This window comes from Haloarcula pellucida, assembly GCF_014647235.1.
Classification (GTDB): domain Archaea; phylum Halobacteriota; class Halobacteria; order Halobacteriales; family Haloarculaceae; genus Haloarcula; species Haloarcula pellucida.
In genome coordinates, this window is record NZ_BMOU01000003.1 from 57,672 (window position 1) to 288,357 (window position 230,686).

Annotated in this window: 180 protein-coding genes and 6 pseudogenes (2 of these 186 only partly in view); 81 read left to right on the forward strand and 105 right to left on the reverse strand. The window is 63.5% G+C overall.

Annotated elements, in window-relative coordinates:
• Positions 1–797, forward strand: the end of a protein-coding gene (locus IEY28_RS10195) for a cation-translocating P-type ATPase (protein WP_188997001.1). It extends 1,939 nt beyond the left edge of the window; 797 of the gene's 2,736 nt are visible here — the last part of the coding sequence; its start codon lies beyond the left edge, outside the window; it ends in the stop codon at positions 795–797.
• A gap of 1,396 nt (positions 798–2,193) precedes the next feature.
• On the opposite strand, the gene IEY28_RS10200 is transcribed toward IEY28_RS10195, so the two are convergent.
• Positions 2,194–3,084, reverse strand: a complete 891-nt coding sequence (locus tag IEY28_RS10200; RefSeq protein ID WP_188997004.1) for an alpha/beta fold hydrolase — start codon at positions 3,082–3,084, stop codon at positions 2,194–2,196.
• Between the two features lie 84 nt (positions 3,085–3,168).
• Here IEY28_RS10200 and IEY28_RS10205 point away from each other — a divergent pair, with 84 nt between their 5' ends.
• Entirely contained in the window at positions 3,169–3,807 is a 639-nt protein-coding gene (locus IEY28_RS10205; RefSeq protein WP_188997007.1) for a helix-turn-helix domain-containing protein, read from the forward strand.
• Positions 3,808–3,911: 104 nt separating this feature from the next.
• Here the strand turns inward: IEY28_RS10205 and IEY28_RS10210 are convergent, their stop codons facing one another.
• Both IEY28_RS10210 and IEY28_RS10215 read right to left on the reverse strand, forming a co-directional pair.
• Positions 3,912–4,049, reverse strand: a complete 138-nt coding sequence (locus tag IEY28_RS10210) for a hypothetical protein (RefSeq protein WP_188997009.1) — start codon at positions 4,047–4,049, stop codon at positions 3,912–3,914.
• Positions 4,050–4,470: 421 nt separating this feature from the next.
• Complete coding sequence (locus tag IEY28_RS10215) at positions 4,471–5,403, reverse strand: hypothetical protein (protein ID WP_188997011.1); 933 nt, start codon at positions 5,401–5,403, stop codon at positions 4,471–4,473.
• A gap of 347 nt (positions 5,404–5,750) precedes the next feature.
• Between IEY28_RS10215 and IEY28_RS10220 the strand changes: the two genes are divergently transcribed.
• On the forward strand, positions 5,751–6,710 hold the full coding sequence (locus tag IEY28_RS10220) for an AAA family ATPase (protein WP_188997013.1): 960 nt from the start codon (positions 5,751–5,753) through the stop codon (positions 6,708–6,710).
• A gap of 15 nt (positions 6,711–6,725) precedes the next feature.
• Here IEY28_RS10220 and IEY28_RS10225 read toward each other — a convergent pair whose 3' ends face one another.
• Genes IEY28_RS10225 through IEY28_RS10240 form a run of 4 tightly spaced genes read right to left on the reverse strand, consistent with a single transcriptional unit; the run spans position 6,726 to position 10,162 of the window.
• Positions 6,726–7,421 carry a DUF7519 family protein gene (locus IEY28_RS10225; protein WP_188997015.1) on the reverse strand — a complete coding sequence of 232 codons (696 nt, stop codon included), beginning with the start codon at positions 7,419–7,421 and terminating at the stop codon, positions 6,726–6,728.
• On the reverse strand, positions 7,418–8,689 hold the full coding sequence (locus tag IEY28_RS10230; protein ID WP_188997017.1) for a DUF58 domain-containing protein: 1,272 nt from the start codon (positions 8,687–8,689) through the stop codon (positions 7,418–7,420). The genes IEY28_RS10225 and IEY28_RS10230 overlap by 4 nt, the downstream gene beginning before the upstream one ends.
• A complete protein-coding gene (locus IEY28_RS10235) occupies positions 8,686–9,324 on the reverse strand; it encodes a DUF7269 family protein (protein WP_188997019.1) in 639 nt (212 codons plus the stop codon). The genes IEY28_RS10230 and IEY28_RS10235 overlap by 4 nt, the downstream gene beginning before the upstream one ends.
• Positions 9,317–10,162, reverse strand: coding sequence for a DUF4129 domain-containing protein (locus tag IEY28_RS10240; RefSeq protein WP_188997021.1), 846 nt, complete (start codon positions 10,160–10,162; stop codon positions 9,317–9,319). Before IEY28_RS10240 ends, IEY28_RS10235 begins: the two co-directional genes overlap by 8 nt.
• Positions 10,163–10,390: 228 nt before the next feature.
• On the opposite strand from IEY28_RS10240, the gene IEY28_RS10245 reads away from it, so the two are divergent.
• The 3 genes from IEY28_RS10245 to ddfA (IEY28_RS10255) all read left to right on the forward strand — a co-directional run bounded on the left by IEY28_RS10245 (position 10,391) and on the right by ddfA (IEY28_RS10255) (position 14,030).
• Entirely contained in the window at positions 10,391–11,380 is a 990-nt protein-coding gene (locus IEY28_RS10245; RefSeq protein ID WP_188997023.1) for a hypothetical protein, read from the forward strand.
• A 121-nt stretch (positions 11,381–11,501) separates the two neighbouring features.
• Positions 11,502–13,628, forward strand: coding sequence for a bacterio-opsin activator domain-containing protein (locus IEY28_RS10250; RefSeq protein ID WP_188997025.1), 2,127 nt, complete (start codon positions 11,502–11,504; stop codon positions 13,626–13,628).
• Positions 13,629–13,715: 87 nt separating this feature from the next.
• Positions 13,716–14,030, forward strand: coding sequence for a DdfA family disk-determining factor (gene ddfA / locus IEY28_RS10255; RefSeq protein WP_188997027.1), 315 nt, complete (start codon positions 13,716–13,718; stop codon positions 14,028–14,030).
• 126 nt (positions 14,031–14,156) lie between these two features.
• Here ddfA (IEY28_RS10255) and IEY28_RS10260 read toward each other — a convergent pair whose 3' ends face one another.
• The 5 genes from IEY28_RS10260 to glmS all read right to left on the reverse strand — a co-directional run bounded on the left by IEY28_RS10260 (position 14,157) and on the right by glmS (position 21,677).
• Positions 14,157–14,726 (reverse strand): DUF7344 domain-containing protein, encoded by a 570-nt coding sequence (locus IEY28_RS10260; RefSeq protein WP_188997029.1) that lies wholly within the window; start codon positions 14,724–14,726, stop codon positions 14,157–14,159.
• A 73-nt stretch (positions 14,727–14,799) separates the two neighbouring features.
• Positions 14,800–15,516: a DUF7344 domain-containing protein gene (locus IEY28_RS10265; protein ID WP_188997032.1), complete on the reverse strand. Its 717-nt coding sequence runs from the start codon at positions 15,514–15,516 to the stop codon at positions 14,800–14,802.
• A gap of 493 nt (positions 15,517–16,009) precedes the next feature.
• Complete coding sequence (locus IEY28_RS10270; protein ID WP_188997034.1) at positions 16,010–17,557, reverse strand: DUF7343 domain-containing protein; 1,548 nt, start codon at positions 17,555–17,557, stop codon at positions 16,010–16,012.
• A 542-nt stretch (positions 17,558–18,099) separates the two neighbouring features.
• Positions 18,100–19,860: an asparagine synthase-related protein gene (locus IEY28_RS10275; RefSeq protein ID WP_188997036.1), complete on the reverse strand. Its 1,761-nt coding sequence runs from the start codon at positions 19,858–19,860 to the stop codon at positions 18,100–18,102.
• Positions 19,860–21,677 carry a glutamine--fructose-6-phosphate transaminase (isomerizing) gene (glmS, locus tag IEY28_RS10280; protein WP_188997038.1) on the reverse strand — a complete coding sequence of 606 codons (1,818 nt, stop codon included), beginning with the start codon at positions 21,675–21,677 and terminating at the stop codon, positions 19,860–19,862. Before glmS ends, IEY28_RS10275 begins: the two co-directional genes overlap by 1 nt.
• A gap of 325 nt (positions 21,678–22,002) precedes the next feature.
• On the opposite strand from glmS, the gene IEY28_RS10285 reads away from it, so the two are divergent.
• The 6 genes from IEY28_RS10285 to IEY28_RS10310 all read left to right on the forward strand — a co-directional run bounded on the left by IEY28_RS10285 (position 22,003) and on the right by IEY28_RS10310 (position 29,609).
• Positions 22,003–22,845, forward strand: a complete 843-nt coding sequence (locus IEY28_RS10285; RefSeq protein ID WP_188997040.1) for a DsbA family protein — start codon at positions 22,003–22,005, stop codon at positions 22,843–22,845.
• A 422-nt stretch (positions 22,846–23,267) separates the two neighbouring features.
• Positions 23,268–24,584, forward strand: coding sequence for a nucleotide sugar dehydrogenase (locus IEY28_RS10290; RefSeq protein WP_220639434.1), 1,317 nt, complete (start codon positions 23,268–23,270; stop codon positions 24,582–24,584).
• A gap of 1 nt (position 24,585) precedes the next feature.
• Entirely contained in the window at positions 24,586–25,614 is a 1,029-nt protein-coding gene (locus IEY28_RS10295) for a glycosyltransferase family 2 protein (protein ID WP_188997046.1), read from the forward strand.
• Positions 25,611–26,687, forward strand: coding sequence for a DUF354 domain-containing protein (locus IEY28_RS10300; protein WP_188997050.1), 1,077 nt, complete (start codon positions 25,611–25,613; stop codon positions 26,685–26,687). Before IEY28_RS10295 ends, IEY28_RS10300 begins: the two co-directional genes overlap by 4 nt.
• A 4-nt stretch (positions 26,688–26,691) precedes the next feature.
• Positions 26,692–27,624 (forward strand): glycosyltransferase, encoded by a 933-nt coding sequence (locus IEY28_RS10305; RefSeq protein WP_188997053.1) that lies wholly within the window; start codon positions 26,692–26,694, stop codon positions 27,622–27,624.
• Positions 27,621–29,609 (forward strand): DUF2206 domain-containing protein, encoded by a 1,989-nt coding sequence (locus IEY28_RS10310; protein WP_188997055.1) that lies wholly within the window; start codon positions 27,621–27,623, stop codon positions 29,607–29,609. The genes IEY28_RS10305 and IEY28_RS10310 overlap by 4 nt, the downstream gene beginning before the upstream one ends.
• 21 nt (positions 29,610–29,630) lie before the next feature.
• Here IEY28_RS10310 and IEY28_RS10315 read toward each other — a convergent pair whose 3' ends face one another.
• From IEY28_RS10315 to IEY28_RS10340, 6 genes and pseudogenes are all read right to left on the reverse strand, one after another.
• Positions 29,631–30,686, reverse strand: coding sequence for an NAD-dependent epimerase/dehydratase family protein (locus IEY28_RS10315; RefSeq protein ID WP_188997057.1), 1,056 nt, complete (start codon positions 30,684–30,686; stop codon positions 29,631–29,633).
• Positions 30,687–30,732: 46 nt separating this feature from the next.
• Positions 30,733–31,397 (reverse strand): annotated as a pseudogene (locus tag IEY28_RS10320) (IS6 family transposase).
• Between the two features lie 107 nt (positions 31,398–31,504).
• On the reverse strand, positions 31,505–31,930 hold the full coding sequence (locus tag IEY28_RS10325) for a DUF5518 domain-containing protein (RefSeq protein ID WP_188997059.1): 426 nt from the start codon (positions 31,928–31,930) through the stop codon (positions 31,505–31,507).
• Positions 31,931–32,136: 206 nt separating this feature from the next.
• A pseudogene (locus IEY28_RS10330) lies at positions 32,137–32,810 on the reverse strand (IS6 family transposase).
• A 65-nt stretch (positions 32,811–32,875) separates the two neighbouring features.
• Complete coding sequence (locus tag IEY28_RS10335; protein ID WP_188997061.1) at positions 32,876–33,628, reverse strand: alpha/beta hydrolase family protein; 753 nt, start codon at positions 33,626–33,628, stop codon at positions 32,876–32,878.
• Between the two features lie 135 nt (positions 33,629–33,763).
• Positions 33,764–34,003: pseudogene (locus IEY28_RS10340) on the reverse strand (IS1595 family transposase); the annotation flags it as partial.
• Here IEY28_RS10340 and IEY28_RS10345 point away from each other — a divergent pair.
• Both IEY28_RS10345 and IEY28_RS10350 read left to right on the forward strand, forming a co-directional pair.
• Entirely contained in the window at positions 33,935–34,285 is a 351-nt protein-coding gene (locus tag IEY28_RS10345; RefSeq protein WP_188997063.1) for a hypothetical protein, read from the forward strand. The pseudogene IEY28_RS10340 and the gene IEY28_RS10345 overlap by 69 nt on opposite strands.
• Positions 34,286–34,660: 375 nt before the next feature.
• A complete protein-coding gene (locus IEY28_RS10350; protein WP_188997065.1) occupies positions 34,661–35,137 on the forward strand; it encodes an SdpI family protein in 477 nt (158 codons plus the stop codon).
• A 346-nt stretch (positions 35,138–35,483) separates the two neighbouring features.
• Here IEY28_RS10350 and IEY28_RS10355 read toward each other — a convergent pair whose 3' ends face one another.
• The 8 genes from IEY28_RS10355 to IEY28_RS10390 form a co-directional block, all read right to left on the reverse strand.
• Positions 35,484–36,290, reverse strand: coding sequence for a hypothetical protein (locus tag IEY28_RS10355; protein WP_188997067.1), 807 nt, complete (start codon positions 36,288–36,290; stop codon positions 35,484–35,486).
• Entirely contained in the window at positions 36,283–37,191 is a 909-nt protein-coding gene (locus IEY28_RS10360; protein WP_188997069.1) for an ABC transporter ATP-binding protein, read from the reverse strand. Before IEY28_RS10360 ends, IEY28_RS10355 begins: the two co-directional genes overlap by 8 nt.
• Positions 37,192–38,014: 823 nt before the next feature.
• Complete coding sequence (locus tag IEY28_RS10365) at positions 38,015–38,590, reverse strand: metal-dependent hydrolase (RefSeq protein WP_188997071.1); 576 nt, start codon at positions 38,588–38,590, stop codon at positions 38,015–38,017.
• 98 nt (positions 38,591–38,688) lie between these two features.
• Positions 38,689–39,687 (reverse strand): DUF1616 domain-containing protein, encoded by a 999-nt coding sequence (locus IEY28_RS10370; protein WP_188997073.1) that lies wholly within the window; start codon positions 39,685–39,687, stop codon positions 38,689–38,691.
• A 99-nt stretch (positions 39,688–39,786) separates the two neighbouring features.
• Positions 39,787–40,704 (reverse strand): glycosyltransferase family 2 protein, encoded by a 918-nt coding sequence (locus tag IEY28_RS10375; protein ID WP_188997075.1) that lies wholly within the window; start codon positions 40,702–40,704, stop codon positions 39,787–39,789.
• Between the two features lie 60 nt (positions 40,705–40,764).
• The gene (locus IEY28_RS10380; protein ID WP_188997078.1) at positions 40,765–42,027 is read right to left on the reverse strand and encodes a hypothetical protein; all 1,263 of its coding nucleotides are present in this window, start codon (positions 42,025–42,027) and stop codon (positions 40,765–40,767) included.
• A gap of 325 nt (positions 42,028–42,352) precedes the next feature.
• A complete protein-coding gene (locus IEY28_RS10385; protein ID WP_220639435.1) occupies positions 42,353–44,998 on the reverse strand; it encodes a flippase in 2,646 nt (881 codons plus the stop codon).
• 175 nt (positions 44,999–45,173) lie between these two features.
• Positions 45,174–46,103, reverse strand: a complete 930-nt coding sequence (locus tag IEY28_RS10390; protein ID WP_188997080.1) for an alkaline phosphatase family protein — start codon at positions 46,101–46,103, stop codon at positions 45,174–45,176.
• Positions 46,104–46,557: 454 nt separating this feature from the next.
• Here IEY28_RS10390 and IEY28_RS10395 point away from each other — a divergent pair, with 454 nt between their 5' ends.
• From IEY28_RS10395 to IEY28_RS10405, 3 genes are all read left to right on the forward strand, one after another.
• Complete coding sequence (locus tag IEY28_RS10395) at positions 46,558–48,096, forward strand: glycosyl hydrolase family 28-related protein (RefSeq protein ID WP_188997083.1); 1,539 nt, start codon at positions 46,558–46,560, stop codon at positions 48,094–48,096.
• A 349-nt stretch (positions 48,097–48,445) separates the two neighbouring features.
• Positions 48,446–50,083, forward strand: a complete 1,638-nt coding sequence (locus IEY28_RS10400) for a glycosyl hydrolase family 28-related protein (RefSeq protein WP_188997086.1) — start codon at positions 48,446–48,448, stop codon at positions 50,081–50,083.
• A 392-nt stretch (positions 50,084–50,475) separates the two neighbouring features.
• Positions 50,476–51,621: a polysaccharide deacetylase family protein gene (locus IEY28_RS10405; RefSeq protein WP_188997088.1), complete on the forward strand. Its 1,146-nt coding sequence runs from the start codon at positions 50,476–50,478 to the stop codon at positions 51,619–51,621.
• Between the two features lie 89 nt (positions 51,622–51,710).
• Here IEY28_RS10405 and IEY28_RS10410 read toward each other — a convergent pair whose 3' ends face one another.
• From IEY28_RS10410 to IEY28_RS10430, 5 genes are all read right to left on the reverse strand, one after another.
• The gene (locus IEY28_RS10410) at positions 51,711–53,186 is read right to left on the reverse strand and encodes a right-handed parallel beta-helix repeat-containing protein (protein ID WP_188997090.1); all 1,476 of its coding nucleotides are present in this window, start codon (positions 53,184–53,186) and stop codon (positions 51,711–51,713) included.
• A gap of 369 nt (positions 53,187–53,555) precedes the next feature.
• Complete coding sequence (locus tag IEY28_RS10415) at positions 53,556–54,344, reverse strand: helix-turn-helix domain-containing protein (protein ID WP_188997093.1); 789 nt, start codon at positions 54,342–54,344, stop codon at positions 53,556–53,558.
• A 154-nt stretch (positions 54,345–54,498) separates the two neighbouring features.
• On the reverse strand, positions 54,499–55,350 hold the full coding sequence (locus IEY28_RS10420; protein WP_229783106.1) for a phosphatase PAP2 family protein: 852 nt from the start codon (positions 55,348–55,350) through the stop codon (positions 54,499–54,501).
• Positions 55,351–55,352: 2 nt separating this feature from the next.
• On the reverse strand, positions 55,353–57,245 hold the full coding sequence (locus IEY28_RS10425) for an ABC transporter substrate-binding protein (RefSeq protein ID WP_188997095.1): 1,893 nt from the start codon (positions 57,243–57,245) through the stop codon (positions 55,353–55,355).
• Between the two features lie 174 nt (positions 57,246–57,419).
• Positions 57,420–58,739, reverse strand: coding sequence for a hypothetical protein (locus IEY28_RS10430; protein WP_188997097.1), 1,320 nt, complete (start codon positions 58,737–58,739; stop codon positions 57,420–57,422).
• A gap of 234 nt (positions 58,740–58,973) precedes the next feature.
• On the opposite strand from IEY28_RS10430, the gene IEY28_RS10435 reads away from it, so the two are divergent.
• Together IEY28_RS10435 and IEY28_RS10440 are read left to right on the forward strand one after the other, a co-directional pair.
• A complete protein-coding gene (locus tag IEY28_RS10435; RefSeq protein ID WP_229783107.1) occupies positions 58,974–60,368 on the forward strand; it encodes an aryl-sulfate sulfotransferase in 1,395 nt (464 codons plus the stop codon).
• A 3-nt stretch (positions 60,369–60,371) separates the two neighbouring features.
• Positions 60,372–62,009 (forward strand): glycosyltransferase family protein, encoded by a 1,638-nt coding sequence (locus tag IEY28_RS10440; RefSeq protein WP_188997099.1) that lies wholly within the window; start codon positions 60,372–60,374, stop codon positions 62,007–62,009.
• Between the two features lie 411 nt (positions 62,010–62,420).
• Here the strand turns inward: IEY28_RS10440 and IEY28_RS10445 are convergent, their stop codons facing one another.
• Positions 62,421–63,416 (reverse strand): DMT family transporter, encoded by a 996-nt coding sequence (locus IEY28_RS10445; protein ID WP_229783108.1) that lies wholly within the window; start codon positions 63,414–63,416, stop codon positions 62,421–62,423.
• A 255-nt stretch (positions 63,417–63,671) separates the two neighbouring features.
• Between IEY28_RS10445 and IEY28_RS10450 the strand changes: the two genes are divergently transcribed.
• Both IEY28_RS10450 and IEY28_RS10455 read left to right on the forward strand, forming a co-directional pair.
• Positions 63,672–64,688, forward strand: a complete 1,017-nt coding sequence (locus IEY28_RS10450) for a DUF7544 domain-containing protein (protein WP_188997103.1) — start codon at positions 63,672–63,674, stop codon at positions 64,686–64,688.
• Between the two features lie 65 nt (positions 64,689–64,753).
• Positions 64,754–65,956 (forward strand): outer membrane protein assembly factor BamB family protein, encoded by a 1,203-nt coding sequence (locus IEY28_RS10455; protein ID WP_188997105.1) that lies wholly within the window; start codon positions 64,754–64,756, stop codon positions 65,954–65,956.
• A 346-nt stretch (positions 65,957–66,302) separates the two neighbouring features.
• Here IEY28_RS10455 and IEY28_RS10460 read toward each other — a convergent pair whose 3' ends face one another.
• The 4 genes from IEY28_RS10460 to IEY28_RS10475 form a co-directional block, all read right to left on the reverse strand.
• Entirely contained in the window at positions 66,303–69,305 is a 3,003-nt protein-coding gene (locus tag IEY28_RS10460) for a hypothetical protein (RefSeq protein WP_188997107.1), read from the reverse strand.
• 1 nt (position 69,306) lies between these two features.
• Entirely contained in the window at positions 69,307–71,133 is a 1,827-nt protein-coding gene (locus tag IEY28_RS10465; RefSeq protein WP_188997108.1) for a CARDB domain-containing protein, read from the reverse strand.
• 3 nt (positions 71,134–71,136) lie between these two features.
• Complete coding sequence (locus tag IEY28_RS10470; protein ID WP_188997111.1) at positions 71,137–73,233, reverse strand: PKD domain-containing protein; 2,097 nt, start codon at positions 73,231–73,233, stop codon at positions 71,137–71,139.
• Positions 73,234–73,359: 126 nt separating this feature from the next.
• On the reverse strand, positions 73,360–79,701 hold the full coding sequence (locus IEY28_RS10475; protein ID WP_188997113.1) for a malectin domain-containing carbohydrate-binding protein: 6,342 nt from the start codon (positions 79,699–79,701) through the stop codon (positions 73,360–73,362).
• A gap of 393 nt (positions 79,702–80,094) precedes the next feature.
• Here IEY28_RS10475 and IEY28_RS10480 point away from each other — a divergent pair, with 393 nt between their 5' ends.
• Complete coding sequence (locus IEY28_RS10480; RefSeq protein WP_188997115.1) at positions 80,095–80,772, forward strand: TIGR00266 family protein; 678 nt, start codon at positions 80,095–80,097, stop codon at positions 80,770–80,772.
• 527 nt (positions 80,773–81,299) lie between these two features.
• Here the strand turns inward: IEY28_RS10480 and IEY28_RS10485 are convergent.
• Positions 81,300–82,574, reverse strand: a complete 1,275-nt coding sequence (locus tag IEY28_RS10485) for an orc1/cdc6 family replication initiation protein (RefSeq protein WP_229783130.1) — start codon at positions 82,572–82,574, stop codon at positions 81,300–81,302.
• A 1,687-nt stretch (positions 82,575–84,261) separates the two neighbouring features.
• Between IEY28_RS10485 and IEY28_RS10490 the strand changes: the two genes are divergently transcribed.
• Positions 84,262–84,411: a DUF7557 family protein gene (locus tag IEY28_RS10490; RefSeq protein WP_188997119.1), complete on the forward strand. Its 150-nt coding sequence runs from the start codon at positions 84,262–84,264 to the stop codon at positions 84,409–84,411.
• Positions 84,412–84,609: 198 nt separating this feature from the next.
• Here IEY28_RS10490 and IEY28_RS10495 read toward each other — a convergent pair whose 3' ends face one another.
• A complete protein-coding gene (locus IEY28_RS10495; RefSeq protein WP_188997121.1) occupies positions 84,610–84,999 on the reverse strand; it encodes a VanZ family protein in 390 nt (129 codons plus the stop codon).
• 140 nt (positions 85,000–85,139) lie between these two features.
• Here IEY28_RS10495 and IEY28_RS10500 point away from each other — a divergent pair, with 140 nt between their 5' ends.
• A complete protein-coding gene (locus IEY28_RS10500) occupies positions 85,140–85,562 on the forward strand; it encodes a universal stress protein (protein WP_188997123.1) in 423 nt (140 codons plus the stop codon).
• A 60-nt stretch (positions 85,563–85,622) separates the two neighbouring features.
• Here IEY28_RS10500 and IEY28_RS10505 read toward each other — a convergent pair whose 3' ends face one another.
• Entirely contained in the window at positions 85,623–86,450 is an 828-nt protein-coding gene (locus tag IEY28_RS10505) for an alpha/beta hydrolase (protein WP_229783109.1), read from the reverse strand.
• A 100-nt stretch (positions 86,451–86,550) separates the two neighbouring features.
• On the opposite strand from IEY28_RS10505, the gene IEY28_RS10510 reads away from it, so the two are divergent.
• Complete coding sequence (locus IEY28_RS10510; protein WP_188997125.1) at positions 86,551–88,290, forward strand: adenosylcobalamin-dependent ribonucleoside-diphosphate reductase; 1,740 nt, start codon at positions 86,551–86,553, stop codon at positions 88,288–88,290.
• Positions 88,291–88,425: 135 nt separating this feature from the next.
• The gene (locus tag IEY28_RS10515; RefSeq protein ID WP_188997127.1) at positions 88,426–89,295 is read left to right on the forward strand and encodes a universal stress protein; all 870 of its coding nucleotides are present in this window, start codon (positions 88,426–88,428) and stop codon (positions 89,293–89,295) included.
• A 57-nt stretch (positions 89,296–89,352) separates the two neighbouring features.
• Here IEY28_RS10515 and IEY28_RS10520 read toward each other — a convergent pair whose 3' ends face one another.
• Both IEY28_RS10520 and budC read right to left on the reverse strand, forming a co-directional pair.
• Positions 89,353–90,447 carry a sodium:phosphate symporter gene (locus IEY28_RS10520; RefSeq protein ID WP_188997129.1) on the reverse strand — a complete coding sequence of 365 codons (1,095 nt, stop codon included), beginning with the start codon at positions 90,445–90,447 and terminating at the stop codon, positions 89,353–89,355.
• Between the two features lie 320 nt (positions 90,448–90,767).
• Positions 90,768–91,499: a meso-2,3-butanediol dehydrogenase gene (gene budC / locus IEY28_RS10525; protein WP_188997131.1), complete on the reverse strand. Its 732-nt coding sequence runs from the start codon at positions 91,497–91,499 to the stop codon at positions 90,768–90,770.
• A gap of 543 nt (positions 91,500–92,042) precedes the next feature.
• Between budC and IEY28_RS10530 the strand changes: the two genes are divergently transcribed.
• Entirely contained in the window at positions 92,043–92,321 is a 279-nt protein-coding gene (locus tag IEY28_RS10530; protein WP_188997133.1) for a hypothetical protein, read from the forward strand.
• A 412-nt stretch (positions 92,322–92,733) separates the two neighbouring features.
• Here the strand turns inward: IEY28_RS10530 and ppsA are convergent, their stop codons facing one another.
• On the reverse strand, positions 92,734–95,016 hold the full coding sequence (gene ppsA, locus IEY28_RS10535; protein WP_188997135.1) for a phosphoenolpyruvate synthase: 2,283 nt from the start codon (positions 95,014–95,016) through the stop codon (positions 92,734–92,736).
• Between the two features lie 1,037 nt (positions 95,017–96,053).
• Here ppsA and IEY28_RS10540 point away from each other — a divergent pair.
• Both IEY28_RS10540 and IEY28_RS10545 read left to right on the forward strand, forming a co-directional pair.
• Positions 96,054–96,905 carry an aldo/keto reductase gene (locus IEY28_RS10540; protein WP_188997137.1) on the forward strand — a complete coding sequence of 284 codons (852 nt, stop codon included), beginning with the start codon at positions 96,054–96,056 and terminating at the stop codon, positions 96,903–96,905.
• A gap of 55 nt (positions 96,906–96,960) precedes the next feature.
• Positions 96,961–97,776, forward strand: a complete 816-nt coding sequence (locus tag IEY28_RS10545; RefSeq protein ID WP_188997139.1) for a sugar phosphate isomerase/epimerase family protein — start codon at positions 96,961–96,963, stop codon at positions 97,774–97,776.
• A 124-nt stretch (positions 97,777–97,900) separates the two neighbouring features.
• On the opposite strand, the gene IEY28_RS10550 is transcribed toward IEY28_RS10545, so the two are convergent.
• Complete coding sequence (locus IEY28_RS10550) at positions 97,901–98,830, reverse strand: EamA family transporter (protein ID WP_188997141.1); 930 nt, start codon at positions 98,828–98,830, stop codon at positions 97,901–97,903.
• 223 nt (positions 98,831–99,053) lie between these two features.
• Between IEY28_RS10550 and IEY28_RS10555 the strand changes: the two genes are divergently transcribed.
• Positions 99,054–100,136, forward strand: coding sequence for a Gfo/Idh/MocA family protein (locus IEY28_RS10555; protein ID WP_188997143.1), 1,083 nt, complete (start codon positions 99,054–99,056; stop codon positions 100,134–100,136).
• Between the two features lie 19 nt (positions 100,137–100,155).
• Here IEY28_RS10555 and IEY28_RS10560 read toward each other — a convergent pair whose 3' ends face one another.
• Together IEY28_RS10560 and IEY28_RS10565 are read right to left on the reverse strand one after the other, a co-directional pair.
• Positions 100,156–101,262 carry a Gfo/Idh/MocA family protein gene (locus IEY28_RS10560; protein ID WP_188997145.1) on the reverse strand — a complete coding sequence of 369 codons (1,107 nt, stop codon included), beginning with the start codon at positions 101,260–101,262 and terminating at the stop codon, positions 100,156–100,158.
• Between the two features lie 71 nt (positions 101,263–101,333).
• Positions 101,334–101,543 carry a hypothetical protein gene (locus tag IEY28_RS10565; RefSeq protein ID WP_188997147.1) on the reverse strand — a complete coding sequence of 70 codons (210 nt, stop codon included), beginning with the start codon at positions 101,541–101,543 and terminating at the stop codon, positions 101,334–101,336.
• A 109-nt stretch (positions 101,544–101,652) separates the two neighbouring features.
• Here IEY28_RS10565 and IEY28_RS10570 point away from each other — a divergent pair, with 109 nt between their 5' ends.
• Positions 101,653–102,720: a glucose 1-dehydrogenase gene (locus tag IEY28_RS10570; RefSeq protein ID WP_188997149.1), complete on the forward strand. Its 1,068-nt coding sequence runs from the start codon at positions 101,653–101,655 to the stop codon at positions 102,718–102,720.
• A gap of 50 nt (positions 102,721–102,770) precedes the next feature.
• Here IEY28_RS10570 and IEY28_RS10575 read toward each other — a convergent pair whose 3' ends face one another.
• From IEY28_RS10575 to IEY28_RS10590, 4 genes are all read right to left on the reverse strand, one after another.
• Positions 102,771–103,910: an ABC transporter ATP-binding protein gene (locus tag IEY28_RS10575; RefSeq protein ID WP_188997151.1), complete on the reverse strand. Its 1,140-nt coding sequence runs from the start codon at positions 103,908–103,910 to the stop codon at positions 102,771–102,773.
• An 85-nt stretch (positions 103,911–103,995) separates the two neighbouring features.
• Positions 103,996–104,913, reverse strand: coding sequence for a carbohydrate ABC transporter permease (locus IEY28_RS10580; RefSeq protein ID WP_188997153.1), 918 nt, complete (start codon positions 104,911–104,913; stop codon positions 103,996–103,998).
• A complete protein-coding gene (locus tag IEY28_RS10585; RefSeq protein ID WP_188997155.1) occupies positions 104,910–105,854 on the reverse strand; it encodes a carbohydrate ABC transporter permease in 945 nt (314 codons plus the stop codon). The genes IEY28_RS10580 and IEY28_RS10585 overlap by 4 nt, the downstream gene beginning before the upstream one ends.
• 96 nt (positions 105,855–105,950) lie before the next feature.
• Positions 105,951–107,264, reverse strand: coding sequence for an extracellular solute-binding protein (locus IEY28_RS10590; protein WP_220639437.1), 1,314 nt, complete (start codon positions 107,262–107,264; stop codon positions 105,951–105,953).
• A gap of 340 nt (positions 107,265–107,604) precedes the next feature.
• Between IEY28_RS10590 and IEY28_RS10595 the strand changes: the two genes are divergently transcribed.
• The gene (locus IEY28_RS10595; RefSeq protein WP_188997157.1) at positions 107,605–108,612 is read left to right on the forward strand and encodes a C-terminal binding protein; all 1,008 of its coding nucleotides are present in this window, start codon (positions 107,605–107,607) and stop codon (positions 108,610–108,612) included.
• A gap of 68 nt (positions 108,613–108,680) precedes the next feature.
• Here the strand turns inward: IEY28_RS10595 and IEY28_RS10600 are convergent, their stop codons facing one another.
• From IEY28_RS10600 to IEY28_RS10610, 3 genes are all read right to left on the reverse strand, one after another.
• Complete coding sequence (locus IEY28_RS10600) at positions 108,681–109,658, reverse strand: TIGR03557 family F420-dependent LLM class oxidoreductase (RefSeq protein WP_188997159.1); 978 nt, start codon at positions 109,656–109,658, stop codon at positions 108,681–108,683.
• Complete coding sequence (locus IEY28_RS10605) at positions 109,586–109,915, reverse strand: hypothetical protein (protein WP_188997161.1); 330 nt, start codon at positions 109,913–109,915, stop codon at positions 109,586–109,588. Before IEY28_RS10605 ends, IEY28_RS10600 begins: the two co-directional genes overlap by 73 nt.
• A gap of 179 nt (positions 109,916–110,094) precedes the next feature.
• Positions 110,095–111,330 (reverse strand): mandelate racemase/muconate lactonizing enzyme family protein, encoded by a 1,236-nt coding sequence (locus IEY28_RS10610; RefSeq protein ID WP_188997163.1) that lies wholly within the window; start codon positions 111,328–111,330, stop codon positions 110,095–110,097.
• Positions 111,331–111,669: 339 nt separating this feature from the next.
• On the opposite strand from IEY28_RS10610, the gene IEY28_RS10615 reads away from it, so the two are divergent.
• Complete coding sequence (locus tag IEY28_RS10615; protein WP_188997165.1) at positions 111,670–112,461, forward strand: HpcH/HpaI aldolase family protein; 792 nt, start codon at positions 111,670–111,672, stop codon at positions 112,459–112,461.
• Between the two features lie 143 nt (positions 112,462–112,604).
• Here IEY28_RS10615 and IEY28_RS10620 read toward each other — a convergent pair whose 3' ends face one another.
• The gene (locus IEY28_RS10620; RefSeq protein ID WP_188997167.1) at positions 112,605–114,110 is read right to left on the reverse strand and encodes a CoA-acylating methylmalonate-semialdehyde dehydrogenase; all 1,506 of its coding nucleotides are present in this window, start codon (positions 114,108–114,110) and stop codon (positions 112,605–112,607) included.
• Between the two features lie 93 nt (positions 114,111–114,203).
• On the opposite strand from IEY28_RS10620, the gene IEY28_RS10625 reads away from it, so the two are divergent.
• A complete protein-coding gene (locus IEY28_RS10625; protein ID WP_188997169.1) occupies positions 114,204–114,989 on the forward strand; it encodes an SDR family NAD(P)-dependent oxidoreductase in 786 nt (261 codons plus the stop codon).
• Positions 114,990–115,063: 74 nt separating this feature from the next.
• Entirely contained in the window at positions 115,064–116,221 is a 1,158-nt protein-coding gene (gene iolM / locus IEY28_RS10630) for a scyllo-inosose 3-dehydrogenase (protein WP_188997173.1), read from the forward strand.
• Positions 116,222–116,305: 84 nt separating this feature from the next.
• Here the strand turns inward: iolM and IEY28_RS10635 are convergent, their stop codons facing one another.
• Together IEY28_RS10635 and IEY28_RS10640 are read right to left on the reverse strand one after the other, a co-directional pair.
• The gene (locus IEY28_RS10635; protein WP_188997175.1) at positions 116,306–118,045 is read right to left on the reverse strand and encodes a thiamine pyrophosphate-binding protein; all 1,740 of its coding nucleotides are present in this window, start codon (positions 118,043–118,045) and stop codon (positions 116,306–116,308) included.
• A 64-nt stretch (positions 118,046–118,109) separates the two neighbouring features.
• Positions 118,110–119,087, reverse strand: a complete 978-nt coding sequence (locus IEY28_RS10640; RefSeq protein ID WP_188997178.1) for a TIGR03557 family F420-dependent LLM class oxidoreductase — start codon at positions 119,085–119,087, stop codon at positions 118,110–118,112.
• A 293-nt stretch (positions 119,088–119,380) separates the two neighbouring features.
• On the opposite strand from IEY28_RS10640, the gene IEY28_RS10645 reads away from it, so the two are divergent.
• A complete protein-coding gene (locus IEY28_RS10645; protein WP_188997181.1) occupies positions 119,381–120,145 on the forward strand; it encodes an IclR family transcriptional regulator in 765 nt (254 codons plus the stop codon).
• A 663-nt stretch (positions 120,146–120,808) separates the two neighbouring features.
• Here the strand turns inward: IEY28_RS10645 and IEY28_RS10650 are convergent.
• Positions 120,809–121,273: a hypothetical protein gene (locus IEY28_RS10650; protein WP_188997184.1), complete on the reverse strand. Its 465-nt coding sequence runs from the start codon at positions 121,271–121,273 to the stop codon at positions 120,809–120,811.
• Between the two features lie 111 nt (positions 121,274–121,384).
• Between IEY28_RS10650 and mobA the strand changes: the two genes are divergently transcribed.
• The gene (gene mobA / locus IEY28_RS10655) at positions 121,385–121,990 is read left to right on the forward strand and encodes a molybdenum cofactor guanylyltransferase (RefSeq protein ID WP_188997187.1); all 606 of its coding nucleotides are present in this window, start codon (positions 121,385–121,387) and stop codon (positions 121,988–121,990) included.
• Positions 121,991–122,196: 206 nt separating this feature from the next.
• Here the strand turns inward: mobA and IEY28_RS10660 are convergent, their stop codons facing one another.
• The 4 genes from IEY28_RS10660 to epsC all read right to left on the reverse strand — a co-directional run bounded on the left by IEY28_RS10660 (position 122,197) and on the right by epsC (position 125,438).
• On the reverse strand, positions 122,197–122,535 hold the full coding sequence (locus tag IEY28_RS10660) for a CBS domain-containing protein (protein ID WP_188997770.1): 339 nt from the start codon (positions 122,533–122,535) through the stop codon (positions 122,197–122,199).
• A 140-nt stretch (positions 122,536–122,675) separates the two neighbouring features.
• Positions 122,676–122,963 carry a HalOD1 output domain-containing protein gene (locus IEY28_RS10665; RefSeq protein ID WP_188997189.1) on the reverse strand — a complete coding sequence of 96 codons (288 nt, stop codon included), beginning with the start codon at positions 122,961–122,963 and terminating at the stop codon, positions 122,676–122,678.
• A gap of 371 nt (positions 122,964–123,334) precedes the next feature.
• On the reverse strand, positions 123,335–124,327 hold the full coding sequence (locus IEY28_RS10670) for a bifunctional 5,10-methylenetetrahydrofolate dehydrogenase/5,10-methenyltetrahydrofolate cyclohydrolase (RefSeq protein WP_229783111.1): 993 nt from the start codon (positions 124,325–124,327) through the stop codon (positions 123,335–123,337).
• 247 nt (positions 124,328–124,574) lie between these two features.
• Positions 124,575–125,438, reverse strand: a complete 864-nt coding sequence (gene epsC / locus IEY28_RS10675; protein ID WP_188997191.1) for a serine O-acetyltransferase EpsC — start codon at positions 125,436–125,438, stop codon at positions 124,575–124,577.
• 136 nt (positions 125,439–125,574) lie between these two features.
• On the opposite strand from epsC, the gene IEY28_RS10680 reads away from it, so the two are divergent.
• On the forward strand, positions 125,575–125,772 hold the full coding sequence (locus IEY28_RS10680) for a hypothetical protein (RefSeq protein WP_188997195.1): 198 nt from the start codon (positions 125,575–125,577) through the stop codon (positions 125,770–125,772).
• Between the two features lie 84 nt (positions 125,773–125,856).
• Here IEY28_RS10680 and IEY28_RS10685 read toward each other — a convergent pair whose 3' ends face one another.
• Positions 125,857–126,750: a bifunctional methylenetetrahydrofolate dehydrogenase/methenyltetrahydrofolate cyclohydrolase gene (locus tag IEY28_RS10685; protein ID WP_188997197.1), complete on the reverse strand. Its 894-nt coding sequence runs from the start codon at positions 126,748–126,750 to the stop codon at positions 125,857–125,859.
• Between the two features lie 326 nt (positions 126,751–127,076).
• Here IEY28_RS10685 and IEY28_RS10690 point away from each other — a divergent pair, with 326 nt between their 5' ends.
• Together IEY28_RS10690 and IEY28_RS10695 are read left to right on the forward strand one after the other, a co-directional pair.
• The gene (locus IEY28_RS10690) at positions 127,077–128,582 is read left to right on the forward strand and encodes an anthranilate synthase component I family protein (RefSeq protein WP_188997199.1); all 1,506 of its coding nucleotides are present in this window, start codon (positions 127,077–127,079) and stop codon (positions 128,580–128,582) included.
• Positions 128,579–129,151, forward strand: a complete 573-nt coding sequence (locus IEY28_RS10695) for an anthranilate synthase component II (protein ID WP_188997202.1) — start codon at positions 128,579–128,581, stop codon at positions 129,149–129,151. Before IEY28_RS10690 ends, IEY28_RS10695 begins: the two co-directional genes overlap by 4 nt.
• Before the next feature lie 15 nt (positions 129,152–129,166).
• Here the strand turns inward: IEY28_RS10695 and IEY28_RS10700 are convergent, their stop codons facing one another.
• Entirely contained in the window at positions 129,167–131,020 is a 1,854-nt protein-coding gene (locus IEY28_RS10700; protein ID WP_188997205.1) for a BCCT family transporter, read from the reverse strand.
• A gap of 180 nt (positions 131,021–131,200) precedes the next feature.
• Complete coding sequence (locus tag IEY28_RS10705) at positions 131,201–132,457, reverse strand: NAD-binding protein (protein WP_188997207.1); 1,257 nt, start codon at positions 132,455–132,457, stop codon at positions 131,201–131,203.
• 179 nt (positions 132,458–132,636) lie between these two features.
• Between IEY28_RS10705 and IEY28_RS10710 the strand changes: the two genes are divergently transcribed.
• Both IEY28_RS10710 and IEY28_RS10715 read left to right on the forward strand, forming a co-directional pair.
• Positions 132,637–133,047 carry an EamA family transporter gene (locus tag IEY28_RS10710; RefSeq protein ID WP_166973673.1) on the forward strand — a complete coding sequence of 137 codons (411 nt, stop codon included), beginning with the start codon at positions 132,637–132,639 and terminating at the stop codon, positions 133,045–133,047.
• 98 nt (positions 133,048–133,145) lie between these two features.
• Positions 133,146–133,526 carry a Rid family detoxifying hydrolase gene (locus IEY28_RS10715; RefSeq protein ID WP_188997210.1) on the forward strand — a complete coding sequence of 127 codons (381 nt, stop codon included), beginning with the start codon at positions 133,146–133,148 and terminating at the stop codon, positions 133,524–133,526.
• Between the two features lie 27 nt (positions 133,527–133,553).
• On the opposite strand, the gene IEY28_RS10720 is transcribed toward IEY28_RS10715, so the two are convergent.
• Positions 133,554–133,826 carry a DUF8113 family protein gene (locus IEY28_RS10720; protein ID WP_188997213.1) on the reverse strand — a complete coding sequence of 91 codons (273 nt, stop codon included), beginning with the start codon at positions 133,824–133,826 and terminating at the stop codon, positions 133,554–133,556.
• Between the two features lie 175 nt (positions 133,827–134,001).
• Between IEY28_RS10720 and IEY28_RS10725 the strand changes: the two genes are divergently transcribed.
• From IEY28_RS10725 to folE, 3 genes are all read left to right on the forward strand, one after another.
• On the forward strand, positions 134,002–135,525 hold the full coding sequence (locus IEY28_RS10725) for an NADH-ubiquinone oxidoreductase-F iron-sulfur binding region domain-containing protein (RefSeq protein WP_188997218.1): 1,524 nt from the start codon (positions 134,002–134,004) through the stop codon (positions 135,523–135,525).
• Positions 135,522–138,809, forward strand: coding sequence for a formate dehydrogenase subunit alpha (gene fdhF, locus IEY28_RS10730; RefSeq protein WP_188997221.1), 3,288 nt, complete (start codon positions 135,522–135,524; stop codon positions 138,807–138,809). The genes IEY28_RS10725 and fdhF overlap by 4 nt, the downstream gene beginning before the upstream one ends.
• Positions 138,810–138,968: 159 nt before the next feature.
• Complete coding sequence (folE, locus tag IEY28_RS10735; RefSeq protein ID WP_188997224.1) at positions 138,969–139,610, forward strand: GTP cyclohydrolase I FolE; 642 nt, start codon at positions 138,969–138,971, stop codon at positions 139,608–139,610.
• A 101-nt stretch (positions 139,611–139,711) separates the two neighbouring features.
• On the opposite strand, the gene IEY28_RS10740 is transcribed toward folE, so the two are convergent.
• Both IEY28_RS10740 and IEY28_RS10745 read right to left on the reverse strand, forming a co-directional pair.
• A complete protein-coding gene (locus IEY28_RS10740) occupies positions 139,712–141,439 on the reverse strand; it encodes a formate--tetrahydrofolate ligase (RefSeq protein WP_188997228.1) in 1,728 nt (575 codons plus the stop codon).
• A 152-nt stretch (positions 141,440–141,591) separates the two neighbouring features.
• The gene (locus tag IEY28_RS10745) at positions 141,592–142,791 is read right to left on the reverse strand and encodes an alanyl-tRNA editing protein (RefSeq protein ID WP_188997231.1); all 1,200 of its coding nucleotides are present in this window, start codon (positions 142,789–142,791) and stop codon (positions 141,592–141,594) included.
• 97 nt (positions 142,792–142,888) lie between these two features.
• Between IEY28_RS10745 and folP the strand changes: the two genes are divergently transcribed.
• The 3 genes from folP (at position 142,889) to IEY28_RS10760 (ending at position 146,229) form a co-directional block, all read left to right on the forward strand.
• On the forward strand, positions 142,889–145,276 hold the full coding sequence (gene folP, locus IEY28_RS10750; protein ID WP_188997234.1) for a dihydropteroate synthase: 2,388 nt from the start codon (positions 142,889–142,891) through the stop codon (positions 145,274–145,276).
• Positions 145,277–145,364: 88 nt separating this feature from the next.
• Positions 145,365–145,955, forward strand: coding sequence for a hypothetical protein (locus IEY28_RS10755; protein ID WP_188997238.1), 591 nt, complete (start codon positions 145,365–145,367; stop codon positions 145,953–145,955).
• A 46-nt stretch (positions 145,956–146,001) separates the two neighbouring features.
• Positions 146,002–146,229, forward strand: a complete 228-nt coding sequence (locus IEY28_RS10760) for a hypothetical protein (protein ID WP_188997240.1) — start codon at positions 146,002–146,004, stop codon at positions 146,227–146,229.
• Positions 146,230–146,293: 64 nt separating this feature from the next.
• On the opposite strand, the gene IEY28_RS10765 is transcribed toward IEY28_RS10760, so the two are convergent.
• A complete protein-coding gene (locus IEY28_RS10765) occupies positions 146,294–146,518 on the reverse strand; it encodes a hypothetical protein (protein ID WP_188997805.1) in 225 nt (74 codons plus the stop codon).
• A 169-nt stretch (positions 146,519–146,687) separates the two neighbouring features.
• Positions 146,688–148,484: a BCCT family transporter gene (locus IEY28_RS10770; RefSeq protein ID WP_188997242.1), complete on the reverse strand. Its 1,797-nt coding sequence runs from the start codon at positions 148,482–148,484 to the stop codon at positions 146,688–146,690.
• Positions 148,485–148,930: 446 nt separating this feature from the next.
• Between IEY28_RS10770 and IEY28_RS10775 the strand changes: the two genes are divergently transcribed.
• Together IEY28_RS10775 and IEY28_RS10780 are read left to right on the forward strand one after the other, a co-directional pair.
• Positions 148,931–149,347 (forward strand): hypothetical protein, encoded by a 417-nt coding sequence (locus tag IEY28_RS10775; protein ID WP_188997244.1) that lies wholly within the window; start codon positions 148,931–148,933, stop codon positions 149,345–149,347.
• A 54-nt stretch (positions 149,348–149,401) separates the two neighbouring features.
• Positions 149,402–149,563, forward strand: a complete 162-nt coding sequence (locus tag IEY28_RS10780) for a hypothetical protein (protein ID WP_188997246.1) — start codon at positions 149,402–149,404, stop codon at positions 149,561–149,563.
• A gap of 30 nt (positions 149,564–149,593) precedes the next feature.
• Here IEY28_RS10780 and IEY28_RS10785 read toward each other — a convergent pair whose 3' ends face one another.
• From IEY28_RS10785 to IEY28_RS10800, 4 genes are all read right to left on the reverse strand, one after another.
• Positions 149,594–150,040, reverse strand: coding sequence for a universal stress protein (locus IEY28_RS10785; RefSeq protein WP_188997249.1), 447 nt, complete (start codon positions 150,038–150,040; stop codon positions 149,594–149,596).
• A gap of 147 nt (positions 150,041–150,187) precedes the next feature.
• A complete protein-coding gene (ilvA, locus tag IEY28_RS10790) occupies positions 150,188–151,435 on the reverse strand; it encodes a threonine ammonia-lyase (RefSeq protein ID WP_188997251.1) in 1,248 nt (415 codons plus the stop codon).
• A 61-nt stretch (positions 151,436–151,496) separates the two neighbouring features.
• Positions 151,497–154,049: a GcvT family protein gene (locus IEY28_RS10795; protein WP_188997252.1), complete on the reverse strand. Its 2,553-nt coding sequence runs from the start codon at positions 154,047–154,049 to the stop codon at positions 151,497–151,499.
• 215 nt (positions 154,050–154,264) lie between these two features.
• Entirely contained in the window at positions 154,265–156,838 is a 2,574-nt protein-coding gene (locus tag IEY28_RS10800; protein ID WP_188997254.1) for a GcvT family protein, read from the reverse strand.
• Between the two features lie 286 nt (positions 156,839–157,124).
• On the opposite strand from IEY28_RS10800, the gene IEY28_RS10805 reads away from it, so the two are divergent.
• Positions 157,125–157,544 (forward strand): GlcG/HbpS family heme-binding protein, encoded by a 420-nt coding sequence (locus IEY28_RS10805; protein ID WP_188997256.1) that lies wholly within the window; start codon positions 157,125–157,127, stop codon positions 157,542–157,544.
• Positions 157,545–157,546: 2 nt separating this feature from the next.
• Here IEY28_RS10805 and IEY28_RS10810 read toward each other — a convergent pair whose 3' ends face one another.
• Positions 157,547–158,281 (reverse strand): creatininase family protein, encoded by a 735-nt coding sequence (locus tag IEY28_RS10810; RefSeq protein WP_188997258.1) that lies wholly within the window; start codon positions 158,279–158,281, stop codon positions 157,547–157,549.
• A 75-nt stretch (positions 158,282–158,356) separates the two neighbouring features.
• On the opposite strand from IEY28_RS10810, the gene IEY28_RS10815 reads away from it, so the two are divergent.
• The 5 genes from IEY28_RS10815 (at position 158,357) to IEY28_RS10835 (ending at position 163,763) form a co-directional block, all read left to right on the forward strand.
• On the forward strand, positions 158,357–159,313 hold the full coding sequence (locus IEY28_RS10815) for a succinylglutamate desuccinylase/aspartoacylase family protein (RefSeq protein ID WP_188997261.1): 957 nt from the start codon (positions 158,357–158,359) through the stop codon (positions 159,311–159,313).
• 139 nt (positions 159,314–159,452) lie between these two features.
• Entirely contained in the window at positions 159,453–160,517 is a 1,065-nt protein-coding gene (locus IEY28_RS10820; protein WP_188997262.1) for a DUF8073 domain-containing protein, read from the forward strand.
• Between the two features lie 78 nt (positions 160,518–160,595).
• Positions 160,596–161,456 carry a methylenetetrahydrofolate reductase gene (locus IEY28_RS10825; RefSeq protein WP_188997264.1) on the forward strand — a complete coding sequence of 287 codons (861 nt, stop codon included), beginning with the start codon at positions 160,596–160,598 and terminating at the stop codon, positions 161,454–161,456.
• 148 nt (positions 161,457–161,604) lie between these two features.
• On the forward strand, positions 161,605–162,852 hold the full coding sequence (glyA, locus tag IEY28_RS10830) for a serine hydroxymethyltransferase (protein ID WP_188997267.1): 1,248 nt from the start codon (positions 161,605–161,607) through the stop codon (positions 162,850–162,852).
• Between the two features lie 92 nt (positions 162,853–162,944).
• The gene (locus tag IEY28_RS10835; RefSeq protein ID WP_188997269.1) at positions 162,945–163,763 is read left to right on the forward strand and encodes a universal stress protein; all 819 of its coding nucleotides are present in this window, start codon (positions 162,945–162,947) and stop codon (positions 163,761–163,763) included.
• Between the two features lie 89 nt (positions 163,764–163,852).
• Here IEY28_RS10835 and IEY28_RS10840 read toward each other — a convergent pair whose 3' ends face one another.
• On the reverse strand, positions 163,853–165,238 hold the full coding sequence (locus tag IEY28_RS10840; RefSeq protein ID WP_188997272.1) for an aminomethyltransferase family protein: 1,386 nt from the start codon (positions 165,236–165,238) through the stop codon (positions 163,853–163,855).
• A gap of 108 nt (positions 165,239–165,346) precedes the next feature.
• Positions 165,347–165,850: a dihydrofolate reductase gene (locus tag IEY28_RS10845; protein WP_188997274.1), complete on the reverse strand. Its 504-nt coding sequence runs from the start codon at positions 165,848–165,850 to the stop codon at positions 165,347–165,349.
• A 655-nt stretch (positions 165,851–166,505) separates the two neighbouring features.
• On the opposite strand from IEY28_RS10845, the gene IEY28_RS10850 reads away from it, so the two are divergent.
• Entirely contained in the window at positions 166,506–166,769 is a 264-nt protein-coding gene (locus IEY28_RS10850) for a hypothetical protein (RefSeq protein WP_188997277.1), read from the forward strand.
• A 27-nt stretch (positions 166,770–166,796) separates the two neighbouring features.
• Here IEY28_RS10850 and IEY28_RS10855 read toward each other — a convergent pair whose 3' ends face one another.
• From IEY28_RS10855 to ddfA (IEY28_RS10865), 3 genes are all read right to left on the reverse strand, one after another.
• A complete protein-coding gene (locus tag IEY28_RS10855) occupies positions 166,797–167,456 on the reverse strand; it encodes a helix-turn-helix domain-containing protein (protein ID WP_188997280.1) in 660 nt (219 codons plus the stop codon).
• A gap of 435 nt (positions 167,457–167,891) precedes the next feature.
• Positions 167,892–168,053, reverse strand: a complete 162-nt coding sequence (locus tag IEY28_RS10860; protein ID WP_188997282.1) for a hypothetical protein — start codon at positions 168,051–168,053, stop codon at positions 167,892–167,894.
• A gap of 127 nt (positions 168,054–168,180) precedes the next feature.
• The gene (gene ddfA / locus IEY28_RS10865) at positions 168,181–168,471 is read right to left on the reverse strand and encodes a DdfA family disk-determining factor (RefSeq protein WP_188997283.1); all 291 of its coding nucleotides are present in this window, start codon (positions 168,469–168,471) and stop codon (positions 168,181–168,183) included.
• 316 nt (positions 168,472–168,787) lie between these two features.
• Between ddfA (IEY28_RS10865) and IEY28_RS10870 the strand changes: the two genes are divergently transcribed.
• Positions 168,788–170,767: an archaea-specific SMC-related protein gene (locus tag IEY28_RS10870; protein ID WP_220639438.1), complete on the forward strand. Its 1,980-nt coding sequence runs from the start codon at positions 168,788–168,790 to the stop codon at positions 170,765–170,767.
• Here IEY28_RS10870 and rdfA read toward each other — a convergent pair.
• The 5 genes from rdfA to IEY28_RS10895 all read right to left on the reverse strand — a co-directional run bounded on the left by rdfA (position 170,764) and on the right by IEY28_RS10895 (position 174,589).
• Complete coding sequence (rdfA, locus tag IEY28_RS10875; RefSeq protein ID WP_188997286.1) at positions 170,764–171,378, reverse strand: rod-determining factor RdfA; 615 nt, start codon at positions 171,376–171,378, stop codon at positions 170,764–170,766. The two genes, IEY28_RS10870 and rdfA, sit on opposite strands and share 4 nt — an antisense overlap.
• An 81-nt stretch (positions 171,379–171,459) precedes the next feature.
• Positions 171,460–173,400, reverse strand: a complete 1,941-nt coding sequence (locus IEY28_RS10880; protein WP_188997288.1) for an acetate--CoA ligase — start codon at positions 173,398–173,400, stop codon at positions 171,460–171,462.
• Positions 173,401–173,596: 196 nt separating this feature from the next.
• Positions 173,597–173,782, reverse strand: a complete 186-nt coding sequence (locus tag IEY28_RS10885) for a DUF8106 domain-containing protein (RefSeq protein WP_188997291.1) — start codon at positions 173,780–173,782, stop codon at positions 173,597–173,599.
• Entirely contained in the window at positions 173,779–174,048 is a 270-nt protein-coding gene (locus tag IEY28_RS10890) for a DUF8028 family protein (RefSeq protein ID WP_188997293.1), read from the reverse strand. The genes IEY28_RS10885 and IEY28_RS10890 overlap by 4 nt, the downstream gene beginning before the upstream one ends.
• A gap of 355 nt (positions 174,049–174,403) precedes the next feature.
• Positions 174,404–174,589 carry a DUF7987 family protein gene (locus IEY28_RS10895; RefSeq protein WP_188997296.1) on the reverse strand — a complete coding sequence of 62 codons (186 nt, stop codon included), beginning with the start codon at positions 174,587–174,589 and terminating at the stop codon, positions 174,404–174,406.
• A gap of 75 nt (positions 174,590–174,664) precedes the next feature.
• Between IEY28_RS10895 and IEY28_RS10900 the strand changes: the two genes are divergently transcribed.
• Entirely contained in the window at positions 174,665–174,874 is a 210-nt protein-coding gene (locus tag IEY28_RS10900) for a hypothetical protein (RefSeq protein ID WP_188997298.1), read from the forward strand.
• 26 nt (positions 174,875–174,900) lie between these two features.
• Positions 174,901–175,956: a glycerophosphodiester phosphodiesterase gene (locus IEY28_RS10905; RefSeq protein ID WP_188997301.1), complete on the forward strand. Its 1,056-nt coding sequence runs from the start codon at positions 174,901–174,903 to the stop codon at positions 175,954–175,956.
• A gap of 161 nt (positions 175,957–176,117) precedes the next feature.
• Here IEY28_RS10905 and IEY28_RS10910 read toward each other — a convergent pair whose 3' ends face one another.
• Positions 176,118–176,735 (reverse strand): class I SAM-dependent methyltransferase, encoded by a 618-nt coding sequence (locus IEY28_RS10910; RefSeq protein WP_188997303.1) that lies wholly within the window; start codon positions 176,733–176,735, stop codon positions 176,118–176,120.
• Between the two features lie 188 nt (positions 176,736–176,923).
• On the opposite strand from IEY28_RS10910, the gene IEY28_RS10915 reads away from it, so the two are divergent.
• The 5 genes from IEY28_RS10915 to IEY28_RS10935 are packed head-to-tail and all read left to right on the forward strand — an operon-like array spanning position 176,924 to position 183,269.
• A complete protein-coding gene (locus IEY28_RS10915) occupies positions 176,924–178,795 on the forward strand; it encodes an ABC transporter substrate-binding protein (protein WP_188997305.1) in 1,872 nt (623 codons plus the stop codon).
• A complete protein-coding gene (locus tag IEY28_RS10920; RefSeq protein WP_188997308.1) occupies positions 178,792–179,760 on the forward strand; it encodes an ABC transporter permease in 969 nt (322 codons plus the stop codon). Before IEY28_RS10915 ends, IEY28_RS10920 begins: the two co-directional genes overlap by 4 nt.
• On the forward strand, positions 179,760–180,935 hold the full coding sequence (locus tag IEY28_RS10925; RefSeq protein ID WP_188997311.1) for an ABC transporter permease: 1,176 nt from the start codon (positions 179,760–179,762) through the stop codon (positions 180,933–180,935). The genes IEY28_RS10920 and IEY28_RS10925 overlap by 1 nt, the downstream gene beginning before the upstream one ends.
• A complete protein-coding gene (locus IEY28_RS10930) occupies positions 180,932–181,987 on the forward strand; it encodes an ABC transporter ATP-binding protein (protein ID WP_188997314.1) in 1,056 nt (351 codons plus the stop codon). Before IEY28_RS10925 ends, IEY28_RS10930 begins: the two co-directional genes overlap by 4 nt.
• Positions 181,980–183,269, forward strand: a complete 1,290-nt coding sequence (locus tag IEY28_RS10935; RefSeq protein WP_188997318.1) for an ABC transporter ATP-binding protein — start codon at positions 181,980–181,982, stop codon at positions 183,267–183,269. Before IEY28_RS10930 ends, IEY28_RS10935 begins: the two co-directional genes overlap by 8 nt.
• A 54-nt stretch (positions 183,270–183,323) precedes the next feature.
• Here the strand turns inward: IEY28_RS10935 and IEY28_RS10940 are convergent, their stop codons facing one another.
• Positions 183,324–184,631 carry a cytochrome P450 gene (locus IEY28_RS10940; protein ID WP_188997321.1) on the reverse strand — a complete coding sequence of 436 codons (1,308 nt, stop codon included), beginning with the start codon at positions 184,629–184,631 and terminating at the stop codon, positions 183,324–183,326.
• A gap of 120 nt (positions 184,632–184,751) precedes the next feature.
• On the opposite strand from IEY28_RS10940, the gene IEY28_RS10945 reads away from it, so the two are divergent.
• Both IEY28_RS10945 and IEY28_RS10950 read left to right on the forward strand, forming a co-directional pair.
• Positions 184,752–185,351, forward strand: coding sequence for a hypothetical protein (locus IEY28_RS10945; RefSeq protein WP_188997323.1), 600 nt, complete (start codon positions 184,752–184,754; stop codon positions 185,349–185,351).
• Positions 185,352–185,572: 221 nt separating this feature from the next.
• Positions 185,573–185,920, forward strand: a complete 348-nt coding sequence (locus IEY28_RS10950) for a DUF8109 family protein (RefSeq protein WP_166973821.1) — start codon at positions 185,573–185,575, stop codon at positions 185,918–185,920.
• 261 nt (positions 185,921–186,181) lie between these two features.
• Here IEY28_RS10950 and IEY28_RS10955 read toward each other — a convergent pair whose 3' ends face one another.
• The 4 genes from IEY28_RS10955 to IEY28_RS10970 form a co-directional block, all read right to left on the reverse strand.
• A complete protein-coding gene (locus IEY28_RS10955) occupies positions 186,182–187,435 on the reverse strand; it encodes a Glu/Leu/Phe/Val family dehydrogenase (protein ID WP_188997326.1) in 1,254 nt (417 codons plus the stop codon).
• 123 nt (positions 187,436–187,558) lie between these two features.
• Positions 187,559–187,861, reverse strand: a complete 303-nt coding sequence (locus IEY28_RS10960; RefSeq protein WP_188997328.1) for a hypothetical protein — start codon at positions 187,859–187,861, stop codon at positions 187,559–187,561.
• A gap of 193 nt (positions 187,862–188,054) precedes the next feature.
• Positions 188,055–188,198, reverse strand: a complete 144-nt coding sequence (locus IEY28_RS10965; RefSeq protein ID WP_166973830.1) for a rubrerythrin-like domain-containing protein — start codon at positions 188,196–188,198, stop codon at positions 188,055–188,057.
• A gap of 112 nt (positions 188,199–188,310) precedes the next feature.
• Positions 188,311–191,193, reverse strand: coding sequence for a bacterio-opsin activator domain-containing protein (locus IEY28_RS10970; protein WP_188997330.1), 2,883 nt, complete (start codon positions 191,191–191,193; stop codon positions 188,311–188,313).
• A gap of 303 nt (positions 191,194–191,496) precedes the next feature.
• On the opposite strand from IEY28_RS10970, the gene IEY28_RS10975 reads away from it, so the two are divergent.
• On the forward strand, positions 191,497–193,803 hold the full coding sequence (locus IEY28_RS10975) for a heavy metal translocating P-type ATPase (RefSeq protein ID WP_229783113.1): 2,307 nt from the start codon (positions 191,497–191,499) through the stop codon (positions 193,801–193,803).
• 33 nt (positions 193,804–193,836) lie between these two features.
• Here IEY28_RS10975 and IEY28_RS10980 read toward each other — a convergent pair whose 3' ends face one another.
• The 6 genes from IEY28_RS10980 to IEY28_RS11005 all read right to left on the reverse strand — a co-directional run bounded on the left by IEY28_RS10980 (position 193,837) and on the right by IEY28_RS11005 (position 198,615).
• Complete coding sequence (locus IEY28_RS10980; protein WP_188997332.1) at positions 193,837–194,826, reverse strand: ring-cleaving dioxygenase; 990 nt, start codon at positions 194,824–194,826, stop codon at positions 193,837–193,839.
• 445 nt (positions 194,827–195,271) lie between these two features.
• On the reverse strand, positions 195,272–196,297 hold the full coding sequence (locus IEY28_RS10985) for an NAD(P)/FAD-dependent oxidoreductase (RefSeq protein ID WP_188997334.1): 1,026 nt from the start codon (positions 196,295–196,297) through the stop codon (positions 195,272–195,274).
• On the reverse strand, positions 196,298–196,657 hold the full coding sequence (trxA, locus tag IEY28_RS10990; RefSeq protein WP_188997336.1) for a thioredoxin: 360 nt from the start codon (positions 196,655–196,657) through the stop codon (positions 196,298–196,300).
• A gap of 162 nt (positions 196,658–196,819) precedes the next feature.
• Positions 196,820–197,224, reverse strand: a complete 405-nt coding sequence (locus IEY28_RS10995; RefSeq protein WP_188997338.1) for a helix-turn-helix domain-containing protein — start codon at positions 197,222–197,224, stop codon at positions 196,820–196,822.
• Positions 197,225–197,402: 178 nt separating this feature from the next.
• The gene (locus IEY28_RS11000; RefSeq protein ID WP_188997348.1) at positions 197,403–198,461 is read right to left on the reverse strand and encodes a sulfite exporter TauE/SafE family protein; all 1,059 of its coding nucleotides are present in this window, start codon (positions 198,459–198,461) and stop codon (positions 197,403–197,405) included.
• A complete protein-coding gene (locus tag IEY28_RS11005) occupies positions 198,451–198,615 on the reverse strand; it encodes a DUF7512 family protein (protein ID WP_188997351.1) in 165 nt (54 codons plus the stop codon). Before IEY28_RS11005 ends, IEY28_RS11000 begins: the two co-directional genes overlap by 11 nt.
• Positions 198,616–198,892: 277 nt before the next feature.
• Between IEY28_RS11005 and IEY28_RS20965 the strand changes: the two are divergent.
• A pseudogene (locus IEY28_RS20965) lies at positions 198,893–199,139 on the forward strand (universal stress protein); the annotation flags it as partial.
• Positions 199,140–199,150: 11 nt separating this feature from the next.
• On the opposite strand, the gene IEY28_RS11015 reads toward IEY28_RS20965, so the two are convergent.
• Both IEY28_RS11015 and IEY28_RS11020 read right to left on the reverse strand, forming a co-directional pair.
• The gene (locus tag IEY28_RS11015; RefSeq protein ID WP_188997356.1) at positions 199,151–200,908 is read right to left on the reverse strand and encodes a carbamoyltransferase family protein; all 1,758 of its coding nucleotides are present in this window, start codon (positions 200,906–200,908) and stop codon (positions 199,151–199,153) included.
• 7 nt (positions 200,909–200,915) lie between these two features.
• Positions 200,916–201,896 carry a hypothetical protein gene (locus IEY28_RS11020; protein WP_188997358.1) on the reverse strand — a complete coding sequence of 327 codons (981 nt, stop codon included), beginning with the start codon at positions 201,894–201,896 and terminating at the stop codon, positions 200,916–200,918.
• 286 nt (positions 201,897–202,182) lie between these two features.
• Here IEY28_RS11020 and IEY28_RS11025 point away from each other — a divergent pair, with 286 nt between their 5' ends.
• The gene (locus IEY28_RS11025) at positions 202,183–202,542 is read left to right on the forward strand and encodes an ArsR/SmtB family transcription factor (RefSeq protein WP_220639439.1); all 360 of its coding nucleotides are present in this window, start codon (positions 202,183–202,185) and stop codon (positions 202,540–202,542) included.
• Positions 202,542–202,856, forward strand: coding sequence for a DUF7521 family protein (locus IEY28_RS11030; protein ID WP_188997360.1), 315 nt, complete (start codon positions 202,542–202,544; stop codon positions 202,854–202,856). Before IEY28_RS11025 ends, IEY28_RS11030 begins: the two co-directional genes overlap by 1 nt.
• Positions 202,857–203,009: 153 nt before the next feature.
• Here the strand turns inward: IEY28_RS11030 and IEY28_RS11035 are convergent, their stop codons facing one another.
• Complete coding sequence (locus IEY28_RS11035; protein ID WP_188997783.1) at positions 203,010–204,071, reverse strand: TrmB family transcriptional regulator; 1,062 nt, start codon at positions 204,069–204,071, stop codon at positions 203,010–203,012.
• 32 nt (positions 204,072–204,103) lie between these two features.
• Positions 204,104–206,161, reverse strand: coding sequence for a DUF7997 domain-containing protein (locus IEY28_RS11040; protein WP_220639440.1), 2,058 nt, complete (start codon positions 206,159–206,161; stop codon positions 204,104–204,106).
• Positions 206,162–206,258: 97 nt separating this feature from the next.
• On the opposite strand from IEY28_RS11040, the gene IEY28_RS11045 reads away from it, so the two are divergent.
• Positions 206,259–207,746 (forward strand): extracellular solute-binding protein, encoded by a 1,488-nt coding sequence (locus IEY28_RS11045; protein ID WP_188997369.1) that lies wholly within the window; start codon positions 206,259–206,261, stop codon positions 207,744–207,746.
• A 426-nt stretch (positions 207,747–208,172) separates the two neighbouring features.
• Here IEY28_RS11045 and IEY28_RS11050 read toward each other — a convergent pair whose 3' ends face one another.
• Both IEY28_RS11050 and IEY28_RS20970 read right to left on the reverse strand, forming a co-directional pair.
• Positions 208,173–209,159 carry a hypothetical protein gene (locus tag IEY28_RS11050; protein ID WP_188997371.1) on the reverse strand — a complete coding sequence of 329 codons (987 nt, stop codon included), beginning with the start codon at positions 209,157–209,159 and terminating at the stop codon, positions 208,173–208,175.
• A 572-nt stretch (positions 209,160–209,731) separates the two neighbouring features.
• A pseudogene (locus IEY28_RS20970) lies at positions 209,732–209,854 on the reverse strand (IS6 family transposase); the annotation flags it as partial.
• Positions 209,855–210,088: 234 nt separating this feature from the next.
• Here IEY28_RS20970 and IEY28_RS20625 point away from each other — a divergent pair.
• The 3 genes from IEY28_RS20625 to IEY28_RS11060 all read left to right on the forward strand — a co-directional run bounded on the left by IEY28_RS20625 (position 210,089) and on the right by IEY28_RS11060 (position 211,120).
• Complete coding sequence (locus IEY28_RS20625; RefSeq protein WP_229783115.1) at positions 210,089–210,274, forward strand: hypothetical protein; 186 nt, start codon at positions 210,089–210,091, stop codon at positions 210,272–210,274.
• 112 nt (positions 210,275–210,386) lie between these two features.
• Entirely contained in the window at positions 210,387–210,572 is a 186-nt protein-coding gene (locus IEY28_RS20630) for a hypothetical protein (protein ID WP_229783116.1), read from the forward strand.
• A gap of 125 nt (positions 210,573–210,697) precedes the next feature.
• On the forward strand, positions 210,698–211,120 hold the full coding sequence (locus IEY28_RS11060; RefSeq protein ID WP_188997373.1) for a hypothetical protein: 423 nt from the start codon (positions 210,698–210,700) through the stop codon (positions 211,118–211,120).
• A gap of 253 nt (positions 211,121–211,373) precedes the next feature.
• On the opposite strand, the gene IEY28_RS11065 is transcribed toward IEY28_RS11060, so the two are convergent.
• Both IEY28_RS11065 and IEY28_RS11070 read right to left on the reverse strand, forming a co-directional pair.
• The gene (locus IEY28_RS11065; protein WP_188997375.1) at positions 211,374–212,594 is read right to left on the reverse strand and encodes a digeranylgeranylglycerophospholipid reductase; all 1,221 of its coding nucleotides are present in this window, start codon (positions 212,592–212,594) and stop codon (positions 211,374–211,376) included.
• Positions 212,595–212,690: 96 nt separating this feature from the next.
• Positions 212,691–213,023: a DMT family transporter gene (locus IEY28_RS11070; RefSeq protein WP_188997377.1), complete on the reverse strand. Its 333-nt coding sequence runs from the start codon at positions 213,021–213,023 to the stop codon at positions 212,691–212,693.
• Between the two features lie 83 nt (positions 213,024–213,106).
• Between IEY28_RS11070 and IEY28_RS11075 the strand changes: the two genes are divergently transcribed.
• Both IEY28_RS11075 and IEY28_RS11080 read left to right on the forward strand, forming a co-directional pair.
• The gene (locus tag IEY28_RS11075) at positions 213,107–213,895 is read left to right on the forward strand and encodes a TrmB family transcriptional regulator (RefSeq protein ID WP_188997379.1); all 789 of its coding nucleotides are present in this window, start codon (positions 213,107–213,109) and stop codon (positions 213,893–213,895) included.
• Between the two features lie 164 nt (positions 213,896–214,059).
• A pseudogene (locus IEY28_RS11080) lies at positions 214,060–214,736 on the forward strand (IS6 family transposase).
• Positions 214,737–214,855: 119 nt separating this feature from the next.
• Here the strand turns inward: IEY28_RS11080 and IEY28_RS11085 are convergent.
• Positions 214,856–218,494 carry a UvrD-helicase domain-containing protein gene (locus IEY28_RS11085; protein ID WP_188997381.1) on the reverse strand — a complete coding sequence of 1,213 codons (3,639 nt, stop codon included), beginning with the start codon at positions 218,492–218,494 and terminating at the stop codon, positions 214,856–214,858.
• Positions 218,487–221,675, reverse strand: coding sequence for a PD-(D/E)XK nuclease family protein (locus IEY28_RS11090; protein WP_188997383.1), 3,189 nt, complete (start codon positions 221,673–221,675; stop codon positions 218,487–218,489). Before IEY28_RS11090 ends, IEY28_RS11085 begins: the two co-directional genes overlap by 8 nt.
• A 230-nt stretch (positions 221,676–221,905) precedes the next feature.
• Here IEY28_RS11090 and IEY28_RS11095 point away from each other — a divergent pair, with 230 nt between their 5' ends.
• The 4 genes in view from IEY28_RS11095 to IEY28_RS11110 are tightly spaced (each overlapping or abutting the next) and all read left to right on the forward strand, a layout consistent with a single transcriptional unit that may run on beyond the window.
• Positions 221,906–222,745 (forward strand): BrxA family protein, encoded by an 840-nt coding sequence (locus tag IEY28_RS11095; RefSeq protein ID WP_188997385.1) that lies wholly within the window; start codon positions 221,906–221,908, stop codon positions 222,743–222,745.
• Positions 222,745–226,500: a hypothetical protein gene (locus tag IEY28_RS11100; RefSeq protein WP_188997387.1), complete on the forward strand. Its 3,756-nt coding sequence runs from the start codon at positions 222,745–222,747 to the stop codon at positions 226,498–226,500. The genes IEY28_RS11095 and IEY28_RS11100 overlap by 1 nt, the downstream gene beginning before the upstream one ends.
• Positions 226,497–227,087, forward strand: a complete 591-nt coding sequence (locus IEY28_RS11105; RefSeq protein WP_188997389.1) for a BREX protein BrxB domain-containing protein — start codon at positions 226,497–226,499, stop codon at positions 227,085–227,087. The genes IEY28_RS11100 and IEY28_RS11105 overlap by 4 nt, the downstream gene beginning before the upstream one ends.
• Positions 227,084–230,686, forward strand: the 5' portion of a protein-coding gene (locus tag IEY28_RS11110) for a hypothetical protein (protein ID WP_188997391.1). It continues 264 nt past the right edge of the window; 3,603 of the gene's 3,867 nt are visible here — the first part of the coding sequence; its start codon is at positions 227,084–227,086; its stop codon lies off the right edge, out of view. Before IEY28_RS11105 ends, IEY28_RS11110 begins: the two co-directional genes overlap by 4 nt.

Sequence of the window (230,686 nt, forward strand, 5' to 3'; positions counted from 1 at the left end):
CGAATATCGGGATCGCCATGGGGAAGATGGGAACTGACGTGGCGCGCGACGCAGCAGACTTAGTGATCAGTGACGACAACTTTGCAACGATCGTCGCAGGCATCGAACAGGGCCGGATCGCGTTCGACAACATCCGCAAGGTGATCTACTTACTCGTCTCTACCGGCGCTGGCGAAGTGGTACTCGTCCTGATGAGTCTCGGAGCCGGGCTCCCGCTCCCGTTGGTACCCGTCCAGATCCTCTGGCTGAACCTCGTCACGAACGGGGTTCAAGACGTTGCTCTGGCCTTCGAACCCAAGGAAGGCGACGTGTTGAATCGCCCTCCACGGTCGCCGGACGAGCGGATTTTCAATCGCATCATGGTAGAGCGGGTGCTCGTCGCCGCACTCGTAATTGGCGTGATTGGGTTCGGAGCGTTCGTCTGGTTACTGGATCAGGGTCTCTCAGAGGCTGCCGCTCGCAACCACCTGCTACTGCTTATCGTCCTGTTCGAGATCGTCAATATCGGCAACGCTCGATCCGAGACGACGTCCCTGTTCCGGCTGTCACCGCTCCAGAGCCCGATCTTACTTACCGGGACGATAGGAGCGTTCGTGATTCACTTGGGGGCGATGTACTTCCCACCCGCGCAGGCAGTCCTCGGAACGGCACCCGTCGGTCCGGAACAGTGGCTCGTTCTCGGTGCGACCGCCCTGACAATCGCAGTCGCCATCGAACTCCACAAACTGAGCTGGACGGCCCGGTATCCTCGTTCCGAGAGAGAGTCACCCTCGCAAACTCACGAGAAGGAGACGTAAGGATCGGAGGCTGGCGGACAGGCAGTCGCGGCCCTCACCCGAACGTGGTGTTCGGGAACGGGCGACCGTCGAACCACTCGTTCGGCGACGCTCCCGGGAACGACGGTCGTTTGAAACGGAGATGTGAGCCCCGTTTTCGGGTAAGACCGTCCTAACAGAACCCTCCGACACCGCCGCACGGTCTCGGTCGTGCGATGGCCGCCGATCCCACCGATTGCGCTGTTACCCAGCCCTCATAGACGCCGTCAGCCAGTGTACTGCGCGCGTTGCGACCAGTATAGGCAACCTATTCAGGTGTCCGTGGGAGAACTGTATTCTGTGAATTCGACGAAACGAGTAGCGGTTTCGGCTGTATCACCGCGAATCCACAGCAGAACGAAATACCGCACCGGGAGCCGTTTCCGCAACGACCGCTCTCACCGCCCACAGCGAACGACGACAGAAACACGGCCGAGACTGCCGTCTCTCGTCGGCGGCGGGACGGCGATAAACGGACGTAAAATCGAGAACGTGCAGGATTAAATAACATAAGTACGGCTGTGAGTTCGCGGGCTCTCCGTCGCAATTCGGGACACGGATCGGTCGGGTTGTCGGGATTCGTCCGTATCGCAGGCCACACCTTCGAGTGGTGATGGGGAGCGAGACGGAGAAAGCAGAGCGTTTAGATGAAAATTGATTGTCAGTATCGGTTGCAGGTCCACGTGACCGGAAAGCACAACTGAATCGGAGATCGGAGACGTGCGATAGCAGTCGGACGCGGTCCGACGATACCGTTTCACGACTAGGTTGTGGCTGACCGTGCGAGTTTGGTAGTAGTCCGTGTCGTCACAGGCGTCGGTCGCCGGTCAGTAGTCGCGGCTGTTCGCGAGGAATCGTCCAGCACTTCGGTACTGGATACGTACGTGGTCGCGGTTCGAGTCGTCGAGCCACGTATCGGCGTGGCCCCCGTTCTGCCCACATCCCGTCCGGAATCGGTCCCACGAACCCCCGCAGGTCCGGCGCCGGTCACGAGAGCCGGTGTTTCGACACGTCGGCCGTCGCTTGCCGACGTGTCGAGCGCCAGCGTTCGAAGGCCCATCGTCGCCGAGACGACTGCCGTCGGGGCTGCCACAAGGAGGCAGGCCCGTCGTGAATTCGGCGGTCCCGAACCAGTCGTGGGGACGAACGGACTCGTATCACGTCCCTCCGATGTGGAATCGGCAGACATACGCACCGACTAAGCATCTCCGAAACGTCGCTCCCGGGAACCGACAGCGTTCCTACCGCCGGGGCGACACACGACCGTACACGCTCTATACCGTGCAGAGAGCGTAAGCGGTCGATAGTTTCGATTGTTTTGGTCAGTTTAGACAGTTCGACACGGGCAGAAGGTGCGCCCAGCGGCCGTCTTCGATGGTCAGCTGTAGTGGTCCAGCACCGGGAAACGACTTCGGAGCAGGGTCTGGAGGTGGTCGGCCTCCTCGAAGGTCGTCAGCCGTGCGTCCGGCAGTCGGTCACAGAGTCGACGAGTGCCCGCTACTGGGACGTTCGTATCCCGTACACCGTGCCAGAATCTGACGGGGCCGTCGAGTGTCTCGACCAACTCGACCCACGGTCGATCGACGAGGTGAAACTCGTGGGCGGCCCCGCGTCGATGCTCGCTGAACGCTTCGACGAAGTCGCGTTGGACGACCGTTGCGACGTCGTCGGGGACGGCGTCGGTGGCATCCTCGGCCGTGTACTGGTCGACCACGAACGACGGGTCGAGCCGCGCTGCCAGACGGGCCTGTACCCCGAAAAGCATCGAGAGCGCAGTCGGGAAGTGGGCTGCGAGTGCGGACAGGGTACGCTGGACCAAAGGCACCTCCGTCCGGAGCGCCGGCGGTGCCGGACCAGCGATGACGTCTGTTTCGAGAATCCGGTCTTCGAGCGTCGACGCTGCGGCGAGCGCGTGTGGACCGCCGCCGGAGAAGCCGACGACGCCCGCCGTAGAGACGCCGGCGTCGTCGAGGACTGCACCCACGAACGACCCAGTGTCGGACAGCGTACGCGTCGGCCACGTCGAGGACCGGCCGAACCCGGGCCGGTCGGGAGCGAGAAGCCGTACCCCCGCCCGCTGTGCCTCGTCGTGAAAGAGCGAGCCGAGGAGTCGGGACCCCGGCGTACCGTGCAAGAAGACGACTGGGACCCCGTCGCTCGCCCCGTACTCCGCGTACGCGAGCGTTCGGTCGCCGGTGATAGTCGTAGTCCGCGTGCGTGTGTCGTCCGTGTCCGGACGCCGAACCGGTGCCAAAGCGCGCTCTGTCATCGTCGCCCGATACGGGTTCGGACAGTGAGTATTCATTGCCGGATCAGTCCGGTTTTATTTATGATGCCGTGCGAGTCGGGTCGTATGAAGCGGACGAGGTTCAGAGTTCGCTACCCCCCGGACCTGACACACCCGATGCACGACCGACTGATGACTGACACCGACATCTCTCGCGCGGAGCTGTTGATGTGGGGTCCGACGGCGGAAGTCACGACGCTTTGCTGGTACGACGGGACCGAAGCGGAAGTACAAACGGTGTTAGACGCCATCGACGCTGTCACGACGACGCTCGTCGGCGACGGAGACGGGACCTACGCGTTCGTCGAGCAGCGAGAGTTCGAGTTCCCCGACCCGGTGATGACCGTCGTCGCCGACGCCGGCGTCGTCTTTTTGCCGCCTGTCGTGTTCGAAGCGTCCGGTGCCGTCGAGTTCGAGGCCGTCGGAGATCCGGGTGCGTTGAGTGCCTTCTACGATGACCTCCGTGCGCTGGGAGACGTGACGATAGAGCGGGTGCGTGAGTTCCACCGGATGCGCTCGAACGCGCGACTCACGACGCGGCAGCGAACGGCACTGGAGACCGCTCTCAGCGTCGGCTACTACGAGGTCCCGCGGACGGGGACCGTTCAGGACGTCGCGGAGGAACTCGGCTGTGCACACAGCACCGCCGGTGAACTCCTCCGGAGAGCGGAGGCGGCCGTCGTGGCGCCGTACGCACGACGGTGAGGGCCCACGGTATATCGCCGTACGCAGGGGCAGAGCCACGTCGAGGCGCTACGAACGACCGGGTCGTACGACGGGCGAGCCGAGCGGAACCGGGGAGTGAGGCGTCAGCGGGCGTCGTCGACGCGATGGGACGGCTCGTGCCACGCGTCGAAGTCTGACTGTCGCTCGAACTGGTCGAGAGACAGGTCGCCCTCGTCTTTCGTCGCACGGATCGCTCGCTGCATGGCGAAGTAATCGACCATACCGTACGTACCGACAGGGAGGCACCTCACTATGCAGTAGTTAACCGTGGGGGTACCGCCCCAGACCGGATTAACGAGATGTAAACTAGACCGACGAAACGCGGCGGAGACGACCAGCGCGAGTCGACGACGTAGCGGAGAACAGCCGTCGAATCCGTGGTGTTTCGGACTCGGAGCACTGCGAACTGACGTCCGGGAGGTCGCAGGGCGGTGCCGACGAGCAGAGTCGGGTGCCTATAGTAGCCATTGAAAATCAATGCACACCCGACCGCATGACGGCGGTGCGGTCGGTGTGTGAATCGTTTCAATTGTTACTATAGTAGCGGCGCTCGTACGGGCGCTCGTAGACGACGGGCGAGAACGAGCCGTGACAGTACGTCGAGTGGGTGACAGCCCAGCGTCCGAATCGGGAGTCCCGGCGTTAGCTCGCTGCCTGGTTGACCGGCGATGCGTCCGTTTCGTTCAGCGTGACCTGAACGGAGTCACCGTCTTTCAGGACGTACGTGTTCGGGTCGACCTCCTCGCCGTCGACAGTGACGGTAAAGGACGTCTCGCTCCCGTTCCGCTGATAGACCGTCCCGTTGTAGGTCATCGAGTCACCGGAGACCTCCATGCCGGGGAACGTCGAGATGGCGTAGGCGGCCGTGAGGTTCAGCGAGTGACCGTGCCAGCGGGCGGCGTCCTCGTCGCCGTGGAAGTGGAAGGCCTCGGACGACATGACGTACCGCTCCTGCGTGAAGTCGACCGGTTCGCCGTCGACCGTCATGTTCAGTCGGCCGTGCGGGTGCGGGTGCGACTGTTCGACGAGTCGTCCGGGGACCTCCTGGTCGTGGTCGTCGACGCGGACGACGATTTCGTGAGCGGGGTTCATGTCCTCAAGTTCGTACTCGCTGGGGTCCTCGATCTCCGTGCCGGCGACCTGATACGTGATGGTCGTGTTCGTATCGCTCTCGTTGTACGTCTCGCCGTCGATCGTCAGCGAGTCCGGCTCGGCCGTGACGTTTGCCGCTTCGAGCGCTTCGGCGAGCGTCAGCGGTTCCTCGGCTTCCCAGGTGTGTTCGTCGGTCTCGTTGAACGAGAACTTCGCACCCGGTTCGGTGTCGAGGTGCTTTTCCTGTCCTTCGACGACGACGAGCATCCGTCCCGAGAGTTCGGACGCGGCGTCCTCGCTCGTCGTGTTCGTCTCCGTCTGCGCTTCGGTCGTCGCTTCGCTCGCCGTCGCTTCTTCGGTCGTTGCATCCGTCTCCGTCGGCGCCTCACCGTCGGAGCCACCGAGTGCGGAACACCCGGCCAGCAGCACCAGCAGCGCGGCGAGCACCGCCGTAATCTGTGAACGCGAAAGTTTGAGCGTCATGCGACCCCAGTTCGGTCCGTCGACGCCCTTATTACTCGGGCGGTAAATCCCACATAAACGTCAATGAGAATACTGTAGCAGTACGGTAACATCGAGAGCCACCGACTCCGGTAACCGCGCGTCCTCGGGGTGACATCACCCGAAAACGACGTGCCGGGGCGAGTAATAGAGCCTTACCGACGGCGATAGCCCGCGGTGACACGGAGGGCAGGTCACACGGTGAGACCACGCCAGCGAGGCCGTCTGTGGGGCGTAGAGGAAGCGAGCGGACACGCAGCGCTGTCGTGTCAGTCGGCGCTAAGCATTAGCACTCAGTTAGTAATTGTCCGTGTGGCCAACCGGCGTGTATGGACGTCACCGAGGCCGGAGACCGAGCAACGGCCGTATTGAGCGAGGTATCGAGCGCCGTCGTCGTCGACGAGGAAGTGCTGCGAATGATTCTGACCGGCGTCGTCTCGCGGGGCCACGTCCTATTGGAGGACGTTCCGGGGACCGGCAAGACGCTGACCGCACGGAGTTTCGCGACGACGCTGGGACTCAGTTTCAACCGCATCCAGTTCACCCCCGACCTGCTCCCGACGGACATCACCGGGACGTACGTGTTCAACGAGAAGACCCGGGAGTTCGAGTTCAGCAGCGGCCCGATCTTCGCGAACGTCATCCTCGCCGACGAGATCAACCGCGCCTCACCGAAGACACAGGCCGCCCTGCTGGAGGCGATGGAGGAGGGACAGGTCACCATGGAGGGCGAAACCCACGACCTGCCCGAACCGTTCTTCGTCATCGCCACCCAGAACCCGGTCGAGAGCGGCGAGGGGACTTTCCCCTTGCCAGAGGCACAGAAGGACCGCTTCCTCGTGAAGACGAGTCTGGGCTACCCGCCGAAACCCGGCGAGCGGGAGCTACTAGACCGGCGTGATGCCCGTGACGACCAGACGCCGAGCGCCGAACGAGTGCTGACGACGGCGGCCGTCAGAGAGTGGCAACAGGTTCCCGAGCGAATCACCGTCCACGACGACCTGAAAGACTACATCGTCGAGGTGGTGCGCGAGACGCGGATGGACCCTCGCGTGGAGGTCGGCATCTCTCCCCGGGGCTGTCAGCGGTTGTTCGAAGTCGCTCGGGGGTACGCCTCCCTGCAAGGTCGGACGTACGTCACGCCGGACGACGTCAAAGCCGTCGCCGACCCGGTACTGGCACACCGCATCGTGCTGACCCCCGACGCCACCATCGACCAGACGACCAGTAGCGACGTGGTCGACGACGTCCTCGACGAGGTACCCGTCCCGAGCGTCGGTTACGAGTAGCGACGGAACGCCGGGTTACCAGCGGAGCGCGACGGTCAGCAACACCACGGCGACGAACACCATCGCGAAGGAGGCAAGCGACAGTCCGTCGTTCGCGAACCCGCGGGCGAAGTGGACGACGGCGACGCTGGCGACGCCGACGAGCGCGGTTCCGACGGCGTGGGTCGCTTCGAGACGCCACGTCGTGGCCCGCCGGCCCAGCTGTTCGCCGACGCCGATGGCGTGTTCCCCGGCGTCCCACGCAACGATAGTCCCGACGGCAGTACCGAGCAACAGCGTCACGTCCGCCGTCCGGAACAACCCCGCGAGGACGACACAGGCAAAGAGGCCGCCGGTCCCCAGTTTGACGAGGGAGCGGGACCCATCGCCACGGACTGGGACGAGTGCGGCGGCGAGGACGGCCAGACCGAGAAACCCGGGGAGCAAGCGGAGTAACTCGCTCAACGGACCGCTCTGACTGCCGAAGCCACCGATAGCGACGGCACAGACGACGCCACCGACGAGCGCGACGGGGAGACCGACGATGCGATAGCCCGTGCGGTAGGCGACGGCGCCGAGGGTGACGGCACCCAAGCCGGCCAGTTCGACCGCCAGCCACGTGCCGACACCCGTCCCCTCGCCGGCCAGTGCGAGGAGGACGGCGACGGCGGCGGTCACAGCGAGGACGCTACTGACGGGCGCGGGTCGCGGGTTCGAGTGCGTCGCGTTCATCCGTGCACGACCCCCGTTCGGCGGCGGAGCGTCGCAGAGAGTGGCTCGCTCGTCTCCCAGTCGACCGCGGTGACGTCGGACTGACGGAGGCGTCGTAGTCGGCTGTCTCGCTCGATGGTCGCCAACGCGCGGCCGCCGGCGTCGGTGTCGCTGACCGTCACGTCCGGCGAAATCACCGTCACGCGATGTCGTTCGGCCTCCAACCGCTGGACCGCCTCGACGACGTCGTCGCCGAGCAACGGCGAGACGACGAGCAGTTGGGTGTTATCGGAGAGACGCGCCAGCAGCGTCTCCACCTGCGCCTCGACGTCGACCGTCGTCTCCGACGCGGGCGGTCGTGCCTCGAACGCCGAGTGCGTCGCCAGCAGTTCCTGTACCCGAAGCCGGTGGCGGCGGCCGCTGCTGGGCGGGAGCCAGAGGTCGTCACGCCCGAACACCGACAGGCCGAGGTGGTTCTGCCCGTCGAGAACCGTCTCGGCGAGTTGCTGTGCCGCGCCGACGGCCGCGACGACGGCGTGTGGTTCGCCCTCGCGGCCCCGGTACGCCCCCGGCGTCGCGTCGACGACGACGACGACGCTCGCGGTCTGTTCCTCACGGAACTCTATCGTCGTCAGTTCGCCGGTCCGGGCGTAGCGGTTCCAGTCGACGCGGCCGACCGGGTCGCCCCGTCGGTACGACCGGGTCTGGTGAAACTCGGTGCCGCTCCCGCCGGAGTCGGCGGGGTTCTGCCCGGTCACGTCGAGGGTCTGTGACCGCAAGGGGGCTTCACCCACGTCAGTCGTACAGTCGACTTCGGTCTCCGTCTCTACCTCGACCTCGACTTCGTGGCCGCCGCTCGGGTCGCGGGCGATGGCCGTCGCCGCCTCGAACCGGTGTCGACCTCGCTTTGCCTCCATCGTGTAGGAGAACGAAGCGCGCTCGCCCGGTCGAAGCGCTGTGCCAAAGCGGGGCGTCCCCTCGGTCACGGCCAGCGCGGGCGGCACACCGTCGACCACACGCAGGTCGAATATCGGACGGTCGCCGACGTTCCGGACGGTCGTCGTCACGTCGACGGCCGTCCCGGCCTGCGGGTTCTCCTCGCTCACGCGACGCTCGACGTCGAGGCGCGGCTCCGACACCGACGAGAGGCGCGGGTACACCGCGTAGACGACCCCGAGCGTCGACAGCAAGAGCAACAGCGGGCGCTTCGCGAGCAACCCGACGCCGGCGGCCCCAAGCGTGAGGACGAGGATGCCGCGCCAGCGGTGGGTTCGGCGGGCGTCACTCATCTGGGGCGCCCCCGTGTTCCGTCGTGGCGCTCGACGATGGCGGCCATCGTCCGCCGGGCGCGATACCGTATCGGCGTCTCGCCGCGGGCGAGCGCCGTCAGGGCGGTCCCGACGACGTCGCTACCCTCGTCGTGAGCCAGAAACCGGGCCGCGACCGGGTCCTCGGTCCACGACCCCTCGGCGACGGCCGTCGCGGCCTTCGCTTCGGGCCATCCGCGTTCGGCGGCGACCGTCCGGACGGCCGCCTGTCGGAGGCGCTCTCTCACCGCGTCACGGGACTGCCGACCGACGACAGGGAGGAGGGGGCGCCACCCGTCGAGTTGCTCGTCGAAGCGCTCACCCGGTTCCGGCGCCGGCGTCGGCTGTTCGACCGCCGGCATCTGCCGCACGCGGACGCTGTCAGTACTCGTGAGGAACACCAACGCCCCCAGCGCGACGGCCACACCGCCGAAGACCATCACGAGGAGGTAGTCGTTGTCGACGCCGTCGCGAAGCGAAGAGACGACGCCGCCGGCGAGGTCCCCCGCCGTGACGAACGCGCCGACCATGACGAGGAACCCGACGCCACCGAGGACGATGCGCGCCCACGGGAAGTCCTCGAGGCCGTCGAGACCGAGGTCCGTCGGCTCAGTCATCGTACTGCCCCGTCGAGCGGCGGAGGTACGTCGACGCCTCGCGAACGTCGCTGGTCGTGACGGCCCGCTCGCCGTATCGGACGTCCTCGAACAGGTCGGTGAGTTTCCGGACCGGTTCGCTGTGCAACCCGGCCTGTGCGACTGCCTCCGCGCGTTCGCGGGGCGTGAGCGACGGGTCGTCGGCGACCCCTGCACGGGAGACCATCTCCAGCCACGTGCGCTCTATCTCGTTCTCCGGAGAGCGCGTGGGCACCGTCGTCGTGGCCGCCCGAGCGTCGGTGTCTGTGCCCTCGCGGCCGAGATACGCACGGAGTTGGTCGAGAAGCAACTGACGCTTGTAAACGCCGAGTGCGATAGCGCCCAATACCGCCAACAGGGCCACCACAGCGAGCAGTCGTTCGAACAGTCGTCGGAGCAAGTCGAGCAGACTGTCGACCGGGCCGCCCGGCCCGAGGCCGGCCTGTCTCGTCAGCCCGCTCTGAGAGCCATCCGAATCGGCGGACTGTCCGGAACTCTCGCCCGCGCCGTCACCCGAATCCGACGTAGACTGACCAGACCGGTCGTCGGTAGGACGTGCGTCCCGACCTCGTTGGTTGCCGTCCGCCGAGGGGTTGCTCGTCGTACCCGAGTCACCTTGCGTGTCGCTCTGTCCCCCGGACTGGAGTGCGTTTTTGACCTGGTCGGCCTGCTCCGACGGAAGCGGGAGCGATTCGGTGTCGACGTCGACGACGTCGTCGGGGTTCCCCGGCACCGCGGTGTCGAGAGACGCCGCCATACTCACCATCGCGAACAGACAACAGCCAGCGAACAGGAGGGTGATTACGTTCTGGGAGTTCATTGCTCCTCGATGAGCCAGTCGCCGTTCAGGCCCAGTCGGTCGTTCGTCGGATAGAGTTTTGATAGTGATAATACGCCGGTGGAATTAAGTTGGTTCCCGAATATGGGTGACGTAGAACGCATTGTCTGTGATTCGTAACTGCTCTAAACGGCGTTATTATACACCAGATAAGTGGTTCTATCAGGCCGGTAATAAACCGTTCTCCAGTCCTGCCAATACTCGATACTGATGTTTGGCATATCGAAACGGCGGTTACTCGCACTACTCGTCGCAGGGCTGTTCGTACTCGGGGCCGGGTGTGCCGGCCTCGGTGCGAGCGAAGGTGGGTCCAACGCGACGGCGACCGACGAAACGACTGCGGCGGCGACCGAAGCGGCGACGACGGAACACGCGTCGTCCACGGAACAGTCGGCAGAGAGTGGTAGTCACGACGACGGTCACGATCACAGTCACGGCGCCGAGGAGACCTCGACGTCGACACCGACGTCGGCCGCAGACGCCGACGGAACCGACGCGACGGCCACGGGGAAGATGACCGTCGTCGTCGCCGCGGACGAACTCGACTTGCCGTCCCGTGACGAGTCGGGCGATGGCTTCGATATGGCAAACGACCCCCACACGTGGGTCGCCGAGTCGAACGTGACGCTGGCCGAGTCGCTGTCGCGGGTCGGCGTCGACGCACAGGCGAACTCGCTCACGATCGACGGAGAGACGTACGATGAGTCGACGAACGGAACGGATATCTACTACCGCGTCAACGGCGAGGAAGTCGACCCGACGACCGTCACGCTCGAAGACGGCGATCAGGTGTGGGTCACCGTGGAGACGGCCGACATGAACGCCGCCGTTCCGGGGAACTACATCGACAACGAACAACAGCACGTCCACGGCGGCATGACCGTCACCGTCGATGGCGAGGACGTCGACTTCAGCCGGTCGAAGTACCAGTCGAACGACCGGCACTTCCACTTCGAGGGCGGTGAGGGCGAGTACTGGCACGCTCACTCCTCGAACATCACGCTCGACTACGCCCTCGACTCGCTCAACGGCGTCAACGTCACCGAAGACTCGATTACGTTCAACGGGACGACCTACGACAGCAGCGAGTCTGACACGACCATCGCCATCGAGGTCGACGACGAGCGAGTCCAGCCGAGCGAGTACTTCCTGAAAGACGGCGACGACGTCCAGATCACCATCGAGCGAACGGAGGACTGACGATGGCGGCTCGCCCGCCTACGCACGACGGATCGGACCGGCAGACACCAACGGTGCCGAGTCGTCAGTCGGTGGGCGCGGTAATCGGTCACCAGACGGCGACGCCCCGCCCGACAGTCTAATGGCATCAGACTTCAGTCACGTGACGCTCGATTGGCCGGCGACGATCGTCGTCGGAGGCGAGAGCGAACGACTGGAAGACGCACTGTCAGCACTCAGCGACGGCCACGACGGAGCGTCAGTCGTCTCGTTCGACTCGGCGCAGGCAGCGTTACAGTACCTCGAAGCGGGTACCGATGCGGATGTCTTCGTAAGCACCCAGACCGTCGACGGGGGCAGCGGCGTCGACTTGCTCCGACACGTCAGAGACGCGTCCCCCGACCTCCCGTTCGTCCTGGCCGGCATGGACGTGACCGTGGCCGACGAGCGGAAGGCAATCGAAGCGGGTGCGACGGACGTCGTCCGTCTCGACCCGGACGAGTCGTCCGGTGACGCCGTTCTGCAGGCCCGCGTCAAGCGAGTACTGGAACAGTCGAGATCACGAGAACGGTCCAGTGTGACGAGCGAGGCCGACGCCGGCCGACTGCTTGGCGGTACCGGCGACACGATTCGGCGACTGTTCGACGCGTCGTCACGACAGGATGTCGCCGATGCCGTCGTCGAAGCGGCGACGTCGACACTGGGCTACACCGACGCGGCGATGTACCTTCTAGATAGCGACGGCCAACGCCTCCGACGCGTCGCGTCGGCACCGGCAGACGGCGACACGACAGGCCCGGTGCGCGCGGGACACGGGACCCGGCTCTGGGAGACGTTCGTCACCGGAGACGGCGACGTGGTGTCACAGACGGATAGCGGTGCCGGCAAAGCCACGGTGTCGCTCCCTATCGGCGAGTTCGGAGTGTTACACGTCGCCGTCGAGGCCCCCGAACAGGGACCCGTCGGCACCACCGAACGGCTGACGGATCTCGCGACGGCGGCGACGGCGGCGCTCGAACGGGTAGATCGCTCGCAGTCGCTGCAGAGCCACGCGGCGGAGCTCGACGAGCGTGCTGCGCGTCTCGAACGGCGTGGCGCCCTCGCCGACGTCCTGTCGGCCGTACAGCGAGCGACTGTCCACGCCGAGTCCAGAGAGGAACTCGAACAGCGAGTGGTCACTGGCCTGGCGGAGACAGACCGGTTCGCGTTCGTCCGCATCGAGACGGTCGGAAGCCAGCGCGACCGTCTCGAACCACAGACGTGGGCGGGCACAGAACGGGGGTATCTCGACGCGGTGGACCTCCGGTTGGACGAGAGCGTCGACGAACCCGCGGTCCGGGCCGCCCGCACCCAGTCGATGGTCGTGGTCGACGACATTACCACCGGTCTTCGAGAGGACACGTGGCGCGAGGAGGCACTGACACGCGGGTTCCAGTCGGTGTTGAGCGTGCCGCTCTACCGGAGCGACCGCCTCTGGGGAACGTTAACTGTCCACGCGACAGACCCCGACGCGTTCGACGGCAGGGTCGCCGACACGTTCGACGACGTCGCCCGAGTGGTCACGGACGGTCTCAGCGTCATAGAACGCAAGCGGTCGCTGCTGTCGGATTCGGTGATCGACCTCGAGTTGACGCTGACGGACGGCACGGACGTCTTCAGCCGCGTGGCCCGTGAAACCGGCGCGACGCTCTCCTTCGAGGGCGTCCTCGCCCGGGACGGCAACGCGGTGCTGTTCCTCGTCGTCACCGACGCGGCCTCGAAAACGGTCGAGCAGTCCTTCGAATCGGCCCCGTTGGTCGACACCGTCGACCACGTCCCGCACGGCGATGGCGAGTTGTACGAGATAGAACTGGAGTCCGTCTCGCTCGTGAGCGAGATACTCAGTGCTGGCGGAACCTTACGGGACCTCACCGCCGACGGCGACACCACGCGGCTGCTGGTGACGCTGCCGGCCGAGACCGACGTCAGGCGGTTCGTAGAGTCCCTCGAACGGGTCGCACCGGACGTTCGCTTACACTCGCGGACACAGCGAACGCGCGCTTCGAGGCGAGACCAGCCGTTCCGTGTCGCGTTCGAGCAGCGCGTGACTGACCGACAGCTAGAGGCACTTCGGACGGCGCTCTTGAGCGGCTACTTCGAGTGGCCCCGCGAGCATACCGCCGAAGAGGTGGCTAGCTTGCTGGACATCTCCCAGCCCACGTTCAACCGCCACCTTCGAGTCTCGCTGAAGAAGCTACTGGAGTTACTGTTCGACGCTGAAGGTCAGTAACGGTCCCGAACCCGGGACACCAGATCAATATAGCACCCCTTAGCCACAAGATAAGTTCGTACCTCCAAATACGATACCGAATCGACGATGATCCACAGCGACCTGGGAGCCGACGTCGAATACGACGCTCGGAGTAACACGTACCGGTTCCAGCGAGGCGAGCACTGTGAGACGAACACGAGTACGGCGGTCGTCACCGCAGTCGCGGAAGCAGTCGACAGGGAACCGACGGAACTCGAACCGCTCGAAGAACAGATAGACTCGGACGCTCTGGATATGTTCTTCGACCCGGACGCCAGTGAAAACGGGCGTGATAGAGCGTGTCGTGTGACGTTTCCGTTCGCCGGTTGTGAGGTGACAGTCAATCAGGGTCGGTCGATCGTGGTCTCCGCGCCGGAATAAGCAGTCGAGAACGACCGGGGGCGACGAGAGCGATCCAGAAGTGACAGGCTAGATACGTCTATCGCCGACACGCGCCCACTACACCCCGCCACGGCGGCTCCCACAGCTGGCACGTGCACGGAAGACTTAGGAGAACTGTCGAATACCCGCTTCGACAGCCAAAACGAGAAGGTGGAGCGCGAGGAGGGCAGGGAGTGTAAACGACGTCAGCGCCGGGGCCACCAGTAGCGTCGTCCCGGCGGCGACCACGGTGATGACGCTGGCCGCGAGCGTCAGGCGGAACGCGGGTGGTGAGGTGTCGGGTTGCTGGTCATCGGCCAGCCAGTGACGGCCGATGTCGTCGAAGGCTGGCCCGATGTGTATCGTCTTCGCCTCCGAGTCATATTCAACGAGGTCGACCTCGTCGAGTTTCGGTAGATGGTTCTGACACAGCGAGATGTACACGCTGTTGTAAATGTCGTCCGGTGACGTCGACGGGTCTGAGACGATCTCCGCGACCCGTTCGCTCAAGTCGCTAACATCCCACACCTCGTCAGACTGAGACAGCAGTTTGAGGCACACGCGCCGTCGCTCGTTACCGAGGAGGTCGTACACCGCATCCTCGTCGAGCGCCGGATCCTGTCGGTCCGAGTCAGCGGACTCGTCTTCGTCCGAAGATAACCAGGATGGGCGCGTAGATGATTTTGACAGTATCATAGTGTATTTTACCTCTGTCGTGCTGTTAAATATGGGTGGTGATCGACATCGAGTGGTGGAACATCGACACCACTCACTCGTTCCAGTTGTCCACGTCAGGTTTCGTCCACCCGAGGTCCGACCACGAGGACTCGGTCGCCCAATGACTCACAGCGAGCAACGTAAACAGCGCACTCACCAGAATCCCCATACCGACCTGAGACGGTAGTTGCGCGGACACGAGTCCGCTGGAGAGCGCGGACGCGAGGAACAGACTCCCCCCTGCAGCGTAGAGATAGCGCTTGTGCCAGCTTACGTCTACGTCCGCACTCGTCCGGTCGGTGTCGTCCGTCCGCTGGACTGAGGTGTCGGTGGGTGTGTGTGCCTCCGCTTCCTCGTCGTGGAGCAGGGATGGCTCGTTGTCGAGGTAGGGATCGAATCGCGAGGCGAGGCTCGTCGTCTCGACGTAGCCGCGACTCTGGTTGTATTCGAGGACCCCCGCCTTGTCCATCTTCGGGAGGTGGGACTGGTAGAGTGCGATATACACCCGCTGTCGCTGCTGGGAGCGGAGTGCGTCGATGGTCGTGTCGTGTTCCAGAGCCGCGATGTGTTCTGCGATGTCGCCCATGCGCGCTGGCTCGTCGCCGTCGTACTCCTGGAGATACTTGAGGACGAGGCGGCGACGGCGACACTGGAGGACGTGGAAGATATCGTCGCGCGTCAACTCCGAGTCCGAGTCGGAGTCTGGCTCCGAGTCCGACTCGGTAGAGGTGCTGTCTGACGTCTCGTTGCGGAGTGTAGCTTCGGGCATATTCGATTCTGCCTTGAACCCATTTCCCCATATAAAGGGACGGTTGTTCCGGTCGTTTCCGCCGTCAATAACTGTTTCACTCGTTTCGCAACGAGTCTAAAGACGTGTTAAAACCGTTCTCGCCCGTCGGAAGCCATCGTTCCATAGTACCGAAAACGCCGGCGAGCCGGCCCAGATCAGCATTTATTACGTGAAAGGTATTTCGAACGAAACGGCAGGTTCTCGATGCTGGTGGGGAACCGGTGACAGGAGAGAACGCGATATCAGCCATTTCGGCCCTTCAAACCCCGATTATCCTGTCGATAAGCCCACCTTACCGGGCGAGACGCGGTGAGAGACGACGGGGGCGGCGCGCTGGAACGGTCGAGAGTGACTGCCGACACCATGTGAGAACGGCCGCGAGACACCACTGAGACGGCACCGTCGACAGGACAGGGGAGTCCTGCGGCTATCGACGCCCTGCCCGTTTCGCCAGCAGTGGGCGCGCAGGCGGTCAGCAGACGTTTCCGGACCCAACCGGCCCGGAACGTTCGTCCCTGTCTCGCTCCAGTTGCATCTGGGCCGGCTTTGCCTCCTCGAGACAGATGAGGTTCTCGCGTCCGATGCGGAGTTTCACGATGTCGCCGCCCTCGTCCATACTGGACAGCAACCGACTCACCTTCGCCTTCGACCAGTCGGTGACGGCGACGATGTCACTCTGTTTCATCCGCCCGGCCTCGGCGCGCAACATCGCGAGTACCAATTCGTCGTCGGCGATGAGGTCACCGTCCGCGCGGTCCGCGATGACGGCCTCGGCAGAGTCAGATATCGGTTCGGTGTCTCCCTCGTCGTCGGGTACCGTAACCGAGTCACTGGTGTCTTCGACCGCATCGAGCGTCGTCTCGTCGGTCCGGAGGAGGCGCACCTGGAAGGCCCGGACGCTGTCGACCACGTCGATGACGAGACCGCTCCGGATAGCGGTGATCGACAGACCGATACCGACGACGAAGCCGAGGAACGTACTCGTCAGCCACGCGGGCGTGAGCTGACTCGTCGGGTCCGTCCCCAGAGTGGTCTCGAATTGATCGCCCAGGAGGTCGCCGTCCGTGTCCGTGCTAGTCGGGTCAGTGCCCGCCTGATGGACCTCTCTACCGTCGGGAATCCCGTCGCCGTCCGTGTCTGCGACCGTCGGGTTCGCCCCCGCGTCTAGTTCCGGTCCGTCGGCGAGGCCGTCGCCGTCCGTATCCGCGACGGTCGGGTTCGTCCCTTCGTCCAGTTCCCGCTTGTCCGTGAGACCGTCACCGTCCGTGTCTGCGACCGTCGGGTCGGTCCCGATGGAGACCTCTTTGCTGTCTCCGAGGCCGTCGCCGTCGCTGTCCGCCGTGAGTGGGTCAGTGCCCAGACGTTGCTCTTTGCCGTCAGAGAGCCCGTCTCCGTCGGTGTCGGCGACAGTCGGGTCCGTCCCGTGGGCGAGTTCGCGGCTGTCCGTGACACCGTCGGAATCAGTGTCGGCAAGCGTGGGATCAGTACCCTCGGACAGTTCGACGCTGTCAGCGACGCCGTCGCCGTCCGTGTCCGATGCGGCCGGGTCGGTCCCGAGCTCTAGTTCGCGCTTGTCCGTGAGGCCGTCACCGTCTGTATCCGCAGCCATCGGGTCGGCGCCGACGCTGAGTTCGACTCTGTCGGAGAGGCCGTCCCCATCGGTGTCGGCTGCCGTCGGCGACGTTCCGTGTTCTTTGACTTCTACGCCGTCGGTCAGACCGTCGCCGTCGGTGTCGGTGTTGGTGACGTTCGTTCCCTGGTTGACCTCGTTTTCGTTGTTCAGCCCGTCGTCGTCGAGATCGCCGGTTCGGGGGATCTGCTCTTGGGTGATAGAGCGGGCATCGAGTACGTCGCCAGTCTCGGCGTCTCGGAGCGTCAGGTTCAGCGTCGTCTCGGTGCTGTTCGAGTTAGATGGATAAGAGAGCGTAGGCGAAGAGGTATTAGCGAGCGGCGAACAGGTCGTGGCACCGTTCGTTTCGAGACAGAGTTCCGTGTTGGGTCCAGCAGACGACGTCTCCACACTGATGAGATAGGCGTTGACAGCCTGCCCCTGAGCGGTGTGCCCCCAGACATACGTCGTGTTTCCGACAGAACCTGCCGAGTGTGTCTGGCTCACGCCCACGATGGTGGCCGACGCAGTTTCCGCGCTGTCACTTGCGGCGCCCGCGCCGGCTGCGACGCCGGCAGAGAACGCCAGGACTGTTGTTAAAGCCAGGATAACCCTGATTACGCTCGATAACTGACGCTTGTCCATGTTGCGCGAGCAATGAACTCAATAACTGATAGCCTTTTTGGCTTGTCAGACGTTAGTCGGACGTTTTAAATCGAACGGCGGTGCTAGCGGGATTTTTTCAAATAATCCGGTTCGCCCAGTTAATTTCATCTTAATAGGGGAGTTCCAGACAAGAAGGGCAATTCCACTGGTCGGCAAATAGAGGTTCGTGTAGCTTACCCCACATGTCTGAGATAGCAAGTTGATAACCGTCGTAGCTGCCAAGCGGTGTATCGTTCCAGAAAGATTAATCAGGATTTACAGCGAGAATGCGATTCATAACGTGCCGTTCAGCTACGACCGTACGGTCCGGCCGTCGTCTGAGAGTCTTTGGGTTGGACGAGGTCGGACGGGTCTATCGAACTGTCCCCAGTCGTAGAATCGAGCCAAGTGGTGATGTCGTTGACGCGGAGTTTGAGACGCCACGGAAGCTCCTGGACGTCCGGCGACTCCGAGAATATCTTCTCGTCGAGCCCACACTGGTCGTACAGTTTCGCACGGTCGGGCCAGGGTCCCTGATAGCCGGAGACGAACGGCATCGCTCGCCTGAGGAAGTTGTCTATCTGGTTGAACGTGTACGAATCGTACGGCCTGTCCGGCGGTCGGTGGTGGAGGATGTTGTCGTCGAGTTTCCGGAGCGCACGCAGGTAGGTCTGCGTGTTCCGGTGTTCGGGTGGTGTGGCGAGATGCCACTCGATGAGTTCCGCGTCGAGTGAGACGCAGGACTCGACGAACTGGTCGCTCAACTGGAATCGGAACGGCCGCGACGGCTGGTTGAGTATCCCGAACAGGGCCATCCCGTCGTAGAGCCTCTCGAACCGATGGTCCCAGCGGTCGAGTACCTCGTCGACCCGACGCCGGAGGAACTCCTTGCCGGACTCTTCGAATACCGTGGTGTCCCGGGAGAGCATCTCCGAGGCGGGGAGATACCCGAACTTCTCGGCGAAGTGGTTGGCGATGTCCGGGTCGGGGTCGATACGGTACGGCGGACACTTCCGGTCGAACACCTCCACGCCGGTTATCGGCTGGAAGTGCCCGCGCAGCATCGTATCGGCGAGGCCGCCGTGGTAGATGGTGTCCACGTCGAATTGGTCCATGTACCCCGCGTGGTGGATGTGGAGCGACTCCATGATACCGTGGCCGTACTTGACGGTACTCAGGTCCGTGTTCAGATAGCGCTCGTCGACGGAGAGCGCCTGATGAGGAATCCCATACTGGGTCGCGAGTTTCTCCGCCACGGTGAGTTCGGAGCTATCGGACTCGCCGACGGTGTACGCAGCGTCGAGGTCGGAGATGCCGGCGAGAATCGTGCGTGAATCGTACCCACCGCTCAGCAGGACGCCCTTCCGTCCGGGGAGGTCATTCCGGCGTTCGAGCGCTCGGCGCATCCGCTCGGCCAGTTCGGCAGCGTAGTCGAACTCGCGAGACTCGTAGACGAACCGCCCGAACTCGTGAGTGTCTGTCGCGGTCAACCAACTGTCGAAGGGAATCCGACTGATCTGCTGTAACACCGTTCGGTCGTCGAACACGACACCGAAGTGAAGGAACTCTAAAAGCGGTTCGTAGTCGACTCGCGGGGTGGGAACGGCCGCGGCCACAGTCGCGGGATCGGTGCCGAACACGCGTGTCCCGCCGGTATCCGCGTAGTAGCACTCCCGGCTCCGGACGCTGTCGGTCGCGACGATACCGGACTGGTCCTCGTGGTCGGCGACTACGAGGAACGATCCGTTGAACCCGGTGAGTGCCTCGGTCCCGTGAGCCGCGTACTCCGAAAGTGCCCACTCCGCTGGGTCTGAGCCGTCGATAGAACGAGGATACGCCTCTCCCCAGATGGCACAGGCACCGGCCTCGTTCTCGTAGACGGTAGTTCGACCGGGGATGTCGAGTTCCGAACTCCGAACGCCGAACGTGAGGTCGGGTCCCGAGACGACTCGATCGAACTCGTCCGGTGACCGGTACTGTTCGAACGTGTTCGTATCGCCGAACACGCCGAACAGTTCCTTGTTCATCGGACGTATGTCCCGGTCGACTTGCTTCATCTGGAGCGACATTACTGGACAGTTACACTCTTGGCGAGATTGCGTGGTTTGTCGATGGATCTATCGAGTTGCTTTGCCGTGTGGTACGAGACGAGTTGGAGTTGGACGTTTGCGAGCAGGTTCTGACAGACGGGGTGCGTATCCGGGACTCGGAGATAGGCGTCGGACTCCGCCGCACCCGGGCCGTTCTCCGGTCCGATGCCGATAATCTCGGCCCCTCGCGTCTGGGCCTCCTTCGCGTTCGTAATCGTCTTCTCCGCTTCATCACCCGTGAACAGCCCGAAGACGGGCGTCTGAGAAGTGACGAGCGCGAGCGGGCCGTGCTTGAGTTGGCCCGAAGCGAAGCCCTCCGCGTGTTCGTAGGTGATCTCCTTGAACTTCAGCGCGCCTTCGAGAGCCACTGGGCGACTCATCCCGCGGCCGATGAAGAAGTACGCGTCGTACTCTAAGAGCCGCGAGGCGAGGTCCGCCGCGCGACTGGTCTCGACGACCTGATCGATGTGCGTGGGGACCTGTTCGAGTGCGGCGAGCAGTTCCGGGAGGTCCTCCCGAGTCGTCGCGTTCGGGAGTTCGGCCGCGATCTTCTGCGAGAGGAGGATGAGGGTGACGACCTGTGACGTGAACGTCTTCGTCGCCGCGACGCCGATCTCGGGGCCGGCACGAATGAACACGCTCTCGTCTGCCTCGCGTGCGGCAGTCGACCCGACGACGTTCGTCACCGTCACCGTCGTGGCGCCGCGTTCAGTAGCCGTCCGTAGTGCCGAAAGGGTGTCCGCCGTCTCCCCGCTCTGGGTCACCGGGATGACGAGCGTCCCTTCGGTCGTGGGCCCGGCCATCTTCGCGTACTCGCTAGCACGGAACACGCGGGCGCGGACGCCGGCGTCAGTGAGCATTCGCGCCCCGAACAGCGCGGCGTGATACGACGTCCCACAGGCGACGAGGTGGACGTTTTCGACGCCGTCAAGAATTTCGGCGTCGAGTTCTTCGAGGGCGACCCGCCCGTTGTCGGGGTCAACCCGTCCGCGAATCGTCTTCGAGAGCGAACTGGACTGGTTGTGAATCTCCTTGAGCATGTAGTGGTCGAACGCGCCCTTCCCGACGTCCTCGGGGTTCCAGTCGACGCACTCGCCGCTCCGTTCGACGGAGAGACCGTTCTCGTCGAAAATCTGTGCCTCGTTCGGTTCGAGAACGACCACGTCGCCGTCTTCGAGATAGACGACGTCGCGCGTGTGTTCGATGAACGCGGGGATGTCGCTCGCGAGGTAGTACTGGTCGTCGTCGAGGCCGAGGACTAGCGGCGACCCGGCACGGGCCGCATACACTCGGCCCTCGTCTCTGACGAGGGCGGCGATGGCGTAACTGCCTTCCAGTTCCTCGACGGCGCGTCGGAAGGCCACAATGGTCTCGCTCTCTTCCTTTCGGAAGTGTTCGACGAGGTGCGGGATGACCTCAGTGTCGGTGTCGCTCGTGAACTCGTAGCCCTCGTCGGCGAGGAACTCGCGGAGTTCGGCGTGGTTCTCGATGATGCCGTTGTGTACGACGGCCACGTTGTCCGTATCGGTGGTGTGAGGATGGGCGTTCTCGTCGGTGGGCGGCCCGTGGGTACTCCAGCGCGTGTGTCCGATACCGACGTCACCGGACGACGCCGCGGTCTGAATCTCCTCGCGGACTTCCGAGACGTCGCCCGCGCGCTTGTGCACTGCGATACCGGAGCCGTTCTGGACGGCGATGCCGGCAGAGTCATAGCCACGGTACTCGAGACGTTCCAACCCGTCGATAAGCGTCCCCACCGCGTCGTCTGCCCCAGCATGTGCGATGATACCGCACATCAGGCCCTCACCTCGCGTCGGCCGTCGGAGGTGGAAGCGGAGGTGGAGGTTGCTGCAGTCGACGCGGGCGGTCCATTCATGGGGTCAATCGAAGTTGGCGACAGTGTTCGTACGTACATGTGTTCTCACCCTGGTCCCGATTCGACGGGAAGGACTCGTTGGTATCCACGGCTTTACGGGCCATTCCTATACAGGGTCTAAGCGGGACACCAGACGGGGACAAGCCGAGTGCAGCGTCCCGAGAGGTGACGCGTCGCACGTCGCCAGCGTTCCCAGACAGTTTACCCGCTAAATAATGAACCGACGACCGAACGTGTGTCCAGCAATGCCTGAGAGACCGTCTCGAAGAGAGTTCCTTGCAGCGCTCACCGCTGGGTCGGCTATCACCGTCTCTGGTTGTGCGAGTGTCGTCGACACCGTCGGCGGTTCCGAGAGCGAGAAACCGACCGAGAGCGAACGGACGAGCGTCCCAAATACGTCGGAATCAGCGGCTCGATCGACCGAGACGCAGACGGCGACCGACACGCCACAAGCCACAGAGACCGAAGCCGGGTGGTCGATAGACGACGTCACGATATCGGAACCCTCGGTGTCGCTGTCCCCTGTTACGCTCCCCGAGGAGCAGACAGCGTACCCGACGATGGGCGACGACGAGGAGACGCTGACCCTCTACGGTAGCTGGAAGTGCCCCTACACGCGAGAGTTCGTGCTCTCGCAACTGCCCGACCTCGTCGACGAGTTCGTCCGACCGGGTGACGTCTCGGTACGGTTCCGGGCGGTCGCCTACCGTGGCAGGGAACCGTTCCTCGGTGCCGACGCGCCGCGGTCGACGCGCGCCGGACTCGCAGTCTGGGAGACGGACCCCGAGTCGTTCTGGACGTACTTCACGTACGTCTTCGCCAACCAACCACAGGAGCGGTATCAATGGGGGCAACCCGAATTGCTCACGCGCTTTGCAAGCGCTGCAGGCGTCTCCAGTCCGTCGAAGATTCGACAGGCGGCGACATCGGAGAGCGCCTACAGCGAACGAGTCGAGCGGACGCTTACGAGCGCAAACGAAAACGAGATCTGGACGGTCCCCCGCGTCGTCTACGACGGCGACGTGACGGCGCCGACCCTCGACGCCGAGAGCACGCGCGAACAGTTCGAGACGGCCGCCGACGAGTGAGAGTGTCACAAGTTGTCGTGCCAAGTGTGGGGTGTACGGACTGCAGACCGCGTTTAATCGAGATTTAAGCGGTGTTCCGGGCCCGGTGGCGAGCCATTGTTCTGATTCTCTCGCGTGCAAACGCGCGCTTCGGGCGGGCACGGGCGCGTCCCGATCTGCAGTGTATGTGACGAACCCAGTCGGGACCAACGGCCCGACCTTAGGCACTTGCGAAGGGAGTCGGCCGGCAGCGTCGACAGTCAGTCTGTCCGGTCGCAGTCGGGTTATTTTCGCCGGATTTCGTCGCTATCGTACTTAGCGGCCGCATAGGAATGACCCCGCAACGTCGTTGTGTGAACGAGAACAGCCCGTATCGGTCGCTGAGGGCTGGTGAACCGGTGATATCTATGAATTCGCTCCCAAGCAACGACGCAATCGACGGTATGAGCCCGATACAGGTGCCCCAGGAGATCACACCCCGAGAGACGACGGTCTGTGTCGTCGGTCTCGGCTACGTGGGGCTCCCGCTCGCAGTCGGCTTCGATAAGTCAGGGTACGACGTTATCGGCTACGACATCTCCGAAGAGACGGTCGCTCGGCTCTCGGACGGCAACGACACCACGGGCGACCTCGGTGACGAAGCGATAGCGGAGGGAGAGGTGTCGTTCACGACCGAACCCGGAAGCATCGCCGAGGCCTCCTACGTCCTCGTCACCGTCCCGACCCCTATCGACGAGAATCAGGACCCGAAGATGGACTTCGTCGAGGGCGCGGCCGAGACCGTCGGTCGAGAGATGACGCCCGGCACCACGGTGGTTCTGGAGTCGACCGTCTACCCAGGTGCGACGCGAGAGGTCATGGTTCCCGCACTGGAGGCGTCCTCCGGACTCGACTGTGGCGAGGACTTCTACGTGGGCTACTCCCCCGAGCGGGCCGTCCCCGGCGACGAGGAACACGGCCTGCAAAACGTCATGAAGATCGTCAGCGGACAGAACGAGGCCGTCGGCCACACCGTCAAGGCGCTGTACGACCACGTCATCGACGCCGGCGTCCACCTCGCGCCCTCGATGGAAGTCGCCGAGGCCGCCAAAGTCGTCGAAAACGTCCAGCGCGACGTGAACATCGGGCTGGTCAACGACCTCGCGATGACCTTCGAGCAGATGGACATCGACACCGAGGCCGTCCTCGAGGCCGCCGGGACGAAGTGGAACTTCCACGACTACAGCCCCGGTCTGGTCAGCGGTCACTGCATCCCCGTCGACCCCTACTTCCTCATCCACCGCGCGAGTCGGGACGGTCGAGCACCGGAACTCGTCGAGGCGAGTCGATCGGTCAACGAGTCCATGCCGAAACACGTCGCCGACCTGATGGTGAAGGCACTGACCGAGGCGGGCCGACCGCTCGCGGACTGCCGTATTCTGGCCGCCGGACTGACGTACAAGGCCGACGTCGCCGACATCCGGAACGCGAAGATAGCCGCGGTCCTCGAAGAACTGCAGGAGTTCGGCATCGAAATCGTCGGGTACGACCCGCTACTGGACGACGAGACCATCTCGAACTACCTCGACATCGAGACACAGGAGAAACTGAACTTCGACGGATTCGACGGCCTGTTGCTGGGAGCGGCCCACGACGAACTGGAGAATCTGAACCCCAACATCGTCGCTGCAGAGCTGTCGGCCCCCCCAGCTATCGTCGACGTGAACCGGGCCTTCGACGAGGCGGACCTTCCCGACGAGGTCGCATACAGGAGGGTCTGAGATGTACCGTGGCCAGACGGTCGGCGTCGTGTTGCCGGCGTACAACGAGGCCGAACACATCGGGTCTGTCATCGAGTCACTGCCCGCGTTCGTCGACCGAGTGTACGCCATCGACGACTGCTCGACCGACGAGACGTGGGACGTGATTCGCGAGTACGCGACCGTGAGCGAGCAGTCGAACCAGCGGATCGCGGCGGCCAGCGAGGCGGCGACCGAGGAAGTGATGGTGCCCGACGGCCACGGCAGCGAGTTCCCCGAAGTCGTCCCTGTCCAGCACACGGTCAATCAGGGCGCGGGTGGGACTCTCAAGACCGGCTATCTCCTCGCGGCACGCGACGAGATGGACGCGACAGTCACCATCGACGCCGACGGTCAGATGGACCCAGACCAGATGGACCGCCTTCTGGACCCCCTCGTCGAGGGCCGAGCGGGGTTCTCGAAGGGGAACCGTCTGGCCGACAGCGACGCCGCGGGCGGGATGCCGCCGTTCCGATTGCTCGGCAACTGGCTGTTGACGCTGATGATGAAGCCGGCGAGTGGCTACTGGCGGCTTCGCGACCCGCAAAACGGCTACACCGCGATATCGAAGGCGGCGCTCGAATCGGTCGATATAGAGGCCATCCCGGACGACCACGACTACCCCAACGACCTCCTCGCTCGCCTGAACGCCGCCGGCGTCCGCGTCGCTGACGTACCGATGGAAGCGATATACGGCGACGAGGAGAGCACCATCGAGTTCTCGGGGTTCGTCAAGCGCACCTCGACGACGATACTGCAGGCGTTCCTCTGGCGGCTCCGGAAAGAGAGCTCACAGCGTCGGCCCCACCTCGCAGCGCTCTACTCGGTCGGCACGTTGGGTGTGATCGCCGGCTTGCTCGCGGTGGTCAGTGGCGTCCTGTCCGAGTTGCTCCCCGACGCGCTCGCTGTCAGTTGGCCGAAGTCGCTGGTGACGCTCCTCGGCGGCGTTCTCGCGCTCACGCTGGCGTTCGGCACGGAACGACAGAGCGACGCCGAGGTGGTTCGGGAATGAACGTCGTCGTGACCGTCCAGCACGCCGGCCACGTCCACTTCTTCAAGCACGCTATCGACGAACTGACGCGTCGGGGCCACGACGTCCGGGTGTTCGCCCGTGACAACGAGGCCTCCATCGACCTGCTGGAGTGCTGTAACATCGAGTACGAGGTTCTCGCGGGGTCCTCGGATTCGCTCCTGTCGCTGGCGACGGCACAGGCGACCTACGAGGCGCGTCTGCTGCGCCGCGCGCTGGAGTTCGAGCCCGACGTGATGACGGCCATCGGCGGCGTCGCCATCTCACACGTCGCGTCGCTCGTCGGTGCCCGAAGCGTCGTCTTCTACGACACCGAACACGCTACCCTCATCCGACGGCTGGCGTTCCCCTTTGCCGATACGGTGTGTACGCCGGACTGCTTTCGCGACGATATCGGCTCGAAACAGGTCCGCTACCCAGCCTACCACGAACTCGCCTATCTCCACCCCGACCACTTCGACCCGGACGAGGCGGTCCTCGAAGACGTCGGGCTGGAGACGGACGGCGACGTCGTCCTCGTCCGTCTGGGCGACTGGAGTTCCTCGCACGACGTCGGCGCGAGCGGTATCGAGGACCCCATCGCCCTCGTCGAGCAGTTGGAAGCGGACGGCGCCGAGGTGTTGCTCAGTACCGAGGGCGACCTGCCCGACAGACTCGCCTCCCGGGGCTTCGACCTCGAATCGGACCGCTTCCACGACCTGCTGGCCGCCATCGACCTCTACGTCGGCGAGGGCGGGACGACCGCCGCCGAGTGTGCGGCACTCGGGACGCCGGCCGTCTACGTCAGCGACCTCACGCTGGGCTACCTCGACGAACTCGAATCACGGTACGGCCTCGTCGTCAACTGTGCCGGCGACGGCGGGACCGAGAAGGCACTCGAGGCCGCACGGTCCATGCTCGCGGAACCAGCAACGGAGTTCCAGCACCGACGAATGCACCTCTTGACCGAGAAAGTAAATCCGACCGATGTCATACTCGAACAACTCACAGGCGACCCGAGTGCCCCGCCGAGGGGCACAGACACTGCCGAAGCACCGCCACGGAACGTTGGGTGATGAGATGCGAATACTGCACCTGACGACCGGGCGGCGGTCGTTCTTCGAACAGCAGGTCGAGGCGTTGCGCTCTCGCGGCATCGACTGTACGGTGCTGAACGTTCCGGGCCACTACTCGGCGGACGACCCCCGGAGTGTGACCGACTACCTGAAGTACTACCCGCAGGTGCTCGAACACGGACTGGACGAGTACGACCTCGTCCACGCGAACAACGGTCTCACGGCACCGTTCGCGCTCGCGCAACCGACCCGCCCCGTGGTCGTCACCTTCTGGGGAAGCGACCTCATGGGCGACCACGGATGGGTCTCGAAAGTCGGACAGTACAGCGCGAAGCGGGCCAACCGCGTGATACTCCCCAGCCACAAGATGGCAGAGTACGTCGACTGTGAGTACACGCACATGCCGTTCCCCGTCGACACGGACCGGTTCCAGCCGATGGACAAGGCCGAAGCGCGTGACCACGTCGGCTGGGACCACGACGAGACGGTCGTGTTGTTCCCGTACGACCCGAGTCGGCCCGAGAAGGACTACGACCGGGCGAAGAAGGTCGTCGAGGCGGCCGACGTCGACGCCGACCTGCGGACGCTGACCGGCAAGCCGTACGACGAGATGCCCTACTACCTGAACGCGAGCGATACGGTGCTGGTCACCTCGAAGCGCGAGAGCGGGCCGATGATCGTTCGAGAGGCGGCCGCGTGTAACGTCCCGGTCGTCTCGACGGACGTCGGATTCGTCCGCGAAACGCTGACGGATGTCGGCCAATCGGCCGTCTGTGGCTCCGACATCGAACTTGCCGGCTCGCTCGAAGTCATCCTCGCGAGCGAGCAGCGGCCAGACGCGCGCGAGCGACTGGACCAACTCGACCCGGATGGGTTCGGGCAGCGACTCGAACGGACGTACGCGTCGGTTATCGACCGGGCGAGGGGTGAGGCATGAACGTCCAGCAGACCGTCCGGCGGTGGCTGCCCTCGCGTCTCGACACCGGGGCCGCCGTCGCGGGGCTGCTCATGGCCATCGCCCTGTTCCCGCTCCGGTTTTTCGCGTCACAGATATACATCAAGACGATTCCGCTCGTCCTGGGGACGGCCTGTATCCTGTATCTCATCACGAGCGTCCGCGACGAGAGTACGGTCAATGGCCTCCCGACGCTGTCCCGGAACGCCCTCAGACTGCTGCCGATACTCGTCGTCGTCTGTACGAGCGCGATGGTCGTCATCGCCGTCGAACACGGCGAGCGGTCGGTGCTGTTTTTCGACGTGGCCGGCGTCGCCGGGACCATGCTGCTGGCACAGATAGCGTTCTCGGGCAAGCAGTCGTTCAACCGGACACAGATACTGCTCCAGATAGTCCTGCTCGCGGCCGTCGTCCGTCTGAGTGCGTTGTACGTGACTCCGGGACTCATCGGCATCGACATCTGGACCCACATCACCCAACTGGCCGGGGGCATCAAGGCCGCCGGTACGCTCGAGGCGATCTCGAACAACAAGCACTACACCTCGCCGCTGTACCACCTGCTGGTTGTCACCACGTCGCTGCTGGCCGACGTCCCCCTGCGGTTGGCCCTGTATCTCTCGCTTGGCCTCGCGATGCCAGTCGCGATACTGGTCGTGTTCACCATCGCGAACCTGCTCGTCGAACCACGGTGGGCGGCGCTGGCGACGGCCCTGTTCGCGTTCGGTGACTACGTCATCGAGTGGGGGATCCACATCATCCCGACCAGCATGGGGTTGATACTGTTCCTCGGGGTGTTGTACTGGCTGGTCCGAGTGATGCGAACGGACTACGAACTCCGGGAGTTCGGTCTGCTGGTGCTGTTTACCACCGCCGTCATCCTGACACATCAGGTGTCGTCGTTCATCATGCTGGTACTGCTGGGTGCCGGACTCGTCGCGTACCTGGTGCTCAAGTTACGCATCTTCACCCGGTCGCCGCTCGACCCGGACGTGTTCAGGGTCCGGAACCCGCTGAATATCGCCGGGCTGCTGGCGTTCGACGCCGGGTTCATCACGTTCCTCTGGTCGTTCACGCCGTACAACGGGAACTCCTTCCTCGTGACTGTGCTCAGTTACCTACAGGAGACGCTGGCGTCCAGTGCGGGCGTGCTGAACCTCGCCGGCCCGTCCGGCGGAAGCGCCGGCGCGGCGGCGGCGAGTCAGGGACCGACGCTCATCGAGACCGTCGCGACGTACATCAACACCACCGGGTTCCTCCTGTTGCTGTTCGGGACGTTCGTCGGATGTCTGTACGTCGTCAATCGCCGTCGGGCACAGCAGTCCGTGTTCACGCTGCTCTCGGCGTCGGCGATCATGCTCGTGTTCGTCCTCGGTCTCCCGATGTTCGGCATCCGAAACTTCATCCCACAGCGGTGGTTCGCGTTCCTCTATGCCCCACTGGTGTTGCTTACGGTCATCGGGCTCCGCCACCTCGCCATCGAACTCGACAGGCGAACGGTGGCGGTCGTGGTCCTCATCTTCGTCCTCGTGTTCCCAAGCGCGATGGTCATGTCGAGCAACGGGGCTGTCGACAATCCGGTCTTCGAGAATCAGGAGGCCCAGTTGGCCTACAGCGAGGCCGAAATCGACGCCGCGTACACGTTCGGCGAGATGACCGGGTCCCCCGACGGCGACAACCTCCGTCCGGATCAGGTGGTGTTCACCGACCACCCGTACCAGACGCTGTTCAAGCGGACTGGGTCGTATCCGGCCGATACGGCTCGGATAAACGACAGCGAACCGGTCACCCACGACATCACCGTCTACCGACAGGAACAGACAGAGTCGGCCACCTACTTCATCAACAGCAACGGTATCGGCGAGGTTCGAAACATCCCCCAGCAGCGGATCTGCCGATCCAATCAGGCCGTCATCTACAGCAACTCGGCCGTGAAGATGTGCGTCACGTCCCCGGCAACTGACGCCTGACGGGGCACGTCTCGCGGACGGTTACTCCGCGATACTGTCCAGAAACCGTTCTTCTGCCGCGCGGCCGGGGTCGAACGCCTTCCCGTCGCGGTCGCTCGCGAGTGCGTCTTCGACAGTCCGTTCCATGGCTACCTCGACCGGCGTCGAGTCCCAGCCGAGCGCGGCGAGTTTACACGTCGACAGCACGTGTGGGTAGTTACGACCGAGGTGGTGATAGAGGACGAAATCGTCCGGCGTGAGGCCGACCGCTTCGAGTTCGCGGCGACTCGCGTGGACCACTTCGACGGACGTATCGAGCGTCTCGGCGACGAGGGCGACCACGTCTTCCATCGTCAGAACGAGTCGGTCGGCGACGTTGTACGCCTCGCCGGGCGCGCCTTCCTCGGCGACGATTCGGAGGGCGCTCGCCACGTCTTCGACGTAGACGCGGTGCCAGATGGCGGTCCCGTCGCCCGGCACGACGACTCGGTCGTACTCGTCGACACGGTGTATCCAGTACTCGTGGTGGTTCTGGATGCCCGGTCTGTCGGGTGCCCACGAGACGGACCCGGACGCCGACCCCGCCAAGCCGTCGAGTGATTTCGGGCCGTACACCATCGTCGGTCGGACGCTCGTGGCGGCCACGCCGTCCTCGGCCGCCCGAGTTACGATGCGGTCACACTCCGCCTTCCGAGGGCCGTAGCTAGCCATCGTGTCGTCGTCGGCGTGGTCTGACGAGAACGAGTGCAGCGGCGTGACCGATTCGCGCTTCGGGACGTCGTCTCGGGCGTAGACGCCGCCGCTCGACACGTACACGTAGGCGTCGACGTCGGCGAACGTCTCGACCGCAGACCGAGCGTGGTCAGGGTGGAACAGTGCGCAGTCGAGAACGACATCGGGGTCAGTCCGGTGGACTGCCGCCCGAAACGCCTCGGCGTCCGTCCGATCGACCTCGACGTGCGTGACGGCGTCCCAGCTATCGGACGAGTCCCGGCGACGACGGCTAAACGCCGTCACGTCGTACCCGTGTTCGAGCAGGTCGGCCACAGCGTGGCGGCCGACGAAACCGGTGCCGCCGACGACGAGCGCAGATGCCATGCGAAAAGTTGTATTTACACCAACATAACGATGGCTCCGGCACTGTCTAGTTCTGGACCTCCTCAGCTGGCGTTCGTCCGTCGAGAGCTTGACTCGGCCGTTCGTGGTTGTAGTGGTGTCTGAAGCGTCGTAACCACTGTTTCGCGCTGGATTGACTGCCCCGCCAGAAGGCGTGAAAGCGGTCGATTCGCATGGTCACAGTCTGGAACCATTTTTCGATGTGATTCCGGATTCGATAGTCGAGTCGACCGCTCAAATCGTGGCGAGAGAGGGCAGTCAGATAGCCGCCAGCATCAACGAGAAACACTGTCTCGGTGACATCGTGTTTCTGAGTGAGCCGATGCAGGAACGCCGCCGCGGGGTCGGTCCCGCGGCGGCTGAACACGTCAACTTCGAGCAGCAACTTCGATTCTGTGTCGACAGCAGCGTAGAGCCACTTTTTCTCGCCATCGGCCTCGATTTGTTTCTCGTCGACCGCGACGGCTGCACCGTCGGCGGGTCGCTCTGTGCTTCAGACACCGTATGAACCCAGTTCCAGACCGCGCCATGAGAACGGTCGACACCCAGTAGTTCTAAGATAGCGACCGTCTCCCTGATCGACAGCCCCGCCGTATGGAGACGCACCCCAAATCGCCGGACGGGTGTCGGGGTACGTTCGTGCTCCCAAACGTCTTGACTGTCCGTTTCTCTGAGGAGGTTTGCGAGTTCCATGAGCAGTTCTCGCTACGGCCACCTCACTTCTCAATCCCTCAACTAGACAGTGTCCCCTCTTTACAACCCCTTTTCTTGCTCTCTTTACCTCTAGAGCGTCGGCAATGTTATATTGTGGCTGCCCTGGTTGTCAACCGGGAAATAACGGCGTTTGCTATCCATCCACCGATGTGGCCGAATCCCAGACCGAATAAGGGTGCAACACACACCACTAGCCCACTGGCGAAAACGACAAAAACGAGTCTAGGTAGCGACCCAGTTGGTGTTAGACCTGCTGCCGAAATGAAGGTCAGCAGTCCGAGAACGCCACCAATGAAACCAGCACGGAGCCCAGCAGCATTTGGATCTGAGGAACGGATTGAGGCGGCGACGCCTGCAATGAACGCTCCGAGTATCATTATACCGGCACTGATGGTTGCCTCCGAATTAGGCACCAACTTCAAAACACCGATGAGAGGTAGTGAAGCTAGTGCTCCAATGAACGCAAGTCGCCATGCTGGAGTAAGCCAGTGAGCGCGGAGGGTTGATACCATATCTACTTCTAAGAGTTTGAATTGTGTATATTTTCTCAAGTTTGAGCAGCTGTATTAGATTAGAGACATCGCACGAACAAGCAAAGTTGTGGAGGACCATTATATTTATTCGATTCGTTTTAGCTGAATTAACCCAAATTGTGAAATTTTGCGATTAGCCCCGATATCCCGCCTGACAGCTTTTAATTCCCGTGGCGAGGCACTGTCTAGTTCTGAATCTCCTCAGCTGGCGTTTTACCGTCAAGCGCTTGATTGGGCCGTTCGTGGTTGTAGTGGTGTCTGAAGCGTCGTAGCCACTGTTTCGCGCTGGATTGACTGCCCCGCCAGAAAGAGTGGAAGCGGTCGATTCGCATAGTCACAGTCTGGAACCATTTTTCGGTGTGGGCCCGGATTCGATAGTCGAGTCGACCGCTCAAATCGTAGCGTGAGAGGGCAGTCAGATAGCCGCCAGCATCAACGAGAAACACTGACTCGGCGACGTCGTGTTTCTAAGTGAGCCGATGTAGGAACGCCGCCGCGGGGTCGGTCCCGCGGCGGCTGAACACATCAATTTCGAGCAGCAGCTTTGATTCAGTGTCGACAGCAGCGTACAACCACTTTTTCTCGCCATCGACCTCGATTTGTTTCTCGTCGACCGCGACGGCTGCACCGTCGGCGGGTCGCTCTGTGCTTCAGACACCGTACGAACCCAGTTCCAGACCGCACCGTGAGCACGGTCGACACCCAGCAACTCTAAGATAGCGACCGTCTCCCTGATCGACAGCCCCGCCGTATGGAGACGCACCCCAAACCGCCGGACGGGTGTCGGGGTGTGCTCGTTCTCCCAAACGTCTTGGCTGTCCTCATCTAACGTCTCTCTGAGGAGGTTTGCGAGTTGCATGAGCACTTCTCGCTACGGCCTCCTCGCTTCTCAAACTCGCTCAACTAGACAGTGCCATGGCTCCGTTACCGTCGGCAGGCATCTTCGAGCAGGTCGAGCATCGCCGCCCAGACCGCCTCCGAGTGCTCGCTCTCGAACAGTCGCTGCCCGTGTGCGGCCCCGTCGACGGTCAGCAGTCGTTTGGGGTCGGACGCGTCGCTGTGGAGTTCGGTCGCGACGTCGACGAAGCGCTGCTCGTCGCCCTCGCTGACGACGAACAGTTTCTGGCCGGTCAGCGACTCGGCCCGTCCAGCGCCGCCGGCCCCGGACAGCGTCACGACGCCGTCGACGCGGGTCGGTCTCTCGGCGGCGGCACCGACGACGGCCGCCCCGCCCGTACTCGCACCGACGAGAACGACGGTCGACACGTCGCGTTCCGACCGCAGGAACTCGACGGCGGCCCTGACTGCGGCGACTCGTTGCTCACCCTCGTCGATGGCGAGCGCCAGCCACCCGTTCGCGGCCAGTCGTTCGGCCTGTGGTCGCCAACTTCCGCGGTCGAGGTTGATTTGCGGGACGAGGACGACCCCACAGGACCCCGACCCGTAGAGGGTCCCCTCGACCGTCTCGCCGCCGGACGTATCGAACGAAACGTCACGCGGGCCAGTAGTCGTCGTCTCTTCGGCCCCCGTCGGCGACGTGGTGGTGTCGGTCGAAGTCTGCGTGTCGGTCGGGGCGGCGTCGTTCGATGCGTCTGTCCGCGTACAGCCAGCGGTCACACCCGTCAGCGCGACGCCGGCCGCGGCGAGCAACTGACGGCGAGATGGCGACGTGTCCATGGCGTCGGTTCGGCCAGTGCGTGAATACTTATCCTGCCGATAATGCGTGAGCCACTCCGACCCGCGAACTGTGCCGCGGGGAAGTTGAGACCGATACTCATAACGTATACGCTCAGGTGTAGCACGTTGTTTATTTCACAGCGTCGCTCGAACAGCGTGCTCGAGAGCGTCTCGGCCGGGTTTCCGAAACAGCTCCCGACGTAGTTGGAACGCTCTGAGAGACTGTGTCAACTTGTCTTTGGAGACGCCACGGTGGGGCGAGAGTCACCGTCACATCAGCGACGCGTGGCTCTCGCAGGTGTCGACGTGCTCCTCGTCGTCAGCGTATTCGCCGCCGCCGTGGACGACGTATTCGCGGTCGAATGCGTCGTCATCAAGACGCCGGTTGAGAGCGTCGTCGACGTCGACGGCGGCGAGTTCGAGGCATCACATGGCGTCGAACCCGGCGAGAACCAGATCGTCGCCGCCGCGGACAAGGCGGACCTCGAAGCGGCCGGTACCCACCCACGCGGACGGGGGGAGGACCGGATACGGCCCGCGGAGCGTGAGAGGCGCCCACGGGCTAGTCGAACGTCTATCGGAGGGGTCAGCAAGAGCGTGCCTGTCCGCCCACCAGCGGGCGCGAGTAGGACCAGTCAGAAACTGTCAGACCTATGAGCGTGCTGAGGGAGATAGAGAGCGTCAGCGTTCGCAACGCCTGGACAGTCCCGGTGCGACGGCCTCCGCGAGCTCCCGGATCATGCAGGCGAGGCAGGAAATCCATCTAGCTTATGTAATTGGGAGATCACAACGCCGCGTGTGACCGGATCCGAGACGACCACGGCGAACGGAGAGACACGGACCCGTCGGCCAACCGGTTTGAACGGCAGCACGCTCCTCAAGTCGGGCACCGTAGTCGCGTTAACAGTTGCCCTGGCTATTGGCGCCGTATTTCGTTTCCCCGCCTCGGTCGTGGTTCTCTGGGACGCGGGCGGGGAACCGGTCGTCGTGCTGTCCACCCAGGTAGCTGTCGCTTCGGTTCTGGTGGGTCAGGTGAGCCTCCTCGGCGTATTCGCCATCGCGCCACGGGTTCCCACTATCGGTGAAAGGGTAGCCCCGTTCCGCGACGCCTATCAGTGGACCGCGTTCGCACTGGTGAGTCTCGGTTTGCTCGTCCTCGCGACAATCGTCGCGTGGAATAGCGGGTTGCAGTTCGGCGGTGGACAGCCCCTCTTGACGCGAGTCGGGGCGCTGGTCGCCGCCGTCCTGCTGTACAGCGGTGCGAAAGCGTTGCCGGCACTTGAACAGAACCGATTAGTAGGGATTCGGTCGCCGTGGACGATGGCCGACGAGACGGTCTGGAGCCAGACACACGAGCACGCAGTCCCGTTTTTCAAAACCGCTGCCGCCATCGCGGTCCTCGCAGCCGCCGCTCCATCGGAGATAGTCGCTCTCGCGCTCATCGTCGCCCCACTCCTCTCGGTACTCGGGTATCTGTACTACTATTCGTATCGTCTCTATGACGGCTGACTCGCAGTTCCCGGCGGCGCTCGCGCATCGGTACCCGGACATATATCCTGGGATAGTACAACCCAGAGCCAACGACTCTCTCGAAATATCGCCGAGGGGGACATACGGCGGAGACAACCCACAGCCGCGGCCAGCCGTGATTCGAGACCGTCAGGGTGTACTGGGCTGAGGTATCTACTGCATCATCAGTGTACCACACCGTCCGTGCGGGATACCTGTCCACCGGGTCACGGTGACGTGGCAAGAGACAGCGAGTCGATAGGTTCGGCCGATACCTGACTTGCTCACCAGCCGACGGTCGGGAACCAGAGCGTCGAAGGGGAGCGGGGAGTCCGCGGGGACGTTCTCACGTCGCCGGGAGGATGTCCTCGGCGTGGAACCGGGTCGTCACCCAGTACCCACAAATCGCGATCAGACACAGAATCAAGACGAGCGACGCCACCGAGAACAGGACCAGGTTCAGGTTGGGGAACAGATTGACGAGGACAGTCAACCCGAGACCGGGAACGATGCCGACGACGCTAAACAGCTCCTGAACGCCATCAGACAGGTTTCCACCGATCCCCATCGACCCGAGGATGACGACGAGGTTCGCCCAGATGGCCGTTGGTAGCGGGAGGAGAAACGCGGGAAGTAGTGTCGCGTTCAGCTGGGCGCCGAGCTCTGCGCCGATGGAGACGAGAACGGCGATCGGAATACCGAGTGCGACCAGGGCGAACGCAAACACCTGTAGCAAGGTGACGAGAGTCGTGGACAACAGCAGCGAGTTGAACACCTGTCGCTCGTGGTACGGAGAACTGAGCAAGAGTTCGAACTGGCCGCTAGAGATCAGTTTTCCCGCCATGCGCTGGCCGGTATTCACTCCCAGCACACTCGAGAACGTCGCGAGGAGGTACGGCCCCTGTATCAGGAACAGCGCCAACGCGAAAGCGTACTCGCTGTTTAGCTCTCCGAAGTAGAGTTCCACGAGTCGCTGGACGCTCTGTCTCGTCGTCGGCGTGACCGCTCCCGGAGAACTGATGCTCACCACTGTGATGCCGCCAAACACCACGGCCAGAAACAGTGGCATGGCGAACAGCTTTAGTCGCCGGGAGTTGAGCTGCTGCCACACCAGCGCCTCGGAAAGATCGATTATCTCGGTGGTGTCACTCATAGCTCGACTCGATGTTGTTGTACAGTGATTGAACTGAGTTCTCCATCATCTTCACCTCTCGAACGTTGATCCCGTCTCGTGCGAGTCTCGTGACGAGTTCGCTCATCTCTGTCTCCGGTCGCTTGGTGACGACAACGTACGAATCTTCGATCTCCGTTTCGTATCCCTGATTCTCGAGGGCCTGACGAGCCGCATCGGTGTCGACGGCCTCGAAACCGATGGTCGGGCGTTCGAAGGCGCGGTCCCGCACCTCTTCGATGCTTCCGTCGAACACCAGCTGGCCGTCACGCATGATCAGGAGACGTTCCGCCAAGTCGTCCGCCTCGTTCAGGTCGTGGGTCGAATAGATGACAGTCCGTGTGTTGCCCAGCTGATCGAGGTAGGAGCGGATATCCTGTGCGATCATCGGATCGAGTCCGGTCGTCGCTTCGTCGAGAAACAGCACTGATGGGTCCGGGAGTAGCGCTTGTCCAATCGATGCACGCTGGGACTGCCCTCGACTCAGCTCGCCCGCGTTACGGTCCAGGAGTTCCCGGAAATCGAATCGATCCGCCAACTGTGCGATCCGATCGGAGACGTCCTCGGTCGGTAGATTCTGTACCTTGCCCCAGAACCTGAGATTCTGCCGCACCGTCAACTCCGTGTTGAGGACCGGCCGATGGGGGAGATAGCTCACTTCGCGTTTCACGCTCGGTTCTTCGTACGGATTCTGCCCGTCGACCAGGACTGTGCCCTCGTTCGGCTGCAGAATCCCGCAGCCACAGCGAAACAGCGTCGTCTTCCCGCATCCGTTCGGGCCGAGAAGGACGTTGAAGCCACGATCCAACTCGAGATTCACGTCGTCGAGGACACGCAGCGACTTGTATCCCGCCGTCACCGAAGAGTAGGAGATACCGGTCATCTGTATCTTCCCCTGCTCAGACAACTGTTCGCCAGGGTGATAGGATAACCGGACGCGGGCGGTGAGCGATCGCCGGGCCTGGCTGGTCTGTCCCTTCGTCCGTGTTCCCGTCTTCGGAGGCGATTCTGGGCGCGAGCATGCCACCGAGGCTGTGTCCGACGACCCCGCAGGGACTGACGCCTTCGGCCCGGAGTCGGTCGAGCGCTGAGACCGCATCGTCGACGACTACCCGTTCTATCGTCGTCTCTCTGGGTTGCAGTTGTTCGACGAACGTCCGCTTGTCGTATCTGAGGGTCGCAATCCCGTGACTGGCGAGTCCGAGTCCGATGTCCCGGAGTGGGTACCGCGACCCGACGCGCCTGGCCCTGACCCGTGTACCAGCACCACGCCCGGTGGCGACTCTGTCCCGCGCGGAACCGCCAAGGTTCCCGGGAGGTCTTTCCTCTCGCCGGGGACTGATGACACCGCTCGCCTGGGCCGACTGGCGCTTCGCTGGCCAGCCGTCTGTTCCCCCACGGGGTATCGTTTGGACAGCCATCGTCGTCTTCGGCGTCGCGTACGGCAGTCGGTGCGACCACCGCGCTGACGGCCGGGCTCGTCGCTCAGATCGTCCTCCTCAACTCGGTCGGGGGCATCGTGTGCAGTTGGGTGTACTGGCGGTACAGTCTCGAAGCCGCGATGATCACTCACGCGGTCGCCCACGTCGCGCTCGTCGCACCGGCTGTCATGGCGGCGCTCTGAGCGACGCGCTACGCAGGGGTCGGCGGGAGCGCTGAAGTGGATCCCGTGCCGCGCTATACCGAGGCCGACAAAAGAGAGACGGTCAGTCGACCGAGGGTCGCTTCGGAAGCGGCAGAATCCCGAGGCCGGGACAGTCGTCGGCCCACCAGACGAGCAGTGTCGTCCCGAGCAGTGCGACTTCCAGCGAGAGGAAGAGCAGTCCCCGGGGCGTCCCGAGGAAGAAGAGGAAGCGGACGAAGTAGTAGAGCGCGTTGTCGAGGAACCCGCCCTGCCCGGAACTCTGGATGGTCACGAGCGGCCACAGGTACGCCTCCAGTCGCAAGGGGTTCCCGACGACCACCTGATACACGGCGTCGGCGGGGATGTGAGCGAGGTAGGCGACACTGAACCCGGTCCCGACGGCCCTGTGGCCGAGTTTGCCGAGAAGTACCACGAGCGCGAGCGAGAGTGCCGTCGCGGTAAAGACGGAGTGTGCGACGGAGACGCCGCTCGGGAATATCTCGAACGTCCACGCGAGCGGTTTGTCGACGAGGTCGGGAAACAGCGCGCCGAACCCGACCGCGAGCGCCGGCAGCGTCCCCGGCGACTCGCCGTATCGGAGGTGGACGTATCCCGAGTACAGCAGGTAGCCGACGGCGACGTGTTCCCATGGCCACATCGTGGTCAGGTCCGGGTCGGTGTTCGCAGTGTAGTCGTCGGCGTCGAAGCGTCACGCGTCGCATCGTCGTATCGAGTGGGTAGTGGCGTCATTGAACGTCAGGCGACCGTAATCGGCAATCGGAGCGACTGGTAGGCCGAATCCATCGTCGGGTCGGCGGGCGCCTCTCCGCGGTACAGGTAGACGACCATCCGCAGGTCGGATCCCCGCATAGAGGGCGACACCTCGAAGTTCACGGTGCGCGTCGCCGAGTGGTCGACAGTCACGGACTGTGCGGCCACGCGGTTGCTCTCTAGGACTTGCGCGTCCGCACCGGTCCCGTTCGTTCGCTGGATGTGGACTACCGCCTCGTACTGCATCTGTTCGTGTTCCTTATTGGTGACGTTGACCGAGAGGGTGCGCGTCTCGCCGGCGGCGAACTGGGCGGGATACATCGACTGCGTGTCGCCCGTCACGTTGTCGGTGTTCACGTAGAACTCCGTGAACCCGTCTTGCTGTGGCGGGTTGACCGCGGCGTATCCGACGCTCGACACGAGAAGGAGCAGACTCACACCGAGCGCGACGTTGAACAGCCGACGTTTGCTGTCGGCTGTCCCGAAGGCATCGCCCGCGTCGGAGTACGTGACGTTCGAGAGGAATTCGGATATCTGTGGGGTGTAGCGCCGCTCTGCCGGCAGCCGGTAGCGCCGTATCAGCCCGCCGACCGTCAGCGAGAGCGTGAGGCCGGTGGTTCCGAACAGCAGGGGATACAGCGTGATGCCCCACGGCGTGAAGTTAGCGGCGACGGCGACCAGCGGCACGATGAACAGCGTCGTGATGACGGCGAAGACGGTCCGTTCGAGCGCGTCGATGCCGTCCTTGGTCGGGAGCGGGTTGCGCAGACCGCGTTGGTTCTCATCGAAGGTCCGCACGGCAGAGTTCCCGACGGCCGGGTAGAGAAACGAGACGAACGCGTACCCGGGTAAGACAGTTACGAGCGGAACGATGACGGCTGTCCGGAGTGCCCCGGTCACGCCGAACGCGACCGTCAGCACGGCCAGTCCCGTCGCGAAGGCGACCAGCGAGAGGTCGACGTACCAGCGATCCAGCGGTGACATTGCCAGCCTCTAGTTCCCGTGGGGCCCTTATTATTCGTCGAATAAGTCCAGCGACCCGAACAGCGAGACAGGCCACCGAGCGTCGCGCGGGCCGGCGTGCTACGCCGAACTGGCCGCGTCGCGAAGTCCGGACCCGGCACTCCAGAGGACGCCGGGGACGTGACGTGGTTCGAGCCGCGCGTTCCGGAGGTATCGCGCTGCGTCGAGGAAGGCACCCTCCTGTAAGTAGAGCTTCGTGAGGAGGAGGTCGTGGGCTTCCTGAACGCTGTAGCCGTCACGCTCTGCGGCCCGGACCAGCGAGGCGTGTTTCGCGATGAACTGCTCGTCGGCGCGTTCGACCGTCTCCGCGGGCGGAGAGCCCGTCTCGTGACGCGTCACGAGCGGTCGGTCGACGTAGCCGAGATATCCCTCTTGAATGACGCGAAGGAGGAAGTCGGGGTCCTGGAAGCGGTCGAGTTCCTCGTCGAACCCGTCGATAGCGCGTGCGACCGACGTCTCGACGAGGAGTGTCGACCCAGCGCCGGAGTGGAGGTAGTCCGCGAGGATCTCGCCCGAAAGCTCCTTTCCGCCTTCTTTCGGGCGGTCGTCGTCGTCGGCTTCCGAGAGTACCGAGGCGGCCACAGACAGCAGTCGTCCCTTGGTTCCATCGAGGTCGTACTCGAAGTCACAGTAGACCGCGACACACTCCTCGGGGGCAGACTGATAGCGGGCTAGTTGCCGTCCCAGTTTCTCCGGGTGCCACTCGTCGTCCGAGTCGAGGAACGCGACGAACTCCCCGTGGACGTGTTCGATGCCCGTGTTCCGTGCGACGTTCGCACCTCTGTTCGTCCCGTGGGTGACGACCCGGAGTCGCGGGTCGTCGTAGGTGTCGAGCAACGAGAGCGTCCCGTCGTCGGACCCGTCGTCGACGACGACCAACTCGAAGTCCTCGTAGGTCTGTTCGAGGACGCTATCGACGGCACGGGGCAGCACGTCAGAGCGATTATACGTCGGGATGACGACGCTTACCGTTGGCATACAAGACCGAATGCCCCGGGGAGTGTTTATTACCCACCAGATAAACCGGAATCCGGCGTCTCAGTACGTCGTCCCAGTGACGAGGACGTTACGTCCACCGGCGTCCTGGATACCGTCGGGCAGTTCGTTGTTCTTGATGCGCACCGAATCGGCGTCGGGGCCGATGCGGATGGACTCGTCGCCGCTGTAGGAGTCGAGGTAGTTCTCCTCGATCCAGATGTCGTCACCGTAGGCCGACACCGGGCGGTCGGAGCAACGAATGCGACACTTGTAGACGGTGTAATCCTCGCCGAGGAGGGCGATCCCGCGGCGTTTCCCGCCGCCCCACTGGTCGACGGTCAACGCTCGGAACTCGCAGTTGTCGCGCTCACATCGGATCGCGTGACGCAGATTCTCGCCGGAAGCGCTGCCAGCGATACGACAGTCCTGTACCACTACACCGCCCCCGTTCCCCAGTAACCGGAACGCGTTCGCACTACAGTCCATGTCGACGTCGACGTCGACGATAGAGACCGGACCGGACCCCGACTTGACGACAACACCGGCGGCAGGCACGTCGGCGATGTCTATGTCAGTGTTCCTGAGGGCTGCGCTCTCGACGTCGTCGAGTATCTGCACCGCGTCCCCGTTCGGCGCCGTGAGGTCGATAGAGACGTCACGGACCACCACTCGGTCTGCGTAATCGAACCGCATCGGAATCTGTGCGAGATAGTACGGTGATCGCTGGTCCGTGACGAACTCCGTACGCTCCACCGTGGCCCGACTCGCCCCGATACGGACGTTCACCGGCCCGTTGTTCTGGAACAGTCCTCCGACGACCGAAACGGAACCGGAACCAGTGACGTACAGTCCGTTGTCGGGATAGTTACGGACGACACAGTGGTCCAGTCGGATCGAGCCGTCGTGGTTGTTGATGAGGATGCCCGTCGGACCACGCCAAAGGTCACCCGGCGTCTGGGTCTGCCAGTCGGCGCCGTCGGTGATTCGGAGTCCGTCGATGTGGCCGCTACCGTCCGAATCGGTGACGCGGAAGAGCGCCGGCCCCCACGTCCCGCTATCGTGGCGGCCGATAACGTCGATATTTTTGACTGAGAGTCCATCCGAAACGCTCACGTGGAACGCGCGAATGCCGGTGTCGTCCGCTCGCTGGTCCACGTCGAAGTTCTTGATGAGAACGTCTCGGGCCGGGTCGTAGTACGTCCCGAGTCGGAACAAGCGGTACTGCGGTCCGTCGAAGTCGTAGTAGTCCGCCGGGACCAACGTGGCGTCGTCGCCGACGAGGCCCACGTTGTCGGCCCCGGACTCTCGGACCTGCTCGTCCATGTAGTACTCGCCGGGTGGGAACTTCAGAAGCGTGTCGTCGCCGATCAGGTCGGCAAGCAGCGGGCTAACCGACTCTGAACCGCTTCGGTCCGCACCAGCATCGGCGACGTCGATAACGGTACGATACTGATCTTCGATACCTGTTGCTGTGCCGATGAGTCCAGTTACAGCGACCCCCGCACACGCAGACCGGAGAAAGGTCCGCCTACTCGTTTGCGCTGCCGCTAAGTCGTTGGGTTGCACAAGGGAGGTGTAGGAAGGGGCTGTTTTAATTATGCAGATCCCCATTCGGATCTAACAGTTCATTTTTTGTCATAAATGCCATCTATCGAGGGTCTCGGGGATTCGTTCGACCGAGTAATAGGGCACTGAGAGCCATTGATGTCGCCGCAGAGACTGGTTCGAACCCGATGGTTAGTACGCCTAGATTTAGGACGCCGTCGTCGGTGGACGTGCTATCCGACGACTGAGTCGTCCCGGCCGCCGTCGTGGTGCTCTCAGTAGCCGTCTCCGTCGCTGTCTCGGTCGCTGTCTCCGTCTCCGTCGCGGTTTCGGTCGCTGTCTCCGTCTCCGTCGCTGTCTCGGTCACCGTTGCGGTTTCCGTCTCCGTCGCTGTCTCGGTCGCCGTTTCGGTTTCCGTCTCCGTCGCGGTTTCGGTCGCTGTCTCCGTCTCCGTCGCTGTCTCGGTCGCGGTTTCGCTTTCCGTCTCCGTCGACCCATCTCCGAAGAACCCGTCGTCGCCAGCGTTGTTTTCAGATTCAGTAGCCGTCTCCGTCTCTGTCGAATTTTCGGATTCAGTAGCCGTCTCCGTCTCTGTCGAATTTTCGGATTCAGTAGCCGTCTCCGTCTCTGTCGAATTTTCGGATTCAGTAGCCGTCTCCGTCTCTGTCGCATTTTCGGATTCAGTAGCCGTCTCCGTCGCTGTCGCATTTTCGGACTCAGTAGCCGTCTCCGTCTCTGTCGCATTTTCGGACTCAGTAGCCGTCTCCGTCGAGTCGCCACCACCGATCGACCAACCGTCGTTGTCGTCGTTGTCGTCGTTGTCGTCGGAATCCGTCTCGGTAGCCGTCTGCGTGGGCGTCTCGGTCGGCGTCGACGTTCCCAGTATACCACCGTCGTCGGTCTCTGTCTCAGTAGCAGTAGCCGTCGTTACCGACCCACCGCCATCCGTCTCGGTCGTCGTCGGCGTGGTCGAAGTAGGCTGTTCCGAGGTGGACGTGTTCGAAGCCGACTGGGTGTCCGCTGGTATCGGTGTGGTCGCCTCCGTCGGCGTCTCCGTGGCGTTGCTGGCACCCGGCATCTCCGCGCCGCCGTCAGACACCATATCCATGACGGCGATGCCGGTACCCGACGCGAACAGCAGCAGTCCGATCAGGAGGAGCCAGAACTGCCCGCCGTTCGGAATCAGGTCCGGTATGCTGAGACGGCTGAGACGGGCATCGGCCCGTTCGGCGGTGCTACCGATCGGGTCCGGGAAGGCCGACACGAGGTCCACGCACTCACGCCACTCCAGTGCGCCAGTGAGGAACGCGAACGCGAGAAAGACGGCGAGGCCGATCGGCGGGACCACGACCAGCGGAACGACGCCGCTCGGGAGGAATCCCGGGAGTGGGAGGTTCAGGTTGGCGACGAGATAGCGCGGAAGTAGCAGAATCGGACCCGCAGCGAGTGCCACCGTCAGGCCGACCCGGAGTAAGCGTGCGTCGGCAAGCGGGTCGAAGTCCAACTGCCTCGCACTCCAGATGTGGAAGAGAAACATCGACGCGTACCCGACGCTCGTCGCTATCGCGGCCCCCGTCATCCCGTACCGTGGGATGAGCAGGAGGTTCAGCGAGAGGTTGATGACGGCCGATGCGCCCGTTGCGATGACCGAGTACCGCAGCGTTCCGTGCCCCTCCTCGATAGCTATCGTCGGTCGAACGGCGGCGAACCCGAGCGCGCCCGGCAAGAGGAACAGCAGCGGCGTCACCGCGGGCGCGGCCTTGGCGCCCCAGTACATCGGTACGACTGTCTCTGCGAGCGACGCGAGGCCGAGCGCCATCACGGTCGTCAACAACAGCGTGTACCGCGTCGTCCGTGACGCGAGACTCGCGATTCGATCTGTCCGGTCCTGTGACCACAATTCCGACGTCGAGTGAACGTATACTGTCTGTAGTGTCATGGGTACGAACCAGAGGAATTCAGCCAGCGTGAGCGCCGTCTTGTAGTTGCCCACCTGCGTGCTCCCGGCGAGCGACTGGAGCATGATGATGTCGACGTGATACAGCGACATCTGGAAGACGGTCAGGGCGACGGCCATCGTGTTGTACGTCAGCATCTGCTGTCGCGGCAGAGACGACGTCGTCGGCAGGAGAATCGAGCGAATCGATACGCGCCGCATCACGAGTGCAACGCCGATGACGGCGACTATCGTCGTGCCGATAATCTGCCCGGCGAGCGCACCGATGACACCGAAGCCGTAGTAGACCAACGAGAGCGAGACGGCTGCGAAGGCAACGTGATAGAGAACTTTCAGCGGTTCCGAGTACCGCTCTAGACCAAACCCCATCAGCGTCCGGCGGGCGTACCCCCAGAACTGGGCGGCGACGACCATGAGCACCATGAGTGTGAAGTAGGGCTCGAAGGATGGGTCGAAGTACTGGGCAACGAGTCCCAACCGGACGGCGCCGAGATAGCCCAAAGCGCCGAGCACTGCGAGGAGCGTCGCCATCTGGAAGTAGAATCCGACGACGTTGTCTTCCCAGTTGCCACTGTCTCTGTCCTCGGCGACGAACTTCCGGACGCCGTTCGCGATGCCCGAACTGACGAAGATCATGAACAGCGCGTGGATGGACATCACCGTCGTATACGCCCCGAACTTCGCCGGTCCGAGGAACCGATACAGCAGCGGCATCGTCACGAGTGTGACCATCAGAGTCAGTATTTTCCCAGAGACGACTGAGAGGACACCACTCAAGATATTTCGTCGCATATGATTTGTCGTGTGTTCGTATCAGTGTGCGCGTATCCCTCGGTAGCGCCCGTGACGGGACAGTACATGCGGAGGGTGACACGCGAGACATAGGTTCTGGATGCCTAGGTCCATCTGTTGCACCGTCGGGTGTTTATTATAGAGCCGGTAAGTGTCGGCACGCAGTCGGGCAAACTCAAGCGTAGCCGAGGTCCCGAAGTCGTTCCTCGACGACATCGGTAGCGACGTCCTCTGTCTCCGTCGTAGCGGCGTCGCCCTCGACGATGTCCTTGCGTGGCCCCTCGTCGTAGACGTGCCACGGAATCTTCGTCAGTTCCTCCGTGTGTATCCCAGACGGGTGGCCGTACTCTCGCATCGGCAGCGGGAACGCGCGTTCGCCGAACATCTCGCCGTGGTCGGCGCTCACGACGGTCTTGCCCCGAAGCGACTCTAGCAGCCGCTCGACGTGGGGGACCACGACGTCGAGGTTCTCCCGATAGGCCTCCCAGAGGATCTCGTCTTCGATGTCGACTTCCCCGTTCATCACGCGGTTGAAGAAGTCCAGCGAGTCGTTGTCGAAGTGTTCCTGTCCCGTCGGGCCGATGTAGGGGTAGTGAGGCTGGAGGAAATGGACGAGCAGTCGCTTGTTCGGGTACCGTTCGGCCGCGCGCTCGGTCGCGTCCGCGACCGTCTCCGGTCGGACGGTTCGGAACGTCTCGTCCCAACCGTCTTCCTGCCAGATCTCGACGACGTCGTGGAAGTCGACCGAGACGAACCCCCGGTCGCTCTTGCGGTAGTGTTGCGGGTTCGCCGTCACGTAGACGGTGTCGGTCAGGTCCCGTCCGTCGAGATACTGGCTCAGGAACTCGATGGTCGAACTCGATCGCGAGTGGCGGTACTCGAGCGTCCCCGGAAGGTCGACGACGTCTGCAAACGTGTCGTACCGACACGCGTCGAGGAGGAGCAGGTTGTCCCAGTCCTCCTCGAAGAAGTCGACGCGGTCCTGTCGGTCCGCGTACTGCCGATGGAGGTCGAAGTACAGCTCGTTCAAGCGTCGGACGACGAGGTGAGGTTCACGGACGCCGCGGCGAATCTGTGCCGGCAGCGAGGAACGTGGGCGTTGCATGTATTCTCGGGTAGCGGTACCGGCCCCAATATTATGCGCCTGATAGTGTCTCAGACTCACAATCACACCCAGCAGAGCCACAGACCGGGCGTAAGTGGGGGCCGGGCCGTCACAGAGACGACACTGACACTCGGGCCGAAAAACGCCAGTCAGCCACGGGGAGAACGCACACCGTTGCATCAGCCCACCCCCAGTTATCAAGAGCAATAACGCAGAGGGCGCCGGGCCGGTGGCTATCAGAGCGGGAAAAGGCCAATTACAGCCAGTAAAAAGCTCGAAAACGGCCGATTATCAATAAGGGACAGGAGCGGAAATATCATATTTGATTTTTAGATGCTAGTTAATGAAGGCCATAAGACAATTACACCTGACCATGCCGTCAGATGAAAAACACGAGTTGAACGATTCCGAGAGACGAGACGACGACAGTCTCGCAACGACCAGACGAACGTTGATGGGTAGTCTCGGCGGATTGACGGCGCTGTTAGCGGGCCGGAACGCGGACAGAAGATCGGCGTCGAACGTCGAGAGCACGACGTCGTCCGCCGTCGCTCGCGAATTCGACGGCGACGTGGATCTCAACGGGAACGACATGCTGGACGTGGGAACCATCCGAGGCGGCGTCGAAATCGACGGGGCGTCCATCGATAGCTGGAACGTGGTGGACGTCAGCGAACTGGGTGCCGAACCCGGCTCTGACACCGACCTCGGAGCGGTCATCGACGACCACTTCGACCGAGACGACATCACCAGCGCCGTCTACTACCTGCCCGAGGGCACGTACACGTGGAACACGCCCGTCACGTCCCGGTCGTTCGAGGGGTTCGGCATCGTCGGGAAGCCACAGGCCCGAGTCGAGTGTACGAACATCGAGATGCCGTACTTCATCAGTCTCGGCACCGACACGGTGAACAACGCCGACATCTTCATCGCGCGCAACATCACGTTCGACGTACAGAAAGAGAACGTGGCCGCCTCCGCGATTATAGCCTCCGTCGACGAACATCTCGAGATCACCAACTGTGCGCTCTCTGGCGAACTCGACCGCGTCGTCCCGCCGTACTACTCGATCCAACCGACACTCCTGACGAAGTCCGGGCAAGGATTCGTAAACATCTCGATGACCGACGGGAGTTTCTGTGACCCGGACCGCAAGGAACAACGACATCCCATGGGGCTGGCTATCGAGCGAGATCATCGCGGCTATCTCGTCGTCGAGAACAGCGACATCGAGGGGTTCATCAACAACGGCATCTACTCGGCCGGACACAACGGGAAGGTCGCGATACGGAACACGGACATCAGGAATTGTGGAGCGGGCATGCTCCGACTGGGCGACGGAGACTACGCCTACAAGTGTAAACTCGTCAATGACGACGCCGAGGACCGCGGGTACTCCTATGCCGCTCTGTGGGTGAACAGAGCCGGCCACGCCGTCGCCAACAGTATCGAGATCGTCGCCGAGCAGGCCACGCCCTCTGAACTGGTGCGTGTAAACGGCGACGTCGACCACTGCACTCTCTCGAACATCGTTATCCACAGCGGCGCCAATCAGTTCATCTGCGAGTTCCTCGGCAGTGGTCCGAGTTCGGGACAAATCGTCACCAAGAACTGGACAATCTACGATACCGGGAGCGCCCAGTCGAACGCACACCTCGGTCACATCGATAGACCGAACGTCATCTTAGAGAACTGGGACGTCCACATAGATCCGGGAAGCGACGGAAAGCGCCACGGCCTCGTCGTCGACGCTCCGTGGGTCGACGTCCGGGGCTGTTCGTTCATTCACACCGGTGGCGGACTCGATCTCCTCCTCGACGACGGTGCGGACTACCTTAGACTCAAGAACTGCGACTTCAAAAGTGGGCGACTCTACCAGTACAGCCGAGCGACCACCGAGGACGCCATCGTCGCCGACAACCGGTTCGTCGACGGTGTGTCCCTGGCCGGCGAACAGGTTGACTGGACGACCAGAGGGCCCGGCTTCCAGTAGGAAGCGATAGACGAGGTCTCGGCGTGCACCCCTGACATCGAAACGCGTTCACGTGCCGGACGACAGCAGATGAGTGTGCCTTCCTGTAGTCCTCTGGGCGCTTAATTTCGCATTTATCGATACGCTGTGAATAACAAGAACTGCATTTGCCGTCATATGGCACGTGTCATCGAATAACAAAGTCGGCGAGGGAGAACCCGAACAGCGGCACGACGACGGGCGTAGACGGACGCGTCGGGAGGTGCTAGCGCTTACGGGACTGGCCGGTCTACCGTGGTTGGCCGGTATCGGGCGAGCGCGAGAGTCTCCCGAATCCATCGGGTCGTCGGTTCTCGACGGAGACCTGAACTTGAACCGAAACAGTCTCCTGAACGTCGAGACCATCGGGATGGCCAGCGACCGGCCGGCGCTCCAGACCCCGGGAACCGGCGACGCCTGCATCGAAATCCGGGATACGGCTGCGGACGACTGGTCTGTGCGCGCGACTGAAGGGAGCACGAATGCTCCGGGTGCCGTGGAGTTCAACGCGCCCATCAGGGGGACAGCGTCCGACAGTCACGCTCCGCCGTCGCTCAGCGTGGAGGGAACGGTCGCGGCCGACGGCCTGTCCGTCGATAGCTGGCAGGTCGTCGACGTCCGCGAACGCGGCATCGAGCCCGGGTCGGACGACGACCTCGGCGCATTTATCCAGACCTACGTCGACCGCGACGACGTTTCCGGGGCACTCTTTCACCTGCCTGAGGGCACGTACGCGTGGAACACGCCCGTCACGGTCCGGTCGTTCGACACCATCGGTATCGTCGGAAAACCGCGGGCACGGGTCCACTGTACGAACCCCGAGATGGCGTACTTCCTCAGCCTCGGGACCGGAACTCCCGGCGACGCCGAAGCGTTCGTCGCACGGAACGTCACGTTCGACGTACGAAAAGAGAACGTGGCCGCCGCCGCGATTATCGCGGCCGTCGACAACTCACTCGAAATCGACAACTGCACGCTTTCGGGCGAACTCGACCGCGTCGTCCCGCCATTTTATTCCATCGCCCCCGCGCTGGTGACCGAGAGCGGCCGGGGATACGTTTCCGTTACGATGTCCGACGGGAGTTTCTGTGACCCGGACCGCAAGGAACAACGACATCCCATGGGGCTGGCTATCGAGCGAGATCATCGCGGCTATCTCGTCGTCGAGAACAGCGACATCGAGGGGTTCATCAACAACGGCATCTACTCGGCCGGACACAACGGGAAGGTCGCGATACGGAACACGAACGTCAAGAATTGCGGAGCGGGCATGCTCCGACTGGGCGACGGAGACTACGCCTACAAGTGTAAACTCGTCAATGACGACGCCGAGGACCGCGGGTACTCCTATGCCGCTCTGTGGGTGACGGACGCGAGTCACGCCGTCGCCGACAGCATCCAGATCGTCGCCGAGCAGGCCACGCCCTCTGAACTGGTGCGTGTAAACGGCGACGTCGACCACTGCACTCTCTCGAACGTCGACGTAAAGAGTCACGCCAATCAGTACGTCTGTGCGTTCACTGGCGACGACCCCGACCTCGGACAGATAATCGCCTCGAACTGGACGATAACTGATACCGGGAGCGCACAGTCGAACGCACACCTCGGCCGCATCGACCGTCCGAACGTCGTCTTAGAGAACTGGGACGTCAGCATCGACCCAGACGACGGCGGAAAGCGCCACGGCCTCGTCGTCGACGCTCCGTGGGTCGACGTCCGGGGCTGTTCGTTCACTCACACCGGTGGCGGACTCGATCTCCTCCTCGACGACGGTGCGGACTACCTTAGACTCAAGAACTGCGACTTCAAAAGTGGGCGACTCTACCAGTACAGCCGAGCGACCACCGAGGACGCCATCGTCGCCGACAACAGATTCGTCGACGGCGTGTCGCTCTCGGGAAACCAGCGTAATTGGAGCTTGAGAGGGTCGGAGTTTCAGGGACTCGGAGAGCAAAGCGGTTCAAGCTAGTCAGAGTCCCGACCCGTCCGTGTTCTTTTGCAAGCGGGACAACCCGTCGTCAGTGATACTGCCACGGTACAGCGGAGATGATCTCCAGAAAAAGTAACACGTAGTGTCGATATACAACGAGGCATCACCGGTTTGGAACGGCAGGTGTGCCTGTTATAAGGTGTCATTATCAACTCAGTAATTATCTATAAACCAGACCGGTACTGTCGATAATGCCCTCCAATAGGCGGCAGTTCGTGAGACGGACAGCCGTGTTGTCGACCGGCGTCGTAGCTGGATGTGTCTCGAACATTACCACAGAGGACCCCGCTTCCGATACCGAGACCCAGGCACCATCTCCGACGTCGGCGAAAGCGACCGAGCAACCGACGCCGACGGAGACGGAAACAGCGATGCCGGCGACGACCGAGTACGACAGCCGGGAACGGTACGCCCACCCCGGAGACAGCTACGAAGACTTCGAGACGCTCTCGAAGTGGTCCGTCCGCTCGGGGACTCTCACCGAGAGTCCTATCGCGTTCACCGGGTCACAGAGTGCACGGCTGGTCGGCGAGAACGGCAATGGCCCGCTCATCGAGCGTTCGGTCGCCGGAGAGGACTTTTCGGACACCGAGATATCGATGGCAGTCCGAACCCCGACACCGAGTCGAATCGCGATCAACATACGCCTGGTCGACTCGTCCGGGAACTGGTTAGCCCGGTCGTTGCGACAGATATCACATCGGCACGGGGACATCGCGTGGTTCCGCACTGCACCGGGAACGTTCACGACCAGCGGCGATGTCTTCGATGTCCACGACGTAGACCGGTTGCAGGTTCACGTACTCAATGCCAGTGACGCCAGGGCAGAAGTGTTGATCGACGACATGCGCCTCCACAGCAAACCCGACAAGGGGTACATTATCCTGAGCTGGGACGACGGTCGTGAGATCTACTACGAGGACGCTGCACCCATCCACGACCGATTCGACTTCCCGGTTACGATGGCCGCTGCGCCACAACTCGTCGGAAAAGACACGTTCATGAGCCTTGGTCAACTCGAAGAGCGCCAGCGGGCCGGTGACGAGATTGTCTCTCACGCGACCATTGCCTTTGATTTCCACCAGATGAGTGCCGAGCGACTCGCACAGACACTGCGACAGAACAAGACGTGGCTGGTCGAACGCGGCTTCGAACAGGCCGAGTATATCGTGTACCCGGGCAACAACTACGACGGGACCGTCCTCTCGGTCGCTCCCAAATACCACTACGCGGGCGGCATGAATCAAGCCGGAGACGTGAACACGACGGGCGTCTACAGCTTCGATCCGCTGGTTCTCCCTCGAACCATCGGCCACGACCTTGACATCGCAAAGCGTGTCGTCGACAACGTAGGCCGGTTCCGGAACTGCGGTATCCTGAACTTCCACCACTTCGACGAGCGGAACACGATGGACGTCGAGGAGTACGAACAGCTCCTTGGCTACATCGATCAACAAGGCGACGCTGTCGAAGTCATTACCATTGACGACCTCTGGGAAATGCGTAAACGAGCGTAAACCGACGTCGTTCTGGGTGCGATTTCGCAGCCATTGAAAATCAATGCATACACGAGCGGCGTCGAATCAGATGACGTAACTAGCGGGGCTCAAAACTCGTTACCGACGGTCTTTAGGTTGTCACACCCGTGGTCTTTGATGCCACCGCGAAGCGTGTTCTGCTTGAGGTAGACGTTGGCGCTATCCGGGTAGAGGCAGTAAGCCTCGTTGTCGCCGTAAGATTCCGCATAGATATCCTGGACGTGGGTCCCGTTCCCGAGGTCGATGATTGGGAACTCGCTGGCACGATACTCACCCTTGTATATCGTGACGTCGTCGCCGGTATTCACCATGGCACGGCGCTGTGATCCGGCGGGCTGATCGACGGTGACCGCACCGAATCGGACGTTGTCCCGGTCACAGCGGATTGCGGCTTTCGCGGACTCGTCGCCGGTGTTGCCGACGATATTCAGGTAGTTACAGGTGACCTCACTGGTGTTGCTGCTCTCGTTGAGTTCCAGTGCGAAGCCACCTGGAGTGTCCATCTCGATTCGGGAATGCACCAGCGTGATGTCACCGCAGTCAGGCGCCAACACGACACCGTAGTTCAGCTCGTCTCCGGCGATGTAGACGTCCGCGTTCTCTATCCACGCCGACGTACAGTTGCCCATCACGGAGATTCCGAAACTGGTCGGGAGTGGGGCGAAATTGCGGACCGTAACGTCCTCGACCCGAATGTCCCCGCCGCGTTCGAGTCGGATACCACGGTGGGACTCGTCACGGGGCCGAACCTGATCGACTTCCACCGTCACGCCCTGAACACGACTACCGTCCCCGCCGATGCGGACGCACGCGCCGTTGCTGTTGAAATATCGACCGCCTTCGACGCGAATCACACCGGACCCGCCGGATGCGTACAAGCCGTTGTCAGGGAAGGCGCCGACGACACAGTTCCGGAATGTGAGCGTCCCTTCATTGGAGTTGGCTAACAGGCCAGTCGGACCGCGCCAGATGTTGCCCGCGTTCGGCGTCTCGTCCTCCCACGCACCGCCGTCCGGAACCTCGAATCCCTCGACGAGGCCGCTCCCGTCGGGGTCAGAGATGGCGAACCGACCCGGGCCCCACGTCCCGCTGTCGTGCTCGCCGCTGACGGTGATGTTCCGGACTTCGAGGCCATTCTCGACGACGGTATCGATGACGCGGATGCCGGTGTCCGGCGCCGTCTGGTCGACGTCGAACCCGTCGAAGACGAGTCGGTTACCGGGGCTGTACCCCACGCCCAGTCGGAACAGGCGGTACTGCGGCCCCTCGAAGGAGTGGTAATCCGCCGGGACGAGCGTCGCGTCGTTCCCGACGAGGCCGAACTTCTCGAAGCCGGTAAAGCGCACCTGCTCGTCGATGTAGTACTCGCCCGGGGGGAAGACAAGCAGCGTGTCGTCGGCGCGGTACTCCCTGATGACGTCGACGACCGACTCGGAGCCAGTGTCGTCGGCGCCCGCTTCGACGACGTCGATGACCGTGCCGAACTCCTCGAAGTACCCGTCGAGACGGTCCGCAGTCGTCGCCGCACTCGCGCGTCCAGTCATGGCCGAAAGAGTGCCTCCAATCGCAGTTGTCGCGATACCTTGAAGCACCTTTCGTCGGCCCAGCAACCGTCCGTCTGTCGTTTCGCAGTCCGACCGCGTCTGTTCGTCTGCGTCAGTTTCAGAGAGAGAGTCGTTTTGCACGATGAATCTGAATAGATGTCTGGACTATTCGGAGAATAGACTTTACCTGTCTGATTGCAGGTATTAAGTACTCCCTAACACAGCATTAACACCTCGATAAGCCCCTTTACCACCTCATTAATACCCTCTTAATGCAGTTTTAAACCGTCCGAGTCGGCCGATTTGGGCGTGTTCGGGATAATCTCGTCTGGGGCAAGAAACGCCGTTCGTCAGGCCGAGACACCGGACTCACGAATCGTCGGTCTCTAACTGGGCTTCGATTAACTGACTGGTGGCACGGCGGAGTCGTTGGGAAACCGCGGACGGGGAGATGCCGAGTCGGTCGGCCAGTTCCGACTGGGAGATGCCACGCGGCACGTCGAAGTAGCCGGCCTCCTGGGCCCGACAGAGCGCGTCCCACTGTTCGGGTGTGAGCCCGTTGAGGCGCCAGTCGGACCCGCCGTCGTCCCAGCACAGTCGGTGGAGTCTGAACGTGATGTCGTGGTCGGCACAGTAACTTCGAAACTGCAGGAACGTCTCACGGGACCGAAACTGTGCCCGGACGTCCCACTCGCCCACCGACCCGACGACGTCGATAGCACGAGCACCGAGTCGGGTCAACGTCGATGCGATAGTCAGCGTCTCTTCTGTGAGAGTTACCCGGTAACAGCGGCCGTCCCTGTCGCTGCTGAGGAGCACGAAATCCGAGACGGACGCGGCCGTAGCAAGCGTCTGTTCGAACGTATCGAACTCGTCGCCGTGAACCGAGAACACGAACAACGTATCAGACCCGTCCGCGACCACTCGCTCCGGTCGGACTGTGACACCCGAAGCCTCCGCCGTCACGTCTGTCAGTGCGATATCGGGGTGTGAGAGGGTGAAATCGCCGCAGATAGTCTGTAGCGGCGCGTCGTGGTCGTCTGCGTCGTTTCTTCCCCTCGGCTGTCTCGGGTTCGACGACGGTCCGACGGCGGCCGTCTCACCGAGTTTGCCACGCGTAGTCCCGTTCTCGGGGAAGTTCGCTGCCCGGTCCTCCATACGTGGGTGCAAGTTTATGCTCGGTAAGTGAGTTTCTGCTACACACGTAGTCACCGTTTCAGCATCGTTTATTAACATAGCCACATAGCCAGAGCGTCTGGCGAATGCGATGTGATACTTTGTAAACGCGACGTTCGACGGCCACGACGCTGTGTCAGTCGTTCCGTCGCTCGGCGGTCCGGACGCGCGTCCGTTCGGGGAGTAGCTCACCGACCCGCGGGAGGTCGTGGTATCGGTCGGCGAGACGCACGCTGGCGACGGCGAGTAGTGCGCCAGCGACGACGTCCGTCGCCCAATGGATGCCGAGGTACATCGTCGAGACGACGACGAGCGCTGCGAGTCCCGTCGAGAGTGCGTACCATCCGGGATAGACGTCGCGCGTTCGGCGTGCCAGAAGCGCGACTGTCACAGACAGTGAGGTGTGGAGCGACGGGAACGCGTTCGTGTTGGTGTTGACGGTACTCGTCAGAATCTGTGACTGTGGATACGCCGTATAGAGGAGTTCCTGTACGGTGTTCGGGAGGAGGTTCCGCGGGCCGAACGCGACAAACAGCGTGTAGAAGACGAGTCCGATGCCGTAGTTGAGTGCGTAGGCGACCAGCGTCCGCTGAATCGGATCCGCGTCGGCGAGCAGCCAGTAGGCCACGACTGGGAACGTCGCGAGGAACACGTACCCGTACAGGTAGACGAACGAGAAAAAGACGGTCAACGGCGGCGTCGCGATCACCTGCACCAGTGCGACGAAGTCCCCCTCGATGGTGTAGATGAGTCCGGTGATGTTCCAGCCCAGCATCCACGATAGCTCCTGCCCGAGGTTGCGAAAGACCCTGTTCAGCGCCAGGACGCCGACGAGAAGGGACAGGTGTGGGGCTATCTCGCGGAGCCGTTGCCACGACCGCTGTGGTACCGCGGTCGCCTGCTCACGGTCGAGAAACAGCCAGCCAGCGATGGCGACCATCGCGAGGACGCCAACGAGCAGTTTGCCGAGGAACTCGAGTAACACCACGGTCAGGTCACCACCAGTTCGCCCTCGTCGGTGTACTGATACCCGGCGTCTCGAAACGCCCCTCGGGCCCGGTCAGTATCGAGTCGGCCGTTCTCACCGAAGAAGGGGGTCGCCGGGTCGCGCTGCTCCCACGCCAGACTCGGTGCGAGCGAGTCGGTGCGCGCGAGCGGACTCGCCGCCGGGTCCCCGTAGCCTTCGAACACCTCGTCGGCGAAGTAGCCCTTGTCCAGTAGACGGGCGACGAGACGGCGGAACGCCGGGTCGTCGAACGGTGGCCGGCGCGCGTTGTAGCCGACGTGATAGAAGGTTCGGGTGGGCGTCACCGAGAGATTCAGCGACGGATCCCGGCCGATAGTCGGAATGCTCGACGGCGCGATACCCAGACCCGTCCCCTCGGCGTCGCCGTTCTTGATCAGCGAGATAGCGGCTTCGGAGGACGGGGCGCGTCGGAAGGTCAACCCATCGTAGGCGACGCCACCGGCGAACGGGCGGAGGTGGGTGGCCGTGGCGTCGGCGAGGAAGTGGTCCTCGAACGGGGAGAGGACGAGTCGCTCCTGTGGCTGTAACCGGCGAAACTGTAACGGCCCACTCCCGACCGGGTCCCGGTTGGCCCAGACGACGGCCTCGGTGAGCGTCTCCTCGGTGTCGATGCCGCCGGCGAGCGCTTCGCTGGCCCTCGACTCCCAGACGTGTGCCGGGAGAACCGGCACTGTGAGCGCTTCTCGTGCGACGGCGCGACTGACCGAATCGAACGCCAGTCGGACCGTCGTGTTGTCGAGTTCCTCGACGTCGGTGAGCAGCGACGCGCGACCACTGAACCGCGGTGCCGGGACGGGGTCCTCGAGCGCGCCCATCGAGGTGTCCGAGAGGAACCGATATGTAAACGCCACGTCGTTCGCGTCTAGGTCGGTGCCGTCGTGCCACGTGGCGTCCTCACGAATCGATACGTCGAGCGTGCCGTCGACCGGCAACTCGCCCGACCACGTCCACGAATCGGCCAGCCACGGGCGAACCCGGCCGTCGATTCGCTGGCCGAGCGAGTCATAGAGGAGACTCGTCACGACGCCGTCGCCGCGAGCGGTCGCCGACAGCGGGTTCAGGTTCTTCAGCGCTCGCTCGTCCGTGAGCGTCATGCGGATGGTGCCGTCGCTCGTCTCGGTCCGTTCGGGCGTCCGCGTCGTCTCGGTCCGTTCGGGCGTCCCAGTCGTCTCGGTAGCCGGGCGCACTGCTTGGTCCGGTCGGGTGTCGAGTTCCGCCGGGGAGAGGGTGAGATATCCCAGTTTGGAGTGGACGTCGTTGGCGTCGTACCCGAGGGCGACCGACGAGGAGAGCGCCCGGAGTTCGTCGACGAAGGCGACGACAGAGAGCGGTTGGGCCCGCGAGAGTTGCTCCTGAATCGTGGCGAGCGTCTGCCGTCGCTGGTCGCCGCGCTGTCGACGTTGGAGTTCGAGGAGGCTGTCGACATCGCCGTCCTCGAACCCGAAGGGGTTGTACCACCCGGCCGTCTCCGCGTACCGCGAGTGAAAGAGTGGGCGGAGGAAGTCCGGGTCGGCGCGTTCGGGGAACGGCGCCACGTAGACGTCGAACTGCTGGTTCACGAGGACGTCACGCATGAGTGTCTCTCGACGCGTCGGAACGACGGTGGCGTCTACCCCGACGGCGGTTAAGTTCTCCGCGAGGAACCGAGCGATGCGAAGGGCGCGCGTGTCCGCGTCGGCCGGGAGCGATTTGATGGAGACCGAGAGCGGTTCGCCCGGTACCGACCGGTCGAGTAGCCCGTCGGGGCCGTAACAGCCGCCGAGGAGACCGAACACCCCGGTCCCGATGAGGCCGAGAGCACGCCGCCGGCCGATCCGGTCGACGGGTGGTCGCTCTGCTGGCGGATCGTCGGGCATTATGATTCGACGGCGACTGTCGGTCGTCGGGCGGTTCGTGACTCGATAGTCGCGGGGATGGACGCAGCAGCCGAGATGGAGGAGAGGAGCGGCATCGGGTAGTTACGGACTGGACGTCTCCGGACTTTATTATCGTCTAAATAAGCCCACATAGCTCGACTTAACCGGCGTCGGTCACCGACCGATGAGCGGCCAGACGAGCATCCCGACCCAAATAACCGCGCCGATCACCCAGTAGCGGTACCGTGTCGTCCGTTCGGCCGCCCAGCGGCTCCCTCCTGCGCCGATGAGCCCAAGTCCCAACAGGAGGACGAGGCGCTGGAGTAACGCGCCGTAGGAAACGACAGACAAGTCGAGGTAGGCGTAATCTACCATTATCCCGACCCCGAACCCGACGACGGCGACGGTGAACCCGTCCGTCGTTCGGAGGTGTCGACCGAACGCCAGCGCGGCGGCCGGCAGTCCCACGACGAGCAACACGTAGAACGGGGCGCCGACGACCTGCGGTTGTGCGGTGGGGAACGCGCGTTCGGCGGCTATCGCACCGACCCTGACGACAAGTGGAAGGAGCGACGTCGATGCGAACAGCGCGGCGTGATAGCGCGAGAATCGGCTCTCGCGAATCCACCGGAGCGACGCGCGAGCGTCGGCCGTCAGTCCGGAGAGCGTCCCGGCCGCGCCGAGACCGAGCAGTGGGAGGAAGAACACGAGCGGGGCCAGCGCGCTCGGCCGGTCGTGGTGGTACTGCGGCCCTAGCATCACCCGCCGTCGTGGTTCGATGACCGTAACCCACCCGTCGGCGTCGATTGCGCCGCCGTTGCCCCAGCGTTCGCGACGCATTTCCCTGACGACGCCGGTCCCGAGGAAGTCGCGCTCGAGGTGGTGTTGGGCGCGGCTGAGGCTCCCGACGTCGTGTCGCAGGCGGAACCAGTCCCAGTGTTCGTGATGGGCCTGAATCGCCGTCCACTTCTCGGTACCGTCCCCCCCTTCGTACAGTCTGAGGTGGTACCGCGACCCGAAGTACGTCCCGTCGTGAATCTGGTACGTCGCGTCGGTCCACCGACCCGACGTGTTCGTCATGACGAACGTGTATCGCTCTGACCCCGTCGACTCGCTCCAGTAGACGCCAGTGCCGTTGATGGTCACGTTCCCCTGCTCGGTCGACCCGGGTTCCCAGGTCTGGGCCGTCTTGTTCCAGTACAACCGCTCCGCGCCGCTCGGCGTGGACGTGAGTAACTGATACACCGTCGTGGCGTCTGTCGTGACGACGGCGTTGATGGGCAGGGTCGCCTGGTTGAACGAGTGCCCACGACTCGTATACGGCCAGAGTCGGACGTGGCCGTCCTCGCTTGGCCTGACGAACCCGACGTCCGAGACGGTCTTTTCCTCCGTCGGCCCCCGTTCGACGAGCGGGGTGACGGGGCCAAAGACCGACAGCACCAGCAGTGTCGCCAGCACCAGTAGGACAGAACGAGACCGCTCGCTACCCACCATCGTATCGCATCTAAGCACGATATCGTGTTATTATTTTGCCGCTAAGTCGACGGGCGGGCGGTCGTATGGGTTAACGTACCGTTTCCATCGGCCCGGTTCGAAACCGAAATCGGTCGATGCACCGACAAGCGTTCGACGTGTTGATCGGTAGGACAGTCTAGAGCGGCGTCCCTGTCGTGGCGCGGTCTATTACTGTCTATATAATAAATCGGCTGTCGACACTTGATACCCGTAGTGAACGGTCTGAAATCCGGTCTGCGGTTGCTCTTCGTCTGTCTGCTGGTCGCCGCCGGAGCCACGGTGGCGACGGGGTACGCATCGTCCGACCAAGCGGCGACGGCAGAGCGGTTCGCCGAGGGCAACGGCGTCGCCGAGGAACGGGACGGCGTGACGGTGATAGCCACCGACTCGAACTCTTGGCTCGGACGGGGGAACGAGGGGCCACGGGCGAAAGCCGAGCTAATCGCCGTCGGCCCCGACGGGACGGTCCAGTACTACAACGACTCACACACCCGCTACTGGGACGTAGACCCCGTCCCCGGAACGGAGATGACCGTCGAATACGTCGCGGCCGACCACCTCACACCCGAGGAGTGCGGTGGCGAAGAAGTGTGTACTCGGAACGTCATCGAGCGGGTCAACCTCTCGACGGGCGAGACGGAGCGCATCTTCGGCCGTGTCACCGAGGGGAAACACTCGACCAGGTGGCACGACGCCGACCGCATCGACGAGGACCACGTCGTCGTCGCGGACATCGCCAAGGACAGAGTGTTCGTCGTGAACACGACGACGGGACTCACCACGTGGGCGTGGAGCGCCCAGAACGCGTTCGCGACCGACGAGTCCGGCGGTCCCTACCCCGAGGACTGGACGCACATCAACGACGTCGAGGTGCTGTCTGACGGCCGCATCATGGTCAGCGTCAGGAACCACGACCAGGTGGTGTTCCTCGACCGCGAGACCGGGATGCTGGCGAACCAGACGCTCGGGAGCGACGGCGACCACGAGACGCTGTACGAGCAGCACAACCCCGACTACATCCCACGGTCCGAGGGCGGCCCGGCGGCCCTCGTCGCCGACTCGGAGAACAGTCGTCTCGTCGAGTATCAGCGGGCCGACGGCGGGTGGGAACGCACCTGGACGTGGAAAGACGCGCGACTCCAGTGGCCCCGTGACGCCGACAGACTGCCCAACGGGCACACCCTCGTCACGGACTCGAACGGGAACCGCGTCTTCGAAGTGGACGAGGACGGCGAGGTGGTCTGGTCGATGGACGTCGCGTTCCCCTACGAGGCCGAACGGCTGAACACCGGTGACGAGAGTTCGGGTGGGCCGAGCGCCCAGCAAGCGGGTCTCCAGAGCGCGACAGCGGACGGGGACGAGGGAGCGTCCGACTCCGCTGACACCGCTGGCGTGTTCGGGGCCATCTTCGGCGCCGTCGAAGGCGTCCTCGGCAATACCGTCGTCAACGCCGTGATGTACGTCCTGCCGGCCTGGGCCGGCGGACCGGAAGTGGCCGCCGTGGTTGTGGCCGTCGGGACCGTCGTCGTCTGGGCCGGCGTCGAACTGTACTGGTCCCCGTGGCGGCCCAGCATCCACCGTCACATCACCATCGAGTGGAAGAACTGAGCCATGTCGAGTGACCCCCCATCCGACGAGCGAGTCGCATCAGACGGCCGAGTCGAGTCGGGCCCACTCACCGACGGAGTGAGTCGACGCCGCAGACGCGTCTTCGGCGGCGAGGACGTGCCGTTGCTCGGAGCCGTGCTTCTCGTCGGGGCGCTGATGTACGTCACCTATCTCGCCACCCACGACTACCCCGCCTACGGGGCGGGCCTCTATCTGGAGATAGCCGACCAGATACGCACACACGGCTACGCGCTCCCGGAGCAGATTCCGGGGTACACGAAAGGCGGCGTCCCCTTCGCGTACCCGCCGCTGATGTTCTACGTCGCCGCGGTCCTGCGCGACCTGACCGGCATCGGACCCATCGCGTACGCCCGGTACGTCCCGGGAGTGTTGGTCCTGCTGTATCTGGTTCCGTACTACTTCGTCGCGCGCGAACTGCTCGCTTCGTCGCGGCGGGCGGCCGTCGCGAGCGTGCTGTTTGCCGTGACGCCGGCGGCGCTTCAGTGGCACCTCTCGGCGGGCGGTATCGTCCGTGCGATGGGGCTGTTGTTGGTCCTCACCGGCACCTACGTCGGACTCCGGCTGTTCCGCGGCGGGGACCGCCGATGGCTGGTCCCCGGCGTGGTCTGTTTCGGGCTGACGGTCCTGACCCATCCGACCTACACCGTGGTCTTCGGGCTGACGTACCTCCTGCTGTTTGTCAGTTTCGACCGGTCGATCACCGGGTTGGTAGCCGGTGCCGCCGTCGCCAGCGGCGGTCTGCTGCTCGCCGCGCCGTGGTGGGTCGAAGTGATACAACATCACGGCGTCGGCATCTTCACCGCCGCCGCCGGCACTCACTCCGGACTCGGTGGCGGCGTGGGCCGCGTCCTCTCGGAGTTCGTCTACCTCATGGACTTCGATACGGAGGCGCTGTACTACGTCGCTGCATACGCCGGAACGGGCTACGCGCTGTCTCGTCGCCAGTGGTTCCTGCCCGCGTGGCTGTTCAGCCTGGGGTACGTCGTCGGCAAGCCACGGTTCCAGTTCCTCGCGGGGTCGATGCTGACGGCCGTCCTACTCGTAGAGGTCGTCGTCCCCAGAATCCGCCGGGCCGGACTGCCGCTCGACCGCCGGCGAACCGTCAGTCTGTTCGTCGCCGGAGTACTGGTGCTGGGCGCAGTGGGACTGGGGACGGCCTTCGTCGCGAGCGCCTCGAACTCTCACAACGGGAGTACGACGATGCCGGCGTTCATGGACGGGTCGGACGAGAAAGCGATGACGTGGACCGAACAGAACACCGCACCGTCGAGTTCGTTCGTCGTGCTCGGCGACGCCGCCGAGTGGTTCCCCCTGCTCACCGACCGGACCATCCTCGTCGGCCCGTGGGGCGTCGAGTGGACCACGCCGGAGCGCTACCAGTCACAGTTGGAACTGTACGAGTCTATCTCCGAGTGCGAGGACGCGGCCTGTCTCACGAGACACCTCCAGTCGTCGGGACACTCGCCGGACTACGTCTACGTACCGAAGGGTCACTACACCGTCCGCGGCATGGATCACACCCAGAGTGACCGGATGCGGGACTCGCTGCAGGCCGCCGACCGCTACGAGATAGCCTACGAGAACGAGGGCGTGGTTATCGTCCGCGTGTCCGATTCCTGACCGGCGAGTTCGGTCGTGTGCGTCTCCTCGCCCCAGTGACCCCGATCGTATCCGACACAGAGATTTCGGAGGCTGGACGGCCGGTGTAGAGAGTGGCGGCGTACCCCTCCAATCAGGGGGTCCTCGACCGCCACGTCGCCGACGAAACCGCAGTTATCGTGACGATAAGGTCGCTGGCTGCCGGTTAACCGCACCGACAGCCGGCACCGAGTCGGTCTTATCCGCTGAATAATAAATATCGGATGGCACATAGGGTAGGTTGTCCCGGGCCGCAATTGCCCGTACCAGAACCCCCACCCCAACGGTGCAATTCGCGCCATCCCCGCTGCAGCCATCACTGGTCCGGGACCACCCTATCTTTCTGGCGGAGGCCGACGCCTGTGAGTCAGCAGTGAGGCGTATCGCCGGGCGTCAGTCACACCCCGACCAGTAGGCGTTCCCGCCGACGACCACGTAGTCGCCCCGCCCGTCGCTGGCCGGTGAGGCGTCCGACCGGCGACGCCGACGGAGTGTCGCCCGCAACACGTCGGCTTTCACCCACGCGAACCCGGCGAGGATGGCCGTGAAGCCGACGACGGTCAGCGGCGTGAGCACTTCGTCGAGCAAGAGCCAGCCGAAGACGGCGGTCACCCCCGGCACTGCATAGGAGACGAGACTTGTCTCGGCCGCTCCGACGGCGTCGACGAGCCGGAAGTACAACAGGAACCCGACCGCGCTGGCGAAGACGCCGAGGTACACGAGGGCAACGAGGTGTTCGACGCCGGCCGAGACCGCGCCCACCTGTTCTGACGGCAACGCGGCGCTGACCGCGTGGAGGATGACAGCACCGACGGCGGTCATCCCGGCCTGCACCGACACCAGTGGGAGCGTCGTCGTGTACCGTTCGGTCAGCACCGCGCCCGCCGCGAAGACGACCGCGGCCCCGATGAGCAGGGCGATACCCAGTCCACGCGACCCCAGCGCACCCGGCGACGGGTTCGCGATGACGACCACGCCGAGGAAGCCGCTGACGGTCCCGATAATCTCGTGGGGGCGGGCCCGATAGCTCGGGAGCAGCGTCGCCGCGAACGCCGGCGTCACCACCGGCGTGAGACTGAGCAGGATAGCGCCGTAGGCGCTCGGGACGTACTGCTGCCCGAGAAACAGCAGCGTGAAGTGCGCGCCGATGAGGAGCGCCCCGCCGACGAGCATCAGTGCGACGTCGTCACGGGTCCGGGGGCGAAGCGTCCGGCCTCGGGAGACGGCATAGCCGACCAGCACCGCGGCGGCGATGTCGTGTCTCAGCGCCGCAAGCAGGACGGGCGGGAACCCCTCGAGACCCGTCTTTATGGCGACGAAAGAGAGACCCCAGAGCAGCGCGAGGGTCCCAAACAGCAAACCGAGATGTCGAGTCGTTGGCGTCGTCACAGTAGAGGACGGGTATAGATGCTGGAGACGTATCAAGCTTCTATCGCTACTGTGACGCATACGCACAGACACGGCGTGGCAGGGCTTCAGGCGGGGATTCGGGTCACACGAAGCCGTCGCTCGGCGGCGTCGACGGCGGCGTCCGTCAGTCCGAACGAGCGTCGTCGAGCGCGCCGGCGGAGTGTCCCGCCATTGTGGAATGGTATCTTACCACATAAACTCGAAATTATATGGTTCGAATGACAACTTAGCGGTATGGTACTCTACGCGGTGGAGGACATAGAAGACGCACTGGCCGCCACACGTGCGTTCCTGTGGCCAATCGACCGCTCGCGGTGGCTCAGACTCGCGCTCGTCGTCTTCTTCGTCGGAGGTACCGGCGCGAACGTCAACACCGTCCAGTTCAACATGCCGTTCGATCAGGGCACACCGCCCGGTGGGGCCCCTCCGATTCAAGATATTGGACCCCGTATCTGGTTCCTCGTCGCCGCGATCGTCGCCGTGGCGCTTCTAGTCGGCCTCGCGTTCCTCCTGGTGGGGTCGATAATGGAGTTCGTCCTCGTCGAGTCGCTCCGCACCGAAACGGTCGCTATTCGACAGTCCTGGCGCGACCGATGGCGACAGGGACTCCGCCTGTTCGGATTCCGGGTCCTCGTCGGGCTGGTGGTTTTGAGTCTCGTCGCGGGCCTCCTCGCACTCGTGTTGGTTCCCGTCCTCACCGGAACGGGCGGCCCCGCTGGACTGCCTGCCGGCGGAGCCTCGGTCGCCGCGTTAGTGCTGGTGCTGCCGGTGGTCGTCCTCATCTCGATTCTGGCCGGTCTGGTCGGCGAGTTCACTACGGTTTTCGTCGTGCCCATCATGGTGTTGGAAGACTGCCCCGTCCTCGGCGGATGGGCCCGTCTCTGGCGATCGATCAAAGCCAATCCGTGGCAGTACGTCGCCTACGCCGTCGTAGCGTTCGTGTTGACGCTCGTGGGCGGCCTCGTCGTCACGATAGCAGTCGCGATAGCCGCCGTCCTCCTCCTGATTCCGTTCGGTATCCTCGGCGCAATCGGATTCGTGCTATTCACGGCAGTTCCCTCCGTGGGGCTTGCGGTGCTAGCGCTCGTCGGACTGGCCTCCGGGCTCTCGGTAGTCGTCGCCGCAGCCTTCGTTCAGGTACCCGTGGTGACGTACCTGCGGTACTACGCGCTGTTCGTTCTCGGCGACGTCGACGACGAACTCGACCTCGTCCCGGAGCGCCGGGCCACAGTGCGGGCGGACGAAGCGTGACACCGTCGCTATCACCGCCTGAGAGGACACAAGACATTTGTACCAGACGCGATTGAGCGCGGGACGTGCCCTCCAGACGACGATTCCTCGCAGCACTCGGCGTCAGTGCGCTGGGCGGATTCGCAGGCTGTTCGGCGAGCGCCGACGAACCGCCAGCGCCAGCAACGCCGGATCTCAACCCCGAAAAGGACATATACGGCGCCGACGGCAACTGGTCGAGTTTCGGCTGTAACGCCGGCAACACCCGGAGCGTCCACGGAATCACCGCCGGCAAGGCGCCCGTCGACGGCGTCGACGAGGAGTGGCGGGTCCCGGTCACCGACCTGCAACGAACCGCTCCCGTCGTCGCGGGCAGTCGGGTCTATCTGCCGACCCCTGCCGGCCTCCGTGTCTACGACGCCGAGGACGGAACGGAACTGTGGCGCGAGGACGGCATCGAAGGGTCGCCAGTCGTTCGGGGCGGGACGGTGTTCGCAGCCGACAGCGCCGAGAACGCGGTCCGGGCCCTCGCTGCCGACAGCGGCGACGAACGGTGGTCGGCGGAGACCGACGTGCCCCCGGTCGGCCCCTCGATGTATCCCGGAACGCCGCTCATCGTCGGGGCGGGCGAGCGAGTGTTCGGACTCAACCCGGAGAGCGGCGAGACGGTCTGGTCGCGGCGGCTGTTCGGAACCGTCCTCCCCAGCCCGCCGGTGTGGAACGGCTACGCCGCCGCCGTGGCGACCGAAGCGGGTGAAGTCGCAGTGCTCACGCTCACCCACGGGACCGGTGTCCAGCGCTTCCGACTCCCGGCGCCACCAGTCGCTCCGCCGTCGGCGGACACGGACTCGGTGTACGTCACCTGTCGGGACGGCGTGACGTACGCGCTGGGTGGTGAGACCAGTTCCAGTGGCCAGCGTCGGTGGTCGGTCAAGACCGGGTGGGGTCCTGGCGGTATCGGTCTCGATTCGGGACTCGTCTTCGCCGGGATGTCCAGCGAACTCCACGCCGTCGACAGCGAGTCGGGGTCGGTCCGCTGGACACACCGACTCGGAAACAGGCAACACACGGCCCCGGCTATCGGCCGGGGCACGCTGTTCGTCGGCGGTGACCGGCTATGGGCACTCGACCCCACGCCGAAATCGGGGCTGGTCGGCTCCGGTCCGGCGGTGCGCTACGAGCGCACGTTCCACGGCCGCGTCGGCCCCGGGCCGATACTCCACGACGGGACGCTGTACGTCGTCGCCGAGACGGGGCCAGACTCGACGCACCTGCTCGCGTTGTCCTGACAGGCTAGCAGTCACATACCGACGCGTGTCGTGTCGCCGCTCTCGGCTGCGGTACTGAACGGTGTCTCGTGCTGTCCCGACGGGCATAGGCGTATCCTCGTACACGGCGATAGCGTCCCGCGAAGCTAACCAACAGTCGGCCGATATCCGCCAGTCGTTGGTTAGCTGCACGAATCACGTTCGAAGCATCAGGTGTCGCTTCTCGAAGAAGACACAGAGACGCCGTCGTGCTTGCTGCGGGAACTGAGTCGAACACCGTCCGAGCGTGGGGAACCGCTCGCCGGCGGTGGGACGGCGAGCGACCGTCGCCACCGCCGGCGACTGTCACCTGCTCCCACTCGTCGTGTTAGTGCAGCAGTTTGCTGCCGAACTGCATCTCGTATGACTTCACCGTGTCGATGGCCTGTTCGCGGCTCAGTTCGTCGAAGGACTTCCCGAAGCAGTCCTGTGCGATCTCCTCTCGGGTCGTGTAGTCCGACGGACCAGTTCCGTCGGTGAACGGCTGCCGGTTGTAGATCGCCTGAACTGCCACGGCGCGGTCGGTGCTCAGTTCGTCGAAGTGCGAATCGAACTTCGCGTGGGCGATGTCGTCGGGACTGTACGCCGGGTCCGACGGTAAGTCGCCGAACTGTTCGTCGTAGGCGTTCTGGGTCTCGATGGCCTGTTCGCGGCTCAGTTCGTCGAAGGACTTCCCGTAGCAGTCCTGTGCGATCTCCTCTCGGGTCTTGATGTCCGACGGGTGGGTGCCGTCGGGGAACGGCTGGCGCTTCGCGATGGCCTCGACGGCGATAGCGCGTCGGTCGCTCAGTTCGTCGAGGTGCGCGTCGTACTTCGCGTGTGCTATCTCGTCCGGCGTGTACTCCGCCGGGTCGTCCGAATCGTCGGCGGGCTCGATAGTGATCGTCGCCGTCGCCGAGTCGTCGTCGGTGAAGACGCCGTGTTCGTAATCGCCGGTGTCGAGTCCGCTCGTATCGACGTCCTCGAACGTCACGGTCTCGGCGTCGCCGCCATCCAAGGTCACCTCTTCCGAGTCCAGCGCCTCGTCGGACTGCAGGGTGCCGTCCCCGTCGGTGTCGAGGCGGAACTCGACGTCCTGCGTGGCTGCTTCGTCACCGTCGTTAGTGATCTCGGCGGAGACGTCGACGGCGTCACCCTGCGTCGCACTGTCGGGGGCTTGCAGGTTCGACACCTCGAAGTTCGCCGGGTCTGGGTCCGGTTCCTCGACTGCGTCGACGGTAATCGATGCCCCGTCGGTATCGGTCACCGTGTAGGACTCGCCGACTTCGGTCCCGAGCGCGTCGACGCTGAGTCCGACGTCACTGGAGCCAGCGCTGTCGCCGCGGACGGTGACCGTCGCGATGGTGACGCTCCCGCTATCGGACGTATCGGCCAGCGCGGCCTGTACGTCCACGGAGCCACCGTCGCCGTCGATGGCGACGTCGGTCGTCTCCGACGACGGGTCGCCCCGGACGCTCACGTCGGTTATCGAGGCGACGCTCGGGTCGGCGAGGGTGACGCCGAAGTCGTACGCCCCGACGCCGCCGTCGGCGCTCTCGACGACCACGTCGTAGGTCGTCGAGTCGCCGGAATCGACAGTCGCACTACTCGGCGCTAGCTGGACCGCGGTCTCCAGATTCGGCGTGGATTCGTCGGACTCCTCGATAGTGATCGTCGCCGTCGCCGAGTCGTCGTCGGTGAAGACGCCGTGTTCGTAGTCGCCGGCGTCGAGCCCGCTCGTGTCGACGTCCTCGAACGTCACGGTCTCGGCGTCGCCACCGTCGAGCGTCAGTTCCTGCGAGGTCAGTGCCTCGTCGGACTGTAAGGTGCCGTCCCCGTCGGTGTCGAGGCGAAACTCGACGTCCTGCGTGGCATCTTCGTCACCGTCGTTCGTGATCTCGGCGGAGACGTCGATTGCGTCGCCCTGCGTCGCGCTGTCGGGGGCTTGCAGGTTCGACACCCCGAAGTTCGCCGGGTCAGGGTCAGGGTCCGGGTCAGGGTCCGGATCAGGGTCAGGGTCGGGGAGTGCCCTGACGTTGAGCGACGCGTCCGCGCTCTCGCTCACGGTGTAGGACTCGCCGGCTTCGGTTCCGAGTGCGTCGACGCTGAGTCCGACGTCGCTGCTGCCGGCACTGTCGCCGCGGACGGTCACCGTCGCGATAGTCACCGTCCCGGTCTGTTTCGTGTCTGCGAGCGCGACCATCACGTCGACTTCGGACCCGTCGCCGGCGATAGCGACGTCGGTCGTCTGGTCGGAGGGGTTCCCCTCGACGGTCACGTCCGTTATCGAGGCGACGTTCAGGTCGGCGAGACTGACCGTGAAGTCGTACGCCCCGACGCCGCCGTTTGCGGGCGTCACGACCACGTCGTAGGTCGTCGTCTCGCCGACGTCGACGTTCCGACTACGCGGGGAGAGGCGGACGTTCGTTTCGGGTGCCGGGTCGGCGTCGTCGGACTCGATGGTGATCGTCGCCGTCGCCGAGTCGTCGTCGGTGAAGACGCCGTGTTCGTAGTCGCCGGCGTCGAGCCCGCTCGTGTCGACGTCCTCGAAGGTGACTGTATCGCTGTCGCCACCGTCGAGCGTCAGTTCCTTCGAGGTCAGCGCCTCGTCGGACTGCAGGGTGCCGTCCCCGTCGGTGTCGAGGCGGAACTCGACGTCCTGCGTGGCTGCTTCGTCACCGTCGTTCGTGACTTCGGCGGAGACGTCGATTGCGTCGCCCTGCGTCGCGCTGTCGGGGGCTTGCAGGTTCGACACCTCGAAGTTCGCCGGGTCTGGGTCCGGTTCCTCGACTGCGTCGACGGTGATCGAGGCGTCGGTCGCCTCGTTCACGGTGTAGGACTCGCCGGCTTCGGTCCCCAGTGCCGAGACGGTCAGACCGACGTCGCTGCTGCCGGCCGCGTCACCGCTGACGGTGACCGTCGCGATGGTGACGCTCCCGCTATCGGACGTATCGGCCAGCGCGGCCTTCACGTCGACGGCGGACCCGTCACCGGCGATGTCGACCTCGGTCGTCTGGTCGGAGGGGTCCCCCCCGACGGTCACGTCCGTTATCGAGGCGACGCTCGGGTCGGCGAGACTGACCGTGAAGTCGTACGCCCCGACGCCGCCGTCGGCGCTCTCGACGACCACGTCGTAGGTCGTCGTGTCGCCGACCTCGACCGTCGCGCTACTGGGCTGGAGACTGACCGTGGTTCCGGGTCCCTCTTGCTGTTGTGGCGTCGCGATCTGCAGCGCGCCGCTCGGGCCGACGCCGACGGCGGCACCGCCGATACCGACCGTCACGACGAGGGCCGCTATCGCGACGACGAGCACGCTCTTCGTCTCCAGCACCGCGGGGATGCTCGCTCGCACACTAGTTCACCTCCGTGAACAACTTTTGTACGTCGACCACGTCGACGGTGCCGTCGCCGTTGAAGTCGAAGTTCTCGGGGTTGTTCTGGACGGTGTCGCTCTCCAGATTGGCGAACAGGGCCTGCACGTCGACGACGTCGACCGCTCCGTCGCCGTTGACGTCCTCGTAGAGGCCGTCGTCGTCCGGGTCGGACGGTGCGTTGGCGAAGTCGCCGACGGGTGGCAGACTCGCATCTTCAACGGTGAGCGTGGCCGTCGCGGAGTCGTTCTCGGTGTACACGCCGTGGGTGTACTCGCCGGGGTCGAGACCGCTCGTGTCGACGTCCTCGAACGTCACCGTCGTGGACGCACCGGGGTCGAGAGTCACGTCCTGACTCGCCAGCGCCGTCCCGTCGACGCGGAACTCGACGGTCTGCGTGGCGGTCTGTTCGCCCGTGTTCTCGACGGTCGCCGAGACGTCGACGACGTCACCTTGGGTGACCGTCACGTCGGTCGGGCTCAGGTTCGAGACCGCGAAGTTCGCGGGTTCGGGCGGCGCTTCGACGGTCACGGACGCCCCGTTCGTGTCAGTCACGTCGTAGCCGGTGCCGCTCTCGTCGAAGACCAGCACCGCGTCGTTGCCGTCGGACGGTGCGAGAGTCAGCCCGGCGGTCCCGGCGCTCTCGCCTTGGACGGTCACTTCGGCGACCGTGACGCTGCCGGTGTCCGCGGTGTCCCGGAACGCGTACTCGACGTCCACCGACGACCCGTCGTCGGCGACGTCGATTTCGGAGCTTCCGGACCCGAGGACCGTGGCACTCGTTATCGTCGCGACGCTCGTGTCGTCGACGGCGACGCTGAACTCGGCGGCTCCGACGCCGCCGTCCACGCCGTCCACGACGACGTCGTAGGTGACTGCCTGCCCGGTGGTGACCGTCTGGTCACTGGGCTGGAGGCTCACCGTCGTCTCCGGTGCCGGTTCGGGTGGCTCCTCGATAGTTATCGTCGCCGTCGCGGTGTCGTCGGGCGTCGCCACGCCGTGGGTGACGGTCCCGGTCGAGAGGCCGCTGGTGTCGATATCCGTGAACTCGACGGTGGTCGAGGCCCCCGCGTCCAACTGCACGTCCTGTGAGGCGACCGCGCTCTCGTCGGCAATGGAGTCGTCGCCGTCAGTGTCGACGCGGAACTCGACGGCCTTCGTGTCGGCCTGCCCGCCGGTGTTCTCGACGGTCGCGGAGACGTCGATGGCGTCGCCCTGCGTCGCGCTGGCGGGCGCCTGCAGGTTCGACACCTCGAAGTTCGCCGGGTCGGGTGCCGGTTGGTCACCGACGACGTTCAGCGTCGCGTCGTTCGTGCCGGTCACGTCGTAGCCGGTGCCGCCCTCGTCGAAGACTAGCACATCGTCGTTGCCCGACGCAGGTGCGAGACTGACGCCGGTCGAGCCGTCACTGACGCCCTGAACGGTCACTTCGGCTATCGTGACGCTGCCGGTATCTGCCGTGTCCCGGAACGCGTACTCGACGTCGACGGACGATCCGTCGGCGGCGATATCCGTGTTGGTCGCCCCGGAGCCGAGGACCGTGACGTCGGTAATCTCCGCGACGCTCGGGTCGTCGACCGTCACGCTGAACTCGGCGGCCCCGACGCCGCCGTCAGCGCTGTCCACGACGACCTCGAACGTGGTGGTCTGACCGACATCGACGCTCGTGTCCGCCGGAACGAGACTCACGGTCGTCCCGCCGGCGGCCGCTGCGAGCGGGGCCGCTGCGGAGACGACCACCAACAGCGCGACCGCCGTGACGACGAGGTGCCATCCGCGGCCGGTGTCCGATAGTCGGTCGACAGTCATCGGTTACGCCGTCACCTCGCTGAAGAGCGCTTGCGCGTCGCCGACGTTGATCACGCCGTCGCCGTTGAAGTCGTACGATGCGACGTAGTTCTGGACGGCCGCCGAGTCGCGGTTGCTGAACAGCGCCTGTGCGTCCCCGACGTCGACCGAACCGTCGCCGTTGACGTCCTCGTAGAGGCCGTCGTCGTCCGGGTCACCGGGGAGCAGGCCGTCGCCGTTGACGTCCGGCGGGGTGAACTCTATCTCCGCCGTCTCGTTGTCTGCGGCCGTGAACACGCCGTACTGGCGCGGGCCGAAGTCGGCGTCCGACGGCACGGAGAAGGTGAACGTCACCTGGTCCGTCGCGCCGGCCGCAATCGTCTCCTGTTTGGTGACGACGGTCTCTAAGTCACCGTCGCCGTCGGCGTCGATGCGGAACTCGACGGGCTGGGTGCTCTCGACGCTCCCGTCGTTGGTGACGTTCGCCGTGACCGTCATAGTGCTCCCGACGGCCGCTTTATCGGGCGCACTGAGGTCGGAGACGAGGAACTGGACCGCCTGCACGTCGAGGGATGCACCGTTGGTGCCGGTCACGTCGTATCCCTGCCCGCTCTCGTCGAACACGAGCACCTCGCTGTTGGTGTCGGTCGGTTCGAGAGAGAGGTTCGCGGTGCCCGCGTTCACGCCTTCGACGGAAACCGTCGCGACGACGACACTGCCCGTGTCGGCGGTGTCCGCGAACGCGTATTCGAGGTCGACCCACGAGCCGTCGGCGGCGATTTCTATCTCTTCGGTCGCGCTATCGTCGGCGACGCTCGCGCCGGTGATTTCGGCGGCGGTCGTGTTGTCGACAGCGATGCGGAGTTCGGCGGCCCCGACGCCGCCCTGTGCGTCGTCCACGACGACGTCGTACGTCGTCCCGATGCCGACCGCAGTGGTCTGGTCGGTGGGTTGGAGGCTCACCGTCGTCTGCTTGGTCGGCGGTTCTTCGATGGTGATCGTCGCCGTCGCGGTGTCGTCGGGCGTCACGACGCCGTGGGTGACCGTCCCGGTCGAGAAGCCGCTGGTGTCGATATCCGTGAACTCGACGGTGGTCGAGGCTCCGGCGTCCAACTGCACGTCCTGTGAGGCGACCGCGCTCTCGTCGGCAATGGAGTCGTCGCCGTCAGTGTCGACGCGGAACTCGACGGCCTTCGTGTCGGCCTGCCCGCCGGTGTTCTCGACGTCGGCCGAGACGTCGATAGTGTCGCCCTGCGTCGCGCTGGCGGGCGCCTGCAGGTTCGACACCTGGAAGTTCGCCGCATCGGGTGGCTGGACGGTGACGTTGACGAGGTCCGAATCGGACGCGCCGTCGTCGTCGGTGACGGTGAGGTCGAACGTCAGCGTCGTCTCCGAGTTCACGTCCGGCGCAGTGAACGTCGGGGTGGCCGTGTCCGCGCCGCTCAACGTGACCCCGCTACTGGTCGTCTCCGTCCACGAGTAGTTCAGGGTCCCATCGGGGTCGGTCGAGTTGGTTCCGTCGAGCGTGACCGTATCGCCCGACGTGACGGTCTGGTCCGCACCCGCGTCCGCGGTGGGCGGGACGTTAACCTCTTCGACGGTGAGCGTCGCACTCCCGACGTTGTTCAACGTGTACCCGGACCCGTTCTCGTCGAAGACGACGAGGTTGCCGGTCTGGCTGTTCTGGACGACGTTCACGTCAGTCGAACCGGCCGCGGCCCCCTGCAAGGTCACCTCGACCATAGTGACCGCACCGGTGTCGGGGCTGTCGGCGAAGGCGTACTTGACGTCTGCTGCCGCCCCGCCGCCGGTGATGTTGTTGTCGGTGACGCCGGGGGTGTGTAACACTGTCACGTCCGTGATGGTCGCGACGCCCGGGTCGCTGAGTTCGACGCCGAGTTCCGCGGCACCGACGCCGTCGTCAGCGTTGGCGACCCCTATCTGGACAGTCGTGTTCTCGTCCGGGGCGATGGTGTTGTCGCTGTCTGTAATCGATACCGTCAGGTCTGTGGTCGTCGCCGCGCTAGCGAGGCCAGCGGTCGTCCCGAGGACGACGATGGTCGCTAACAGCAGGCTCAGGACCTGCGACCGCGATGGGTTCGTGAGTCCGTGTGATGTCATTGTGTCGGGTTTCGCGTCGTTTCGTTCCGGAGCCGATGCGTGATTTCGTGGTGCGAGTGAGACGCCGACCCGGCGGAGACGGTCTGCCTCTGGAGTGGTGCCGGGTCGGGGTGGAGCCGAGGCTGATCAGGCCTCCAGTCCGTTGGCGAACAGCGCCTGTGCGTCCCCGACGTTCACCGAGCCGTCCTCGTTGAAGTCGAACGCCTCCACGTTGTCCTGCACGACCGGGTCGTCGGAGTTCGCGAACAGCGCCTGTGCGTCCCCGACGTTCACCGAGCCGTCACCGTTGACGTCCTCGTACTTGCCGTCGCCGTCCGGGTCCGTCGGCGCGTTCTCGAAGTCACCGATGGGACCGGGCCCGTCGGCGAGTTGGAGGATAACGTAGTCCGAGGTCGGACCAGTGTCGCCGTTGGGCTCCTCCACGTAGGCGACGAAGTAGTTCTGACCGCCCTCGGCGGTGGAGTTCGTCAGCGTGACGTCCACCGTCGCCGTGCCGGTCGAGTCGGTCGTCGTCGAGTAGTACTGGACGTCGACCGCCTTGTTGGCCTCGTAGTCCTCGATTTCGTAGGGGTCGGGGACGTTCGAGAGGTTCAGTTCGCCCTCGATGCGGAGGAGCGTCACGTCCGCGTTCGCGGGCGCACCGGAGATGCTGACGGTCTGGTTCTCGTCGAACACCGTCGCCGCGGTGTGCCGGTCGGACAGCGTCGTCGCGGACAGCGAGACGTTGTCGACGCCGATGCTCGGCGGCGACTCGTCGGTGTCGTTCAGCACCGTGGCTTGTGACCCGCCGGCACTGCCGTCGCCGACGAGCGTCGCTTCGTGCATCCCGGTCGACTCCGCACCGACCGAGACGGTGCCACCGGACAGTTCGAGCCCGGAGACCGGCCCCGCGGCCTGCGAACCGAGGGTGGTGCTACTGATGCTGGTCGGGTCGTTGTCGATGGAGAACGCCATCGTCTCGCTCGGTTCGAAGCCCGAGAGCGTGACGATCAGCGTGTCGTAGCCCGCGCTGTTGTTCTGCCCGTTGTGGAAGTTCGTGTACTCGACGTTCTCCACGGTGACGTCGCCGCTGTCGAGGGTGAACTCCTTGCCGACGTCGTCACCGGCGGTGTTGAACGGATCGAACACCATGTCCGGCAGGACCGTGTCGTTCAGGTCCACACGGAGCGTCGTGATGCTCGTGTCACCGGTGTTGGTGACTTGATACGACCCGGCGCCGTAGGTGCTCGCCTCGATACCGCTGTTCGGCGTCAGCGCCACGCTGGCACTGGTGTTGCCGGAGACTGCGGTCGCGTCGTACTCCAGCGCCACCGTCTGTGAGACGGCCCCGGTCGAACTGGGACCGTCCTGCACGGCGGCTTGGTAGTAGTTCAGGTTCGTCGTGTCGAGCGTGACCGGGACCGTGGCCTGCCCGGTCGAGTCGAGCGTGACCGTCTGGTTGCTGACGACTTCGGCGTTGTCGGCCTCGTAGGCGTCCACGTCGTAGCCGTCCGACGGCGGTTCGCTCGCTTCGATGGTGAGCAGGTTCACCGTCGCACCCGCGGGTCCGCTCAGCGTGAGGTTCTGCTGCTGGTCGCTGACCGTCGCGGCCTCGTGGGCCGGGAAGTCGGTCGGGCCGAGCGTGACGCCGTCGACGCCGAGCGTGGGTGCAGCCGAAGACCCGGCGCTCACGGTAGCCTGTGACCCGCCTGCGGAGCCGTCGGTGTACAGGTCGTTCGAGACGGTCCCGCTACTCGACGAGACCGTGACCGCGGAGCCCGAGAGTTCGAGGCCCGAGACCGATCCGGCGCCGCCGGTCGTGGAGGCGCCCTTGATGGTCGTCGGGTCGATGTCCGTCGAGAACGTCACCGTCTCGCCGGCCTCGAAGTCGGTGAACTCCAGCGTCAGGACGTCGTAGCCTTCGCTGTCGTTCACGCCGTTGTGCGGTTGGCTGAACACCGTCGCGGAGTCGGTCGTGACCACGCCGACGCCGTCGCCGGACTCGCTGTCGATGACGACGCCTTTGGCCGTCGAGTCACCAGCGGTGCCGTTGGGGTCGAACACCGCGTCGGGAATCGCGCTCTCGCTCAGGTCTATCTGGACCGAGGAGATGTTGTCATCACCGGTGTTCGTGACGCTGAACGACCCACCGGAGTAGGTGCTCGCGTCGATACCACCGTTCTCGGTGACCGTCACGTCGGCGCTGGTCCCGGTCGGTGCCGGTTCGACCTCTGTGACCTTGATAGCGGATATCTTCGCGTTGTCGTAGGTCGCCTCGAAGTCGATGTCGAGTTGGCCGTCGGTGACCTCGACCGTGTAAGTCTTCTCGGTCGCGTTGAGCGTGCCGACCTCGGCGAAGAGGTCGAAGTTCGTGAACTTCTGATCGTTCTCGATGCTCGCGTTGAACAGCCGGTCGTTCTCGTTCGTGCCGTCGCTGGGCCCCGAGGAGTCCGGCGAGTCGTTCGGCGAGACGCCCTGATAGATTTCGGCGAACTTCAGCGTGACCTGATAGGTCCCGTTCTGGACCGGCACGTCGTAGCCGAACGGGTCACCGTAGCGTTCGGTCGTGTACAGCAGGTCGTCGTCGGTGTTGTTTATCTCCGTCGTGGAGTCGATGCTGTAGGTGCTGCCGGCGGTGAAGTTCTTGTCGGCGGCGTACACCGTGCCGTCGGTGGCCGTGTACTGGTTGCCGCCGGAGTTCACCGCGAACACGACATCGCCGGTCGCGGTGTCGGTGTCCTGCACCGTGACGTTCACGAGGTCCGTGTCGTAGTCCTGGCCGTCCGAGACGTTCACTTCGAAGGTGAGCGTCTCGTCACTGCTGACCTCCGGCGCGGTGAACGTCGGTTCCTGTGCGTCGTTGGCGCTCAGGCTCACGTCGGGGCCTGCCGTCTGAGTCCAGGTGTACCCGAGTTGGTCGCCATCCGGGTCGGAGGACCCGGTGGCGTTGAGCGTGACCGACGTGCCTTCGTCGACCGTCTGGTCGTCGCCCGCGTCGGCAATCGGTGCCTGGTTCGCGGGCGGCGTCACGTACTCGGCGGAGATGTCGGTCCACGTCGCCGGGAACGTCGAACTCGCGCCGTTAGACGTCGAGATGATACCGACCGCGAGGCCGCTCCCGTCCGAGGTGTCGAGCCAGCTCGCCGGGATGGCGGCCGTTCCGATGTCCGTCGTCTGGTTGTTGACCTCGTAGGATGCGTTCAGCGCGACTTCGTCTTCGCCGTTACCGGGAAGCGGGTCGAGCGTCGGATCGACCGTCAGGTACAGCGTCGTGTCGTTGCCCGTGACGGCGCTGTCACTGACGACGTTCGGCGAGGTCTGATGGGTGAACGAATCGTCTTCCTCCTGGGCGAACTCGATGCCGCCGTTGCCGCCGTCGGCCGCGACGACGAGTTTCGAGTAGTTCGACTGGTCACCGGTCCCGACGAATATCCCGGCGGACTGGAAGTTCTCCGGGTTCTCCGGGAAGGAGGCGACCGTCGTCTCGACCGTGAACGGTTCGTCCGGCGGGTTCACGCCGAACTGGAACGCGTACTGCTGGGTGTTCGTCGACGAGTACGCGTCACCTTGAGGTACCTCTTCGACCGTCAGGACCTCCGCGGCCCCGCCGACGGTCATCTTCGAGGTGTTGTAGAGGTCCTGATAGTCGTCCTGACCGTTCGTCATCAGGCCCGTCCAGCCCTGCCCGGAGTCGTCGTTGAGCGCCGCGTTCTCGCCGAACAGGCTCAGTTCCGAGAGGTCGTGCTGGACCGGGAGGGTCGTCGTGGTCCCGTCGTCCGGGTCGACGGCGAACGGGTCGGACGTGTCGGGCTGGCCGTCGTTGTCGTCGTCCGGGTCGTTGACGTTCGACGTCTTGTCGTCGTCGAAGTCGGCCGGCGTCGACGCCGACGAGCAGGGGTCCGACCCCGCGTCTAGCTCGTCGGCGTTGTCGTAGCCGTCGCCGTCTTCGTCGAGCGTCGCGTCGTCGGCACCCGTACACTCGGTTCCGCCGTCAGTGCCGTTGTAGTCGACCGGTTCGAAGATAGTGACGTCGTTGCCACCGTGGTTGGCCGTCCAGAACGTCCCGGGGAACTTCTCGTCGTCACCGACCGCGTCGAGACCCAGCGGACCGCCGGTGTTGCCTATCGTCTCGACGTTGGTGGCGGTCGTGCCGTCGGAACTCAGTTCGACGCGCTCGACGTCACCGCCGAGTTCGACCTGCAGGAGGTCGCCGTCCATCGCCCCGCCGAAGTTCGAGGCGGTGTACTCGTCGGTCGCACCGGTCGGGCCGAACAGGACCTTGTTCCCGTTCGTGTCTTCGAGCGTGTTCGCACTCCCCGCGGGCGCTCCCGGGTCGGGCGAGTTGCTCGTCGGCGGGATGTAGTCGGCCTCCACCGGGTTCACCATGCTCGACGGGACCGGGGAGTTCGACGCGTTGATGTCGAAGATGACGTTCCCGTTTGCGTCGTAGATGTCCGCCTGCGTGGGGTTCGCACGGATGGGCGCCGCGTGCCCACCGTAGTCACCCTCGTCCACCTTGATGAGTTGGTCGCTCGTCGAGAAGCTCCCGTCCTCGTTGGGGTGGTTCGTCACGTTCGCAGCGTCCGCGACGATGTTGCCGTTCTCGTCGGCTGGCTGGCCGCCCCAGCCACCGTTCGGCCCGTGGTCGCCTGCATAGACCTGACCGCTCTCGGTCACGACGAGGTCGTAGGGGTTCCGATAGCCGGGCGAGTAAATCTGGACCGGCCCGCCCTCGACGAGTTTCGCCTGATTGATGCCGTCGTTCCCGCCGAACGGCAGGTCGTCGCCGTCCGTCGCGTCGTCGTTCTGAATCGTCGGGATGGCGTAGTAGAACGACAGGTCGGGGTACGACTGGGTGCTTCCCTGTGGGTCGTAGTTCTGGAGGTTCTTCGCCGTGTAGTTGGCCTCGATCTGTGCGAGGTCTATCTCGAGGATGGCGGCCGACAGCGCGTACTCCGGCGTGTGGCCGAAGTTGTCGCCCGGTGCGCCCTTGTTGGTGTGGCCGCCCTGCGCGATGTACAGGGTGTCTCCGTCGTTGGAGAGGTCGACGCCGTTCGGCGAGTGGTTCTCCTCGGAGCGCGGTAGCCCGAGGACCATCACGTCGTGGTCGACGTTCGAGATGTTCTCGTTGGTGTACGACAGCGTGAGGCGTGAGAGCGCCCCGGAGTTCGTGTCCGTGTCGTCGTCGTCAGTACCGACGTCTATCGATGGGTCACTCGACGTGACGTAGACGACTGGTTGGGAGGCCGTCCCCCCGACCGTGAGGCCGGTCACCTGCCGGTTGTTCTCACCGGTGTTGTAGTTCCCGAAGTCGTCGTGGTTCGGGATGTCGTTGATGGCGTCTATCTGCTCTACGTCGGTCGCCTGATAACTGTTCTCGCCGGTTCGGTTGACTTCGACCGCGTACACCGTCCCGCCCTGCGTCGAGACGTACAGGCGGTCGTCGGGGCCGAACTCTAGCGCGGTCGGGTTGCCTGCGCTGAAACCCTGTAGCGTGCTCTTGGAGAAGTCTGGGTCAGCGGAGCTAACGCCCTCGCCGGTCAGGTTGACCGTGACGGGCGAGTTGGTCCCGCTGTGACTGACCTCCATCGTCGCCTCGTGGATGGCGACCTGATCCGGCGAGTAGGTCACGTTGACCGTCGTCGACTCTTCGGGCGCGAGCGTGACGCTGCCCGAGAAGTCGTGCGAGAACTGACTGGTGTTCGCCCCAGTCAGCGTGACGCTGTCGATGGTGATGTCCGGGTGCGAACTGTTGCTCGCGTTCCCGAGGTTCGTCAGCGTCACCGTGTCGGTCTCGCTGTTCCCCGTCACGACGCTGCCGTAGTCGACGCTGTCGGGCGACGCGCCGAGTTCGTCCGGTTGCGGTTCCGTCGGGACGATTTCGACGGCCGAAATCTTCGCGTTGTCCACCTCGGTGACGAAGTCGACGTCGAGCGTCCCGTCGCTGGGCGTCACCGTGTACGACTTCATCGTGCCGACGTCGTGGCCGACGTCAGCGTAGATGTCGTAGTTGTTCAGCACCTGCTCGCCCTCGATGGTCACGTCGAACTCACGGGCACCCGAGGAGGTCGCGAATATCTCGGCGAAGTACAACCGGACCTCGTAGCTCTGTCCGGCAGTCACGTCGAAGTCCCACTGCTGGTCCCCGTAGCGTTCGGTCTGGAACACTTCGGACGGCGTGCTGTCCGGGACAGTGCTATCGAGCGTTATCGTATCGCTCGTGCTGAACGTACTCGTACTCCCGCTGACTGTCACCCCCGTCGTCGACCCGGGTGGTGTCCAGTCGGCGCCGCCGTCGATCGCGGCCACCGTCGACCCACCCGCGTTCACGCGGTACAGTGAGCTATCACTCGCAACCTGATACTGGACTGGGTTCGCTTCCGGTGCAGTCACGAACGCCCCGGCGGTGCCGCCGGCGACGATCGACAGTACTGTGAGTACTGATAGTGTGACTGCCAGCGTTTGCCGTTTGAGACTTCTGTCTGGCATCGAAGCTACCGTCGAAGGATAGCTATCTTAGAATAGGCCGCCTGAAAACCAGTCAGAGACCGGTTTCATAGGGTTAGAGCGCTGATAATTACACATCACGAATCCGTGTATCCCACTCTCGTGTAACGAAATCGGTTGCTTACAGGCGGGTTACGCAGCACAACGTGGCGTCTCGCTACCACTCTTGCCCAGTCACTAGTCACGTAGTTGCCACTCTATCACCGTCCTGCGGTCAGCGACGGCTGGCTTCGTGGCGTCGGTGGGACGTGCAACGGCGGGTGTGGGGTGGCCGGTCGGCGAATGAGCCCCGGACGACGTGTCGCCGATTCCCCCGCGACACCCGAGTATGCCCACAGCGGCACGGCTATATATCATCTGAGCGAACAAAATCCCATGGAATACGAGATACCCCACAAACCGTCGTACGCCCAGTTGAACCTCTCGCTCGAACCTGGGGAGTCGGTCCGAGCGGAAGGCGGTGCGATGGTCAGCCACACTGCCGGCATCGACGTCGAGACGAAGGCCGAAGGGGGACTCCTGAAGTCACTCTCTCGGTCGGTGCTGGGCGGTGAATCGTTTTTTATGAACACGTTCACCGCCTCACAGGACAGCACGCTTCGTCTCGCACCGGCACTACCGGGCGATATCCAGCACCACGAACTCGACGACGAGACGCTGTTCGTCCAGTCGACGTCGTTCGTCGCCTCGGACCCGGCGATAGACGTCGACACGGAGTTCGGGGGCGGCAAGACGTTCTTCGGTGGCGAAGGCCTGTTCCTGCTGACGCTATCGGGAACCGGGCCCGCGTTCATCTCCAGTTACGGCGCCATCGACGAACTCACCGTCGAACCCGGTGACGCCGTCGTCGTCGACACCGGCCACATCGTGGCGTTCGAGGAATCGCTCGACTTCGACGTTCGGAAGGTCGGCGGCCTCAAGTCGACACTGTTCAGCGGGGAGGGCCTCGTCTGTGAGTTCCGCGGCGAGGGGACCGTCTGGACCCAGACGCGAAGCCCGGACGCCTTCCTCTCGTGGTTGATTCCGAAGTTGCCGACCCCCAGCAGCAGTTAGTAGCGTCGCTATCCGCCGCGTTTGTACGGTCGGTCGTCGAACCGGTATCGAAATGAACGTCGGTAGTCGTCGAGAGTGGGATCTAGCTAACCAACAACCGCGCGAATAGAGGGGGCTCTGTTGGTTAGCTCCGGGAAAGTCACTCCCGCTACACTCGGGTTCGAACCGCAAGTCGACGTTCGACCATCCCAGTGCACTCCCGCGTTCGACGACATCTCGAACACATCGATACAGGTGTCACCCCCTCCCCATAATCGGCCGCGCTGGATACACTTCGATAGAGGGGTGTGTATCACTGATTGGCCGGGTAGGCACCCCCCTGCAAGCGCCGTTCTGCGAGTGCGGTTCGTCCCGGTTCGTAGGACGAGAGAGACGTCGAATTGGAGGAGAAGAGGCCATATAATGCGAGAATACACATCGATAGGGGTGTGTCGGTGGGGTCGGCGGGTAGCGCAACCACATCGGCGAGCGCGTGGTTCGATTCGCCGGTGAACACTTCGATAGAGGTGTGTGCGGCGGGCCGAGGGCTACCCCTCGTTTCGTAACTGCGCTTTCACGACAGACGCCACCTCGTCCTGAGACACCATCTCGATTCTGGAGTCCTCGCGAAGCGTCTCCAGAATCGTCGCCGGCGATTCGCCGAACTGGAACTCGAGGAACATCCCCGAACTCGGGCCGTGGCTCCGACGTTCGAAGTCGACGAGCGAGTACGTCGTCAGCTCTTTCATCTTGTTGACGTACGTCTCCTGATGGTACTGGTCGGCGTCAATCGAGTCCGTCAGGAACTGGTAGACCTTGTAGCCGGTCGTACTGCGTGCCGCACCGCTGTTGGACTCCGCCGCGACGGCGGCCGTCGCGTAGAGACAGAGTTTCTTCTGGGTGCTGATTCCGCGGACGACTTCGAGAACCCGGTTCTTCTCGACCTTGTCCTGTGCCTCGCGGACGTGTGCTTCGTTGACGCGTTCGTCGCCCTCCCGTTCGGCCAGTTCGCCGGCGACGCGCATCAGGTCGATGGCCTTCCGGGCGTCGCCGTGAGTCTGTGCCGCGAACGCGGCCGCAAGCGGGATGACGTCGTCGTCGAGGACGTCGTCGTAAAAGGCGTCCTGCCGTCTGCGGAGAATCGCCTGCAACTGGTTCGCGTCGTAGTCCCCGAAGTGGACGTCCTCGGGCGTGAACGAACTGAGCGCCCGACTCCCGACCGACTCCATCATCTTCGTGTCGTTCGATATCGCGACGACGGAGATGAACGTCTCCAGTTCGCCGTCTGCGCCCGCGCGCGAGAGTTGATACAGGAGGCGTGAGAACGCGGGATCTTGCTTGTCCCGCCGACCGACGAGCATATCGAGTTCGTCGAGGACGAACACCAGCGAATCGAAGTTCTCGTCGACGATGCGGAACAGTTCGTCCCACTTCTCCTTGGTCGCTACACCGTGTTTCGGGACCTGTACCTCCACGCCGGCCTCGTCCGCAGCGCGGGAGACGAGTTCGTACACGGCGACGCCAAGCGTGTCCAGATCCTGGCAGTTGACCTCTATCGTCCCGAACCGGATGTCCCGCGGTTCACAGATCTGGCTGATGTTCTTACAGACGGCCTTCGTGATGAGCGACTTGCCCGTTCCCGAGGGGCCATACAGGAAGAGATTCGGGGGCCGGTTGTCGCCGAGTGCGACCCGGAGCATCTTCGTGACCTCCTGTAACTGCTCGTCCCGGCCGACGATACGGTCTTCCTCGACGACGTAGTTCGGGTCGAGCAACGTCCGCTCCCGAATCAACCCCTCCTGTTCGTCGAACTCGAGGAGCATCTCCTCGATAGACTGGGACTCGGACTGGGCTTCGAACTCCGTCTCGGACTCCGTTGTCTGCCCCTCGGTGTCGACGGGAGTCTGGTCGGCGTCGCTTGCAGACGGTGACACTCCCGAGGACTGGCCGTCCCGTGTCACGTCGTCGGCCGAGGACTCCGGCCGATCTCGGGAGTGTTCGGAGTCGTCTGTGTCCATACGTGACCCAAACACGGGTGTACCAAAAGTGTTGGCACCTCCATCGAAGTGTGTTCTACCTGTGGAACGGTTCTATCTCGGATATTCACCGAGTTAGTCAGGCGTGGCTAAGAGAGAGGAGAACGGCTGACGAAGTGTTTCGGACGCCGAAGAGAGATGACAGTAGGGACAGACACACCCCTCTATCGAAGTGTTCGAGCGAGCGGTGGGGAGGGGGGTAGCAAAGCGTAGCCGAGGTAACTCGAGAACAGCGTTGGACGTGGAGAGAGGATCTGTTCGCGGAATTTGCAAGAGAGGGTTCCACACGCCCACTGCCGACGTTTGCTGCCGATTCGGTGTTCCCTTCTTCTTCTAGTCTAGCTAGAACACTAGACACACACACCCCTCTATCGATGTGTTCGAAGTGTTCGAACACTCTTCTACGAACCGGGCTATCGACGCTACGGGCATCGGTCGTCACACTTCGCAAAATCACCCATTTCACCGCTCGAAACGGGTGATATCGGACAACGAAGCACCGCTCGATAGATCTCTCTCTATCTCGACCGCCGTGTCGTCTATCGTACCGACGGATGGAACACATCGATAGAGGGGTGTCTGTCTCACGGTCTCGTTCGAGGCCCGGCGTCACCTCTCGACGGACACCCCCAAGATACACACCCCGTCCGGATGGCGCGAAAACACATCGATAGAGGGGTGTGTACCCGTCTTCGGGACCTACCGAATCCGACCGCTCTCTCACGGGTTGCTGGCCGCGGCAGTGCTGAAACGCGATCCGACGAGGAACCAGTTACTCACATCGGCGTCGGCCACTGGTTTCTCTCGTCTCGACCTCTTCGCACGAAGCGCTGCTGTGGGAACGGCTTCAGGGCCCCGTCGCTTTCGCGTTTCGGCCGCCCATCTCCCCACTCGCGTCCGCTCACGTCACGTCCATCTATCACTCGTGTCCGCTCACGTCCCGTCCATCTATCCACTCGTATCCACTCATCTATCCACTTGCGTCCACTCACGTCCACCCCACCTACCTACTCGCACCTACCCACTCGACAACGGAGAATCGCCACTCGCTGCACCGACACTCCGTTATTTCTCCCTCAAAGTCCCGGCGAAAACGCTATCCTATCCTCGATATTTCTGTTAGAGCCGTTTACTCGAAAAACGGCTCCGACGACGCCTATTTGACCGACGACGAATGCAAACGACCGTCTATCTCTCCCTGTCGAGGAACGGATCACCGATCGACGGAGCGAGTGATAGATATCCATCCGTATTCAGGTAGAGACGACAAAGCGAGAACACGACTACCGACATATTCGCCACGGGTGACAGCGACGTCGTCCCCCGTCTGCTCAGTCGCGACCGGCAACGGTTGGAGACCTGGACTCTCGGCTCACCGTCACCGTTTCTTGAACCGTCCCGGACGTGTACTAACGTCAGAGTATAAGACAGTGGTGTCCGTACACAGAATCAGCGGTGACCGGAGACACTCAGAATGACGTACACGCTCGAAATCAGTGACGAACTCAGGGAACGACTCGAAAGCCACCTAGAGGAAGACGAATCGCTGGAGGAGTTCATCGAGGAACTGGTCTCGATGTACGAGACAGAGGGGACGTTTCTGCAAGAGGGGTATTCGGAGTAGCGCTCCGCTACGATTCGTAGGTCGCTGTCACGGGCGACCAGTCGTCGGAGACACGGCGGTGACAGCGACGGGGCCGACAGACGCGTCTCCTGCGCTCGGTGAGTCGCCAGCATCCGCTCATACTGGTGGCTGTAAGTTCGTACAGATATTCGCCACCCCGGGGTGGCGAAGTACTTCAGTTTGTTACAGCCACCAGTATCAGTCGTCGACGACGGACGACGTACCGTTCACGGCGTACCAGCCGGATATTGCGAGCAGCGAACCGAACAACCCGGCGACGACGTCTGCGACCTCGAACGCCCGTCCCGGAACGTAGTTCTGGAGCTGTCCGCTGACGAGACTGAGGAGCGTCGAGACACAGACCGCTAGCACAGCGGCCTCCCGATCGGACCACCGGCCAGCGGCGACTGCGTCGGCAACTACCACCGCGTACGCGCCGTGGCCGACGAGATGCAAGAACTTGTCCGGACCGACCCGCTCCCACTCTGGCCGACGCTCGATCGGGGAGGGAACGAACGCGGCGAGACAGAGCACGAGCGTCGAGACGACAACCAGTGTCCACCGAGAGTCAGCGTACCGAGAGCGCATACTGTATTTCTGTTCCGAATCGGTTTGAACTTACTGGGGGCGGGGCGGGTCTTTGTACCGCTGTTCGGCGTGGCGTTAGTCGTTACTGTGTGGTGAGAATTGGCGGTCTACTCATGAGCGTCCACAACCAAAACATCGGTATGTACGAGAACATCCTCGTCCCGACCGACGGAAGTGACGACGCAGAACGTGGCATCGAACACGCCATGGACCTCGCCGAAGACCACGGTGCCCACCTACACGTCCTGTTCGTCGTCGACGAAACCGTCTACGGAACGACGCCGGCATTCAGTAGCTACGAAGCGTTCCTCGAAGAGATCGCGGACGAAGCCGAAGACCTCGTCGAAGACGTCGTCGAAGCAGCCACAGAACGTGGCATCGAATCCACCACGTCCGTGCTTCGCGGACTGCCACACGAGGTGATTCTGGAGTACGCCGACGACCACGACATCGACCTCGTGGTGATGGGAAAGCGGGGCGCGGCAGGCGTCGAAGCGCCCCACATGGGATCGGTCACCGACCGAGTCATCCGGGCGGCGGCGGTGCCGGTCGTTCCGATCTGAGGAACCAGCAGCACTCGCGGTCCGTTCGCGGTAGAACACAGCCGAGAGAGCGGTTCAGAACTACGTGCTCGCACCCTGTGTGGTCGAGGCAGCTGTATCGAGCAGTTCCACTACTTCTGACGGCATCGATACCATCGGCCAGTGACCTGTTTCGAGTTCGACGAGGCCCCATCCTCGTTCGTCTACCACACCGCGGATCGTTTCGAGAGTCTCGTCCGGCAGTCCATTCTTGGTACAGAGAACGTACGTCGACGGGAGGACGCTAGCCGCTTGATTTCGAACTTCGACCGACTGTGCGAACGTCTCGACTGGCTGTGGAACCGCCTTCGATCGCAGCCAGCGAGCGTCCGACTCGGAGATTCCGACCCAGCCATCGGGCTCTCGTGGCATGGGCCACCGCCAGCCCGCTCCCTGTTCCTCAGCCTCGGCTTCGACGACCTCCCGATACTCCGGGGGGCCCAGATCGAAGACCGATGTGGCCTCGTCATTCAGCGGCGTCATCGCGTCGAGATACACGACGTGTGTGACCCGATCCGGCACGCGGTCGATGACCCCCGTCACCACGAGTCCGGCATAACTGTGCCCGACGAGGACCACGTCCGTGAGGTCCTCGTATTCGAGAACGTTCACGACATCCGTGATGTGGGTCTCCAGATCGATATCGGGCCGCGAAAGGTGTTCTCGCTCGCCAAGGCCGGTAAGCGTCAGCGTGTACACGTCGTGGTCCACTGATCGCAATGGATGAGTGACGTACTTCCAACACCAACCACCTAACCACGCACCGTGGACGAGGAGAACGGTCGCCATGGAGCTATTTACGGGCACGATCGGTATAAAGACACTCGGGTTGCGTCCGAGCGTCGGCGATCCTGAATCGCCACCCGTCACGTCCGCGCCCGCCGAGTATCACCTGTGACGTGTGGCGCTGATCTCTGCCCATCGCTATCTCTGCCCATCGCTTAATAAGCACTCTCCCCTAGTCTGTGGCATGTCAACTCTAGGCACGGTGGCCAAAACCGTTCTCAGACGCCGCTACCTTCGCCAAGACGAGAACGGGACAGTCGTCGAGACGCCCGACGAACTGTTCCACCGAGTCGCGCGTGACGTCGCGTCGGCCGAAGAAGCGTTCGGTGGCGACGCCGACGCCGTGGAGGCAGCGTTCTACGACGCGCTCAGCGGCCTCGACTTCCTGCCGAACTCGCCGACGTTGATGAACGCGGGAACTGACATAGAGCAGCTGGCCGCCTGCTTCGTGTTACCGATCGAGGACTCGCTCGACTCGATTTTCACCGCCCTCAAGCAGGCCGCACTCGTCCACCAGAGCGGCGGCGGGACCGGATTCGCCTTCTCGAACCTGCGTCCGCAGGGCGACGTCGTGCTGAAGACGGGCGGTGTGGCCTCCGGTCCCGTGAGTTTCATGCAGATATTCGACAGCGCGACCGAACAGATAAAACAGGGCGGCCGACGGCGCGGCGCTAACATGGCCGTTCTCGACGCGACACATCCTGACATCGAGCGGTTCGTGACCGCGAAGGCCGACGAGGGGACGCTACGGAACTTCAACCTCTCGGTGGGGACCGACGAACCGTTCTGGGAGGCCTACGACTCCGGTGCGCGATACGACCTCGTCAATCCTCGGACGGGGGCGGTCGTCGACCAGATGGACCCGGCCGACGTCCTCGCCCGGATTGCCGAGATGGCCTGGGCCACCGGTGACCCCGGGATGCTGTTTCTCGACACGATCAACGAGCACAACCCGACCCCGGCTCTCGGTCGACTCGAAGCCACGAATCCCTGCGGTGAGGTTCCTTTGCTGCCATACGAAGCCTGTGTGCTCGGGTCGATCAACCTCGCGACCCACACCGCCGACGGCGAGGTCGACTGGGCAAAACTCCGCGAGACAGTCCATCTGGCCGTCCGGTTCCTCGACGATGCCATCGAGCGGTCCGCGTTCCCCGTCAGCGAGACCGACGAGATCATGAACGCCAACCGCAAGATCGGACTCGGCGTCATGGGGTTTCACGATATGCTCGTCGATCTCCGCATACCGTATGCCACCTCGGACGCCGTCGAATTCGGGCGCGACCTGATGTCGTTCGTCCACGACGAGTCGTGGGCCGCCTCCAGGGACCTCGCGGAAGAACGCGGCCCGTTCCCGAACTGGGCGGACTCGACACGAGAGCGACCGATGCGCAACGCGACGACGACGACTATCGCGCCGACGGGTACGATATCACTCATCGCCGGCTGTTCGGCCAGCATCGAACCGATATACAACGTCGCGTACACGAAGCACGTTCTCGGCGGTTTAGCGGTCGTCAACGACCGCTTCGTCGATATGGCGAAAGAGCGGGGGTTCTACTCGGAGGACTTACTGGAGGCGGTCCACGGTCGGACCTCCATTCAGGACGTCGAGGAGATTCCCGACGACGTGAAACCGCTCTTTCAGACGGCACACGACGTCTCCGGTGCCCACCATCTCCGCGTTCAGGCCGCGTTTCAGGACCACGTCGACAACGCGGTCAGCAAGACGGTGAACTTACCACAGTCTGCGTCTATCGGCGACGTCGAGGACCTGTTTCTCACCGCCCGAGACCTCGGGCTCAAGGGTGTCACCGTCTTCAGGAGCGGTGCCAAGAGCGAACAGGTGCTCGGTGACGACCCACGCAAGGAGCAGTGTGTGGGAGAGTGTTCGTACACCACTCCCCCGAACAGCGATTCGCGGTAGCGTGGACCGACCGCTGATACACGGGACGGCGGGACACGAGCGGAGGCGATGCCATGCTCGGGACACTGTTCCCGACGAGTGAGAACTAGTCGCATGACTTACGCCGTGGACGACCGACGGGTCTACTAGACGGCCATGTTCGATACCATCCTCGTTCCGACCGACGGAAGCGACGTCGCCACTGCCGCGGCGGACGCGGCGATCACTCTCGCAGACAGGTTCGATGCGACGCTCCACGTGATCCACGTCCTCGAACCGTTCGAACTCCCGCCCGACGTCGTAGACGAGGGTGCGGGAGCGCTCGCTCACTCGGGTGAAGCGGCGATAGCAGATGTCGTGGAGACGGCGACGGCGGCGGGCGTCGAGACCACGTCGACGGTCATCGATACGTCCGGCCAGATTCACGAGAACATCATCGCCTACGCCGGCAAACACGACGTCGACTGTATCGTGATGGGGACGTACGGTCGGACGGGGCTGGACCGATTCGTCCTCGGAAGCGTCGCAGAACAGACGCTCCGCGAGTCACCGATACCGGTCCTGACCGTCCACGAGGAGACGAAGATAGGGGCGTTCGACTCGGTGCTGGTTCCGACCGACGGCAGCGACAGTTCACGGGTGGCTGCCGACGACGCAATCGAGTTCGCACTGTCGACGGGGGCGGCACTTCACATCGTCCACGTGGTCGACGTTGGGGTGGTTCCTGACGGTGTCAACGTCGGACAGGTCATGGCGGCGCTGGAAGATGCCGGTGAACAGGCGATAGACGACGTCATCAGCGCCGCCCAGAACGCGGGCGTTTCGACCATCGAAGCCTCCTTGATGACCGGACGGCCACATCGTGCGATTACCGACTACGCGGCCGACAACGAGGTCGCCTGTATCGTGATGGGGACACACGGCCGAACCGGAATCGACCGGTATCTCCTCGGGAGCGTCACCGAGCGCGTGGTCCGACTGAGTGAGGTTCCCGTCCTGACCGTGAAAGGGGAGGACAGCGAGTGAAGCACCGACTCCGACCGCACCGTCGTCCCGGCACTCTCCGGCGGGCAAGAACCGGCGTCACCCGACGACGAGCGGCAAGACGAGGAGTGCTAGGGGCACGAGGACCAGCGACAGCACGAATAACACGAACACCCTCCGGTCGGCGAGGAGGCGGTCGTCGACGTTGCTGATGACACGACTGTAGGTGTCGTAGGCGAGGAGGGCGACGACGGTTGCGATGGTCGCGACGGTGAGGAGTTCGAGTACCACAGCGACGCCGGCCGGTGACGCCAGTGCGACGGCGACCACCAGCGTATCGAACAGCGTTCCGAGGTTCGCACCCAGTACGTACGGGATGAGTTCGTTTCGCTTGACGTAGCCACGGTTGTACAGCGGAACGACGATACCGAGCGAGAACGCGACGCTGGTGGTGATCCCGGTACCGACGAGTCCGATGCCGAAGGCGACCCACGTCCGTTCGAAGTGGCGGAAAACCCGCCGTCGAACCGTCGACGTATCGACGCGCTCTAGCACCGTATCGAAGACTCTGAGGCTGCCGAACAGGAGACCGACGGCGAGAACGAACGCGGGCACGGGACCGAGACGGTTCGTGATAGCGACGGTGACCGGGTCGAATAGGTCGAGCGTCCGGGCCCCGACCGACCACTCGCGGCCGACGCGCCGGAACGAACCGTGGACAGTCGGCAAGAGCACGTATCCCAGCACTGTCACGGGGACGTATATCGAGTGGGTCAGTAGGAACGTCAGCAGGCCCATGCTGACCGACTCTCGAAACGAGTACTCCGCCTTCTGTACGTAATCGAGCGTCCCGATGAAAACGACGACGGCGGCCGAACCGAGCCGTGACCCGGCAACCATCAGGAACAGTTGTGATACCGAGAGGATGTCCGCCGCGAAAAGCGACAGTGACAACGCGGCGACGACCGACCCGTTCGCGAGAGCGTAGGTCCCCAGCCAACCGAGTCCGAGGGCGGAGGCATCGTCGAATATCATCCGGGAAAAGACGTCTCCCAGAAGCGGTGCCGCCGCGTTCGTGGCCGTACCGAGCAACCGGACGGTAAACAGGAAGAGGACGACACTGCCTGTGATTCCGACGAGCAGGACCCGCGTGGGACCGAGTCTGGTGAGTACCCGGGTCAGCAGTGACGTCATGACGCCGGCGTGCTCCCGATGACACAAGCGTCGGCCCGGACGAGAGCAGATTGCGGGTGTCCCGATTTTGTCAGGGGATGTGTTAGCGGGCACTGTCCACCGAAACGCTCAGTCACAGCCGAAGATAAGTCGACCAAATCACATTAACTCTGGCGGTGGACGGTCCGAAAGTCGCGCACCGAGCGCCAGGCGCACCGCGCTCCTGAACGTCGCTCTGTCCCGGCCGGACCGCTCCAGATGGTTGTTGGACACCCGGTGTATCCAACCCCACAGCGGCCACGATGACCGTCTCACCCGCGAGACGACGTCGCCGGTCGGTCTCAGTGTGCCGTCCACCCGCCGTCGATGGGGATGTTCGCGCCGGTGATGTAGGAGGCGTGGTCGCTAGCGAGAAACACCGCCATCGGGGCGATCTCCGCCGGTTGTGCAGGCCGGTTCATCGGCGTCTCCCCCTTGACGTAGTTGTAGAACCGTTCGGTCTCGAGCAGCGGTTTGGTCATCGGGGTCTCGACGAAGCCAGGACAGATACTGTTGACCCGGACCCCGTCGTCCGCGTAGTCGACGGCGACCTGCTGAGTGAAGTTGACGACACCGCCCTTAGCCGCCGAGTACGCCGCAGCGCCTTTCCCGCCGACGAGGCCGTATATCGAGGCGATGTTGACGATACTGCCCTCGGACTCCATCAGGTGCGGGAGGGCCGTCTTCGTCCCGTACATGACGCCATCGAGATCGATGCTGACGACCCGCTCCCACTCGTCGAGTTCCATCTCTGTCACTGTCGACTCGCTCCCGATGCCGGCGTTGTTCACCATCACGTCGAGTCCGCCGAACTCGTCGACGGTCGCCTCGACGAGTGACTCGACCTGCGCGTACTCCGAGACGTCCGTCTGTACGAACCGACAGCCGAGGTCGTCTGCGGCGGCCTCTCCCTCGGACGCCGTCCGGTTCGCGATGACGACGTCCGCGCCGGCGTCGACGTACGCGTCGGCGATAGCCCGTCCGATGCCCGATGACCCGCCCGTGACGATCGCGGTTTTTCCGTCGAGTTCCATGGGTGACTCCGAGTCGAGGATACTACGACCAGCGAGAAAAAGGATGGGCGTAATTCTCACGGGACGACAACGATCGGCCGTGACGACCGATTACGACGCTGTCGGCGTCGTAACGAACTCCGCACTCGAACCGGAACACGGTCGACTAGCGGCGGTGAGGAAGTGACAACTGCGGCTAGTCGTTACCGACCTCGACATTCGTCCATCTCTCGATCCGAGCAGGTGTAACTGGTCTACGCGAATCCGTCGACGAATCTCGCGAGCGACCGTGTTGCGACGACAGTCATATATCACGGCCGAAAAACCTCACAACAGTACGTCTGTTAGTGGTCCTTACTCGACGCAGGAGGTTGGTAGGGCCTCTCTGAACGTACTGCCGCGGAGAACGGCAAACCGGTACGAGGTGCCTTCTGTGGCACACCAGCAGAGTCCGATAGGCCCGACGGACGGACTTATCGCCCGCCCGGCTGTCACGGTTCTTCGTGTAGACGCCGGTGCGGAGAAACCAGAACCTACAGGTCGGTGTCGGGCCTCGTTCGACGTATGTCACCGACCGTAGACGAACTCCGGAACGAGATTCGACAGGCAGTGGGACGATACGAACGCATCGAGTCGACGGCGTTCACCAAGGAGGCCCTCGCGGCGATTTGTGAGGCCGTCGGTCACGACGTCGACTCCAACCGACTCCCACCGAAACCGGAGATGCGGGCCGGAATACTGCGGTGTATCGGTGAAACCGAAGATGACGACCCGGCGGTGGCCGAACGCCCCTTCCGAAAGGCGGAACTGACGGCTATCGCTGCGGCCCTCGACTCGGAATGACCCTGGCTGTGGGTGTTATGTACACACTCACGGCCAGCCGTCGGTAGAATAGAACGGCAACCCGGATTTGGACAGGAAATTCGGTGATACGCCTCCAATATGTGCGGATATGAACATTTTGTGTTCTATTTCGATAGCGAAATGTAGTGTCTGCAGACACCTGTGTCTGCGTACTTCGTCCTCTCTCTCAAGTAGCGACACACGTGGTGGACGGACCAACGTATGGTTACGTCTGGGTATCGTAGCGACGAGGCCGAATTCGAACTGTGAAGCGAGTGGCCTGCGGTATCGATGCGCCCCTTCGTCGATGCGCCCCTTCGTCGATGCGCCCCTTCGTCGATGCGCCCCTTCGTCGATGTGGTCGTCCCCCCCATTGGTTCAGCATCGGCCGGTAGCCGTCCGGCGTCTGCCCTCAATCCCGAACAGATTCGAGAATGAGGCGCTGTTCGACGCGCTTGGCTTCGCGCTGGGCGTCGTGGACGGCGTCGACGTTGACGCTGACGGAGGTGATGCCGGCGTCGACGAGTTCCTGAATCATGCGCGGCTTCGAGGCCGCCTGCCCGCAGATACTCGTCGATACGTCGTACTCTCGGCACGTCTCGATGACGTCGTGGAGCAACCCCATCACCGCCGGGTGGAGTTCGTCGTAGCGGTCCGCGACCGTACCGTTGTTGCGGTCGACGGCGAGCGTGTACTGGGTGAGGTCGTTCGTGCCGAACGAGACGAAATCCAGCCCCGTCTCACAGAGCTCCTCGATGCAGAGCGCGCTGGCCGGCGTCTCGACCATCACGCCCCAGTCGCGCTTTTCGGGGTCGATCCCGACCTCTCGCAGCGACGCCGTCGCTCGGTGGACGTCTTCGGCGTCGGTCACCAGCGGGAGCATCAACTCCAGACTGTCGTACCCCATCTCGTAGAGTTTCTTGAACGCGCGCAACTGGAGTTTGAAAGTCGCTGGCTCTTCTAGCGACCGGCGGATGCCGCGATACCCCAGCATCGGGTTGTGTTCGCTCGGTTCGTCGTCGCCGCCCTCCAGTTGCCGGAACTCGTCGGAGGGGGCATCGAGCGTTCGAACGCGGACGGGCCGCGGGTAGAACGCCTCGGCGACGGTCCGCATGGAGTCCGTAAGCGTGTTCACGAACGCCTCTTCGCCGTGGTCGTCGACGTACTGCTGGGGCGTCTTGTTCGTCGACAGCACCATGTGCTCCATCCGGAGCAGACCGACGCCGTCGGCGCCCGTCGCGGCCGCCCGCTCGGCTGCTTCGGGAATCGAGACGTTGACCTTGATGTCCGTCGCCGTCATCGGTTTGGTGTCGCCGGCCGACCCGTCGGGTCGGCCACTCGACGCCGACCGTGGCTCGCCATCGGTCGCAGGCTCCTTGTGTCCGTCGGCGACCACGCCGCGGTCACCGTCGACCGACACCATCTGGTCGTCGGTCAGCGTCGAGGTGGCGTTCTCGGACCCGATGACCGCAGGGACGCCGAGCTCGCGGGAGACGATGGCCGCGTGACTCGTCATCCCGCCCTCGTCCGTGACGAGCGCCCCGGCTCGTTTCATCGCGGGGACCATGTCGGGCGTCGTCATCTCCGTGACGATGATGTCTCCCTGATTGACTTTATCGAGTTGGTCGAGCGTGCCGACGACGCGGGCCGTGCCCGTGACCGTGCCGGGACTCGCGCCGAGTCCGTCGACGAGTACGTCGCTGGTCCCGCCACCGTCCGTATCGGCGTGGTCGTTACGAGACTCGTCGGCAGACCCCTCGATAGTCGTTATCGGCCGCGACTGGAGGAGGTAGATACTGCCGTCGCTGGTGGCCCACTCGACGTCCTGTGGCTGGTCGTAGTGGTCCTCGATCAGTTCCCCGAGGGAGTGTAGCTCTGCCAGTTCCGTCTCGTCGAGGACGCGTTCGTCCTGCTTTTCGTCCGGAACCGACCGTTCGACCGTCTCACCGGTCTCGTCGTCGCGGACGTGCATGGTCTTTTTCGTCGCGACGGTCACCGTCTCGATGGACTCCGCCTCGCGATCGTAGGAGTAGTTGTCCGGCGAGACGGCACCGGAGACGACCGCTTCGCCGAGGCCCCACGCGGCTTCGACGGTGATTTCGGGCTCACCGGTCGAGGGATGCCGGGTGAACATGACGCCGGACTTCTCGGCGTCGACCATCCGCTGGACGACGACGGCGATGTCGACGGTCTCGTGGTCGAAGCCCTGTTGGTCGCGGTAGTAGATGGCCCGCTGGGTGAACAGCGACGCCCAGCATCGCTTGATTCGGTCCAGCAGGTCCGCCCGGTCGACGTTGAGGAACGTCTCCTGCTGGCCGGCAAAGGAGGCGTCGGGCAAGTCTTCGGCCGTCGCCGAGGAGCGGACCGCGACGAACGGGTCACCCTCGAAGTCGTCGTAGGCGGCCAGAATCGACGACTCGACGCGCTCGGGGATGTCCGTATCCACGATGAGTTCGCGCGCTCGCTGTTCGGCTGACGCGAGGGCGGCGGAGTCCTCGCTATCGACGTCGACGGCCTCGAACAGGTCGTCCGCGATGCCGGCCTCCTCGATGAAGGCCCGGTACGTCTCGGCGGTGACGACGAATGCGGGTGGCACCGGAAGCCCCGCGTCGCGTAACTCGCCGAGCGAGGCGCCTTTGCCACCGGCGCTATCGACGTCGCTGGTACTAATCGCACTCAACCAAGCTACTGGCATGTACCTACGATACAGACGTACCGGTATATAAATTCCGTGCCGGGCCGCCGTCACACGACCGATGAGTGCGCCGACAGGACAAGGTTCGACCTACCGCTCCGGCCAAGCGTCACCGGTGTCGTCGTGGATGCCGGGCGTGTCGCCGAGGCGCTCGATATCGCACACGGCCTCCTTCGAGACGCGATACCTCGCCAACGCCGGCGTCGCCAGCCCCGAGCGCCACTAGAGTAACAATTGAAACGGTTCACACACCGACCGCACCGCCGTCGTGCGGTCGGGTGTGCATCGATTTTCGATGGCTACTATAGCAGCTCAGACGGTCCGCTACCGATATCTGACACATACGCTCTGGAACCGGAAGCCGGCACTCGGTCGACCACCGTTCGAAGTGTTGGTAGTTCGCAGAGGCCGAACGAATGCGGCCGCGAAGTCACGCATCGACGGGGTCGCTGTCGCCGGACAGGAGGGGGGAATCGGCACGAACGGTCGGCATACGACCCGACACGAAAGGCCCACGCCTGTGACGTCAGTCCCCTGTGACGCGGCGGTATCGGCCACAGAAACGACACGCCGCCCGCATCGGCCCACATCGGCAGCGACCGACCGGTCAGGGTGGCTGTGATCAACCCCTTGCTATACGTTCACGTGCGGCGGTTGTGTTCGCTACTGACGAACGCTGTGGTCGACAGCGTTCCGACGATTCGCTGATAGAGCGACCACCGTCCGCCTTACGGGACCGCGATATCGGACCGCAGACGGCGGATTCGATGGACTGCCTCGGGCCGTCCCAACGGCCGCGACGGTAATAACGCGTGTACGTATGTTATCCTCTCGTGCCGAAGGCGTTCGCACTACGCGAACAGGTGGTTCGAACGGGACCAACCCACAGACGTAGTGACTCCGGGACTTGTGTGGTCGGAGTATTACGATCGCACGGCTCCCGCTCGTATGGGTCGGAGACGCGACCACGTTGTAGACTCCGGAGCAGTCGCATCGGCCGGTATCAGCGATGTCGCGGCCCCGCCAAGGCCCGAGTGATGGCCGTACCCGTCACAGATTTAATCCTCGACCGAGAAGGCCAAGACGTGTTCGACCAACAGACACGGCTCGGCTTGGGAACGTACTCTCTCACGGGAGAGACGGGACGAGACACCATCGCGGCGTCACTGGACGTCGGGTACCGGCACCTCGACACCGCCCGACTCTACGAGAACGAACGCGAGGTCGGGGAGGCTATCGCGGACAGCGACGTCGACAGGGACGACCTCTTCGTCGCCACGAAGGTCGCACACTTCGAGGAGCCAGCGAAGACCGAGTCCTACGTCCGTCGCGCCGTCGCGGAGAGCTTCGACCGCCTCGGACTGGAGCGCATCGACCTGCTGTATCACCACTGGCCGCGAAGCCAGGGCGACATCGAGACGGTCCTCCCGGTTCTCGAAGAGTACGTCCAGGACGGCGTCGTCGACCATCTCGGCGTGAGCAACTACACGATAGCGGACATGGAACTCGCTCGGGACCTCGTAGACGTCCCCATCGACGCCTTGCAGGTGGAGATGCACCCACTGCTCCAGCAGGACGAACTCCGTGACTTCCTCTCGGACACCGTCACGCAGGTCGTCGCGTACTCGCCGCTGGCACAGGGCGAAGTGTTCGAGGTGGACGCCATCTCGGCGGTCGCGGAGAAACACGGCGTCTCCGAGGCGGTCGTGACCCTCGCTTGGCTTCTCTCGAAGGACGACGTCGCTGCTATCCCGCGGACGAGTTCGGTCGACCACCTCCGGGACAACTTCGAGGCGCTCTCGGTCGACCTCGACGCCGAGGACATCGCGCGCATCGACGACATCGAGCGGACTCACCGCTGTGAAGACCCGGACTGGATGAGTTGGTAGCGCCGTCGACGGAGCCACCCGAACCTATTTACCGTCTCACGCTCCCTGATGGTGTATGGGCGTTGGATACACGACTATCATGTACGACGCGGCGGACATCGACCGAGCGCTCCGTGACATCGCTGCCTGTCGGTACGACGGCGCAGAGATCGGCATTGAAAAGATCAGGACGACGGGGTTCGACACAGTCGGACGGCTACTCGAGGCGAACGACCTCGACCTCTACTGCGTGATGAGCGAGTGGCTCGAAACCGAGGCGGCTGTCGACCGAGTAGTCGACGACGTACCGAGGGTCGCCGACCTCGGCGCCGAGTATCTCGGGCTCTTGCCACCACAGCGTGGGCGACAGGACGACGAGACAGTCCAACAGTGGTTCACCCGGATAACCGAGGCGGCGACCGACGCCGGCGTGACGCCGCTCGTCCACCACCACGGCGCGACCCACGTCGAGAACGCGGCGGAGGTCCGACACTTGCTCGACGCCGTCGACGGCCTCGAACTCCTCTGGGACACCGCCCACTACTACCCCTATGGAGAGAACTTCCCCGACGGTGACGTGACCGACGGTATCGAGCGGTTCGCCGACGACATCGCGTACGTCCACCTCAAGGACGTGGCCCCGCCGACCGGTTTCGCCGACGTTCGTGACAGTCTCACCGAGGGGGACTTCCACCTCGACAACGTCATCAACTACTTCCGCTCGTTCACGGATCTGGGCGAGGGCATCATCGATTTCGCTGGGGTCTACGAGGCGCTGGAGGCGGTCGGCTACGACGGTCACTACACCATCGAGATGGAGAACCAGACCGAAAAGCCGCTCGTCCACGCGATGGAGAACTACGACTACTGGCGACAACTCACCGCTGAGTGAGGCGGCGAGTTCGGTCGTCTCCTCGGACCCCGACGGACCAGTCTCATACTGGTGGCTGTAACAAACTGCAGTAATTCGTCACCCCGGGGTAGCGAATATCTGTACGAACTTACAGCCACCAGTATCAGGCTAACTGCATCAGCGTCGCCCCGACGACGATGCTCGTTATGCCGGAGAGAACGCGGGGCGACTGCGGAACTTGTCGTGCGAGAGCATACGAGAGCGCGACGACGACGAGCGGGTAGACGTTCGAGAGCGGGACGACGGTCACGACGGTCCCGATGCGAAGCGCGGAGAACCACGCGAGCCAGTTCCCCGCGACGAAGACGCCCGCGAGGGTGAACGCGACGAGCGCCACTCGGTCGCGGATACCGACCCGACGGCGCGACGCGCTGGAGGCGCCAAACAGCAACACGAACGCGACGAGCCCCGACGTCTGTCCGACAGCGGTCCCGACCAGCGTGTTACCGTAGCCGTTCAGTCCGATCTTCACGAGGACGAACGAACAGCCGAGTAGTAGCATCGCTCCGACGGGGAGAACGAGGTCACGAACGCCGACGCTCGCGAGTTCCTCCACGAGGAGGTCGTCGTGTGACTCGTCTGCGCCCTCTGTGACCTGTAACACGACGCCGCCGCCGACGATACACAGCAGGCCGATACCCGAGACCACAGTGAAGGGCTCACTGAACAGCGGCACGGCGAGTATCGCGGCGATGGCAGGGTTGGCACTGACGATGGCCGCGGAGACGCGCGCGCCAATGCGGTCGATGCTCTGGAAGTACAGCAGTCGGAACGCCGCCGGATTCGCGAGCCCCGCGACGACGAACGGTGCGGCCGTCTCGATCGTCAGCGAACCGAGCGCGGCACCTCGGACGAACAACAGGCCCCAGAAGACGAGGACGCTGACGAGAATACTGATGAAGGCGGCCGCGAGCGCGGGCGACCGGTCGTCGTCGTACTCCCCGCTCGATAGGCCGTACTCGACGCTGATGGCCTGCAGTCCCGAGAAAACCGATGCGAGTAGCGCGAGCGCTGCGCTGAGTTCGACGATCATCGTCGCCGCTGTTCGGTCGGTCCGTCGTGGCTGTCGGTCGGCGTCTCGATGCGTGATCTGTCGCGGCGGTCTGTCTCCGTGCTCATGATTGTCGGAACTGGTGTCGGTACGTCTCTGGCTCACTGTATCAATGTTACTCCTGCGGACGGTCGGTCGACACACCAGCAGTGGCCGGACCGCGGCCACCAGAAAGTATAAACCTCACGACAGAGAACTGCGGACAATGCGATTTGGAATCGTCGGCTGCGGCCTCGTCGCACAGGTCATGCACATCCCCTACCTCGCCGAGCTACAGGCGGCAGAACTCCACGCCTTCGCCGACCCTGCGGAGGATAGAGCGGAGACGCTCGCAGAGCGGTACAACGTCCCGAACGTGTACGCGGGACACGAGGAACTCCTCGCCGACGTCGGTGACGAACTCGACGCCGTCGTCGTCCTCACGCCGTCACACGCACACGCCGATGTCGCCGTCGATACGCTCGGTGCGGACATCCACACGCTGATCGAGAAGCCGATCGCGGCGTCGCTCGAAGACGCAAACAGGATGGTAGAGGCGGCAGAGGCGAGCGATGCGACGGCGATGGTCGCCTACATGAAACGCTACGACCCGTCCTACGAGCGAGCCCAGGAGGTCGTCGGCGAGTTAGACGAGATAGACCTCGTCACCGCCTACGACGTCGACCCCGACCACTTTCGAATCGTCGAGGAGGTGTACGATCTGGTCCCCGGTTCGCCGCCCGAGTCGGTCATCGAGGAGAGCGGCGCCAAACGGCAGGCCGACATCGAGCAGGCCATCGGCACGGACGACGAGATGCTCGTCGACGCCTACGACTTCCAACTCGAACACGTCTGTCACGACGTGAACGCGCTCCGAGGGCTGTTCGGCGACGTCGAACGCATCGACCACGTGAACGTGCTGGCCGACGGCCGCTACGCGACGGCACACATGACCTACGAGGACGGCACCGAGTGCATCTTAGAGACCGGGGACTCCGACCGGAAGTGGTTCGAGGAGTTCATCCGCGTCGACTCGCCGGACGGGATGGTCTCCATCGACTTCTCGAACCCGTTCATCAAGAACACGCCGACGGAACTCCGCATCAAACAGGGGCTCGAAGAACTGACAGACACGGTGGAGACGCCATCGTACGAGGAACCGTTCAAGCGAGAACTGGCGTACTTTATCGAGGCCACCGAGGACGAGTCCCCGGTCCGAACGACGTTCGCAGAGGCGCGAGAGGACCTGCGCGTCATCGTCGACCTGTTCCGGACCTATCGCGGGGAGACGCCGCGCACCGACGACTGACGCGGTCGTAGTCCGGTTCTCACTCCCGTCGACGCAGAGAAACCCACGTCTCCTGACTGTGGCTCCGCTCGATGGCGTCGACGACGCGCTGTGCGGCAAGCCCGGCATCGAAACTCGGCTCGTAGCATCCCCCGTCTGCGATAGCCGACAGGAACTCGAAGTTCTCGTGGACGAAGGTGTGCTCCCAGCCGATGATGTGGCCGGTGGGCCACCACGCGTCCATGTACGGGTGATCGTCCTCCGTGACGAGGATGCGGTCGAAGCCGTCGGTCGTCTCGGTGGTCACTTCGAGTTCGTTCAGCCGCTCCATCGAGAACTTGAAGCCGCCCTTCGACCCGTACACCTCGACCGTGTTGTCTCCCTTTCGCCCCGTTGCCACCCGGGACCCCTCGAAGACGCCCATCGCACCGTTCTCGAAGGCGGCGAGGGCGGAGTACTCGTCGTCGGTCGTGACCGGTTCCCTCTCACCGTCGCCGGTCGGACGCTCGTGGATGAACGTTTCGAGGTGGCCAGAGACCCGTTCGAGGTCGCCGACGAGGAATCGAGCGAGGTCGATGGTGTGAGCGCCGACGTCGCCGACGGCACCGCTGCCGGCGCTCGCCTCGTCGTTTCGCCACGTCCACTCGTCGTCGGGGTCGGCCTGCCAGCCCTGCAGGTATTGGCCGTGGAACCGACGAATCCGGCCGAACTCGCCGGCGTCGAGCAGCCGCTTCGCGAGTTGTATCGCTGGAAGATAGCGGTAATTGAACGCCACCCCCGCTATCGCGTCGCTCGCTTCGGCCGCGGCCGCCATCTCCCGAGCGCCGTCGAGCGTCGGCGCGAGCGGTTTCTCACAGAAGACGTGGACGTCGTTCTCCAGTGCCCGAACCGTCGGGTCGACGTGGACGTGGTTCGGTCCGAGGTTGTAGAGTACGTCGACGTCGTCGACGGCGTCCGCCCAATCCGTCTCGACTCGGTCGAACCCCAGTCTATCTGCGGCCGACCGGACCGCGCTCTCGGTCCGGCCGACGAGTACCGAGCGGTTCACCTCGGGTGCGTCCGGGAAGAACATCGGCAGGCGGGCGAGCGCGTTCGCGTGGGCCTTCCCCATGAAACTGTAGCCGAGGAAGCCGACGTCGAGCGTCATCAGTGACCTCGCTTGCCGACCGGCGTATCGAACGATGCCGTCCAGTTAGGGTCGTGTCGTTGCATGCCCACTCACCTCGTGTGGTCGACGACCGCAGTGTCGGCTCTCTGTGTGGACTCGTCGGCTGTCGCCGTGACGCGCGGCGCGTCCCGCGTCGCCGCGAGTGCTGGACCGCCCCGCTCGATAGTGCCGACGACGCTTCGTCCGTGGGGATACCGTTCAGTCCTCGGTCCGCCCTCTCGCTCGGGTCGATACGTTCTCGAACTGGTAGCTGCTACCATACGACAGCATTCGACCGAGGCGATGAAAAATCTATGTGCTGTCGCCGACCGCCGCACGAGCGCAGGCGAATGATTATTACTCGGCGGACTGAACTCTCTCCCTGTTCCAATGCAAGCCGTCGCACTCTATCCTGAGGGGCCGGACCTGCGCGTCGTCGAGAAACCGAAACCAGTGCCGGCCGACGACGAAGTGCTCGTACGGACGCTCCACGTCGGTATCGACGGCTCCGACAGGCGAATCGTCGCCGGCGACATCGGCGGCGACCCTCCGGACGGCGACGACCACCTCGTCGTCGGTCACGAGGCCGTCGGCGTCGTCGAGGACCCGACCGGCAGTTCCTTCGAGCGGGGAGACGTCGTCACACCCATGGTCCGCAGGCCGAAAGACCCGCCGTCGCGCTTCGCCGAGAACGAGGAACTGGACATGGCGCCGCCCGGAACGTTCCACGAGTGCGGAATCACGGGCGCACACGGATTCATGGCGGAGTACTTCACCGTCGAACCGGAATATCTCGTCTCCGTGCCGGACGACCGCGCCGACTACGGCTTCTTCGTCGAACCGGCCAGCATCGCAGAGAAAGCGCTCGATCAGGCGTTCACGGCTCGCTCGGGGTTCGACTGGCGACCGGAGAGCGCGTTCGTCCTCGGCAACGGCAACCTCGGGTTGCTGGCGCTCGCTCGCTTCTCGACGGGCGACGAGTTCGATCGGACGTACTGTCTCGGTCGGCGTGACCGGCCCGACCCGACCATCGAGTTCGTCGAATCGGTCGGCGGGACGTACGTCGACTCGCGGGAGACCGAACTGAGTGAGTTTCCCGCTGTCTACGAACCGGCGGACTTCGTCTTCGAGACGACCGGCTATCCACAGCACTCTATCGAGGCAGTGAGCGCGCTGGGTCCCAACGGCATCGTGACCCTACAGGGGATACCGGGCGATAGCACGTTCGAGGTAGAAGGTGGCGGCTTCCACTCGGACCTCGTCGTCAACAACAAGGGCGTCCTCGGCGTCGTGAACTCGCGCCGACCTCACTTCGAGGCTGCGGTCGAGTGGTTACAGGCGGTGCCTACGTCGCTCCTCGACGGCCTCGTCAGCGGCGTGTACGCCGTCGACGGAGTCGAGGACGCACTGAGCGATACGGACGAGACGATAAAGACGGTCGTCTCCTTCGAGAAGTGACGGACTCTGTCGCGAGCGGACGGGACGAGCGGTAGTCGAAGCGCTTGAGTCTATGACTTCGACCCCGCCGACGAGGAAGCACGCGTCGTCGCAACCATCTCTTCGGGGTCGCCGATTCGGTCGCCCGTATCGGGATCGAAGCCGTGGACGAGTTCGTCCTCCAGCGTGAGCCACACTGTATCGCCACGCGTCGTATCGATGGTACTCGGCGCAACGATGGTCAGGCTCACGTCGCCAGCGGCCACTTCGACTATCTGTTCGTCACCTTGTGGTTCGGTCACTTCGACCTCGGCCTCGACAGCGTTGGCAGTCTCGTCCGTGTGGATGGTGAAGTACTGCGGGCGGACGCCGAGCGTCATCTCGTCGGTGCCGCTGTATCGCTTCGTGACGGCGTCGTCGAGCGTCACGTCGAAGGCCGCCGGCGCGTCGACGGCCTGAATCTGGCCCTCCGAATGCGTGACCTCGATGAAGTTCATCGAGGGCGACCCGATGAACCCCGCAACGAACCGGTTCACCGGCTGGTGGTACACTTCGTCGGGGCTCCCGATCTGTTGGATGTTCCCCTGGTCCATCACGACGAGTTTGTCACCGAGCGACATCGCCTCCTCCTGATCGTGGGTGACGTACAGCGTCGTGATGTCCATCTCCCGCTGGAGCACCTTGATTCGACTGCGCATGCTGATCTTCAGCTTCGCGTCGAGGTTCGCCAGTGGCTCGTCCATCAGGAACACCGCCGGGCGGCGGATGATGGCCCGACCCAGCGCGACGCGCTGTTGTTGCCCACCGCTCAGGTTGGCGATGTCCCGATCGAGCAGTTCCGGAATCTCCAGCGTCTCCGCGACCTGTTCGATGCGATTCTCGCGTTCTTCTTTGTCGACGTCGGCGACTTTCAGCGGGTAGCCGATGTTCTCTCGGACGGTCATGTGCGGGTACAGCGCGAAGTTCTGGAACACCATCGCGATGTTCCGGTTCTTCGGGTGGACGTTGGTCACGTCGTGGCCGTCGAGCGTGATCGTTCCCGAGGTGGGTTCGGTGAGCCCTGCGAGACACCGGAGCGTGGTCGTCTTGCCGCACCCGCTCGGGCCGAGCAGAATCGTGAACTCGCCGTCGTCGACCTCGAGGTCGATGTCCTCGATCGCTATCGTTTCGCCGTACGCCTTCTTGACTGAATCGTATTCGACAGTTACCATTGCTTGTCAACCTCCGTTGTCGCAGTGACTCGGTTCGGTGCCGACCGTCCGGCACGCCCGCTCACCTGTAGACGGCAGTAGGCGGTCATTTGCCGACTGCCCCCATGCTGAACCCTCTGACGAGTTGCTGGCGCGCCATGAACGCGAACAGCAAGACCGGGACGAGGGCTATCGTCGCCGCGACGCTCATGTTGATCCACTGCACCGAGAACTTCGTCACGAACGAAGCGAGTCCCACAGGGACCGTGATGGCCTGCGAGCTCTGTGCGAGGATCACGGCGAACAGCAGTTCGTTCCACGTGATGATCGTCGTGAAGATGGCCGACGCGATGAGCCCGGGCTTTACGAGTGGCAGCACGATTTTGAAGAACGCGCCGAGGTGGGTGTGCCCGTCGATCATCGCCGACTCGATGAGACTCTCTGGTACCTCCTCGAAGAACCCCTTCATCATCCACACCGCGAACGGGATATTGAACATCGTGTAGACGAGGATGAGTCCCCGAAGCGTGTTCACGAGCCCGAACCCGCGGAAGATGACGAACAGGGGAATTATCGTGACGATAGGCGGCATGAACCGCGTCGACAGGATGTAGAACGGGAGGTGAAAGTCCAGATTGTAGGGGTAATCGAACGTCACGAACGCGTACGCGGCCATCGCACCGATGGTCGTCGCGATGACCGTCGTGACGACGGTGACGATGACGCTGTTCGTGATGAACGTCACGAACTCGGGCCGCTCTGCGAACAGTCGCGCGAAGTTGGCGAACTGCGCGTCGACGGGTATCCACTGTGGCGGGAACGACAGCAGCGTCTCGCGCGTCTTCAGGGTGGCCGTCACCAGCCAGTAGACTGGGAACAGCGTCCAGACGAGGAAGACGGCGAGCGCGCCGTAGACGCCGGCCTTCGTGAGTCCCGTCTCCGTGAGGCGTTCGTGTAGCTTTTCGAGCCCCGACGGTTCCGTGTAGGGCATCGTTTCGACCGGGGTGTCTTGTTTCGTCGTCATGAGCCGAACTCCACGTTAGCGATATTGACGAAGCTCATGGCTAGTATCAACACCAACACGAGGAGCGATACGGCCATCGCGGACGCTTCGCCGAAGTTGTTGAACCGGAACGCGGTCCGGTACATCTCCATACTGATCACGTTCGTCGCGTCGGACGGGCCGCCGCGAGTGAGGATGAACACCTTCGCGAACACGCGGAGGGCGTCCACCAGCCGGATGATCAGAATCAACACGATCAGGGACTTGAGGTACGGCAGCGTGATGTCCATGAAGCGCTGTCGTCGAGACGCGCCGTCCATGATCGCCGCCTCACTGATGTCGTCCGGAACCGACTGCAGTCCCGCGAACAGCACCAGCACCACGAGGGGCGTCCACTGCCAGATGTCCGTGAGGATGACGGAGTACAGCGCGACGCTCGTCTCGCTGATCCACCCGACGTTCGCCCCGCCGGTCAGCGGCGCGGCGATGTAGTCCAACAGGCCGTTGGGCGCGTACATGAGCCGCCAGATCAGTCCGATGACCGTCGGAGAGAGAATCATCGGAATCAGTATGAGCGTCTGCCAGAGGCCCCTGACTTTGATCTTCTTGTTCAGCACCAGCGCCATGGCGAACCCGAGGATGAACTCGAGCGTGACGGCGATGCCGACGAACTTCGCCGTCACGACCAGCGAGTTGATGAACGCCCCGTCGCTGAGCAGTTGCACGTAGTTCTCGATACCGACGAAGACCGTCCCGGTCGGCAGATACGATTGCGTCGAGAACTGCAGCGCACGAAGCAACGGATAGAACGTCAGCGAGAACAGAATCAGCACCGCTGGAATCGTCATCAACCACTTCAGGTGGTCGTCGACCCACAGCAGCACCTCCTCACGGCTAGAGGTATCCGTGCTGAACTGCGCGACCTCCGAGGTCACTGTCTCGCCGTCCGTGTCAGTCGCCATCGGTCTCCTCTCTGGACGGTGATGGGGCTATCGCTACGTGACGGGCACCGGGGCACGTCAGGGTCGGGCGTGAATCGCGTTCCATAGTTGTCTGTTTCACTCGTAGTAGTTCGCGTTTGCAAGGATGCCTTCGACCTGCTCTTTCGCCTTCTGGGTCATCTCGCTCGGGGAGAGGTCGCCGGCGAGCGCGGCGTTGAGCAGTTCGCCGTGCCCGATGCCGAACTCCGAGTACAGCGGCGTCCGCGGCCGGTACTGTGCGGTCTGGAGACTCTCGTACAGCGCGGGGAACCACGGCTGGGCGTCCATGTTCTCCTCGAAGGTGTCGTGGCGGAACGGCACGCCACCGAGTTCGACGTATTTGTTCTGTGCTTCCTTCGAGATGGCCGAGCGGATGACCTCGCCGGCCGCCTTCTTCTTCGAGTCGTCGATGTAGCTGTTGATACCCATGATCCAGTTCCCCTGGGTCGGCGCCCGTCGCTTCGCACCTTTGTGGCCTTTCGGGATGGGGGTGAACTTGATGTTGTCCGCCTCGTCGGACTCCTCCGAATCGAGGAGGAGCGAGGCCGCAGACGGCCACGCCGGGGCCTGCGCGGCAGACCCGCTCGCCAACCCGTTGAGGATTGCGTCGCTGTCGAACGAGGTGACGCCGTCAGGGCTGATGGACTTGAGGTCCTCGGTGTAGAACCGGACCGCCTCCGTGCCGTTCTCGCCGGCCCAGTTGTACCGCCAGTCGTCGTCGAACATCGTTCCGCCGATGGCGTTCCCGAGGGCGAAGAAGTTCGCCATGACCGGGTTGCCACGTTTCCCACGGATGATGTACCCGTTCGCCCCGTCGACCTGCTGGGAGATTTTCTGCCCGGCATCGTAGACGTCACCCCACGTCTCGGGCGCATCCGCGCCGACTTGGTCGTAGAACCCGCTGTTGTAGGCGAACAACTGCGTGTTACCGACGATGACCTGCCCGCGAATCTGCTGGTCCATCCCTTCTGCGGACGGGATGTTCGGCGCGCCCGGCGTGGGCCACGTCGCGATGTCGACGGTGGTGTCGATGAGTTGGTCCGTCGGCAGGTCTTCCGGGAGCCACTGCTGAATCGGATCGACGTGCCCGGCGAACTGCGGGAACCACGGGTCGTCCATGAACGCGATGTCGTACGCATCGCCCTGTGTCGAGAGGACGCTGTTCGTCTTCTCGAAGAGGTTCGCGTACGGGAACAGTTCGACGTTGACCGTGATTCCCGTATCCTCGGCCACGTACTCGTCGACGAGACGTTTGAACAGGCGTCCCGACCCCTCGACGGCCGCGATAGACAGTTCCTGTGCGGTCTGGTTCGATCCGGACCCGGTCGAACCGCCGTCGCCGCCGGAGCCACCGTCACCGCCTCCGCAACCGGCGAGGCCGGATAGGGCCACGACACCTGCGGTCGCACCGATGAACTTTCGCCGTGACGTGGGCCGTCGTCCAGATGAGTCGTTCGTCTCACTGCCACTATCCGTCTCCTCATTGCTAACTCGGGTCACATCACCACCCTATCTTTCCTACGTAATAAATCATGCTGTTGAGTTCAACTGTTTATTTCGAAACTAATGTTTCGAGGTCCGATTCGGGCGTGGAGGACGTTCCGGGCGTCGGGTCATGCTGCTGGTCGGCCCTCGACTCACCGCGACCCTCCGGCATAGTGGCAGCGCAGCGAACGCGACCGGCGGCATAGAAAACTACTTTTCGATCGGTCCGAGAAGAGCACGCAGCGGTATGACTAAACCAAACCGTACCAGAACTGTCGGTGTCACCGCGGGGAGCGCGTTCGACCTGCGCGTAGAAGAAGCAGTGTTCGACGGCCTCGACGTGACGCTCCGTCCAGTCGACATCGAAACCACCGACGACCTGAAACGGGAACTCGCCGACGTCGACGCCGTCATCGACAGGCTTCTGGCCGCCCCCTATACGTCTGCTGTCATCGACTCACTCGACCACTGTGAGGTCATCGCCCGCTGTGGCATCGGCGTCGACGGTGTCGATACCGAACGCGCCGCACAGCGGGGGATGTACGTGGTCAACGTTCCCGTATACTGTCAGGACGAGGTGTCAGAGCACACCATCATGCTCTTGCTCGCTCTCGAGCGGAATCTCTCGACGTACGATACCGCCATGCACGACGGCGTGTGGGCACAGGACGTGACGACGACACAGGTTCACCGGCTTCGGGGACAGACACTCGGACTCGTCGGGTTCGGGACGATAGCGAAACTCGTCGCCGAGAAGGCACAGGCCTTCGGGATGGACGTCGTCGCGTCAGACCCGTACATCGACGCCGAGGAGATGGCCCGAGCGGACGTCGAGAAAGTCGAGTTCGAGGAGCTGCTGGCTGTCTCCGACGCCGTCTCGCTGCACGCGCCCCTCGTAGAGGAGACGAAGGGCACCATGGACGCTGAAGCGTTCGAGCGAATGAAGGACTCGGCGTTTCTCGTCAACGTCGCGCGCGGCGGACTCGTGGTCGAAGACGACCTCGTCGACGCGTTGCGCGACGACGAGATCGCCGGGGCCGGACTCGACGTATTCGAAACGGAACCGTCCAGTCAGGGCGATGCGGCCCCGCCGTTCGAGAGCCCGCTCCGCGATTTCGATACCGTCGTACTCACTCCTCACGTCGCGTGGTTCTCTCAGGAAGCGAACGAGGACCGGCGACGGACGGCCGCTCGGGACGTCCGTCGCGTCCTCGAAGGGACGGCTCCAGAGAACCCGGTCAACGAGCCACAGTAGGTCCCGGCACCGCGGTTTTCGCTGGCAGACGGTTACACGAGAGCCCCGCTCGAGAATCGGCGACGGCGTTACAGCGACGGGATGACGTCGTCGCCCATCACTTCGAAGAACCGCTCGGGTTCGGGGCTGGTGTTCCCGAGGGTGATTCGGTCGAAACCGAGTTCGGCGTACGCCTCCAGTTGTGCGGCGACGTCGCTGGGGTCGTCGGCGATGAGGAACTTGTGTTCGACTTCCTCGCGAGTGGCGTTCTCGCCTTCCGCCTCTATCTCCTTCGGGTTAGCGAGTCCGCGGCCGAAGACGTCCTGTGTCGCGGCCCACCACGGCTTCGTCGCCTCGTAGGCCGTCTCGTAGTCCGGGTGATACGACGCCGTGACCAGCAGCGTGGTCTCGACTGCATCGGGGTCCCGTCCCGCGTCTGCGGCGTGCCGACGGACCGCCGGATAGAGCTTGTCGGTGTACTCCTCGTCTTTCAAGACGGTGATGAACCCGTCGCAGTACTCGCCGGCGAGCGACGCCGTCGCCGGCCCGTTCGCCGCGACGTGTATCTCGGGCGGCGTCTCCGGCTTGGTGTATAGCCGCGCGTCGTCGAGTTGGTAGTACTCGCCGTCGTAGTCGACGAAGTCGTCGGATTCCCAGAGCAAGCGGCAGATTTCGAGTGACTCCTTGAGCCGCTGTCGTCGCTCGGGATACTCGGGCCACGGGAACCCGAGTGGCTTCTCGTTCATCGCTTCGCCGGTGCTGACGCCGAGGACGACGGTTTCGTCGTGCATCACCTGCAGCGTCGCGAACGCCTGTGCGATGAGTCCGGGGTGGTAGTGTCCGGTCGTCGCCGTCACGCAGGTCCCCATCGGGAGGTCGGTCCGTTCGCTGAGTGCTCCCAGCCAAGACCACGCGAAGCCGGACGACCCCTGACTGTGGAACCACGGGTGAAAGTGGTCCGACGTCCAGATCATATCGAACCCGGCCGTTTCGGCTAACTCGGCGTAGCGGAGTAGTTCGTCGGGTTCGTACTGTTCTTGATGTGCGTCGTAATCGATGGCAACCATGGGTTGTGAATCAAACGGCGGTACCAGTCGTCACGCCGCCCGTCTCTGTCGTCTCTCGCTGGCGACTCGCCCAGCGCCGGCCCGTCGTGTTCGACCGCCCCCCGAGAGAGCGGCGTCGCGTTCGCTCGGCTCGGAGACCCGCTCGGCGAACCGACGGCGGCGTCGTCGACCACGTCTATCAGCAGGATGCTCCCGCGACCCGGGATGCCGACGAGGTACCCGACGCTCCTTCTCGAGGCACTGTGCGATGCTTTCACTGCCGCTCTCCCGTGGCATACGCTATCATTCATCGAGAATCGTTATCAGTGTTCTGGTCACACCGGGCCGTTCGGCGTCTGGAACGCTCGGATCGCTCGTTTCGACGGCGAAGACACTGCGGGAGGCGAACGGAGTCGCATACAGAAAAGGGAGCAGGTGTCTGGGCGGCGCGACGCTGCTACTCCTTCCGGTGGGCCTCGACGACGTCCCAGTCCAGTTCGATGCCCAGACCGGGGGCGTCCGGAATCTGGATGCGCCCGTTCTGGATGAAGTCCTCCTCGCGGGCGAGCAGGTCCTCCCACCATGGCACCTCGCGAGCGTGGTACTCCAGTGCGACGAAGTTCGGCACCGTCGCGCCGACGTGAGCGGTCGCCGCCGTCGCAACAGGACTCCCGATGTTGTGCGGGATGAGCGCCTGATAGTAGGATTCGGCCATGTCGGCTATCTTCTTCGTCTCGGCGATGCCGCCGGTCTTGGGGACGTCCGGCGCGAGGAAGTCGACGGCTTGCTCCTCGATGAGGTCCCGGAAGCCGTGGCGGCCGTAGCGGTTCTCGCCGGTCAGGATGGTCGCGTCGACGCGGCGCTTCAACTCTCGCATCGCGTCGGTGTTCTCCGGCGGGAGCGGGTCCTCTATCCACGCGAGGTCGTACGGTTCGAGCGCGCGACAGAGTCGCTCTGCGGTCTCGGGGCTGAAGTTCCAGTGGAGGTCCACGGCCACCTCGGCGTCGTGGCCGATCTCCTCGGTGACGGCCTCGACGACCTGCCGCTTGTGTTCGATTTCGGGCGGATCGAAGTGTCGCGAGAGCGTGTCTATCTCCCGCCCCGACGGCACGTCGAGGTCGAACTTCACGACGTCGAAGCCGTCGTCGACGGCCGCGCGTGCCGCCTGTGCGTACGCCTCCGGTTCGTAGGTGGACTCCTCTTGGCCCTCCTCGGCGGACTCGACCATCGCCTCGCCGGCGTGACAGTCGGCGTAGACGGTGACCTCCTCGCGCATCTTCCCGCCGAGCAACTGATACACCGGTTGATCGAGGAGTTTGCCGGCGGCGTCCCAGAGGGCGAGTTCGACCCCGCTGATGGCGATGGTACCGACGCCCTCCTGTGAACCGCGCCCGGAGAGACTCTCGCGCATCAGGTTGTAGAGCCGTTCGACGTCGGTCGGGTTCTCGCCGACCAGTACGGGGCGCAGATAGTCGGTGATGATCTCGTGGACGCCGGGCGAGGGGTAGGCCTCGCCGATGCCGGTGACGCCCTCACTGGTCTCGACGGTGACGATGGTCCACGGGAAGTTCCCGTCGACGACCACCGTCTCGAGGTCAGTTATCTCTGCTGTGGGGCCGTCGGTACGACGGGGCGTCTCGTCGAAGTCGGCCCACATGGTCGCTGCGAGTTTGGAAGCGAAATCTTCGTACATAGTTGTGGTTCGGGATTGCCGTGTCGGCGTCCGGTCGGCCGTCGACCGGGGTGGGTACCGGCGATTCGGCCGTCGCCGAGTAGCGGACGCGTGATAGCCTCGTACGCGGCGACGCCGAATCCCATCGTTTCCCGTATCATCGCTCGGCCTGTTATAAGTTCCGGTGGGTATCCCGCGTCTCACCGGTCGCCTATCGGCGCGGATTCGGAAGCGCGTGGGTGCCACGAACTGTGAGAAGCATACACATTTTTGTGCCTCCGACTAATGAGTCGATATAGGGAGCCAGTATCCGTCGGGGGAGACTCTCGTCTCGGCGATACTGGCCGGACGAAAACAGCTATGACCGATATCAAGGACTCGATCGACGCAGGCGGCCATCCGCTCGGCACGTGGCTCTCCATCGGCCACCCGAAAGTCGCGGAGGGACTGGCACAGCTAGACCTGGACTTCGTCTTGGTCGATATGGAACACACGACGATGTCGCTGGAGACCGTCGAGAACATGGCCCGCGGCGTCGACGCCGCGAGAAGCGGGACGGAGGCCGTCGTCCGCGTCCCGTGGAACGACCCCGTCCGTCTGAAACGGGTGGTAGACATCGGCGTCGCCGGCGTCATGGTGCCGATGATAGACAACGCCGACGAAGCCCGGTCGCTCGTCGAGTCGATTCGGTATCCGCCCGAGGGTATCCGGGGCATCGCCGGGAGCCGCGCGACGGGCTACGGCCGGAACTTCGAGGAGTACGTGAGCAACGCTAACGGTTCCATCCTCACGATCGCACAGATAGAGACCCGGCAAGGGCTCGAAAACGCGGAGGAGATTGCCAACGTCGACGGCATCGACGCACTGTTCGTCGGCCCTGCCGACCTCTCGGGGTCGCTGGGACTGTTCGCCGAGTGGGACTCCGACGAGTTCGGTGAGGCTATCGGACAGGTCATCGAGGCGAGCCAGAACGCCGACGTCCCCGTCGGAACGCTCACCGTCGACATCGACGCTATCGATTCGCGACTGGAGCAAGGATTCGACTTCCTCATCGCCGGCAAGGACATCTCGCTCCTGATGGACAGCGTCGACCGAGCGATAGCGGACTACGCCGCCGCGCTCGACGAACGAGTCCCCGCGTCGTCGGACTGAGTCGTTCAGTTTCTGCCGAAGCGCTCACGACCGAGACACCGCCTCGTGGAGTCGCTGCCAGCGACGAACCGACCGCTTCTCGATCCGAACTATCCCGGAAAACCGCCGTCGCGCTCGAAATTTGGAGCTGGGGCCGCAGGAGTTCAGTCGTTGCTGTACCAGCGCTGGATCTCGATGGTCTTGTCGGTGTAGAAGTTCACCGCGTCCTCGCCTTGGGCGTGTAGGTCGCCGAAGAACGACCCCTTCCGACCGCCGAAGTGGAAAAAGCCCATCGGCGCACAGACGCCGACGTTGATGCCGATGTTGCCCGCGTCGACCTCGTAGCGGTACTTGCGCGCCTCGGCACCGTTCTCGGTGTACAGCGAGGAGGCGTTGCCGTACTCGGTGCTGTTGACCATCTCGATGGCCTCGTCTAGATCCTCGGCCTTCGTCAGGGCCATCACCGGGCCGAAGATCTCGGTCTGGGTGATGTCCATGTCGGTCGTGACGCCCTCCAGCAGCGTCGGGCCGAGGAAGTTCCCGTCGGGGTAGTCCGGGTGCTCGAAGTCACGTCCGTCGACGACGAGGTCCGCGCCCTCGTCGACGGCGTCCTCGATCATGTCGATAACGCGCTCTGCGGACTCGCCCGTGATGAGCGGGCCGACGTCGGTGTCCTCGTCGAGGCCGTTGCCGACGGTGAGTTCGTCGACGTCGTCGAGAATCTCCTCGCGCAGGTCGTCGTAGACGTCGCCGACGCCGACGACGACGTCGTTGGCGAGACACCGCTGGCCGGCGTTGCCGTAGACGGAGCCGATGATGTTGGGCACCGACGCTTCGAGTTCGGCGTCCGGCGTGACGACGGCGTAGTTCTTCGCGCCGCCCTGTGCCTGCACGCGCTTGCCGTGTTCTGCGGCCGTCTCGTAGATGTGCTGTGCGACGGGCGTCGACCCGACGAAGGAGACGCCGGCGATGTCGTCGTGTTCCAGCAGAGCGTTGACAGTGTCGGCGCCGCCGTTGACGAGGTTGACGACGCCGTCGGGGAAGTCGACGGCCTCGATGGCCTCGAAGATAATCTGGGAACTGAGCGGGACCTTCTCACTGGGCTTGAGGACGAACGTGTTGCCCGTCGCGACGGCGTAGGGCAGGAACCACAGCGGAATCATCGCCGGGAAGTTGAACGGCGTGATAGCGGTAAAGACGCCCAGCGGTTGGCGGACGGCGTGTTCGTCCATGTTGCTCGCGACGCCCTCGACGTTGCCGCTGCCCTCCCGGAGCATGTTCGGGATGCCGGCGGCGACTTCGACGTTCTCGATGCCGCGGCGAATCTCCCCGCGTGCCTCGCCGAGCGTCTTGCCGTGTTCGCGCGTGAGCGCCTGTGCGATGTCCTCTTGGCGGTCTTCGAGTTCCTGCTTCAGATCAAAGAGGTACTGGACGCGATCGACCGGTGAGGTCGCGCGCCAGTCCTCGAAGGCTTCGGTGGCCGTCTGGACGGCCTCGTCGACGGTCTCGGGGTCGGAGAACGTGACGTCTGCCAGTGTCTCGCCCGTCGCCGGGTTGACGACTGGCTGTCCCGCGTCGCCCTCGATCGTGACCCACTCGCCACCGACGTAGTTCTCTACGGAGTCGGGTACGGCAGTCGCCGCTGGCGACTGCTCTTGCTTGCTGGTCATGCATTGGGAACGTCTACACCGAGCTACATAGATGTTACGCACGTAGGGGGTGTGAATCGGCCCATTTAACTGGAACGAACCGTAGATGAGCCTATGGGACGCGTTACCTTCGAGTTCGAGGGAGAGACGGTCATCGTCACCGGCGGCAGTTCCGGTATCGGTCGCGCCATCGCGCTGGCGTTCGGCGACGCCGGTGCGACAGTGTTGAACGCCGACGTCGACTCGGACCCGAAAGACACCGACGCCGACCGCCCGACCCACGAGGCCATCGAGGCCGCCGGCGGGACCGCCGAGTACGTCGAGACGGACGTCTCCGATCCAGCCGCGATCGCGGCCGTCGTCGAGGCGGCCCGCGAGTACGGCGGCGTCGACGTGATGGTGAACAACGCCGGGTGGTTCACCCGCGGCGACCTGTTCTCTGTGGACCCGGACACGTTCGAGACCATCCACGGAATCAACACGAACGGCGTGTTCTTCGGGACGCAGGCGGCCGCCGCCGACATGCGCGACCGCGGTGATGGCGGCGTCATCGTCAACACGGCCTCGATAAGTTCGACGCACGCACAGGCGGACCAGATCCCGTACGACTCCACGAAAGGTGCCATCCGCATGATTACCCGGGGGGCTGCGCTCGAACTCGCAGACCACGACGTCCGGGTCAACGCCGTCGCCCCGGGCCACATCGCCACGGAGTTCGGCGCCGGTGCCGACCAGAAAGAAGCGTCCGTCGCGGCGGGCGACCTCACGAAGCCGATTCCGCTCGACCGCCCCGGCTATCCCGAGGACATCGCGCCGACGGTGCTCTTCTTAGCGAGCGAGCAGGCCGACTACGTCACCGGCGAGATGGTGTACGTAGACGGCGGGTGGCAGACGTTCTGAGTGGGGTCGAGACGGCGATTCCCGAGTGGCCTGACCCCGTACAGTTATATTGCGCTGGGTGTTCTGTGCCAACGATGCGAGCACTCGTACTCGACGCGGAGTGGAGTCCGCGTCCAGACTACGACCTGTCCGAGGACGAAGCGAACCGACACCGCGCGATGAACTCCTCACAGGTCTGGAAAGACCCCGAGCTACGTGTCACAGAGCGGGAGCGACCCGACCCCGCCGACGACGAAGTACTGGTTCGCGTAAAGTACGCGGGCGTCTGTGGCAGCGACGTCTCGATGCTGGAGACGGACGACGACGGGTACATGCACTACTCGGCGTACACGCGGTTCCCGACCGTCACCGGTCACGAGTTCTCCGGGGAGGTCGTCGAGACGGGCGCCGACGCCGACCTCTTCGAGGAGGGCGAACCGGTCACCGCCGAGGTGACGGACTACTGTGCCCGCTGTCAGATGTGCCGGCAGGGGTTCCACGGCCACTGTGAGAACTTCGAGCAGATCGGGTTCACGATGGACGGCGCGTTCGCGGAGTACGTCACCGTCCCGGAGAAAATCTGCTGGAGCGTCGCGTCGCTCGAACGGACCTACGACGACGAGGACGAACTCTACCGCGCGGCCGCGACCGTCGAACCGAGCACTATCAGCTACTACGGCCTCTTCGGGCGGGCCGACGGCATCTGGCCCGGCGACTACCACGTCTACCACGGCGTCGGGCCCATCGGTCTCACCGGGATGAACGTCTCCCGGGCGGCCGGCGCCGGCAAAGTCATCGCCTTCGAACCGTCCGACCAGCGCCGCAAGATCGCCCACGACCTCGGGTTCGAACACGTCTACAACCCCATCGAGGTCGATCCGGTCGAGACCGTACAGGAGGTCACTCACGGCGAAGGCGCCGACGTACACGTCGAGACGAGCGGTGCCGTCTCACAGACGTACCCGGTCATCGAGGACACGCTAGCCGAGCGTGCGAACGTGGTTCACATCAGTAACGCCGGCTCTGACCCCGAAATAGCGCTCCGGAAGTATCAGGGCAACAGCGCCCAGTTGTACGGCTCCGAGGGCCACACCGGCCAACAGGTGTTCCCGAGAGTCATCCGTCTGATGGCGAGCGGCCAACTCGACAACCGCGGCATCGTCACCTCGACGTTCGACCTCGAGAACGCCGATACGGCCATCGAACAGGCCACGAAGCGCGTCGACGGGAAAGTCCTCGTCAAGATGAGCTAGGTGGCTATACACTTGCGTATAGCCGATACGTATAGCTAGCGAGTATAGCTAAAGGGGCAGAACCGAAACGCTGCTGTGGGCCGATTACGTTTCTAGGTCCGCGAGGTCCCATTCACCGGTGACGATGGCCCCGGAGTCGGGGTTGTCCGGCTCGACGACGGCCTCGACGATGGCCGGGCCATCGTGGGCGATGGCCGCTTCGAGGACCTCGTCGAGTTTCTCCGGTTTGACGACCCGTTCGGCGAACTCGACGCTGAATCCGTCGGCCATCGACATGAAGTCGATGTCCGTCTCCTCGTTGAACTCCGTGTTGAGTACGCGGTCCCAGCCGTACTTGTCGACCTGCAGGTTCCGGATGGACTTCCAGCCGTGGTTGTTGACGATGAGGTAGGTGACGTCGACGTCGTGTTCGACGGCGCAGGCGACTTCCTGATTGCACATCATGAAGCTCCCGTCGCCCTCGACGTCGACCACCGGACTGTCCGGCTTGGCGAGTTTCGCGCCGATAGCGGCGGAGACGCCGAACCCCATCGTCGAGAACCCGCCACAGGAGATGTTTGTACGGGGTTCGTAGACCGGGAACTCGGGGTTGACCGTCTCCTGTGGTTGGCCCGCACTAGAGACGATGACGCCGTCGCGCGGCAGGACGTTCCGGAGGCTGGCGAGGGCCCGCGAGATGCTCATCGGGACGCTGTCGTCCTCCCAGCGCTCGGCGACCATCCCTTCCCACTCCTCCCAGAGGTCCTGCATCTCTTGGTAGTATTCGTTGTCCTCCCGGGAGACGGGGTCCATGCGCTCCTGGAGTTCCTCGGTAATCTGACGCGTGACGACCTTCGCGTCGCCCTGGATGCCGACCTCGACCGGGTAGTTCTTCCCGATCTCCTCAGGGTCGATGTCGACGTGGATGAGCTTGCTCGGCGGAATCTCGAAGCTGACGCCCTCCTCGAAGGAGGAGGTGTGCATGTCGGTGAATCGACAGCCGACGGACAGAATCACGTCGGCGTTCGAGGCGAGTTCGTTGCCTGCCGACGACCCGATCCACCCGGCGTAGCCGACGAACAGGTCGTGGTCCTCCGGAATGATGCCCTTCGCCTGGAACGTCGGGATAACGGGCGCTTGCAGGTGTTCGGCGAGTTCCTGCACCTCGTCCCACGCCTCGGCGAGCATCGTCCCGCCGCCGGGGACGATGACTGGGCGCTCGGCGTCTTCTAAGAGTTCAGCCGCGTCAGAGACCGTCCGCGGGTCTCCGCCCGGTCGACTGTGGGGCCGGGTCTGTGTGGGTTCCGGCAGTTCGACGTCGGCCGCCGCACCCTGTACGTCCATCGGCACGTCGACGTGGACCGGCCCGGGGCGGCCGGATAAGGCGACCTGGAACGCGCGCCGGAGGATACGGGGAAGTCGTTCGACGTCACTCACCTCGAAGCTCTGTTTCGTCACTGGCTCCATCACGCTCGGGAAGTCGCCGGGCTTCTGGCGCTCTATCTCCTGTAAGATGCCCTGCCCGTACTCGTGGGTCTGTGGGGCACCCGTGAAAATGACCATCGGGATGGAGTCGACGTACGCCGTCGCGGCACCGGTGACGGTGTTGGTCGCGCCCGGCCCGATAGAGGTGAACACGGCCAGTGGCTCCCCGCTAGCGCGGGCGTAGCCGTCGGCAAGGTGTGTCGCCCCTTCCTCGTGTCGTGGTTGTATGACCTCTACGTCGGAGTCGTTGAACGCGTCGAGCAGGTTCGTACTCCCGTGACCGGGGATTCCGACCAGATATTCGACGCCCTCTTTCTCCAGATACTTCGCGATAATCTCGCCACCGTTCAGTCTGGGCATCTCGTTCAGAACGATGCAGGCCCCGTTTATTAAACGTTCCCCCCGACCGCCAGAAGTTCGTGAGTTACAGCGACGGGATGACGTCGTCGCCCATCACTTCGAAGAACCGTTCTGGCTCGGGACTGGTGTTCCCCAGCGCGATGCGGTCGAAGCCCATCTCCGCGTATTCTTCCAGTTGCGCGGCGACGTCGCTCGGGTCGTCGGCGATGAGGAACTTCTCCTCGATTTGCTCCTCGGTGGCGTTCTCGCCCTCGGCTTCGATTTCCTTCGGGTTCGCCATCGCGCGGTCGAAGACGTTCTGCGTCGTCGCCCACCACGGCCGGGTCGACGCTCGCGCACGCTCGTAGTCCTCGTCGTAGGACGCGATGACGAGGAGCGTGGTCTCTATCTGGTCGGGGTCGCGGCCCTCTTCCTCGGCGTAGCGCCGGATAGCCGGGTACATCCGCTCGGTGTACTCGTGGCCGGTCTTGACCGTGATGAAGCCGTCACCGTACTCGCCGGTCAACGACGCCGTACTCGGGCCGTTGGCGGCAATCTGCACTTCGGGTCGCTCTTCGGGCATCGTGTACAACTTCGCGTCGTCGACGGTGAAGTGCTCGCCCTCGTAACTGTAGAAGTCGTCGTTCTCCCACAACCCGTGGACGATTTCCAGCGTCTCTTCGAGACGCTTCCGTCGGACGCCGTACTCCGGCCAGTCGTGGCCCATCGGCTTCTCGTTCATGGCCTCGCCCGTCGAGAGACCCAGAACCACCCGTTCGTCGTGCATCTCCTGTAGGGTCGCGAAGGCCTGTGCCATCAGCGCCGGGTGATAGTGTTCGCCCGCCGGTGTCACACAGGTGCCGATTGGGACGTCGATGCGTTCCGTGGCGGCGCCGAGCCACGACCACGCAAACCCTGCCTCGGCGTCCGTATGGAACCACGGGTGAAAGTGGTCGGAGGTCCAGATGAAGTCGAATCCGTTGTCGGCGGCCGACACAGAGAAATCAAGCAGTTGCGAGGGGCTATACTGCTCCTGATGGGCCATATAGTCGATGCTAACCATCGTGAGTGCACACTGTGGTCGGCGCGTATTATTTGTTTTCCCCGCCGACCGAAATTCGGCGACTCGAGCGCCGGTGAGCGTCTCGTCGGCGCACGTTCGGCTGCTGCGAACGGCCGTCGAACGACTCCGATACGACGCAGTTATTTCCGCCGCTAGGTCTCGCGTATCGGCCTACGAGCGCGCGAACGCCGAGCGATTACGGCCAACCCGCTCCCCGGCGTTCGTCACCTGCGAACGCGAAAAACCGTTCGCAACGGACGAACATTTATGACGGTGTACTCGCAACGACGACTATGGGAACGACGTCGACGTCACGAACGGTGGACGCGGTTCAGATCTCGCTGAACATCATCGAGTTCCTGCAGGAACGGGACGGAGCCGGTATCACGGAGATCGCCGAGGCACTGGAGTACTCGAAAGGGACAGTACACAGCCACATGGCGACGCTCGCCGAGAACGAGTACGTCGTGAAACATGACGGCCTCTACCGTCTGAGCCTCAGATATCTCGAACTCGCCGAGACGGTCAAGGACAGACTCCAGATATACGACGTCGTCCGCGAGGAACTGGACGAACTTGCAGCCGACAGCGGCGAACTGGCCCAGTTTGCGACCGAAGAACACGGCCGCGCGGTGTACATCTACAAGACCGGCGGCGAGAAGGCCGTCCAGACGGCGTCGTCGGTCGGCGACCGGGAGTATCTACACTGTATCTCGCTGGGTAAAGCGATGATGGCGCACATGGACGACGACCGTGTCGAGGAGATAATCGAACAGCACGGCCTCGCGGAGTTCACCTCGTCGACGATAACGACGCGAGAGGAGCTATTCGCGGAACTGGAGACCATCCGCGAACAGGGATACGCCTTCGACCGCGAGGAGAAAATCGAAGGACTCCGCTGTGTGGCCGCCCCCGTCGTCACCAAAGGGGAAGTCGTCGGCGCCCTCAGCGTCTCGGGACCGGCAAGCAGGTTCGAGGGCGAGGTCTACGAGGAGGAGCTACCGGAGATGGTGACGCGGTCCGCCAACGTCATCGAGATCAACTCGCAGTTCTCGTAGGCTGTCGCCAGTTTTCGGGTGATCGGCCGTCTCTCGCGGGGGAGCCATCGGGCCCTGTACTCGGCGGACAGATACACACCGCAGCAGCCGCCGGGGCCTACGACTGTCTTGGACCGCTCCGCCGAACGTCGGACGTCGCCATCCCGTGCTCGCCGTCGTCGCACCGCCCATCCTGCGCTGTTCGGACTCCCCTTGTTCGTCGGTGGCACGTTCGCTGCCCGCCGTGGTATCTCCGACGCCGAAACTCGTCGTTCGGCTCTCGCAAACCGACGGCACGGAACGCGAGTAGACGGAAGCGAGCACCGCCACCACTGTAACAAATGTACTTGTGTTAGTGCCGTCTTCGAGGTATCGCGCCGCCGCGACCGACCGACGACGATTGTCGCCCCAGCGGCCGACGGTAGAGAACGCTGATCGAGTTCGCCGATATATCGACGTACGACCGGATATGCACCTCCACTTCCCGACATCCACACTCGTATTAGCGCATATCGCGGACGCCCGCTGGCAAATTCTGCAATTCACACTTCCAAATCACCAAATCGAGGTGATATATGCGGAGAAGAGAGCTACTACCGACATTTCGACACTCGAACCGAGATACGGCCTGTCGCTGGGAACGAAACAGACGCGTCGAGTGGTCTCCGCGCCTCGATGGGCAGTCTATTCGTTAGGCGTCGATGTCGAGTCGCTCGCCGCCTCGAGGATAGTCTGTCGGTCCTCGAAGTACGCTGGGGCGTCGTGTTCGTGTTCGAAGTGGACGATACTCGTGAGCGCTTCCTCGCCGTCGTCGACGCTCGCGTCTAGGTCTTCGGCCAGTTCGAGGTAGGCCGAAGCTAACTCTTGAAACGCGGTGCGGCGTGCCTGCTTCGCCTCGGCGACGGCCTGTCTCTCTTCGAGTTCCGATTCCAGCGCTTCGAGTTCGTCGGTGTCGTCCGTAGCCGACTCGCTGCCGGCCGAGTGCTCGTCGAGTCGTGTTCGAACGTCGGCGATGTCGTCGTCTATCTCTGTCAGTATCTCGTCGGTCTCCTCGTCGAGCGTCTCGACGCGCCCCCACAGCAGTCTCGCCTGTGTCTGACAGTATTCGACTAGTTCCCCCACCGAGAGCGCTGTGTCGTCTTCGCTCATTGCCACGCGTTCGCGCTCCGGGTAGAAGGGCCTTGTCACACGTCTGTCCCGGGGACAGTCGATAGCGCTCGGGGTGAAACCTTCTTGAGGTCGAGTCGAGTAGGGACGAACATGCGCGCAGGCGTCGTCATCGCCGGAGGCCGGTCGACGAGATTCGGTGACCGCGATAAGGCCGTCGCGGACCTCGCTGGAACGCCGATGATTCGGCGCGTCGTCGACCGAATCACGCCGGTCGTCGACGAACTCGTCGTGAACTGCCGGACCGATCAGGCCGACGACATCGAGACGGCTCTTGCGGGTTGTGGCGTCGCTCCGACGTACGCCTTCGACGACACGCCCGACGAGGGGCCGATGGCCGGTATCGGCCGTGGTCTCCGTGCCACCGAAAGCGACTACGGTCTCGTCGTCGCTTGTGATATGCCGTTCGTCGACCCGTCGTTCGTGGACTATCTCTTCGACCGGGCGGCGGGGTACGACGCCGCAGTGCCGCGTCCGGACGAGTGGTTCCAGACGACACAGGCGGTCTATCGCGCCGACGAGATGGCGGCGGCGTGTGAGCGAGCGCTCGATCACGGTGAGCACAGAATCGTCGAGGCGCTTTTCGACGTCGACTACGTCGTCGTCGACCGCGAGGAGATAACCCGTCACACGACCATGGCGACCTTCGAAAACCTGAACACGCGCGAGGAGTTCGAGGCGGCCGTCGAGCGGTTCTAGCGGGCGTCGGTGGCGATACGGCTGCGGGAGCTATCGACTATCGCCGTCCCTCGTCGACGAAGGCGTCACAAAGCGGGTGATTGACCCGTCCCAGAGAGTGAGGGGCGTCGCTTTCACACGTAGGCGGCCGGACGTATACACGAAAATACACCGTGTGTTTCCCCGTCGAGCGGTCCGAGTGCCGGAAGGTACGCCGGGGCCAGCGACTACGAGAGCGTGGCCGTGATGTCCGTAGAGGAGATCATCCCGACGAAGTCGTCTTCGACGACTGGGAGGTGGTTGATACCGAAGTTCTCCATCATCGCCGCCGTCTCTACGAGGCGGAGGTCCGGCGGGACCGTCTCGACGGACTCGGTCATGATATCGGCGACGTCTAGCTGCGACGTGTCTCGTTCCTCGGAGACGGCGGCGATGATGTCGGTACTCGTCACGATGGAGGGCGGCGCCGTCGTGACCAGCAATGCGCTGATGTCACGCTCTCGCATCTCTTTGGCCGCTTCGACGACCGTCGCGTCGGGTGCTATGGTCACGAGCGGCGTCGACATCACGTCTTCGACGATTGCCTGATCCTGTGATGGCATGCACCTACCAACGGGTACAGGGGTCTTCGTTCTTGTTCTTGGCCGGTTGACTGTCTGTGGCCGCGACAGGCCCGCAGCACGTGGTGTGGGGTCCTGTCTTCGAATCAGGCGTAATTCGGATCTGACTCTAGGTCCTCTACCTGAATCGTGACGTCACCGTTGCCCCACAGAACCACGATCGCGCCGTGAGTCGTGAACTCGACTTTGACTGTGTCGTCGTCGCTCCGATCTCTGAACAGTTTGTCCAGCGCGTCCGGGTCGATACTGTCGTACAGGACACATTCGTCCTCGGTGATGTCCCTGCCCTTGGCGTCCGAGAGCGCCGACACGATAGCGGTACTCAACTCCTCGTCGTCGTCGGGCGTGTATATCAGGGTCGGACTAGCAGTCACGTACACGGTGTAGTCACACTGGCGGCAAAATAATGTGGCCTTACTCTTCAGGTACTCACGTCGTCTTTGCGGCGCTGTTCCAGTCGGATCGGTTTCAGACCGTGTGGACGCCGGTCGTCACGGCGACACGCGCAGTGGGGGAGACGACGCTCTCTCCCGTCGTCGGTATCGTGCGTCTCCGAAGAAGTGGATGCGTCGGAAGCACCCACAGTATGCCAGAGGGATCCGCTACCAGCGTTCGGGAGTGGGCTACGACGCTCGACCGCTCACGGAACCCACCCGGACGCAGACGGAGCTCCTACTTAAAGATAGGTCGGGAGATGCGTTGCGATTTAAGTTCGATGTGGGAACGGTGCCGTCGGGGACGACACTCAGGGACCGTCGACGACGTCGACGCCGGTCTGTCTCGCGGTCACGTCGACGACGTTCCGGAGGACGAACGCGAGCGTCAGCGGGCCCACGCCGCCCGGCACGGGCGTAATCGCGCCTGCCACCGATTCGACGCGCTCGTAGTCGACGTCCCCGACCAGTTCGTACCCGCGCTCGGTATCGGCCGGCACGCGGTTGACGCTTACGTCGACGACGCTGACACCCGGTGACACCATCGACGCGTCGACGAGTCGGGGAGTGCCCGCGGCCGTCACGAGAATGTCCGCAGTGCGAGTCTTCGCGGCGAGGTCCCTCGTCGCGGTGTGACAGACGGTCACCGTCGCGTCACCGTCCGGTCCGCGGGCCAGCAACAGGTTCGCGAGCGGTTTGCAGATGGCCGTGGTCCGCCCGACGACGACCACGTCTCGGCCCGCCGTCTCGACGTCGTACGCCGAGAGGAGCTTCAGGACTGCTGCGGGCGTCGGCGGGACGACCAGCGGGTCGCCAGCGACGAGTCGCCCCAGCGTCGCCGGGGCGAAACAGTCGATGTCTTTCGCCGGGGGAACCCGTGCTCTGACGGCCCCGGCGTCGACGTGGTCGGGGAGCGGCACCTGCACGAACAGGGCGTTCACTTCGTCGTCGGTCGCCAGCCGCTCGACGGCGTCGTAGAGCGCCGCTGCCGAGTCGTCGGGAGAGAGGTCCGCTCGCTTCGTCCGGACACCGACGGCGTCACACCGCTCGTGTTTCCGGTCCATGAACGAGACGGCCGCGTCGTCGTCGCTCATGAGTACCGTACCGAGCGTCGGCCTGACCCCGTGGGCACGGAGCGTGCCGAGATCCGTCTGTACGTCGTCGAGGACGTCGTCGGCGAGCGGTCGGCCCCGGAGGAGCGTCGTCTCTCTCACTCGTCGTTGTATCTCCTCGCGGCGAATAAAGCCGTCGGCGAACCGATCCAGACCCGTTCTGCCGGTGTCGAACGTCGACCGTGCGCTCACGACCACGGCCCGTATAAAACGGTGTACATATCGCTGTCAATCTTGAACGGTCGGCCGACCGAGCGACTCCGTATGATCCATCGGTCCGTCCGAACAGATGGGGGCGGCGGGGTCGAGCGTGAGAACGAACCAGTGGCCTGTCCGACGTGTCGCGGGACGCTCGAACACCGCTCCGGGCTCCTCGTCTGTCGCTCGTGTAACTGGCACTGTCGACGCCCCGCAGACTGAACGGCCGCACACCGCCGAACTAGTCGTTACGCTTTCGCTCCTGCTCCGGGTGTTCGCTGACGAACACCTTGGTGTTGTCGGGGATGTCCTCGGTGACCCACGAGTTCGCGCCGATGCTGACGTGGTTCCCGACCGTGATGTCGCCCAGTACCTTGGTGCCGGCACCGATGACGACGTGGTCGCCGATGTCGGGGTGGCGCTTGTACCCCTTCTTCAGCGCGTGTTCCTCGCCCTCTTCTTCCTCGAAGTGGAGCGCGCCGAGGGTCACGTCCTGATAGATGCGGACCCAGTCGCCGACGGTCGTCGTCTCGCCGATGACGACGCCGGTGCCGTGGTCGATGAAGAAGTAGTCGCCGATTTCGGCCCCCGGGTGGATGTCGATGCCCGTCTCCGTCTTCGCGTACTCGGTCAACTCGCGGGCGTACTCTGTCGCACCTAATTCGTACAGTTCGTGTGCGACGCGCTGGACTTCGATAGCGAGAAAGCCGGGGTACGAGCGGATGATCTCCATGTACGTCTTCGCCGCCGGGTCGCCCTTGTAGGCGGCTTCGACGTCTTTCTTGAGCCGACGCCGAATCCCCGGGAGGCGGTCGATAGTCTTTGCGACCGTCTCCGAGATGTCGCCGTTGGAATAGGGCCGCATACCGGCATAGAAGAGCGCACCGAGTGCATCGAGGTTGTTCAGCACCGCCAGTTCGTCCTGTATCAATTCGTCGGAGTTCCAGCAGGTGGGGAAAAACAGTCGCTTGAGGATGTCGACCTCTTTCCGTCGATGTTCCCGTTTCGGGAACTCCATCGGCGTCTGTTCCGGGAACGGCTCCGAGTCCGCCTGATACGACTCGAACAGCCGTTCGTGAGCGTCACCCGTGTATCCGTATTCCATACCCGACGTTTCCACTGCATAGCCTTAGTTGTGGCAGTGTTAAGACGGCTTAATCTCCCCACAAGCGAGCACCGCCGTCGGAGCCTGTGACGGTCTGTGGGCTAGTTATTTATCGTCGGGTTCCCACCGTTCCTGTATGAGCGGAGAGTGCCACTACTGTCACGGGTTAGTCTCGGCGTCGGAACGGGACCACATCGTCCTCGACCAACACGGGAACCACGAGGTGTACTTACACGAGCAGTGCGCTGACGGGCACAACCTGATCGAGTCGTCCGCGGCGTCGGGTGAGGTCGAAATCGTCTGTCCCGAGTGTGGCACAGTCGAGACACACTGACGTGACCGACCCGACGAACCTCGTCTTATCGGGTTCCTAACACGCCGAGGAAGCGGCTACGCGGGTCGCGAGCCATCCGCTCGGCTAGGGGAGTTCCACCGCGACGCCCGACTGGTGACTCGCCGCCTTGACGGTGTTGTACAGCAACATCGCGATGGTGAGCGGTCCGACGCCGCCGGGGACGGGCGTGATAGCGCCCGCCGTCTCCCGACAGCTCTCGAAGTCCACGTCACCGACCAGTTCGTACCCCTTCTCCGTGTCGGCCTCGACGCGGTTGATCCCCACGTCGATGACCGTCGCGCCCTCTTGAATCATGTCGCCGTCTATCATCTCGGGGACGCCGGCCGCCGCGACGAGGATGTCGGCGTTCCGGGTCTTCTCGGCGAGGTTCCGGGTCCGGGAGTGACAGACCGTCGTCGTCGCGTTGCCGCCCTCGCCGTACTGAACGAGGAGGTTCGCCATGGGCTTGCCCACGATGTCGGAGCGGCCGACGACGACGGCGTCTTTGCCCTCCGTCTCGATGCCCTCCGCGGCCAGTATCTTCTGGACGCCGTGAGGCGTACACGGCTTGAACCGTGCGTTCCCGGCGACCAACCGGCCGACGTTCTCGGGGTGGAAGCCGTCGACGTCCTTCCTCGGGTCGATGCGCGCTAACACCTCGCGTTTGTCGACGTGGTCCGGCACCGGCATCTGGACGAGGATACCGTGTACCGTCGGGTCCGCGTTCAGTTCGTCGATGCGGTCATACAACACCGCCGCTGGCTCGTCCGGGTCGATCTCGTGGTGGAAGCCGTCGATACCCGTCTCCTCGCAGGCCTGCTGTTTCATCGAGACGTACGTCTCACTGGCCCCGTCGTCGCTCATAAGCACCGTCGCGAGTCCCGGTCGGACGTCCGACGCCGCGAGCGTCTCTGTACACGCACTGACCTCGGCCCGAATCCGGTCCGCGATTTCGTTGCCGTCGATTATCGTAGTCATAGTGATGTCACTGTCGTGGGTGGCGACGCTCGGTCTCCGTGCGCCGCTGGAACGGGACGGGACCGACACCAGTCGACCCCTGACTGTGTGGCCACCGCACTCGCTCACCACCTCAGTCCCCGACGACATAACCGCGGATGGGGAATAGTCCGCCCGTTGAAATACCGTCGGATGTTCGTCGCGGAATCCACCCTATTGCGCTCCCAATCCGGAACCGTTTCGGCGGAATCCACCGTTCACGCAAGGTTTTTGTCGGGTCCAGTGCTTGGTGTTAGGCAACCACATCGAGGGCTGCATATCGGCCCTCGCGGAGGCTCTAGTACCAGATGAGTGATATACGAACCGTCACGGAGCGAGCAACGTTCGTCGAAACTGCCGCGTCGGCACCGGACGGTGCCCGCGTGCCCGTCGAAGTACGCATCACCGTCTCGGACCCGTTCGAGGCCTACCGCCGCGCCCGGACGGGCGAGGACGGCGTCTATCTCGAAACCACCGGTGGGCAGTCCGGATGGGGGTACTTCGCCGTCGACCCGGTCGAACTGGTAGAAGTCGGGGCAGACGCGACGCCGGACGGCGACACAAGCCCCAGTATCGAGGCCATCGACGCCGTGCTGGATCGTGAGACACTCGTGCGCGGAGAGTGTGACGTACCCTACCCCTGTGGGGCGTTCGGATGGCTCTCCTACGACGTGGCCCGCGAACTCGAAGACATCCCGGCGACGACGGTCACGGACGGCCTCCCCCGTCTCCAACTCGGCGTGTTCGACTGCGTCGCCGCGTGGGAGGAACCACACGACGGGGAGGTGACCCTCCGGGTGACCGCGTGTCCGGTGGTCGAGGACGACGCCGAGGCGGCCTACGACGCCGGACTGGAGCGGGCGACGACAGTCGCGGAGTCCGCACTCAACGGCGACCGCCACGTCCAGTCGCCCCCCACCGCGAGCCAGCAGGCCACCTTCGAGAGCGAGTGCGGTGAAGCGGCCTACGCCGACCGCGTCCGGACTATCAAACAGTACGTCCGCGACGGCGACACCTTCCAGACCAACGTCTCCCACCGACTGACGGCCCCGGCGGCGGTCCACCCCGTCGAGACGTTCGACGCCGTCCGGCGGGTGAACCCCGCGCCATATTCGGGACTACTCGAGTTCCCGGGCGTCGACCTCGTCAGTGCCAGCCCGGAACTGCTGCTGGACGTCGAGGGCGACCGACTGCTGACAGAACCCATCGCCGGCACGCGTTCCCGGGGTGACACGCCCGAGGAAGACGCCGATCTGGAGCGTGACCTCACGACCGACGAGAAGGAACGGGCCGAACACGCGATGCTCGTCGACCTCGAACGCAACGACCTCGGAAAGGTCAGCGAGTACGGCAGCGTCGACGTCGCGGAGTACCGCCGCGTCGACCGCTACTCGGAGGTGATGCACCTCGTCTCGCTGGTCGAGGGTCGGCGGCGCGACGACGTGAGCATCGCCGACGCCGTCGCCGCCGTCTTCCCGGGCGGCACCATCACCGGCGCGCCCAAACCACGGACGATGGAGATCATCGACGAGGTGGAGACGACCCGGCGCGGCCCGTACACGGGGAGCATCGGCGTCTTCGGCTTCGACGACCGGGCGACGCTCAACATCACCATCCGGACGCTGGTCCGCCACGAGGGCGAGTACCGCCTGCGCGTCGGCGGCGGCGTCGTCCACGACTCGGTGCCGGCCAAAGAGTATCAGGAGACGCTGGACAAGGCCCGTGCGCTCGTCAACGCCGTGGACGAAGCGCTCGGTGAACAGGGGTCGTTCGCCGTGGAGTCCACCGCCGACCCGATGGAGGGCGTCCGATGATACTCATCGTCGACAACTACGACTCCTTCGCGTACAACCTCGTCCAGTACGTCGGCGAGTTCGACGACGTGGAGGTCCGGCGCAACGACGCTATCGACGTCGCCGACATCCGCGACCTCGACCCGGACGGCATCGTCGTCTCGCCGGGCCCGGGGACGCCGGCCGACGCGGGCGTCTCTATCGACGTGTTCGCCGAGACCGCCTACCCGGCGCTCGGCGTCTGTCTCGGCCATCAGGCGCTGTGTGCGGCCCACGGGTCGCCCGTCGGTCACGCGCCCGAGGTGGTCCACGGCAAGCCCTCGGAGGTCAGACACGACCACACCGGTCTCTACGAGGGTGTCGACGACCCCTTCGAGGTCGGTCGCTATCACTCGCTGGCCGTCGAGGACGACGACCTGCCGGACGAACTCGTCGAGACGGCTCACACCGACGACGAGCAGAGCGTCGTGATGGGGGTCAAGCACGTCGACCGCCCGCACGTGGGCGTGCAGTTCCACCCCGAGAGCATCCTCACCGACGCCGGCAAGCGGATCGTCGAGAACTTCTGTACGAACGTCGCCGGCGTCTGAGTGAGGTCCGTCGGATCACTTCTCCTCGGGCGGGTCTACGTCGTGGTGCGTCTGAATCGACGGGAGTCGGTCGAGCCCCCGTCTGAGAACCGACGTGTGGCCTCGCTCGTGTCGGTACCACGTCAGCGTCAGGCCACCGACTGCGACCACCGAGATGACGGCGAACGGTCCGCCGGTGAGCACGGCGAGCGCCTGTAACGTCCCCGCACCGCCGACGAGCAGTACCGCCGTCGCCACCGCGCCCTGAAAGACGCCCCAGAAGACGACGCTGCCCGTCGAGGGGACCTGTCCCCGCCGGGTCGCGAGCAGCGAGACGACCAGCGTCGACGTGTCCGCGGAGGTCGTCATGAACACCACGATGAGCGCCAGGAACAGGAACGAGAGGAGGCGTCCGAGCGGTAGCGACGCGAACAGTGCGAACCCGGCGACGGCCTCCGAGGCACTACTGCCGGCAATCGCTCCGAGGATGTCCGCTCGCCCCGTCTGCTGGACGAACAGGGAGGTTCCACCCAACAGGAGGAACCAGACCGCCGTCGCGGCGGCGGTGGCGACGACGCTCGTGAACACGACGGTCCTGACGCGCCTGCCCCGGGAGAGCGCGGCGACGAACAGGCCGGCGAACGGCGCCCACGAGAACCACCACGACCAGTTCCAGACCGTCCAGTTGGCGACCCACTCACCGCCGATGTGGAGACTCAACGGGACGAAGTGGACGACGTAGCCACCCAGCGCCCGGGTACCCCGTTCGACGACGAACGCACGCGGGCCGACGGCGGCCAGTACGAGAGCGAACAGGCCAAAGAGCACGACGTTCAGCCCGGCGATGCGGCGGATGCCGCGGTGGATGCCGGTGACGGCCGAGAGGACGAAGACGGCCGTCAGGCCGCCGACGAACAGCAACGGCCCGGTCCCGCCCACGGTAACGTCCCACTGGAACGAGATACCCGCGAGGAACTGCTGGCTCACCAGCGCCACCGACGTCGCGATACCGCCGATGGTGGCGAACACGGCGAGGGTGTCGACGAGGCGACTCCACACCGAGTCGAGGCCCGAGACGCCGAGGAACGGGGCCAAAATGGTCGATACGCGCAGCGGTGCGCCGCGCTCGAACACGAAGTACGCGATTGGGACGCCGATGACCGCGTACGCGCTCCACGCCGAGACGCCCCAGTGAAACAGCGAGTAGACCAGTGCGTCGTTGCTAGCGGCTGTGGACCGTGGCGTGGCGCCGAAGTACGGCGGCGGGTCGCCGTAGTGAAACAGCGCCTCTGCTGGCCCCCAGAACACCAGTCCCGCCGCGATGCCGGCAGTGAAGACGAGCGTGAAGTACGTCGGGTATGTGTACGTCGGGTCCGTATCGTCCGGCCCGAGCGTGATGTCGCCCCACGGGCCGAGCAACAGAAACAGGCAGTAACAGACCGCGATGAAGACGGCGACGACGAACAGTGGGCCGCCGGTCCGCAGAATCGTGCCCGTTGCGGCGTCGACCGCCGCCGACGTCCGGTCCGGTAACGCGACCTGCAGGCCGAAAAACAGCACGAACACGACGACGGGCAGTCCCAGCGTCAGCGGGTCCTGTCCGGCGAGGAACGTCCGGATAGCGTCCCGCAGTCCGGTCTGTCTGATCTTCAGGAGGTAGCGGTCGGCCGACTGCGCGTCGTCCGGTCGATGGGGCAACACCGCGAGGTATCCGAGCCCGGAACTGAAAAACAGGAGTGCGAGTGCGAGCCACGCCGCACCGCTCACCGCCTCGCCGACGAACGCCGGAAAGAAAAAGCCCGAGAGGACGATGGCCCCCGAGACGACACACAACGGTGCGAGGACGCTCGCGACGACTCGCCCGATGCCGCCTTCCGCTGACGTGGCCATACACTGACAATCAGTCTCGGATCGGTTTATTAGTATCGTAGCCACCGACACGCTGTCGGGTCCGCGACGCGGTTCGGCACCGTGACACGCGGTCGGGTGTCGACTTGCTCACGGGACCGGTCGACGGCCCGACTCCCTCCCGCTGGTCCCGGTACCCACGCACGGGCCGGACGGGGGCACTCAGTTTCCGGCGTCCCCGCCGTCCGGGTCTGTGGACCGCTCGGGGCCGGCGTCGTCGGTCACGGACAGGGTCGTCACCTCGCCCAGTACCGATCGACCGAGGAGGCGGCCGCCGATGGTTCGAGGGTTGAGGACCTCGTCCGCACCGACCGAGTCGAACTTGTCGACGTGTTTCTCCTCCGTTGCGGCCGCGACGACGCGGACGTCCGGCGCGACGTTCTTGGCTGCGATGACGGCGAGGACGTCTCTCGCGTCGTCGTTGCTCCCGACGACGACTCCGCGGGCAGTGTCGACGCGGGCGTCCGAGAGGACGCTCTCGTCCGTCGGGTCCTCTGTGAGGACGCTCACCCCGTCGGTCTGGAGGGCGGCGGCCGTCTCGGCGTCGTCTGTCACGACTACGACGTCCGTCTCGTCTCGCAATTCGTTCAGTAGCGATTCCGTCACGTCGCCGTACCCGAGCACCACGACGTGGTCCTCGAGGAGTGTGAGTTCTGCGGCAGTCATGATTCCGAACGCTGTCGCCATCCGCGACTCGATGACCGGGACGATGAGTGCCCCCACCGCCACGGTGAACGCACCCGTACCGAACAGGATAACCGAGAGCGAGAACCACCGTGCCTGCACCGTCGTCGGCGTGATGTCGCCGTACCCGACCGTCGCGATAGTGACGATGACGTAGTACACCGCGTCGCTCCACGTATCGAGTTCGAGGAACTGGCCACGGAGCGTATAGGAGCCGACGACGCCGTAGAGGCCGACGCCGACCATCGCCGCTAGCGACGCTATCTGCAGCGGCGAGAGGTCGACAGGCTGATCGAAGGCGGCCCTGTTCCAGACCAGCGAGGGAACGGCGACGACGACGAGGACCAACAGCGGCACGTCCGTCGTCTGAAGCGTCGCAAGCGGCAGGAGCGCGAGGCCCGGCAGCGCGAGGACCGCCGCGCGCCAGGCGAGTCGCTTTCGCCGCTGTAACCCGACGGTGACGAGGCCGAGTACGAAGGCAAAGAGGACGCCCGAGAACCGTGCGAACCCGACCGGCACGGTCACGACTGCGGTGAGCGGACCGTCGAGAGCGAAGGTCGGTTGGCTGAGGTTCGACAGGCCGGTCACGAACGCGAGCAGCGTGATGGCGCCGGTCAGGACGACGGTGGGTCTGGCACCGGAGAACTGCTCCCACTCGACGAACGGCACCCGATCCGTCGGATAGAACACCTCTTCCAGCGCGGGTTCCCGGCGCTCGTCTGGCACGTCAACCATTACCAAGCTATTGACCGTCTCGACATAAAAATACCCGCGCAGTACCGCTGACGCTCCGGCACGAGATTCAATACCCCGGGGGGAGAACTGCCGACGATGCATCAGTGTGAGACGGGCGTGTTCGCGTGGACCGATCTCTTCGAGACCGACGTGTCGGGGCCTGAACCGGGTGATGCCGAATGAACCCGGCCGTTCTGTTCGGCCTCGGTACTATGATCGCGTGGGGGTTCTGGATAATCCTCGGCGACGTCGCCTCAAACAGCATCGACCCCGTGATGGCGGCATTCCTCTCCTACGCGACGGCCGCAGTGGTCTCCGGTGTCTACGTTGTCACCTCGGACGCCTCGCTAGCCGTCACTAATCGCGGATTGGTGTACTCCGGTGCGGCGGGTATCGCGGCCGCCATCGGCGTCGTGTCGACGTTCATCGGCGTCTCAGTCGGCTCTACGGCCGTCGTCTCGACCATCGGGGGCATGTACTTCATCACGGCGGCGGTCATCAGTACCGTCGCGCTGGGCGAACCGGTGTCGGCCCAGAAAGTCGCCGGCATCGGACTCGCGCTGACCGCTATCGTCGTCATCAATCAGTAACTGGCTCGCATCACACAACACATCACACCGTTGATGTGCTGTGGCGCCAGCGGGCCGCTCGACCGGGGTTTAAGAAACCGGCCCGGCTACGGGCGAGCGTGAAGCGCACAATCAGTACCGACGATGCGCCGGCGGCGGTCGGCGCGTACAGTCAGGCGACGACCAATGGCGACCTCCTCATCACGGCGGGGCAACTGCCCCTGACGACGGACGGCGAACTGCTGGACGACGAGTCCGTCGCCGACCAGACACGGCAGTGCATGGAGAACGTCGAGGCCATCCTCGAATCCGAGGGCCTCTCCATCGACGACCTGCTCAAGACGACGGTGTTCCTCGATGACATCGACGACTTCGACGAGTTCAACGAGGCGTACAGCGAGTTCTTCGACGAGGACCCGCCGGCCCGGAGCGCCGTCGGTGCGGGCGCCGTCCCGAAGGGCGCCGCCGTCGAGATAGAGGCCATCGCGACGACGACGTAACGTCCCTCTGCGAGCGGTCTCGCGCCGTCACCGCAGTTCCATGTTCTGGGCGCGTTCGGCGGCGAGGTCGGTTATCTCCGCGACGCTGCTGTCCGAGCGGTCCGCGAGCACGCGCACTAGCATGCCGAGCTGGACTGCGGCAGCCTCGCGGAGTTCTTCGGCCGATTCGGTGTCGTTGCCGAAGTAGTACTCGTGTCGGCCGTCTCCGTGGACGAGGCCGGCGTACACCGAGTGCAGGTCGTCCTCGGTGATGGCCGCCGCGGCGTCCGTCTTGACCGACTCGAATTGCGGGTTCGTCATCACCTCAGATACGGTGACAGAGGTCCCTAATCGCTTCGGTGGGCCGTGCGGTCCCGTCCGCCAACGTTTCGGCGAACGGACTCGTTGTGTCGGTGGTCGTCACCTGCGGGTCGTCGACGGACGACTGCCGGGCCGCGTATGGGATTTTTATCCTTCGGGCTCCTCGTGCGAGCCAATGACACGAGGTACAGGTGCCGTCGGCCGCTCACCCCTCGTCCGCGTGGCGACAGACGTCCGGACGGACGCGGGCGAGGCGGTCGTAACTGCGGCACAGAACTCCGCCGACTCGGTCCCGGTCGTCCGGACGGGGCCGACCGGCACCACGGCGTACGACCCGCTCGTCATGCTGACGAGTGCGGGCCAGACAGCACTGTTCGGCGACCCGTCGCCGTCGCTCGTCCGGGACCTCGTCGCGACGCTCGAAGACGGGGACCTCCCGACCGACGGGGCGACGGCCGTCGTCGGCCACGACCCGGAGACGCCGACGCTCCCGATACCGGACGCGGGGCCGCTCTCGGTCGGCCGACGGACCGTCCTCGGTCCCTGTGGCTGGGCCGACCCGCTCGAACCGGACGACTGGTCGTTCGTCTCACCCGACCGGACCGCGGAGGCGGCGACAGCGTTCGGGATTCTCGGCCGCGGCCGCGGCGACGCGGCGGCCGACGACCCGGTGACCGACGTGTGGGAGACCGCACGCGAGGCCGACGGCGACCCGGTGGTCGTCGTCAACGCCAACGACGCGAGCGACCTGCCGCGGGCCGACGAGACGCTCCTCACCGCCGCGCCGTTCGCCGTCCTCGACGGGCTTGCGGCGGTGGCCGAGTACGTCGGCACCGAGGACGCCGTCGTCTACCTGAACGAGGCTGACTCCCCGCTACACCGGCATCTGCAACGGGCCGTCGACGCCGCCGCGGAAGCGCTTCCGGTCGTCCCCCAACTGGTGGCCGGTCCCGACGAGTATCGGGCGGGCGAACCGACGGCGGCGCTCGAAGCGCTAGAGGGCGCGGACCGCATCGAACCGCGGCTCCAGCCGCCGACGCCGGCCGAACGCGGGCTCTACGGCCGACCGACGGTGATTCACACGCCCCGGACCGTCGCGCAGATTCGACAGGCTATCCAGGCCCCAGCGACGATGGACACCGACGCCGCCGACCCCGGGACCCGACTCGTCACCGTCACCGGCGACGTGGCGAACCCGGCGACCGTCGAACTGGGGTCGGGCGGGAGCCTCACCACGGTACGGGAGGTAGTCGAGATGGACGGCGCGTTCAAGATGGCCTGCGTCGGCGGCGTTCTGGGCGGTATCACCCGTGACCTCGACGTTGCCCCGACCGCACAGTCCTTGCGCGCCGCCGGTCTCGGCACGGACGGCGTCGTGGAACTGCTCGCCGACGACCGCTGTGCGCTGGCGACCGTCGGCGAGCGAGCGCGGTTCGCCGCCACGGAGAACAGCGGTCGGTGCGTCCCCGGTCGCGAGGGGACCAAACAACTCGCCGAACTCCTGCGCGAGGTGTACGACGGATCGTTCGACACCGAGAAGATACGCGAACTGGGGCGGGTGATGCGCCGGTCCAGCAACTGTCAGGTCGGCGCGCACGCGCCCCGGCCCGTGACCACCGCCATCGAGGAGTTCGAACCGGAGATTCGCGCACACGCAGACGGCCACTGTCCGGCCGGCACCTGTACGGAGCAACTATGAGTACCGACGAGACACTCCCCGGCGTTCCCGACCTCACCGATCCGCGATCGGAGACGCCGGTCACGGCCGAGTTCGAGACAGGCACCGCCAACGACCCCGACGTGGGGACCATCGGCGACGCACCGACGACCGTCACCGTCGACGGCGAACCCGTCACCGTCCCGCCCGGGTCGACGCTCGTCGACGCCATGGAAGCGGCGAGTGGCGTCTCGGTCGACCCCGGCGCCGACGGCTTAGAGGACGCGGACGTCCCCGCGCTCTGTTACTACGACCGCGAGGGTGACTGCAGCGACGAGGTCGGCCCTCGTAGCGAATGCCGCACCTGCATGGTCGAGACGGACGCCCACGGCCTCGTCCCCTCCTGTTCGCACCCTGCCGAGGACGGCCTCGACGTGCGAACCGACACCCCGGACGCCGAGGAAGCGCGAAGCGTCAACCTCGATCTGGTCCTCTCGAACCACAACCTGCGGTGTACGACCTGCAACGGCAACGGCCGCTGTGAACTGCAGGACGCCGCCATCAGCGAGGGCGTCGACCACCCGCGCTACGGCGTCTTCGACGAGCGAGACGAGTACGAACCTATCGACGACACGTCGTCGTTCATCCAGATAGACCGCAACAAGTGCATCCTCTGTAACCGGTGTGTCGACGCCTGTAACGACGTACAGGTCGAGGGCGTCCTCCGAATCGAGGGTCACGGCGAGGACACCCGCATCGGCTTCCAATCGGACGCCGAGACGATGGGCGATTCGGAGTGTGTCTCCTGCGGGCACTGTGCCACCGTCTGCCCGACCGGGTCGCTCACCGAGAAGGGTATCGGCGGGGCTGCGACGCTCCCGCTCCCCGGATTCACCCAACGGAACTCCGTCGGGAAGGTCATCGAACACGAGGACGTCGAGACCATCGACGACACGACGGCACCGAACCGCACCTTCGGGGCCGCCGAACCGCTCGTCGGCGACGAGAAAGGGCTGGCCAAGTTCGTCTCGAAGGCCAAGCGCAACGCGGGTGACCTCGCCAAGCAGTTCGGGAACGAGGCGTTCCTCGCGGCGGAACACACCGCCGAGAGCATCGCCGCGAACACGCTCCCGGAGGGCCGCCTGTTCGACGTGGCCAGCATGGTGAGCAAGTACCGCCTCGGAAAGATAGACAAGCAGGAGACGACCTGCGGGTTCTGTGCCGTCGGCTGCCGGTTCGAGATGTGGGGCAAAGACGGCGACTCGCTGGGGGTCGTCCCCGTCGACGACCCCGATACGGCGCCGGCTAACAACTTCTCGACCTGTGTGAAAGGGAAGTTCGGCCACGAGTTCGCCAACAGCGAGAAGCGCGTGACTGAACCGATGGTCCGCAACGACGACGGCGAGTTCGAAGCCGTCGAGTGGGACGAGGCTCTAGACTACGTCGCCGACCGACTCTCACAGATACAGGACGAGCACGGTATCGACGCGCTCGGCTGTCTCGCCTCCTCGAAGGGGAGCAACGAAGAAGCGTACCTCGTCCAGAAGTTCGCCCGACAGGTGCTGGGCACGAAGAACGTCGACAACTGCGCCCGCCTCTGTCACTCCTCGACCGTGGCGGCGCTCCAACAGACGGTCGGCTACGGCGCGATGACCAACCGCATCAACGAGGACATCGGCGAGGCCGACGCCTACCTCATCAGCGGGTCCAATACGACGGAATCGCACCCGGTGCTGGCGACGCGTATCAAACAGAACGTCCGCGACGGCGCGGACCTCGTCGTGTTCGACCCCCGAAAAGTCGGCATCGCCGAGCACGCCGACCAGTACACCCGCACCAACCCGGGGTACGACGTGGCGTGGCTCAACGGCCTGATGCGCTACATCATCGAGAACGACTTACAGGATACGGCGTTCATCGAGCGCAACACGAAGAACTTCGAGGACCTAAAGGAGAAGGTGCAGGCGTTCACGCCGGAGACAGTCGAGGAGTTGGCCGGGGTCTCTCCGGACGAACTCGCCTCGGCCGCCGAGACGCTGGCCGAGGCCGACACCGTCGTCTTCGGCTGGGCGATGGGGATGACCCAGCAGTCCCACGGCACCGAGAACCTGCTGGCGATGGCCGACCTCGCGCTGTTGCTCGGCCAACTCGGCAAGCCCGGTGCGGGCCTCTCGCCGTTCCGGGGCCAGAACAACGTGCAGGGCGGCGGCGGCGACATGGGGACTCTCCCCGGGAGTCTCCCGGGGTATCAGGACCCCGCTGACGACGAGGTGGGCGAGAAGTTCGCCGAGGCGTGGGGCGAGCGCCCGCCCGAGGAACCCGGGCTGAAAGTACCGGAGATGCTGGCCGAAGCCCACGAGGGCAACCTCCGTGGGATGTACGTGGTCGGGGAGAACCCGGCGCTGTCGGAACCGGACATCCAGCACGCCGCCGAGGCGCTCGAAGACTTGGAGTTCCTCGTCGTGCAGGACATCTTCATGACCGAAACCGCGGAGTACGCCGACGTGGTTCTGCCGGCCGCGACGTCACCGGAGAAACACGGCACGTTCACGAACACGGAGCGGCGCGTCCAGCGGGTGCGCCCGACGGCGGAGCCACCGGGCGAGGCCCGGCAGGACTGGGAGATCACGCAGGCGCTGGCGAACCGACTGGGATACGACTGGGACTACGACCACCCGCGCGAGGTGATGGACGAAATCAACTCGCTCGTGCCCATCTACGGCGGGGTCACCTACGACCGACTCGAATCCGGCGAGGAACACGGCCTCCAGTGGCCCTGCTGGGACGAGGACCACCTAGGGACGCCGTACCTCTACGACTACGAGGAGGGGAACTTCAACCACGACGACGGCCTCGCCCGGTTCGTCCCCGCGGACGGCGGCCATCCCGGCGAGTTGCCGGACGAGGAGTTCCCGCTGACGCTCACCTCGGGGCGCGTGCTGTACCACTGGCACACGGGCCAGATTACGCGGCGCGTCGAGGGGCTGATGAGCCACGTCGGCGAGAGCTTCGTGGAGATTCACCCCGACACCGCCGAGCAGTTGGGCGTCGCCGACGGCGAGTACGTCCGGGTGGAGTCCCGCCGTGGGTCCATCGTCGTCAAAGCGCAGGTCACCGACCGAGTGGGGCCGGGGACGCTGTTCATCCCGATGCACTTCGCGGCCGGCGCGGTGAACAAACTCACGGGCGAGACGTTCGACCCGACCGCGGGCATCCCCGAGTACAAGGTATCGAGCGTGCGTCTGGAACCGCTCGGTCCCGAGACGGACGAGACGGTGCTGCGGACGCCGGACGCCGGCGCCGGGAGCGTCGCCGGCGACGACTGAGGCCGACTCGCTCCCGAAACTCTACCGTTCCGTATCTCGACAGTTCACTCTGAGTTACGTATTTTTCACAGCGTTAACGCTGTTACGCACACCGGTCGAACGGCGGTTCGGCCCCGCTCGACAGTAGTTTTATACGCTGGATTCCGTTTGTCCGACGTAATGGATTCGCAGGAACAGCAGGCCGAGTTCCAGTACGACACTGGCGGCGAGACGACCGGTCCGATGGCCGGGTTCGACGAACAGAAGGCCCGAGAGGGCGCACGACTGCTTCTGGAAGCGGTCGGGCGGAACCCCGACGAGGCAGGTGTCTACGATACGTGGTACCGCCGCGTCCCAGCGATGCTGGAGACGCTCACCGAGGGGACGAGACACGAGGAGAAGCCAGTTATGCGAACGTTCGAGGCCGAGACGGACAGCCTCGTCGTCAAGACGAGCATTCCACTGCACAGCATGTGCGAACACCACCTGCTGCCGTTCGACGGCGTGGCCCACGTCGCGTACCGACCGGACGAGGAGATGGTCGGCCTCTCGAAGCTCATCCGCTACGTCCGGTGGCAGTCCCGACAACTGACCACACAGGAGGCGCTGACCCACGACATCGCGACGGGGCTGGCCGAAGAACTGAACGCCGGCGGCGTGACCGTCGAGGTCACGGCGACGCACATGTGCGAGGTGATGCGCGGCGTCGAGACGGCGACGGAGACGACGACCAGAGCGGAGGCCGGGTCGCTCACCGACGCCGACCGCGAGCAGTTCCGCGAGTCGGTGCGGCGACACTCCGCGTCGGCAGCGACTCGCTGAGGCGCCCGGCCGACGGCTACGTATTTTGAGACAGTCTACGAACGAAAACGGGAACGAACAGCGGCGCAGGAAACGGCTCGGACAGCGTGAGGCTCGCCTGCTCAGAACAGGCCGGTGATGTTGCCGTCCTCGTCGATGTCCATGTCGGCGGCGGCGGGACGCTGTGGGAGTCCCGGCATCGTCAGCGCGTCGGCGGTCAGCGCGACGATGAAGCCGGCACCGGCCGACGGGTACACCTCGCTGATCTCCAGTTCCCAGCCCTCCGGCGCGCCCTTCTTGCTTGCGTCGTCGCTGAACGAGTGGAACGTCTTCGACATACAGACCGGCACGTCGTCGAAGCCGAGGTCCTGCATGCGGTCGATGTCGTCCAGCGCGCCCCCGGTGAACTTCACGCCGTCGGCACCGTAGATTTCGGTGGCGACGGTCTCTATCTTCTCCTTGATGGGGGCCTCCTCGTCGTATAGGTACTCGAACTCGTCCTCGTCGCTCTCCTCGACGGCGCTGATGACGTGGTTACCGAGGTCCTCACCGCCCTCGCTGCCCTTCTCGAACACTTCGGATTCGGCCACTCGCACGCCGAGGTCGTTCTCGCAGTGGTCGAGCACTGCCTGTACCTCTTCCTCGGTGTCGTCGGGGAAGCGGTTGAGCGCGACGACGACCGGGACGCCGAACTGCTGGAGGTTCGAGACGTGCTTGTCGAGGTTCTCGAAGCCCCTCTCGACGGCGTCGACGCCGGACTCGTCGATCTCGTCGAAGTCGACCGGCCACTGGTCCAGTCCGTGGTACTGGAGCGCACGGATCGAGGAGACCAGCACGACGGCGTTCGGCGTCATATCTCCCAGACGACAGACGATGTTCATGAACTTCTCGGCGCCGAGGTCCGACCCGAACCCGGCCTCGGTGACGAGGTAGTCACCCATGCCGAACGCGGCCTTGTCGGCGATGAGCGAGTTCGTCCCGTGGGCGATGTTCGCGAACGGGCCGCCGTGGACGAACGCGGGCGTCCCCTCGATAGTCTGGACGACGTTGGGCTTGATGGCGTCTCGGAGGAGCATCGTGACCGGCCCCGTCGCCTCGATGTCGTCGACCGTGATGGTCTCGCCGTCCTCGCCGTAGGCGACGATGATGCGCGAGATGCGCTCCTTGAGGTCTTCGAGGTCGCTGGCGAGACAGAGGACGGCCATCAGTTCGGAGGCCGCCGTCAGTTTGAACCCGTCTTCCCGCGGGGTCCCGCCGCTCTCGCCGCCCAGTCCGACGACCGTCTCGCGGAGCGCGCGGTCGTTCATGTCCAGCGCGCGCTTCCACGCGACGTCGTTGACGTTGATGTCGAGGTCGTTACCCTGCGAGAGGCGGGCGTCGAGCATCGCCGCGATGAGGTTGTGGGCCGCCGTCAGCGCGTGCAGGTCGCCCGTGAAGTGGAGGTTGATGTCCTCCATCGGAAGGACCTGCGACCGGCCGCCGCCGGCCGCGCCGCCCTTGACGCCGAACACCGGGCCGAGCGACGGTTCGCGGATGGCGATCATCGCGTCCTCGCCCAGATGGTTGAGCGTCTGGCCCAGACCGACTGTCGTGACGGTCTTCCCCTCGCCCTTCGGCGTCGGCGTCATCCCCGTTACCAGCACGAGGTTCTGCTCGTTGTCCTCCGCTCGTTCGCGAAGACGGTCGATGGCGTGATGTTTGACCTTCGCGGTGTACTCCCCGAAGTACTGGAGGTCGTCGAGACCGAGGCCCCACGGCTCGACGAGTTCCCAGATGGGTTCCATGTCTGTCGACTGTGCGATGTCGTAGTCCGTCGGAATCGGGTCCTGTGGGTCGTCGTCTAGAGACATCTCACCCGGACGTTCCCCGCACCGCCGTAATAATGTTAGTGTAGCTGACAAGTGGGGGATAGGATGTGTTCGCGTCCACCGCGTTCACTCGTCGTGTCCGCCAGCCGACGTGACGAGGTTCCGGCCCGCCGTACTCGTCGCTGGACCCCGCGTTACTCGCCGCGCAGATGCTCGACGACCGTCTCGGGGTCGGCGCCGAGGCCGCCGCCCTGTGCGAGCGTCGGTTGGCCGCCGCCGCCTCCGCCGAACTCGCCCGTCACGTCGTCGATAACGTCGTTCGCGTCCGTCTCGCCGTCCGTGCCGACGACGACGAACGTCGCCCCGTCTCGTCCGACGAGGACGACCACGTCCGCTACGTCGTCGTCCAGCGCTCCCACGCGGTCGGCGACGGTGTTGGGACCGACGCCGTCGACGGTGCCGACCAACCACGCCGCTCCGCCTCTGGCCGTCGTGTCGGCCGCCAGCGACGAGATGCGCGCGTCCAGCAGGCGCTCGCGGAGATCCTCGCTGTCGGCCTGTAGCGACTTCTTCTCCTCCAACAGCCCCTGTGCCCGCCGTCCGAGATCCTCGACGCTCGTATCGAGCGTGTCCGCGGCGCGGGACGCGCTCCGTCGTCGGTCTATCTGGCGCTGTATCGCCGACGGCCCGACGGCGTACTCGACGCGGACGAGGTCTGCGCCCGGGTTCGAGACGTCGACGACCTCGATGGGTCCGATCTCGTTCGTGTTCCGAACGTGCGTGCCACCACAGGCCGAGACGTCCCAGCCGTCGATCTCGACGATGCGGACGCCGTCCGCCGGGTCGGCGTCGCCGAGGTTGAACACGATGTCGTCGTCCGCGTGTGCCTCCTCGACGTCCATCTCGTACCACTCCACCGACCGACTGTCCCAGACGGCCTCGTTGGCCATGCGCTGGAACGTGAGGGCGTTCACCTCGTCGGCGTCCGCGTCGGCGTCGAAGTCGAGGCGGACGGTGTCCTCACCGATGTCGAACCCGCCGTAGCCGTGACTGTCGAACAGTTGCCGGCCGACGCCGTAGACCACGTGACTCGCGGTGTGGGCCCGCATGCTGTACGTCCGGAACTGCTCGTCTATCTCGCCGCTTGTCGTCTCGCCGACTTCGATTTCGGGTGTCTCAGCGAGTGTATGGACCGTTTCACCGTCGCGTTGCTGGACGTCGACGACGTCGACGCCGGCGAGTGTGCCCTCGTCGGCCGGTTGGCCACCCCCTTCGGCGTAGAAGTACGTCTGGTTCAGCGTCACGTCGCGGCCGTCGACGGAACGGACTGTCGCGTCGAACGACGTCACGTATGGCTGGTCGCTGGCGAGGTTGGCTGTCGCTTCCACGGTCATGCCCGTCGCCTCGCGGGCCGTGCCAATAAATCACGTGTTCGAGGCCGCTCCGTCGGACGGCGATAGCTTAATCAGTCCGAAGCCGACCATATGTGCTATGGAGTACCACGAGTCAGCCGACTACCTGCAGTCACTACAGCGCCGTCGGCCCAAACTCGGGACGGAGACGACGGCGCGGATGCTCTCGCACCTCGGGACGCCGCAGGCGTCCCTCGACTGCGTCCAGATTGCCGGGTCGAACGGCAAGGGTAGCACGGCCCGGATGCTGGAGAGCGTCCTCCGAACTGCCGGTCTGGACGTAGGGCTGTTCACGTCGCCGGCCCTGAACGACTTTCGCGAGCAAGTGACGGTCAACGGCCGCAAGGTCCCCAAAGCGCGGGTCACGGAGTTCGTCGAGCGAATCGACCCCTGTATCGAGCGGTTGCGAGCGGACGACGACATGCCCACGCACTTCGAAGTCCTCACCGCCCTCGCGCTGTACCACTTCGGCGCCGAGGACGTGGACGTCGCCGTCCTCGAAGTCGGCATCGGCGGCCGGTACGACGCGACCAGCGCCGTCGACCCGGTCGCGAGCGCCGTCACGAGCGTCAGTTTGGAACACACCGACCTGCTCGGTGACACCGTCGAGGAGATCGCTCGCGACAAGGCACAGGTCGCGCCCGCGGACGCACCGCTGGTAACCGGTGCCGACGGTGCGGCGCTCGACGCCATTCGGACGGAGTCGGACGTGATACAGGTCGGCGGAGACGAGGCCGACGTTTCTGCCGTCGAGGACGGGATGTCTTCCGCCGTCGAGAATCACGTCTCGATAACCGGGTCGGAGTGGGCCGTCGAGACGAACCTCAAACTGTTAGGCCAGCATCAGGCGACGAACGCGGGCGTCGCCGCGACGCTCGCGAGACAGGTCGCGTCGGTAACCGAACGGACGATAGCACACGGGTTGCGAAAGGCGACGTGGCCCGGCCGGTTCGAAGTCCGCTCGACGGAACCGCTGGTCGTCCTCGACGGGTCGCACAATCCCGGCGCAGTAGCGACGCTCTCCGACTTGCTCTCGCGATACGACTACGACGACCTACACCTCGTCTTCGCGGCGATGGGTGGGAAGGACATCGACGGTATGGTCGCCGAACTACCGCGGGTCGACACTGCGTACGCGACACGGCCGGATGTCGACCGCGCGGCGACTGTCGAGACGCTCGCCGACGCCCTCGACGGTCACGCCGAGACCGTCCAGCGTATCGAGCCCGTCCCCGAGGCGACGGAGCGAGCGCTAGCCGCCGCCGACGAGTCCGACTGTGTCCTCGTCGCCGGGTCACTGTACGCCGTCGCGGAGGCACGGGACCGCTGGACGCGGAGCGTGGTCCCCAAAGACGCCGGGGCGTCGAGTTCGGTGACGCCGACGGCCAGAGCCGACGGAGGGACGACCGCCGACGGCGTCGACAGTCGCGTGCTCTCGACGACACTTCGACCCGAACAGGCGGCGGTAGTCGACGAGCGCCTAGCGGCCATCGGCGGCACGTGTGTACACACCGAACGCGAAGCGCCAGAGAAACTGGTCTCGACGACCCTCTCGGGGACACCCGCGCAACTGCGTACCCTCACGAGCGCCCTCGAAGACGCGGGTCACGGCCTCGGCCGTCTCGCCGAGCAACTCCAGACGGTGCTGGACGGACCACCGTCGGCCGAGGCGGTCGATACCGAGGGGACGGCGGTGATGGGTATCCTGAACGTCACGCCCGATAGCTTCCACGACGGCGGCGAGTACAACCGTCTCGACGCGGCGGTCGAGCGCGCCGAGGAGATGGTCGGCGCGGGCGCGGACATCGTCGACGTCGGTGGGGAGAGTACTCGTCCCGGCGCCGACCCGGTCTCCGTGAGCGAGGAAATCGACCGGGTGGTCCCGATAATCGAGGCGCTCTCGTCGCTAGAGGTACCCATCTCTGTCGACACCCGGAAAGCCGCCGTCGCGGACGCCGCACTGGCCGCCGGTGCCGACATCGTCAACGACGTGTCGGGACTGTCGGACCCCGAGATGCGGTTCGTCGTCGCCGACCACGGCGCCTCGCTGATCCTCATGCACAGCCTCTCGGCACCCGTCGACCCGGACCGGACGACGACGTACGACGACGTGGTCACAGACGTCGTTTCCGACCTCCGCGAGCAGGTGTTGCTCGCCGAACAGGCGGGTATCGACCGGGAGCAGATTATCGTCGACCCGGGTTGTGGGTTCGGCAAGGACGCGGCCGAGTCGTTCGCGCTGGTCGACCGCCTCGCGGAGCTACGAGCGCTCGGCTGTCCCGTGATGGTCGGCCACTCCCGGAAGTCGATGTTCGAGCGAGTCGGCTGTCGGAGCGGGGACCGTCTCCCGCCGACCATCGCCGTAACGACCATGGCGGCCGAACGGAGCGCCGACGTGGTTCGGGTCCACGACGTCAGCGAGAACGCGGCGGCGGTGCGAACGGTTTCGGAAGCGGACGACGTGTAACCGACCCACCGTGGCGACGGAGACACGGCTACCGCAGCGGACGATGCCGACCGACAGTTTTTCACATCCCGTCGAGAAACTGCGTAGCATGCTAGCAGCAGACGTGGCAGTCGTCGCGGCGGCGGTTCTCGGGCCGTTCTCGACGCTCTCCCTGCAGGCGTTCGACCCGACGACGGTCACCGACGCATCCCCGACGTTTCGGGCCGCGGCGTCGTTCTTCCTGACGGTGCTGTTCGGCGGCGCCGTCATCTATCGGGACGGCGGCCGCATCGAGGCGGCCGTCGAGTCGTCGCGTCGACGGCCGCTCGTCGCCGCCCTGTACGGCTTGATGGCCTTCGGTGTCGTCACGTTCTTCGTGGCGTACGCGCTCAGCCAACTCGCGAACCTCGGCGTCGGCGCGACGGCAGTGGGCGTCATCGGTACCGTCGTCCTCGGTGTCGCCGTACTCACGCTGGGCGGTTTCGGCTTCGCCGTCGTCGGCGTCTGGGTGACCGAGGCCGTCGGCGGGCGAGACCCGTGGATCGGGCTGGTCGGCGTCGGCGCCGTCAGCGCCATCGCGTGGTTTGTCCTGCCAGTCGTGGTGAGCCTCGTGGTGTGGCTTGCCATCGCTGCCGTCGGCATCGGCGGGTCCGCACGAGAGTGGGTCCACGGCAGTGCCCGCCCCGCGAAATCCGCATAGCGTCGGTCTGCCAACGCACAAACGTGTGCGGTCCATAGCGGTCAGCATGGAACCGCTTCAGCTACCGTTCGATTCGGGATTCGTCGAGATAGCGGCTCAACTCGTCGGGGCTGTCGGCGCTCTCGTCCTGCTCCTGTTGCTGGTCGCCTTCGGTGGGTTCGCCTACAAGAGCCTCGCTGGCGACGGCATCCGCTGGCCCGACGAGACGGAGGAGGCCGAAGAGGAGGACGGCGTCACGCGAGGGTCCGACGAAGACGACTGGAAGTTCTATTGAGGGCCCTCATACTGGTGGCTGTAAGTTCGTAACGATATTCGCCACCCCGGGGTGGCGAAGTACTTCAGTTTGTTACAGCCACCAGTATCAGTCGCCCTCGGCGCTCGCCGTCGAGCGGAGCGCTGATACCCCCGCCGACGATGAGCAGGGACGGACCGCCCATCAGACCGCCCCAGATGACCCGATTGACCGTCGAGGGGTGTTGCTTGCCGCCGGTCGCGAGCATGCCCAGCGCGAGTGTCGAGGAGTTTCGGGGCCCGGTGGTCGATCCTGCGACGATATACGACACCCGTTCAACTGTGGCTGGTCGATCGTGGGATGTCACACTGTCGCTGTTTTATTCTCGCGTTGCAATGACTGCGTACAGAACTCTCGGTGTCGTCGGCACGGTGCTGCCGCTGCTTTCGGGGTACGGCCCTCACCGTCGTCGCGAAACCGAGAAAAACCGCCAGGACGGATCAGTCGCTTCCTTCGGCGTCGGGGTTGCCGGTTACGTCCGTCACCACGTCGCTACCGGTTTTCGTGACGTCGACGTCTTCTTCGGCGGTCATGTCCTGGATGCGCTCCTGGAACTGTTCGGACTCCAGAATCTCGTACTCGTTGTCCAGTCCCAGATAGACCGTATAACACATCAGACACAGGATGACCGCGAACGGCAACCCGGTCGTGATTGCGGCCGTCTGCAGGGCGCCGAGGCCGCCACCGACGAGCAGGCTCGCGGCGACAGCACCCTCGGTGATCGCCCAGAAGACCCGCTGGACCTTCGGCACGTCGTGTTTGCCGCCCGAGGTCAGGTGGTCGACGACCAGCGACCCCGAGTCAGAGGACGTGACGAAGAACGTCACCACGAGCAGGGTCGCGAGCAGGCCCGTGACGGCCCCAAGCGGGAACTTGCTCAACATGGCGAACATCGCGACCGTCTGTCCCTGATTCGCGACGGCCGAAGCGATGCCACCGCTGCCGACGAGTTGGACCCAGAGGGCCGACCCGCCGAACGTCGCCAGCCAGAGGAACGAGAACATGGCTGGGAGGAACAGCACGCCCAATACGAACTCTCGTACGGTCCGTCCCTTCGAGATGCGCGCGATGAACATCCCGACGAACGGCGACCACGCGATCCACCAACCCCAGTAGAACACGGTCCAGCTCCCCATCCAGCTCTTGACGGTGTAGCCGCCCAGTGCCGCCGAGCCACCGATGGTGCCGGTGAAAAACGACAGCGACAGGAAGTTACCGAGGTACGCACCGAGTCCGTCGGCGAACGTCCCGAAGATGTACACCGTCGGGCCGACGACGAGCAGGAACGCCAGCATAGTGAACATCAGGTAGAGGTTGAAGGTGCTCAGCCGTTTGACGCCGCCTTCCAGCCCTGCGGCGACGGAGGCCGTCGCGATGCCGGTGATAACCGCGATGAGGATGACCTGTGGCACCGTCCCGGTCGGCACGTTCACGAGACCGAGGATGTCACCCCCGACGTAGGACAGGCCGGTGTTTATCTGTGCGACCCCGAGCCCCAGCGACGTCGACAGGCCGAACAGCGTCGCGAAGACGGTCACGAGGTCGATGACGTGGCCGGGCCAGCCGTAGATTCGCTCACCCAGCAGGGGCCAGAAAATCGACCGGAACGTCAGCGGGAGCCCCCGGTTGAACGAGAAGAAGGCCAGTCCGAGGCCGACCAGTCCGTAGATGGCCCACGGGTGAAAGCCCCAGTGGAAGAACGTCTGTGCCATCGCGGCGCTTGCGGCCCCGGCCGTGCCGCCCTCTGCACCGAACGTGGGCGGGACGACCATGAACTCCGATGCGCCGGAACCGAAGTGCCACATCGGCTCGGCCACGCTGAAGAACATGAGTCCGATACCCATGCCCGCGCTGAACAGCATCGCCATCCACGAGAAATCGCTGAACTCCTTTTCGGCCTCTACGCCGCCGATTCTGATGTTCCCGTACTTACTGACGGCGAAGTACAGTATCGTGACGATAAACAGGTTCACCGCCAGGATGTAGAACCACCCGAACGTTCCGTTGATGAAGTTGAAGACGTCCGTGTACACCGTCGACGCCTGATCGCCGAGGGCGATGGTCGCCGCGACGAAGGCGACGATTATGACCAGCGATATCGGGAAGACGATCGGATGAACGTCAAAGCCCAGCCGCCGGATGTTGGTGTCGCCGGGTTCTCGGTCGGACTCCGGATGGAACAGCTCCACCTGCAGCCCGTCAGACATCTGGCCAGTCGTCTCGTCACTCTCTGACATGCGTTACCCCCGTCGTGTGTATCCGCGTTGTCCGTGGTTTCATTCTCGATGTTCCCGTCGTTTCGGGTCGTTTTTCGCCCGATTCTCCGTGTCGTTCTGGCACGTGGCCGAAGTCCTTCCCGGACGAACCTGAGTCGTTCACCGGGCCAGTGTACGCGGTACGACGAGTCGCACCGCCAGTTTGGCCGTCGGTGTCCGAGCCACTGTGGTGTGCTACACTACCTCAACCCGAAGGTGCGATTGGACTATATTAAAACTTCGCCTGTATACTGCGGGTAAGGACCTACTAACCTCCGTCTCCGAGGACGCTATCCGAGCAGACACCGGGGCAGCACGGTGGTTTTCGTTCGACCGTCGCTGCGCGTACCGGTGACCGTCTTCGCACGACCAGCGTCGGAATTCGGTGACCAGTGCGAATTAAGACGGCGAGTCTACAATAACCAATAATGATGGAATTCCTGAAGGTCGTGTTTGCTCGGCTCGGAAAGGCCGTCGAGGCGGTCCTCGAACCGCTCAGGGCCGACCCGGAGTCGGACCACTTCCGGCTTTCGAGTCCGGAGACACACACGACTACTATCGACGGCGACGTGGGGTGGGGCCGTCGCCCTCCGGCGGTGGTTCGGTGTCCCCGCTGTGGGGCAGACATCGACCAACGCGACGCACGGGACGACATCGACTGTTCCCGGTGTGTCGCCGAATTTTCCCACGAGGACTTTCCCGAACTGGCGTTGCAGTATCTGGTCTGTCCGGTCTGTGGCAACCGGATGGAACACGGTCAGCGTCACCCACACGCCCTCGACGTGCCCGAGTGGGCGACGTGTCACGGCTGCCGCTATCACTGGGAGTTCAGACACTCGTACTGAGGCCGGCCGCTCGGTGTCGGGTGCCTTTATTTATCAGCCGACCGTCCTGTCCGCATGGAGAACCTGTTAGGGACCGTCGCGGCGGGTCTCGCCGTCCTGTTGATAGGGACGGCGCTGCTCGCGATGTCGAACGGCGACTTGCAGGTGGCGGGATTTAGCTTCCTGTGTGCGAGTCTGGTCATCTACCTCCGCGAGACGCGACTCGTCGACACCTGAGTGCCGGACCATCGAGCGGCGTCGCCGTGGTCACGACAGTTCGTCCATCTCCATCCGCTGTGTGATGACCGGAACCGTCGCGGTCCGGACCACCTTGTCCGTCGTCCCCCCGAGGATGGTTCCTATCTTCCCGCGATACGCCGACCCCATCACGATGACGTCGAGGCCTTCCTCCTCGGCGTAGTCGACGATCTCCTCACTGGGCGTGCCTGTCCGAAGCGCTCGTTCGCACTCGACGCCGTACTCCGCTGCCACCTCCGCTATCTCGTCTAGGGTCTCCTGCCCGTACGTTTCGTACTCTTCCCGGACGCTCTCCTCGTCGTCCCGTATCGACATCGCCCGAGGAACGCCGGGAAGGTCCATGACGTAGAGCGCGTGGACGGTCGACCCGAGTTCGGCAGCGAGTTCGATACCGTGTGTCGCGCCCTTCTTCGATTCTGCGCTTCCGTCGTACGGAATCAATATGTGCTCGTACATACGCTACAATACAGTCGTACTTCCACGACTGCGCAGAAATAATTTCCCCCGTGAACTATCACTATTCGATCAACACGCGGGTCGGGAAACCGGCTCTCAGGCCCCCTCTGGCCCCGACTAACTACGGGAGGACGTGGTACCTATCACTCAGACAGTCCTGGCAATGTCCTCGACGGGGTAGCCGGTCTCGCGGATGGCCTCGACGATGGCGTCGGCGTGTTCCTGTCCGCTCGTCTCGACGTTGAACACCAGATAGGCCTCGCCGACGTCTAAGTCCTCGACGGAGCGCTCGTGGCGCACGTCGTGGATGTTCGCGCCTTGGTCCGCGATGGTCCCGGAGATGTCCTCCATGACGCCCGGTCGGTCGTCGATGCGCACCCGCAACCGCATGAGTTGGCGGCGCTCGGTGAGCGCGTGGATGAGCACCGTCCGGAGTTGCGTCATGTCGAGGTTCCCGCCACAGAGCAGGGGTATCACCGTCTCGTCGGTGACGTCCAGATCGTCGCTCAGGATGGCGGCGACGGAGGCGGCGGCCGCGCCCTCGACGACCTGTTTGGCGCGCTCCATCAACAGGAGGATGGCCCGGGCGATCTCGGTGTCGGTGACGGTCACCACGTCGTCGACGTTCTGCTCGATGATGCGCAGCGTCGTCTCGGAGATGCCGCCGGTCGCGATGCCGTCGGCGATGGTGTTCACCTCGTCCAACGTCACGGGCATCCCCTTGTCGAGGCTCTCGTGGACGGTCCCCGCTCCGGTCGCCTGCACGCCGACGACGCGCGTCTCCGGCGAGAGGTGCTTGATGGCCGTCGAGACGCCGCTGATGAGGCCGCCGCCGCCGATAGGGACGACTACGGTGTCCACGTCGGGACAGTCGTGGTACATCTCGGCGCCCAGCGTCCCCTGCCCGGCGATGATGTCCGTATCGTCGTAGGCGTGGACGAACGCGGCGTCGCTGTCCTCGACTTCGGACTTCGCGTGGGCCATGGTCTCCTGAAAGTCCTTGCCGACGAGTTCGACCGTCGCGCCGTACCCTCGAGTCGCGTCGACCTTCGCCTGCGGGGCGTTGACCGGCATGAAGATGGTCGAGTCTGCTCCGCACTTCGTCGCGGCGAGGGCGACGCCTTGGGCGTGGTTGCCCGCGCTGGCGGCGACGAACTCGTCGACGCCCGCTTCGACGTCCTGTGAGATCTTGTTGTACGCGCCTCTGGTCTTGAACGACCCCGTCCACTGGAGGTGTTCCATCTTCAGGTACACCTCGCCGCCGACGAACTCGTCGAGCGACGAACTGCGTTCGACCGGCGTCTTCTTGACGACGGTGTCGTCGTCGAGGCGTTCACGCGCCCGTTCGATGTCGGCGTAGGTGACGGGCAGTTCCGCGGATTCTGTCGTTGTCATGAGTGGATTGTCGGTGCCGGGACTTACCCCCGGTCGGTCGTCGAGCGATGCCGGCGACGGCTCATCGGAGTAGCTTCTCCCGGCCGGGGTCGAACAGCGGTTCGTCTCGGACCGTCGCGTCGTACGTCTCGCCCTCGCACTGGATCTGGACCGACGTGCCTGCTTCGGCGTGCTCGCTCGGGACGTACGTGTAGGCGATGGACTCGCCGATGCTGTAGCCGTAGTCGCCGGCCTGCACGTAGCCGATGGCCTCGCCGTCCTTCAGGACGGGACGTCCCGAGAGCATGATGTCCGACGAGCCGTCGAGTGTGAGCGGCGTGATGCGGTTGTCGATGCCGTCGGCCTTCGCCGATTCGAGGGCCTCCTTCCCGACGAAGTCGGTGTCCATGTCGACGGCGAAGGGTAGACCGGCCTCGAACGGGTTCGAGTCGGTATCGATGTCCGTGCCCCAGAGCCTGAAGCCTTTCTCCAGTCGCATCGAACTGAGAGCGCCGCCGCCCATCGGCCGGACGTCTAAGTCCTGTCCGGCCTCCCAGAGCGTCTCCCAGAGGCGCTGCCCGTACTCCGTCGGCGTCCACAGTTCCCAACCGAGTTCACCCACGTAGGAGACGCGCAGGGCGATGACTGGCACTTCGCCGACGTACATCTGCTTCGCGCGGAAGTACGGAAAGCCGTCGTCGGTCACGTCGGCGTCCGTACACCGCTGGAGCAGGAGCCGTGACTTGGGCCCCCAGAGGCCGATTGTCGACTTCGCGCCCTCCTCGATGTTGACCGACACCGTCTCGGGTGCGTGGTCTTCGAGCCACCCGCCGTGGATGCCCGGCGAGTTGCCGCCGCCGGTAGTGACCATGTACTCCTCGTCGTCGAGGCGGACGACGGTGACGTCCGCGAGGATGCCGCCGCCCTCGTTCAGCAGCAGCGAGTAGCGGACCTGTCCGACGTCGATGTCCACGTCGTTGCTGCACACTCGCTGGAGGAACCCTTGACTCCCCTCGCCGGAGACCATGATGGAACTGAACGAGGTCATGTCGAACATCGACACGTTCTCGCGGGTGTGGAGGTGTTCGGCGGCTTCGATTTGCGAGCGATTGATGCCCTGCCAGCCGTCCTGTTCGGGAATCTGGTCCTCGTAGCGGTCCACGAGGTCCGCGTTGGACTCGTAGTACTGTGGCGACTCCCAGCCACCGCTCTGGTAGAACTCCGCGCCCAGTTCCTTCTCCTGATGGTAGAACGGACTGGTTCGCAGGCGGCGGTGGTCGTCTGGTTGCCAGCGTGGTTCGACGATGCTGTACACCTGCTCGTAGCGCTTCGCGCCCCGGTCGACGAAGTAGTCCTTCTCGCCCGCGTGGGGTTCGAACCGCCGGACGTGGATGCCGCCGGTGTCGACGGGACCGGACGGGAGACGCGGCGTGCCGTTCTCCATCCACTCCGCGAGGATGCGGCCGTACCCGCCGGAGTGGGTCCACCAGATGGCGAGCGCCGTCCATAGGTTGTCCACCTGCGCTGTCTCACCGACTGCGGGCATCCCGTCGGGCGTGAACACGAAGATGCCGTTCTCCGTGACCTCGTAGTCCACGTCTCGTGTCGCCGGGAGCAGTTCGTCGAAGGCCTGCTTCGCGGACTTGTCGCGATTGCGGTGGGTCGGCTGGGTCCAGTGTTCCTCGGTGAACCCGCGGACCGACGCCTGTCGCTCCTCGGAGTTTTTACCCATCGCCTCTGGGTCGACCGAGAGCGTCTCGTGGTTGTACGACCCCATCCCCAGCGAATCGCCGTGGGTTCGGAAGTACAGCGAGTGGTCTTGATCGCGACCGACCGGTTGGTGTGGTCCCTCGCTCATGTACTCCGCGATGGACCGCTCGCCCGGCACGTCCAGTCCGGTCGTGTTGTCCCCGACGGAGGAACCGGCGTCGGCCAGTTCCGACATCGGTTCGGTGACGACGTACTGGTGTTCGACGGGCGCGATAGGCAGGTCCAGTCCCGCCAACTGCCCGGTCTGGTAGCCCCAGTTGTTCGTCGCGATGACACAGCGCCCGCACTCGATGCGCCCCTTGTCTGTCTCGACGGCCTGAATCTCGCCGCCGGAGACGTCGAGGTCGGTCACTTCGGTGCTGCCGTAGAAGTCCGCAGACGATTCGCCGATGTACCACTGGAGGGCCGCGATGCCGTCGACGCGGCCGTCCGTCGGGGAGTAGTAGCCGCCGAGAATCTCGTCCTCGTCGACCATCGGCAGGTGGTCGGTGACCTCCTCCGGCGAGAGGAGTTCAGGTTCGGGCAACCCGTAGGAAGTCGCCCACTCCTTTCGGCGGCGGAGGAAGTCCATCCGGTCCTCGCTCCGGGCGAGTTCGATACCGCCCACTTCGTCGTAGACGCCGGCGTCAGAGAGCAACCGACTCGTGTAGTGGGCCGCCTTCGTCTGAATCTTCGACGGCGACGTCTGGAACATGATGCCGGGCGCGTGGACGGACGACCCGCCCGTGACCGGCAGCGGGCCTTGGTCGATGACCGTTACGTCCTCCGCGCCGAGTTCCGTCAGATGGTACGCGACACTACACCCGACGGCACCGGCACCGATGATGACGGTGTCCGCCTGTGATGGGGGAGCCTCTGTGCTCATGTATCTCGTATCGAGGTCCTTCTGTCACTATCTTAAATACACCGACGGGTTCGGCTGGGGTATCTGAGGATGTCTGTGGAGAGTGCCTGAGTGGTCCGAAAATGGGACATTCGATTTCTGCGGCAGTTGGCGGACACACGGTAGAAGACGGCGTGTGTCTCTCGAACCACAGCGTGACAGGAACGCGACACGATCGGATGGACGCGCGGCGAACGTCAGGAGACGAGCGGTTCCTCGCGGACCGTCGCGTCGTAGCGCTCACCCTCGTAGAGAATCTCAACCTCGGTACCGGGTTCGGCGTACTCCGGTGGGAGGTACGTGTAGGCGACGCAGGCTCCTTCGGTGTACCCGTACTCTGCGCTGTGGAGGTACCCGAGCACCTCGTCCCCGTCCAGCACTGGCCGGTCGTCGAGGACTACCGCCTCGGGGTCGTCCAGCGTCAGACAGGCGACCTCGTGGTCGATGTTGTCGCCGTCGGCGGCCGCGGCGACGGCCTCCTTGCCGATGAAGTCGGTTTCGAGGTCGACGGCCCAGCCGAGGCCCGCCTCGTAGGGGTTGTGTTCGGTGTGGAGGTCTTCGCCCCACAGGCGGAACCCTTTCTCGATGCGCAGGGCGTCGAGTGCGCCGTTGCCGTACGGCCGTATGTCGTATTCTTCGCCGGCCTCTAGAACGTGCTCCCAGAGGCGCTCCCCGTACTCGGCGGGCGTGTACAGTTCCCAGCCGAGTTCGCCGGCGTAGGACACCCGGAGCGCGGTCACGGGGACGTTCTTGACGAAGAACTGCTGGCTCGTAAAGAACGGGAAGGCGTCGTCCGAGAGGTCGACGTCGGTGACCTTCGAAAGCACTTTCCGGGCGTTCGGGCCGGTACACACCATCGCGGCGAGGTTCGAGGTGACGTCGTTGACGAGGACGCCTTCGGGCGACTGCTCGCGGACCCACGCGACGTGGTTGTTCCCGACTTCGCGGCCCGTCGTCAGCAAGAGGTAGCGGTCCTCGTCCGTGCGCGTGACGGTGATGTCTGCGCGGACGCCGCCGCCCTCGTTGCACATGAGCGTGTACTTCACGTCGCCCACGTCGATGTCCATATCGTTCGTACAGAGGTACTGGACGAACTCGCCGGCGTCCTCGCCGACGACTTCCATCTTGTTGAACGCGGTCATGTCGTGCAGGCCGACCTTGTTCCGGACGTGGAGCGCTTCGGCGCCCTCGATGGGCGAGTAGTACTTGCCTTCCCAGCCCTCGCGGTCGGGAATCCGGTCGCCGTACTCCGCCAGCAGGTCGGCGTTGGCGTCGAACCACTGCGGGGCCTCCCACCCGGCCTCGGCCCACATCTCCGCGTCCCACGCCTCGTGGGAGTGGTACATCGGCGTCCGCCGGATGTCGCGCTGTTTGTCCGTCCACACCCACTTCGGATGCATGATGTTGTAGACGATGCGGTACTCCTCGCCGCCGATGTCGCGGGCGAAGTCCCAACTGCCCTCGTGTTCGTCGAAGCGGTTGACGTCGCAGTGCGCGAGGTCTATCGGGCCTTCGGGGAGTCGCGGGACGCCGTTCTCCATCCACTCGGCCAGCGCCTTCCCGGCGCCACCGGCGTGGGTGACCCAGATGGCTGCCGCCGTCCAGAGGCCGTCGTACTCCTGTACCGGACCCATGACGGGGAGGCCGTTCGGTGACTCCGCGAACATCCCGTTGTACTTGTGTTCGAGTTTCTTGTCCTTCGTGGCCGGGATGAGTTCGTCGCTGGCCTGTCGCGGCGCCTTGTCCGGGCGGTCCGGGTGGGTCGCCGTGTTCATGTGGTAGTCGGTGAACTCGTGGACAGAGCCCTGTTCACCGTCCGGGTCGTTCCCACCCAGTTCCTGCGGGTCCGGAACGATTGGCTCGTGGTTGTACGAGCCGATGCCGTAGGCGTCCCCGTGGTTCCGGTAGTACATCGCGTTGTCCTGGTCCCGGAGAATCGGTCTGTCGGGGCCGACGAGCAGTCGCTTTGCCTTCTCGCCGGAGACGTTCTCGTAGTTCTCGAACAGCGGGTGGTCCGTGATGTCCACGGCGCTGTCTGCGAGTTCGTCGAGCGACTCCGTCATGGTGTACTGGTGCTCGACGGGCGTCACCGGCAGGTGGACGTCGAGTTTCTCACCGAGTTGGCGGGCCCAGATGTTCGTCGCGACGACGACTTCCTCACAGTCGATGGTGCCGTGTTCGGTGACGACGCCCTCGATGGAGTCGCCGTCCGTCACCACGTTCTCCGTACGGGTGTGCGGGACGAACCGCGCGCCGTTGTCCATCGCTTCCCGAGCGAGCGCGTCACAGGCCACGACGCCCGACACCTGTCCGTCCGTCGGCGAGTAGTACCCGCCGAGTATCTGGTCGGCGTCGACGAGCGGTAGATGGTCGGTGACTTCCTCCGGCGAGAGGAGTTGCGGGTCGTCGATGCCCCACGCCTTCGCGTGTTCGACGCGGCGTTGGAGGAAGTCCATGCGCTCCTCGCTTCGGGCGACTTCGATGCCGCCCACCTCGTTGTAGGCCTGCTGGCCGTCCGCGCCTTCGAGTTCGGCGTACAGGCGACGGCTGTAGTCCGCGAACTGGCTGAGGACCTTCGGTTCGGCGGTCTGGAACATGATACCCGGCGCGTGCGTCGAGGACCCGCCCGTCGTCGGCATGGGCCCTTGGTCGACGACGACGACGTCGTCGCGGCCGAGTTCCGTGAGCTGATACGCCAGATTGCAGCCGACGATACCGGCACCGACGATGACGGTGCCAGCCTCGGTCGGCAGGCTGTCTGTCGTCTCCATAAATCTGATTCGTAGGTGATTCTGGCGGCCAAATATAGTTATCCCCTGTCCTCTCGGCGGTTTTCAACCAGTCACTTTGCTGTCTGGTAGAGCTTCCGAATTTCACAATGATAGTACTGTGAAATAGAGGGTAGTGTCGATTCAGTCCTCCCGACCGACGGCTCCCAGATATTCGAGTATACGGTCCCTAGACGGCATGAAACAGCCGAATGGTCGGCCTTCTCCGTGGGCTCACTCCGCGGGTGGTGACAACCCTTTTCCCTCTCTCGAGTGCGCTCTCAGTTGCATGGTCGACTCCATCTCGCTGGAGACAGCGACAGAACTGATAGCGGCGGCAGAAGCGAAGGCAGAGGAGATCGCGAACCCGATGGTTATCACGGTGGCCAACAGCGAGGGGAACCTCGTCGCCCAGCACCGGATGGACGGCGCGTGGCTCGCGTCGGTGAGCATCTCGCGGAACAAGGCGTACACGTCCGCTGCACTGGAGACGCCGACACACGAACTCGCCGAACCGTCGGAACCCGGAAACTCCCTGTACGGACTCCAGACCACCGACGAGGGACGTATCGTCATCTTCGGCGGCGGCTACCCGCTCGAACGCGACGGCGACGTCGTCGGCACTATCGGCGTCTCCGGCGGGGCCGTCTCACAGGACCGAGACGTCGCGGAAGCGGGCGTCGAACGCTGGAACGAACTCACGGAGTAACGCTAGTCGTCCCGCGGACCCGGCTGACGCGCTGCAACGGCGTCGAGCAGGTCCACGAGGGCGTCCGCGGCCGCGGTCAGCAGTGTCTCACCCAGTTCGGCGCTCCCCTCGCGCGGGTCGCCGACCACGCCGTTTTCGGTGAACTCGTCGGCGTCGAACGCGAGGTTGACGCGACCCTGCCAGTCGCCCCAGCGTTCGCTCCCGTTCTCCGCCGCCGAGTCGAGGCGGTCCTCGTGGACCGTCTCGGGGTTCGCGTGCTGGAGGAGGGCCGTCTCCAGCGGACCGCCGTGACCCATGTCGGAACTGTGCTCGCCCACTTCGTCGAACCACGTGAACGGGACGGCGTACGCCTCGTCGTGTCTCGAAATCCGGCCGGCGACCTCCCGGAGGGCCGCGATGTTGCCGCCGTGACCGTTGACGAGGACGACGCGGTCCCAGCCGTGGTGGGCCAGACTCCCCACGACGTCTCTGACGTAGTCCCGGAACGTGGACTCGGAGGTCCAGAGCGTCCCGCTGAAGGCCCGGTGTTCCTCGGCGACGCCGACCGGAACCGCGGGCGCGACGACCACTTCGCCGTCGTACTCGTCGGCGGCGCGTTCGGCCACCGCCTCCGCGTTGAGCGTGTCCGTCCCCAGCGGCGCGTGCGGGCCGTGTTGCTCCGTGCTCCCGACCGGGAGCAGTGCCAGATTCGTCTCTGTCTGTTCGGCGTCGGTCCACGTCTCGGATTCGATGTGCATACGCGCACCTCTGTGCGAACTCGAATAAAGCCCCTACTCCCGGTGCTTTTTACGCTCGCGCCGCAGTGGCGACGTATGGAGTACGAGTCTGTGACGCATACGACGAGTGACCGTCGTCTCGGTCGTCTCCCGTCGGGCAGCGACGTGTCGGTGACTGTCCACCGGTACGTTGGTGGCCCCGGCCCGGCCGTCTACGTGCAAGGGGCCCAGCACGGCATCGAACTCAACGGCCCGGCGGCGTTGCGCCGTCTCCACGGGCGATTGATCGACGCCGAAATCGCTGGGACCGTCGCCGTCGTTCCGGTGGTGAACCCGCTGGCGTTCGACCACCGCTCGTACATGACTCCCGCGGAGTACGACGTGATGAACCCGAACCTGAACCGCGTCTGGCCCGGTGACGAGGCCGGCAGCCTGCAAGAGCGACTGGCCGCCCGGTTGTGGGACCTCGTGACCGACGCCGACGCCGCCGTCGACTTACACACCGGGACCGCGGACATGCTCGAACACGTCCGGTATCAAGACGGCGAGGGCGAGGCCCGGACGCTGGCGAAGGCGTTCGGGACGGAGTACCTCGTCGTCGACAGCGACGAGGCACCGGCAGACGACGAGTTCAGGGGGACGTTCCGGACGGCCGCCGCACGCGCGGACGTCCCGGCGATAACCGTCGAACTCTCGAACAGCAGGACGGTCACGCACTCGGCTATCGACACCGGCGTCGTCGGCGTCGAAAACGTCCTCCGCGAACTGGGCGTCCTCCCGGACGACCCGGCCCGACCGCCCGACCAGACGCGCCTCCGGAACGACGGTGCCACCACCGTGGCGGCGGAGTCGGGCCTGTTCGAACTGCGCCCGGACCTCGGCGTCGGCGACCACGTAGAGGCGGGAGAGACGCTCGGCGCCGTCTACTCCCCCTCGACGTTCGAACGACTCCAGACGGCCACCGCCGACGACGGTGGCGTCGCCTACTCGCTGGCCCGTGAGGCCGTGGTCGTCGCTGGCGAGCGAATCGCCGGCATCGCGACGCCGGTGTGACTGGCGTCGCAGTCGACAGCCGGTCAGCCGTATCTCTCGGGCGCAGTCTCGGTACCACCGCCGTATTCGGGGATTTAAATGGGTTGGTTATTACTGACACACTGTTATGCTCCGTGATGTGTCATAGATACTCAATAACATGGGACTACAGACCGCCTTCGACGTCCTCTCCCAGATCGTCGAACAGTACGAGTCGCGTGGTCGGACCGTCCGACACGTCGAAGCGACGGCGAGCGACGGCGGGTCGCTGCAGGTCTCCATGGCGGTCCCGGTGTCGCTCTGTGCCGCGTCTGGCGACGGCGTCCACTCCGACCTCACCCCGGAGACGGCGACACTGACCGACAGCGGTGGGCTACGGGTGGAGTTCTCGACCTCCGCCCTCGCCGCGCTCCCACCGACGACTGCGGCGTCCATCTCGGTCAACGAGGAGGCCGTCCGCGTCGAAGACGGCGGCATCGTCCTCGGCGTCGAACTCACCGTCGACCCGTCTGCAGACGGGACGGAGCGTGCCGCAGTCGGCGAGGACGCCGCCACCGACTCTCGGACGACGGCGCAGTCGGCCACGGAACCGACAGACGTAGACGGGGCGTCGCCCGAACCGTCCGCACCGCCAGCGGACAGCGAGGACGCGTCACTGGCGGACGAACTCGCGGCGGTCCGTGACGACGACGTCCCGCCCTACGAGGACACGGCGTACCTCAAGCGTCTCTATGACGCCTGCGAGAACTTCACCGAGATGAGCGAGCGAATCGAGATGGACGTCTCCTCCGAGACGGTCCGACGCTACATGATCGAGGCAGACATCCACGACCCGACGTCCTACGACACCTCGACCAACCAAGATACGGGGCGGGCTGGGGAGGGACGCGCGGACGCGACGACGAGCGCCGAACCGACTCTGGCGGCACCCACGGCGACCGACGATCCGATGGAGACGATCCCGGACGAGCAACTCGTCACCGACGGCCTCGGCCTTCCGGAGAGTGTCCATCTGGCGGACGTCGCCGACGCCGTCGTCGACTCGGTGACCGTCTACGAGGTCCAGCGACACCTCGACCTCGAACGCCAGCAGACACAGGAACTGCTCGAAGAACTCAATCTGCTGGACCTCGTCATGCGGCAGTTGTCCGACAACCCGGAACAGACGGCGTCCTACGAGCAAGTCGCCACGCGAATCCGAGAGTGTGCCCCCGGCCCAGCGTGACTCCCCGCTGGCAATTTAAAGGGGTTCTGTGACCCACCCACAAACAAAAGTGTCCTCCATACATCCTACCGATACGTAATGTCGTTGCGAAGTCGTACCATGACGCCGCAGGACGGGGTCGAGAACCTCCTCACGAACGCACGGTTCGAACTGATGCCGTTCGAGAGCTTCGAGGAGGAGATAACGCACCTGCCCGACGGTGCGACCATCGCTATCACTACCTCGCCGCAGTTGGGTATCGAGGCGACGCTCGAACGGACCGAGGAGGCCGTCGAACAGGGGTTCGAGGTCGTTCCACACATCGCGGCCCGCTACGTCCGTGACCGGGAGCACCTAGCGGACATCGCCCGGCGACTCACAGAGGCCGGCATCACCGACATCTTCGTTCCGGGCGGCGACCGGGACGAACCGGAGGGGGAGTTCGAGTCGGCGTACGACCTCCTCTCGACGCTCGACGGGATGGAGTACTCCTTCGAGGAGGTCGGCATCACCGGCTATCCCGAGGGCCACGACTTCATCGACGACGAGACGCTGGCGGAGTCCATGGAGCAGAAAGCGCCCTACGCGACGTACATCGTCACGCAACTCTGCTACGACCCGGAGACGGTGCTCGAGTGGATCGAGGAGATTCGCGAACGTGGCGTCACCCTCCCGGTCGAAATCGGCATCCCCGGCGTGATGAAGTACAAGCGATTGCTCCAGATCTCCCAGAAGGTCGGCGTCGGCGACTCGATCAAGTTCCTCCGGAAGACCACTGGCGTCGTCGGCTTCATCCGGCAGCTCGTCGGGTCCCGCGGGACCTACAAGCCCGACGACCTCATCGACGGCCTCGCCCCCTACGTCGACGACGAGGAGTACAACATCAGCGGCGTCCACATATACACGTTCAACCAGACGCCCGATACGATGTCGTGGCGGTACGAGCGCCTCGAAAAGTAGGTCCAGCGACACGCCGTATTCTCACCCAGCCGTCCCCCTCGAACCGTAGTCAGTGCGACACGTCGGCGGGGCCAGACACGTCCACTCACTCGCCAGACACGTTCTGTCGGGAGCCAGTTTATTGCCGCTCTAGCTCCTGTCCTCGACCATGACGTACGAAACCGTCAGAGCGACGGACCCGGCCGTCGCAGACGCCCTCGAAGGTGAGCGAGAGCGACAGAACGACACGCTGGCGATGATAGCGAGCGAGAACCACGTCTCCGAGGCCGTCATGGAGGCCCAGAGCTCGGAACTCACGAACAACTACGCCGAGGGCTACCCCGACGAGCGCTACTACGGCGGCTGTGAGTACGCCGACGACGTCGAGCAGTTGGCCATCGACCGCGCGAAGGAACTGTGGGGTGCCGACCACGTCAACGTCCAGCCACACTCTGGCTCGCAGGCAAACATGGGCGTGTACCTCGCTGCTCTGGACCCCGGTGACAAGATTCTCTCGCTGGATTTGACCCACGGCGGCCACCTCTCACACGGCCACCCGGCGAACTTCGCCGGACAGGTCTACGAAGTCGAGCAGTACGAGGTCGACGAGGAGAGCGGTTACATCGACTACGAGGGCCTCCACGAACACGCCGAGGAGTACGACCCGGACATCATCGTTTCGGGCTACTCCGCGTACCCGCGCGAGGTCGACTTCGAACGGATTCAGGCGACGGCCGACGCCGTCGACGCCTACCACCTCGCCGACATCGCGCACATCACCGGGCTGGTCGCCGCGGGCGTCCACGAGTCGCCGGTGGGTGTCGCGGACTTCGTCACCGGGTCGACGCACAAGACCATCCGCGCGGGCCGCGGCGGCGTCATCATGTGCGGCGACGAACACGCCGACGACGTCGACAGCGCCGTCTTCCCGGGTTCGCAGGGCGGTCCGGCGATGCACAACGTCGCCGGCAAGGCCGTCGGCTTCGGCGAAGCGCTCGACCCGGCCTTCGAGCGATACGCCGAACAGACCGTCACCAACGCGAAAGCGCTCGGCGAGCGGTTACAGGACCACGGCCTCGACCTCGTCTCGGGCGGCACGGACAACCACCTCGTGCTGGTCGACCTCCGCCCCTCGCATCCGGACACCACGGGCAAGGAAGTCGAGGAGAGCCTCGAAGAAGCCGGCATCGTCCTCAACGCCAACACCGTCCCCGGCGAGACGCGCTCCGCGTTCAACCCCTCGGGCATCCGCGCCGGCACGCCCGCCCTCACGACTCGCGGGTTCGGTGAAGAAGCGTGCTGCGAAGTCGCGGACCTCATCTACGAAATCGTGGACGCCCCCCACGACGAGGCCGTCGTCGCCGAGGTCAGCCAGCGAGTCGACGAACTCACCGACGAGTACACCCTCTACGACTGAGCGGCTGACCGGGGACTCACCACTCTGGTCGCCCCCGCTCCTCTATTTGTTGGCGAGTCTATATTTGTCGTCGCACACGAGTGTAGCGTGGGATGTACAGTACCCTCATTCCGGTCGACGAGGACGAGAACCGAGCGCTCCATCAGGCGAGATACGTGGCGTCCCTCGCGGACGCGACGACGGACGTCGAGGCGACAGTCTTGCACGTCGTCTCTCCCGGCGAAGTAACGCGAGCAGATACTGCCTCGTTCGAAGCGGTGGACGCCGCCGTCGCAGCCGCAGAGCACCTGACGGCGGCCGACGTCACCGTGACCCGTCGCGTAGCGGACGGCAGCGTTCCGGCGGCCATCGTCGACACTGCGGACGAACTCGACAGTCAGGAAATCGTCATGGGTGGACGGAAGCGTTCCGGCGTGGCGAACGTTCTGCTCGGCAGCACCGTCCACGACGTGTTCGTTTCGACTGAGCGCCCGGTCACGATTACCGGCACCGGGATGGTGTTTGGGGAGGGCGACAGACACGTCCTGGTTCCGGTCGACAAGCGCCGCGAACGCGCCCTGAATCAGGCGGAGTACGTCGCTCAGTTACCCGGGGTCCCAGAGAGCGTCACCGCGACAGTGCTGTACGTGTATCCGCATCAGGATTACGCCGGTGCGCCGCCCCACGACTTCGGAGAAATCGGTGCGGCCGTCGCCGCTGCGGAGTTCCTCGAAGAGAGGGACGTCGCGGTCGAACGGGTCACGGTCGGCGGCGAAGTCGCCAGAAAGATTCTCGCCACCGCTGACGACGTCGACGCGAGCAGCATCGTGATGGGCGGCCGCAGACGAACCGGCGTGCAGAAGGTCGTCATGGGCAGCACCGCACAGGATATCCTGCTGTCGTCGGACCGCCCGGTCACGATCACGGGGTAGTACCCCGGCAGTGACACTGACGGCGAGACGGCGGTCAGCACAGAAAAGCGGAGTGATGGTATGTGGTATGAGCGACAGGGTGGCGCCGATCAGTCGTCGCTGGACTCTGCTTCGGCTTCTTTGCGCGCGTTGAGTTTGGCCTGTTCGCGAGCGCTCGGGTTGACGGACTCCTTGAACGGCACCTTCGCGACCGTTGCGAACACCGGCTCACCGGACTCTTCGGCGTACTCGTCGGGCAGGTGGACTCGGAACTCGAGGTCGAGTTCTTCGTCGTAGATCTCGTCGTTGAGCGGCGTGTCGGTGACTTCCTGCAGTTTGTCGGCTGGCACGAATCCCATGGCGATGTTCGTCTCGAGGTCCGGGTTCCACCACGGCGAGGTGATGTAACCGCACTCGTCGCCCGTCTCCGGGTCGGAGACCAGCCAGAAGTCCGGGGCGTAGTCCCGAATCGGTTCGCCGGCCATCTTCAGGCCGATGAGCTTGTGCTCGAACGGGTACTCGCCGTTCTCGATGAGTTCCTTCTGGCGCTCGAGTTCTTCTTTGCCGATGTAGTCCGCGTCCTTGTCGTCGGGCACGTGATAGCCGAGGTTGACCTGGAACGGCGACGTCTCGTGGTCTAGGTCCTGCCCCCACGACATGATACCGGCCGCGATGCGGCGGTGGTGGCCCGGCGCGATCTGGCGGCCGCCGTGGTCCTTGACTGTCTCCATCACGGGGTCCCAGACACGTTCGGCGTTCTTCGAGGCGTCCTTGACGTAGATCTCGAAGCCGGCCTCGCCGGAGAACCCGGTCTGACTGATGAGGACGTCACAGCCGTTGATTTCGGCGTCCATCAGCCCGTAGTACGGGACGTCTTTGACCTTGTCACCGACGACATCGACCATGACGTCCTCGGATTTGGGGCCCTGAATCTGCATCGGGGCCACGTCGATCTCGTCGATCTCGACGTCGAAGTCGTTATCGACGTTGACTCCCTGGAGCCACTGCATCAGGGTCGAGTCGGAGATAGAGAACCAGAACTCGTCCTCTTCGGGACGCAGCAACACGGGATCGTTCAGAACGCCACCGTCCTCGTTGCAGAGGATGACGTACTTCCCGTCCATCGCGTCCATGCTCGTCACGTCGCGTGTGACGACGTAGTTCGTCAGTTCCTCGGCGTCGGGGCCCTTGACGCGAATCTGGCGCTCGACGGCGACGTCCCACAGCGTCACGCTGTTGGTGAGCGCCTCGTACTCCTTCATCGCACCGCCGTCTTCGGGTTCGACGAGGCCGCGCGGGTGGTAGATGCGGTTGTAGACGGTACACCGCCACGCGCCCTCCTCGTTGAAGGACTTGTGGAAGAACGGTGACTTGCGCACACGCGTGGAGACCAACATCTCGATGTTGGGGTCGCCCGTCTGCCGCAAGTTCCGTGGTACCGTCCGATCCGACTGGTCGACACTAGGGTGATTGGGATGGCTTTCGTTCCCGGACATGCTTGTGGACAAAGATCAGAGACTCTCATAAAAGATGACGCTGATTACCCCTGCCGTTTATGTACCGGTAGCAATCTGGACGGAGAGATATCGGGCGTCCGCCCACGATTACCGGCCGGTGGACGACGCGTCTCGGCGCTCGTACCAGACGATATCGAACGCCTCGTGCCGGTCACGGTCCGTCTCACGCCACTGGTCCCACTCGACTGTCGGAAAGGTCGTGTCACCGTCGACGGCCGTCTGCAGTTCGGTCAGAATCAGTTCGTCGGCACACGGGAGAAACTGCTCGTAGACGGTGCCACCGCCGACGACGTACGCCGTCTCGACGTCCGTCGTCTCGGCCGCGCGAAGCGCTTTTGCCGTCGATTCGACGGTGACGACGTCGTCCGGCAGACGCTCTGGACGGTGCGTGAGGACGATGTTCCGACGCTCTGGCAGCGCCGTCCCCAACTGCCGATAGACGTCGTCGAAGGTTCGTCTGCCCATGATGACCGGATGGCCGACAGTCGTCCGCTTGAAGTGGTTCAGGTCTGCCGGATAGTCCCACGGAACGCGCCCGTCGGACCCGATGACCCCGTTGGCTGCGACGGCAGCGACGAGTGCAATTCGCATCTCGTTTGGCGAAGAGGACGCCTGGACACAAAACCTGTCTCATCGACCGGTCCCGACGGCACGCCTCGGTTTCGGACACCCGGTGTCCTCGATCGCCGCTACCGACGCTTGTGGCAATCATTTCAGAAATATAGCTATATCGGATATACTATTGTTTTGGCGAGCGCTCGCCGTGGACTACGGGTGTCGCTCGACCGAATTCGCTTCCCACGGCCGGTCTGTCGGTCGCGTCTCGCGTCGAGATGGTGACGGAGTTCGACTGCTTCGCCGCCGATCTCGTGACTGGATAACGTCGAATTAAGGCCTAAAGATGTCAATAGCGTCCACTCTCGACAGTTCGAGTCGTCGTTGTGAGATTCACGGTACGGCCTGTGTGACGCACAACGGTGACCAGCGATTACCGGTGTAGTCGGTGAGGCGGCGTGCAATCAGAAACTCGAATATACATATATGAATACTTATGGGACTATCGAATAAAAAGCAATCTTATATGATAGAATCCCCTCCCCGGGCCCGCCACAACGAGCTGTTCGAATGACACGCTGGGGAACAGCGTCGTCGCCGCCGAGGCGCTGCTGTCTGCCAGCACGACGTGTGTGTCAATCGATACCCCCTGTCTCGCGCGACTTATTGGATTGGAGCCGCAACGGCCCACATGAGTGCGATTCGGACCAGACCGGGTCCGGCCGCGGCCTACGCGTTTCGACTCGGCATCGTCGCCGGTGCCGTCGTGGGACTCACTGCGGTCGCGTTACTGTATCGTCTCGGCGCCATCACGCCGGTCATCGCGGGATACACGTTACTCGTCTTGTTCCCTGTCTATCTCGTCTTCGTGGCCAGCGCCCTCAGCATCTGGCTCGGATACGACAAGGACGCGACGTCGCTCAGGCCCGTATACCAGTCGAAGGAGTCGGAGTAACGTCCCCGCAGGAATCGGTCGGTGGCGTTACTCCTCGGCCTCGTCGTCGACGAGCGTCGCCCCGACGAGGTTGCGCATCCCGCGACGGAGACGCCCGCTCATGGCCGTCGACGAGAGGCCGATCACCTCGGCTACCTCGTTCAACGAGACGTCGCGGGGTTCGCCGAAGTACCCCTCCTCGTAGGCTATCGTCAACGCCGTTCGCTGCTCTGCGGTCAGGCCGTACGAGGGTTCGCCGCCCGTCTCGCTGTTGCCGTATATCTCGATGATGTCGAGTGCGATGTCGTTCTCGTTCGCGTACTCCCAGATCGTGTTTAACGCCGCTCGGTCGGGGAGGAGGAGGCGAACGAGCCACCCGTGGCGTTTCGTCTCGGTGTGGACCAGAAACCCGTTGACGTCGGTCACGACGGTGCTGATGAGTTTCGTCTCCGGGGTGTGTTCGATGTAGTAGATGCCCGTCCGGTCGGTCCAGTCGACGAGTTCGTAGTTGTCGACCGTCGGGTCCTCCTCCAGTGCCGCCTCTAACTCGCCCCTGTCGTCGTACTCGATGAGAAACGGGAACACGGTCGAGCCCGGGTCGGTGTTCCCCTGGGTGATGACCCGGATGTCGACGTCTTCGAGGGTCCGAAGCGTTGGGACAAGCGCGAGTCGTTCGTGCTCGATGTATACTTTGGCTGTAATCGACATATAACGTACAGGACTCGTTGTGGCACCGTCACGGATCGGACCCGGATGCGGTCGCAGTGTGGCGGTGTGTTCGGTCGTACCCTGTTCGTTGAACCTACACAATCGTCGTACAATAATGTTTAGATGTCTCCGACGGTGCCGCCGTCCGAACGATACTTTCGCCGCTCGCACACGAGTGGTGTCCTATCGGGCCACGGCTACCGGTGGACTGACCGCTGTCGGGGCTGACGTGGTCGGGCACGGAAAATCTGGGGTCCGACAGCGACTCTGTCGGTAGATATAGTAGCCATTGAAAGTCAATGCCCACCCGACCGCACGACGGCGGTGCGGTCGGTGTGTGAATCGTTTCAATTGTCACTATAGCGTCGACGTCGCGGTGTCGGTGCGGCTACAGCTGCACAAGGCGAGTGCCTCGGGGCTTGACCCCGAAGCGGTTCACTCGTTGTAAGTCTCCGGAATGAGAACCACACCGTGGAACTCGAAGAGGTCGGTCACGACGTCCTCGATTCGGTCGAGGTGCGGTGGCAGCGCGACGGCCGGCAGGTAGAACTTCGCTGTCGTCGGCCGCTTTTCTTTCTGTGTCTCTATTTCGTTCATCTCGATCTCAGATACCGGTTCCCCACCTGTAGGTGTTGGTGGGTAAAATTACGGATGTTTAAACCGGGAATTTACAATGTTTAATTGGGCAGGTTGCCGCACTAGCCCGAGACGCCGTCAGCCGCGGTCAGGTCTCTCTCAAGAATATCTGTCCGGTACTCTGGACGACGACGGTGTATCCGTAGTACGAAAACGTAACACACCCCGGTGTCGCAGTGTTCGCCGACTTCGTCTCGAATAGACTGTCCAGCGCGTCCGTGTTGATGCGTTCGTCCATCGGCGGCAGCGATTCGAACGACACGCCGGCGTACTCCGCGACAGCGCCGCGTATCGTCTCGCTCACCTCGGTGTTACCCTCCCACTGGTGACTGAGCTGATGAGTCGTGCCGTCGAAGTTGTCCGTCCGTGCTACGCCCATGCTACCGTATGGCGCGCCTCTATATGATGGGTGTTAATGCGGAATATACAACGTATTTTTATACCGGTCGAGGCGATCCACGCGCATAACGTACATACGTCAGCGTACACAATTGCGGGTACCCAACTCGATAAGCGAGTCACGAAGCAGTCACCGGTGTCAGTCGATAGCACGTCCACGGCCGATACGTCGCGCTCCCCGTCGGAGCCGTCCGCAGGGGGAAGAGCGCTCGAACGGCGGGCAAGCGACGGCAACACATCGCGACTGTCCGTCGACGACGGCGCGTTGGTCCCCGACCACGTGGCCGACGACTGACGTGACGACTCACCGATACGAACACTGGGGGAAGTACACGATGGATATGAAGAACGACGACGCACTCGAAGCACGCGAGACAGACAGTCAGCTCACGCTCACGGTGGAGAACATCGGCGGCATCGCCGCCGCAGATGTGGCCCTCACCGACGGCGTCACGCTCCTCTCCGGGCGTAACGCATCGAACAAATCGTCGCTCTTGCGTTCGCTCGCCGGTGTCCTCGGTGGCCCGTTGCCACCGCTGAAGAGCGACGCCGACGAAGGACGCGTCAGCATGACTCGCGACGGTGCGACGTACCACGTCGAACTCGGCCGCGACGGGACCGACGCCGTCGTACGGAGTGCCGACCGGTACACAACCGCGGACGACCTCTGTGAGTTGTTCGTCGCGCTGACCGAGACGAACCCGATACGACGGGCGGTGCTGGCAGACGACGACCTCTACGAGTACCTGATGCGGCCCGTGGATACCGACGAAATCGAGGCCGAAATCCGCCGCCTGAGCGACGAGAAACAGTCGCTCGACGACCGCCTCGCGGAACTCGACTCCATGGCGAACCGACTGCCGGGCCTTCGGACGCGACAGAACACGCTTCGGGAGCAACTGGACGACGTCGAAGCGGAACTCAGGGAGAAGCGAGACGCTATCGAGACCCTCGAAGCCGAGGCGGACGACGACAGCGAGACGGAGGCGTTACGAGAGAAACGGAGCGAGCGGAACGAACTCCGCCAGCGTCTCAGCAGTCAGGAGGCCGCTATCGAGGAACTGCAATCGGAACTGGCGTCGGTAACCGACCGGCTAGACGATACCGACGGTGACGAACCCGAGGCGGACCTCGCGGATATCGAGGCGGAACTCGAAGACCTCCACCAGCAGAAACAGCGACTCACGTCGACGATCAACGCACTGAGCCCCATCGTGGAGATGAACTCGCAGATTCTCGACGAGTCCGCGGACATCCCGAGCGCGATGACGTCCGACGACATCGTCGCCGAACTGGACCCCGCCTCGCAGTCCATCACGTGCTGGACGTGCGGCAGCACCGTCGAACGCGCGGAGATCGCCGAACAGGTCGAGGCCGTCAGCGGCATCGTTCGGGAGAAACGGACCGAGCGCGAGGCCATCACGGACCGTATCCAGACGCTTTCCGAGCGGAAGCGCGATCTCGAACAGCGACAGGAGAGCCGCGAGGAGTTACGCGCCCGTCGCGAGGACCTCGCCGACGAGATCGAGCGCCGAGAGGAGATGCTCGAAACCCTCGACGCGGATCGTCGGACACTCGAGACCGAAATCGAGGACCTGCAACGAGCGATCGACGACACGTCCGAGGACGACGACCGGTTAGCCACCTACTACGACGCGGTGAGCGACTTAGAGTACGAACGCGGCCAACTCGCAAACGACTTAGAGAGCGTCGAGTCGGAGATAGCCGACGTCGAGGCCGCCCTCGCCGAACGTGACGACATCGAAGCAAAGCGGGAGGCGGTCGCGTCCGAACTCCGCACCCAGCGTGACCGCATCGACGAACTCGAACAGGACCTCGTGGGTACGTTCAACGAGACGATGCAACAGGTCCTCGAGACGCTGGGGTACGACTCGATAGAGCGCATCTGGCTCGAACGGCGCTCGTCGGGCGACCGCGTCACCGCAGAGACGGCGTTCGAGATTCACGTCGTCCGAGCCACGGAGGACGGCACGGCGTACGACGACACCGTCGACAGTCTCAGCAAGAGCGAACGGGAGGTCATCGGCCTCATCGTCGCTCTGGCCGGCTATCTGGTCCACGACGTCGCCGAGGAGGTCCCGTTCATCGTCGTCGACGCCGTCGAGATGTTCGACGCAGAGCGTATTCACGGCCTGATGCAGTACTTCGGCGAGTCCGCCGATTACGTCGTCACGTCCGTGTTGCCGGAGGAACGAGCGCAACTCGACGGGCGCTACGACACTATCTCGACCCAGTCGTTCGTCGCGGACTCCTAGGGCTCTGTCGCTTCCTCGTCGGCGCGACAGGAACACCCGCCCCGTTCCAGCAGTCCGGTGAACGTGTACTCGTCACCACACTCCGAACAGGCGACCCGCAGGCTCAGCGTGACGGAGGGGGACGGAATGGTCAGCGACCCCTGTTCGGTGAGCCGAGCGATAGTCTGGGTGGTCACGGATTCGGTCCGAGAGACGAGTTTGAGGACGGTGTTCCGAGCGCTGTCGACGGAGAGCGTGCTGTCGCGGGCCGTCGTCACGTCGAGACAGTCGTTGAGGTGGGTTCGGACGGTCTGATAGCTCACGAAGTCGCTGGTGAGCGTCTCCGGGTCCAGTCCGTTGCGCTGGAGTCGGGACTTCGCGTCGATTCGCTTGCCGGGACCGACGTCGTCGTCCGTGAGGAGTCGGTAGAGGTTGGCCGCCTCGCCGTCGAGCGTCTCCATCCCCGCCGCCCGCATCGCGGACCGAAGTATCGCCTCGTTACAGTAGCGTTCGAGGTCACGGAGGCTGTCGCCGTCGGCCCAGCGCTCCCGCAACTCGTCGTCCAGTTCGGTGAGTCCCCGCTTCTCGGCGACCCGGTCGACCTTGCACGTCGTGCCCGACTCCGCTGACATCGTGTGGTGACTTCGCCGTCGCCGTTGATTAAGGATGTGTTCTGCCCAACGGGGCGTGACGGGCGAGTGCCGGGAGTGCAGTCAGTTCCCGACGTCGTCGTCCGCGTCGATGTCCTCGGTCGCGGCTTCGATTTCGTCGACGGCGGACTCGTCTTCCATCGTCGAGACGTCGCCGAGGTCTTCGTCCAACATGATGTCCCGGATGGTCCGGCGCATTATCTTCCCGGACCGCGTCTTCGGCAGTTGGTCGACGAACTCCAGTTCGCCGACGATAGCGATGGGGCCGACGTCCTGCCGGACCGCCTCCCGGAGTTCCCCTGCCAGCGCTTCGTCGCCGTCGAAGCCGTCTCGGAGGACGACGAACGCGGCGGCGACTTCGGTCTTCTCCGGGTCGGGTTTGCCGACGACTGCGGCCTCCACGACGGCCTCGTGGGCGACGAGTGCGTCCTCGATGTCGGTCGGACCGATGCGGTGGCCGGCGATGGTGATGACCTCGTCTGCACGGCCGCTGAACCAGATGTAGCCGTCCTCGTCCATCGAGACGGCGTCGCCGACCCAGTACAGGTCCTCTATCTGTTGCCAGTATTCGAGTTCGTACCGGTCGTGACCCTCCCAGAGCGTCGGCGTCATGCCGGGGAACGGCTTCTCGACGACGAGCGCGCCCTCCTCGCCGGGTTCGAGCGGTTCGCCGTCGAAGTCGACGACCGTCACTTCGATGCCCGGCAGCGCGATGCCCGCAGAGCCCGGCTTTATCGGGAGCGTGTTGATGCCGTACGGGTTGCCGATAATCGGACCGCCGGTCTCGGTCTGCCACATGTGGTCGATGACGGGCACCTCGTCGTCGAGAACTTCCGTCTGGAGCCACTCCCACGCCGGCGGGTTGAGCGGTTCGCCGGCCGAGAACACCGCTTCGAGCGAGGAGAGGTCAGCGCGTTCGTGGAACGTGTCGTCGTAGCCGGCCAGCGCGCGAATCGCCGTCGGCGCGGTGAATATCTTGTCTACGCTGTGCCGTTCGACGAGGTCCCACCAGACGCCGGCGTCTGGATACACCGGCGTCCCCTCGTAGACGACTGTCGTCGACCCGGTCAAGAGGGGCGCATAGACGATGTAGGAGTGGCCGACGATCCAGCCGATGTCCGAGGTGGCGAACCACGTGTCCGTCTCGTCGAGGTCGAACATCCACTGTCCCATCCCGTAGACGTGGGTCTGATAGCCGCCGTGCTGATGGACGGTTCCCTTCGGCTTGCCCGTCGTCCCCGACGTCGGGAGGATGAACGCGGGATCGGTCGCGTCCAGCTCGACGTGTGAGGTGTCTTCGCCCGCGCCCGCTGCCAGTGCGTCGTCCCAGTCGGTCTCGGACTCTCGCAGGTCGGCCGACGCCTCACCGCGGGAGAGTACGATGGTGTCGTCGACGATGTCGTTGACCGACTCGTGGTCGTCGAAACAGCGGTCGACTATCGACTTTAGGTCGACCGTGCCGCCGTCGCGAAAGCCCACGTCGGCCGTCAGAAGGAGCTTCGGTTCGGCCAGTTCGATGCGGTCCGCGAGCGCACCGGCCCCGAACCCACCGAAGACGACAGAGTGAATCGCACCGATGCGCGTACAAGCGAGCATGGAGACGACGGCCTCCGGACACATGGGCATGTAGATGGTGACGCGGTCGCCCTTCTCGACGCCGTACGCCCGGAGCATTCCCGCGACCCGTTTCACTTCGTGGTGCAGTTCTGCGTAGGTGTACACCGCGTTGTCGTCGCGTTCGCCGGTCTCGAACACCATCGCCGCGCGGTTGCCGCCGCCGTTCTCGACGTGGTAGTCGACGGCGTTGTAACTGATGTTCGTCCGTCCGCCGGGGAACCACGCGAAGTCGCCGACGCCCGCCTCCTCGTACACGGCGTCCCACTGCTCGAACCAGTTCAGGTTGTCGGCGACGCGTGCCCAGAGCGTCTCGGGACTCTCTTTGCCTTCCCGAATGAGCGCGCGTAACTGCGGCGTGACGAGGTCGTAGTCCGTATCGGTCGTCATAGTGTCTGTCTCGCTCTTCAGTACATCATCATTTATCAATATGGTTTCCGGGCGACGTTTCCGGAGGCTCGCGCTCGACTGATCGGGGACAGTGGTACGACAGACAGGCGGCACGACGAGCGGGCGCCGTCGAGCGTGAGCGTGTTCGCCGGCGGTCGCTGCGGACGGGACGTCGAGACGCGGCGGCGAACGCACCTCAGAACTCGGGGTCGTCGACGACGGCGTCGCCACACCGCGGGCACAGCAGACGGCGGCGTTCGACCCCATCGTCGGCGACCCAGTCGCCGTCGGCGGGGCTCTGATGGTCACACGTCGGGCAGAACAGCATCGTCTTCGCGTGGTGCTGGTCGGGAGGTTGCGAGGAGGGTCTGAGGAGGGTCATCTCTCGGGGGAGTACTCGTGGCCGATGGCCGCACACAGGACGTTCAGGACGACGAGGCCGACGACGAACAGCGGCGCGGTGGCGACGACGCCGGTCAGGAGCGACCCGACGATGATCAGCGGGAGGGGAATCGTCGCCCAGAAGGCGGCGGCCCGCACGGCCGTGAGACACGACGTGGCGATACTGGACGCCAGCGTCCGGACGGTCCCGGTGGCTGGCAGTCGTGGGAGGGAGGAGTCGACGGTGGACATGAGTGCTTCGGGCATCTCTTCTGTGGACCCACACCCCAATATAACGGACAGACGGTTAGCGTCGATTCAGAACGGTTCAGTCGCGAACGCCGATTTTAGCCGATTTTACGGACCGTGCTGGCGCAGATAAAACGATCTGAAAACGCTTTAGACTCTTCATAATCGGTTTGAAGGCGTTTTCCGCACCGGCGCCCCGGCTTGAATCGAGGGTATGACCGGCACGAATCAAACGGCACCGACGCGACGTGTCGACGGCCGAGGAACGTTGACGGCGAATCTCGTCTGTGAGGCACACCCACCGTACACCGACGATGGTCGATGCGATTCTCCCACGTGGCGACAGGGTGAATCGGTCGGCGTCCCTCGGCGACTATCCTCGAACTTCGAGGAGTATCGCGGGGAGCACGACACCGATGAGCAATCCGACGCCGATGGCGATCTCGACGCTATTGGTCAGTTCCTGACTCGCGTAGAACCCGACCAGCGCGAGTACGATACCTGCGCCGATGATCGAGTTGTCACTCGGGTCCATCGCTGACGTGTTCTGTTCGCCCATGGCGGTGTGTAATTATAGCGGAGAGAATAAAAACTATATGTTCGTTGAAGGGTGGCGCGCGGCGACGACCGCTGTTTGGAGACGGAATTTCGGTCCCAGTGGACCGAACGGATGGCGACGATGGCGGACGAAGGCGACCTATTCACCGAGTTCGTCGGCGGCTTCGACCTCGACGAGCGAATCCTCGCTGTCCCTCGGTTCCGGATCGGTACGTATCGCTCTAGCGTCTATATGTGCGTACTCGCCGTCGTCGCTACTTATATAGGGCTATTAGAAGCGCTCTAACCGGACCCGTTCGGAGTCGGTGCTGTATGTCGGATGGACCCGAGACGTCGTCGGGGCGAACAGCCAACGGAGTCACACAGCGAATCGGTCGCCGGGCGTTTGTCGCCGGGACGGGTGCCGTCGGCGCGACGGCACTCGGCGTCCCGGGGGTCGCTGCCTCCGCGGTCGACGAGAGCGACGACGATGAGACTGGTGAGGGAACCTGTGGCGTGAGCAGCGTCGACTCGGACCCCGAACTCATCGCCCACCGGGGATTCGCGGGGGTCTACCCGGAGAACACGGTCGGTGCCGTGGAGGCTGCCTCTCGCGGTGGCAAGGCACCACAGGCGGCTTCACGCGGGGCCGATAGTATCGAGATAGACGTCCTCCCGACTGCCGAGGGCGACGTGGTAGTGTTCCACGACTCCCGGCTGGCCGAACGTGACGGCGGCGAACGCGGACTGACCGACACGTCCGGCGTCGTCTGGGAGACGGACACGGAGACGGTGACAAATGCCGAGGTGCTTCGGAGCGGTGAGACGGTCCCGCTGTTGACCGACGTGCTGGACGCGATTCCGTCCGGCGTGGGCGTGAACGTCGAGTTGAAGAACCCCGGGTCGTTCGACCTCGAGTTCGCCGTGAACCTCTCGGCCGAGAAACTCGCCGCACAGAAGTCGACGTGGCGATCGTTCGTCCACCGTGTGCTCGACGTCGTAGACGAGTACTCACACGAGTTCCTGTTCTCCTCGTTCTACGAGGCGGCGCTGGCCGTGACGCGAGCGAACTCGTCCTATCCCGTCGCACCGCTCCTCTGGGACTCCATCGAGGACGGCCTCGACATCGCCCGGACCTACGACGCCGAGGCCATCCACCCGCCGTACAACATGGTGCAGGGGACGCCGTTCTACGCGGACGACTACTACACGGAGGGCTCGGAGTGGGCAGACATCGACCTCGTCTCGGTCGCAGACGAGGAGGGCCGCGCCGTGAACGTCTACACAGTCGGTACGTGGTATCAGTACGACCGCCTCGCGGCCGCCGGCGTCGACGGCGTCATCGCCGACTACCCTAACCTGGGCCGCTTTGGCGCGAGAGACGACTGAGCCGAGTCAGGGCGGTTCCGACCGTCAGGTCGCCCTCGTTCGGCGTCGGACCCGCCAGCGAAATAGGGGATCGTGGGAGGTGGACCGGCACCCGGTTCCGTTACTCGCTTTCGTGGCTCCGCTTTTGCTCACCGCACGCCTGCGGAGGCGGCGTCGCCGCGTTACAGTCCCCGGAACACGCGTATCGTGTCCCGCGCCGTCGGTTCCCGGATGAGTTGGGCGAATCCCAACTCGGAGAAGACAGCTTTCCAGTTCCGATGGAACAGCGGGAACTCGTCGTCGACGTAGCTCACCTCGCCGTCTTCCCGGCCTCGCTCGGGGCTGTTGCCCTCGTTTTCGGCAGTCACCAGCAGGTCACCGCAGACGCGGGCTATCTCCTCGAACACCCACACGTCGTCCGGGTGGATGTGCTGGAGCGTCTCGACGGTGTAGACGACGTCGAACGCGTCGTCCGAGAACGCTTCGACGACGTCCTCGATCGCGCCGGTGTGGAACGTCCCGGTCTCGGCGAGTCGCGGGTAGGTCTCTGCCATCACGTCGAAGGCGTCGGGGTTGATGTCGACGCCAGTGAGGTCCTCGTAGCCGTGGTTCCGGAGGTGTGCGAGGTGGCGGCCGGAGCCACACCCGATCTCGAGAATCGCTGCGTCGTCCGATACGTAGTGGCCCAGCACGTCGACGAGCGTCTCGCTCACCTCGTTCGGACCGATGTCGGCGTAGTACGTCGGCGAGTACTTGCCCGAGCGCTCGGCCCAGTCCCGGCGAACGTCGTCCGGTTCCATAGGGGGACCCACGCAGTCGAGTGGTAAATGGGCCTCGGACTCGGGTCGGCCGCGGTCGTCCGGTCGCAGCGTCGTCACGCTTCGGGGAGTGTCGCGGGACGGCGGCGACCCGACTGTGGCTTCGGATGGTCCCAGACGGTGGATCCACCCAAATGGTTAATAAATACACAGTTCCTCTGTGCTAGGTAATGTCAATCGATGATGGGGTTTCCCACACGCTCTCTCGTCCGACCCGGCGTGGTCTGCTCCGGGCGCTGGGCATCGGCGTCGCATCGTCGGCAGCAGGCTGTAACGGGCTGTTCGGTGACGGTGGCGGCACCACTACCACCCAGACGCAGACCGGCGTCGACACCGACGGGGCGGGACGACGGGAACCGGCCGGCGAGTTCGTCGGCGTCGCCGGGTCCGACGCCAACTCGCTGAACTGGCTGTTCACCAACGACACCACGTCCGGGGCGTTCGTCGGCCTCACGCTCGACGGTGCGTGGGCCGTGGACGACGACCAGAACGTGTTCCCGCTCTGGGCCGAACCGTCGACGGACGACGGCCAGACCTACCGGATCACGCTCCGTGACAACCTCCGATGGGGCGGCGGGTACGGCAGGATGACCGCCGAGGACTGGGTGTACATGATACGGAACGTCTTTCAGGGGGAGGACAACTGGGCGGGCTATACGAACGCTGGCGACTGGTTCCGGCAGGGCGAGCCGATTCCGGTCGAGCGGATCGACGACCTGACCTTCGAGATCCGGCTTCCCGACGTCGACCCGTCGTTCCCGCTCAAGCCAGTCATGTGGGGCCAGAGCTGTCTTCCGAAGGGGATTCTGGAGACGTACGTTCCCGACAAGGACACACAGGGTCTCCAGCAGGACGAGGAAATCAACCAACTCCAGTACACCGGCAATCTCGGCCCGTACACGTTCGAGGAGTGGGAGCGAGAGTCGCAGTACGTCACCACGCGCAACGACGAGTACTACGTCCGCGAACTCGACGACGTCGGCGAGGAGTGGCGCAACGCACCGTACTTCGACTCGTACACGATACGGGTCATCTCCGAGGAGTCCTCTCGGTTGAACGCGCTACGGGAGGGGGAAGTGACGAGCGCCGGCATCCCTCCGCAGAACGCTCGGGAGTTTCAGGAACTCGAAACGGTCGACGTGTACGTCCAGCCACAACCGTTCGTGCAAGCGCTCAAGTACAACATGCGGGCCAACGGGTGGCGACTGTTCAGGAAGGTTCCGGCCCGGCAGGCGTTCGTCTGTGCCGTCAACAAGCAGACGCTCGCAGGGAACCTCTATCGCGGGTTCGCCGAACCGGCCTTCACGATGCAGCCACGGTTCTCTAAGTGGTACGTCGAGGCGGGCATCGAACAGTACCGCTTCGGTGTCGACGACCTCTACGGGCCGGACCCGGCCAGACGGCGGATGCGCCGTGCCATCGAGGGGACCGACTACCGGTACGACGGTGACACGCTCCTCGGCCCGGACGGGTCGGCGGTGACGCTCTCGCTGTACGCCAGTACAGCGAGCAGGACCAACCAGACGCTGGCGGAACTCGTCGCTCAAGAGGTCGAATCGAACCTCGGTATCGGCGTCCGCATCGAGACGGTGCCGGGCAACACGTTCCAGCAGAAGTACGCGGCGAACAGTCCGCCGAGGGGGACGGAGGTCCCGTGGAGCGCCGGCCTGTTCAACGGTGGGCCACGCGACGTCTCAGTCAGTCAGGAACCGTGGGACATGTCCGTCGTCCTCGGGTTCAACACCTACCCGCGAACGCCAAGTTCGAGTGCCACGTTCTTCAGGACACGGGGGAACGTCAATTATTACGGCTACGTCCCCGAGTCGAACATCCCGGAACTGTACGCCAAGGCGTCCCGAACCGTCGACGAGGAGCGGCGACGAGAGCTATTCGCCGAGGTGTTCGAGAAACTCGCCCGTGAACAGCCCTTTGGCTTCCTGCTGATGCCGTCGAACATCGTCGGCGCACAGGACGAACTCGTCGGACCGACGGAGACGTTCGCGAGCGGCTGGAACTCCCAGACGTACTACTTCGAGTCATGAGGTGGTACGTCGCCCGGCGGCTCCTCTGGGCGGTCGTCGCCACGTTCGTCATCCTCTCGATAACGTGGGCACTGCTGTACGTCACAGAGCAACAGGCGCTCACCAGCATCCAGTTTCAGGCCGCCGTCTCCGGTGGCGACGCGGAGGCCGCCAGAGCGGCCTACGAGCAACAGCGCGGCCTCGACCGGCCGCTGTGGCGGCAGTACGCCGACTACATGACCAACATGGCGACGTTCAACTGGGGATACAGCACCTCTCGGGGCCAGCCGGTGACCGCGGCTATCGCGGACGCGCTCCCGTATACGATGATGTACTCCGTGCCGTGGACGATTCTGACGGTCGCCTTCGGGCTGTCTATCGGCCTGTACTCGGCGACGCACCAGTACTCCCGGTTCGACTACGCCGCGACGTTCCTCGCCTTCTTCGGGTACGCGATCCCGAACTTCTGGTTCGGCATCGTCCTGCTGGTGCTGTTTGGCGTCCACCTCGACCTCGTCCCCATCGTCTTCGACCCGGACGCACCCGTGTTCAGTCTGGCCAACGCCAGACAGCTCGTCTTGCCCGTGTTCGTCCTGACGACGGGGTCTATCGCGAGCCTGACGCGGTACACCCGGGCGGAGGCGCTGGAGTACGTCGAGGCCACCTTCACGAAGACGGCGAAGGCGAAAGGCGTCTCGGAGCGACGGATACTGCTGTTGCACGTGCTTCGGCCCGCCGCCGTGCCGCTCTCGACGATTCTGGTGGCGGACCTGCTCGGACTGTTCATCGCGAGTTCGTACCTCGTCGAGGTGGTGTTCGGCATCCCGGGGCTCGGACAGTTGAGTTTCAAGGCCATCCAGAATCAGGATACGCCGCTGGTGCTGGCGACGACGCTCGTCGGCGTGTTCATCGCCGTCGTCGGCAACCTGTTACAGGACATCGCTTACACGGTACTCGACCCCCGCATCGACTACGGTGACCGCTGATGAGTCTGGACTCCCCACGCCGTCGCTTCGAGGACATCGACTGGGAGGCCAAACGCGGCATCGTGCTGCGCCGACAGACAGCAGGGTTCCTGACCACGCTCGCGGCGCTGGCACTCGTCTTCGCGTTCGACTACGTTCGAGAAGCCCCGCTGTTCTCGCCGAATCCCGTACTCCGTGACGGCTGGGACCTGTCCCAACTGGACTGGCTGTTCGTGGTTTCGCTTGCCCTGTTCGTCTTCTACGTTCTCGTCCCGCTGGCGACCCACCGACGGATGACCGCCCACTACTGGCGGGAGTTCCGGAAGAATCGGGCCGCCGTGGTCAGCCTCGGGTTTTTGCTTCTCGTCTTCACGCTGGGACTCGTCGGGCCGCTGCTCGTCAGCAAGCCACAGGTCGAACTCACACAGAGCTACCAGCCGCCGGTCGGTCTCGCCGTCGACAGTTCCGTCCCGCTCAGTTGCGGCGGTGACGTCGTCGACGGGCGATGTCACGGAAGCTGGCAGTTCCCGCTCGGGACGACCGGCGACGGCAAAGACATCCTCTCGCTGGTCGTCCTCGGGATGCGCGTCTCGATTCGTATCGGCCTGATAACGTCGTTTCTCATCATCAGCATCGGCGCGACGGTCGGCACCGTCGCCGCCTACGTCGGCGGCCTCGTCGACGAGGTGCTGATGCGCTACGTCGACATCCAGCAGGTGTTCCCATCCTTCCTGCTGTACCTCTTGCTCATCTACCTCTTCGGCGGGAGTCTGCTGATGTTCATTCTCGTGTTCGGGCTGCTCAGTTGGGGCGGGACCGCCAGACTCGTCCGGAGTGCGGCCCTCCAGCGGTCGGAAGACGAGTACGTCGAAGTCGCACGCTGTGCCGGCGCAGGCACGGGACACGTCATCAGACGCCACATCCTGCCGAACGTCTCGGGGACGGTCATCACGAACCTGACGCTGTTGATCCCCGGGCTGATTCTGTTCGAGGCGGGGCTTGCGTTCCTCTCGCTGGGCGACCCGACGATACCCTCGTGGGGCCAGACGATTGCCGCCGGCCGCTCGGACCTCCGGACGGCGTGGTGGATTTCGACGGTTCCGGGGGTCTTTCTGTTCCTGACGATTCTGGCGTTCAACTTCGTGGGCGACGCGCTACGGAACGCGCTCGACCCCCGCTCGGAGGGGCAGCGATGAGTCAGCACCAGCGGGGGGCGACCGAGACACAGCAAGAGCTGTCGCTGCTGTCCGTCCGTGACCTCACCGTCGAGTTCGAGACTGACCGGGGGCCACTCCGGGCCGTCGACGGCGTCGACTTCGACGTAGAGCGGGGCGAGACTGTCTGTCTCGTCGGCGAGAGCGGGAGCGGTAAGACCGTCACCGCAGAGACGATAACGAAGTTGATCCGGATGCCGCCGGGGCGTATCGTCCGCGGCGTGGCCGAACTCGACGGCCGAGACCTGCTGTCGCTCTCTGAACGAGACCTACGCGCCATCCGCGGCGACCGCATCGCCCACGTGTTTCAGGACCCACAGCACGCGCTCAACCACTGCTACACCGTCGGCTGGCAGATTCGCGAAGCGATACAGGTCCACGAGGACGTAAGCGACGCCGCGGCCAGAGAGCGCGCGCTCACGCTCCTGAATCAGGTCGGCATCCCCGACGCGACGACGCGGTACGACGACTACCCACACGAGTTCTCCGGCGGGATGAAACAGCGAATCGTCGTCGCGATGGCGCTCGCGGCCACTCCGGACCTGCTCATCGCCGACGAACCGACGACGGCACTCGACGTGACGATTCAGGCGCAGTTGCTCGACCTCCTCGAATCGATCCAGACGGAGTACGACATGGCGATTCTGCTCATCACCCACGACCTCGGCGTCGTCGCCGAACTCGCCGACCGGGTCGTCGTGCTGTACGCCGGGAAGGTGATGGAACGCGGGAGCGTCTACGAAGTGTTCGACACACCGGCCCATCCGTACACGCAAGTGCTGTTTGACTGTCTGCCCGGCCGCGGCCGGCCGCTCCGGAGTATCGGGGGTACGCTACCGGACCTCCACGACCCTCCGCCAGGATGCCGATTCGCCAGCAGGTGCGAGTACGCTCGCAAAGAGTGTCACACGGGCGACCAGCCGCCGCTGTACGACGTCGCGGACGCCCAGACCGCGTCCTGCGTGTACTACGGGCCCGGCGGTGACCCGGACGCACTCCGAAACGGCCAGTCGGAGGGTGACCCGGATGGCTGAGCCGCCGCTGTTCGAGGTGGAGAACCTGACGAAGCACTTCCCCATCACCGAGGGCGTTCTCAGGCGACAGGTCGGGACCGTGCGGGCCGTCGACGGCATCGACCTCTCGGTCCGACGGGGTGAGACGGTCGGCCTCGTCGGGGAGTCCGGGTGCGGGAAATCGACCGCGGCCCGGACGATGCTCCGACTGGAAGAACCCACCGCCGGGTCGATACGCTTCGAGGGCGAGGAAGTCACCGACCTCTCCGGACGGGCGCTGAAGGCGTTCCGGCGCAATGCACAGATGATCTTTCAGGACCCGAGCGCCAGTTTCGACCCCCGGATGACCATCGGGGAGTCGGTGGCCGAACCGCTCGTCATCCACGGCGTGACCGACCGCGAACTCCGGCGAGAGGTGACCACGGACCTGCTAGAGCGGGTCGGCCTCTCGGCTGACGACGTCGACCGGTACCCCCACGAGTTCTCCGGCGGCCAGAAACAGCGCGTCGCGCTGGCTCGTGCGCTCGTCCTCAACCCGAGCCTGCTGATCGCCGACGAGCCGACGAGCGCGCTCGACGTGTCCGTCCAGTCGGCGATTCTCGGGTTGCTAGAGGACATCCAGCGGGAGTTCGGCCTCGGGCTCCTCGTCATCACCCACGACATGGGTATCGTCCGCGAGATCTGTGACCGGACAGCCGTGATGTACCTCGGCGAAATCGTCGAGGACGCCCCGACGGCTCGGTTGTTCGACTCGCCACAGCATCCCTACACGGAGGTGCTCATCGCCTCGATCCCGACGTTCGACCCGCGGAAGCGTGGCAACCGGGTCGAGCTACGCGGGGACGTGCCCTCTGCCGGTGACCCACCGAGCGGCTGCCGATTCCACACGCGGTGTCCGAAGGTCATCCCGCCGCCGGGATACGACATCGACCAGCGGGCGTGGCGCGCCGTCCTCGATTTCCGCCGTCGCCTCGCCACGGACGGCGTCGACCCCGAGTCGGTCCGGGAGTTCGTCGCCGCCGAAGCCGACACCCCGGTCGGGGCGGTCACCGACGAGCAAGTCCGGGCCGCCATCCGTGCGGAGTTCGACATCCCCGACACGCTCGGGGACCCGGCGGCCGAGGAAACCCTCGACGCGGCGCTGACGAACGTCCTCGGCGGCGACGTGGACCGCGCACACAGACGCCTCGAAGACGCCTTCCCGACCGTCTGTGCCCGCGAGGTCCCAGCCGAGGTGTGGGTGACCGACGAGCATCGCGCGGCCTGTCACCTCGTCGAATCCGACGGGGCGCGCCACTCCTGAGTCGACTTCCCGCGGGTCGCCGCCCGGACCAGCCGAAAACGCGCGTCGGCGTCGTCAGGTTCGGTCCGACACCCGAAGGTTCACCGGCCCCTCCGGTTGGGTCGTCATCTGCGGTGCCACCTCGATACCGCTGTCGGCGTCGAGGCGGTACCGCCGACCGATTTCGGCGAGCACCGCCTTCGCTTCGAGGCGAGCGAAGTGCCGTCCGATACAGGTGCGTGGGCCAGCCCCGAACGGAACGAACGCGTGTCCTCGGTCTCTGGGCGAGGTCTCCGCCCACCGTCCCGGGTCGAACGTGAGCGGGTCGTCGTAGAACCGCGGATCGCGGTGGAGACACCAGACGCTGAGCAACACCGTCGCGCCCTCGGGAATCGCGTAGTCGCCGACGCCGACGGACTCGGTCGTGACGCGCGGAATCGCGTGTACCGGGGGGTACAATCGGAGCGTCTCGTCGACGATCCGTTCGAGGTAGTCGAGTTCTTGCAACTGATCGAACGACGGCCGTCCGTCGAGGACGGCGTCGATTTCGGCGTGGAACCGGTCGGCGACCGTGGGGTGTGTGGCTATCTGGTGTAACGCGTAGGTCATCGCGAGCGCCGTCGTCTCGTGTCCGGCAAACAGCATCCCGACCACTTGATCGAGCACCTCCGACTGGTCGTACGCCGAGTCGGGGTCGTCGCGCAACTCGGCGAGCGTGGCGAGCAGGCTATCCTCCTGTGGCCGCTCACCGGACGCTGCCAGCAAGGTCCGCGCTCGCTCGCGCAACTCTGCGCTCCCGCGCTTGAACTTGTGACGGGCGGGTGTCGGCACCCACTCGGGGAGGGCCCACGACGTCGGCTTGAACCACAGATTGAGCGCCTGTGCGGCGGTCGACAGTTCGTCGATTTCCTCGTCGGAGAGCGACTGGCCGAGCACCACCTCGAACAGGTTGTGCAGGGCGATAGCTTTCATCTCTTCGTCGACGGGGACGGACTCCCCCGACGCCCAGTCAGCGACCCGAGACGCGGCGACCTCGGTCATCGTCTCGGCGTGGTCTGCGAGACGCCTCGGACCGAAAAACGGCTCCATCGAGTGGCGCTGTCGCTGCCACTGGTCGCCTTCGACCGCGAGCAGGGCGTCTCCGAACGCCACTTCGAAGTCGTCGGGTTTGGCGAAGGTATTCGGATTCGACAACGCCGTCCCCACGTAGTCCGGATGTGCGAGCACGTACACGTCTTTGCCCAGTAACTGCATCCGGAACGCGTCGCCAGTCGAGTCCACCGACTGTCTGACGAAGCCGAACGGGTCGCTCACGAAGGCCGCCGTATGTCCGACTACCGGCTTGCCGGGTGGTGTCGGGGGACGGGAGTTCGTCCGGGGCATCTATTTCGGCCGTGGACCGCGGCAGGCAAAGGTGTTGGTTCTCGCAGTTCGCCGGTGCAGTGCCCGACGTCGACGGCAAACCGAAACCGCCACAAGCGACACGTACGGTCGCTGTTCTAGATGCTCACAGATATCGCCAAGACGTACTCGGCGGTTTTCGCGCCCGAACTCTTCGTTCTTCTCTGTAGCGTCCTCCTCATCGGCTTCGAGTGGCACCGCGATTCAGCGCGCTCGTCCGCCGGACTGACTGCTCGGTTCGCCGTCCTCGGTCTGGGGTGGGGCGTCGCGTTCGCCATCTATCAGGGCGTACCACTGGCGGTCGAGACGGTCCCCGAGTGGGGGGTAGACGCCACTGGCAGCGCGGGGTTGGGAATCGGGGTACTCGTGATCTGGTTCGTCTGGCGGAGACGGAACTGGGGGGCTATCGTGCCGGAGTACGCGCTCCTCCTTGTCGCCGCGACCGTCCCACATCTCCTCGTCACCCCGTTCTGGGACATATCGAGTCACGTGCTGTACGCACTGGTGCCAGCGGGCTATCTGCTGTTCGTGGATAGACGGTTCGTACCACTGTTCGCCGTCGCAGTGGGGATGGTCTTCGCTCGCCCACTCGCCGGAGCGCATACGTGGCTGCAGTCCGTCGGCGGAGTCGCGCTCTCTGTCGTCCTCTTGCTCGCGGTGTCCCGTCTCGAATCCTCGGCGAACGGCGGTGGTGTGCGATGAGACGTGACTTCGCGCCGGGTCACACTTCGCCCACGATGCCCTGAGACATCCCGCGCAGGTGTCGAGGCCCCGGGAGGACCGTCGCAACGCCCCCTCGCGACGGTACGGGAGACACTTCGGATGCGTCGATACAACGGGATCGTTGCGTTCCTCAACCGTAGACAGAGGCTCACGCTGACGCAGTCCCAAGAAATAGGTGCTATCGGTTGGTATCGGCACCTATGACTCGCTACGAGAATCTCCTCGAAGTCGAACTGGACGAGTGGGAGGACGGCTACGGGGTCTTGCAGGTCGTCAAACCCGACGACGCCGACGAGGCGGAACTCCGGTTCTGTTACTACAACGAGGACGGCCGGTTCACGAACCGGCCGCTGAGTCTCGCACCGGACGCGGACGTCCTCGAACGAACCACTGAGATGGTCGAGAACCTCGGCTACGTCGCCCGGACGTTCGACCCCGACGAGATACGGGAACTGGTCGACACGCTCGGCGAAGAGCGAGTCGTCGAACTCGCGCAACTGGTCGACACGCTCGGGGAGGCGCGGTTGGCCGAGATTCTGGACACGTGACTACGCGTACACGACGGACGGGAGGTCTCCCCACCGCTTCGATGCGAGCGTCGACGACGTCGGACGCTGCCCACGCCCGAGATGCGTTCTCATACTGGTGGCTGTAACAAACTGCAGTAATTCGCCACCCCGGGGTGGCGAATATCTGTACGAACTTACAGCCACCAGTATCAGGCAGTGTCACCGGTAGACGGTGACGACTGGTCTATCCCTGCGTCGTCGTGCCGTCCTCGAACGACGGGGGACACCGGGGAGTCCGTATTAGGGCCACCGGCCGGCCTGCTCGCCGGCGTCGATGACGCGCTGGAGCGCGACGACGTAGGCGGCAGTCCGGAGCGACGGTAGCTCTCGGTCCTCGTAGGCATCGACGAGGTTCCAGAACTGCTCGACGATGGTCGCGTCCAGTTCCTCGTTGACGCGGTCTTCGGACCAGTAAAAGCGCTGACGGTTCTGTACCCACTCGAAGTAGGAGACGACGACACCGCCGGCGTTCGCGAGGATGTCCGGAACGACGAGGACGTCGTCGTCACTGAGAATCTCGTCGGCCGCGGGCGTGATCGGGCCGTTCGCTGCCTCGGAGACGACGTCGGCAGAGATTTCGTGTGCCAGTGACTCGTCGATGGCGTTTTCCAGCGCAGCCGGGATCAACAGGTCCACGTCGAGCGTCAGCAGTTCGTCGTTGGTGAGTTCGTCCTCGGCGTCGGAATACCCGACGACGCTCCCGGTTTCGCGTTTGAACTCCTTGACCGCGACGGGGTCGAACGACTCCTCGGTGTAGATGGCACCGCTGGAGTCCGAGACGGCGACGACGTCGGCGCCCATCTCGTAGACGAGTTTCGCCGCGATCCACCCGGCGTTACCGTAGCCCTGCACCGCGACCGTCGCGCCTTCGATGTCCTTCCCGAGATAATCGAACGCCTCACGCGCTGCGACGACCGTCGAACGGCCTGTCGCCTCGACACGCCCCTCGCTCCCACCGCTCGAGAGGTCTTTACCGGTGATGACGCCGGGCTCCGTCGTGTTTTCGATGGTCTCGTACGTGTCTTTGATCCAGTTCATCTCACGCTGGCCCGTGTTCACGTCGGGGGCGGGCACGTCACGGTCGGCGCCGATAAGCGGGGTCAGTTCCTTCGCGAAGGCGCGCGTGATTCGTTCGAGTTCGCTCTCGGAGTACTCGGCCGGGTCGATGACGATGCCGCCTTTCCCACCGCCGAGCGGGATATCGCTCGTCGCCGTTTTATAGACCATCCACCCCGAGAGGGCCTTGACCTCGTCGCGGCTGACCTGCGGGTGGTAGCGGATGCCGCCCTTGTACGGCCCACGGTCACCGTTGAACTGCGAGCGGTACGCGCGGAACACCTCGACCGAACCGTCGTCCATCTCGACCGAAAGGTTCGTCTCTAGTATCCGCTCGGGATTTTTCAGCCGCTCGATCTGCCCGTCGGAGACGTCAAGGTACTCTGCTGCCTCGTCGATCTGTGTCCGTAAACTCTGGTACGGATTTACATCGGACATGTATCGACCAGCGAAATCGAGACACCAAAAGCTATCCATTTCATCCGGAGACTTACACTATCTGTCGACAGCGTAGCCACTGGATACAGGGCTTACTCCGCTCGGTTTCTCGGTTTTGTGTTGTTACAGTATTATCTTCTTATCAAATTCTTTAATAATCACACGGCCCTGTTCTTCGGAGACACGAACAGCGGTCTCCGTATCGAGTGCCACAGCATCTCCGACCCGCTCTCTCTCGCTCGCTGGAACGTCGACGCGGTCGACGTTCGGCAGTAGGCAGTCGCGATGATCTGCGAGTTCGAGGAGCGCGTCTCCACTGGGGAAGTGCCAGATTCGCGTGACGGACCGGAAGACCGGCAACGACGTCGGTTCCGCTACGTGTCTGACGGCTCTCGTCTCTTCTAGGCGACTTTGGACGTCTGTCATAGCTGAGTCGAATCCTGAGAGTGTCGCTGTCCCTCCCCGGACGTCTGGGTCAGACCAGCGGGCCCGCGTTTCGCGGCAGCCGTGTTCACGGCCATCGGTGAGCGCTCCGTACCGGCCGCCGAATCAGATATCGGCGGGCCTGCGTGGCCATCGGTCGTTCCGGTGGCGGCGATTCCCGAACCGAGCGACATCGTTACTCCATCGGAGTTTGTCGGTTTCGCATCTCGCCGCCACAGTTAGGACAGGGGTCTGGGTTGTCCTCCGCAACGACGACGGACCCACACTCGAAGCACTCGTACGGCGTTTCCTCGTCGGGGGTCTGCGAGACATCTCTCATTGTGCGTTCACGAGTGCCAGCCGTCGGTCCGTGGCACTCACGTGGTACAAAGGCGGGTACGAGCGAATATCCAGCAGTTTAGCATCAAAGTACGCTGAGGGCCGGGTGTTAACTATTGAACCCTGTCGCCCGATGCCGCAACCGAGACGCTCTGTTCCTCGAAGAGCGTCGTGAACAGTTTCCGTTGGACCGTCCGGACGTGCTGATAGAACGCTGGCGGAGAGATATCGAGCATCGTCGCGACGTCTTCACCGGTACTCTCGCGCGGCGACTCGAAAAAGCCGCTGTAATAGGCCGTCTGAACGACTTCGAGTTGCCGTTCGGTGAGGTCAGAGAGGAACCGCGAGTAGACGTCGTGTTCGGCCGCTTGGTCGAACGTTTGCTTACTGTGGAGTTCGACGTCGGAGAACGCTTCGTCGACCAACTGCGAGATGTTCCGGACGTCGATACTGTCCGGGACGTCGATGGTCAGTGTCGTCGACGTCGCATCGGCGGTCGCCTCCCGGAAGACGGCGCCGTGGTCGGCCAACTCCAGTGCGAGAAACGGCCGAGCGAGTCCAAGCCGCAGGACACCGCCGTCGCTTTCTTCGCTTATCTGTCGGACGTCGTCGATGCCGGCTAGTTCGGATGCGGCGGCCGCCACGGTCTCGACGACGGCGTCCTCGACGGTGACGAACACGTAACTCCCGTCTGTCGTCTGCTGTACGCCCCCCTGATACGAGAGGGTGCAGTCGGCCACCCGAGCGAGACGCGAGAGGATGAACGTCTCGTCGTCGATTTCGAACGCGACGCGCGTCAGCGACGTCGTGAGGAGGGCGTTCTTCCGCTCGATGGCACTGAGTGCGGAGGCGATCGTCTCCCCGAGTTCGGCCAGTACGGCACGGGCGGTCTCGTCGAACGCGTCCCGGGTATCGGCGTAGACGGTCAAGACGCCGTGCGTGAGATCGTTGTACACGAGGGGGATACTCAGCACGGACATGAAATCGCGGGTGAGCGCGTCCGCTCGCCACTCGTCTTCCCGGAGGTTGGTCGCGACGTTGGGAACCATGGTCACGTCGCCGGTCGCCGCTGTCTTCCCGGCTGGCTCGGTGCCCGACGCATCGACGGTGAACTTCTGACTGTCCAGGTATCCCTGTTCGTCCCCCGCCCACGCCCGTGGTTCGAGGGTGTCGGTCGTCGAATCGACGCCGCCGATCCAGGCGAAACTGAACCGCTCGTCACTGGTCAGCAGTTCGCTGACGGTGTGGTCGATCTCGTCACGCGTCTCCGCCTGAACGATCGCCCTATCGATGGCTCTGATCGTCTCGTTGATACGGTTCAGTGCCGTGAGCTGTTCGTTTTGCTGCTGTAACTGTCTGTCCTGTGCGCGGAGCTGTGACTCCCGTCTGACCCGATCGAGCGCTGCTTCGGCGGTCGCCGCGAGCAGGTCTGCCAGTTCTCGGGTGACGTCGTCGAACGCGGCGACGTCCGGAGACCCTGCGACGAAGATACCGTGGTCGCCCAGCGGGACGTAGCCCGCACTTCTGAGGTCTGTGGCCCGGTTTTCGAGTCGGTCTGCCTCGTGGACGTCGTCGAAAAACAGCGCCGTCCCTTCGATAAACGCGTACCCCGGAAGCGAGTCACCGTCGGCGTGAATCCTCGGCAGTGGGCCGTGGAGGTCGCGCATGGTCTGTGAGTGTGTGGCGGGCCGGAGTTCGTTGGTGTCGGCGTCGAACAGATATATCGCGGTCGCCTCGAGATCGAGGGCGCTCGGCGAGTCTTCGACGATATGTTGGGCAATCTCGTCGTGCGTTCCGGCGTACAGGAACCCACGCGCCAGTTCCTGAAGCGTCGCGAGCGCCTCCTCGCGTTGCTTGCGTTTCGTGATGTCTCGACAGCTATAGAGGAACTTACCGCCCTGAATGTCGACCGCTCGGACGTTGACGAGGAGCGTGTGCTCACGGCCGGCCTTGTCCGTCGCCGTACACTCGATGTTCTTCAGGCTCCCGGTCGCTGCGAGTTCGTCGCGGTCGAAGAGGTCCTCGCCGAGGAGGTCGTCGATCGTTCCCCCGTCGCGAATCTCCGCTGCCGTGTATCCGAAGATGAAGTGGACGTTGGGACAGACGTACGTGTACTCGCCGTCCTCGTCCGTGATGAGGACGGTGTCGGTCATGTTGTTGAGTGTCACTCGGTGGAGTTCCTCTGACTGTCGGAGGTCGCGTTCGAGCGAGACTCGTTCCGTGATCTCGACGCCCCTGATCACGATCGACGTGAGGTCGCCGCGTTCGTTTTCGACGGGGCGAACGGACAGATCGATGACGCGCTGGGATTCGCTGTCCGGTGGTTCGGAGAGTATCGAGTTGCCGGCGGTCCCGTCCCGCGTCTCCTCGACGAGTTGTCGGACGTCGTCCTGCATCGCCGCCGTCTGTGACCACCACGGCAGCGTCCAGAAGGGCTCGCCCAGAACCGCTTCGGCGTCTACGTCGATCATCTCACGCGCCCTCTCGTTCGCACGGACGAGCGTCCCGTCGGGGTCTAGCACCCACGTCGCCGTCTGCGTGTCGTTGAACACTGCGTCGAACTGCTGTGCTCGGTCGCGCTGGACGTCCGCCTGCGACGTGGTACGGAGCGCTTCTTCGGTACGGTTCAGTACCGTGTCGACAGTCCGGTCGATCGGCTCCGTTACCACGATATAGTCGGTGACGCCGGACGCGATCGCGTCGCTGGCGATAGTCTCGTTCCCGTTGGCCGTCCCGAGGAGAACGGGTACCGCCGACTCTTCGCTTCGAACCGCTTCTACGAGTTCGACACCGGTCGTCTCATCGAGCGCGTACGCCGTGACGACACAGTCGACGAGGCCGTCCCGGACGGCATCGAGCGCGTTCGCTGCCGTCTCGGCGGTGTGTACTGTCCCAGCGGTGTCCGAGTCGATCCGTTCGGCGAGTCGTTCGAGCCAGCCAGCCGTCCCAGCGAGGAGGATGCCCGCGGAGTCGAGCGGTGAGTCAGAATCCGCCATCAGTCTCCCTCAGACGTAACGCCGCTTCGATACGGTGTGTCGGAACGGGCTCGGGACCGGTCGCGAAGACCCGCTGTCGAACTGCAAACGGTGTCCATCGATAGTTCACTATCTAGCCCCTGTTTGGTAAAGACGTTTGGTACTCAACCAGCGCGGTACCCAACGGACTCCACCGGTCTCTCACTGCCGCTCGCCCCCCGGGGACTGACCGAGGAAGTCGACTCCGTATGCCCGTCCGCCCCACTCGCCGACTGCTGTCAACTGTACAACAACATGATGGTGGGTGCGCCCGATAGCTAACCCATGGACGATCATCCGGAATACGGCCGGTCAGACTCGCTGGAAGCGGACGTTCCTCACCGGTCGGAATCGACGGTTCCGTGCTGTCGGATTTGCCAGCTAGACGCGAATACCGAGACGCGCGGGCCGGGACCACCATCGGCCGAGCAGCACACGCCGTCACCCGCCCACACGGAACACGTCCACGGCGAGTCTGCCCACGACGCACCAGACCCCGACGGTCACGGCGGCCACGGCACACACACCGACCACAGCGGCCACGAACGGTTGTTCAAGCGCCGGTTCTGGGTGTCGCTCGTGCTCTCGATTCCGGTCGTCTTCTTCAGCGAGTTCGTTCAGGACGTGTTCGGCTACACTGCGCCCGCGTTCCCGGGTAGCGTCTGGATTACGCCTGTCCTGTCGGTCGTCGTCTTCGCCTACGGCGGCGTCCCGTTCCTCTCGATGGCTCGCGCGGAACTCGCGAATCGCGAACCGGGGATGATGCTGCTCATCTCGCTCGCCATCACCGTCGCCTTTGGCTACTCCATCGCCAGTCTGTTCCTCGAGGGCACGACGCCCTTCTTCTGGGAACTCGTCACGCTGATAGACATCATGCTGCTTGGCCACTGGATGGAGATGCGCTCCGTTCGACAGGCGTCCGGCGCACTCGACGAACTGGCGACGCTCATGCCCGACACCGCCGAGCGCGTCACCGAGGGTGGGGACACGGAGACGGTTCCGGTCTCCGACCTCTCGGAAGGCGACGTCGTGCTCGTCCGACCGGGCGCCAGCGTCCCGGCCGACGGGACAGTCGTCGACGGCGAGTCGTCCGTCGACGAGTCGATGATCACCGGTGAATCCCGGCCCGTCGGCAAGGAACCCGGTAACCCGGTCGTCGCCGGGACGGTCAACCAGGACGGCAGTCTGCGCGTTCGCGTCACCGAGACGGGCGAGGAGACCGCACTCGCGGGTATCATGCGACTCGTCGAGGAGGCCCAACGATCCAAATCCCGGACCCAGCTACTCGTCGACCGCGCGGCCGGCTGGCTGTTCTACGTCGCCCTCTCCGTCGCTGGCATCACCGGCGTCGCGTGGGTCGTCGCGTCAGGGCTCAATATCGGCGTCCTCGAACGGGTCGTGACGGTCCTCGTCGTCGCCTGTCCGCACGCGCTCGGACTCGCCGTCCCGCTGGTCGTCGCTATCAACACCTCGACGGCCGCGGAGAACGGGATACTCGTCCGCGACCGCATCGCGATGGAGGAGGCCCGAAACCTCGATACGGTGATGTTCGACAAGACGGGGACGTTGACGAAAGGCGAACAGGGCGTCGTCGGCGTCAGCGTCGCCTCGGGGACGCCACGAGGGGACGCCGACAGCGAGGCACAAAGCGCCACGGGCCGGTCGCACGGGGCAGGTCCGCGCGAAGAAGCCGCCGACGTACGCGCGTGGGACGAGGAGCGCGCGTTCGCGGTCGCCGCCGGCGTCGAGGGCGACTCCGAACACATGATCGCCCGCGCCATCCGGACCGCGGCACAGGAGCGCGGCGTCCAGCGAGCGCCGGCCTCGAACTTCGAGAACCTCCGTGGTCTCGGCGTCAGAGCGACCGTCGACGGCGACCCTGTCCATCTCGGCGGCCCCAACCTCGTCGAGAAACTCGACATCGAGCGGCCGCCCGCCATCACGGCGTTCGCCGACGAGGCGGGGGCGAACGCACGGACCGTCGTCTATCTCGTCCGTGACGAGACCGATATCGTGGCGGCGTTCGCGCTCGCGGACGTCGTCCGCGAGGAGAGCTATCGGGCCGTCGAGGCACTGCACGCGATGGGCATCGAGGTAGCGATGCTGACCGGCGACTCAGAGGACGTGGCACGGGCCGTCGCCGAGGAACTCGGTATCGACCAGTACTTCGCCGAAGTGCTGCCAGACGAGAAGGACACGAAAGTCAAACGGCTCCAGTCCGAGGGGAAACTGGTCGCGATGGTCGGCGACGGTGTCAACGACGCCCCCGCGCTGACGCGGGCGGACGTCGGCATCGCCATCGGCTCCGGGACGGACGTCGCCATCGAAGCGGGCGACATCGTCCTCGTCGACAACGACCCGGTCGACGTGGTACGCCTCGTCCGCCTCTCGAAAGCAAGCTACCGCAAGATGCAGGAGAACCTCGTGTGGGCGACCGGCTACAACGTGTTTGCACTGCCCCTCGCGGCCGGGGTTCTCGCGCCGGTCGGCGTCCTCCTCTCGCCGGCCGTCGGGGCCGTCTTCATGTCGCTGTCGACGATTATCGTCGCCCTCAACGCCCGCCGGCTCGGTGGCCTCGACCTGACCGCGTGACCCGACTGCCGCGGCCGACCCAGCGACGCCCGCTCAGTCGTCGGCCTCGGCCTGTTCGGCCCGCGGCACCGTCACGTCGGTCAACCCGGCCTCTATCTGTTCGCGCTGGCCCTCGAACTTCCCGGGGAGGACGAGTCGCTCGCCGAGTTCCTCGAGCGGTTCGTCGTCAGTGTAGCCGGGGTCGCTGGTCGCGAGTTCGAATAGCACGCCGCCGAACTCCCGGAAGTACACCGAGCGGAACCAGTGGCGGTCGATCTGCTGTGTGGGTCGGAGTCCCGCCGACTGGACGGCCTCGCGCATCGCCTGCTGGTCCTCGTCGGTCGGCGTCTGGAACGCGACGTGGTGGACCGTGCCGTGACCCTGCCGGCCGCTCTCGATGGTCGGGAGGACGTCGACGTACGTCCCGACCGGGCCGGTAGCGGCAAAGCGGGTTCGCTCGTCGCCCGGCCTATCGCCCTGTGCCTGTTCGGTGCCCACTTCCGCAAAGCCCATGGTCCGGAGCAAGTCCGCCGTCGGGGCCGGATCGGCCAGCCACAGCGTCACCGAGTGGAACCCGCGGATAGCGGAATCCTCGGGGACGAATTCCGTCCACGGGACCGTCGGATCGTCCTCGGGAATCTCGACTTCGACGAGTTCGACCGGGAGGCCGTCGGGGTCGCGGAACGGGAGGACCGTCTCTCCGAACCGCTCGACGCGGTCGTCGTAGTCGACCCCGTACTCGTCGAAGCGGTCCTCCCAGTAGTCGAGACTGCCCTCGGGGACGCGGAACGCGGTCCGGGAGACCTGTCCCGACCCGACCGTCCCCCGCGTGAGGTCTTCCCACGGGAAGAACGTCATGCTGGTCCCCGGCGTCCCCTCGGCGTCGGCGAAAAAGAAGTGGTAGGTCTCGGGGTCGTCCTGATTGATGGACCGTTTCACGAGTCTGAGACCGAGCGTCTCGATCCAGAAGTCCACGGTCCGCTGTGGGTCGCTGGCGATACACGTCACGTGGTGGATGCCCGGTGTGGGAGTTGGGTCCGTCATTAGCCGGGATACGCGCCGAAGCCACTTCAATACGTGCTGACGTGAGTGTTACCGGGTCTCAGCGGGGCTCACCCGCGACGACGTGGTACGTACCGCTCCGGTCTCTGCCCGACCCTCCTCGGCGGCGGTCGCCGCCGAACCACACACCTCGAACTGTCACGTCGAAGCGTGCCTTCGGGCAAGAACTATCGGTGCTACTGCCGGCAGTTTCAGGCCGCTTATCACCGCCCGGCGAGGAGATCCATCTCGGTCGCTGGTCGAGTACTTTGTTGCCCACCACGCTCTATCGGCGACCGACCCCCCCAACTCATCTCTTCGGTGCCGTTTTTGTTCACGTCGCCGCCTCGGTGCTCGTCGTAGCGTTCGAGTGGATACCCGAGCGGCGGCGGTCGACGTGGTCGCTCTGGGCCGGGCCGGCGCTCCGTCCGACGTCGCCGGCGCGGTGTCAAGCCGGTGTCTCGACAGGGGACTGCGCTTCTTCCGCGAGCGTTTCGAGGAACTGCTCGGCGTCGAGGGCCGCCATACTGCCGGTCCCGGCGGCCGTGATCGCCTGTCGATACGCGGGGTCTGCTACGTCACCGGCGGCGAAGACGCCGTTTACGGCCGTGTTCGTCGTCGGCCGTCCCGTCTCGTCGGTCCGGGTCCGGACGTAGCCCTCCCCGTCGCGTTCGACACCGGTCCCGTCGAGGAACTCGGTGTTGGGCGTGTGACCCACGGCGTAGAACACGCCGCCGACGTCGACTGTCTCCCGTTCGACGTCGGTACCGGACTCGGCCTTCTCTCTGGGGAACCCGTCGGGATGTGAGACGAGCGTGGCACCGGTGACGCCCTCTTCCTGCGAGCCGTGGATGGCTTCGAGTTCCGTGTTCCAGCGGACCCGGACGTTCTCGTGTTCGCGGACGCGGTCAGCCATGATTTCGGACGCACGCAGTTCCTCACGGCGGTGGACGACCGTCACGGAGTCGGCGAACTTCGCGAGGAAGAGTGCCTCCTCCATCGCGCTGTCGCCGCCACCGACGACGAGGACGTCGTCGCCGCGGTGGAACGCGCCGTCACAGGTGGCACACGTCGAGAGGCCGTGGCCCATGAGTTCGGCCTCGTTCTCGGCACCGACCCAACGTGCGCTCGCACCGGTCGCGACGACCAACGCTCGCGTGCGGATCGTATCGCCGGTCGACAGCGACAGTTCCAGCGGCTGGCCATCCAGAGTGGCGGACTCGATGCGGCCGTGCTGGAACTCCGCGCCGAACTGTTCGGCCTGCGATTTCCCGCGCTGGACGAGTTCCATGCCGCCGACGCCGTCGGGGAACCCGAGGTAGTTCTCGACGTCGGTCGTCAGCGTGAGCTGGCCGCCCGGTTCGTCGCCCTCGAGGAGGAGGGGGTCGAGGTCGGCGCGCGCAGCGTAGACCGCCGCCGAGAGGCCAGCGATCCCCGAGCCGGCGATGACGAGGTCGTGTACGTCCTCAGTCATTTATTCCGTGTAGGACTCGATGAGCGCTCGGAGCTCCCCTTCGGCTTTGAGGCCGACGACCTCCTCGACTCGCTCCCCGTCGGCGAACAGGACGAGCGTCGGGACGCCCCGGACGCCGTAGGCGGCCGCGAGTTGCTGGTTGGCGTCGACGTCGACTTTGGCGACGGTCGCGTCGGTCTCTGCGGCCAGCGTCTCGACGATGGGTTCGAGCATCTGGCAGGGGCCACACCAGTCGGCGTAGAAGTCCGTGAGGACGACGTCGTGCTCGGCGACGACGTCGTCGAGTTGGGACTGCCCGTCGACGTGGAGGGGTTCGTTCGTGGTGGTAGTGCCGGTGTCGGCTGCAGTATCAGTTGCCATCACCAGTTCGTAAGCGCCAGTGCCAATTAAGTGTTTTGGGGGATACACACAATACTGAACAATTCTAACTGTCGAATCGACGTGTCGGCAGTGTCCCTTCGTCCCCGCGAGAAAACCAGCTCGCCGTCGGAAAACCGGACCGCTACACGGTGAGAGACGAAGTTAGCTTTCGACAGTGGGAGTCGAGGGCTCAGACTGCTCGTACTTCTCTTCGAACTCCTGGATGAGCTGGCCCATCTTCGCGTACCAATCGTTGAGCATCCGCTGCATGTCGTCAGCGATGTTCGAGGGGTCGGTCGGCCTGTAGACGTGGTAATACCCGCCCTGCTCGTAGTTCACCTGCTCCTTCTGGATGAAGCCGGCCTGCAGTAGCCGTTGTACGGCACGGTACGCGGTCGACCGCTCGCGGTCGACCTTTTCGGCGATCTCGTCGATCGTCAGCGGCTCTTCGGTCTGGACGAGTTCCTGAAATATCTCCTTATCGAGCTGCTTGAGCCCGTGGAAACACTCGAGGAGCCCCTCACACACCATGTCCCGCTGGAGTTGTTCGGACATCGAATCTGGCATCGGTATCACGTATTCGTACGTGCTGTGTTGTTAAAAGATTTGTGTATGGATTGCACAATTGCGCGCCACACCTACTGGAGAGCGCGGTGGCGACGAGTCCGCGATGTGTCGTCTAGTGGGCAGACAGCAACAGATGACCGCGGCCGTGAGACGGCATATCGACGCCGGGTAGATCCAGTCAGTCCGCGGTGACTGCTTGCTGCTTGCGCGTCGTGCGTAGTGAGACGACCGACGTGTAGAGGATCGCAACGGCGACGACGACCGCCGCACCGATGACGAGTACCAACCCGACCATCTCGAGAGTCGGACTCCCGATGTAGGAGCCGACCTCACCGATGCCGACCGCGGTAGCACCGACGAGTAGCATCCCGCCGAAGTAGACTTTGATACCGTCGGCGTCGACGACGGCGGTCGCGGCGGAGCCGATACGGGCACCGAGTGCGCTCCCGAACAGCAGCGGAACGACGATACCGAGGTCGACGCCGCCGCCCTGTCCGTAGAGATAGCTCCCGAGACCGCCGGAGAAGACGATCTCGAAGAGGTCGGTACCGACGGCGACGGGAACCGGGACGCCAATCGCGTAGATCATGGCGGGCATCCGGATGAAGCCGCCACCGACGCCGAGAAAGCCCGACAGGAGGCCGGTCGCGAAGGCGACGGCCGTAATAACCCACGCGGAAACGCGGACGTCACCACGGAGCGTCACCATCGGCGGAATCCGAACGGTCTGCTGAATCGTTTTGGCGATTTCGGGAATCTCGTACTCGCTGAGGTCCTTATCGGCGGCCTCGTGGTCGATGTCACCGCTGCCGTCGCCTCTTCGGGCGTCACGGGTGACCATCGCACCGACGCCGCCGAGCAGGACGACGTACGCGACGCTGATGAGAGCGCCGGCCAGTCCCAGCGATTCGAGGTAGTAGACGCTGGCGCGTCCGACCTCGATTCCGATAGTCGTCCCCGTAATCATGATCGCGCCGAGCTTGTAGTCGACCTGCCCGAGGTCGTGGTGTTTCAGGGTCGCGATGACGGCCGTCCCGAAGACGAACGCCATCCCGCTACCGACCGCGACGGGCGCCGGGTAATCCAGCATCAGCAGGGCAGGGGTAACGAGGAACGACCCGCCCATGCCGAAGAACCCGAACAACACCCCGACGACGAGGCCGAACCCGACGAACAGCGCCAGCATCTCGGGGCTGGTCCCCAAGATGCCGAGCCCGTCGAGGACGCTATCGAGCATTCTCTTCACCTCCGACTATGAACGCCATGAGTCGTGGCCCGAAGAGCCGTTCGAGACCGCCATAGCCCACGTACAGCAGGACCGCTTCCAGCAGGATCGTGCCGATGAGCAAGGCCGTCTCCGGGTCCCACGTGGGAATCTCTAGTCCTGCCATCTGTTCACCCTCCGATACCCGAACACAGTAATTCGTTGTTGGCACATTTCTGTTCAATACCACCTATCGGATCCACTCCTATAACGGTTTTGGAGATATTGCACAATACTATATTCCGATATCCTCCCCAGCACTACTGATAACGTATCAGAACGATATGGTCCGCAGATAGTGTGCCTCGGTGGTGTACTTGACGCCCCGCCCAGCGCTGGGAGCGGCGACCGTTACTCGGGACCGACCATACTCCTCCCGGTCGGCGAACAAAACCGTATTGTAGCGCTGTGTCGACGGCATCGCCGAAACCGTTCAGGCCGCCGTCTCAGTCGCTGACTCACGGGGCCACAGCCGACTGGCGAACCGCGTCATTGGGCCGACTGCCCCAACTCGCACGGACCACGGTCGTCCCGTTGCTGGTCAACCGCGTCGAGCGGACCACCGACGACCCCGGTATCCTCCGCGAGTACCGCTTTCAGCGTCGCCTCTTTCCGACGGATGTTTCGGCGAACGCCGAGCGTGCCTTCGACGACGTGCCGGTCTAGAGCGACTCGACAGAGCGTGCCTCCCGCTTGACAGCCGCGTCCGTTTTCGTGACGACCATATCCTGCAAGACCAGCACGTCCAGTCCCATGCCGAAGAAGTCCTTCAACGCCTCGGTAGGTGTGTTGACGATCGGTTCGGCGTGGTCGTTGAACGAGGTGTTCAGTACCACCGGCACACCGGTGAGCGCCTCGAACTCGGAGATGAGGCGGTGGTACCGGGGGTTCTGACGGGCGCTGACAGTTTGGGGTCGCGTCGTGTCGTCAGCGGGGTGGAGGGCCGCCGGAATCTCGTCACGCTTCTCGGGTCTGACGTCGAACGCCGAGATCATGAACGGGGCGCGTTCGCCGTCGACGAGGTACTCCTCGACCGCCGATTCGAGCATCGAGGGGGCGAAGGGCCGCCACTCCTCCCGGTGTTTGACGAACCGATTTACTCTGTCCCGAGAATCGATACTCCGTGGGTCGGCCAGAATACTCCGGTTTCCGAGCGCGCGCGGTCCGAGTTCGAGACGCCCGTTGAACCAGCCCACCAGCGCACCGTCCGCGAGGCGCTCAGCGATATGACGTTCGACGTCGCCCGGTTCGCTGTAGGCGATCTTGTTCATTTCGAGAACAGTCCGGATGTCGCCCGTATCGTACGACGGGCCGTGGTAGACCGTCTCCATCGTCGGTACCTGCGACGGTCGCTGGTCGAGCAGTCCCGCTCCGAGGGCGAGTCCGGCGTCGTGTGCGGCCGGCTGGACGAACAGCTCGTCCACGGCCGGCGACTCTCGGAGACGCTTGTTCAGCTTGCAGTTCAGCGCGACGCCGCCCGCAACGGCGAGATTTGCGGTCCCGGCCACCTCGGCGTGTCGCTCGATGATATCTAGCACCGTCTCTTCGAGGAGTTTCTGTGCGGTGTGTGCCAGATTCTGCTCCCACTGTGTGAACGCCTCCGGCGCGTCGTTCCGGTCCCGGCCGAAGGCGGCTTCGAGCCGTCTGACGCCGTATCCGGTGCCCCAGCGTCTGGTGAGTTCCGTCACGTCGTAGTCGACGCCGGTGTCGACAAGCGAGCGAAGCGTACGTTCGATGTCGGGGTCGTCCTCGCCGTACGGCGCGAGTCCCATCACTTTCCCCTCGCCGTTGAACATACGGTAGCCCAGATACTCCGTGATGGCGGCGAAAAAGAGCCCGAGACTGTTCGGGTGTTCGTACGTCCGGACCCGTTCTAAGCCGTCCTCGTCGCCGTGCCAGACCACGGTCGCGTCGTACTCGCCTTTCGCGTCGATGGTAACCACGAGCGCCTCGTCGAATCCCGACGGATGGAACGCACTCGCGGCGTGACACGCGTGATGAGGGCGGGTCTCTATCGGCGGCACCGGTGTCCCGATATCCGCCAGCCGCGACTCGATGCGACGTGTGGGCGCGAAGCGACTCTCTAACTGTGTCTTGACGACGTTCTCTACCGCGGTCACCTTGCGAAGCGCCCCGTCTACCCGAACCGCGTCGCGAACGTAGTGTGGGAGGATATTCGAGCGCAGCGACGGGTCGTACGGGAGCAACACGCGGTCGACCGCCGGCAGGTCGATGCCGGCGTGGTCGAGCGCTGCACGGATGGCGCGCTCTGGGAAGGTGTCGACGGCGTGCTTCTCACGGGAGAGCCGCTCCTCCTCGACGGCGAATACGAGGTCCCCGTCCTCGAAGAGCGCCGCACTGGGGTCGTGCTGACCGTACAGCCCGATTGCCGGTTTGAACGCCAGCGTGTACGTGGTCATAGTTGTCTCAGTTGTTGTTGGGTGCGTTATCCGTGTGGACGTACACCCAGACGACGTCGCCGTCTTGCAGCTCGTAGGTGGTTGGATCGACTGGGGTGGCCCGCTGACGGACGAGTATCTCCGTCGCGTCAGCGGCGTCGTGATAGGTGCCGCCGAGGTCGCCGCCGGTTCCGTAGTCGAAGACGTGGTCGCCCGCGCTGTCCTGTCTGTACTCCACGTTCGGCAGCGCTCCGAGTGCTTCGGCTACCGTCACCGGTTCCCCGGTGTTGTACCACCGATATCGTTCGCCGTCGTCGCGGAATTCGAACTGATCGGTGTCGACGCGACGGAACGTCTCGCCGCCCTCGTTCAGTCGGCGGTTGTTCACGTCGACGACGAGCTGTCCGGACCGATCGGAGCCGGCGGTCGAGCCCTCGGCCGTCCGGACGCTAACCCAAAAATCGTCGCCGTTTTCGACCTCGTAAGTCGTCGGATCTATCCGCTCGGTCCCGCGGTGGACGGAGACGTCGGTCCCGTCGTCGGCGCCGTCGTAGGTCGTGCCCTCGTAGCCGACGACGTGGTCGCCGTCGCGTCGCGTGTACTCGATGCCCGGAAGCAGATTCAGTGCGCGCTCGAACGTGACCACCTGCTTCTCGTTGCTCCACTCGTTGGGTCCGTGGGCGGAGTCATGGAAGTGGAAGTACACCGTCTCCGGTCGCTCGTCCTCGATGTTGTCGAGGTAGTACTTCGGTTGTGCGAAGTCGACGATGTCGCCGTCTATCTCGACGAAGAGTCGCCCGTGCCAGTGGTCCTCGATGTATCCCGGAACGTCTTCTTCCGTCGCTGTCTGAGATACCGTCTCAGTCGGCGAGGCGGTATCCGAAGCCTTCTGCTGCGTCGTCTCCGGCGTGGTCGCCTCGTCGGCGCCGAGACTGGTACACCCCGCCAGTCCGACGAGCGTGCTCGCACCCAGCAGTATGCGTCTCCGCGTCGGGTTCTTATCGCTCATTTGTCTCCAGACGACCGGCGGCTCGTTCGGAGTGCTGTTCGAGAACGGCTGTAGGCGAGGTGTGCTGCGTTTGCATGAGTTCGTATCAGTGTCTCATGAGCGAGCCGGACTGGCTGTGCCGGCACTCATATATCAGGTGAGAACGCTGTCGGAGATAAATAGGGGAGCGCGTTCGCAGCCGGTGCGAACGCACTGTACCAGCGTCACACTCCCCACCGAGACCGGTGAACCGGCGGCTTATACAGGGGGTAAGTAAGTCCCCGAAGCCCCGAGAGGGCATACCTGTATGGCCGGAACCGAGGGGGCAAACGACCGGATACTCGACTTGCTCAGCGACGACGTCGTCAAACGTATTCTGATTGTGGCCGACCGCGAGCCGATGTCGGCTCAGTCCATGGAGCCACACTGTGACGCATCGCTGGCGACCATCTACCGACGTATCGAGGACCTGCTGGAATTCGGTCTGCTTCGCGAGCGGACGGAACTGCAGTCCGACGGGAACCATTACAGACGCTTCGAATCGAATCTGGACCGTCTCTCGGTCAGTCTCGACGACGGTGATCTGGCGATCGACGTCGACAGGCGCGACGACGCACCGGACCGTCTTCGGACGATGTGGGACGCGATGCAACCGAGGTGGGACTGATGCTCTTTGGGTTACTCGCCGCGAAGGCCCTGACTGTCTTACTCGGACTCGTAATCGCACTGCAAGGGTATCGGGCCGCTCGTCGTGAACGCAGTCAGCGGATGCTACTCGTTGCGAGCGGGTTCACGCTTCTCAGCGTCGGCTCAGTCCTCGAAGGCATCTGCTACGACGTGTTTCACCTCTCGACACTGCTCTCTGGCGCGATCCAGACCGGGTTCGTCGGTCTGGGCATGTCACTCATCGTCGTCTCGCTGTACGCGCCCGGCGCTGGCGGACGGCGAACGGAGCCACCGGAGGTCCAGAACCGCAACTGATACTGGTGGCTGTAACAAACTGAAGTACTTCGCCACCCCGGGGTGGCGAATATCTGTACGAACTTACAGCCACCAGTATGAGCGTGCTACCGTTCAGTACTCGACCAGCGAACAGTCGAACACGAACCGCCTGTACCGACTCGACCCGGTCGATCAGTTCACGTTCGAGTCAGCGAGCTGTTGGAACGAGACACGCTGTGCCTCAAAATCCTCTAAAAACGCCTTGGACCCACCGACAGTGAACCGTTCGTCGTCTGTTTCGACGACGAACGACTCCTGTGTGGGGAACTCGTTCGTGAAGGGACGAACGATGCTTTGCTTTACGTCGACGATGGTTCCAGTCGTCGTCTCGAACGGCCCCTCGCTTTGTGTCGGCCGAAGCTCCATTTCGGCGGTGACGACGTTCCCGTCCTGCAGATGCAATGTCGCGTCGAACACCGCGTGACGAAAACTAGCGTACGTTTTCGGAACCGGCCCTCTTGGCCCGACGTGAATTTGCTCACCCATCGGCCAGTAGTTCGCGATGAAGCTATCGAAGAGCGAGGAGACGATGTGTTCTTCCGCGTGGTATATCGCGTACTCGTCCGAGTTCGAATTTAAGATGGCGTCGGCTGACGAGACGATTCCGTCCGTCCGGTCGGTTGTGAGGGTGACCGGCGCGGGTGCACTCCACGTTTGTACGATGTTCGCAACCGACCCGTCTATGGGCGTCTCGCCGTCATACTCCGTTACCAGTAGCATACAGAACACGCCCCGCTCCTGTGCCGTTTTGAGTGCGTCTTCGACTCTATGGAGTACTGAGGCCGGTAGCGCCAGCACGATCTCCGATTCCGCGGAGTCGATCAGCTCGTTAAGGTGTGTGACTATCGTCCGACGGGACTTGATGATGCTGAACTTCTGTTGTTCGTAACTCTCTGAGTCGAACAACTCCTCTAGTTGCGTCTCGACCGTGTGTAACTGAGACACGAGATTCTCGATACCGTCGGATGGCGGAATGGCTCGCAACTGCGTCGGCTGGACGTGGTCGTCGATGTCGATGAGGTCGCGGTCTTCTAAGCTACCCACGATGTCATAGGCGTAGCTCTTAGAGATGTCTGTCTCTTCAGAGACCACCCGAATCGTCGTCGCTCCGTTTCGGAGAATCGTCACGTATGCGAGTGCCTCCTTCTCTGAGAGACCGAACTTTTTCAGACTATCGACGACCTCGTCCTCCATAGCTACTTTTGAGCCAAGGCGCTGTATAAACGTTAGTATGAGTGGTCGCGTCGGCCGTCGCCACCAGACGGCGGCGTGTTGGTGCACTGATCGGGCGGATGCGTCTCTCGCGTCGTTCGGGTGGCGTACGTCGCAAGTCGAATGGCATGGGACCACCCGAGTGGCGTTGCACTATCTGGCACACCGGAGTCGAAGAACTGTTCTGGTAAGTACCCTGACTGAAGACACAGCGAGCCTGTCAGATCGATTTCCGCGAACAATCGATCGGACCACCACATCGGGTCGAACTGCTCTGTTGTCGGGAACAGCTGAACCGCTTTTTCGGCCGCGTATGCACCCCAGCCAGTCGAGACGGTCCACACTTTTTCACTCTGCTGGCCCCGTCGACGCCAGGTATCGTCCTCGAACCGCGTCAGCCCACGTACACTGTCGGTTTCTTTCCAGAGCCGAGAAAACGCCGTTTCGAGGTGCGATTCGAGTCGGTGGAGCCTCTCGTCGCCGATATCGCCCACGTCCGCGTAGGCGAGATGGGCATCGATCAGTGAGAACGTGGTACTGTCGACTCGCGTGTCCAGTTCATCGTCGACCAACCGAAGCCCGTAGATCCCCCTTTCAGGACACCACATGGTCTCGAGTGCGTCGTAGAGGTGGGTTGCCTGCGTTGCCGCGCGTTCTCGGGTGGTCGAATCACACGGTGCAGTCGCGATTGCGCTGTACGCGTGCAAGAACTTCGCGGCCGTGTGCGTAAACCGGCCGTTCATGTTCTCCCACGCGTTCTCACACACCGTCGGTAACCCGTCTGCTTCCATCGAGATGTCCAGTCCGTTCAACCCCGACTGTAACGCGGCCTCGATATCGCTCCTGAACTCCTCCTGCAGTGACGTACTGTGTGTCGCGAAGTACTCCGCGAGGAAGACGAGGACACTCGCGGTCTGGTCGGCTTGATACTGCGTTTCTGTTCCCTCAATGTGCCCGTTTGCCCAGCCCGGTGCCAGTCGTCCGTTCATCGGCCACACGCGATGGGGCCATCGGCCGTCCTCTAACTGCGTTTGGAGATAGAACTGGGCACTCTTCCGGTGAGTCTCCTGCAAGTCGAGGTCGAGTCGCTCGTCGGCTTCGAAGAGAAACATCGAGATTTCACCGTCGTCCCTGAACCACGTGTACCCATATCCACCCGAGTACTGGTAGTACGGGTCGAAATCGGGGCCCGCTATTCGTCCCCCGGTCGGTGCGGACAACAATTCGAGCACGTGGAGGTCGGTCCCGACGAGTTGGCCCGGAACCGCCGGAGAGTGACCCGCTCGTCGTGCAGCGGTGAGTATCGTCGATGGCTCGTCGTAGCGCTGTGTCTGATCAGCGATAGAAGCGAGACTGTCTGCACGCGACTGGGTCTCGATATCTGATAGCATGTTGATGACTGTGGTCGTCCCATTCACCACTGCAGCACTGAAGCCCACACCACCGGTGAGGCGGCTGCCCTCGTAGTTTTCAGCCGTACCGACCCTCGGGAACGACTGTGGTTCTTCGGCGAGGATTTCGTCGAACGCCTCCAGCGATTCGGGGTCTCGTTCCACTAGCTCGGTCGACGTGCCGAGATAGTCGTGCTCTCGATTGTGATACACCTCCAAGGCGTCCTCGTGAACCAACTGTCCGACTCGACCTTCCTGTCCTTCCGGAGCGAATTCGATGAACCCCACGATTTCTGCGTTGTCCGGCGATTCTGCCTGCAGTTCGAAGGCGGTCACGTGTGAGTTCCCCGCAGTAAAATCGCGTTGCACTACATCGAACGTCTCGAACTGGTGGACCGTTTCGACGAGCGACGTGCCTTCGTGATACGTCTGGGTCGACGTATCGAGACTATCGAACCACCGGACTGTTCCGTCGACGTTGATACCAAACCGCGAAGATGCGATCCCGTGAAGTCCGGCGAGTGGATACGAATGATCCCGAATCGAGCCGTTCGGGCTGACGTATACGAGGCGCTGGTCTGAGCCGGTAAACCGGCCCGACTGTGTTCGCCGCTCGCCCGGAAACACGTCCGTTTCTCCGCCGTTTCGCTTGTAGTCGTCGAGTGACCGTCGGAGCGCCATAGCCGAAGAGTGTCCGTGGTGCAGATAAAGTTCTTGTGATATCCCAAACCAAATCCCTAAGGTATAAGTGGATGTATTTTAATGAACAAAACGAGCGATGACAGAGACCGAAGACACGACTCAGAACGGCAGTAGCGTCTCACGACGGCGATTCGTCCTCGGTGCGGGGGCATCGGGCCTCGCAGCCGGCCTCTCGGGTTGCGCAAGCGTATTCGATGGGGGGTCGAATTCCGGAGCACAGACCGGCAGTTCCGACAGTGGTGGAACGACTGTGACTTGGGGGTTCGACGCGACCGTTGCGCAGGACCACGCTGCACAGGTCCGCGAGGCACTTCACAACAAAGGCGGCCTCTCAGACGACATCCGGGTCGAGTTCCAACCCGGTCAACCGGACAGCGGGAAGCGACGGGCGGCCTACAACCGCCTGCTGAGTTCGCAAGAAACGAGTCCCGACATGTTCATGATGGACAACGGCTGGGTGAACATCTTCATCCAGCGGGGACAACTCGCCAACCTCTCTGAAGTGCTCTCAGACGAGACGCTCTCGACAATCGAGAACGAGTACTTTAGCGGGTTCACCGAGACGGCCATCGACCCAGCTAGCGGTAACCTGTTCGGCGTTCCGCTGTACCCCGACTACCCGACGATGCTGTACCGAAAGGACCTCGTCGAGCGGGCGGGCTACAACCCGACCGAGGACAACTGGGCCACCGAACCGATGACGTGGGAAGAGTGGTCGAACATCGCCGCCGACGTGCAGGACGACGCCGGGCTCGATTACGGCTTTACCACCCAGTGGGACATCTACGTCGGCACTGCCTGCTGTACGTTCAACGAGGTCATGTCCTCGTGGGGTGGTGCGTACTTCGGCGGCCGAGAGAACCTCTTCGGCCCGGTCGGCGAGCGGCCCGTCACCGTCGATTCCGAACCCGTCATCGACTCGCTGAACATGATGCGGAAGTTCGTCCACGACGAGGACTCCGGCGGGCAGTTTAGCAGCTACGGCGGCGGTTTCACGCCGACCAACATCCTCAGCTGGATCGAGGACAGCTCCCTCGCCCCGTTCATCGACGGTAACGCCGTCTTCCACCGCAACTGGCCCTACGCCATCAACCAAGCAGCCGGTGAGTTCGGTGATGATCTCGGAACGATGCCGATTCCGTACGCCGTCTCAGAGAGCGAGGCCCAGTTCCCCGGTACCGGCGGGACGACATCCGCACTCGGTGGCTGGCATATCACTGCCAACCCGTACAGCGAGAAACTCGACGCGGTGGCAGAGGTCATCCAAGCTGCGACGCGCGAGGAGTTCCAGTTGTTCTTACTGGAGATGGAAGGCTGGCTCCCGCCGCGCGCAGACCTGTTTGGCTCTAGCACGGCCGAGAACGTCGAGCCGATCGGGAACTACATGGACACGCTCCGTGTGGCCGGAGAGAACACGATGGCGCGTCCGGTCACGGCCGTCTGGAACAACCAGTCGAGCAAGATCGCCCAGCAAACCAACCGGGCAGTCGACCGGGCAGCCACCTCCGCCGAGGCAATGCGCTCCCTCCAGTCCACTCTGGAGCAGACTGAACAGCCCAACTGACTCAACAACTGATCGCACGTCCCGACACGGGACAGTACTATAGTAGCCATTGAAAATCAATGCACACCCGACCGCACGATGGCGGTGCGGTCGGTGTGTGAATCGTTTCAATTGTTACTATAGCACGGCACGTTCGTCTCTTGGGACTGTCTGCGTACAGATATGGCAGCCACGCAGGTGCTGGCATCTCGCCAGTCAGGTCGATCTCGACGTCGAACGTGCTATCGTGGCCGAACGTGGCCTGCCGTTCGACGTCGGGGTCGGAGGGAACGTCGTCGACGACGGTCGGGTCGACTGCGTCGTCTTGTACGTCCCTGATCCTGTCATGGTCGCTTACACGCCAGTATTTTCCCTGTGAGCAAACCCGGCCGAGACACAGTAAAAGACACGGATGCTGAAGATCATCAGCGAGGAGCTATATACGAATTAACAGATGTCTTCGGGGTCGAACTGTCGTTCGCCGCTCGGATCGATTCGTGACCCCGAATTCACCCCCCACAGCGCCCGGACAGTTGCTCTGATGAGCGGCTCCGTTCGGCCGTGGAAATTGTCCGCTGTCACGAATGCGTCCTCAATCCCTGCCAACTCGAGGATATCCTCGACCACGCTACTCGCAGCAACACCGAGACCCTCCTGTGCTGGCCGAATTTCCACCGATAGACTGCCCGCTCGTCCCTCGGTTGCACGTGGGACTGTGTGCGGCTCTCCACACACGCATTGCATCGGCGCACAATCTCGCGAAACACGGGACACGTTAGTCTTCGCGTTATCGATTGCGGCTTTCACAGCTTCGCCAACGTGTTTCTCTCGCCCCTGGCCGGTACCGAGATAGCCATCAAAGTTCCCGACAGCGACGATAACGCTGAAGTGCGCTTCATCGCCGGAATCGCCGTGCCGCCACACAATATTCGTGTCTAAAACACGAGCGTCGACATCAGTCAGTTGCGGATTACTGATGTCTATATCTCCCATTGGCAGTACGCTCCCCGGAAGGGCATCTAGTGATGACTCCGTCTCCGGGACGGTTTCTCCGCTTTCAGACGCTTCGGTGGCGCTCGCTGTGGCCGACTCTGAGACCCTTTCTCCGCCACTGAGGAGTTCCTGTGCGCGTTCAACGCTTATAACTTTGTTCCGCTCTACCCAGAGGACTTCGTCGTCATCCAGTTCCGACTGGTCGATCAAATCTTTGTTCGGCCGCCCTCCGTCAGTCAGGATATCACTTGCTCCGTGTCTCATTATTTCGACTATCTCACGTTTGTCGTCGACAATGTAGCAGGCACTGTGTTGGTACAGCGTCTCAGTGAGAACAAAGTGGCAGTGTTGGCCGCGGTGAAGCTGTACCGTTTCAGGGAGGGGCTGACTCCCCGTTGCCTTGCCCTCGTAATCGGGGAAGAATTTTTTTGGGATAGTCACCACCCGGTTCTGGCCAACCGTGTTTTGCCCGACTCGGTCCAACAGCGATAGGTGATCGGTGTCAGTAGTCCGCTGACCGCCATCAGCCAGTAGCTGTTGTGAAATCGCGATTCGACTAGTTGGCGACTCGATAAAGAAATTAATCGGGACACCTCGAGTCGCAATGTCGAGTTCGAACACCTGCGATGGGATTGCGATTCTGTTTTCGCAGTCCTGGATAGACTGAGAGCCCAACCAGAGTGTCTTTCCACCGGCCATTTTCCTCACTGTTGCGTGTGCCGGAAGTTAAATGACCGTCTCAACCTACACGCTGCTGTAGGTTCTACAGCAGTCTGTCGCCACCAAGTCCGTTTAACGGTTCTTCGGTACGTCTTTTCAACTATGATGGACGTAGACCAGTGGCGGACCGCCAGTGTACTCGCAGATGTCCTCACAATTCTCTACGTACTGGTGTGGTTTCTGTATCTCAGTTGGGAGCTATTCGCTTGATTCGATCCTTGTGAAATACTCCGCCACTATGCTGATCTCACGTTCGATTACGACCGTATCACTGACAACCCTCATCGGCCTGTACTGCTCTGCGAAGACGAATGGAATCGGTCGATGCGCACGCTGAGTCTGAAACCACTTTCCGACGTCGTTTCTATCGTGGCAGTCACGTAGCCGCCAGCATCGACGAGAAACACTGTCTCGGAAGCCACCGAGTTCGATATCTAGGTTCGCCGCTGAAACGGATATCCGTTTCAAGAGACTCCGTCGTCGATGCCACAGTATCGTCACTACCGCTACTGGTACACACAAATGACAGAACGTGGAACTCCTGTGGGGGAAGTGGAACCGGACTCCAACGACGAGAGACAGAGTGTTGATCTGGCAGAGAGTGAGGCTCGGTTTATCGGTGTACGGATTGTCATACCGTCGTCCTCACGATGCAGGACTGTGACGGTGGCACGACCTGCCACGGGGAGACGATGGAACGAGTCACCGAATCGACGCTGGGGATCCAGCCACCGGATATTCGGCAGGTCCTGCTCGACGCGTTCTGGCTTCCGAAGCCGGGCTGGATCTCTGTCTCTGCGTTATCGATGACGGACCGCCATCACCCGCCGAGCTAGCAGAGCGTCTGGGCTACGCTGAGGGGACGGTCAGAACATGCCGCACCGAGCTGGTTGCGTTCGGACTCATACAACAATCACAGCTCAACAGGTGTCTGGCGGATTTGTCAACGTGTATCACTCCATCGACCGCACAGAGACGCTTATCGCGTTCTATATCTGGGCCGGCGAAGCAGCACCCCTCATCGAAGAAGCCAATCTCACGAAGGAGGACTACCGCGATGCCGAGTACGGCGAGGGAGTAGACGAGGTATTTCGCGACCGGTTCTCCAACACCTCATCCGACAATACAAACTAATCAGGGACTCTCGATTGCAAGCGCCCCAGTTCCTGTGGTGTCATCCGGCCATTCGGTGCCTTCGTCGACGAGGCCGGTGTGTAATGTAAACTATAATGGGTGATCGGAGACGTCTCTCCGGTAGCATGCACATCTCCGCCATCGAGACCACTGACGCACGCGTCTTCGCGGCCCTCGGAGGCGCTATGTACGCGATCGTCGTCCTTTCGTGGTTCCTCTCGGTCGGTGTTCATTTTTCCTCGCAGGACGGAGCGGCCATCGCATTCGCTTTTGCGTACTCGTTGGTTGGGCTGTTCTTGACAGCTGCCGTTCCGCTGTACCTGTTTGGTCGCTTCTCCCTCGTTTCTTCACCGCTTGCAACGCTCTGGGTCTTTACCGAGACAGTGTCTCAATGGCTATACGGAGCGCACCCCCATCCGCTCTCGTCGTATCTGACGGTTTGGCCCATTCTCCTTGGGTTCGTATTGGCAATTACGCTCGGCGAAGCCGTACTTAGAGTGGGGCTTGACCACGCTCTCGGTCGGTTCGGTCTCCGACCGGTCTTTTAGCCCGAACTGGCACCGCTACTGGTCACGGCGCCTGCGAAGATCGACACGATTCCCGTGCTTCGTCGCCGTCGACGCCGTCGGCGACCGCCAATCAGTACGACGCCCCGATGCTCGACGCCGTCCCAAGCCACGTCTCGGGCGTCGTAGCCACGTAGGTACCGATAGCGAACCGGCCATGCCCAGCTGATCGATCCTCGACGACGGTTGGTTTTACCAGCGAGAGTAGTGGTGTAGACGAGCGTCGGTCCCCAGACTACGTTTCTCGCCAGTACTTCCAGAGGTAGGATATGTCTGTCGGATACAACAGTTTTGCAATCTCACGCGTGTTGCCGTCGTTAATATCCGACAGAGCATCGCGGTTGCGCTCGTTTAGATCTCGCATGAGCCGGTCGTATCGTTCATTCGATGCAAGGTATAGCAACTTCGTCATCAGCAGGCGACGGTCTCGTCTGGGCGCGACTTGCTCGTGCCAGAGGTCGTCGTAGGTCGCCATCTCCTCAGCGGAGGTGTCTACCTTCCTCGTAAGGCAGCGATCGGCTGTCATCGCGGCTGCGCGAGCTGATTTCATGCACTTGTAGATCCCCTCGCCCCACACAGGGTCGACTGACGGAACGGTATCACCAATCGCCATGAACGAATCGGTACTCAGCGAATCCGGGGCCTGAACGTGTGCAGAACCCCGTACCTGATTATCTGCAACTCGTCTGGCGTCCTCGAAACGCGGGTCGGTGTCAAGCCAGTGTTCGAGGTAGCCATCAACAGTACGATCTTGCGTGGCGTGTTCTCGATAGCGCTCGTTCTGGATGTAACAGATACCGACTTTCGCTGTGTCATCACCGGTGTGGAAAATCCACGAGTACCCACCGGGGGCGTACTCGTGGTCCAGCCGCAACATCATCGCGTCAGTGAGATCAGCAAAACCGGGATGAGTGAGATCGACGCCCTCAAACACGTACTCGACGCCAATTGCGTGGTTCTTTCGCTCAAGCGTTACTATCCCTACGTCTTTGGCCAGTGGCGCGGCCGGCCCCGTGGCATCGATAACAATCTCGCCGTAGACCTCCTGATCGCGATTATACCGGACACCGACAACGGCGCCGTCTTCGACGATTGGTTCTCGGACGCGGGCATCAAACCGATACGCAGCACCTTTTTCCCGACCGTCCTCGACGAGGAACTTCTTGAACGCCCCGAAGTCTAAGACGAAGCCTGGCTGGTCTTGGACGACGTTTTCATTCGGTGATTCAAGAACTACCGACTCGGTCGCGTGCATGACCACGCCGTCCGGGATACCGAAGGCGGTCATCAGAGACGCGAACGTGCCGCCGGTGGATTTGTTGCTCTGTGCTGGGAACGCGGTTTCCGCTTCGGTTTCCAGAACGACGACCTCGTAGCCACGCCCAGCGAGATCTCGCGCACACTGCGCCCCCGCTGGACCTGCCCCAGCGACGATCACGTCATACTGATCGGACATGGATAGTCCACACATAACCGAAAGAGGGCGAAAAGATATTGAAACACACCACCACTTACGGTTTGTTTTTCTCAGGGTATCATCTCGCGATATGCGTTAGTGAGCAGACGTCTGTGACACGACGGTAATGCAGTACACGCCACTGATGATAAGGAAGATACCAAGTACCCCAGCCAGATCGATGGGTTCGTCGAAAACGACGACACCGATCGCTGCCACCCCGACGATTCCCAATGCGGCCCACGTCCCATAGACGACACCGATCGGTAGTTCCTCTACCGTCAGCGAGACGAGATAGAAGGCCAATCCGTATCCGAGAACGACGCCAAGACTGGGAACGAGTTCCGAAAACCCATCTGAGAGTTTAAGCGCGGTCGTTCCGAGCAGTTCAGCAAGTATTGCACCAGCTAGCAGTACGTATGGATTCACATCGATAGGTCCGAAACCCACCGATATGCGCCTATTGAAACAAAACAGCACTTACAATTCGTTTGGCTGTGCAACGACAATCCATGACGGAATTGAGCGAGCTTGGTCTCTCAAGTTACGAGGAGAAGGTCTATCGGACGCTCCTCGTGACAGGTGCTGTAACTGCGGCTGAACTCTCCGATATTAGCGGGGTTCCAAAAGGCCGTATTTACGACGTGCTCAACGGCCTTGAAGCTCGCAAACTGATTCGGCTGCAGTCAAATGACCCGAACCAGTACGTCGCCGTACAGCCAGACACTGTGGTTGACAGGCTCCTCGCCGAACGAGCATACGAACTGAAACAGAAGTGGGATCGTTACCGTGAGAGAGCGGCGACGATCCGTTCAAACCTTCTGCCGACACCACCTACGGAGAGTAGTTTCTGGCTGGGGTCACTCGGGAGTGACGAGATGCGTACAGCGCTACAGCAACACGTGCGAACCGCCGAAAACGTTGTCCATGCGACCGTCGGAACGCCCTACGAGAATACGACGTGGGAGACGCTCCAAACTGAAGTGGAGGCCTTTTTCGAGGGCGCTAGCGCAGATCTCACTGTGGACCTTCTGATTAGTGAAAAAGTAGTTACCGTACTTCCCGACCGATTCCCGCGTCTAATCGAGGACCAATCAGCAGACGTGACTGTCAGGACGATTCCTGATGTCGTCCCTTCATTCGATGTGATCGATCACGTCGAAACGACGATCGATATCCCACATCCGGTATCCGATGCGGATCGAATCGGCGTCCTCGGCATCAAAGATTCGCAAGTCGTCAAAGAATTTGAGCAGTGCTTCCAACGACTGTGGATCGACGCTGACCCCCTTCTCGAGTAAGGGAGGACCGCTCCAGAAGCGTGCCGTCGTCCCGAAGTGATGGATCGAATAAGGAGGTGGCGTGATCGGCTCTGTTGAAACCCTCAACAAGTGATATATTCTGACCCGGGCCCTGTCTAGTTGAGCGAGTTCGAGAAGCGAGGAGGTCGTAGCGAGAAGTATTCATGCCACTCGCAGACCACCTCAGCGAGACGTTGAACGAGGACAATGGAGACGTTTGGGAGAACGAGCGCACCCCGACACCCGTCCGGCGGTTTGTGGTTCGTCTCCATACGGCGGGGCTGTCGATCAGGGAGACGGTCGCCATCTTAGACCTATTGAGTGTCGATCGCTCTCACAGCGCGGTCTGGAACTGGGTTCATACACTGTCTGAAGCCCAAAGCGACCCGTTGACGGCGGAGCCGTCGCGGGTCGCGGTCGACGAGAAACAAATCACGGTTGACGGAGAAAAGAAATGGTTGTACGCCGCTGTCGACACCGACTCGAAGTTACTGCTCGAAATTGACGTGTTCAGCCGCCGCGGGACTGACCCCGTGGCGGCGCTCCTGCATCGGCTCACCGAGAAACACGATGTCGACGAGACAGAGTTTCTCGTCGATGCTGGTGGCTATCTGACTGCCCTTGCTCGTCAGAAATTGAGCGGTCGGTTTGACTACCGAACTCGGAACCACATCGAAAAATGGATCCAGACTGTGACCATGCGAATCGACCGCTTTCACTCCTTTTGGGGCAGTCAATCCAGCGCGAAACAGTGGCTACGATGCTTCAGACACCACTACAACCCGAACGACCCAATCAAACGCTCGACGGACGAACGCCAGCTGAGGAGATCCAGAACTAGACAGTGCCGATGAATCCGTCGTCACAGCGCACCGAGAAGTAATCGAACTGCTCGAGAAAGCCTTCGAAATAGAATCCGACTGAGAGATGAAAACGTGGACTCTACTCTCAGCCAATCGACTACATCATCAGACCGACCATCTCACGTAGCTCGGACTTGATGTCCTCCAATTCGTCTGACTCCCACTCGAATCGTTCTTCGACGCCGGCGTCGGTGAATCTGAGAGAGGCTCGAACTCGTCGACTCGGATCGTGCTGGAAGAGAGCAAGCGCGTACGAGAGCATCTGTGGCCGGTAATGTGCCGCCAGGTTCCCCGATGTCGTTGCTGAAAGGTCGTTGGTCTTGTAATCGATGATGTGATACCGGTCTGGCGTGACGAGCAGGCGGTCGATATCGCCGACAATTCTGGATCCGTCCAGACGTGCCATCACCGAGTACTCATCGTGGACTGCTTCGAGAGTACCCGAAGCCTCGAGGTCGTCGACGAACCGAATCGCGTCGTCTGCGTGGTCGATTGCTGCGTGGATGTCGTCCGCTGTCGGTTCCTCACCGGCCATCTGACTCACCCGTTCGACGAACGATTCCCACTCGTCTCTCGGCGGGCGAAGCTCGTTCAGTCGATGGACGACAGTTCCGAACGTGGTCGGGCTGAGGCCTGGTGATTCTTCACCCGCTGCGTAGGTGTGTCCGTCACCGGAGTGTTCGGCCACTTCGTTCACGAGCGTCGTCGCGGCCACACGGATCCCAGCGTCGCGCTCGGGAGGTGACGGAATCGATATTTCCGGCATCGTTTCGTCGACGTCTTCGTCGGATGCCCAGTCCGTCGGGTGTGGCGGCGTTCGAATCGTATAGCCTGCCCGACCGAGTTGACCACGAGTGTCGCCGTTCTGGACAGCCTGGCCTAAGAGTTCGCCATCTTCGAGGAGGTGGGGTTGAAGCCAGTCACGCCAGCGGTCAGCCTCGTCGAATGCCGCCGGCTCGCCGAGTTCTATGTCTCCAGACTCGCTACGCCCGATGTCGTGTGTTCCACACAGCAGGAGATGGTCGCGAGTCCTAGTGCAAGCGACGTAGAGGAGGCGTTTCGCCTCCGCTCGTTCCTGTGGCAGTGAGAGCCGGTCTGCGTACTCGTGGACGGCAGTCTTCTCGATCGAGAAGGCGTCTCTGGGATGCGGACCGCCGACAGCGGGAAGCGGTGGCGCATCTGTAGTTCCCTCCACGAGTCGGACGTAACCGTAGTCGTCGACGCTTCGCCCGAAGTTCAGACTGCTTCCGATATCCGGGATCGTAACGATCGGGAACTCTAGTCCCTTCGAGGAGTGAATCGTCATGATTCGAACGCCCTCGGCATCGCCAGGAATGTCCGCTTCACCCTCACGTGGATCGATTTCTGCCTGCCGGTCGATCCGATGTAGCAACCCAGCAGTCGTGTGAACGCCGTTTTCGCTCCAAGTTCGGACCTGATCACGGAACTTCTCGACGTTCGCAACTGCCTGCTGGCCGCGTTCGTCGGCACTGACACTCGTCAGGTACCCGGTATCGTCGATGACGCGCGTGAGGACGCGATTCCACGAAAGGACGCCCTCTTCTCCCGGCTCCGCACACCCACTCAGCGTACGCCAGTTCGATAGCAGCTCGAACGCGTCCGTAAGCTGTGGATCATCGGTCGTTTCCAAGGCCGTCCAGATCGAGTCTGCACGTGCGATTGCGGGGGCGAGCCGGTCGTCGGTAAACCCGAATAGGGGTGATCGGAGCACACCGTACAGAGAGATGTCGTCCGTCGGATCGCCGAGTACCCGGAGGAGATTCGTGAGCGCCTGCACCTCGGGCGTATCGTAGAACCCGACACCGCCGATGACCGTATACGGGATGTCGTACGCTTCGAGGGCTCGCTGGTACCGGTCGAGGTGTGTTCGCCGACGGAGCAAGATTGCCACGTCGTCAGGGGTCGCGGAACGGTGCTCACCAGTATCCGTGTCTTGAACGAGCGGCGGGTCGTCAAAGAGGGTCGTCAGTCGGGCTGCGAGTGCCTGTGCCTCTGCTTCGATTGTATGGTCCAACGCTCCCTCAGCGACGGGGTGGTCGTCACCGAAGAGCGTCGCTGCCGTCTCTGCGTCGTCAGGGACGACGAGATATTCGATACTGCCGTCGAGTCCCTCGATGTCTTCGACTCGGTCTCGTCTCGCAGTGAGCGGTTGCGGCGGCGCTTCGAACGGCGCATGTTCGTCGTCTTCGGACTGGAACAACTGATCGAAGAGTCTGTTCAAGAACGTGAGAGGGGCCTCAAGCGTCCGGAAATTACCCGAGAGTTCGAGCGAGGTCGGGCTCTCGACGTCGCTGTCGGGAACCTCGTCCAGCCCGAGACTGCTGTTTACAGACTGCAGTTCGTCCCGTGCTGCGCCGAACGTCGTGACGTCAGCGCCGCGGAAGGCGTAGATACTCTGTTTCTCGTCACCGACGAGGAACACGTTCGTCGCCGTCTCCTCGTCGACGCCGGTGAGGAGCTTCACGAGCTCCCACTGCCGGTCGTCCGTGTCCTGGAACTCGTCGACCATTACCGCCGCGAACGTGTCCTGGAGACGGCGACGAACCTCCTCATTCTCACGGAGGAACGAAATCGCGGTCTCGATCACGTCGGGGAAATCGAGCGCATCTCGACGGTCCTTCCCGGCCTCGTAGCGTTCCAGAACGCCATCGAAAACACGCATCAGCGCCAGCGCGTAGTGCGCACTGTTCTCCTCGAGTTCGCCCGGCGTCGTGTCGACAGCGTCCTCGTGGGATTCGACAGCCCCGATTACCACGTCGACAGCGTCTTTCAGATCGTCGTAGACGTCACCGTGTTCGTGCCAGTCCTCCCGAGACCCGACGACGTAGCCTGAACTACTGTAGAGTCCACCGCTCTTCTTCTCACACACCTCGTAGAGGTCGAGAATCGCGCGCTGGCACCTGCGGGGATCACTCTCCGAAGGAGACTCCGGAAGCGTCGTCGCGATGTCCTCGAAGGTCCGATACGCTCGCAAGCCGTCCTCGTCCTGAACGTCGGCACCCGCGGGGAGCCGGTCAGCCAGTTCTCGCAGGGTTTCCAGAACGCCGTGTGTGTAGAGCGTCTCACGAGCGTCATCGGCGTCCAGGTCACAGACAGTCTCCCAGAGGACGTCCACGTACTCTTCGACGTCAGCATCTCGCCAGCGTTCGAGGACGGCCTCGCTCTGTGGGCGCTCGTCGAGCAACCCAGTCAATACGTCGACGAGTTGGCTTCGTCCCCAGAGCTGGGCGAGCAGCGCGACGTCCTCGTCGCTCTGATTTCCTTCGAGGAACTCCGTGACGACTTCTCGCTGAAGGGTTGCGGCGCCGTCCTCGTCGAGAACATCGAACCCGAGTGGGACTGGCGCTTCGACGGCACGTTCTCGTAACAGTCGGGTACAGAATGCGTGTATCGTGTGGACGTAGCCGTCTTCGAGTTCGTCGAGAACGTCTCGCCACCGATGGTATCCCTCCGGCGAATCTTCGGCAGCGAGCCGGTCGTAGACTTCCGTCCGGACGCGTTCGGTCAACTCCGCCGCGGCCTTTCGCGTGAACGTGATCGTGACGATGTTCTCAGGGGTGAGTGACGGATTCTCTTCGAGAATGGTGACGTATCGCTCAGTCAGTGTCGTCGTTTTGCCGGTCCCAGCGCCGGCGGTGATGGCTACGTTCCGGTCCTGAACGAGTGCGTCTTCCTGTTCGGTGGTTAGCTGAATTGCATCGTCTTCATCAGTCATCGCTCATCACCGCCTCGAGGTCCGCATCGTCCTGAACGCGTAACGGAACATACGCTGACTCGTCTCCCCGTGCGTGGTCGACGCGCTCGCGCTTCCGATGGTGGCGGACGTCACAGGCGCGACGATAGTCACAGTAGCTGCAATTCGCTCCCCGACTCGACAACAGCGTCGTATGGAACCGGCCATTCGCGATGGCGTCGTCGATCTGACCGAGCCACTCCGGCACGACTTCGTCCAAGAATCGACGTAGCTCTGCCTGTGAATCGAACTTCGATTCCACACCGCGTGGGACTTTGACGTCGTTTGGCGGCCGGACTTGGTAGTACGTCGCGGACAGTGCAGCGTCATCGAGATCGTCCTCACTCAAGACGGCCTCCGCAGCGAGGAGGTAGATCGGGAGCTGGAACTTCGTCCCGCCCGTCGTCTTGGTCATATACGGTGCGCGTCCCGTCTTGTAGTCGTACAGCGCTAATTCCGGTTGTTCGTCGGTACCACCCTCGTCGACGCGGTCGATGTACCCACGGATCGAAACGGTCGACCCGTCAGGTTGTTCAACCTCGAACGGTCCCGTGTCGGAATCAGGTAATCCGTCACCGAATGGGGCTTCGAACCAGCGCGGTCGGGTATCGCCGCCTCGCATGAGTTCCTCTTCGATGAACGTCGCGAGCAGCCCTTTCTCGGGTGCTTCGTGCGGTCTCGAACTGCCCGCGTACGGGTTCGTTTCAGAGTCGCCTAAGCCGGCGAACAACTCAGTGAGCCAGCGTTCATAGAACAGGCCGTCGTACTCGAAGTCGGCGTCCGCCAGTTCGTCGAGTGCGATATCGAGGAGACGATCTTCCAATTCGTCTCTCTCGTATGCACTGACATCGAGTTCCTCGCTCGACTCCGCCGCAAGCTCCACATAGAAGCGTTCGAGAACGTCGTGAACGTAACTACCGGTCTCGAGCGGCGTCGGCGTCACTTCGACGTCGTCCGGATCCTCGATGTCGAGAACGTTCTCCGCGTAGAACTTGAACCCGCATTCGACGTACCGTTCGATTCGGCTCGCGCTGTAGGGTTCGCGCTTAGAGGGAGGATACACCGCATCGACAGTGTCTGCATCGAGAAGGCCATCGTGAGATGTGAGATCTGGATCGCTTCGATTCTCGGCACAGCTGAGGCCCCGGTCAGTTCGTTTCGTCTGGTCGGGTGTGAGGTCGCCCTGCTCGCCGGCGTGATCGACAGCAACTCGCCGACGTGCGTGAGCGGCGAGGCGACGCTGGAGGTCTTCACGGGAGCCGATGCGCTCGTCAAGACCGTCTACTGGTTCGATACCGGTCACTCGTTGTAGTTCATCGAGTACCGGTGAGCGGACGACTGCCGATTCATCATCGCCCGATGCTGGAGTTGTGAGTGTGACTTCATCGACGTTCGCGAGGAGTGTCGCGAAAAGATAGCGGCCTCGAAGGCGCTCGTCACCCGTGTCGAACCGAGGATGGGCGTCGGTCATCTCGTCGAAAAATGCCGGTCGTTCCGGTGAGACGGGGAACTGTTCAGTCGTGAGCCCGACGACGTAGACGTTCTCGAACGAGCGCATCCGCGCGTCGAGCATCCCCAGAACCTCGACGTGACCGCTGGCAGCACCCTGAGGAACACGAATCGGAACGCCATCGAACGCCCGAGTGAGCAACGCCAGTGGCGAGAGATCATTGGAAACAGATTGCATCGATTCAAATGAACTGAGAACCTCGTCGACGACGGCGTATGCTTGCTGCTCCGTCGCCTGTGTCGTCCCGCCGGCATAGTTCTCGACTGCAGATTCGAGCTCGAAGTCGTCAGCCAGCACTCGGCGGAAAACGTCGAGCGCTGTTTCGATGTCACCCGTATGGAGCGTACCGAGCGACGAGATGAGGTCTTCAATATGTCTCCTCGCGTCGTCGTCGATGTCGTCGAGCAGCGGATCGAGCGCGACAGTGTCGCGGCGTCGAGCAGCTGCCGTGATAGCGTCAACGTGCTCTCGGGAGAGGAAGTCGACGAGTGGATTCGCCAGCAGCGATGTCAAATCCTCAGCGTGGGGGTCCTGCTCGGCAAGACGAAGCAGATCGTGAACGACGCTCCCTGCAAAGGTCCGATCCAGTTGGGATGCAGCGGTCGTCACGTGGGGAATGCCATAGGTCTCGAAGACATCGTCGACGTACCCCGCATACGCCTCGGTGCCTGGAATCACGACCGCGAGGTCGTCCGGATCGCGACCGTCAGCGAGTTCCGCTCGGAGTTCGCGAGCGACGAATCGAACCTCGCGTTCCGGCGTCGGTAACTCCCGCCAGCGGAGTGTCTCTGGCGTCGGTACGTCACCGGGGTCGTGGCGATACATCGCGTTCGTGACTGTGGCGACGTCGACAGCAGTACCCTGCTGTGGTTCGACCACGTTCCGCTCGAATCCCAGCTCCTCGTAGACCCCCAGTCCATCGACGGTGACACTGTCGACGCCCCCGTCGCCGTGCTGGTGGAGCGGGAGAATCGCGATCGTATCGAACGCATCGACGATCCGCTCGATCACAGCACGTTCGACGGGTCGGAACTCGTGATAGCCGGAGAGTATGACGGCGTCGAGTTCTGGCGAGAGGTCTGCTAGATCAGCGTCGGCAGTCGCGACGGCCTGGAAGATCTCACCACGTGTCGCGGTCCATTCGTCGACGTGGTCGCGATGAAGCACTCCATAGGATCGATAGGCATCGACAGTCGCCGTCGCAATTCGTTCGTCGAGCTCTGATCCGTCGAATTCGGTTGCGAGTTCCTCAGCCGTAGAGACGCCAGCGTCATCGAACAGCGAGAAGCGACTACTGAAACCGTCCGCGAGTGCCGCAGATGCTGGCTCGCCTGCAAGAATGCTCCCCTCGCTCTTGGTCGCCTGGTCGAGAGCGTATTCCGTGAGACGACGGTTCACCTGCCCGGAGAGTCTCGCGATTGGGCCGTCGAGCGCTTCGTACCAGTCACGGACGACTGCGTCGAGCGTCTCGGCTCGGAGGCGAAGTGGACGGTGTGTATCTGCCCACGCATCTTCGACGTGACCTCGTCGAGCGTCGTTTCGCGTGATGTAGAGAATACTACCGAGCGAATCACCAGCAACGGTGTCGGCTTTCTGGAACGCCTGCTCTTCCAGAAGTGAATGTTTTGGACCGGTGAGAAGCGTGGAATCCATCGAACAACCTGTACGATGACGAGGCTGTTACTTCACTCTTGGTAACAGTAATTAGATGAATGATACCTTCTCAGTGTATCCCAGTTCCTCAGACAAATTCACCGCTCAGTTGGAGACAGTTTAGGAATCTTCACCAAGTCCAAATAGGCTAATCTGACCACAGCATCGGCAATAATCGGGCCATCGGTGATAGACGAAATATAAAGTGGGTCGGTTTAGTCTACCAACGTATGACCCTCATATCCGATGGAGGTGACGCTCCTCTCTCATCTTTGTCTGGACAACTTTCGCCGGATGAAGTCAACATGGATCTCACGATGTGCGGTCTCCTCGTCGATCGGGCTGAGGAATTGGCTCAGCTCTACGCAGATAAGGGGAACTGGAACGATGTGAAGGAGATCTGGTTCGACGAGCGCCTCTCGAATCGGAGCACACGGGGGAGTTCTCAGAAAATCTATCGGGTGCTGACATCGCGGTTCAAAAATGCACCAACGGCTCTCCCGAACCCGAGTGTTCTCCCCCAGGTGTTTGATCAGTGTGACACGTCCCGAGACAAGGCACAGATCCTCTATCTGTACCTTGTTTCTGACGATAGCTTGGTTCGGTACGTCGTCCACGAATACAGTGCTCGTGTAGCTCGAGGCGAACCGAACCCACTGGACTTCTCGAACGAGACTCTTTCAACGATCCTCGGCAACCTCACCTATTCCGATGGTAGCAGCTTCGAGTACGCAGAATCGACGACGGAACGCTGGTGCGAAGGGATCAGATCCGTAATGCGTGAAATCGGTGTTCTCGAGGGACAACAAGCAGTAGAAGGGGATTCTCCTTCAGTAGGAACTATACCACTTCTAGTTGCGTTGGACTATTCGTTCGAGATCGGCGATGAAGATTGGATTACAGCCCCTCGAGGATTGCTATACCTCTTCCAACCGGAGCAGCGCTGGGAAGAACTGTTCGACCGTGCTGCCACCACCACCGCTTGGGAATATCTCGAACTCCACGGAGACCTCGACCTACGCCCCAGTGAAGAAACATATTCGTGGGTACAGGATGGGGGTGACAGTTGATGGTCGATGCGAGTTGGTTTGAAGACCTTCCAGACGATTTCGAGGAATCGGTCCGTATCGACAGGGACGAACGCGATCATCGCGAGCGGGCCATCCAGTCGTACCACGTAACGGCGGACTCCCAACGCTTTATTCGAGACTTCGTCGACCGGATGCTCGGACAGGCGGACGATATGCGTACCGGGTCGAACTACTGGCTCTACGGCTATTACGGCAGCGGAAAGAGCCATCTTCTGACCGTCCTCGACGGACTGCTCGACACCGACTGGCTCGAAGGACAGTATAGCGAGGTCTGGGATGACCTTACGCAAGTAACAGAAGATGCCAGCGAGGACCAACTGCGTGCGCACTGGCAGAACATCCACGAGGAATATTACGTCATCCCTGTCTCGGTTAATCTCCTGAAATACCAGGGGCAAAAGCAGCGAAGTTTCAGCGAGATCGTTCTCAGACACGCCCATCAGGACCCCGATCTGACCGGCGTCGACGATGAGATCTCGACAGGACTCTCCTCGCAGCTTGACGTCGCGTATTTCGAGAAGTGGTTCCGGACGACGGAAGCATGGCCTGACCGCCAGACTCGTGCACAAGCGGTGCTTGAAACCGTTACTGCCGAGAGCGGTGGATACGACTGGGATTCAGAGGATCTCTGGAAGGATATCCAGAACTACAGTGCGCTCGCAGATGTGGTTCTACCCAAACTCTTCGAGGAGGTCAACGAAACCCGTGATGGGTACACGGACCTCAGACCGTCGGATATCGATCCAGAGGAAGTGGTGACACGGCTGAATCAACTGCGTGAAGAGCGGGAGGACGAGTTAGGCAAGCCGGTGAAGTTGGTGTTGCTTCTCGACGAGGTGAGTCTCTTTATCGGGACGGACTTCGAGCGCCTGACTGAACTCCAGACGCTCGCGGAGAACATCGACGACATCGGTGATGGCGACATCCAGCTCGTTGCGACTGCACAAGCCAAGATCGAAGACGTCCAGCCGAAGTTCGCCGCTCACGGTGCCGACTTTAGTATCGTCAAAGACCGCTTCCCGCACCGCTACCAGCTACCCAGTAAACACGTAGGCGACATCGCAAAGCGGCGTCTGTTCGAGAAATCCGACCGAGGCGAGGCCCGAGTTCGTGAGGTACTCGACGAGGCCTCGGTGAAACCGACCGAATCACTGGTTTACAACGAAATCAAGCAGAATACGAAACCGCCACTCGACAGCATCGACGACGACGAGCTCGTCGAGTTCTACCCATTCCTTCCCTATCACGCGCCGCTGTTCCTCGAGATACTGTTCAATCTCAGGCAGGAAGCCCCCGATCCAGCAAAATCGATCTTCTCGGGGACCGCTCGCGCGATTCTCGCGCTCATGCACAATCTCCTCCAGAGTTGGGTTGAAGACGGAGAACCTGACCACGTCGTTACGTTGGTCGATTTCTATGAACTGATCAAACCAGAGCTGGAGGAGACCCTCGAGAAAGACGTTCGAGTTATCGGAGAGCTACCCGACGATGACGAGGCTGGAGCGAATGAGTCCCATGAGGGGGGGAGAAGTATCGCAGACGAAGTCGCGGATGGCAATCTGGAAGCGTTCGATCTCGACGTGGCGAAAGCGGTCTTGTTGCTGCAGCACGTCCACGATATCGTCCCACTGAACGAGGGGAACATCGCCGTCTCCGTGATGTCCGATCTCAACGGTCGGTCGTGGATCAGTACGCAAAACCGAGTCGAGGAGTCGCTGGGGCGGCTCCAGAAGTTCATCCGGCCGACCGAGGACGAATCCGGTGCGAGATATCGGTTCGCCACACAGGAAGAGCGCCTCATCTACGACGATACCGAGGCAAACGAGGAGAACCCAGACTGGGATGCTATTCTCCACGCATTGGACGAGCATCTCTGGGAACGGATCATGCAGGATCTTTCCCTCCCGGAATCCGTTCCGTATAGTGAATCTGGTGACGAATATCCCGTCGCATACGAATTTAGTCTCGACGGAGTCGGATTCGAGACGACCAGGGAAGCCGAGGGAGGGTTAGAAGTCTCCATTGCAGTGCAGGGCGTCCATCCCGCTCATTCGCCAGACGATGGGGATGAAGAAACGCTGTACTGGGAGATCGACACTGACGGACTCGACGACCTTCGGAAGCACATCGTCGAGTGGTGGGCGCTTCGAGACGCGATTTCGACACACACCGTCCCACCTGCTGTTGAACGCGATCTCGACCGGCGGGCGAGTGCTGTCAGAAGCAAACTCGTCAGCGCGATGCAGAGCGGCTCCTACACGGTGAAAGATCGAACGAACATCGGGAGTCTCGCGAAAGCAGTGCAAACTGCCGTCGACGTCGGATATCCGGACGACTTCCATCCGATGATGCTCCAGGTGACCGACGACCGACTGCAGGAACTCGCCGAGCTTTCCACTGACGATCCACTCCCAGCGTGGGCACATACGATACAGGTCCCCTCCTCGGATCCATCCGCGAGGCAAGGAAAGAAAAGCATTCAGCGAAACGTGTTGTCGCTCACTGGCCGGCAGCTGAGGGACAAGGACGATGGCCTCAACATGAACACGGTCCTCGATGGGATCACCGACGAAAAGCCGTTCTACGACGAGGCCCGCCCTGCATTGTGTGCCATCATCTGGGGGTTCTGTCGGGAAGGTCGACTCGTTCCTGTCGACGAAGACGGCAACACCCTCGCAAACGAAGTCGTTCTCGATCAGAGCCAGCTATCGACGACGAGACTGAAACTCCTTCCACGTGAACCGATTGGGAAACTGCTCGAAGATGGAGGATTCAAGGAGACTACAGAGACTGTCGCTGATGGACTGATTAACCTCCAGAACGCGAATACACAGCTCCGTTCGGCGCTCACTGGTCTCCAAGAGGACGTCCAATTGGTCGCAGACACGGATATCCGTTCGGACGCTGTCGCCGGTTTGCTCGACAGCCTCGTCGAAGCGTTATCAGAGCGTATCGATGCAACCGCTGACCGGCTCACCGTCGTCAGGTCACAGGGGGACGGACTGGGGGATGCGATTGAACAGACGAACGCCGGACAGGAATGGCTCGACGAAGTCGTAGATGTCTGGAATCGACGGCTCCTGTCGCTCTACCGCTTCGATGCACAACTGGCCGTCGGTGACCGTGAGTTCGAATGGATCGATGAGAAGGCGCAGTCATTGGTTGCGGAGCAGCGTGATGCGCTCCATGCGTTCGATGGGAGCTGGTGGACGACCGATGGGTGGAAAGTCCTGGTTGGGGAGACTGCTACCGACTGTAGCGCCGAATTCCAACGCTCTTGGAACGCGTACGTCGATGAGCACGAACTCGCTACATTCGTGGAGCGGCTGGAGGAACATCCGTGGGTCGTTCCTGCAACGGAACTCCCGTCGAGTGTGCATGTCGCCTTCGAGCGGACCTACATCACGCCGCTTCGTGAGCTTCGGCGCTGGTACGAAACCGTAGACGAGGCAGTCACGGCACTAAACTCGGACGACGAAGATACGCTGGCCTCGGCGGCAGATGACATCGCTGGTGTGCAACCTCGGACAGACGCTACCGAAGACGACGTCGACGTACTCGAATCCAGACTCGGTCGCCTCTCTGCAATCGTCGGCGACCGGACACCCGGCGACGTGGATCAAATCGGAGTTCTCCCGGACGACCGACGGGGAATCGATCAGCGCCTCGAACGTCTCGTCGAGAGCAGAGAATTGGATGTAGAGCGGGCTGATTCGGGGGTGATCATTCGATGACTGACTCACCGTATCTCGCCTTCAAAGAGAAGCTGTGTACGTTCGCTGATGGGCAAGCCGGCATCCGGAATCCATTCGTGATCGCAGCGGTCGATCCATCAATCGAACACCGGGTTGCGGACCGACTCAGCGGATGGGCGACGGACGCAGAAGAACCGCCAGTTGTCGATGAAGGGGTCACGGTCCAGCCGATTTGGCTCGACGAACTCCTCCCGAAGACGCAGGTCTACAATCTCTCGGTGGCACTGGGTGGCGAGACGACCGCTGAGCGTATTGAAGAGACGATGCAGGATCGGTTGGCGGAGGAGCTCGTCGAGGAGATGATCACGAACGAGATCGACGACGACCGGCTGGAAACGCAACAACACGTCGTCTTGCTTCTCAACCTCGGGAGCCTCTATCCGTTCACTCGTGCGTCCGAGCTCCTCGACGAACTCGACCGTCGCAACGTCAGGTCTACCATCGGTGTAATGTACCCCGGTGATGACGTCGGCGGGAAGCTGAGTTTCTTCGACGGAGAACCACGACACTACTATCCAGCGCACCAGATTCCGGGTCCCGTCCAGGAGGTGCATCTCCAACAATGAGTATCAATGAGCTATTCCGTAGCGATCCGACACGACAACTCGAAGAAGTCCAGAAGGTCAATGCGCGAGAGCGCGCAGCGACCGACGTCGCAGAGTTCCACGAGACTGACAGTGCAAAGCGCGTACTTACAGAGCTCGGAGAGGTCATCCAAACCCATCCCGGAGAAGCAGCACGCTTTCTCTATCTCCACGCGACCTTCGGATCAGGGAAAACCCACCTCCTGAAACTCATCGGGCTCGTTGCAGACAGTGAATCGGAATTCGCACATCTGGGTGACGAACTCGCTCAGCAGTGGCCCGGATTCGACAACCTTGCCCGCTCGATCGACGACTCACACGTCGATCGCCTCAAGCCGGTCTTCCTGAATCTCCTCGATCGGGACGCCTCGAAAGAACCGCCGCTTCCGTTCCTCATCTTCGAGGCGATCGGTCGCGAACTCGGCTATCCGACAGACCCGAACTGGTTGCTCGAGTGGGCCTGGACCGTCGATATGGAATACGACGGTGTCTGGGACGCGCTCACCGACGCCGAGCACGACGGCCAGACGTTCGAGGACGTTCTCGAAGAACGGGCATCCCTACGTCGGTGGCTCTACGAAGCACTTCCGTCGTTGACGGAGACAGCAGGCACCGAGCTCGACAGTAAAGCTGGCGTCAAAGCATCCATCGAGCGAGCGGAGGACGATGTCGATCCCGAGTCGTTCGATCCCGCAGAACTGGTACAGCGAGTGGAGACCGTCACCGACGCACTGAACGAAGGCGGTCCCCGGACCGAGTTGCTCCTCGGACTCGACGAGGTTGCGCTGTTCGTCGGCGATAGCCGGCATCGCTACCGCGAGTTCGAGGAGACGATGGAAGCGCTTCAACACGGCCCGAATCCGGTCGTCGTCACGACTGGGCAGTACTCGCTCCCGGCGACACGTGAGAGTCTGATCGGTGAGCCGGCGGACGACCACTGGACACACCAGCAGGTCCCACTCGAAGGCGCTGACACGGAGATCATCGTCCGGAAGCGGTGGCTGCAGAAGGACAGTTCGGGCAGTGAGCGAGTCTCGTCACTCGTTTCATCGATGCCCGATCTGTCGCTGGAAACGTATTCGCCAGTCGGCAGCGCCGACCCGGATCCGGTCGAGTCGTATCCCTTCCGCGAGTACGATCTCACGCTGCTCCGAAAGGTGATGCAGGAGTTGATCACTCAGGGGAGGGCGACGGATCGGGACTACATCCAGGGACGAGCGCTGCTCGTGTTGGTTCGGTCGCTGTTCACGAAGTTCGACTGGGCAACAGCCGAGGAGGGTGCGCTCGTCACGTGGGACGAACTGTTCGACCTCCTGGTCGAGGAGACGACGTATGTCCCGCTGTGGGTGCAGGAGATGCTGGACAACACGTTGATCCCGACCTTCGACGGCGATGAGAACGCCTGGGAGGTCCGAGTATCGAAAGCGCTGTACCTCCTCAACCAGACGCCGGCCGTTCCAGCGACGCCGGAGAACCTGGGTCGGCTGATGCTCGACGACGTCCACGCCTCTGTCGATGAAAGCGTCGAAGAGACCGAGTCGGCGCTGAATACGCTCGTCGACAAGCGAAAGGTGCTCACTGAAACGAACGACAAAGGTGACGAAGTATACACGCTGGTCTCGGAAGAACAGGAGAGCATTCTCAGTCGAGCCCAGACCAAAGCCGAGCAAATCTCGCCGCATCAGCTATCCGCGTGGTTGGAGACGCGACTCAGAGAGAACGACGGCTTCTTCCGGAGCGATAGCAGCCTTCACGAAGCGGACGTCGGCGACGAACGGCTCGTCCCGCTCCGGTACGAGTACTCCATCCTCGACCCAGTTGGTCGAGCGCCAACGACGGAGTTCGATGCCGTTCGGATCCGGGTGCTGGCCGACGATCCAGAGACGGTTACTGATCAGGTCGGCACGTGGAAGGACGTAAACGACGGCCGAGCCGGTGGAGAACACATTCTCATCGCAATCGAGGTGCCCGAGACGACGCTCGACAGGATACGGAACGTCCTCGGTATGGGGAAGGTTCTCGACGAAGAGACGGAGACACACGAGGAACTCGAACGAGAACATCGAACCGACAAACGTCGACTGGAGTCTTCGGTGAGCGATCTCCTCGAGAATGCAGCAGTCCATACGGTTCACGAGTACCGTGGAGAGCGACCGAGTGTCCTCGAAGACACCGTCGAAGACCAAGTTCAGTCCGTGTTCGGGTCGACTCGGAAGGTACTGTCCCGCCCGCTCGTCGAGGTCGACGATGCGAAGGGGTTAGCGAAGTTCTTCAGAGGGAGCGGCGATTGGCCGCTCGCCGATAGCGATGCAGTCATGTTGGGCGTGGACACGTCGAATCGAACTATCGGTAGCAGTGGGTGGTGCCGGGAGTTCATCGACGAATACGAACAACAGAGCGCAGTCGACGTCGAGACGTTACTCCAGCAAACCCGGACGGCGAACGGAGACTATCGAGGGACGCCCCAGGAGTCGATGGCAGCGTTGCTCATCACGCTCGCCACGTCCAACGAGAAGGTTGCTCTCAAACAGGACACCGACTACGTTACCGATCCAGCAGCGATCGGTCGCCAGGTGCGTACGAAGAGCGGCCTCACCTCGTTGCAGGTGCGGTTCGGCGTCGATACGATCAATCCGAAGGAAATCCGAACAGTTGTGTCGACTGTCCTCGGTCACGATCCGGACGGCGACGACCCGGACGCATGGGTCGACGAACTCGCTACCTGGGTCGACGAACACAGCGTCCTCGTCAAACGGACGTTCAAGGGCGTCTCCCGCGAGTTCGACGTTTCCCTGGATGCCCTCGAAAGCGCACTGTCGCCGGCGTACAGTGGTGGCGAGATCACCACCTCGGATCTCGTCGAGGATGGCGTCAAGTCGGATGCCGAGACGTTCGCAGACGCGCGTGAACTGTTCACTGGGAGACTCGTTTCACTCGACTCCCAAGCCCGGCCTCACCACGTTCGGCCGGACGCCGTCGAAGAGGGCGAGAAATCGCTCTGGGCGCAGTTTTCGGAGACGCTGGAGTTGCTGGAGTCGTTGTACCCCAGCGCAACGATCACGTCGCGAATGCAGACCACGGCCGAAAGTAGTTCCGTGCCCACGAAGGAGACGCTGACGACCCGGATCGCCGACGCGACCGGTCACCGCGTCGACGTCCTCTCAGATCAGTACCGGCGAATCACTGCTGAGGCGGTGGACAAATCAGACCCAACGGCAATCTGTGGAGATCTCACGACGTGGGTGCAGGAGCACGAATCGTCGGTTCGAGCGCTGCTCGAAGACGCCACAGACACGTTCCGTGGCGTTTCGTTCGACAGCATCGAGGAGGTGTTCGAGACTGCGTGGGCTGGCGACCAGATTGAAGAAGCAGCACTCGTCGCTTCCAGCGTCCGACAGCAGGCCAAAACATACGAGAACGTCAACGAAATCCTCGATGGTGACCCGAGTCCGTGGGCACAGCTCGAATCGGCGGGGGACACCCTTCGTGCGGAGCATCCAGACTCGCCGACGACCGAAGCTGTAGAGACCGTGCTCGGTTCATCTCGACCACCGTCACTCCAGCGAGTACAGCAGCTCATC

Coding starts and splice junctions, on each gene's coding strand:
- IEY28_RS10200 (WP_188997004.1), bottom strand. CDS start 3,084: ATGACAGAGCGCGCTTTGGCACCGGTTCGGCGTCCGGACACGGACGAC.
- IEY28_RS10205 (WP_188997007.1), top strand. CDS start 3,169: ATGAAGCGGACGAGGTTCAGAGTTCGCTACCCCCCGGACCTGACACAC.
- IEY28_RS10210 (WP_188997009.1), bottom strand. CDS start 4,049: ATGGTCGATTACTTCGCCATGCAGCGAGCGATCCGTGCGACGAAAGAC.
- IEY28_RS10215 (WP_188997011.1), bottom strand. CDS start 5,403: ATGACGCTCAAACTTTCGCGTTCACAGATTACGGCGGTGCTCGCCGCG.
- IEY28_RS10220 (WP_188997013.1), top strand. CDS start 5,751: ATGGACGTCACCGAGGCCGGAGACCGAGCAACGGCCGTATTGAGCGAG.
- IEY28_RS10225 (WP_188997015.1), bottom strand. CDS start 7,421: ATGAACGCGACGCACTCGAACCCGCGACCCGCGCCCGTCAGTAGCGTC.
- IEY28_RS10230 (WP_188997017.1), bottom strand. CDS start 8,689: ATGAGTGACGCCCGCCGAACCCACCGCTGGCGCGGCATCCTCGTCCTC.
- IEY28_RS10235 (WP_188997019.1), bottom strand. CDS start 9,324: ATGACTGAGCCGACGGACCTCGGTCTCGACGGCCTCGAGGACTTCCCG.
- IEY28_RS10240 (WP_188997021.1), bottom strand. CDS start 10,162: ATGAACTCCCAGAACGTAATCACCCTCCTGTTCGCTGGCTGTTGTCTG.
- IEY28_RS10245 (WP_188997023.1), top strand. CDS start 10,391: ATGTTTGGCATATCGAAACGGCGGTTACTCGCACTACTCGTCGCAGGG.
- IEY28_RS10250 (WP_188997025.1), top strand. CDS start 11,502: ATGGCATCAGACTTCAGTCACGTGACGCTCGATTGGCCGGCGACGATC.
- ddfA (WP_188997027.1), top strand. CDS start 13,716: ATGATCCACAGCGACCTGGGAGCCGACGTCGAATACGACGCTCGGAGT.
- IEY28_RS10260 (WP_188997029.1), bottom strand. CDS start 14,726: ATGATACTGTCAAAATCATCTACGCGCCCATCCTGGTTATCTTCGGAC.
- IEY28_RS10265 (WP_188997032.1), bottom strand. CDS start 15,516: ATGCCCGAAGCTACACTCCGCAACGAGACGTCAGACAGCACCTCTACC.
- IEY28_RS10275 (WP_188997036.1), bottom strand. CDS start 19,860: ATGTCGCTCCAGATGAAGCAAGTCGACCGGGACATACGTCCGATGAAC.
- glmS (WP_188997038.1), bottom strand. CDS start 21,677: ATGTGCGGTATCATCGCACATGCTGGGGCAGACGACGCGGTGGGGACG.
- IEY28_RS10285 (WP_188997040.1), top strand. CDS start 22,003: ATGCCTGAGAGACCGTCTCGAAGAGAGTTCCTTGCAGCGCTCACCGCT.
- IEY28_RS10290 (WP_220639434.1), top strand. CDS start 23,268: ATGAGCCCGATACAGGTGCCCCAGGAGATCACACCCCGAGAGACGACG.
- IEY28_RS10295 (WP_188997046.1), top strand. CDS start 24,586: ATGTACCGTGGCCAGACGGTCGGCGTCGTGTTGCCGGCGTACAACGAG.
- IEY28_RS10300 (WP_188997050.1), top strand. CDS start 25,611: ATGAACGTCGTCGTGACCGTCCAGCACGCCGGCCACGTCCACTTCTTC.
- IEY28_RS10305 (WP_188997053.1), top strand. CDS start 26,692: ATGCGAATACTGCACCTGACGACCGGGCGGCGGTCGTTCTTCGAACAG.
- IEY28_RS10310 (WP_188997055.1), top strand. CDS start 27,621: ATGAACGTCCAGCAGACCGTCCGGCGGTGGCTGCCCTCGCGTCTCGAC.
- IEY28_RS10315 (WP_188997057.1), bottom strand. CDS start 30,686: ATGGCATCTGCGCTCGTCGTCGGCGGCACCGGTTTCGTCGGCCGCCAC.
- IEY28_RS10325 (WP_188997059.1), bottom strand. CDS start 31,930: ATGGTATCAACCCTCCGCGCTCACTGGCTTACTCCAGCATGGCGACTT.
- IEY28_RS10335 (WP_188997061.1), bottom strand. CDS start 33,628: ATGGACACGTCGCCATCTCGCCGTCAGTTGCTCGCCGCGGCCGGCGTC.
- IEY28_RS10355 (WP_188997067.1), bottom strand. CDS start 36,290: ATGAGTGACACCACCGAGATAATCGATCTTTCCGAGGCGCTGGTGTGG.
- IEY28_RS10360 (WP_188997069.1), bottom strand. CDS start 37,191: ATGACCGGTATCTCCTACTCTTCGGTGACGGCGGGATACAAGTCGCTG.
- IEY28_RS10365 (WP_188997071.1), bottom strand. CDS start 38,590: ATGTGGCCATGGGAACACGTCGCCGTCGGCTACCTGCTGTACTCGGGA.
- IEY28_RS10370 (WP_188997073.1), bottom strand. CDS start 39,687: ATGTCACCGCTGGATCGCTGGTACGTCGACCTCTCGCTGGTCGCCTTC.
- IEY28_RS10375 (WP_188997075.1), bottom strand. CDS start 40,704: ATGCCAACGGTAAGCGTCGTCATCCCGACGTATAATCGCTCTGACGTG.
- IEY28_RS10380 (WP_188997078.1), bottom strand. CDS start 42,027: ATGGACGAGCAGGTCCGAGAGTCCGGGGCCGACAACGTGGGCCTCGTC.
- IEY28_RS10385 (WP_220639435.1), bottom strand. CDS start 44,998: ATGCGACGAAATATCTTGAGTGGTGTCCTCTCAGTCGTCTCTGGGAAA.
- IEY28_RS10390 (WP_188997080.1), bottom strand. CDS start 46,103: ATGCAACGCCCACGTTCCTCGCTGCCGGCACAGATTCGCCGCGGCGTC.
- IEY28_RS10395 (WP_188997083.1), top strand. CDS start 46,558: ATGGGTAGTCTCGGCGGATTGACGGCGCTGTTAGCGGGCCGGAACGCG.
- IEY28_RS10405 (WP_188997088.1), top strand. CDS start 50,476: ATGCCGGCGACGACCGAGTACGACAGCCGGGAACGGTACGCCCACCCC.
- IEY28_RS10410 (WP_188997090.1), bottom strand. CDS start 53,186: ATGACTGGACGCGCGAGTGCGGCGACGACTGCGGACCGTCTCGACGGG.
- IEY28_RS10415 (WP_188997093.1), bottom strand. CDS start 54,344: ATGGAGGACCGGGCAGCGAACTTCCCCGAGAACGGGACTACGCGTGGC.
- IEY28_RS10425 (WP_188997095.1), bottom strand. CDS start 57,245: ATGCCCGACGATCCGCCAGCAGAGCGACCACCCGTCGACCGGATCGGC.
- IEY28_RS10430 (WP_188997097.1), bottom strand. CDS start 58,739: ATGGTGGGTAGCGAGCGGTCTCGTTCTGTCCTACTGGTGCTGGCGACA.
- IEY28_RS10440 (WP_188997099.1), top strand. CDS start 60,372: ATGTCGAGTGACCCCCCATCCGACGAGCGAGTCGCATCAGACGGCCGA.
- IEY28_RS10450 (WP_188997103.1), top strand. CDS start 63,672: ATGGTACTCTACGCGGTGGAGGACATAGAAGACGCACTGGCCGCCACA.
- IEY28_RS10465 (WP_188997108.1), bottom strand. CDS start 71,133: ATGACTGTCGACCGACTATCGGACACCGGCCGCGGATGGCACCTCGTC.
- IEY28_RS10470 (WP_188997111.1), bottom strand. CDS start 73,233: ATGACATCACACGGACTCACGAACCCATCGCGGTCGCAGGTCCTGAGC.
- IEY28_RS10475 (WP_188997113.1), bottom strand. CDS start 79,701: ATGCCAGACAGAAGTCTCAAACGGCAAACGCTGGCAGTCACACTATCA.
- IEY28_RS10480 (WP_188997115.1), top strand. CDS start 80,095: ATGGAATACGAGATACCCCACAAACCGTCGTACGCCCAGTTGAACCTC.
- IEY28_RS10485 (WP_229783130.1), bottom strand. CDS start 82,574: ATGCTCCTCGAGTTCGACGAACAGGAGGGGTTGATTCGGGAGCGGACG.
- IEY28_RS10490 (WP_188997119.1), top strand. CDS start 84,262: ATGACGTACACGCTCGAAATCAGTGACGAACTCAGGGAACGACTCGAA.
- IEY28_RS10495 (WP_188997121.1), bottom strand. CDS start 84,999: ATGCGCTCTCGGTACGCTGACTCTCGGTGGACACTGGTTGTCGTCTCG.
- IEY28_RS10500 (WP_188997123.1), top strand. CDS start 85,140: ATGTACGAGAACATCCTCGTCCCGACCGACGGAAGTGACGACGCAGAA.
- IEY28_RS10510 (WP_188997125.1), top strand. CDS start 86,551: ATGTCAACTCTAGGCACGGTGGCCAAAACCGTTCTCAGACGCCGCTAC.
- IEY28_RS10515 (WP_188997127.1), top strand. CDS start 88,426: ATGTTCGATACCATCCTCGTTCCGACCGACGGAAGCGACGTCGCCACT.
- IEY28_RS10520 (WP_188997129.1), bottom strand. CDS start 90,447: ATGACGTCACTGCTGACCCGGGTACTCACCAGACTCGGTCCCACGCGG.
- budC (WP_188997131.1), bottom strand. CDS start 91,499: ATGGAACTCGACGGAAAAACCGCGATCGTCACGGGCGGGTCATCGGGC.
- IEY28_RS10530 (WP_188997133.1), top strand. CDS start 92,043: ATGTCACCGACCGTAGACGAACTCCGGAACGAGATTCGACAGGCAGTG.
- ppsA (WP_188997135.1), bottom strand. CDS start 95,016: ATGCCAGTAGCTTGGTTGAGTGCGATTAGTACCAGCGACGTCGATAGC.
- IEY28_RS10540 (WP_188997137.1), top strand. CDS start 96,054: ATGGCCGTACCCGTCACAGATTTAATCCTCGACCGAGAAGGCCAAGAC.
- IEY28_RS10545 (WP_188997139.1), top strand. CDS start 96,961: ATGGGCGTTGGATACACGACTATCATGTACGACGCGGCGGACATCGAC.
- IEY28_RS10550 (WP_188997141.1), bottom strand. CDS start 98,830: ATGATCGTCGAACTCAGCGCAGCGCTCGCGCTACTCGCATCGGTTTTC.
- IEY28_RS10555 (WP_188997143.1), top strand. CDS start 99,054: ATGCGATTTGGAATCGTCGGCTGCGGCCTCGTCGCACAGGTCATGCAC.
- IEY28_RS10560 (WP_188997145.1), bottom strand. CDS start 101,262: ATGACGCTCGACGTCGGCTTCCTCGGCTACAGTTTCATGGGGAAGGCC.
- IEY28_RS10565 (WP_188997147.1), bottom strand. CDS start 101,543: ATGGTAGCAGCTACCAGTTCGAGAACGTATCGACCCGAGCGAGAGGGC.
- IEY28_RS10570 (WP_188997149.1), top strand. CDS start 101,653: ATGCAAGCCGTCGCACTCTATCCTGAGGGGCCGGACCTGCGCGTCGTC.
- IEY28_RS10575 (WP_188997151.1), bottom strand. CDS start 103,910: ATGGTAACTGTCGAATACGATTCAGTCAAGAAGGCGTACGGCGAAACG.
- IEY28_RS10580 (WP_188997153.1), bottom strand. CDS start 104,913: ATGACGACGAAACAAGACACCCCGGTCGAAACGATGCCCTACACGGAA.
- IEY28_RS10585 (WP_188997155.1), bottom strand. CDS start 105,854: ATGGCGACTGACACGGACGGCGAGACAGTGACCTCGGAGGTCGCGCAG.
- IEY28_RS10595 (WP_188997157.1), top strand. CDS start 107,605: ATGACTAAACCAAACCGTACCAGAACTGTCGGTGTCACCGCGGGGAGC.
- IEY28_RS10600 (WP_188997159.1), bottom strand. CDS start 109,658: ATGGTTGCCATCGATTACGACGCACATCAAGAACAGTACGAACCCGAC.
- IEY28_RS10610 (WP_188997163.1), bottom strand. CDS start 111,330: ATGTACGAAGATTTCGCTTCCAAACTCGCAGCGACCATGTGGGCCGAC.
- IEY28_RS10615 (WP_188997165.1), top strand. CDS start 111,670: ATGACCGATATCAAGGACTCGATCGACGCAGGCGGCCATCCGCTCGGC.
- IEY28_RS10620 (WP_188997167.1), bottom strand. CDS start 114,110: ATGACCAGCAAGCAAGAGCAGTCGCCAGCGGCGACTGCCGTACCCGAC.
- IEY28_RS10625 (WP_188997169.1), top strand. CDS start 114,204: ATGGGACGCGTTACCTTCGAGTTCGAGGGAGAGACGGTCATCGTCACC.
- iolM (WP_188997173.1), top strand. CDS start 115,064: ATGCGAGCACTCGTACTCGACGCGGAGTGGAGTCCGCGTCCAGACTAC.
- IEY28_RS10635 (WP_188997175.1), bottom strand. CDS start 118,045: ATGCCCAGACTGAACGGTGGCGAGATTATCGCGAAGTATCTGGAGAAA.
- IEY28_RS10640 (WP_188997178.1), bottom strand. CDS start 119,087: ATGGTTAGCATCGACTATATGGCCCATCAGGAGCAGTATAGCCCCTCG.
- IEY28_RS10645 (WP_188997181.1), top strand. CDS start 119,381: ATGGGAACGACGTCGACGTCACGAACGGTGGACGCGGTTCAGATCTCG.
- IEY28_RS10650 (WP_188997184.1), bottom strand. CDS start 121,273: ATGAGCGAAGACGACACAGCGCTCTCGGTGGGGGAACTAGTCGAATAC.
- mobA (WP_188997187.1), top strand. CDS start 121,385: ATGCGCGCAGGCGTCGTCATCGCCGGAGGCCGGTCGACGAGATTCGGT.
- IEY28_RS10660 (WP_188997770.1), bottom strand. CDS start 122,535: ATGTCGACGCCGCTCGTGACCATAGCACCCGACGCGACGGTCGTCGAA.
- epsC (WP_188997191.1), bottom strand. CDS start 125,438: ATGGAATACGGATACACGGGTGACGCTCACGAACGGCTGTTCGAGTCG.
- IEY28_RS10680 (WP_188997195.1), top strand. CDS start 125,575: ATGAGCGGAGAGTGCCACTACTGTCACGGGTTAGTCTCGGCGTCGGAA.
- IEY28_RS10685 (WP_188997197.1), bottom strand. CDS start 126,750: ATGACTACGATAATCGACGGCAACGAAATCGCGGACCGGATTCGGGCC.
- IEY28_RS10690 (WP_188997199.1), top strand. CDS start 127,077: ATGAGTGATATACGAACCGTCACGGAGCGAGCAACGTTCGTCGAAACT.
- IEY28_RS10695 (WP_188997202.1), top strand. CDS start 128,579: ATGATACTCATCGTCGACAACTACGACTCCTTCGCGTACAACCTCGTC.
- IEY28_RS10700 (WP_188997205.1), bottom strand. CDS start 131,020: ATGGCCACGTCAGCGGAAGGCGGCATCGGGCGAGTCGTCGCGAGCGTC.
- IEY28_RS10705 (WP_188997207.1), bottom strand. CDS start 132,457: ATGGTTGACGTGCCAGACGAGCGCCGGGAACCCGCGCTGGAAGAGGTG.
- IEY28_RS10710 (WP_166973673.1), top strand. CDS start 132,637: ATGAACCCGGCCGTTCTGTTCGGCCTCGGTACTATGATCGCGTGGGGG.
- IEY28_RS10720 (WP_188997213.1), bottom strand. CDS start 133,826: ATGACGAACCCGCAATTCGAGTCGGTCAAGACGGACGCCGCGGCGGCC.
- IEY28_RS10725 (WP_188997218.1), top strand. CDS start 134,002: ATGACACGAGGTACAGGTGCCGTCGGCCGCTCACCCCTCGTCCGCGTG.
- fdhF (WP_188997221.1), top strand. CDS start 135,522: ATGAGTACCGACGAGACACTCCCCGGCGTTCCCGACCTCACCGATCCG.
- folE (WP_188997224.1), top strand. CDS start 138,969: ATGGATTCGCAGGAACAGCAGGCCGAGTTCCAGTACGACACTGGCGGC.
- IEY28_RS10740 (WP_188997228.1), bottom strand. CDS start 141,439: ATGTCTCTAGACGACGACCCACAGGACCCGATTCCGACGGACTACGAC.
- IEY28_RS10745 (WP_188997231.1), bottom strand. CDS start 142,791: ATGACCGTGGAAGCGACAGCCAACCTCGCCAGCGACCAGCCATACGTG.
- folP (WP_188997234.1), top strand. CDS start 142,889: ATGGAGTACCACGAGTCAGCCGACTACCTGCAGTCACTACAGCGCCGT.
- IEY28_RS10755 (WP_188997238.1), top strand. CDS start 145,365: ATGCTAGCAGCAGACGTGGCAGTCGTCGCGGCGGCGGTTCTCGGGCCG.
- IEY28_RS10760 (WP_188997240.1), top strand. CDS start 146,002: ATGGAACCGCTTCAGCTACCGTTCGATTCGGGATTCGTCGAGATAGCG.
- IEY28_RS10770 (WP_188997242.1), bottom strand. CDS start 148,484: ATGTCAGAGAGTGACGAGACGACTGGCCAGATGTCTGACGGGCTGCAG.
- IEY28_RS10775 (WP_188997244.1), top strand. CDS start 148,931: ATGATGGAATTCCTGAAGGTCGTGTTTGCTCGGCTCGGAAAGGCCGTC.
- IEY28_RS10780 (WP_188997246.1), top strand. CDS start 149,402: ATGGAGAACCTGTTAGGGACCGTCGCGGCGGGTCTCGCCGTCCTGTTG.
- IEY28_RS10785 (WP_188997249.1), bottom strand. CDS start 150,040: ATGTACGAGCACATATTGATTCCGTACGACGGAAGCGCAGAATCGAAG.
- ilvA (WP_188997251.1), bottom strand. CDS start 151,435: ATGACAACGACAGAATCCGCGGAACTGCCCGTCACCTACGCCGACATC.
- IEY28_RS10795 (WP_188997252.1), bottom strand. CDS start 154,049: ATGAGCACAGAGGCTCCCCCATCACAGGCGGACACCGTCATCATCGGT.
- IEY28_RS10800 (WP_188997254.1), bottom strand. CDS start 156,838: ATGGAGACGACAGACAGCCTGCCGACCGAGGCTGGCACCGTCATCGTC.
- IEY28_RS10805 (WP_188997256.1), top strand. CDS start 157,125: ATGGTCGACTCCATCTCGCTGGAGACAGCGACAGAACTGATAGCGGCG.
- IEY28_RS10810 (WP_188997258.1), bottom strand. CDS start 158,281: ATGCACATCGAATCCGAGACGTGGACCGACGCCGAACAGACAGAGACG.
- IEY28_RS10815 (WP_188997261.1), top strand. CDS start 158,357: ATGGAGTACGAGTCTGTGACGCATACGACGAGTGACCGTCGTCTCGGT.
- IEY28_RS10820 (WP_188997262.1), top strand. CDS start 159,453: ATGGGACTACAGACCGCCTTCGACGTCCTCTCCCAGATCGTCGAACAG.
- IEY28_RS10825 (WP_188997264.1), top strand. CDS start 160,596: ATGTCGTTGCGAAGTCGTACCATGACGCCGCAGGACGGGGTCGAGAAC.
- glyA (WP_188997267.1), top strand. CDS start 161,605: ATGACGTACGAAACCGTCAGAGCGACGGACCCGGCCGTCGCAGACGCC.
- IEY28_RS10835 (WP_188997269.1), top strand. CDS start 162,945: ATGTACAGTACCCTCATTCCGGTCGACGAGGACGAGAACCGAGCGCTC.
- IEY28_RS10840 (WP_188997272.1), bottom strand. CDS start 165,238: ATGTCCGGGAACGAAAGCCATCCCAATCACCCTAGTGTCGACCAGTCG.
- IEY28_RS10845 (WP_188997274.1), bottom strand. CDS start 165,850: ATGCGAATTGCACTCGTCGCTGCCGTCGCAGCCAACGGGGTCATCGGG.
- IEY28_RS10850 (WP_188997277.1), top strand. CDS start 166,506: ATGAGTGCGATTCGGACCAGACCGGGTCCGGCCGCGGCCTACGCGTTT.
- IEY28_RS10855 (WP_188997280.1), bottom strand. CDS start 167,456: ATGTCGATTACAGCCAAAGTATACATCGAGCACGAACGACTCGCGCTT.
- IEY28_RS10860 (WP_188997282.1), bottom strand. CDS start 168,053: ATGAACGAAATAGAGACACAGAAAGAAAAGCGGCCGACGACAGCGAAG.
- ddfA (WP_188997283.1), bottom strand. CDS start 168,471: ATGGGCGTAGCACGGACGGACAACTTCGACGGCACGACTCATCAGCTC.
- rdfA (WP_188997286.1), bottom strand. CDS start 171,378: ATGTCAGCGGAGTCGGGCACGACGTGCAAGGTCGACCGGGTCGCCGAG.
- IEY28_RS10880 (WP_188997288.1), bottom strand. CDS start 173,400: ATGACGACCGATACGGACTACGACCTCGTCACGCCGCAGTTACGCGCG.
- IEY28_RS10885 (WP_188997291.1), bottom strand. CDS start 173,782: ATGACCCTCCTCAGACCCTCCTCGCAACCTCCCGACCAGCACCACGCG.
- IEY28_RS10890 (WP_188997293.1), bottom strand. CDS start 174,048: ATGCCCGAAGCACTCATGTCCACCGTCGACTCCTCCCTCCCACGACTG.
- IEY28_RS10895 (WP_188997296.1), bottom strand. CDS start 174,589: ATGGGCGAACAGAACACGTCAGCGATGGACCCGAGTGACAACTCGATC.
- IEY28_RS10905 (WP_188997301.1), top strand. CDS start 174,901: ATGTCGGATGGACCCGAGACGTCGTCGGGGCGAACAGCCAACGGAGTC.
- IEY28_RS10910 (WP_188997303.1), bottom strand. CDS start 176,735: ATGGAACCGGACGACGTTCGCCGGGACTGGGCCGAGCGCTCGGGCAAG.
- IEY28_RS10915 (WP_188997305.1), top strand. CDS start 176,924: ATGTCAATCGATGATGGGGTTTCCCACACGCTCTCTCGTCCGACCCGG.
- IEY28_RS10920 (WP_188997308.1), top strand. CDS start 178,792: ATGAGGTGGTACGTCGCCCGGCGGCTCCTCTGGGCGGTCGTCGCCACG.
- IEY28_RS10925 (WP_188997311.1), top strand. CDS start 179,760: ATGAGTCTGGACTCCCCACGCCGTCGCTTCGAGGACATCGACTGGGAG.
- IEY28_RS10930 (WP_188997314.1), top strand. CDS start 180,932: ATGAGTCAGCACCAGCGGGGGGCGACCGAGACACAGCAAGAGCTGTCG.
- IEY28_RS10935 (WP_188997318.1), top strand. CDS start 181,980: ATGGCTGAGCCGCCGCTGTTCGAGGTGGAGAACCTGACGAAGCACTTC.
- IEY28_RS10940 (WP_188997321.1), bottom strand. CDS start 184,631: ATGCCCCGGACGAACTCCCGTCCCCCGACACCACCCGGCAAGCCGGTA.
- IEY28_RS10945 (WP_188997323.1), top strand. CDS start 184,752: ATGCTCACAGATATCGCCAAGACGTACTCGGCGGTTTTCGCGCCCGAA.
- IEY28_RS10950 (WP_166973821.1), top strand. CDS start 185,573: ATGACTCGCTACGAGAATCTCCTCGAAGTCGAACTGGACGAGTGGGAG.
- IEY28_RS10955 (WP_188997326.1), bottom strand. CDS start 187,435: ATGTCCGATGTAAATCCGTACCAGAGTTTACGGACACAGATCGACGAG.
- IEY28_RS10960 (WP_188997328.1), bottom strand. CDS start 187,861: ATGACAGACGTCCAAAGTCGCCTAGAAGAGACGAGAGCCGTCAGACAC.
- IEY28_RS10965 (WP_166973830.1), bottom strand. CDS start 188,198: ATGAGAGATGTCTCGCAGACCCCCGACGAGGAAACGCCGTACGAGTGC.
- IEY28_RS10970 (WP_188997330.1), bottom strand. CDS start 191,193: ATGGCGGATTCTGACTCACCGCTCGACTCCGCGGGCATCCTCCTCGCT.
- IEY28_RS10975 (WP_229783113.1), top strand. CDS start 191,497: ATGGACGATCATCCGGAATACGGCCGGTCAGACTCGCTGGAAGCGGAC.
- IEY28_RS10980 (WP_188997332.1), bottom strand. CDS start 194,826: ATGACGGACCCAACTCCCACACCGGGCATCCACCACGTGACGTGTATC.
- IEY28_RS10985 (WP_188997334.1), bottom strand. CDS start 196,297: ATGACTGAGGACGTACACGACCTCGTCATCGCCGGCTCGGGGATCGCT.
- trxA (WP_188997336.1), bottom strand. CDS start 196,657: ATGGCAACTGATACTGCAGCCGACACCGGCACTACCACCACGAACGAA.
- IEY28_RS10995 (WP_188997338.1), bottom strand. CDS start 197,224: ATGCCAGATTCGATGTCCGAACAACTCCAGCGGGACATGGTGTGTGAG.
- IEY28_RS11000 (WP_188997348.1), bottom strand. CDS start 198,461: ATGCTCGATAGCGTCCTCGACGGGCTCGGCATCTTGGGGACCAGCCCC.
- IEY28_RS11005 (WP_188997351.1), bottom strand. CDS start 198,615: ATGGCAGGACTAGAGATTCCCACGTGGGACCCGGAGACGGCCTTGCTC.
- IEY28_RS11015 (WP_188997356.1), bottom strand. CDS start 200,908: ATGACCACGTACACGCTGGCGTTCAAACCGGCAATCGGGCTGTACGGT.
- IEY28_RS11020 (WP_188997358.1), bottom strand. CDS start 201,896: ATGAGCGATAAGAACCCGACGCGGAGACGCATACTGCTGGGTGCGAGC.
- IEY28_RS11025 (WP_220639439.1), top strand. CDS start 202,183: ATGGCCGGAACCGAGGGGGCAAACGACCGGATACTCGACTTGCTCAGC.
- IEY28_RS11030 (WP_188997360.1), top strand. CDS start 202,542: ATGCTCTTTGGGTTACTCGCCGCGAAGGCCCTGACTGTCTTACTCGGA.
- IEY28_RS11035 (WP_188997783.1), bottom strand. CDS start 204,071: ATGGAGGACGAGGTCGTCGATAGTCTGAAAAAGTTCGGTCTCTCAGAG.
- IEY28_RS11040 (WP_220639440.1), bottom strand. CDS start 206,161: ATGGCGCTCCGACGGTCACTCGACGACTACAAGCGAAACGGCGGAGAA.
- IEY28_RS11045 (WP_188997369.1), top strand. CDS start 206,259: ATGACAGAGACCGAAGACACGACTCAGAACGGCAGTAGCGTCTCACGA.
- IEY28_RS20625 (WP_229783115.1), top strand. CDS start 210,089: ATGCAGGACTGTGACGGTGGCACGACCTGCCACGGGGAGACGATGGAA.
- IEY28_RS11060 (WP_188997373.1), top strand. CDS start 210,698: ATGCACATCTCCGCCATCGAGACCACTGACGCACGCGTCTTCGCGGCC.
- IEY28_RS11065 (WP_188997375.1), bottom strand. CDS start 212,594: ATGTCCGATCAGTATGACGTGATCGTCGCTGGGGCAGGTCCAGCGGGG.
- IEY28_RS11075 (WP_188997379.1), top strand. CDS start 213,107: ATGACGGAATTGAGCGAGCTTGGTCTCTCAAGTTACGAGGAGAAGGTC.
- IEY28_RS11085 (WP_188997381.1), bottom strand. CDS start 218,494: ATGACTGATGAAGACGATGCAATTCAGCTAACCACCGAACAGGAAGAC.
- IEY28_RS11090 (WP_188997383.1), bottom strand. CDS start 221,675: ATGGATTCCACGCTTCTCACCGGTCCAAAACATTCACTTCTGGAAGAG.
- IEY28_RS11095 (WP_188997385.1), top strand. CDS start 221,906: ATGACCCTCATATCCGATGGAGGTGACGCTCCTCTCTCATCTTTGTCT.
- IEY28_RS11100 (WP_188997387.1), top strand. CDS start 222,745: ATGGTCGATGCGAGTTGGTTTGAAGACCTTCCAGACGATTTCGAGGAA.
- IEY28_RS11105 (WP_188997389.1), top strand. CDS start 226,497: ATGACTGACTCACCGTATCTCGCCTTCAAAGAGAAGCTGTGTACGTTC.